General features: G+C 50.7%; 203 protein-coding genes and 1 tRNA gene (1 of these 204 only partly in view). 108 read left to right on the forward strand and 96 right to left on the reverse strand.

From position 1 onward, the window contains the following. A protein-coding gene (locus tag GU926_RS06865; protein ID WP_160690303.1) for a nitronate monooxygenase family protein crosses the window boundary here: on the forward strand, nucleotides 1–306 show its 3' end. The gene continues 1,509 nt to the left of window position 1, outside the view; the window shows 306 of its 1,815 coding nt (coding positions 1,510–1,815); its start codon lies off the left edge, out of view; it ends in the stop codon at nucleotides 304–306. Further along, nucleotides 306–755 carry a 6-pyruvoyl trahydropterin synthase family protein gene (locus tag GU926_RS06870; RefSeq protein ID WP_160690305.1) on the forward strand — a complete coding sequence of 150 codons (450 nt, stop codon included), beginning with the start codon at nucleotides 306–308 and terminating at the stop codon, nucleotides 753–755. Before GU926_RS06865 ends, GU926_RS06870 begins: the two co-directional genes overlap by 1 nt. Nucleotides 756–939: 184 nt before the next feature. On the opposite strand, the gene GU926_RS06875 is transcribed toward GU926_RS06870, so the two are convergent. After that, complete coding sequence (locus tag GU926_RS06875) at nucleotides 940–2,082, reverse strand: sensor histidine kinase (RefSeq protein ID WP_160690307.1); 1,143 nt, start codon at nucleotides 2,080–2,082, stop codon at nucleotides 940–942. A gap of 850 nt (nucleotides 2,083–2,932) precedes the next feature. On the opposite strand from GU926_RS06875, the gene GU926_RS06880 reads away from it, so the two are divergent. The 3 genes from GU926_RS06880 (at nucleotide 2,933) to GU926_RS06890 (ending at nucleotide 6,043) form a co-directional block, all read left to right on the forward strand. Then, nucleotides 2,933–3,265 (forward strand): hypothetical protein, encoded by a 333-nt coding sequence (locus GU926_RS06880; RefSeq protein WP_160690309.1) that lies wholly within the window; start codon nucleotides 2,933–2,935, stop codon nucleotides 3,263–3,265. Between the two features lie 180 nt (nucleotides 3,266–3,445). Further along, on the forward strand, nucleotides 3,446–5,653 hold the full coding sequence (locus GU926_RS06885) for a PAS domain-containing sensor histidine kinase (RefSeq protein ID WP_160690311.1): 2,208 nt from the start codon (nucleotides 3,446–3,448) through the stop codon (nucleotides 5,651–5,653). A gap of 6 nt (nucleotides 5,654–5,659) precedes the next feature. Further along, complete coding sequence (locus GU926_RS06890) at nucleotides 5,660–6,043, forward strand: response regulator (protein WP_160690313.1); 384 nt, start codon at nucleotides 5,660–5,662, stop codon at nucleotides 6,041–6,043. 181 nt (nucleotides 6,044–6,224) lie between these two features. On the opposite strand, the gene GU926_RS06895 is transcribed toward GU926_RS06890, so the two are convergent. From GU926_RS06895 to mltG, 6 genes are all read right to left on the reverse strand, one after another. After that, nucleotides 6,225–6,309: transfer RNA gene (locus GU926_RS06895), tRNA-Ser, on the reverse strand. Between the two features lie 80 nt (nucleotides 6,310–6,389). Further along, on the reverse strand, nucleotides 6,390–8,213 hold the full coding sequence (locus tag GU926_RS06900; RefSeq protein WP_160690315.1) for a DUF4153 domain-containing protein: 1,824 nt from the start codon (nucleotides 8,211–8,213) through the stop codon (nucleotides 6,390–6,392). A 57-nt stretch (nucleotides 8,214–8,270) separates the two neighbouring features. Continuing rightward, nucleotides 8,271–9,200 carry a YihY/virulence factor BrkB family protein gene (locus GU926_RS06905; RefSeq protein WP_160690317.1) on the reverse strand — a complete coding sequence of 310 codons (930 nt, stop codon included), beginning with the start codon at nucleotides 9,198–9,200 and terminating at the stop codon, nucleotides 8,271–8,273. Between the two features lie 2 nt (nucleotides 9,201–9,202). Beyond that, on the reverse strand, nucleotides 9,203–9,610 hold the full coding sequence (locus GU926_RS06910; RefSeq protein ID WP_160690319.1) for an acyl-CoA thioesterase: 408 nt from the start codon (nucleotides 9,608–9,610) through the stop codon (nucleotides 9,203–9,205). A gap of 118 nt (nucleotides 9,611–9,728) precedes the next feature. Beyond that, nucleotides 9,729–10,376: a DUF6624 domain-containing protein gene (locus tag GU926_RS06915; RefSeq protein ID WP_160690321.1), complete on the reverse strand. Its 648-nt coding sequence runs from the start codon at nucleotides 10,374–10,376 to the stop codon at nucleotides 9,729–9,731. 75 nt (nucleotides 10,377–10,451) lie between these two features. Continuing rightward, complete coding sequence (gene mltG, locus GU926_RS06920; RefSeq protein ID WP_160690323.1) at nucleotides 10,452–11,540, reverse strand: endolytic transglycosylase MltG; 1,089 nt, start codon at nucleotides 11,538–11,540, stop codon at nucleotides 10,452–10,454. Nucleotides 11,541–11,810: 270 nt separating this feature from the next. Between mltG and GU926_RS06925 the strand changes: the two genes are divergently transcribed. Further along, nucleotides 11,811–12,440 carry an L-threonylcarbamoyladenylate synthase gene (locus tag GU926_RS06925; protein ID WP_160690325.1) on the forward strand — a complete coding sequence of 210 codons (630 nt, stop codon included), beginning with the start codon at nucleotides 11,811–11,813 and terminating at the stop codon, nucleotides 12,438–12,440. Nucleotides 12,441–12,558: 118 nt separating this feature from the next. Here the strand turns inward: GU926_RS06925 and GU926_RS06930 are convergent, their stop codons facing one another. From GU926_RS06930 to GU926_RS06940, 3 genes are all read right to left on the reverse strand, one after another. Further along, nucleotides 12,559–12,963, reverse strand: a complete 405-nt coding sequence (locus GU926_RS06930) for a response regulator (RefSeq protein ID WP_160690327.1) — start codon at nucleotides 12,961–12,963, stop codon at nucleotides 12,559–12,561. 140 nt (nucleotides 12,964–13,103) lie between these two features. Further along, entirely contained in the window at nucleotides 13,104–13,973 is an 870-nt protein-coding gene (locus GU926_RS06935) for a lysophospholipid acyltransferase family protein (protein WP_160690329.1), read from the reverse strand. A gap of 303 nt (nucleotides 13,974–14,276) precedes the next feature. Continuing rightward, on the reverse strand, nucleotides 14,277–15,287 hold the full coding sequence (locus GU926_RS06940) for an LLM class flavin-dependent oxidoreductase (RefSeq protein WP_160690331.1): 1,011 nt from the start codon (nucleotides 15,285–15,287) through the stop codon (nucleotides 14,277–14,279). A gap of 739 nt (nucleotides 15,288–16,026) precedes the next feature. Between GU926_RS06940 and GU926_RS06945 the strand changes: the two genes are divergently transcribed. The 6 genes from GU926_RS06945 (at nucleotide 16,027) to GU926_RS06970 (ending at nucleotide 24,554) form a co-directional block, all read left to right on the forward strand. Next, nucleotides 16,027–16,632, forward strand: a complete 606-nt coding sequence (locus tag GU926_RS06945; RefSeq protein WP_160690333.1) for a WbqC family protein — start codon at nucleotides 16,027–16,029, stop codon at nucleotides 16,630–16,632. Nucleotides 16,633–16,739: 107 nt separating this feature from the next. Next, the gene (locus GU926_RS06950) at nucleotides 16,740–19,346 is read left to right on the forward strand and encodes an ATP-dependent Clp protease ATP-binding subunit (protein WP_160690335.1); all 2,607 of its coding nucleotides are present in this window, start codon (nucleotides 16,740–16,742) and stop codon (nucleotides 19,344–19,346) included. A gap of 676 nt (nucleotides 19,347–20,022) precedes the next feature. Next, complete coding sequence (locus GU926_RS06955) at nucleotides 20,023–21,585, forward strand: acyl-CoA carboxylase subunit beta (RefSeq protein WP_160690337.1); 1,563 nt, start codon at nucleotides 20,023–20,025, stop codon at nucleotides 21,583–21,585. Nucleotides 21,586–21,662: 77 nt separating this feature from the next. After that, entirely contained in the window at nucleotides 21,663–22,733 is a 1,071-nt protein-coding gene (locus GU926_RS06960; RefSeq protein WP_160690339.1) for a M42 family metallopeptidase, read from the forward strand. Between the two features lie 133 nt (nucleotides 22,734–22,866). Next, the gene (locus GU926_RS06965; RefSeq protein ID WP_160690341.1) at nucleotides 22,867–23,433 is read left to right on the forward strand and encodes a GNAT family N-acetyltransferase; all 567 of its coding nucleotides are present in this window, start codon (nucleotides 22,867–22,869) and stop codon (nucleotides 23,431–23,433) included. A 350-nt stretch (nucleotides 23,434–23,783) separates the two neighbouring features. Then, on the forward strand, nucleotides 23,784–24,554 hold the full coding sequence (locus tag GU926_RS06970; RefSeq protein WP_160690343.1) for an ABC transporter substrate-binding protein: 771 nt from the start codon (nucleotides 23,784–23,786) through the stop codon (nucleotides 24,552–24,554). Between the two features lie 82 nt (nucleotides 24,555–24,636). On the opposite strand, the gene GU926_RS06975 is transcribed toward GU926_RS06970, so the two are convergent. The 4 genes from GU926_RS06975 to GU926_RS06990 form a co-directional block, all read right to left on the reverse strand. Further along, a complete protein-coding gene (locus GU926_RS06975; RefSeq protein ID WP_160690345.1) occupies nucleotides 24,637–25,179 on the reverse strand; it encodes a DUF4142 domain-containing protein in 543 nt (180 codons plus the stop codon). A 551-nt stretch (nucleotides 25,180–25,730) separates the two neighbouring features. After that, nucleotides 25,731–26,972 carry a 3-phosphoshikimate 1-carboxyvinyltransferase gene (locus GU926_RS06980; RefSeq protein WP_160690347.1) on the reverse strand — a complete coding sequence of 414 codons (1,242 nt, stop codon included), beginning with the start codon at nucleotides 26,970–26,972 and terminating at the stop codon, nucleotides 25,731–25,733. Then, nucleotides 26,969–28,009 (reverse strand): 3-dehydroquinate synthase, encoded by a 1,041-nt coding sequence (gene aroB / locus GU926_RS06985; RefSeq protein ID WP_160690349.1) that lies wholly within the window; start codon nucleotides 28,007–28,009, stop codon nucleotides 26,969–26,971. The genes GU926_RS06980 and aroB overlap by 4 nt, the downstream gene beginning before the upstream one ends. Before the next feature lie 67 nt (nucleotides 28,010–28,076). Next, nucleotides 28,077–29,162 carry a bifunctional 3-deoxy-7-phosphoheptulonate synthase/chorismate mutase type II gene (locus tag GU926_RS06990; protein ID WP_160690351.1) on the reverse strand — a complete coding sequence of 362 codons (1,086 nt, stop codon included), beginning with the start codon at nucleotides 29,160–29,162 and terminating at the stop codon, nucleotides 28,077–28,079. Between the two features lie 107 nt (nucleotides 29,163–29,269). Between GU926_RS06990 and GU926_RS06995 the strand changes: the two genes are divergently transcribed. After that, a complete protein-coding gene (locus GU926_RS06995) occupies nucleotides 29,270–30,454 on the forward strand; it encodes a proline dehydrogenase family protein (RefSeq protein WP_160690353.1) in 1,185 nt (394 codons plus the stop codon). A 157-nt stretch (nucleotides 30,455–30,611) separates the two neighbouring features. Here the strand turns inward: GU926_RS06995 and GU926_RS07000 are convergent, their stop codons facing one another. Further along, nucleotides 30,612–30,839, reverse strand: a complete 228-nt coding sequence (locus GU926_RS07000; protein ID WP_160690355.1) for a hypothetical protein — start codon at nucleotides 30,837–30,839, stop codon at nucleotides 30,612–30,614. Nucleotides 30,840–30,981: 142 nt separating this feature from the next. Between GU926_RS07000 and GU926_RS07005 the strand changes: the two genes are divergently transcribed. The 3 genes from GU926_RS07005 (at nucleotide 30,982) to GU926_RS07015 (ending at nucleotide 33,498) form a co-directional block, all read left to right on the forward strand. Continuing rightward, complete coding sequence (locus GU926_RS07005; protein WP_160690357.1) at nucleotides 30,982–31,560, forward strand: RNA polymerase sigma factor; 579 nt, start codon at nucleotides 30,982–30,984, stop codon at nucleotides 31,558–31,560. A gap of 49 nt (nucleotides 31,561–31,609) precedes the next feature. Further along, complete coding sequence (locus GU926_RS07010) at nucleotides 31,610–32,731, forward strand: S1 family peptidase (protein ID WP_160690359.1); 1,122 nt, start codon at nucleotides 31,610–31,612, stop codon at nucleotides 32,729–32,731. A 224-nt stretch (nucleotides 32,732–32,955) separates the two neighbouring features. After that, entirely contained in the window at nucleotides 32,956–33,498 is a 543-nt protein-coding gene (locus GU926_RS07015; RefSeq protein WP_160690361.1) for a hypothetical protein, read from the forward strand. 85 nt (nucleotides 33,499–33,583) lie between these two features. Here GU926_RS07015 and GU926_RS07020 read toward each other — a convergent pair whose 3' ends face one another. Then, nucleotides 33,584–34,417 carry an energy transducer TonB gene (locus GU926_RS07020; RefSeq protein ID WP_160690363.1) on the reverse strand — a complete coding sequence of 278 codons (834 nt, stop codon included), beginning with the start codon at nucleotides 34,415–34,417 and terminating at the stop codon, nucleotides 33,584–33,586. Between the two features lie 323 nt (nucleotides 34,418–34,740). Between GU926_RS07020 and GU926_RS07025 the strand changes: the two genes are divergently transcribed. After that, entirely contained in the window at nucleotides 34,741–36,849 is a 2,109-nt protein-coding gene (locus tag GU926_RS07025; RefSeq protein WP_160690365.1) for a carboxy terminal-processing peptidase, read from the forward strand. Between the two features lie 96 nt (nucleotides 36,850–36,945). Here GU926_RS07025 and GU926_RS07030 read toward each other — a convergent pair whose 3' ends face one another. From GU926_RS07030 to GU926_RS07045, 4 genes are all read right to left on the reverse strand, one after another. Then, a complete protein-coding gene (locus GU926_RS07030; protein WP_160690367.1) occupies nucleotides 36,946–38,109 on the reverse strand; it encodes a trans-sulfuration enzyme family protein in 1,164 nt (387 codons plus the stop codon). A gap of 112 nt (nucleotides 38,110–38,221) precedes the next feature. Beyond that, nucleotides 38,222–39,139 carry a PorP/SprF family type IX secretion system membrane protein gene (locus GU926_RS07035; protein ID WP_160690369.1) on the reverse strand — a complete coding sequence of 306 codons (918 nt, stop codon included), beginning with the start codon at nucleotides 39,137–39,139 and terminating at the stop codon, nucleotides 38,222–38,224. A gap of 118 nt (nucleotides 39,140–39,257) precedes the next feature. After that, nucleotides 39,258–40,964 carry a gamma-glutamyltransferase gene (gene ggt / locus GU926_RS07040; protein ID WP_394350777.1) on the reverse strand — a complete coding sequence of 569 codons (1,707 nt, stop codon included), beginning with the start codon at nucleotides 40,962–40,964 and terminating at the stop codon, nucleotides 39,258–39,260. Nucleotides 40,965–41,114: 150 nt separating this feature from the next. Beyond that, nucleotides 41,115–44,507: an Ig-like domain-containing protein gene (locus GU926_RS07045; protein WP_160690371.1), complete on the reverse strand. Its 3,393-nt coding sequence runs from the start codon at nucleotides 44,505–44,507 to the stop codon at nucleotides 41,115–41,117. A gap of 359 nt (nucleotides 44,508–44,866) precedes the next feature. Here GU926_RS07045 and GU926_RS07050 point away from each other — a divergent pair, with 359 nt between their 5' ends. Beyond that, the gene (locus GU926_RS07050; protein ID WP_160690373.1) at nucleotides 44,867–45,901 is read left to right on the forward strand and encodes a hypothetical protein; all 1,035 of its coding nucleotides are present in this window, start codon (nucleotides 44,867–44,869) and stop codon (nucleotides 45,899–45,901) included. Between the two features lie 104 nt (nucleotides 45,902–46,005). Here the strand turns inward: GU926_RS07050 and GU926_RS07055 are convergent, their stop codons facing one another. Next, complete coding sequence (locus GU926_RS07055; protein WP_160690375.1) at nucleotides 46,006–46,473, reverse strand: hypothetical protein; 468 nt, start codon at nucleotides 46,471–46,473, stop codon at nucleotides 46,006–46,008. Between the two features lie 885 nt (nucleotides 46,474–47,358). On the opposite strand from GU926_RS07055, the gene lysS reads away from it, so the two are divergent. After that, entirely contained in the window at nucleotides 47,359–48,882 is a 1,524-nt protein-coding gene (gene lysS, locus GU926_RS07060; protein ID WP_160690377.1) for a lysine--tRNA ligase, read from the forward strand. A gap of 408 nt (nucleotides 48,883–49,290) precedes the next feature. Here the strand turns inward: lysS and GU926_RS07065 are convergent, their stop codons facing one another. Together GU926_RS07065 and GU926_RS07070 are read right to left on the reverse strand one after the other, a co-directional pair. Beyond that, a complete protein-coding gene (locus GU926_RS07065; protein WP_160690379.1) occupies nucleotides 49,291–49,698 on the reverse strand; it encodes a YtxH domain-containing protein in 408 nt (135 codons plus the stop codon). A 117-nt stretch (nucleotides 49,699–49,815) separates the two neighbouring features. Then, nucleotides 49,816–50,091 carry a YtxH domain-containing protein gene (locus tag GU926_RS07070; RefSeq protein WP_160690381.1) on the reverse strand — a complete coding sequence of 92 codons (276 nt, stop codon included), beginning with the start codon at nucleotides 50,089–50,091 and terminating at the stop codon, nucleotides 49,816–49,818. Between the two features lie 255 nt (nucleotides 50,092–50,346). Between GU926_RS07070 and GU926_RS07075 the strand changes: the two genes are divergently transcribed. Further along, a complete protein-coding gene (locus tag GU926_RS07075; protein WP_160690383.1) occupies nucleotides 50,347–50,592 on the forward strand; it encodes a Kazal-type serine protease inhibitor domain-containing protein in 246 nt (81 codons plus the stop codon). Nucleotides 50,593–50,598: 6 nt separating this feature from the next. Further along, entirely contained in the window at nucleotides 50,599–50,970 is a 372-nt protein-coding gene (locus GU926_RS07080; RefSeq protein ID WP_160690385.1) for a cupin domain-containing protein, read from the forward strand. Between the two features lie 149 nt (nucleotides 50,971–51,119). Here GU926_RS07080 and GU926_RS07085 read toward each other — a convergent pair whose 3' ends face one another. The 9 genes from GU926_RS07085 to GU926_RS07120 form a co-directional block, all read right to left on the reverse strand. Then, complete coding sequence (locus GU926_RS07085) at nucleotides 51,120–51,947, reverse strand: enoyl-ACP reductase FabI (protein WP_160690400.1); 828 nt, start codon at nucleotides 51,945–51,947, stop codon at nucleotides 51,120–51,122. A gap of 114 nt (nucleotides 51,948–52,061) precedes the next feature. Further along, on the reverse strand, nucleotides 52,062–53,726 hold the full coding sequence (gene recN, locus GU926_RS07090; protein WP_160690402.1) for a DNA repair protein RecN: 1,665 nt from the start codon (nucleotides 53,724–53,726) through the stop codon (nucleotides 52,062–52,064). 99 nt (nucleotides 53,727–53,825) lie between these two features. Next, nucleotides 53,826–54,053 carry a hypothetical protein gene (locus GU926_RS07095; protein WP_160690404.1) on the reverse strand — a complete coding sequence of 76 codons (228 nt, stop codon included), beginning with the start codon at nucleotides 54,051–54,053 and terminating at the stop codon, nucleotides 53,826–53,828. A gap of 44 nt (nucleotides 54,054–54,097) precedes the next feature. Further along, nucleotides 54,098–55,006, reverse strand: coding sequence for a type IX secretion system protein PorD (porD, locus tag GU926_RS07100; protein ID WP_160690406.1), 909 nt, complete (start codon nucleotides 55,004–55,006; stop codon nucleotides 54,098–54,100). Then, nucleotides 54,997–55,656: a bifunctional phosphopantothenoylcysteine decarboxylase/phosphopantothenate--cysteine ligase CoaBC gene (gene coaBC, locus GU926_RS18645; protein ID WP_317165643.1), complete on the reverse strand. Its 660-nt coding sequence runs from the start codon at nucleotides 55,654–55,656 to the stop codon at nucleotides 54,997–54,999. The genes porD and coaBC overlap by 10 nt, the downstream gene beginning before the upstream one ends. Next, nucleotides 55,643–56,203 carry a flavoprotein gene (locus tag GU926_RS18650; protein WP_198001469.1) on the reverse strand — a complete coding sequence of 187 codons (561 nt, stop codon included), beginning with the start codon at nucleotides 56,201–56,203 and terminating at the stop codon, nucleotides 55,643–55,645. Before GU926_RS18650 ends, coaBC begins: the two co-directional genes overlap by 14 nt. Before the next feature lie 13 nt (nucleotides 56,204–56,216). Beyond that, nucleotides 56,217–56,546: a DNA-directed RNA polymerase subunit omega gene (locus GU926_RS07110; RefSeq protein ID WP_160690408.1), complete on the reverse strand. Its 330-nt coding sequence runs from the start codon at nucleotides 56,544–56,546 to the stop codon at nucleotides 56,217–56,219. A gap of 27 nt (nucleotides 56,547–56,573) precedes the next feature. After that, nucleotides 56,574–57,434, reverse strand: coding sequence for an outer membrane protein assembly factor BamD (locus tag GU926_RS07115; protein WP_160690410.1), 861 nt, complete (start codon nucleotides 57,432–57,434; stop codon nucleotides 56,574–56,576). A 73-nt stretch (nucleotides 57,435–57,507) separates the two neighbouring features. Next, nucleotides 57,508–59,109 carry an OstA-like protein gene (locus tag GU926_RS07120; RefSeq protein ID WP_160690413.1) on the reverse strand — a complete coding sequence of 534 codons (1,602 nt, stop codon included), beginning with the start codon at nucleotides 59,107–59,109 and terminating at the stop codon, nucleotides 57,508–57,510. Between the two features lie 174 nt (nucleotides 59,110–59,283). On the opposite strand from GU926_RS07120, the gene tilS reads away from it, so the two are divergent. The 5 genes from tilS (at nucleotide 59,284) to GU926_RS07145 (ending at nucleotide 64,306) form a co-directional block, all read left to right on the forward strand. Beyond that, nucleotides 59,284–60,615, forward strand: a complete 1,332-nt coding sequence (gene tilS / locus GU926_RS07125) for a tRNA lysidine(34) synthetase TilS (protein ID WP_160690415.1) — start codon at nucleotides 59,284–59,286, stop codon at nucleotides 60,613–60,615. 24 nt (nucleotides 60,616–60,639) lie between these two features. Next, a complete protein-coding gene (locus tag GU926_RS07130; RefSeq protein WP_160690417.1) occupies nucleotides 60,640–61,293 on the forward strand; it encodes a DUF4279 domain-containing protein in 654 nt (217 codons plus the stop codon). Nucleotides 61,294–61,604: 311 nt separating this feature from the next. Beyond that, on the forward strand, nucleotides 61,605–62,543 hold the full coding sequence (mdh, locus tag GU926_RS07135) for a malate dehydrogenase (RefSeq protein WP_160690419.1): 939 nt from the start codon (nucleotides 61,605–61,607) through the stop codon (nucleotides 62,541–62,543). Between the two features lie 322 nt (nucleotides 62,544–62,865). Continuing rightward, nucleotides 62,866–63,336 (forward strand): NfeD family protein, encoded by a 471-nt coding sequence (locus GU926_RS07140; protein WP_160690421.1) that lies wholly within the window; start codon nucleotides 62,866–62,868, stop codon nucleotides 63,334–63,336. Nucleotides 63,337–63,400: 64 nt separating this feature from the next. Continuing rightward, entirely contained in the window at nucleotides 63,401–64,306 is a 906-nt protein-coding gene (locus tag GU926_RS07145; protein WP_160690423.1) for an SPFH domain-containing protein, read from the forward strand. 492 nt (nucleotides 64,307–64,798) lie between these two features. Here GU926_RS07145 and GU926_RS07150 read toward each other — a convergent pair whose 3' ends face one another. Genes GU926_RS07150 through mutL form a run of 3 tightly spaced genes read right to left on the reverse strand, consistent with a single transcriptional unit; the run spans nucleotide 64,799 to nucleotide 68,376 of the window. Further along, nucleotides 64,799–65,725, reverse strand: a complete 927-nt coding sequence (locus tag GU926_RS07150) for a rhomboid family intramembrane serine protease (RefSeq protein ID WP_160690425.1) — start codon at nucleotides 65,723–65,725, stop codon at nucleotides 64,799–64,801. A gap of 3 nt (nucleotides 65,726–65,728) precedes the next feature. Further along, nucleotides 65,729–66,511 carry a rhomboid family intramembrane serine protease gene (locus tag GU926_RS07155; protein WP_160690427.1) on the reverse strand — a complete coding sequence of 261 codons (783 nt, stop codon included), beginning with the start codon at nucleotides 66,509–66,511 and terminating at the stop codon, nucleotides 65,729–65,731. 23 nt (nucleotides 66,512–66,534) lie between these two features. Beyond that, complete coding sequence (gene mutL, locus GU926_RS07160; RefSeq protein ID WP_160690429.1) at nucleotides 66,535–68,376, reverse strand: DNA mismatch repair endonuclease MutL; 1,842 nt, start codon at nucleotides 68,374–68,376, stop codon at nucleotides 66,535–66,537. Nucleotides 68,377–68,755: 379 nt separating this feature from the next. Between mutL and GU926_RS07165 the strand changes: the two genes are divergently transcribed. The 13 genes from GU926_RS07165 (at nucleotide 68,756) to GU926_RS07225 (ending at nucleotide 84,789) form a co-directional block, all read left to right on the forward strand. Further along, on the forward strand, nucleotides 68,756–71,707 hold the full coding sequence (locus tag GU926_RS07165; RefSeq protein WP_232058459.1) for a glycoside hydrolase family 3 N-terminal domain-containing protein: 2,952 nt from the start codon (nucleotides 68,756–68,758) through the stop codon (nucleotides 71,705–71,707). Between the two features lie 553 nt (nucleotides 71,708–72,260). Continuing rightward, nucleotides 72,261–73,400 carry an N-acetyl-alpha-D-glucosaminyl L-malate synthase BshA gene (gene bshA, locus GU926_RS07170; protein WP_160690431.1) on the forward strand — a complete coding sequence of 380 codons (1,140 nt, stop codon included), beginning with the start codon at nucleotides 72,261–72,263 and terminating at the stop codon, nucleotides 73,398–73,400. Between the two features lie 101 nt (nucleotides 73,401–73,501). After that, the gene (locus tag GU926_RS07175) at nucleotides 73,502–73,882 is read left to right on the forward strand and encodes a hypothetical protein (protein WP_160690433.1); all 381 of its coding nucleotides are present in this window, start codon (nucleotides 73,502–73,504) and stop codon (nucleotides 73,880–73,882) included. A 130-nt stretch (nucleotides 73,883–74,012) separates the two neighbouring features. After that, nucleotides 74,013–74,582: an NUDIX domain-containing protein gene (locus GU926_RS07180; RefSeq protein ID WP_160690435.1), complete on the forward strand. Its 570-nt coding sequence runs from the start codon at nucleotides 74,013–74,015 to the stop codon at nucleotides 74,580–74,582. A 192-nt stretch (nucleotides 74,583–74,774) separates the two neighbouring features. Then, nucleotides 74,775–75,509, forward strand: coding sequence for a lysophospholipid acyltransferase family protein (locus tag GU926_RS07185; RefSeq protein WP_232058460.1), 735 nt, complete (start codon nucleotides 74,775–74,777; stop codon nucleotides 75,507–75,509). Next, nucleotides 75,457–75,744: an Asp-tRNA(Asn)/Glu-tRNA(Gln) amidotransferase subunit GatC gene (gene gatC, locus GU926_RS07190; protein ID WP_066505141.1), complete on the forward strand. Its 288-nt coding sequence runs from the start codon at nucleotides 75,457–75,459 to the stop codon at nucleotides 75,742–75,744. Before GU926_RS07185 ends, gatC begins: the two co-directional genes overlap by 53 nt. 5 nt (nucleotides 75,745–75,749) lie before the next feature. Beyond that, the gene (locus GU926_RS07195) at nucleotides 75,750–78,785 is read left to right on the forward strand and encodes a hypothetical protein (RefSeq protein WP_160690437.1); all 3,036 of its coding nucleotides are present in this window, start codon (nucleotides 75,750–75,752) and stop codon (nucleotides 78,783–78,785) included. Nucleotides 78,786–78,798: 13 nt separating this feature from the next. After that, the gene (locus GU926_RS07200) at nucleotides 78,799–79,533 is read left to right on the forward strand and encodes an ABC transporter ATP-binding protein (protein ID WP_160690439.1); all 735 of its coding nucleotides are present in this window, start codon (nucleotides 78,799–78,801) and stop codon (nucleotides 79,531–79,533) included. Nucleotides 79,534–79,536: 3 nt separating this feature from the next. Beyond that, nucleotides 79,537–80,088: a cob(I)yrinic acid a,c-diamide adenosyltransferase gene (locus GU926_RS07205; protein WP_160690441.1), complete on the forward strand. Its 552-nt coding sequence runs from the start codon at nucleotides 79,537–79,539 to the stop codon at nucleotides 80,086–80,088. 55 nt (nucleotides 80,089–80,143) lie between these two features. Then, nucleotides 80,144–81,214 (forward strand): branched-chain amino acid aminotransferase, encoded by a 1,071-nt coding sequence (locus GU926_RS07210; RefSeq protein WP_160690443.1) that lies wholly within the window; start codon nucleotides 80,144–80,146, stop codon nucleotides 81,212–81,214. A gap of 197 nt (nucleotides 81,215–81,411) precedes the next feature. Next, nucleotides 81,412–82,182, forward strand: a complete 771-nt coding sequence (locus GU926_RS07215) for a hypothetical protein (protein ID WP_160690445.1) — start codon at nucleotides 81,412–81,414, stop codon at nucleotides 82,180–82,182. A 100-nt stretch (nucleotides 82,183–82,282) separates the two neighbouring features. After that, a protein-coding gene (gene prfB / locus GU926_RS07220) for a peptide chain release factor 2 (RefSeq protein WP_160690447.1) occupies nucleotides 82,283–83,360 on the forward strand; the annotation gives its coding sequence in 2 pieces (ribosomal slippage) (nucleotides 82,283–82,333 and nucleotides 82,335–83,360; 1,077 coding nt in all). A gap of 346 nt (nucleotides 83,361–83,706) precedes the next feature. Further along, nucleotides 83,707–84,789 (forward strand): hypothetical protein, encoded by a 1,083-nt coding sequence (locus tag GU926_RS07225; RefSeq protein WP_160690450.1) that lies wholly within the window; start codon nucleotides 83,707–83,709, stop codon nucleotides 84,787–84,789. A gap of 90 nt (nucleotides 84,790–84,879) precedes the next feature. Here GU926_RS07225 and GU926_RS07230 read toward each other — a convergent pair whose 3' ends face one another. From GU926_RS07230 to lon, 5 genes are all read right to left on the reverse strand, one after another. After that, nucleotides 84,880–85,608 carry an SDR family NAD(P)-dependent oxidoreductase gene (locus tag GU926_RS07230; protein WP_160690452.1) on the reverse strand — a complete coding sequence of 243 codons (729 nt, stop codon included), beginning with the start codon at nucleotides 85,606–85,608 and terminating at the stop codon, nucleotides 84,880–84,882. A 490-nt stretch (nucleotides 85,609–86,098) separates the two neighbouring features. Then, the gene (gene hslU, locus GU926_RS07235; protein ID WP_160690454.1) at nucleotides 86,099–87,496 is read right to left on the reverse strand and encodes an ATP-dependent protease ATPase subunit HslU; all 1,398 of its coding nucleotides are present in this window, start codon (nucleotides 87,494–87,496) and stop codon (nucleotides 86,099–86,101) included. A gap of 231 nt (nucleotides 87,497–87,727) precedes the next feature. Further along, nucleotides 87,728–88,270, reverse strand: a complete 543-nt coding sequence (locus GU926_RS07240) for a hypothetical protein (protein ID WP_160690456.1) — start codon at nucleotides 88,268–88,270, stop codon at nucleotides 87,728–87,730. Nucleotides 88,271–88,310: 40 nt separating this feature from the next. After that, on the reverse strand, nucleotides 88,311–89,360 hold the full coding sequence (gene porQ, locus GU926_RS07245) for a type IX secretion system protein PorQ (protein WP_160690458.1): 1,050 nt from the start codon (nucleotides 89,358–89,360) through the stop codon (nucleotides 88,311–88,313). A 172-nt stretch (nucleotides 89,361–89,532) separates the two neighbouring features. Then, nucleotides 89,533–92,031 (reverse strand): endopeptidase La, encoded by a 2,499-nt coding sequence (gene lon / locus GU926_RS07250; RefSeq protein WP_160690460.1) that lies wholly within the window; start codon nucleotides 92,029–92,031, stop codon nucleotides 89,533–89,535. A gap of 194 nt (nucleotides 92,032–92,225) precedes the next feature. On the opposite strand from lon, the gene GU926_RS07255 reads away from it, so the two are divergent. After that, the gene (locus GU926_RS07255; RefSeq protein ID WP_160690462.1) at nucleotides 92,226–94,235 is read left to right on the forward strand and encodes an OmpA family protein; all 2,010 of its coding nucleotides are present in this window, start codon (nucleotides 92,226–92,228) and stop codon (nucleotides 94,233–94,235) included. A gap of 193 nt (nucleotides 94,236–94,428) precedes the next feature. Further along, nucleotides 94,429–94,857 (forward strand): hypothetical protein, encoded by a 429-nt coding sequence (locus GU926_RS07260; protein WP_160690464.1) that lies wholly within the window; start codon nucleotides 94,429–94,431, stop codon nucleotides 94,855–94,857. Between the two features lie 87 nt (nucleotides 94,858–94,944). On the opposite strand, the gene GU926_RS07265 is transcribed toward GU926_RS07260, so the two are convergent. The 6 genes from GU926_RS07265 to GU926_RS07290 form a co-directional block, all read right to left on the reverse strand. Next, a complete protein-coding gene (locus GU926_RS07265; RefSeq protein WP_198001470.1) occupies nucleotides 94,945–95,757 on the reverse strand; it encodes a hypothetical protein in 813 nt (270 codons plus the stop codon). Nucleotides 95,758–95,919: 162 nt separating this feature from the next. Continuing rightward, a complete protein-coding gene (locus GU926_RS07270) occupies nucleotides 95,920–96,423 on the reverse strand; it encodes a DUF6702 family protein (RefSeq protein WP_160690466.1) in 504 nt (167 codons plus the stop codon). A gap of 116 nt (nucleotides 96,424–96,539) precedes the next feature. Next, the gene (gene rseP, locus GU926_RS07275) at nucleotides 96,540–97,853 is read right to left on the reverse strand and encodes an RIP metalloprotease RseP (RefSeq protein ID WP_160690468.1); all 1,314 of its coding nucleotides are present in this window, start codon (nucleotides 97,851–97,853) and stop codon (nucleotides 96,540–96,542) included. A 93-nt stretch (nucleotides 97,854–97,946) separates the two neighbouring features. Beyond that, on the reverse strand, nucleotides 97,947–99,101 hold the full coding sequence (locus tag GU926_RS07280; RefSeq protein ID WP_160690470.1) for a 1-deoxy-D-xylulose-5-phosphate reductoisomerase: 1,155 nt from the start codon (nucleotides 99,099–99,101) through the stop codon (nucleotides 97,947–97,949). Nucleotides 99,102–99,216: 115 nt separating this feature from the next. After that, nucleotides 99,217–99,804 (reverse strand): hypothetical protein, encoded by a 588-nt coding sequence (locus GU926_RS07285; RefSeq protein ID WP_160690472.1) that lies wholly within the window; start codon nucleotides 99,802–99,804, stop codon nucleotides 99,217–99,219. A 103-nt stretch (nucleotides 99,805–99,907) separates the two neighbouring features. Beyond that, nucleotides 99,908–101,401 (reverse strand): GH3 auxin-responsive promoter family protein, encoded by a 1,494-nt coding sequence (locus GU926_RS07290; RefSeq protein WP_160690474.1) that lies wholly within the window; start codon nucleotides 101,399–101,401, stop codon nucleotides 99,908–99,910. A 315-nt stretch (nucleotides 101,402–101,716) separates the two neighbouring features. Between GU926_RS07290 and GU926_RS07295 the strand changes: the two genes are divergently transcribed. Both GU926_RS07295 and GU926_RS07300 read left to right on the forward strand, forming a co-directional pair. Further along, entirely contained in the window at nucleotides 101,717–102,154 is a 438-nt protein-coding gene (locus tag GU926_RS07295; protein ID WP_160690476.1) for an OsmC family protein, read from the forward strand. Nucleotides 102,155–102,221: 67 nt separating this feature from the next. Next, nucleotides 102,222–102,716 (forward strand): hypothetical protein, encoded by a 495-nt coding sequence (locus tag GU926_RS07300; RefSeq protein ID WP_160690478.1) that lies wholly within the window; start codon nucleotides 102,222–102,224, stop codon nucleotides 102,714–102,716. A 459-nt stretch (nucleotides 102,717–103,175) separates the two neighbouring features. Here GU926_RS07300 and GU926_RS07305 read toward each other — a convergent pair whose 3' ends face one another. From GU926_RS07305 to GU926_RS07325, 5 genes are all read right to left on the reverse strand, one after another. After that, nucleotides 103,176–103,814 (reverse strand): peroxiredoxin, encoded by a 639-nt coding sequence (locus GU926_RS07305; RefSeq protein ID WP_160690480.1) that lies wholly within the window; start codon nucleotides 103,812–103,814, stop codon nucleotides 103,176–103,178. A gap of 146 nt (nucleotides 103,815–103,960) precedes the next feature. Next, nucleotides 103,961–104,398: an RrF2 family transcriptional regulator gene (locus GU926_RS07310; RefSeq protein WP_066505203.1), complete on the reverse strand. Its 438-nt coding sequence runs from the start codon at nucleotides 104,396–104,398 to the stop codon at nucleotides 103,961–103,963. A gap of 15 nt (nucleotides 104,399–104,413) precedes the next feature. Next, nucleotides 104,414–105,838 (reverse strand): chromosomal replication initiator protein DnaA, encoded by a 1,425-nt coding sequence (gene dnaA / locus GU926_RS07315; protein ID WP_160690482.1) that lies wholly within the window; start codon nucleotides 105,836–105,838, stop codon nucleotides 104,414–104,416. A gap of 96 nt (nucleotides 105,839–105,934) precedes the next feature. Beyond that, entirely contained in the window at nucleotides 105,935–106,870 is a 936-nt protein-coding gene (locus GU926_RS07320) for a bifunctional metallophosphatase/5'-nucleotidase (protein ID WP_160690484.1), read from the reverse strand. 89 nt (nucleotides 106,871–106,959) lie between these two features. Further along, nucleotides 106,960–107,730, reverse strand: a complete 771-nt coding sequence (locus GU926_RS07325) for a 5'-nucleotidase C-terminal domain-containing protein (protein WP_160690486.1) — start codon at nucleotides 107,728–107,730, stop codon at nucleotides 106,960–106,962. A 1,136-nt stretch (nucleotides 107,731–108,866) separates the two neighbouring features. Between GU926_RS07325 and ctlX the strand changes: the two genes are divergently transcribed. Both ctlX and GU926_RS07335 read left to right on the forward strand, forming a co-directional pair. Further along, the gene (gene ctlX / locus GU926_RS07330; RefSeq protein WP_198001471.1) at nucleotides 108,867–109,811 is read left to right on the forward strand and encodes a citrulline utilization hydrolase CtlX; all 945 of its coding nucleotides are present in this window, start codon (nucleotides 108,867–108,869) and stop codon (nucleotides 109,809–109,811) included. 593 nt (nucleotides 109,812–110,404) lie between these two features. Further along, nucleotides 110,405–110,794 carry a YkvA family protein gene (locus GU926_RS07335; protein WP_160690488.1) on the forward strand — a complete coding sequence of 130 codons (390 nt, stop codon included), beginning with the start codon at nucleotides 110,405–110,407 and terminating at the stop codon, nucleotides 110,792–110,794. Here the strand turns inward: GU926_RS07335 and GU926_RS07340 are convergent. After that, nucleotides 110,791–111,540, reverse strand: coding sequence for a DUF72 domain-containing protein (locus GU926_RS07340; RefSeq protein ID WP_160690490.1), 750 nt, complete (start codon nucleotides 111,538–111,540; stop codon nucleotides 110,791–110,793). The genes GU926_RS07335 and GU926_RS07340 overlap by 4 nt on opposite strands. A gap of 152 nt (nucleotides 111,541–111,692) precedes the next feature. Here GU926_RS07340 and GU926_RS07345 point away from each other — a divergent pair, with 152 nt between their 5' ends. The 4 genes from GU926_RS07345 to GU926_RS07360 all read left to right on the forward strand — a co-directional run bounded on the left by GU926_RS07345 (nucleotide 111,693) and on the right by GU926_RS07360 (nucleotide 117,091). Then, nucleotides 111,693–113,528: a methylmalonyl-CoA mutase family protein gene (locus GU926_RS07345; RefSeq protein WP_232058462.1), complete on the forward strand. Its 1,836-nt coding sequence runs from the start codon at nucleotides 111,693–111,695 to the stop codon at nucleotides 113,526–113,528. A 158-nt stretch (nucleotides 113,529–113,686) separates the two neighbouring features. Further along, on the forward strand, nucleotides 113,687–114,097 hold the full coding sequence (locus tag GU926_RS07350) for a YybH family protein (RefSeq protein ID WP_160690492.1): 411 nt from the start codon (nucleotides 113,687–113,689) through the stop codon (nucleotides 114,095–114,097). Between the two features lie 76 nt (nucleotides 114,098–114,173). Then, entirely contained in the window at nucleotides 114,174–116,306 is a 2,133-nt protein-coding gene (gene scpA / locus GU926_RS07355; protein WP_160690494.1) for a methylmalonyl-CoA mutase, read from the forward strand. A 233-nt stretch (nucleotides 116,307–116,539) separates the two neighbouring features. Next, nucleotides 116,540–117,091 carry an REP-associated tyrosine transposase gene (locus tag GU926_RS07360; RefSeq protein ID WP_160690496.1) on the forward strand — a complete coding sequence of 184 codons (552 nt, stop codon included), beginning with the start codon at nucleotides 116,540–116,542 and terminating at the stop codon, nucleotides 117,089–117,091. A 584-nt stretch (nucleotides 117,092–117,675) separates the two neighbouring features. On the opposite strand, the gene GU926_RS07365 is transcribed toward GU926_RS07360, so the two are convergent. Next, nucleotides 117,676–118,098 (reverse strand): STAS/SEC14 domain-containing protein, encoded by a 423-nt coding sequence (locus GU926_RS07365; RefSeq protein ID WP_160690498.1) that lies wholly within the window; start codon nucleotides 118,096–118,098, stop codon nucleotides 117,676–117,678. 328 nt (nucleotides 118,099–118,426) lie between these two features. On the opposite strand from GU926_RS07365, the gene GU926_RS07370 reads away from it, so the two are divergent. The 4 genes from GU926_RS07370 to GU926_RS07385 all read left to right on the forward strand — a co-directional run bounded on the left by GU926_RS07370 (nucleotide 118,427) and on the right by GU926_RS07385 (nucleotide 125,081). Beyond that, complete coding sequence (locus GU926_RS07370; protein ID WP_160690500.1) at nucleotides 118,427–119,590, forward strand: YncE family protein; 1,164 nt, start codon at nucleotides 118,427–118,429, stop codon at nucleotides 119,588–119,590. Nucleotides 119,591–119,681: 91 nt separating this feature from the next. Next, complete coding sequence (locus tag GU926_RS07375; protein WP_262886160.1) at nucleotides 119,682–120,092, forward strand: DUF1801 domain-containing protein; 411 nt, start codon at nucleotides 119,682–119,684, stop codon at nucleotides 120,090–120,092. A gap of 95 nt (nucleotides 120,093–120,187) precedes the next feature. Next, complete coding sequence (meaB, locus tag GU926_RS07380; RefSeq protein ID WP_160690504.1) at nucleotides 120,188–121,171, forward strand: methylmalonyl Co-A mutase-associated GTPase MeaB; 984 nt, start codon at nucleotides 120,188–120,190, stop codon at nucleotides 121,169–121,171. Between the two features lie 133 nt (nucleotides 121,172–121,304). After that, nucleotides 121,305–125,081 carry a transglutaminase domain-containing protein gene (locus tag GU926_RS07385; protein WP_160690506.1) on the forward strand — a complete coding sequence of 1,259 codons (3,777 nt, stop codon included), beginning with the start codon at nucleotides 121,305–121,307 and terminating at the stop codon, nucleotides 125,079–125,081. Nucleotides 125,082–125,445: 364 nt separating this feature from the next. Here the strand turns inward: GU926_RS07385 and xerD are convergent, their stop codons facing one another. Continuing rightward, nucleotides 125,446–126,345: a site-specific tyrosine recombinase XerD gene (gene xerD / locus GU926_RS07390; protein WP_160690508.1), complete on the reverse strand. Its 900-nt coding sequence runs from the start codon at nucleotides 126,343–126,345 to the stop codon at nucleotides 125,446–125,448. A 472-nt stretch (nucleotides 126,346–126,817) separates the two neighbouring features. Here xerD and GU926_RS07395 point away from each other — a divergent pair, with 472 nt between their 5' ends. The 8 genes from GU926_RS07395 (at nucleotide 126,818) to GU926_RS07430 (ending at nucleotide 134,644) form a co-directional block, all read left to right on the forward strand. Further along, on the forward strand, nucleotides 126,818–127,276 hold the full coding sequence (locus GU926_RS07395) for a type II 3-dehydroquinate dehydratase (protein ID WP_160690510.1): 459 nt from the start codon (nucleotides 126,818–126,820) through the stop codon (nucleotides 127,274–127,276). Between the two features lie 156 nt (nucleotides 127,277–127,432). Next, entirely contained in the window at nucleotides 127,433–128,497 is a 1,065-nt protein-coding gene (locus tag GU926_RS07400; RefSeq protein WP_160690512.1) for an aminotransferase class V-fold PLP-dependent enzyme, read from the forward strand. Between the two features lie 2 nt (nucleotides 128,498–128,499). Further along, a complete protein-coding gene (locus tag GU926_RS07405; RefSeq protein WP_160690514.1) occupies nucleotides 128,500–128,979 on the forward strand; it encodes a hypothetical protein in 480 nt (159 codons plus the stop codon). Between the two features lie 90 nt (nucleotides 128,980–129,069). Continuing rightward, on the forward strand, nucleotides 129,070–129,642 hold the full coding sequence (locus tag GU926_RS07410) for a MarC family protein (RefSeq protein WP_160690516.1): 573 nt from the start codon (nucleotides 129,070–129,072) through the stop codon (nucleotides 129,640–129,642). Between the two features lie 80 nt (nucleotides 129,643–129,722). After that, nucleotides 129,723–130,547, forward strand: coding sequence for a carboxypeptidase-like regulatory domain-containing protein (locus GU926_RS07415; protein ID WP_160690518.1), 825 nt, complete (start codon nucleotides 129,723–129,725; stop codon nucleotides 130,545–130,547). Nucleotides 130,548–130,749: 202 nt separating this feature from the next. After that, the gene (gene rnhA, locus GU926_RS07420; protein WP_160690520.1) at nucleotides 130,750–131,211 is read left to right on the forward strand and encodes a ribonuclease HI; all 462 of its coding nucleotides are present in this window, start codon (nucleotides 130,750–130,752) and stop codon (nucleotides 131,209–131,211) included. 206 nt (nucleotides 131,212–131,417) lie between these two features. Next, nucleotides 131,418–132,134 carry a tRNA1(Val) (adenine(37)-N6)-methyltransferase gene (locus tag GU926_RS07425; protein WP_160690522.1) on the forward strand — a complete coding sequence of 239 codons (717 nt, stop codon included), beginning with the start codon at nucleotides 131,418–131,420 and terminating at the stop codon, nucleotides 132,132–132,134. Nucleotides 132,135–132,334: 200 nt separating this feature from the next. Continuing rightward, nucleotides 132,335–134,644 carry a family 10 glycosylhydrolase gene (locus GU926_RS07430; protein ID WP_160690524.1) on the forward strand — a complete coding sequence of 770 codons (2,310 nt, stop codon included), beginning with the start codon at nucleotides 132,335–132,337 and terminating at the stop codon, nucleotides 134,642–134,644. 73 nt (nucleotides 134,645–134,717) lie between these two features. On the opposite strand, the gene GU926_RS07435 is transcribed toward GU926_RS07430, so the two are convergent. Continuing rightward, complete coding sequence (locus tag GU926_RS07435) at nucleotides 134,718–136,853, reverse strand: glycoside hydrolase family 97 protein (protein WP_160690526.1); 2,136 nt, start codon at nucleotides 136,851–136,853, stop codon at nucleotides 134,718–134,720. A gap of 140 nt (nucleotides 136,854–136,993) precedes the next feature. Beyond that, nucleotides 136,994–138,337: a saccharopine dehydrogenase family protein gene (locus GU926_RS07440; RefSeq protein WP_160690528.1), complete on the reverse strand. Its 1,344-nt coding sequence runs from the start codon at nucleotides 138,335–138,337 to the stop codon at nucleotides 136,994–136,996. Between the two features lie 122 nt (nucleotides 138,338–138,459). Between GU926_RS07440 and cdd the strand changes: the two genes are divergently transcribed. From cdd to GU926_RS07455, 3 genes are read left to right on the forward strand one after another with little or no spacing between them, the layout of a single operon-like run. Then, the gene (cdd, locus tag GU926_RS07445) at nucleotides 138,460–138,945 is read left to right on the forward strand and encodes a cytidine deaminase (RefSeq protein WP_160690530.1); all 486 of its coding nucleotides are present in this window, start codon (nucleotides 138,460–138,462) and stop codon (nucleotides 138,943–138,945) included. A gap of 3 nt (nucleotides 138,946–138,948) precedes the next feature. Continuing rightward, entirely contained in the window at nucleotides 138,949–139,602 is a 654-nt protein-coding gene (locus GU926_RS07450) for an alpha/beta hydrolase (protein ID WP_160690532.1), read from the forward strand. Nucleotides 139,603–139,623: 21 nt separating this feature from the next. Beyond that, nucleotides 139,624–140,121 carry a DUF695 domain-containing protein gene (locus GU926_RS07455; protein ID WP_160690534.1) on the forward strand — a complete coding sequence of 166 codons (498 nt, stop codon included), beginning with the start codon at nucleotides 139,624–139,626 and terminating at the stop codon, nucleotides 140,119–140,121. Nucleotides 140,122–140,178: 57 nt separating this feature from the next. Here the strand turns inward: GU926_RS07455 and GU926_RS07460 are convergent, their stop codons facing one another. The 5 genes from GU926_RS07460 to GU926_RS07480 all read right to left on the reverse strand — a co-directional run bounded on the left by GU926_RS07460 (nucleotide 140,179) and on the right by GU926_RS07480 (nucleotide 145,062). After that, nucleotides 140,179–140,571 carry a VOC family protein gene (locus tag GU926_RS07460; protein WP_160690536.1) on the reverse strand — a complete coding sequence of 131 codons (393 nt, stop codon included), beginning with the start codon at nucleotides 140,569–140,571 and terminating at the stop codon, nucleotides 140,179–140,181. Nucleotides 140,572–140,737: 166 nt separating this feature from the next. After that, complete coding sequence (locus GU926_RS07465; protein WP_160690538.1) at nucleotides 140,738–141,496, reverse strand: SDR family NAD(P)-dependent oxidoreductase; 759 nt, start codon at nucleotides 141,494–141,496, stop codon at nucleotides 140,738–140,740. A 10-nt stretch (nucleotides 141,497–141,506) separates the two neighbouring features. Beyond that, nucleotides 141,507–142,280: a type IX secretion/gliding motility protein PorT/SprT gene (porT, locus tag GU926_RS07470; RefSeq protein ID WP_160690540.1), complete on the reverse strand. Its 774-nt coding sequence runs from the start codon at nucleotides 142,278–142,280 to the stop codon at nucleotides 141,507–141,509. Further along, nucleotides 142,229–142,951 (reverse strand): bifunctional demethylmenaquinone methyltransferase/2-methoxy-6-polyprenyl-1,4-benzoquinol methylase UbiE, encoded by a 723-nt coding sequence (ubiE, locus tag GU926_RS07475; RefSeq protein ID WP_160690542.1) that lies wholly within the window; start codon nucleotides 142,949–142,951, stop codon nucleotides 142,229–142,231. Before ubiE ends, porT begins: the two co-directional genes overlap by 52 nt. 164 nt (nucleotides 142,952–143,115) lie before the next feature. Beyond that, nucleotides 143,116–145,062 (reverse strand): OmpA family protein, encoded by a 1,947-nt coding sequence (locus GU926_RS07480; protein ID WP_232058464.1) that lies wholly within the window; start codon nucleotides 145,060–145,062, stop codon nucleotides 143,116–143,118. Between the two features lie 360 nt (nucleotides 145,063–145,422). Between GU926_RS07480 and yihA the strand changes: the two genes are divergently transcribed. The 3 genes from yihA to GU926_RS07495 are packed head-to-tail and all read left to right on the forward strand — an operon-like array spanning nucleotide 145,423 to nucleotide 146,975. Next, complete coding sequence (gene yihA / locus GU926_RS07485) at nucleotides 145,423–146,040, forward strand: ribosome biogenesis GTP-binding protein YihA/YsxC (protein WP_160690545.1); 618 nt, start codon at nucleotides 145,423–145,425, stop codon at nucleotides 146,038–146,040. 21 nt (nucleotides 146,041–146,061) lie between these two features. Beyond that, the gene (locus tag GU926_RS07490; protein ID WP_160690547.1) at nucleotides 146,062–146,445 is read left to right on the forward strand and encodes an energy transducer TonB; all 384 of its coding nucleotides are present in this window, start codon (nucleotides 146,062–146,064) and stop codon (nucleotides 146,443–146,445) included. A gap of 26 nt (nucleotides 146,446–146,471) precedes the next feature. Further along, a complete protein-coding gene (locus GU926_RS07495; protein ID WP_160690549.1) occupies nucleotides 146,472–146,975 on the forward strand; it encodes a DUF5606 family protein in 504 nt (167 codons plus the stop codon). A 99-nt stretch (nucleotides 146,976–147,074) separates the two neighbouring features. On the opposite strand, the gene fbp is transcribed toward GU926_RS07495, so the two are convergent. Next, complete coding sequence (gene fbp, locus GU926_RS07500) at nucleotides 147,075–148,121, reverse strand: class 1 fructose-bisphosphatase (RefSeq protein WP_160690551.1); 1,047 nt, start codon at nucleotides 148,119–148,121, stop codon at nucleotides 147,075–147,077. 100 nt (nucleotides 148,122–148,221) lie between these two features. Here fbp and GU926_RS07505 point away from each other — a divergent pair, with 100 nt between their 5' ends. The 6 genes from GU926_RS07505 (at nucleotide 148,222) to GU926_RS07530 (ending at nucleotide 154,647) form a co-directional block, all read left to right on the forward strand. After that, on the forward strand, nucleotides 148,222–149,499 hold the full coding sequence (locus GU926_RS07505) for an aspartate kinase (protein ID WP_160690553.1): 1,278 nt from the start codon (nucleotides 148,222–148,224) through the stop codon (nucleotides 149,497–149,499). A 64-nt stretch (nucleotides 149,500–149,563) separates the two neighbouring features. Then, on the forward strand, nucleotides 149,564–150,337 hold the full coding sequence (locus GU926_RS07510; protein ID WP_160690555.1) for an enoyl-CoA hydratase-related protein: 774 nt from the start codon (nucleotides 149,564–149,566) through the stop codon (nucleotides 150,335–150,337). A 531-nt stretch (nucleotides 150,338–150,868) separates the two neighbouring features. After that, complete coding sequence (locus GU926_RS07515) at nucleotides 150,869–151,495, forward strand: peroxiredoxin (RefSeq protein WP_160690557.1); 627 nt, start codon at nucleotides 150,869–150,871, stop codon at nucleotides 151,493–151,495. A gap of 237 nt (nucleotides 151,496–151,732) precedes the next feature. Then, nucleotides 151,733–152,989, forward strand: coding sequence for a 3-deoxy-D-manno-octulosonic acid transferase (locus tag GU926_RS07520; RefSeq protein ID WP_160690559.1), 1,257 nt, complete (start codon nucleotides 151,733–151,735; stop codon nucleotides 152,987–152,989). Further along, on the forward strand, nucleotides 152,986–153,909 hold the full coding sequence (gene rsgA / locus GU926_RS07525) for a ribosome small subunit-dependent GTPase A (RefSeq protein WP_160690561.1): 924 nt from the start codon (nucleotides 152,986–152,988) through the stop codon (nucleotides 153,907–153,909). Before GU926_RS07520 ends, rsgA begins: the two co-directional genes overlap by 4 nt. 279 nt (nucleotides 153,910–154,188) lie before the next feature. Continuing rightward, nucleotides 154,189–154,647, forward strand: a complete 459-nt coding sequence (locus GU926_RS07530; RefSeq protein WP_160690563.1) for a peptidylprolyl isomerase — start codon at nucleotides 154,189–154,191, stop codon at nucleotides 154,645–154,647. 325 nt (nucleotides 154,648–154,972) lie between these two features. Here GU926_RS07530 and GU926_RS07535 read toward each other — a convergent pair whose 3' ends face one another. From GU926_RS07535 to GU926_RS07545, 3 genes are all read right to left on the reverse strand, one after another. Continuing rightward, nucleotides 154,973–155,950, reverse strand: coding sequence for a GNAT family N-acetyltransferase (locus GU926_RS07535; protein WP_160690565.1), 978 nt, complete (start codon nucleotides 155,948–155,950; stop codon nucleotides 154,973–154,975). A gap of 84 nt (nucleotides 155,951–156,034) precedes the next feature. Continuing rightward, on the reverse strand, nucleotides 156,035–156,769 hold the full coding sequence (locus GU926_RS07540) for a ZIP family transporter (RefSeq protein WP_160690567.1): 735 nt from the start codon (nucleotides 156,767–156,769) through the stop codon (nucleotides 156,035–156,037). 152 nt (nucleotides 156,770–156,921) lie between these two features. Further along, a complete protein-coding gene (locus GU926_RS07545; protein ID WP_160690569.1) occupies nucleotides 156,922–158,463 on the reverse strand; it encodes a sigma 54-interacting transcriptional regulator in 1,542 nt (513 codons plus the stop codon). A 100-nt stretch (nucleotides 158,464–158,563) separates the two neighbouring features. On the opposite strand from GU926_RS07545, the gene GU926_RS07550 reads away from it, so the two are divergent. Then, nucleotides 158,564–158,761, forward strand: a complete 198-nt coding sequence (locus GU926_RS07550) for a hypothetical protein (RefSeq protein ID WP_160690571.1) — start codon at nucleotides 158,564–158,566, stop codon at nucleotides 158,759–158,761. A 243-nt stretch (nucleotides 158,762–159,004) separates the two neighbouring features. Here GU926_RS07550 and GU926_RS07555 read toward each other — a convergent pair whose 3' ends face one another. Next, nucleotides 159,005–160,105 carry a vWA domain-containing protein gene (locus GU926_RS07555; RefSeq protein WP_160690573.1) on the reverse strand — a complete coding sequence of 367 codons (1,101 nt, stop codon included), beginning with the start codon at nucleotides 160,103–160,105 and terminating at the stop codon, nucleotides 159,005–159,007. A 279-nt stretch (nucleotides 160,106–160,384) separates the two neighbouring features. On the opposite strand from GU926_RS07555, the gene GU926_RS07560 reads away from it, so the two are divergent. Further along, complete coding sequence (locus GU926_RS07560; RefSeq protein WP_160690575.1) at nucleotides 160,385–160,690, forward strand: DUF427 domain-containing protein; 306 nt, start codon at nucleotides 160,385–160,387, stop codon at nucleotides 160,688–160,690. Nucleotides 160,691–160,856: 166 nt separating this feature from the next. Here GU926_RS07560 and GU926_RS07565 read toward each other — a convergent pair whose 3' ends face one another. Further along, nucleotides 160,857–161,840, reverse strand: a complete 984-nt coding sequence (locus tag GU926_RS07565) for an acyl-ACP desaturase (protein WP_198001472.1) — start codon at nucleotides 161,838–161,840, stop codon at nucleotides 160,857–160,859. Nucleotides 161,841–162,045: 205 nt separating this feature from the next. Between GU926_RS07565 and GU926_RS07570 the strand changes: the two genes are divergently transcribed. Both GU926_RS07570 and GU926_RS07575 read left to right on the forward strand, forming a co-directional pair. Beyond that, a complete protein-coding gene (locus tag GU926_RS07570) occupies nucleotides 162,046–162,813 on the forward strand; it encodes a class I SAM-dependent methyltransferase (protein WP_160690577.1) in 768 nt (255 codons plus the stop codon). Next, nucleotides 162,800–164,275, forward strand: coding sequence for a N,N-dimethylformamidase beta subunit family domain-containing protein (locus GU926_RS07575; RefSeq protein ID WP_160690579.1), 1,476 nt, complete (start codon nucleotides 162,800–162,802; stop codon nucleotides 164,273–164,275). The genes GU926_RS07570 and GU926_RS07575 overlap by 14 nt, the downstream gene beginning before the upstream one ends. Here GU926_RS07575 and GU926_RS07580 read toward each other — a convergent pair. The 4 genes from GU926_RS07580 to GU926_RS07595 all read right to left on the reverse strand — a co-directional run bounded on the left by GU926_RS07580 (nucleotide 164,190) and on the right by GU926_RS07595 (nucleotide 168,106). Beyond that, entirely contained in the window at nucleotides 164,190–165,158 is a 969-nt protein-coding gene (locus GU926_RS07580) for a glycosyltransferase family 2 protein (RefSeq protein WP_160690581.1), read from the reverse strand. The genes GU926_RS07575 and GU926_RS07580 overlap by 86 nt on opposite strands. Further along, entirely contained in the window at nucleotides 165,155–166,441 is a 1,287-nt protein-coding gene (locus GU926_RS07585; protein WP_160690583.1) for an MATE family efflux transporter, read from the reverse strand. Before GU926_RS07585 ends, GU926_RS07580 begins: the two co-directional genes overlap by 4 nt. A 109-nt stretch (nucleotides 166,442–166,550) precedes the next feature. Continuing rightward, nucleotides 166,551–167,654: a DegT/DnrJ/EryC1/StrS family aminotransferase gene (locus GU926_RS07590; protein WP_160690585.1), complete on the reverse strand. Its 1,104-nt coding sequence runs from the start codon at nucleotides 167,652–167,654 to the stop codon at nucleotides 166,551–166,553. A 35-nt stretch (nucleotides 167,655–167,689) separates the two neighbouring features. Further along, nucleotides 167,690–168,106, reverse strand: a complete 417-nt coding sequence (locus GU926_RS07595) for a sugar 3,4-ketoisomerase (protein ID WP_160690587.1) — start codon at nucleotides 168,104–168,106, stop codon at nucleotides 167,690–167,692. Between the two features lie 256 nt (nucleotides 168,107–168,362). Between GU926_RS07595 and GU926_RS07600 the strand changes: the two genes are divergently transcribed. The 5 genes from GU926_RS07600 to corA all read left to right on the forward strand — a co-directional run bounded on the left by GU926_RS07600 (nucleotide 168,363) and on the right by corA (nucleotide 172,603). After that, complete coding sequence (locus GU926_RS07600; protein ID WP_160690588.1) at nucleotides 168,363–169,154, forward strand: phosphatase PAP2 family protein; 792 nt, start codon at nucleotides 168,363–168,365, stop codon at nucleotides 169,152–169,154. Further along, nucleotides 169,151–170,221 (forward strand): MJ1255/VC2487 family glycosyltransferase, encoded by a 1,071-nt coding sequence (locus GU926_RS07605; protein ID WP_160690589.1) that lies wholly within the window; start codon nucleotides 169,151–169,153, stop codon nucleotides 170,219–170,221. Before GU926_RS07600 ends, GU926_RS07605 begins: the two co-directional genes overlap by 4 nt. 83 nt (nucleotides 170,222–170,304) lie before the next feature. Beyond that, a complete protein-coding gene (locus tag GU926_RS07610) occupies nucleotides 170,305–170,901 on the forward strand; it encodes an IMPACT family protein (protein ID WP_160690590.1) in 597 nt (198 codons plus the stop codon). Nucleotides 170,902–170,921: 20 nt separating this feature from the next. Then, nucleotides 170,922–171,383 (forward strand): hypothetical protein, encoded by a 462-nt coding sequence (locus GU926_RS07615; RefSeq protein WP_160690591.1) that lies wholly within the window; start codon nucleotides 170,922–170,924, stop codon nucleotides 171,381–171,383. Between the two features lie 104 nt (nucleotides 171,384–171,487). Beyond that, nucleotides 171,488–172,603: a magnesium/cobalt transporter CorA gene (gene corA / locus GU926_RS07620; protein ID WP_160690592.1), complete on the forward strand. Its 1,116-nt coding sequence runs from the start codon at nucleotides 171,488–171,490 to the stop codon at nucleotides 172,601–172,603. A gap of 175 nt (nucleotides 172,604–172,778) precedes the next feature. On the opposite strand, the gene GU926_RS07625 is transcribed toward corA, so the two are convergent. From GU926_RS07625 to GU926_RS07655, 7 genes are all read right to left on the reverse strand, one after another. Continuing rightward, complete coding sequence (locus tag GU926_RS07625) at nucleotides 172,779–174,209, reverse strand: TolC family protein (protein ID WP_160690593.1); 1,431 nt, start codon at nucleotides 174,207–174,209, stop codon at nucleotides 172,779–172,781. Beyond that, complete coding sequence (locus tag GU926_RS07630) at nucleotides 174,206–175,576, reverse strand: HlyD family secretion protein (protein ID WP_160690594.1); 1,371 nt, start codon at nucleotides 175,574–175,576, stop codon at nucleotides 174,206–174,208. Before GU926_RS07630 ends, GU926_RS07625 begins: the two co-directional genes overlap by 4 nt. After that, complete coding sequence (locus tag GU926_RS07635; protein ID WP_160690595.1) at nucleotides 175,576–177,300, reverse strand: peptidase domain-containing ABC transporter; 1,725 nt, start codon at nucleotides 177,298–177,300, stop codon at nucleotides 175,576–175,578. Before GU926_RS07635 ends, GU926_RS07630 begins: the two co-directional genes overlap by 1 nt. A gap of 4 nt (nucleotides 177,301–177,304) precedes the next feature. Further along, complete coding sequence (locus tag GU926_RS07640) at nucleotides 177,305–178,240, reverse strand: TetR/AcrR family transcriptional regulator (protein WP_232058465.1); 936 nt, start codon at nucleotides 178,238–178,240, stop codon at nucleotides 177,305–177,307. 26 nt (nucleotides 178,241–178,266) lie between these two features. Then, nucleotides 178,267–178,857, reverse strand: a complete 591-nt coding sequence (locus GU926_RS07645; protein WP_160690596.1) for a YceI family protein — start codon at nucleotides 178,855–178,857, stop codon at nucleotides 178,267–178,269. 248 nt (nucleotides 178,858–179,105) lie between these two features. Continuing rightward, a complete protein-coding gene (locus GU926_RS07650; RefSeq protein ID WP_160690597.1) occupies nucleotides 179,106–181,811 on the reverse strand; it encodes a hypothetical protein in 2,706 nt (901 codons plus the stop codon). Nucleotides 181,812–181,863: 52 nt separating this feature from the next. Further along, on the reverse strand, nucleotides 181,864–182,073 hold the full coding sequence (locus GU926_RS07655) for a hypothetical protein (protein WP_160690598.1): 210 nt from the start codon (nucleotides 182,071–182,073) through the stop codon (nucleotides 181,864–181,866). A gap of 57 nt (nucleotides 182,074–182,130) precedes the next feature. Here GU926_RS07655 and dtd point away from each other — a divergent pair, with 57 nt between their 5' ends. Together dtd and GU926_RS07665 are read left to right on the forward strand one after the other, a co-directional pair. Beyond that, nucleotides 182,131–182,583 (forward strand): D-aminoacyl-tRNA deacylase, encoded by a 453-nt coding sequence (gene dtd / locus GU926_RS07660; protein ID WP_160690599.1) that lies wholly within the window; start codon nucleotides 182,131–182,133, stop codon nucleotides 182,581–182,583. Between the two features lie 170 nt (nucleotides 182,584–182,753). After that, nucleotides 182,754–183,083, forward strand: a complete 330-nt coding sequence (locus tag GU926_RS07665) for a nucleotide pyrophosphohydrolase (RefSeq protein WP_160690600.1) — start codon at nucleotides 182,754–182,756, stop codon at nucleotides 183,081–183,083. 179 nt (nucleotides 183,084–183,262) lie between these two features. Here the strand turns inward: GU926_RS07665 and GU926_RS07670 are convergent, their stop codons facing one another. From GU926_RS07670 to gcvT, 3 genes are all read right to left on the reverse strand, one after another. Then, nucleotides 183,263–183,682 carry a hypothetical protein gene (locus GU926_RS07670; RefSeq protein WP_160690601.1) on the reverse strand — a complete coding sequence of 140 codons (420 nt, stop codon included), beginning with the start codon at nucleotides 183,680–183,682 and terminating at the stop codon, nucleotides 183,263–183,265. Nucleotides 183,683–183,692: 10 nt separating this feature from the next. Then, a complete protein-coding gene (locus tag GU926_RS07675) occupies nucleotides 183,693–184,400 on the reverse strand; it encodes a 2-phosphosulfolactate phosphatase (RefSeq protein ID WP_160690602.1) in 708 nt (235 codons plus the stop codon). Nucleotides 184,401–184,565: 165 nt separating this feature from the next. Continuing rightward, a complete protein-coding gene (gene gcvT / locus GU926_RS07680; protein WP_160690603.1) occupies nucleotides 184,566–185,660 on the reverse strand; it encodes a glycine cleavage system aminomethyltransferase GcvT in 1,095 nt (364 codons plus the stop codon). Between the two features lie 555 nt (nucleotides 185,661–186,215). On the opposite strand from gcvT, the gene GU926_RS07685 reads away from it, so the two are divergent. Continuing rightward, a complete protein-coding gene (locus GU926_RS07685; RefSeq protein ID WP_160690604.1) occupies nucleotides 186,216–187,712 on the forward strand; it encodes a sensor histidine kinase in 1,497 nt (498 codons plus the stop codon). A 38-nt stretch (nucleotides 187,713–187,750) separates the two neighbouring features. Beyond that, on the forward strand, nucleotides 187,751–188,194 hold the full coding sequence (locus GU926_RS07690) for a response regulator (protein WP_160690605.1): 444 nt from the start codon (nucleotides 187,751–187,753) through the stop codon (nucleotides 188,192–188,194). Nucleotides 188,195–188,290: 96 nt separating this feature from the next. Here GU926_RS07690 and GU926_RS07695 read toward each other — a convergent pair whose 3' ends face one another. Continuing rightward, complete coding sequence (locus GU926_RS07695) at nucleotides 188,291–188,890, reverse strand: ribonuclease HII (protein WP_160690607.1); 600 nt, start codon at nucleotides 188,888–188,890, stop codon at nucleotides 188,291–188,293. Nucleotides 188,891–189,909: 1,019 nt separating this feature from the next. On the opposite strand from GU926_RS07695, the gene acs reads away from it, so the two are divergent. Both acs and GU926_RS07705 read left to right on the forward strand, forming a co-directional pair. Further along, on the forward strand, nucleotides 189,910–191,808 hold the full coding sequence (acs, locus tag GU926_RS07700) for an acetate--CoA ligase (protein ID WP_160690609.1): 1,899 nt from the start codon (nucleotides 189,910–189,912) through the stop codon (nucleotides 191,806–191,808). A gap of 101 nt (nucleotides 191,809–191,909) precedes the next feature. Next, on the forward strand, nucleotides 191,910–192,176 hold the full coding sequence (locus tag GU926_RS07705) for a GNAT family N-acetyltransferase (protein WP_160690611.1): 267 nt from the start codon (nucleotides 191,910–191,912) through the stop codon (nucleotides 192,174–192,176). 191 nt (nucleotides 192,177–192,367) lie between these two features. Here the strand turns inward: GU926_RS07705 and GU926_RS07710 are convergent, their stop codons facing one another. After that, on the reverse strand, nucleotides 192,368–192,658 hold the full coding sequence (locus GU926_RS07710; protein ID WP_160690613.1) for a LysM peptidoglycan-binding domain-containing protein: 291 nt from the start codon (nucleotides 192,656–192,658) through the stop codon (nucleotides 192,368–192,370). Between the two features lie 200 nt (nucleotides 192,659–192,858). Between GU926_RS07710 and GU926_RS07715 the strand changes: the two genes are divergently transcribed. From GU926_RS07715 to GU926_RS07730, 4 genes are all read left to right on the forward strand, one after another. Beyond that, nucleotides 192,859–193,284, forward strand: coding sequence for a lipocalin-like domain-containing protein (locus GU926_RS07715; protein WP_160690615.1), 426 nt, complete (start codon nucleotides 192,859–192,861; stop codon nucleotides 193,282–193,284). A 278-nt stretch (nucleotides 193,285–193,562) separates the two neighbouring features. Next, a complete protein-coding gene (locus tag GU926_RS07720) occupies nucleotides 193,563–194,345 on the forward strand; it encodes a class I SAM-dependent methyltransferase (RefSeq protein WP_160690617.1) in 783 nt (260 codons plus the stop codon). A gap of 9 nt (nucleotides 194,346–194,354) precedes the next feature. Further along, nucleotides 194,355–195,239 (forward strand): UbiA family prenyltransferase, encoded by an 885-nt coding sequence (locus GU926_RS07725; protein ID WP_160690619.1) that lies wholly within the window; start codon nucleotides 194,355–194,357, stop codon nucleotides 195,237–195,239. A 58-nt stretch (nucleotides 195,240–195,297) separates the two neighbouring features. After that, entirely contained in the window at nucleotides 195,298–195,894 is a 597-nt protein-coding gene (locus GU926_RS07730) for a hypothetical protein (protein WP_160690621.1), read from the forward strand. A 42-nt stretch (nucleotides 195,895–195,936) separates the two neighbouring features. Here the strand turns inward: GU926_RS07730 and GU926_RS07735 are convergent, their stop codons facing one another. The 5 genes from GU926_RS07735 to rho form a co-directional block, all read right to left on the reverse strand. Continuing rightward, nucleotides 195,937–196,530 (reverse strand): CPBP family intramembrane glutamic endopeptidase, encoded by a 594-nt coding sequence (locus GU926_RS07735; protein ID WP_198001473.1) that lies wholly within the window; start codon nucleotides 196,528–196,530, stop codon nucleotides 195,937–195,939. Nucleotides 196,531–196,749: 219 nt separating this feature from the next. Continuing rightward, entirely contained in the window at nucleotides 196,750–197,586 is an 837-nt protein-coding gene (locus GU926_RS07740; RefSeq protein ID WP_160690625.1) for a TolB-like translocation protein, read from the reverse strand. Nucleotides 197,587–197,720: 134 nt separating this feature from the next. Continuing rightward, nucleotides 197,721–198,374 (reverse strand): ATP-binding cassette domain-containing protein, encoded by a 654-nt coding sequence (locus tag GU926_RS07745; RefSeq protein WP_160690627.1) that lies wholly within the window; start codon nucleotides 198,372–198,374, stop codon nucleotides 197,721–197,723. A 397-nt stretch (nucleotides 198,375–198,771) separates the two neighbouring features. Beyond that, complete coding sequence (locus GU926_RS07750; RefSeq protein ID WP_160690629.1) at nucleotides 198,772–199,194, reverse strand: hypothetical protein; 423 nt, start codon at nucleotides 199,192–199,194, stop codon at nucleotides 198,772–198,774. A gap of 303 nt (nucleotides 199,195–199,497) precedes the next feature. Continuing rightward, nucleotides 199,498–201,360, reverse strand: coding sequence for a transcription termination factor Rho (rho, locus tag GU926_RS07755; RefSeq protein ID WP_160690631.1), 1,863 nt, complete (start codon nucleotides 201,358–201,360; stop codon nucleotides 199,498–199,500). Nucleotides 201,361–201,637: 277 nt separating this feature from the next. Between rho and serS the strand changes: the two genes are divergently transcribed. Further along, entirely contained in the window at nucleotides 201,638–202,915 is a 1,278-nt protein-coding gene (serS, locus tag GU926_RS07760; protein ID WP_160690633.1) for a serine--tRNA ligase, read from the forward strand. 752 nt (nucleotides 202,916–203,667) lie between these two features. Here serS and GU926_RS07765 read toward each other — a convergent pair. After that, the gene (locus tag GU926_RS07765; RefSeq protein ID WP_160690635.1) at nucleotides 203,668–204,693 is read right to left on the reverse strand and encodes a glycosyltransferase family 9 protein; all 1,026 of its coding nucleotides are present in this window, start codon (nucleotides 204,691–204,693) and stop codon (nucleotides 203,668–203,670) included. A 592-nt stretch (nucleotides 204,694–205,285) separates the two neighbouring features. On the opposite strand from GU926_RS07765, the gene GU926_RS07770 reads away from it, so the two are divergent. Next, complete coding sequence (locus tag GU926_RS07770; RefSeq protein WP_160690637.1) at nucleotides 205,286–205,645, forward strand: energy transducer TonB; 360 nt, start codon at nucleotides 205,286–205,288, stop codon at nucleotides 205,643–205,645. 1,011 nt (nucleotides 205,646–206,656) lie between these two features. Here the strand turns inward: GU926_RS07770 and GU926_RS07775 are convergent. Then, nucleotides 206,657–208,366, reverse strand: a complete 1,710-nt coding sequence (locus tag GU926_RS07775) for a helix-hairpin-helix domain-containing protein (RefSeq protein ID WP_160690639.1) — start codon at nucleotides 208,364–208,366, stop codon at nucleotides 206,657–206,659. A 438-nt stretch (nucleotides 208,367–208,804) separates the two neighbouring features. Here GU926_RS07775 and GU926_RS07780 point away from each other — a divergent pair, with 438 nt between their 5' ends. The 7 genes from GU926_RS07780 to GU926_RS07810 all read left to right on the forward strand — a co-directional run bounded on the left by GU926_RS07780 (nucleotide 208,805) and on the right by GU926_RS07810 (nucleotide 215,138). Next, a complete protein-coding gene (locus GU926_RS07780) occupies nucleotides 208,805–209,203 on the forward strand; it encodes a hypothetical protein (RefSeq protein WP_232058466.1) in 399 nt (132 codons plus the stop codon). 56 nt (nucleotides 209,204–209,259) lie between these two features. Further along, on the forward strand, nucleotides 209,260–209,664 hold the full coding sequence (locus GU926_RS07785) for an EVE domain-containing protein (protein WP_160690641.1): 405 nt from the start codon (nucleotides 209,260–209,262) through the stop codon (nucleotides 209,662–209,664). A 73-nt stretch (nucleotides 209,665–209,737) separates the two neighbouring features. Continuing rightward, nucleotides 209,738–211,279 (forward strand): hypothetical protein, encoded by a 1,542-nt coding sequence (locus tag GU926_RS07790; protein WP_160690643.1) that lies wholly within the window; start codon nucleotides 209,738–209,740, stop codon nucleotides 211,277–211,279. Nucleotides 211,280–211,440: 161 nt separating this feature from the next. Beyond that, the gene (locus GU926_RS07795) at nucleotides 211,441–212,937 is read left to right on the forward strand and encodes a hypothetical protein (RefSeq protein WP_160690644.1); all 1,497 of its coding nucleotides are present in this window, start codon (nucleotides 211,441–211,443) and stop codon (nucleotides 212,935–212,937) included. Between the two features lie 124 nt (nucleotides 212,938–213,061). Continuing rightward, complete coding sequence (gene pyrR, locus GU926_RS07800) at nucleotides 213,062–213,631, forward strand: bifunctional pyr operon transcriptional regulator/uracil phosphoribosyltransferase PyrR (RefSeq protein ID WP_160690646.1); 570 nt, start codon at nucleotides 213,062–213,064, stop codon at nucleotides 213,629–213,631. Further along, entirely contained in the window at nucleotides 213,618–214,541 is a 924-nt protein-coding gene (locus tag GU926_RS07805) for an aspartate carbamoyltransferase catalytic subunit (RefSeq protein ID WP_160690648.1), read from the forward strand. Before pyrR ends, GU926_RS07805 begins: the two co-directional genes overlap by 14 nt. Nucleotides 214,542–214,724: 183 nt before the next feature. Continuing rightward, a complete protein-coding gene (locus tag GU926_RS07810; RefSeq protein ID WP_160690650.1) occupies nucleotides 214,725–215,138 on the forward strand; it encodes an STAS/SEC14 domain-containing protein in 414 nt (137 codons plus the stop codon). A 104-nt stretch (nucleotides 215,139–215,242) separates the two neighbouring features. On the opposite strand, the gene GU926_RS07815 is transcribed toward GU926_RS07810, so the two are convergent. Then, on the reverse strand, nucleotides 215,243–216,781 hold the full coding sequence (locus tag GU926_RS07815) for a TolC family protein (protein WP_160690652.1): 1,539 nt from the start codon (nucleotides 216,779–216,781) through the stop codon (nucleotides 215,243–215,245). A 116-nt stretch (nucleotides 216,782–216,897) separates the two neighbouring features. Continuing rightward, complete coding sequence (locus tag GU926_RS07820; protein WP_160690654.1) at nucleotides 216,898–218,187, reverse strand: aminopeptidase P N-terminal domain-containing protein; 1,290 nt, start codon at nucleotides 218,185–218,187, stop codon at nucleotides 216,898–216,900. A 267-nt stretch (nucleotides 218,188–218,454) separates the two neighbouring features. Between GU926_RS07820 and GU926_RS07825 the strand changes: the two genes are divergently transcribed. Continuing rightward, the gene (locus tag GU926_RS07825; RefSeq protein WP_160690656.1) at nucleotides 218,455–219,906 is read left to right on the forward strand and encodes a S8 family serine peptidase; all 1,452 of its coding nucleotides are present in this window, start codon (nucleotides 218,455–218,457) and stop codon (nucleotides 219,904–219,906) included. 148 nt (nucleotides 219,907–220,054) lie between these two features. Beyond that, on the forward strand, nucleotides 220,055–221,182 hold the full coding sequence (locus tag GU926_RS07830) for a glycosyltransferase family 4 protein (protein ID WP_160690658.1): 1,128 nt from the start codon (nucleotides 220,055–220,057) through the stop codon (nucleotides 221,180–221,182). A gap of 52 nt (nucleotides 221,183–221,234) precedes the next feature. On the opposite strand, the gene GU926_RS07835 is transcribed toward GU926_RS07830, so the two are convergent. From GU926_RS07835 to GU926_RS07850, 4 genes are all read right to left on the reverse strand, one after another. Beyond that, nucleotides 221,235–221,711 carry a DUF6438 domain-containing protein gene (locus GU926_RS07835; RefSeq protein WP_160690660.1) on the reverse strand — a complete coding sequence of 159 codons (477 nt, stop codon included), beginning with the start codon at nucleotides 221,709–221,711 and terminating at the stop codon, nucleotides 221,235–221,237. A gap of 59 nt (nucleotides 221,712–221,770) precedes the next feature. Beyond that, nucleotides 221,771–222,229, reverse strand: a complete 459-nt coding sequence (locus tag GU926_RS07840) for a GNAT family N-acetyltransferase (RefSeq protein WP_160690662.1) — start codon at nucleotides 222,227–222,229, stop codon at nucleotides 221,771–221,773. An 81-nt stretch (nucleotides 222,230–222,310) separates the two neighbouring features. Continuing rightward, the gene (locus GU926_RS07845; RefSeq protein WP_160690664.1) at nucleotides 222,311–222,589 is read right to left on the reverse strand and encodes a hypothetical protein; all 279 of its coding nucleotides are present in this window, start codon (nucleotides 222,587–222,589) and stop codon (nucleotides 222,311–222,313) included. A 516-nt stretch (nucleotides 222,590–223,105) separates the two neighbouring features. After that, entirely contained in the window at nucleotides 223,106–224,347 is a 1,242-nt protein-coding gene (locus tag GU926_RS07850) for a DUF2254 domain-containing protein (RefSeq protein ID WP_160690666.1), read from the reverse strand. A gap of 257 nt (nucleotides 224,348–224,604) precedes the next feature. Between GU926_RS07850 and GU926_RS07855 the strand changes: the two genes are divergently transcribed. The 5 genes from GU926_RS07855 to GU926_RS07875 all read left to right on the forward strand — a co-directional run bounded on the left by GU926_RS07855 (nucleotide 224,605) and on the right by GU926_RS07875 (nucleotide 230,463). Continuing rightward, entirely contained in the window at nucleotides 224,605–225,846 is a 1,242-nt protein-coding gene (locus GU926_RS07855) for a M16 family metallopeptidase (protein ID WP_232058467.1), read from the forward strand. A 320-nt stretch (nucleotides 225,847–226,166) separates the two neighbouring features. Continuing rightward, on the forward strand, nucleotides 226,167–226,541 hold the full coding sequence (locus tag GU926_RS07860; RefSeq protein WP_160690670.1) for a hypothetical protein: 375 nt from the start codon (nucleotides 226,167–226,169) through the stop codon (nucleotides 226,539–226,541). 92 nt (nucleotides 226,542–226,633) lie between these two features. Next, on the forward strand, nucleotides 226,634–227,122 hold the full coding sequence (locus GU926_RS07865; RefSeq protein ID WP_160690672.1) for a hypothetical protein: 489 nt from the start codon (nucleotides 226,634–226,636) through the stop codon (nucleotides 227,120–227,122). A 223-nt stretch (nucleotides 227,123–227,345) separates the two neighbouring features. Beyond that, on the forward strand, nucleotides 227,346–227,990 hold the full coding sequence (locus GU926_RS07870) for an O-methyltransferase (protein ID WP_160690674.1): 645 nt from the start codon (nucleotides 227,346–227,348) through the stop codon (nucleotides 227,988–227,990). Nucleotides 227,991–228,186: 196 nt separating this feature from the next. Continuing rightward, the gene (locus GU926_RS07875) at nucleotides 228,187–230,463 is read left to right on the forward strand and encodes a LysM peptidoglycan-binding domain-containing protein (RefSeq protein ID WP_160690676.1); all 2,277 of its coding nucleotides are present in this window, start codon (nucleotides 228,187–228,189) and stop codon (nucleotides 230,461–230,463) included. Nucleotides 230,464–230,686 lie beyond the last annotated feature (223 nt).

Below are 230,686 nucleotides of genomic sequence, written 5' to 3' on the forward strand. Positions count from 1 at the left end.
ATCTATGGCCGGTTCAACGCTCTTAACCAGACCTACCGGCCGCATATGTTCATCAATGAGCTAAAGCTGTACATAGACTACTGGACGAATAAAAAGGCCGAACAGCTGGAAACCCTCACCGACAAGCAGGAAAAATACCTCCAGACCTTCTGGCAGAACCTGCGCCAGGGCATACAATACTACAAGGAGCAGCTGCCCACCCTTTTCAGCAAAGATGAACTGGAGCGCCGCGTGCTCATGCTGGAAGAACTACTGCAAGCCGAAGACCAATTGCTGGATGCCGCCCTGGTACGCGTTCGCTCATAATGGACAAGATACGACTCACCCGCCGCTTCACGTTTGAAGCCGCGCACGCCCTGGCCCATTATGACGGTGCCTGTCGGCACGTTCACGGCCATTCTTATAAGCTGGAGGTGACCGTGCTGGGCCAGCCGTTGCAGGAAGAGCAGCATCCCAAAAACGGCATGGTCCTGGACTTCGGGGATTTGAAGAAACTGGTGACGACGCACGTACTGGAGAAGTTTGACCATGCCCTGGTTTTGCTCCAGGACAGCGCCCCTGCCCTGATTGAGGTACTCCAGCACCAGGGGCATAAACTCCTGCTTACTCCCTGGCAACCCACTTGTGAGCACATGTTGCTGTATATAAAGGAACAGCTGTTGCCGCATCTGCCCCAAAACGTTTCCTTGCACAGCCTAAAACTCTGGGAAACAGAAAACGCCTATGGTGAATGGCACGCCGCTGACAATCTCTAAGGCAGCTCATAAAATAAATCCCGTCCGTTTTTGGGTTGTTTTCCAGAAAACAGGCCAAAAACGGACGGGATTTATCTTGAACTGATGAAATAGAAAATTGCGCTTGAATTAGGCCTGCACTGGCTGAGAGGATTTTAAACGAAAAGGTAAAGTCAAATTCATTCAAACAATCGCTCAGGTTTGCTTAGTCTAAATGCAGCGTGAAGGTTGTGCCCACATTCAATGCACTGTCTATTTCAATGTGGCCCCCCAAAGATTCTACGTGAGTTTTCACGAGGAAGAGACCAATGCCCCGCCCTTCAATATTTCTATGGAAGCGTTTGTACAGCGTAAAGACGTCATCCCTCACCTTGTTTAAGTCCATGCCAGAGCCGTTGTCCGCGAATTGGATGATGGTACCGCCCGAGGCAGCGGCCTCGCAGAAAATGGAGACTTCCAGCGGCCTTTCCTTTGACCGGTACTTGATAGCATTGGACAGCAGGTTGTAGACAATGCTGTAGAGATACGCCTTCTTGGCAGCCAAAGTATAATTTTGGGGAATCTGCACCTGCACCGTACCGCCGCAATTCTGCAAAGACTCTTGCAAGCTGGAGATGACCTGCTGGCATACGTCTGCTAAGCGCACAGGCTCCTTTTCTACCGTGTCCTGGTTGTCTTTGATGGAGAGAATCAGGTTGATGTCTTTGATGATGGTGTCCAGTTGAAACACAGAAGACTTTACCTGGCTTACCAAAGGATCAAAACCAGCATCTTCTTTCTTCAGGCGGCTCAAAAGGTTGGAAAGGCCCAGCGCATTGGCCACCGGCCCCCGTAGGTTATGGGACACGATGTAGGTGAACTGCTGCAGGTCGCGGGTTTGGCGGTAGAGGTCTTCGGTGAGTTTTACCAGGTCCAGTTCCTCTTTTTTCTTGGAAGTGATGTCTTTGGCAGATAGGGCATACTGTTCTACCGGGCCGTTTGCGTTGGGAACGGGCACTATCTCCAGCGCCCACCAGTGGTTGCCTAGCACTTGCACCTCTTCTGAGACCGGCTTGCCCGCCTCTAATTGCTGCTGCAGTTTTTCCAGTTCAGCAGAGGCAGCCCCTAGTTCCTGCCAAAGGGCAGCCAACGGTTGACCGGGCACGGCAGTGTCTGCCATCTGCCGGAAGGCCTCATTGGCCCACTGCACCTGAAACTGCCCGTCCAATAACAGAAAGCCTTGCGCCAAGTGGGCCAAGACGATGGCTTCAGGGGATTCAGATTTCTTATAAGACTCAAGGTCTGCCCCTCCTTCTTCTTCAGGAAGTAAAGGCAAGCCAGAGGGTATGGGGGATGGTTTAATAATCATGTGTACGAGTGTATCCTATATGCCCATTAAAGGCAAGCAGTTTGCCTACTCCCTATACAGCCGCTTCGTTTCTGGCTCTTTAGCAAGTCAAGATAAGGTCTACCAAAAGGAGGCAGCGCCAACACCATCACTTTGAAAAAAATGCCACTATTACCGTAATTGCTGCAGACAAAGCAGCCATTACCAGCTAAAATCTTCCTGGGCTCAACGGCATACGCTTGGCTAATTACCTAAATAAAACTTTTACAACAAACCTTCTTTCGCTTTTCATACTTAATTACAAGTTTTATAAAACAAAATACACCTCAAAACACCTATCACCCTATAATTTTGGATTGCAATACAAATCATTCAGTTTATATACTTGCATTTTAACCACATCCACTTATCACCGCCTTTACTATGTCATGAAAGCTAGGCACCCAGCCTTTTACCACCTTCCATACTGGTTGCATCCAATTTTAATAATCCATACTGCGCTAATGTAAACTACAGAAGCAAAACTAACCAGAGACCATCTTCTCGTTTTTGGCCTATTTTCAGCAAAACATGCTAAAAACGCACGTACCAGTTATAACTGATACTATTGATTGAAAGGCAGAATGCAACACATGAAAGAAATCAATTTTAAAGCCCCTATTAGACAAATTACCGCATTCACTCTATGAATTTGCCTATTAATTGCACTTAGTGGTTTTTGTATTTGACACTTCAAACAATTACCAATTAGGGCAATGCATTATGAACTAATCTAGCTAGCTTTACATTTCACTACATTAACTATTACCTATATCGGATTCCATACTTTTACTTTTATCTCTCATTAGTATCCAATTTTTAATACCAGAGAATGCTTCTGACGCTAGGACAGAAGAAAATCCCCGTGAAAGAAGAATCTATACTTGAAGCTTTATACCAGCTGTTTTCTGAATGCAGAGAGGCTTATGATGCGCACCATTACCCTGTAAGTGACATAGAGCTGTACGTGGAGGAGGCGGTGAAACTTTTGGAAAACTGGCTCTTGCTCAAACCGCAGGATGCCAAGCTTACCCGGCGTACCTGGGCCCTCCTAAAACTGGCTCAGCAACAAGGCAAAGCCCTTCCTCAGGAAGAAGCAAAGGAACATTTGGCAAGGGAGGCCAGTGTTTCGCTGGAGCTTTTCCTGCAGTTAAAGAGCGGGTAATTCCAGCATTTGCCTGGAAACCTGCCCGCCAGAAGGACTACCTGTTTGACAGAACATCATTATGAAACTTGAATTACCCTATAGCAATTAAGCGGCTAATTTTTACCTTGTATGGCACTACTTACTTGCTTTACCCATATCAAACATTTTATACTACTTTTTTCATAACCAAGTACCTACATGCAGCACCCCCCTTCAAGTAGTCAATTGGCCCAACTTAGCAAACTTACCAGAGACCTCTTCTGCAGCATTGACCAGGACGGACAAATTATTTTTGTCAACGAGGCCTGCTTTCCTATGCTTGGTTACAAGCAAGCAGAGATGCTGGGAAAAACCTATTGCTCCTTTCTGGCGCCTCAACAGGCAGCAGATACCATAGAAATTGTGCAAGGCCTTCTGTCAGGCAAAGACATGGCTTCTTCGTCCAGCCCTTTCTTAAAAAATCATTTACTCCATCAATCAGGGAGGCCGGTTCCAGTAGAATGGACCTTGGTTTGGTCAGCCCAGGATAGCGCCTTGTACTGCGTAGGACGTGACATTTCCCTGCAGCAGGAAGTCAAAGAGCAGTTACGCCGGCAGAACCAGATGCATCAGGTTCTGGCCCAGCAAGGCGCAGACCTATTGGCCCTGCTAGACCAGAATGCTATTTTCACGTACAGCGGTGGCTCCACAGACAAAATACTGGGCTATGCGCCAGAAGACCTAGTAGGCAAAAGTGTGTTTGACATTCTGCACCACCAGGACGTGCCCATAGCCCAAGAAGCCCTGCAGCAGTTAAGCCAAAACAAGCAAGTTCATATTTCTGACATAAGGATTAAAACCAGCACCGGGGAGTACAAATGGCTGGAAGCCACTGCTACCAACTACCTGGATCACCCGTATCTGAATAGCCTGGTGCTCACCTCCCGTGACGTGACGGAGCGTGTCATGAGCAAGCAGCGGCTTCAGGAAAGAGAGCAGCATTTCAGGTCATTGTTTGACAACAGCCCAGATATGATTGTCTTTGAAAGCAAGGATGGGAAGATTCTGGACGCCAATCCCGCTTTTCTGCAATATTTTAACCTTACCAAGGAAGAAATCCTGCATTGTACGTTCTCCCAGTTTTTACCTGTAGAGGCAGCTGCGCAATGCCAGGGCTTTCTACAGCAAGCCGCAGGTGGTCAGAACGTATCCTTTACCTTAGAGGCAGACATTCCACCGTTTGGCTTGAAAGTGTTTGAAGTATCCAAGCTTCCGGTAGTGCAGCCAACGGGTATTACCGGGGTATACTCTGTTTTGAAAGACGTCACAGATAGGGATTTGGCCCGTCAAGAGCTGGAGAAACTTTCATTGGTGGCTAGCAAAACCACCAATGGCGTGGTCATCATGAATGCTGAGGGATTAACAGAGTGGGTGAATGGCGGCTTCACCTACCTCACCGGGTACACGGCAGAAGACATCCTTGGTCAGCGGCCGGGCAACCTGTTGCTTGGCAAGGACACAGATGCCGTTACGGTTTTCCATATGAGGGAGAAAATGACGCAGCCGGTGCCGTTCTCCGTGGAAATCCTCAACTACAAGAAGACTGGTGAATCTATTTGGTTCAACATTGATTTCACGCCCGTCCTCAATGACAAAGGCGAGATCATCAAGCACATTGCCATCCAAACGGATATCACCTACCGGAAGGAAGTAGAGAAGGAACAGATGCTGCTCACGCGTGAGTTGTATGAACAGAACCGCGATCTGCAGCAGTTCACCTACATTGTGTCACACAACCTGCGGGCGCCGGTGGCCAATGCGCTGGGGCTGGCGGCGCTGCTGCTCAATCTGGAGAAAGACACAGCCATCTTCAATGAATCCCTGGCCAAGCTCAAAACCAGCGTGATTCAGATAGACAGCGTGTTAAAAGACCTCAACCTGATTCTTTCCATTCGGGACCACAAAAACACCAGCGAGCAGCAGAAGGTGAACCTGGCCCGGCAATGCCAGCAGATGGCAACGGCCTTACGGGAACCGCTAGAATCCAGCCAGGCCACCTTGATTACTCAGGTGCCAGAAGACCTGTGCGTAAATGGCAATGAGGCTTACCTGTTCAGCATTTTCTACAACCTGCTGTCCAATGCTATCAAGTACCGATCGCCAGACCGGGCCCTGCAGATTGAGGTGAAGGCAGAACAGAAGGAAGGTGGTCAGACTACGGTCTCTTTTACAGACAACGGGCTGGGTTTTGACGTGAAAAGAGTGGAGCCGCATCTCTTCAAGCTGTACAAGCGTTTCCATAAAAACGCAGAAGGCAAAGGCATTGGCCTCTTTCTTGTGAAAACTCACGTAGAATCCATGGGCGGCCAGATAGAAGTCTTTAGCGAAGTGAACAAAGGCACCACCTTTCTTATTCACCTTAAATAGCCTGATATGAAATTTTGCATCATAGATGATGATCCTATCAGTATTTTCCTGACACAGCATTTGATTGCGGCCAAAGGCGTCACAGACACAGAAACGTTCCAGTTTGCCGAAGAAGCCGTCCACTCCCTCCTACACCGCCCGGTGGCCCAAGCCCCGGACATCATACTGCTGGACCTGAACATGCCCGTCATGAATGGCTGGGAAGTGATGGACGCCCTGGCCCCGCTGGTGGAGGAATACGACCACCATTGCCGGATTTACATTCTCACTTCCTCATTGGACCTCTCTGACTCTACCCGGGCAGAGCGCCACCCGCTGGTGAGCGGTTTTCTACACAAGCCCATTACCGAAGATGACATTGAAGTGCTGCTGGCAGAGAAAGTAGAGTAAAGCTTTGCTTCTTTACTAGGTACCATTGTCCAATGATGAAGGCAGTCGTTCTTTCTGGGGAGGATTCGTGAACGCCTGCGCGCCGTCTTTAAAATAACAATGGACGTTCTCATTGGGGACGGCACCTACCTGACTGGTGTAAAACAAGAAAGCCCCGTTGTTTCCAACGAGGCTTTTGTTGCAGAGAGAGAGGGATTCGAACCCCCGGACCCGCAAAGGTCAACGGTTTTCAAGACCGCCGCATTCGACCACTCTGCCATCTCTCTAAATGTGATACAAAAGTAAGCCTTGCACCGGTATGAGTCAAGAGCTAGACAAAAAAAATCTCACTTTTTTACGTACCACCTCACTTTTTAAGCCGCAACAAGAGTCTGCCCTGCAGATTGCTCAAGTAAAACTTGCCCTTCTTTTTCTCGGCCTGGAGGCTGGTAATTTGCAGCGCCCAGGCCACCCGCTCTCCTTCCTCCCTGAAGAACAACTCGTTAGCCGGCAATTGCCTGGGCGCACCATATTGTTTGGCTTGTCCTTTGTGCACCTGCACTAGGCTGTCCAATGAAAAACGCGCGGTCTCCTGCCTAAACATAAACTGCACTTCATTGGCCTTCTCGGTCACCACCATCTTGAGAACTTCCTGCCCAATTTTAAATTCTTCCTCCCGTTGGTCTCTTATGAAGGAGTAATCGTCTAAGCTGACCAGGTAGTCATAGCCTTGAATGAGCTGCACTTCTGCTTTGTTGGCATTGAGAGAGAAATAATTGGCATCCATCGCCTCGGTGCCCTGGGGCATACGCGTGTATTCCAGTCCCATGAGGGCCAGCACATCAGTGGTGAACGGTGCGCGTAATCCATATTGGGGCCTGTCTTCAAACAAGGAGTCCAAGGGGGCGCCAAACCAGGACCGCACAGAGGCGTATTGGTGCATCTCGCCTAGGTATTCTACAATGGAGGTGATCTCAGCGGCCGCTGAATCTGGAACGGGGGTCTTCACTTTCTGTACCTGGCCGTTTACCAGCAATTGGTGGCGGGTCATGATCGTTTCCAACCGGCTGGTCTGGCTGCGCTGCGAGACGGAGAACGCGCCCCAGGGCCCAAAAGCGGCTAGAAAGGCAATGGCACCCAAAGTCATGGGAATGAACTTGATGTTTTTCTGCCGGCTCCACAAAAAGTACACGGCCACCGCCAACAACCAAAGCGCCAGTGCCAGCACAATGTACCTTTTCTCCGTGATGCCATAGTCGCGCACGCGGCGCCAGATAGCCAGCAGCAGGAGAATCAGAAGCGGAAACAGGGCCCGGTAAAACCATTTGGCGAAGGTCCTGATCCAGCGGTTGCCTTCTGTCTCCCGCACGGGATGAATCAACAGCAAGGAGAAAATGCCTGCCGTAGAGAAGCCCAGCACCAGGTAGCTCACCCAGCCGCGCGGCCATTCCCACTGCACCAGAATTTTGCCCATGTACGCGTACAAAATCACCAGGTATAGGGTCACCAACGGCAGGAGCACAAACTGCGTGAACAGCTTTAAGCCTTTGGGGTAATCAGTGACGCGCTCCAGGTCATTGGGGTTGGGCACGCCAGCCAAGAAGAACCAGGTATTGAAAACGCCCACCATGAAGATCCACAGCCTAGAATATACCTTAGAGCTGATTTCTATGTCAAACAGTTGGTCAAAGGCCAGAATAGCCAGCACCAGCCCTAAATACAGCACGGCAGAATAGAGCGCCGCCGTGAGCAGCCGCAGGAAAAGGCTTTTGTTGAACTGCCAGAAACCGTTTTCTATGCCTCGGTTCAGGAAGGCGGCAAAGGAAGCCGCCAGGTGCAGGGCAATCATCAGGAGCATGTACCGCATGACCTCTTTAAAGGCAGGCTCCGGCGGCAGAAACAGATAATACCCCGTTAACAGCGCAACTCCCAGCGCCATGAGCAACCAGCGCAGCCTGGGGTGGTTGCCCTTTCTTTCTGAGTACAACTCCAGCACGAAGAACAGTATCAACCCCAGCGCCGAGACGATGGCCAGCTTAGGCAGAATGCTCTCCTGCCGGCTATTCCGTTCTATGATGAGCCAAACCACGGTGGTGCCCGTAAGGGCAGACAACAGCGTGAACGGAAAGCGCAGGAAGGTCTGGTACGCGGCTAAGGCAATTTCTTTGAGGGGCAAACGGGGCAGGGCCATGCAGGGAAAATCTGTTTTTGCCCTGATTTCAGGAAAATAGCCCAAAAACGCAAATCCCTAGCGTTTCTCTTTCTCCAGCCGCTTGGTAATGGTGTCAATGCTGATGTTCACCTCAAAGCCCAGAATGAGGATCATGCAGACAAAGTCCAGCCAGATCATCAGACCAATGAGGGCGCCAATGGAGCCGTAGAACTTGTTGTAGGTATCAAACTTACTGATGTAGAGCGAGAACAGCATGGACACCAGAAAGATGAGCAACGTGGCCACCACAGAACCCGCGCTCACAAACGGCCACTTGTCATGAATGGCCGGCACGTAGTAATAAATCATGGACGTGGCCAGGAAGAACAGCAGAATCACGGCCACGTATTTGAGCACCACAATCAAGGTATAGGTAAAAGACTCTGTGACGATCTCATAGAACACCAGAATGTCCAGAATGTACGTCCCGAAGAAGATGGCACTGATACTGATGAGCAAGATCACCGCCAGGGCCACAGTCAACAAAGTGGCAATCACGCGCTTGCGCAGATAGGTCCTGCGTCTAAAGGTCTTGTATTTCTTATCAAAGGCGTCCATGAGGCTCATGATGCCGTTGGTGGACAAGACCAGCGCAAACAGAAAACCGAAGGAAAGCAAGCCCCCGCGCGGCGTGTTCACAATGTCTTCAATGGTCTCGGCGGCAGCCAGGTAAATCTCCTGGGGCATCACGTCGCCTAAAAACTGCAGAATGTCCTGGTCCAGGTGCCCTACCGGAATGTAGGGAATGAGCGTAAACAAAAAGATGATGGTAGGAAAGATGGCCAGCGTAAAGTTGAACGCCATATATGATGCCCGCTTGGTGAGAGAGTCCAGCTTGAGCTCGTCTATCATCACCTTGATGACATGGTAGACGCTTACCCTGCCCTCCATAAAGCGCAGTTGCTTTAAGAAGACGATGAACCTGCGGTAAGGTCTGGATCTGAGAACGGTCTGGGACAGGTTCATGCTTAAAAATGTCCGTCCAGTTTCGCGTGAATCCCCTCTGGGATGGCCGTGGGCCTGCCGGTTTTCATGTCCACGAACACCATGGTGGTCTCCCCTATGTTCAGGAGCTCCTGCGCCTCATTGTAGACCTCGTACTCAAACTTGATGCGCGTGCCCTTGGGCTTTTCCTTGACCAGCAGTTTGATGGTGAGCATGTCATCATAGCGTGCCGGACGTATGTACTTGCAACGCATCTCCAGCACGGGCATCATCACGCCGTCGGCCTCCATCTCTTTGTAATGGATGCCCAGCCGCCGGAACGTCTCGGTGCGGGCTACTTCATAATACGCGCCGTAGTTGCCATAGTAGACGTAGCCCATCTGGTCGGTCTCGGCGTAGCGCACCCTTATCTGTACCTCTGATTCAAACACGTTCCTGTCTTCTTAAGCGGTGAGTTACTGTCCGTTTTTAGCATGTTTTGGGTAAAACTGCCCAAAAACGGGGTTGGTGATTACAAGTATACTAGAAAGAATGGAAATGCGATATTGTTTACTGGAACCTATGCGGGTTGGCGGGCAATTCTTCCTTTGGGTTATAGGCGGCCTTCAAGAGGCGGGCATATTCTTCTACCGTCTCTGAGAACCCGATGGTTTTGCGCCGCTCGTTCACTTTCTCTGGGTTTTCAATGGGCCAGATGGCCATAGTCCCGTCTTTAGTGACCATTGTGTTGGCCTGGGTGCCGTAGATTTGTTTTTTGCCCTGGAACATGAGCAACCGGTCTTCCATCATGGCAGCCAAGGTCTTGCTGGCCTCGCCTTCTTGCGCCAGTTTCTTCATCTGCGGAAGGTAGGTTTCAATCACCTTCAGGGGCGAATGCTGGATGACGAAGAAAATGCCTTCGGCGGCCTTCTGCCCTACCTTGCTCTGCGGCAGCCAACCGTACTGCTTTAAGATGGTGAGCACTTTGGCCTGGTTCACAGAATCTACTTTTTGCATTTTCTGAAAGAACGCATTTCTATCCTCTTCCTTCACCTCAGAAAATCCCTCACGCACGGCCTGGTCAGAATCTAGTATCTGCTCCAACTCCACCCGCAACACCTCATACGGAATCTGTTTTTCTGACTTGGTCTGGGCACACCCGGCGCTCACTAGCAACACGCCTACACAAAACAAAAACGCACGGTAAAGATGCTGCATGCAAATGGGTTTGAAGGAAACAAAAAATCCGTTTTGGGCTGTTTTCCAGAAAACAGCCCAAAAACGGGAAATACCTTATTTCATGATGTTGCGCTGGGTAAGGGCGGCCTGGTAGCGACGGGCGTTGCGCAAGTGCTCTTCCATGGTGGTGGCAAAAGCGTGGTAGCCAGAGAAATCCTCCTTCGCGCAGAAGTACAGATACTCTGTTTCTTCTGGGTTTAGAACGGCCTCTAAAGAAGAGATGGCCGGTAGGTTGATGGGGCCCGGCGGCAGGCCTTTGTACATGTACGTGTTGTACGGCGAGTCTTTTTTCAAATGCACGTTCAAGACGCGGCGTATGCTAAAATCGCCGTTGGCGTACACCACCGTTGGGTCTGCCTGCAAGGCTATGCCACGCTCCAGACGGTTCAAATACACACCGGCAATCTTAGGGCGCTCATCTGCGTGAATGCTTTGCTCGGCCTGCACGATGGAGGCTAGAATAGAGACTTCGGTTTTAGAAAGGCCTACGTCCTTGGCTTTGGCCTCACGCTCCTTGGTCCAGAAGTTGTCATACTCCTTTTTCATGCGTTCCATCATCTGCTCTGCCGGCGTGGTCCAGTACATCTCATAGGTGTTGGGGATGAACATGGTGAGGATGGTGGTAGTGTCAAAACCCAGCTTCTTGGTAAACGACGGGCTGTTGAGCAATGAGTCAATCTCAGCGGGCGTGGCGTTGATGAAGCCGCTCAGCTTCTGGGCCAGGTCTTTCTTGAGGCGCACGTTGGTGTACGTCAGTTTAACGGGATCCTGGTTGCCAGACCGAAGCTTGACAATCAGATCATAGTTAGTCAAACCGTCTTTCAGCTCATACCGGCCGGGCTTCACCAGTTCTGGGTAGTCCATCAGTTTGGCCATGAACCGCAAAGACAGCTTGTCTACAATCACTTTCTTGGAGTCAATGGAATCCATGACCTGCTCATAGGTAGCCCCTTTGGGAATGAGCACATACACGGGCTCTCCCTTGTTCTCTACGTTGGGCGTGTACACAATCTGGTACGCGTAGTAGGAGAAGCACACAAACAGGAACATGAGAAGCACCAGCGCATATGTCCAATTGCTGGTTTTCTTGGGCGTACGGGACCTTCTTGGTCCGGGCGTAGCGGGCGTATTTAATTCTGACATAGACTGCAAAGGTACAAATTTAATGAGTGATTGAGTGATTGAGTGATTGGGAGAATGGGGAGTCACCAAGCGGAAGCTAACCAAGCTAGTCCGCTTTTAAGCTGTTTTCTGGAAACTAGGGTAAAAACGCAACATCACGTTTAGGCGTATGTTCAATCTAATTTGATTCTGCAATGGAGCAAACCAACTTAAACCGAATAGCTTTGTGAAAGGCAGAGGTTGCCACAAACCCATTCACTCAATCACTCATTCACTCAATCACTCATTAAAATGGCACAGGCTACCTTCCTGAAGATTCACCCAGACAACCCGCAACCCAAAGCCCTGGCCCAGGTAGTGGAGGTTTTGAAAAAAGGCGGATTGGTGATTTACCCCACAGACACTATTTACGGCCTGGGCTGCGACCTGCACAACGTGCGCGCCGTGGAACGTCTCTGCCAGCTTAGGGGCTTGAACCCGGCCAAGGCGCAGCTTTCCTTTGTCTGCAATGACCTGACCAACATCTCTGAATACGCCAAAATCTCCACCCAGACCTATAAGGTGATGAAAAAGGCGTTGCCCGGTCCTTTCACCTTTGTGTTGGAAGCCAGCAGCAAAGTGCCCAAGATTGGCGGCGTGAAACGCAAGACCGTGGGCATACGCGTGCCAGACAATAACATCTGCCTGACCCTGGTCACCGAACTGGGCAACCCCATTGTGAGCACCTCCATTCATGACGAGGACGAAGTAGTGGAATACACCACCGACCCAGAACTGATCTATGAAAAATACCGCAATTTGGTAGACCTGGTCATTGACGGCGGCTACGGCAACAACATACCTTCTACCGTGATCAACTGCGAGAATGATGAGTTTGAAGTCCTTCGCGAGGGGGCCGGAGACATTGAGGACTTTTTATAGTCTGGACTACCAATAGTCTAGTCCTGAGTCTTTTTTAACGGGAAGGCCCGCAGGTCAAACCTGCGGGCCTTCCCGTTTTTGGCTTGTTTTCTGGGAAACAAGCCAAAAACGGATTGAATTATTGGGGGACTGTTGTCAGGAATTCGGTTAGGTCTTCTATTCTGAAGGGTTTGGTGAAGTAGCCGTCGGCGTTGAGTTGGAACGCTTTCTCTACGTCATCTTTTTTCCTGGAAGAGGAGAGCATCACCACCCATGGTCTCTTTTTGAGGTGAAGCAGGTCTAGCTGCCGTAAGAACTCAAACCCGCCCATCACCGGCATGCTAATGTCAACCAATAATACAGAGGGGAGCAAGGGGTGGTAGTCTGGGGCGCCAAAATGGCTCTGAATAAAAGTAAGCGCCTGCTTTCCGTTACGGGCGGTGCAGAGGTTTTCAGCTAAGCTGCTGTTCTTTAAGACGCGGTGAGCGAGGAAGGTGGCCGTGGGGTCGTCCTCGATGAGCATGATCAAATCTAACTTTTTCATTATTACTGCTACGGTAGGGAAGGCAGGAATCAAGCCGACTGATTTGGTCAGCTTCTTCTTACCTCTTCTTAACGGAGCGTTAACGTATGAAATGGGAAAACATCCATCCGTTTCAAAAAAAGATCCAGATTTTTTCTGTTTCAGGACTCAGGGCTATGAGCCTGCTCCGCAGGCTTCTTATGTTTCCAGCGTTTGTGGGACCAGAGGTAGTCAGATGGGTTGGCTTCAATCCATTGTTCCAGCTGGCGGGCGAAGGTGTGGGTGACGGGGTGCTGCTTGCTTTCTATTTTTTCCTGCAGGGGCGGGAAAAGCTCTATAAACTCAATTTCAAAGTAGCCTCTGCGCTGGTGTTTCATGCCCACAAAAAACACCGGATACCCAAACGATTCGCGCAGCTTGTCTCCGCTTACATAAAAAGCGGTGTCTTGGTGCAGGAACGTGGTCCAGTACTGGATATGGCCGTACGGCGGTACCTGGTCGGCTAGCATGGTGAACAGCCTGGGCTGGTTTTTATGCCGAATCATGTGCCGGAGCGTGTCCTTCATGGGAATCAATTGGATGCCGAAGCGGCTGCGCAGAAACACCATGAACGCCTCAAAGAAAGAACTGCTCAGAGGCTTGTACACCCCGTCAATGGGAAAGTCAAACCGCAGATTCCCCGCCGCCGACATGATCTCCCAGTTGGCCAGGTGCGCGCCCATGGCAATAATCTGGTGGCCTTGCTGTAGATAGGCCTCGGCCTTTTCATTTCCTTTGAAGGTAACGCGCTTCTGTAGTTCCGCAGGTGAGATAGATACCATTTTAAGGGTCTCCACAATTACATCGCAGAGGTTCTGGTAGAACTGCTTTTCAATCTGCCGGTGCTCCTGCTGCGTTCTGGCGGGGAACGACCGCTCAATGTTCTGTCGCACCACTTTCTTCCGGTAGCCAATCAGCTTGTACAACACGCCATACAAGAACGTAGAAAAGCCATACAGCACCCAGAATGGAAGCAGGGAGATGCCCTTCAAAAGCCACCAGAGCGGCAGTTGACTGGGCTTGAGTTTAGGCCGGGTGCGAGTGAGAGCGGGTAAGGTTTTGATAAGATTCCGGAAAAAGAGGCCAAAAACGCACGGGCGCCCTGGCATTCAGACAATAATTATCTTCGAAAGTAAGGATTACGCGCCTCAACCCCAAACAGATCCGCCGTTAAGTGAAGTGACAAACCTGCCTTTGTAGCGGAAGCCAAGCCGTTGAACGCCCGCCAAAACCACAAAAACCAGAAGGCCGCCTGCTTTTAGAGCGGCGGCCTTCTGGTGCGTTTGAAATCAAACTTATACTTTCTTAAACATCCCAGACAGGATTTCATACGAGCGCAGCCTGTCTTTGGGCTCATAGATATTGGAGGCCACCATGATTTCGTCTACCTGAGTTTCATCTAAGAAGGTCTGCAATTCACTTTCTACAGTGGCCGGACTGCCTACAAAAGAATAGCGCAGCATTTGTTGCACGGCGTAGCGTTCAGAGGCATCCCACAATCCGTCCATGCTCTTGACGGGTGGCAGCATGCGTTTGCCAGTGCCGCGCACTACGTTCAGGAAGGATTGGTACAGTGTAGTGGACTGAAACAAGGCTTCTTCATCGGTGTCTGCCGCAATCACGTTCACGCAGGCAATGGCGTACGGCTCTTTCAATTTGCCGATAGGCTGGAAGCTTTCACGGTACATGTGCAGGGCAGCCTTTAAATGCGAAGGCGCAAAATGGCTGGCAAACGCATACGGCATTCCCAGAATGCCGGCCAGCTGCGCACCAAACGTACTAGAACCCAGAATGTATATGGGCACGTGGGTACCCTCGCCGGGGACGGCGCGCACCTTGGCATTGGGGTCCACATCCCCCAGATAATCACGCAGTTCCACCACGTTGTTCGGAAATTCATCTACGGTGCCCCGCAAAACCCGGCGCAGAGCCATGGACGTGCCTTGGTCGGTACCGGGCGCTCGGCCCAAGCCTAAGTCAATTCTGCCAGGATACAGACTTTCCAGCGTCCCGAACTGCTCTGCCACCACCAAGGGCGCGTGATTAGGCAACATGACCCCACCGGAGCCTACGCGTATTTTGGAGGTAGCGCCGGCCACATGGCCAATCAAAACCGCAGTGGCTGAACTAGCGATGCCCACAAAATTATGGTGCTCAGCCATCCAGTAGCGTTGGTAGCCCCATTTCTCTACATGCTGCGCCAGTTCTATGGTGTTTTTAAACGAGTCTGTGGGAGTTTGGCCTTCGCGCACGGGCACCAAATCCAGGACAGAAACCGGTATATCACTTAATTTTTTATTCGCCATAACATCTATTCTTTCTGGTCACTCCTCTTTGTACGAGTGATAAGTTATAAGGCAAAAGTACGGGGCTTTAGTTCTGAGAAAGCTAATATTGGCCGTTACTAAAAGGATACCACGTTAAGAGTCCTGAGTCGCGAGTTTTGAATTTTGAGTCTGGGAATAGGTTGATTGTTGGTTTCCCAGCAATTATTAACACCCCTCTTCGCTCCCCTCAAGGGGAGAATCTGCGTTTAGTAGAGGCTCCAGCTAGTGGCACCCAATCCAGTCTTTCCGGCGAGTCGCCTAAGCAGGTTGCCGGCTCAAAGAAGGACACCGGACGCGACGGAGAGATGGCTTAGCAACTCGCTAGGAAGGTGCTACGCAGAAGAGGCAAGCTGGTACAGCGCGAGGCGGGAAGACGGGGCCCCGCGGCCGTGAGCGCTTAGCGGTTAAGATGAAACAACCCAGCATAAGGGCACCGGAGCAAGCGGCATTGTTCAGGAACAGCCAACGGAAGCGCACGGCAGAAAGGTAGTCCGGGACGTTGGAGAAAACACCAATAACGGCTACGAAAAGGGCAAAAGGCAACCGGAGCAAGCGGCATTGCTTAAGAACAGCCAACGACAATACAAAACGTGAAATAGAGAAAAATCTGCTTTTTGCCTATTTCCTATAAAACAGACAAAAAACGGTTTCCTGCCCTAAGCAAACCAATACTTTCAATTATTTTCTTTACTTGCAGGCATTCCATTTCGCGTACCGCATGCCCTTACTGACAGAACTACACTACCACCCCAGCATCGCCTGGTTCCAGAAAGCCGTCCTGGCAGAAGAGATTCTGCTGGAGAGCCAGGAGCATTACCAAAAGCAGAGTTACCGCAACCGGTGCCACATCCTCACGGCCCAGGGCGTGCTGGGCTTGACGGTGCCGGTCAAAAACGGAAACAAGAAAATAAAGATCACAGAACTGGAGATAGAGTATGAGCAGCGCTGGGTAGACGTGCACTGGCGTACCATCAAGAGTGCGTACGGCAACGCGCCCTTTTTTGAGTTTTACGGGGACTATATTCAGGCGGTATATGAGAGGAAACCAACATATCTGTTTCAGCTCAATCTGGAGCTAATGAAGCTCTACTTCAAGTTCCTGAAACTGAAAACACCTATCAGACTCACAGAAACATATGAGGTAGACTACCCTGCGCCGGTGCTGGACCTGCGCAATGTCCTCCACCCCAAGCGGGAGCCTGACAATTTGGACATAAAGGAGTATGCGCAGGTATTTGGCAAACAATTTGCACCTAATCTGAGTATACTGGACTTGTTGTTCAACCTTGGGCCAGAGGCATCTCTTTACTTGCAGAACAGTTAGTTTTCTGTGAACATTTGCCCTCCGCTACTTGTTAAAACTCTAGCGTGGTCATTGCCACCAACAAGTGCAGTTAACGCACTACAACAATTTACTAGACAAGAACTTACATGGAAGCCAAATTCTCTAATAGAGTGAAAGAGGTGATCTCTCTCAGTCGCGAGGAAGCAATCCGCTTAGGCCATGACTACATTGGCACAGAGCATTTGCTTCTGGGTATGATCCGCGAAGGAGAAGGCACCGCCATTGCTTTGCTTAAAAAACTAGGGGTACCCATGGAGGAGCTCAAATATTCATTGGAGCAGGCCACCAAAAACACCGCTAGTCCTAACACGAACATTACTGGAAGTATTCCGCTCACAAAGCAGACAGAAAAGGTTCTTAAGATCACTTACCTGGAGGCCAAAATCTTCAAGTCAGACATCATTGGAACTGAGCATTTGCTCTTGTCTATTTTGCGGGATGAGGATAATATCTCATCACAAACTCTAGCCAAATTCAACGTGAACTATGAAGCCATCCGGGATTCGTTAGACTATCATGCTAACAACCCACTCGCATCCTCAGATACAGACGACAACGACGACAACGATAAACTCTTTGGGTCTTCCTCTTCTAAAGGAGCCAGCAGTGCGGGCAAGAAAGCCGGCGCAGAGAAGTCTAGAACGCCGGTTCTAGACAACTTTGGCCGTGACTTGACCAAGCTAGCCGAAGAAGACAAGTTGGACCCGATTGTGGGCCGCGAAAAAGAGATTGAGCGTGTAGCCCAGGTCTTGAGCCGTCGTAAGAAAAACAACCCAATCTTGATTGGTGAGCCAGGTGTTGGTAAAACAGCGATTGCTGAAGGCCTTGCCCTGCGCATCATCCAGAAGAAGGTTTCTCGCGTTCTGTTCGGCAAACGCGTGGTAACCTTAGACCTTGCCTCTTTGGTGGCAGGTACTAAATACCGCGGTCAGTTTGAGGAACGCATGAAAGCCGTGATGAACGAGCTGGAAAAATCTCCTGACGTGATTCTGTTCATTGATGAGTTGCACACCATTGTGGGTGCCGGCGGAGCTTCTGGCTCTCTGGATGCCTCCAACATGTTCAAACCAGCCTTGGCGCGCGGTGAGATTCAATGTATTGGTGCCACTACTTTAGATGAGTACCGTCAATACATTGAGAAAGATGGTGCGTTGGCCCGTAGATTCCAAGTGGTGATGGTAGACCCTACCACCCCAGAGGAGACGATTGAGATCCTGCACAACATCAAAGATAAGTACCAGAACCACCACCACGTCAACTACACAGACAAAGCCATTGAGGCTTGCGTGAAGTTAAGTGATCGCTACATGTCTGACCGTTTCTTGCCAGACAAGGCCATTGACATTCTGGATGAGGCTGGTGCGCGCGTGCACATCAACAACATCATCGTCCCAGAGGATATTCTTAAACTTGAAGAGTCTATTGAGAACATCAAGGAAGAGAAAAACCGCGTGGTGAAAAGCCAGAAGTATGAAGAGGCCGCTCAACTGCGCGACAAAGAGAAAAAACTGCTTGACCAGCTAGAAACGGCCAAGAAGAACTGGGAAGAGGAAACCAAGAAGAAGCGTTACACCGTGAAAGAGGAAAACGTGGCCGAGGTAATCGCCATGATGACCGGTATCCCTGTGAAGCGTATCGCCCAGAAAGAAAGCTTGAAACTGCTCAACATGGGCGAAGAGCTGAGCGGCAAGGTGATTGGCCAGGACAAAGCGATTAAGCAGTTGGTGAAAGCCATCCAGCGGACGCGCGTTGGTCTGAAAGATCCTAAAAAGCCAATCGGTTCGTTTGTCTTCTTAGGTCCTACCGGGGTTGGTAAAACAGAGCTGGCCAAAGTGTTGGCTACCTACCTGTTTGACAAAGAAGATTCTCTGGTGCGTATTGACATGAGTGAGTACATGGAGAAATTCAGTGTATCTCGCTTGGTAGGAGCGCCTCCAGGCTATGTGGGGTATGAAGAAGGTGGTCAGCTGACAGAGAAAATCCGTCGCAAGCCATACTCAGTTGTCCTATTGGATGAGATTGAGAAAGCGCACCCAGACGTGTACAACCTGTTATTGCAAGTATTGGATGACGGTGTCTTGACAGATGGTCTGGGTCGCAAGGTTGACTTTAGAAACACCATCATTATCATGACGTCTAACATTGGCGCGCGTGATTTGCAGGACTTCGGGGCTGGGGTTGGTTTTGCCACCAAAACCCGTCAGGACAACGTGGATGAAATCATGAAAGGCACTATTGCCAGTGCTTTGAAGAAAACGTTCTCGCCTGAGTTCCTGAATCGTTTGGATGACGTGATTGTGTTCAACTCGCTGGCCAAAGAAGATATCCATAAAATCATTGATATCTCGCTTGCCAAGCTGTTGGGCCGTGTGAAAACGTTGGGCTATACCATTGAGATCACTGACAAAGCCAAAGATTTTGTGGCTGAAAAAGGGTATGATTCTAAATATGGTGCCCGCCCGTTGAACCGTGCCATCACCAAGTACATGGAAGATCCAATTGCAGAAGAGATTCTAAAAGCGGAACTAGCCCAAGGCGACGTGATTCTCATTGACTATAAGGAAGGCGAAGAGGAGCTTACCTTCAGCAACCGCAAAGGCGAGAAATCTGACAACATTCCAGATACCTCTGATGAGATTTCAGAAACTCCTTCAGAAGAGACAACGCCCACAGATGAGAAGTCCAAAGACTAATCATTTATAACCTTACATAAAGGCTGACAGACAAACTGTCAGCCTTTTTTGTTTTTAGGCAATTTTCTAGAAAACAGGCCAAAAACGGTAATACCAAAAACTCAAATAACTTCATAGTATTCTCAGCCCCTTAGAATGTCTGTGCCAATGGCCTGTGCCAAACGCAGATTCTCCCCTTGAGGATTACCCAAACGAGTGTTTGAGACAGCGAGCGGAGCTTTGTAGAGGGGTGTTCACATGTACAGGTGATGAACTTAGCAGAAGAGGCAATGCGTGGGAGACAAGGCGGTACCGTTGTCTCTACAGAAATACGCAGTCGTCCCGCCCTTTCCCTCGGTCTGTCCCCTGACAGACCGACACGTATCCCCCTCTATTTGTTGTCCTGTCAGGGAACAGGCCAAGGAATAGAACCAGATAGAAAATCTCTCCCCGTTGGGGAGGGTTAGGGCTCCCTCAGGGAGAAGGGAGAAGGGACTTGGCTATTCCGTTTTTGGCCTGTTTTCCAGAAAAGAGGCCAAAAACGAGTTGCTGTCAGCGGCTGGAACTGATTTTTTTGCACACTACTCCCCTATTGCCTAGGAATCTAGCTAGTACCAGAAGAAAAGCAGGGTGAAAATTTCGCGGTGGCTTATACTTTCCTAAATTTGATTTCTTGTATCAACATCAAACTGCTTCAATGTCAGACCAGACTACATCAAAAGGTAAATTTGAGATTTTAGACCGCAAAAACGCAGAGGCCCTTTTAGGCGGAGGCCAGGCCCGCATTGATGCTCAACATAAAAAAGGCAAACTCACTGCCCGTGAACGCATAGACTTACTCCTGGACGAAGGCTCTTTTGAAGAGATTGGCAAGTTTGTCATGCACCGCTCTAAAGACTTCGGGCTAGACAAAGAATACTACCTGGGTGACGGCGTGGTGACCGGCTACGGTACTGTGAACGGACGTCTGGTGTATGTGTTCTCTCAAGACTTCACCGTATTTGGAGGTTCACTTTCTGAAACCCATGCCGAAAAGATTGTCAAGATTATGGACCTGGCCATGAAAAACGGCGCGCCCGTGATTGGTCTCAATGACTCTGGCGGAGCCCGTATTCAGGAAGGCGTGGTTTCTTTGGGCGGCTACGCCGATATCTTCTACAAAAACACTTTAGCTTCTGGCGTGGTACCTCAATTATCTGGTATCATGGGACCATGCGCCGGCGGTGCGGTTTATTCTCCGGCCATCACTGATTTTATCTTGATGGTAGAAGACACGTCGTATATGTTTGTGACCGGCCCTAACGTGGTAAAAACGGTGACGCATGAGACGGTGACTTCTGAGGAATTAGGCGGTGCCAGCACGCACAGCACCAAAAGCGGCGTGACGCATTTCTCCTGCGCCAATGAGGTGGTTTGCATCCAGAACATCAAACAGCTGTTAAGCTACATGCCACAGAACTGCGAGGAGCTTCCTCCTGCTTTGCCCTATGAAGCCAAGACAGATGAAACCCGCGACATCCTCAATACCATCGTCCCAGAAAACCCCAACCAACCGTATGACATGCGCGAGGTGATTGAGGGTATCATTGACGCTGGCTCGTTCCTGGAAGTACACAAGAACTTCGGGGAGAACATAGTCGTTGGGTTTGCAAGATTGGCGGGCCGTAGCATTGGGATTGTAGGCAACCAACCGGCTGTTTTGGCAGGCGTTTTGGACATCAATGCTTCTACCAAGGCGGCTCGTTTCGTGCGTTTCTGCGACTCGTTCAATATTCCTTTGCTGGTCTTGGAAGATGTACCAGGCTTCTTGCCGGGCACCGACCAAGAGTGGAGAGGCATCATTACCAACGGCGCTAAGTTATTGTACGCCTTCTGTGAAGCCACTGTGCCACGCGTGACTGTGATTACCCGTAAAGCTTACGGCGGAGCATATGACGTAATGAACTCAAAGCACATTGGCGCTGACTTGAACTACGCTTGGCCAACCGCTGAGATTGCCGTAATGGGCGCTAAAGGTGCCGCGGAAATTATCTTCAAAAGAGAGATTGCCGCCGCAGAAGATCCAGAAGCCAAGCTAGCCGAGAAAGTAGCCGAGTACCAGTCTAAGTTTGCCACGCCATACAGAGCCGCGCACCGCGGGTTTGTGGATGAAGTAATCTACCCATCTGAGACCAGAGCCAAACTCATTAAGGCCTTTAAGATGCTGGAAAACAAAGTGGATCAGTTGCCTAAGAAAAAACACGGCAACATTCCTTTATAAAAAGCATATACCAATAGGGCTGAGCGCAGGAAACTGCCCTCGGCCCTTTCCCTTTATACTAGATTGTAACCTAGACCATGAGACAAGAATCATTTGATTTTCTAAACACCTACCTGAACAACGCGGCCCCTACCGGCTTTGAAGCTCCCGGCCAGAAGTTGTGGTTAGACTATATCAAACCATACATAGACGAATATTTTGTAGACACCTACGGCACAGTGGTGGGCGTTATCAACCCAGAGGCCAAATACAAAGTGGTCATTGAGGCCCACGCCGATGAAATCTCCTGGTTTGTGAACTACATTACCGCCGAAGGTTACATCTACGTGCGCCGCAACGGCGGGTCAGACGCGGTGATTGCGCCTTCTAAACGCGTAAACATCCATACTAAAAACGGCCCTGTAAAAGCGGTGTTTGGCTACCCCGCCATTCACGTGCGCAAGCCAGAGCAGGACAAAGCTCCCACCGTAGAAACTATTTTTCTAGACTGCGGTGCTACCAACAAGCAAGAAGTAGAAGAGCTGGGCATTCATGTGGGTTGTGTCATCACCTTTGACGATGAACTGTGGGTGATGAACGACAAATACTACGTAGGCCGTGCCCTCGACAACCGCATTGGTGGTTTCATGATTGCTGAAGTAGCCCGCCTGCTAAAGGAAAACAAAAAGAAACTACCGTTTGGTTTGTACATCGTAAATGCGGTGCAGGAAGAGATTGGCCTGCGCGGCGCCGAAATGATTGCCCACCGCATCAAGCCAGACCTAGCCATCATCACCGACGTGACCCATGACACGCAGTCTCAAGGCTATGAGAAAAAAGCCCACGGCGATTTGCATTGCGGTAAAGGCCCTGTCTTGACGTATGGCCCGGCGGTGCAGAACAACGTGCTCAACATGCTGATTGAGGTAGCTGAGAAAAACGAGATTCCGTTCCAGCGCGCCGCTGCCACCCGCGCCACCGGCACTGACACTGATGCCTTTGCTTATTCTTCTGAAGGCGTGGCTTCAGCCTTAATCTCCTTGCCGCTTAAGTATATGCACACCACCGTAGAGACCGTGCACAAAGACGACGTGGACAACATCATCAAACTGTATTATGAGTTCTTGCTTCAGCTAGAGGCAGACCATGACTTCCGATACCTGAAATAAGTGTTTTTGGCCTCTTTTCCAGAAAATAACCCAAAAACGACGACTATCTTAGACCTGTGGAGCGCATCTCTTCACAGGTCTTTGTATGTAAAAGCCCTATTCCTTCTTACTTTCGTTGCCTTAACCCTTTCCCATGCAATTACAAACGCCCCGGCTTTTACTAAGAGAATTCAAGGAAGATGACTGGCATTTCACTAACCTGTATGAGGCCAGCCAGGAGGTGATGCGCTACCAGACCCGTGACGTGCGCGATGCTCAGGAAAGCCAGCAGCATGTGTTGCAATGCATGCAGGAGTCACAGGAAGACCCGCGCACCATTTATGACCTGGCCATTGTCATCAAACAAACCGACATGCTCATTGGGCGCGTAGGCATGAAGGTCGACTATGACGCCGAGGATGCGGCACTGTGGTACTTGCTCAACCACAAGTATTGGAACAAGGGCTACGTGACGGAGGCGGCGCAGGCCATGATGAACTTCGGGTTTACAGAACTGCACCTGCACCGCATCTGGGCCGACTGCGACCCGCGCAACACCGGATCTTACCGCGTCATGGAAAAACTGGGAATGCGCAAAGAAGCCCACTTCATAGAAAACATCTTCATCAAAGGCGAGTGGTGCGATTCTTTTGTCTATGCCCTCCTACACAGAGAATGGCAACTGGCCAACGCCTCATTGGCAGATAGAGATTTTGAGTAGAATCCGTTTTTGGCCTGTTTCCTAGGAAATAACCCAAAAACGCCTTTTTCTTGCAAGGTAGAGCACGGTGATACAAATGGGAGCCATGACGCAAGCGTCCGCATGTGTCCGTATGGATTTTTAATCAACAATGCGCTTGGAACCGTTTTTTGCCAGTTTCCTAGGAAAGTGGCCAAAAATGAAATGCATGTTTAGCCACTGAAGGTCTAGTTGGCCCACAAGGTCCTTTCAGGATGACAAATTAATGAGTGGTTGAATGATTGAGAGACTGAATGAGAGGTTGAAAAGCACTTACTGTCAATAGAGTTTAATTCTTAATTCTTAATTAAAAAAGGGTGTTTACAGATCAGATGGGGCGTCTGGTAGAGGTGCCAGCATATCCGCAGCGAATTGTTTCTTTGGTGCCTTCGCAGACGGAGCTATTGTTTGAGTTAGGCTTAGGTGACCGGGTGGTGGGCGTGACCAAGTTTTGCATTCACCCGAAGGAACTGGTGAAAGGCAAAATCAAAATTGGCGGGACTAAGAATTTCAAGCTGGACGTGATTGACCAACTCCAACCAGATTTAATCATCGGGAACAAGGAAGAAAATTACCAGGAGGGCATAGAGGCGCTGCAGCAAAAATACCCCGTCTGGATGAGCGATATTTACACGCTGGAAGATGCCTTGGACATGATGGACCAGATTGGGAAGATAACGCAAACAGAAGGAAAAGTGCAGGTACTTATCTCCTCCATCAAAACACAATTTGAGGCATTACAACCTATTCAACCGCCAGTCACAGCGACTTACTTTATCTGGAAGAACCCGTACATGGCCGTGGGCGGACACAACTTCATTGATGACGTGCTCACCCGCTGCGGCTTCGTGAACGCCTTGCACCACCTGCCCCGCTACCCAGAAGTGACGCCAGAGAACCTGGCCGCACTTAACCCGCAGGTGATTCTGCTTTCCTCAGAGCCGTTTCCGTTTCAAGAAAAGCACGTGCAAGAATTCCAGGACATCTGCCCCAGCGCAAAAGTGTTGATTGTGGACGGTGAAATGTTCAGTTGGTACGGGAGCAGGTTGCAGCAAGCGGTCCCCTACTTGCAGAAGGTATTGCAAGCTGTGCGCGCCCTGTAGACTTGAGCCACAGCCACCCAAGGAAATAAAAAAAGCCCTTCCGCCAAAGTGGCAGAAGGGCTTTTCAATGTATAGGCTAAGCTTATTTAGGAGTGGCCATAGCCATTTTCAAATCCTGGGCTTCTTGTAAGTGCTCTTTTAAAACTGGTAACACCTGATCAATGAATGATTGGATCTCAGCATCTTTCAGTTCCTTGTCGGCTTCTTCATACAGGGCTACTGCTTCTTTCTGAGCGGCAATCTGTACGTCAATGAACTCCTTGTCAAATTCAACGGAGTCTTTCTTCTCCAGGTTGGCTACCAAAGTCTTCTTTTCTTCGGGCAGCGTCTGTTTCACTTCTACGTATTTTCTCTTAGCCAAATCCTCTAACACCGGGCTGGTTTTGGCGTGTACGTTGGAAATGGTCATCCCGTAATCCCCTACGGCTTCGGCTTTACTTTTGTCTGTGGCCAAGATACCGGTCACAATCCCGAAATTATCTGTCTCTACCGCTTTCTGCAGGAATTGAGCAACTTTCTTATTGTCCTCTTTCTGCGCAGCTGTTTGTTCTTGGGCACATGATACTAACGAAACACTTCCAAATAAGAAGGCTGCATTCAGCATCCATACATTATATTTTTTCATAGCTTTCATATTCAGGTTAGTTTTGTTGCTTATACGGTCAACATCATCCTATGTTAGAAAAGTTCATTTACTAAGCGCGAAATATTGCCATATTTCAACTATCATATAATTTAAATTAAATTTGAACTAATCTATATAGTTCCCAACACATCCTATTTTCTTTACATTTTCAACTCATTTACAGCCACTTATAAGCCCACCTGCCTCTACGCCCTATAAAGCCTTCGTTTTATACTTAGTGTAGTGATGTCTAGGATAAAATAATCAGTAAATGGAAATGAATGAGCGAGAGGAAAACCTATATAAAGAGCTTATAGAATGTAGAAAAAAGGCTCAATAATTTTCACAAAGGAAAGCCAGAAGGAAGAATTTGAACTGTTGAAATGAGCCCACGAAAAACCAGCCAGATGGCAGCAATATAATGTCCATAAAAACAGAGAAGCAGCGTTGCCGCTGCTTCTCTGTTCAATACTCGGGTAAATCACTGGATACCCTACCACCTGAAGAAAATATCTCCGAGGCGGGTGGCTTTCAACCCGTAAATGGAAAGCTTAAGAGATAGGCTCAATTTCAAATCCTACTGCTGCAAGTGCCTCCCAGAACCGCGGGTAGGACTTCTTCACGACGGACGGTTCTTCTATTTCTATCTGCTGGCGCAGGGCAAGCGGCGCAAAGGCCATGGCCATGCGGTGATCTTCATAGGTATGGATGCTTGGGTCGTTTTTAGCCTCTTTTCCAGAAAACACCGTAAAAACGCCCTCTTCAGTTTCTTGCAAAGTGGCTCCAACATTGGGAAGTTCCTGCTGTAAGGCTAATACGCGGTCGGTTTCTTTTATTCTAAGGCTTTCCAGTCCGGTCATCTCCACTTCTACCTGCAACCCGGCAGCCAGGGCGGCCACTGTCTGGGCCAGGTCTGGACAGGCCGAAAAATCAATTCGTTCTAAGGGTTCCTGGAGTTCTTGCTTGGTGAGCCGTACGCCCTCTGCCACAAACTGCGTGTGCACGCCAAAAGGCGCCATCAAACGGGGCAGCACGCTATCGCCTTGCAGGGAATCTGCACGCAAGGCGGGCAACAGGAGGTCTGCCTCTTTTGCCAAAGCCACCGCGCTGTACCAGTAACTGGCCGCCGACCAATCTGACTCTACCGTGTACACTTTGGGTTCATACTGATGCGCGGGAACGGTAATGGTATTGCCTTCAAAGCTTGCCTGCACGCCAAAATGCGCCATCTGCGCCAGCGTCATCCTGATGTAAGGCTCTGACCCAATCTTACCCTCCAAAGTCAATTTCAAGCCTACAGGCAACAAAGGCGCTATCATGAGCAACGCCGAAATGTACTGGCTGCTGATGTCAGCTCGAACGGTTAGTTGATTGGAACCCGCGTATTCAAACCCTTTTATTTGCAATGGTGGAAATCCCTCCTGCCCCAGATACTCAATCTGCGCACCTAATTTTCTTAAGGCGTCCACCAACACGCCAATGGGCCGCTGGCACATGCGGGCAGTGCCGGTGAGTGTCACCTTCTGGTTCTTGATGGCATAATACGCGGTGAGAAAACGCATGACGGTACCGGCATCTTCGGCGCTCACCTCAGCCCCGGCGGGGGTAGAAAGCAGGCGGTTCAGCAACTGGGTGTCATTGGCGTCTGACAGGTTATGGATGGGAAACTCCTGGCCAGACAGCGCCCTAAGGATGAGGGCACGGTTGGCTTCGCTTTTAGAGGCCGGCAGGGACACGGTGCCGGTCAATACCTGAGTGGCATGAGACACGCGTACGGAAGAAGTAGTAATCATAAAAGTTGATAGTAGCGCAAGGCGCTTTGCACCTCTTGCAGGGTAATGGGTTGGTCATACACGGCCATTCCTATCCTCTCTAATAAGGTACAGTTGATGGTAGCGCCGCTGTTCTTTTTGTCATGCAGGCATAGCTGACTGATAGCCGCCAGACCACTTTCCTGCAGGGGTACTTTTTCATAAATGGAATGGAGGAACGTTTCTATCTGGTCCAGCTCTTCGGGGGATAAAAGGCCTTTCTGCACAGACAGCCACGCCTCGCAGAGCATGCCCACCGCAATGGCCTCGCCGTGCAACAGCATCTGACCCGGCTTTTCCAGAAAATAGCTTTCCACGGCATGCCCAATGGTGTGCCCGAAGTTGAGGACCTTGCGCAGGTCATTCTCCAGGGGGTCTGCCGTTACAATTCTGGACTTTATCTTGATGGAATGCTCAATCAGGGGAGTCCAGTCTTCGGTGAACAGGCCAATGTAGCGCTGGGCTTTGAACATTTCTGCGTCTGCAATGAGCCAGTGCTTGATGATTTCGGCGTAGCCTGACTTAATCTGACGAAGGTCCAGGGTATGAAGGAAGTCTGGGTTCACCAGCACTGCCACCGGTTCTCTGAACACGCCCAGATGGTTTTTGAAGCCCATGAAATCAATGCCCGTCTTGCCGCCCACGCTGGCGTCTACCTGGGCCAGCAAGGTGGTGGGCACGTTCACAAACCGTATGCCGCGCTTGTACAAACTGGCGCAGAAACCGCCCAGATCTGTCAGGACGCCGCCACCCAGATTCACCACTAGGGACCAGCGGTCCAGGTGCAGGTTGGTGAGCTCCCGCCAGACGTGTTCACAGGTAGCCAAGGTTTTGTTTTCTTCGCCGCTGGGAATCTGCACCACGTGGTGGCTCTCTGGCAAATGGGACTTCAATAAGGGATAACAATGGACAAATGTGTTCTCATCTACCAACACCACCACCGTCTTATAGGCTTTGTTGGCCAGTAAGGACTGCGCCTGGGTCAGGGCATCTTTCCCTATGAATATTTCTTCTGTCACGGTAAATACGGTTAGGTCGTTTTTGGCCTGTTTTCCAGAAATCTGGCCAAAAACGACACTCTCTAACTTATGCGTCTTTCTTCACTACTTCGGTTTGAATTCTGATGGACTCCACGTGAATGAGCTGGTAGAGTTCCTGAATGAATTCTGGGGTGAGGTTCATCTGGGCGGCCCATTGCGGGCGCGTCTGGAAGATCTCGTTCCATCGTTCCAGCTGTAGCACAGCCACGTTGTTTTCCTTTTTGTCTTTGCCTATCTCTTCCACCACGCGCATGCGTCGGGCCAGGGCCTCTATGATCTCACGGTCAGCGCGGTCAATTTTCTTACGCAATTCTTCTGCCCGGCTCACAAAGGCTTGGTCTGGCATGCTGCGCACCTGCAGCTTGGTCAATATCTCACCTAACACCGCTGGTGTGATCTGCTGGTCTGCGTCTGAGAGCGCCGCCTTGGGGTTGGGGTGCGTCTCTATCATGACACCGTCAAAGTCCAGATCCAGCGCTTTCTGTGACAGCGGATAAATCAGTTCGGGCTTGCCCCCTATGTGGCTGGGGTCTACAATAATGGGTAGATTGGGGTACTGCGCCTTTAACTGCACCGGCAGCTGCCACAATGGAAGGTTGCGGTACTGGCTGGGCTCATAACTAGAGAAGCCCCGGTGAATGGCGGCCACGTCTGTTAGGCCCACGGCCCACAGGCGTTCTATGGCGCCGGCCCATAAGGCCAGGTCTGGGTTCACGGGGTTCTTGACCATGATTGGCACATTAGTGCCGCGTAAAACCTCGGCTAATTCTTGTACCGCAAACGGGTTCACGCTGGTGCGCGCGCCAATCCAGAGTACGTCTATGTGGTGCTTGAGCGCGAATTCTATGTGCTGGGGCTTGGCTACCTCTGTGGCTACGGGCAGGCCAAACTCATGCCTAACCTCCTGCAGCCAGGCCATTCCCTCCAGGCCCACGCCTTCAAAGGTGCCGGGCTTGGAGCGGGGTTTCCAGACGCCCGCCCTGAATATGTCTACCTGTAATTCCTTTAGTTGGCGGGCGGTGTCCAGCACCTGCTCGCGGCTCTCAGCACTGCAAGGCCCGGCAATGGCCAGCGGTTTGCGGCGCAGTTTGCCCAACTGGTGGAAATAATTGTCTTGCTTTCTACTCTCCATGTCTGCCAATCGTTCATCTGGGGTACGTCTGTCTATTTACGTAAAACATTCCTGCCCAGAGAGCGGTTTTTGGTTATCTTTGCAGGGTCTAAATTAGCACTTATTAAATGAATCCTGACCCTAAAGTTTCATTTGACAATACGGCCATCGCCTTCGCGGACCAATCTGACGCCCAGCTTTACAAGACCTACCTCTTGTTTGCGGCCATGAACAACAACCTATTGGTAAAAACAGGCGGTACCCTCATGCGCAAGGCCCTGGAATGGAAGCTGCCCGTGAAAACCCTGGTCAAGAAAACCATCTTTGAACAGTTCTGCGGCGGTGAAACCATTGAAGAATGCACACCCACCATTGAGCGCCTGGGCAGGTCTCACATCGGCACCATTCTGGACTATTCTGTGGAGGGCGAAGGCTCTGAGCAAAGCTTTGACCACACCGCGCAGGAAATCATTGCCACCATTGAGCGGGCACACAACTCTACCCACATTCCTTTCTCGGTTTTCAAGGTGACGGGCGTGGCAGACAGTGCGCTTTTGACCAAGGTGCAGGACAAGCAGGCGCTTACTGCCCAGGAGCAAACCGCCTATGACAAGGCCAGGGCCCGCGTACAAGCCATCTGCCAGCGGGCATTTGACCGCGGCGTGCGCATTTTCATTGACGCAGAGGAAAGCTGGTTCCAGGAGACCATTGACCAACTCACCTATGAGATGATGGCCCTCTACAACAAGGAGCGCGCCATTGTCTACAACACTTACCAACTCTACCGCCATGACCGCCTGGATGCCATCAAGCGGGATTATGAGAATGCCTTGCGTAACGGTTATTACCTGGGTGGCAAGTTGGTGCGCGGCGCCTACATGGAGAAAGAAGCCAGAACTGCTCAGCAAAAAGGCTACGCCAACCCCATCAACCCCAGCAAGCAGGCCACGGATGATTTGTACAACGCCGCTTTAACTTTCTGCGTGGAGCACGCTGACCGTATTGCCATCTGCGCCGGTACCCACAATGAAGACAGCTGCTACGTGCTTATGGACTTGATGGCCCAGCACGGCATTGAACCCAAAGACGAGCGTTTCTTCTTTGCGCAGCTCCTGGGCATGAGCGACAACCTGTCCTACAACCTGGCGCACGCCGGCTACAACGTGGCCAAGTACGTGCCGTACGGTCCGGTAGAAGCCGTCATGCCCTACCTCTTGCGCCGCGCAGATGAGAACACTGCCATTGCCGGTCAAAGCAGCCGCGAGTTCAACCTGATTAGTAAGGAAAGAGCCCGCCGCAAGCAGCGGAGTTAAATACAGCAACGCCTCGTTTTTGGCCAGTTTTCTGGAAAACAGCCCAAAAACGAGGCGTTCTTTTGCCCAAACATTTTGACACAGGCACAAAAAAAAACGTCTCCCATGCCAGGCACAGGAGACGTTTTTTAACTGCGTACCAGAGGCACGCGGTTAATTACTGAGCAGTAGTACCAGTAGTAGTGGTAGTAGCAGTAGTGTCAGTAGTAGTTGTAGTTACTGTAGTGTCAGCAGTAGCGTCAGTTGCAGCAGCATCAGTTGCAGTTGCATCAGTAGCTTCAGTTGTAGTCTCAGTAGTGGTTTCAGTAGTTTCAGCAGTTTTAGTTTCGCAAGAAGCGAATACGAACATACCAGCAACTAGAGCAAGAGAAAATACCTTTTTCATTTTAATGTGTTTTAAGGGTTTTAGCTTTAATTTTCACCCTTCATACCACTACCCCCCGGGAGGTAACCCACCGTTTGAGAAAATTTTTTATTTTTTTTCTGATGGGTTACTAATTCCCTGAACCTGTATTAATTGACATAGCATGAGTAGCAAGGCGCTAGTGGCCGATGCCGACATTATAGAAGGAATCAGGAGAGAAGACGAATCGGCTCTTTCACAACTGTACAAGATGCACTTCCCCATGGTGCTGCATTTTGTATACAACAACAACGGTTCTGAAGATGACGCCAAGGATATTTACCAGGAAGCCGTCATTGTCTTCTATGAGAAAATCAAAAGCGGCCAACTGGAACTTAACTGCCAGATTAAGACGTACTTGTATTCCATATGCAGGCGTTTATGGTTGAAGCGTCTCTCCAGAAGCAGCAGGTTTAGCAATGGTCTTATTGAAGACACAGAGGCGGAACTGGCCCAGGTAGACGAAGACGCCGGCCAGGCAGAAGAGAACGAACTCAAGTTTGCCGCCATGGCCACCGCTCTGGAGCAACTGGGAGAACCTTGCAAAACGCTGCTGGAAGATTTTTACATACAGGGCATGGGCATGCCGGAGATCACGGAGAAGTTTGGGTACACCAACGCAGACTCTGCCAAGAACCAGAAATACAAATGCCTCATGCGCCTGAAGAAACTCTTCTTCACAGATTACCAGATGCCTATGTGACCTCTGGCCAAGATCAGACAACAGGCACCCGCACTAAGGGTGAAGCAATATGAGTGAACGCGATTTATACGAATTGATTGAACGGTACCACCAACACCAAGTCACCTCTGCCGAGCGGGCCCAGTTGGAGGAACGCATTGCCTCTGATCCGGCCTTCGCGAAGCGGGTGCAGGATTTTAAACTATTGACGGCCTCGTTGCAGTCACATGGCAAGCAGCGGGTGCTGCGCCAGCGCTTAAACGGGCTGCACCAGGAGTGGAAGGCAGAAAATCCTGGCCAAACCAAGCCAGCGGCTGCCACTACGGCCCCTGTTCGCAAAACCCCAGCCATCCGTCTTTTCTTAAAACAATATTCGGCCACCATGATGGTGGCGGCCACGGTGGCCATCGTCACGGTATTTAGTAGCCTGATGGGCATGGAGCTGTGGCGCTCTGCCAACCAACAGCAAACCGCGCGCTACGTAGAGTTACGCCGTGAGGTAGACGCTCTTAAACGCAAGCAGAACGCCTTGTTGCAGGATGCCACCACCACGCCAAGAGCCTCTGTCAACCCGGGCCAGTTCACTGGTTCAGGTTTCGCCTTGACGGCAGACGGGTATTTTGTCACCAGCTACCATGTCATAGAAGGCGCAGACTCGCTCATGATTGAAAACAAAGCCGGCGACCGTTATAAAGTAGCAGAAGTGTATTCAGACCAGGTGCGCGACCTGGCCCTGTTGCAGGTTACAGACACGGCATTCCATGGCTTCGGGAAGTTGCCTTATTCGTTTAAGTCTAAAGAAAGCGACTTAGGCGAGCGCGTGTTTACCTTAGGTTATCCAAGAGAAGACCTGGTGTTTGGGGACGGTACGCTTAGCTCTAAATCTGGCGTATACGGTGATACTTCTTCTTATCAGATTTCCATTCCTTTAAACCCTGGCAACAGCGGCGGCCCATTGTTGGATGACAAAGGAAACATGATTGGCGTGATTTCTGGCAAAATGCTGGGCGTAGACGGGGCGGCCTTCGCCGTGAAGTCTGCCTACTTGTTAACCTTGCTGGACCAGTTGCCGGCCAGCAGATTGCCACAGCCCGTGAACCTGCCTAAGACCAATAGCCTTTCCGGCACCTCCAGACCTCAGCAGTTGAAAAAATTGCAGGACTTTGTGTACATGGTCAAAGTTTACAATTAAACCCTTTGTTCTATCCGTTTTTCGGGAGTTTTCCCGGAAACTCTGTTAAAACGCCTGCGGCCCTCCCGCAGGCGTTTTTTCATTTTAGCCAGAATTGTTGCTCCCCGTTAGTGTAACTTATACTGATAGCCTGCGTTTATCAACTCACTAGAAACAATTGGCCGGTCAACGGCCGGCTAATTTTAATTACCATGTTACACTTACTAAATATAAAACAACGAGCTATGGAAAATCACACTGGAAACACCAGCAGCAACCGTATGATGACGGGTATGTTCAGAGACAGAGAGAGTGCAGAGCGTGCGTACAATGCCTTACACAGCCGCGGTTACTCTAAAGACGATGTAAACGTAATTATGAGCGATGACGCCCGCAAGCGTCACTTCTCAGATAGCCATAACAATGACACAGACCTAGGCGACAAAGCGCTTGAAGGCGCTGGCGCTGGTTCTGCCATTGGTGGTACTTTAGGAGCCATTGTGGGCGCTATTGCCGCCATTGGTACTTCTGTAGCCCTGCCAGGTTTAGGTCTGGTAATTGCTGGTCCGTTGGCCGCTGGTTTAGCGGGTGCTGGTGCCGGTGGGTTGACAGGTGGTTTGCTGGGAGCCTTAGTGGGTTCTGGTATTCCTGAAGACCGCGCCAAAGTATATGAGTCTGGCGTAAAAGAAGGCAACATTGTGATGGGGGTAACTCCACGCTCTGCCGAAGACGCTGACTACTTTGAGAACGAGTGGCGCACCAACCGTGGTGAGCACATCTACAGATAGTAGACGTCCTCCCTTCTATTAAAAAGAAATCCCCGGCACCTCTTTTGGTGCCGGGGATTTCTTTTTAAAGATGATTTACTAAGTCCTATTGGACTTCAAGCCTAATGGGCATGGTAAACCGCACCGGCACGGCGTTCCCGTTTTGGTAGCCAGGTTTCCAGCGAGGCATTTTCTTCACCACTCGCATCACTTCTTCCTCAGTGCCGTAGCCAAGGCCTTTGAGGATGGCAAGATCGGTGATGTCGCCGGTAGGGCTTACCACAAAGCTAATCACCACAGTGCCTTCTATGCCACTTCTTTGGGCAGCTGGTGGGTAACGCAGGTTTTTACTCACAAACTTCATTAGGGCCGGCATGCCGCCTTCAAACTCAGGCATTTTCTCTACAGACAGAAAGATTTCTGGCTTCTCTGCGGCAGGGACGTCTGGTGTGGTTCCCAATCCTCCTTCTACCCCACCTTCCACGGGCAGTTCATTTGCAACAGCCTCCCCGTTTCCTTCACTGGTGGCCAGGGAAGCAGTGGCCTGTTTCAAATCTTCCTGGGTAGGAATGTCTTCCTGGGATTGATTGGTTTGTTCCACTACTTTATAGGTGGTGTGTTGGACAGTGGGCCCGGCGGGCGGCGGCGGCGCTACGGCTGGCTCTTGGGGCAACTTCAGCTCAGCAAGCTTTACATCTGTGATTTTTATTGTCCCTAGGTTTGGTTTTACAATAGGAATAGGCAATTCTGCTTTGCCGGTTACTTTACTCACCAAGGCCGGAAAGGTGAATAGAAACACAAACAAGCCAACGGCATAAAAACTGGCCAGGGTTAAATGCTTGGGATACATTTTGCGCAGCGCGTACGCACCATAGGCTTTGTTTCTTCCTTCAAAGACCATGTCGTTTAAGGTTTCTGGGGTGTTGTGGTTGGTTTCCATGGCAGTTTGTGTGTTTGGTATATCCCTTAGATGCAGCAAACCCTATATTTCCATACGCGGCTGTAATAAATTTTCCAAAGAACCTACTTATCAGACAAAGGGTCAGGGATTTGACGAGCGTGGCAGATTTTAGAACAATCTTGAGCGAACCGTTGTTAAAATAGAGAAACCGGCAAAAGCGTTGAACCAGGCGGCCCTGAGGGTGGGCAAATAAGCCCTTACGCACACACCTTTTCCTGGTGAGTATCCGTTAAAGAGAAATATGGCCGCCCCTAGAAACAGGCACTACTTTTGCATATATTTACTGACTTTATCACTGTAATATGCTTTCATTGAAAACAAAACTGGTTGCTTACGGTACCGCTGCCTCAGTGGTATTCGGGATTGCCTCCTATAAACTTCTGGAGAAGGAAGGCCCTACCGCCAGTCAGAAGAACGAGGTGCTGGCCAAGGTACTGATGCAGGGGCTTTCTTCTGCCCACTACTCGCCGGAGCGCCTGGACGACGACCTTTCCAAAAAAGCCTTCGCGCTCTACCTGGAGCGACTGGACTATAATAAAAAGTTCTTGCTTAAATCTGACGTGGACCAACTGGCCAAGTACCAGACCCAGCTGGATGATGAGATCAAGAACGGCTCCTTCAAATTCTTTGACCTTTCCATGGCACTCCTGAACAAGCGCCTGAAAGAAGCCGAGGGCTATTATAAAGAGATCTTGGACAAGCCCTTTGACTTTACCAAGGACGAGTCTATTGAAGTGAAGCCAGACAAGATCAAGTTTGCCACCTCACAGGCGGCTCTCAAGGAAGAATGGCGCAAGTACCTCAAGTACCAGGCCCTCATTAGAGTAGCCGATGCCATAGACAGCCAGCAGAAGGCAGACACGGTAGGAAACCAGGAAGCGAAGAAAACTCCGGCCGAGATGGAAGCCGAAGCCCGCAAGAAGATCAAGGAAAGCTATGATGACCTCTTCAAGCGCATGAGCCAGCTGGAGAACGAAGACTGGCGTTCTACTTACTTCAATGCGTTCGCCAACGTTTTTGACCCACACACAGAATACTTCGCTCCTAAGGAGAAAGAAGACTTTGACATTGAGTTTTCTGGCACCCTGGAAGGCATTGGCGCCGTGTTAACCGAAAAAGACGGCTACATACGCGTCTCTGAAATAACTCCTGGCAGCCCGTCTTACATGCAAGGTGAGCTGAAAGCCGGTGACATGATTTTGAAGGTAGCCCAAGGCAGCAAAGAGCCAGTAGACGTGCAGGGCATGCGCCTGGACAAAGCCGTGACCTTGATACGGGGTAAGAAAGGCACTGAGGTGCGGCTTACCGTTAAAAAAGTAGACGGCACCTTGAAAAACATTTCTATCATTAGAGACGTGGTGGTGCGCGAAGAAGGCTTTGCCAAGTCATTGCTCATCAACGGCCCTAAGCCCATCGGGTATATTCAACTGCCTGCCTTCTACGCTGACTTTAACGGCACAGGTGGCCGCAACAGCGGTGACGACGTAGCCACAGAGATTGAGAAACTGAAGGAAGAAAACGCCCAGGGAATCATTCTTGATTTGCGCAACAACGGCGGTGGTTCACTGCAAGACGTAGTAGACATGGTAGGCTTGTTCATCAAGTCGGGGCCGGTGGTGCAGGTGAAATCTGCCACGGGAGCGCCCGCCGTACTGGAAGACCGTGACCCGCAGCTTCAGTTCACCGGACCTCTGGTGGTATTGGTAAATGAGAACAGTGCCTCTGCCTCTGAGATCATGGCTGCGGCCATTCAGGATTACAAGCGCGGAGTGATTGTGGGGAGTTCTACCTATGGCAAAGGAACCGTTCAGCAGTTCTTCAACCTGGACCAGGTGCTACCTGCCACTTTTAACGCCGTAAAACCGTTGGGCCACGTGAAACTCACTACCCAGAAATATTACCGGGTTAGCGGAGGCACCACCCAAATGCGCGGGGTCACGCCAGACATCATCTTACCAGATACCTACACGTACTTGAAATACGGTGAGAAAGAGCAAGAGCACGCGTTGCCGTTTGATGAGATTCCGGCAGCCAAATTCTCTGCCTGGCAGAGTCCTTCCCTGCCCATGGACAAGCTGAAAAACGCGTCCAAGGCCAGAGTTTCCAACAGTGCCACGTTCTCTTTGATCAATCAAAGCGCCCTGCGCCTGAAAGAAAGATCTGAGTCTACCCTGCGTTCGCTTAAATTGACCACCTACATGGCAGAAGAAAAGAAAAACCAGGCCGAGGCCAAGAAACTGGAAGAAGCCCGCAAGAGCATTCCTCAGCTGGACGTAGCCACCTTGAAAGCCGATGTGAAGAAACTGGCCGCTGACACTTCTGCCTCTGCCCGTTTCAGTGCGTTCACGCGCAACGCCAAGAAAGACCTGTACATTCAGGAAGCAGTAGCCATCTTAAAAGATGAGTTATAAGCAGTAGAACCTGAGTCAGCCTCTCACCAAAACGCCACCTCTGCCAGACAGAGGTGGCGTTTTTTGCTTATTTCCGGCAAAACAAGCTAAAAACGGCTAGGCTTTCATTTTGTCAAACGCCTGCGCCAGGTCCTTGATCAGGTAGTCTGCCTCTTCCAGACCAATGTAGAACCTGATGAGGTTGTGCGGCAGGTTAGACCGATAATTGCCTTCTCTATAAGAGGCCACCGTAGGATAAATAAGGGATTCATGCCCACCCCAGGACGCCGCCATCAAAAAGTGCTGCAAGCTGTCACAGAAGCGTTCAATCTCCGGCACATCCTCTGAGGTTAGTTGAATGGTGAACTGCCCGGTATTGTTGCGCATTTGTTTTTTAGCCAGTTCATACTGCGGATGGCTGGGCAGGAACGGCCAGTAGATTTTGGCAACCTCGGGGCGCTGCTCCAGAAAGGCTATCACCTGCCGCGTGGTTTGGGCAATGCGCTCCATGCGCACCGGTAAGGTTCTGAGGCCCCTAATCAGCAACCAGGCATCATGTGGCGAAAGTACAGCACCCAAGGTCATGTATTCGCGCTCAAAGATGTGGTTGATTTTCTCACTAGACCCGCAGATGACACCGCCCATGGTATCACTGTGACCGCTTATGTATTTGGTAGCCGCATGTACTACCAGGTCCACGCCCAAGGTAGCCGGGTTCTGGTAAAGCGGACTAGAGAAGCTATTGTCAATGATGGTACAAATGTTCTTTTCTTTGGCAATGGCGGTGATGGCGGCTATGTCCTGTAGCTCAAAAGTGAAGGAATTGGGACTCTCCAGGTAGTACAGAACGGTGTTCTCTTTGGTGGCTAGCCGGTAATTCTCCGCCACCGTTCCATCTATCATAGTCACCTCCACCCCAAACCGAGGCAGAAACTTATTCATGAGTGCATTGGCCCAGGTGTATGGCTTGTTCACGCACACGATATGGTCACCGGCCTTCACTTGGGACAGCACGGCGGCAGACACCGCTGCAATGCCGCTGCCAAGCGCAATGGCGTGCTCCGTGCCCTCCAGGGCGGCCATCTTCTTTTCCAGAATGTCTACGGTGGGGTTGTTGCCTCTGGAGTAAAAGTCTACCTCTGCTTCATGCTGCAAGGCATACCTGAAATCTTCTACCGTGGGGCAGGCAAAATTACTGGACTGAATGATGGGAGGTGCCACCGCGTTAAAGTACGCCGCGCGGTCTTCGCCCAGCTCATTCAATATATAAGAGAGGTCCATGGCCAAAGAATTTGGTTCTGCTCTTTTTACTCAAGCGCCTCCTGTAAGGTTCATAAAACACAAAAGGCCTGCCGAATAGGCAAGCCTTTTGTGTTTACTCAAAGAGGTATGACTAGAATTTCATTCTCAGGCTGGCTTCTACCTGCGGGTCTGGCTCATAGCCGTTTTTCTCCTGGGTCAGGTCATAGGAAGTTAACAGGGAGAACCGGTCTGCTAGTTTTACCCCTGCATTCAAGCTCCAGGGCGCCTGCTCAAATTCATATCTGCTTCCGTTGCGGTAGGTGGCGCCTACAGAAATCATCTTCACGTTGGCCAGTACATTGTATTGCTGGGCCAGCTTTCCGCCGTTCAAGGGCTTGTCCAGAAAAAGCGAGGGAGTGATGTTTACGTCCTGGGTTAAGGTGAATTTATAACCCGCCGTCAGGTACAGTTCGCGTTCATCATGCACCTCAGAGGCACCGGTCAGGTTGAAGGTGGGTTCCAGCAGATTGGCAAAGGTGGCCCCGGCGAAGAAATCCTGCACGTTCAGCCAAAGGCCCATGTTTACGTCTGGCCTTAAGTCATTGTCATGGCCCACCATGGGTTTAACGGCGTAGATTCTGGAGAATTCAGCCAAGTCTACATTCAGGTACTTGCCAGACAGCTCTGCGCCAATGCCCAGTCCGCTCTCTGGTCCTAGTTTAAATCGTTTGGTATAGCTTAATCCCAATTTGCCCAGCCAGTAGGGACCAAACTGATCATACAAGGCTACCACGCCTACTCCGTTGCGGGTGGTGTCTCCTACGGCACCATGATAATAGGCCAAAACAGACAAGGGTGCCGTGGACGATTCGCCGCCCAGGGAGTTCAGGTGCGTGGTGATGCCCACTTCTTTTTTGCCCTCAGCCCCCGCGAAGGCAGGGTTCAGGAAAAAATAGTTTTGATGGTACAACCTGGGAATGAAGCTCTGGTGTCTTTGCGAGGAACTTTGCCCGTAAGCGGCTCCGGTCAATAGCAATAGGGAGAAGGCCAGTAATTGTTTCAGTTTCATGGATAGGGGAAGAGAGTTACGTTCTTAAAATTTGATATAAGATTAATTTACCCTCCAACCATATTAAAAGTTTTAAAGTTCAGACATGCTTCCTATTGCGTGAGTGCCGCTTTAACTATCAATATCCCAAGGCGGTGTCATCTCCCCTGGGGTCGGCGCCTCCTTGCAGTTTACCGTTGGGCAGACGCAGAATGGCTTCCACAGCGCCATATGCTCCTCTTTCCTGTAGTTGGTGCCCACGAGCTTTCAGGTTTTCTCTGACCTCTTGTGACAATGCCTTTGGCTCATGCTCAATTTTATCAGGGAGCCATTGATGGTGGAACCTGGGCGCGGCTACCGCTTCCTGCATGCTCATGCCGTGTTCTATTACATTGAGTACCGCCTGAAAAACCGAAGTGATGATGGTGGAACCGCCGGGCGTGCCCACTACCATGAACAACTGGCCGTTCTTCTCCAGAATGGTGGGCGTCATGGAGCTGAGCATGCGCTTGCCAGGTGCAATGGCGTTGGCCTCGCCGCCCACTAAGCCAAACATGTTGGGCACACCGGGCTTGGCACTGAAATCATCCATCTCATTGTTGAGCAAGAAGCCCGCGCCCTGCACTACTACTTTGGAACCGTAATTGCCGTTGAGCGTGGTAGTCACCGAAGCCGCGTTGCCCCACTGGTCTACAATAGAATAGTGCGTGGTCTGGTCGCTCTCCTTTGCCGGGGCACCTGCTTGAATCTGCGCCGAGGGGGTGGCTCTCTCTAAGGAAAAGGAAGCCATGCGCTGTCGCAGATAATCCTTATCCAGGAGACCTTTTACCGGCACTTTGTAGAAATCTGGATCACCCAAGTGGGTGGCGCGGTCTGCGTACACCCGGCGCTCTGCCTCAGCCATTACGTGCACCGTATTAGGTGCCTGCCAGCCCCACCCATTCAAATCATAAGGTTCTACCAGTTGCAGCAGCTGTACCAAGGCAATACCTCCGCTGGACGGGGGTGGCATGGAGAGAATGGTGTAGTCTTTGTACTTACCTTTTACCGGCGTGCGCCAGACAGAATGGTAGTCTTGCAAGTCTTGCTTAGAGATAAGCCCCTTCCCTTTTTGCATTTCCTGCACAATGAGCTCAGCCGTTTCGCCTTCGTAAAACCCGGCGCGCCCTCTGTCTCTGATGCGGGTTAGCGTACTGGCCAATTCTTTCAACGGCAGGGTGTCTCCTTTCTGCCATACGGTACTTTTTATCAGATGCGGCCGATAGTGATTGGATTTCTCCAGCAAAGACTTCGCGGAATTGAGGCCGTCGGCTTCCCGCTGTGACAATACCACGCCGCGGGTGGCCAGGTCAATGGCGGGTTGCACCACTTCGGCCCAGGATAGCTTGCCCAGTTTCTGATGCAGCGTAACCATGCCGTCTACCGTGCCCGGAACGCCCACAGCCAAGTGCCCCAACGTGCTGAGGTCTGATTGCATGTTGCCGGCGGCATCTAAGTACATGTCTCGTGAGGCGGCTTTGGGCGCTTTTTCCCTGTAGTCGAGAGCGCCTGCTTCGCCGTCGCTTTTGCGGTAAACCAGAAATCCGCCGCCGCCAATATTACCAGCCCTAGGGTAGGCCACGGCCAGCGCGAACTCCGTGGCGACGGCCGCGTCATAAGCGTTTCCGCCTTTCTGCAGAATGGACAAGCCTATTTTGGAGGCTTCGGGGTGGGCGCTTACCACCATTCCCCGGCTGGCTATAACTCCTGTAGAAGTCTGCGTACCTGTTTCCTGTTCTGCAGATCTACATCCCGTCCAGAGGCAAGTAGTGAACAAAAGAACAAATGCGGTTGTATATTTTTTCATAGATCCGTTTTTAGGCTATTTCCTTGAAAACAGGCTAAAAACGCCTGCTCCTTTGCTCTACACTTGAGGTACGTAAATAACAGAATATACCTGCATAAAAAAAGCCTGCCAGAAAGGTCTGGCAGGCTTTTGCTTTACTGTGTGTAAGAATTAGTTCTTGATCACGCGGGCCTGATACGTCTCAGAACCAGCTTGGATCTTGATCAGGTACAGACCGGCGGCAGATTTTTGCAACACGCGGCTCAACTCCTGGTTCAAGGCCTGCTCAGTGCCTGCCGTCTGCAATAATACCTCCCCGCGGGTGGTGTACAGAGTCAGGTTAACTTTAGACTGCTTGCTTACTTTAGCTGGCAACTGCAACGTGATCTTACCTACCGTTGGGTTAGGATAGACGCCAAACGTACCAGCAATGGCATCTCTGATACCCAGGGCACCGCTCAAAGCGAAACGGGCAGTAACCGGAAGGTGGTCAGAAGTTGTGGTGAGGTATCCAGAGATATAGTTTCTAGGATCTTCAATCACGATGGAGCTCTCAATGTATTCGTCTACCAACTCGTTAGAGATTACAATATGGTCTAAGAAGTTACCTCCAGAGACCGTTGGGTGAGAAGTGGCTCCTGCCTGGCTCAACTCATAGGTAAGAGTCTTGTAGTTGGCTACGTCGGTCACAATCGGGTTGAAGGTGCTTACGTAGTTGGCGCCTCTGGTTGACTTGGAAACGTCATCGTTGAAGTCACCTAGCAAAATCAGGTTCACGTTGCCGTAGTGGGCTTTCAAGGAATCTGACAATACCTGTACGTCTTTCAGTCTGTCTGTGTAGTCCCCAGACTCAGAACCTGCCTTAGTATGGACGTTCACAACGTATACGCGCTGGGTTTTACCATCTACGGTTACGTTGAAGATGCCCATGTACGGCAGACGACCCGAAGACCAGAAACCAGCGTCAATGCCTGTGTTGGTGGCACCGTCTACTGTTCTCTTGTACAGGTCTTCAAACATTACTCTAAAGCCAACTGGCGTCACAGTGGCGGTGTTGTACACAAAACCTACTTTCTGGGCCGGGAATGGCGTGGTGTTGTTGGATTGTCTTACAGAGAAGGAATACGCAGGAGAAATTCTCTTGGCATAGCCTGGCATGGCGGCCACTACTTTGTCCAACTCTGGCTCATCTACTACTTCCTGTACCGCAAAAATATCTGACTTAATAGTCTGCATTACTTTGGTAGCGTTCTCTACCTGTAAAGCGTCATTGGTTGGGCCGTACTCAAAGTTTGTGTCGCTCTTCATGTCTGTTGCGAAGAACTCCATGTTGAAGGTGGTCACCTCAAAAGTCTCAGACTTAAAGTAAGAACTACCTTCTACCATGATGGTTTTCACATCTAAGCCAGTGCCTGTGATGGCAATTGCGCCTTTCTGCAATACAACTTTGGTGGTGGGTGCATACACTATTGAGATTATCTGACCAGCGGCAGCGGCGGTTTCAGTAACTACTACGCTTTGCTCATACGTAGAACCAGAAGCTTTCACTTTGAAGCCAGCAGGAGCAGTCACGGTCACGTTTCCAGAACCAGCTGCTTTTAAGGTGAAGGTCTGTGGATCTGACATGGCACCTGGAGCAACCTCACCAAAGGACAGAAGCGAAGTAGGGATTTGGTAGAAAGAAGCTTTGTCTTCTACTTTAAAGTTGTCTACCGTCCATCTAGACGCAGCTTCAGCGGTAGAGGTGTACACAAACGCAACATATACGTTGGCATTCTTAGGCAGTTCAATTCCTTCGGCCACGGTCCAAACGCTGCTGTTAGAGGCCGGGAATACGTTAGGGATCTCGGTCCAGGTGGCGGCAGTTGGGTTGCCAGTGCCTGTATAATCCGTAGAGTACATCAGTTTCAGCTGGTTGCCGGCAAAGGCAGAGATAGAGGCAAACTGCAGCACTGGGTAGTTGGTGAAGCTGGCCAAGTCCATGGACGGCGAAATCAACCAGTCTTCGTTTACATTGTTACCGTTGGAATAACCGTTGATTTGAGCGGCTTTGTCCGGGGTTTCGTTGGTGCAACCAGACAAACAAGTCTGACCGAAGTTAGTGCTGGCCCAAACCTGAGCACCGCTAACGCTAAACTGGCTCCAGCCGCTGTTGGTCAGGAACGCAGCATCATTGAAGTTCTGTACATATGGATTAAAAGCCGAACCAGTCAAGGCTACGGTTACTTCCTGGCCACCGGTTGTATTGTGAGTGATGGACCCAGTGGCGGCACCAGCAGCAGAAGGTGCAAAACGCACATATACTTTTTCACCGGCCGTAATCTCTGCCTGGGTGAAGGTTAACGCGGTAGTGCCAAAGTTTCCTAGTTCAGCCGCCGCTCTCTTGGCAATCTGGAAAGGACCTGTTACGGCCACGGTCACATCACCTGTCAAGTTAGATGCAGAGAACTCATACGACTGCACGGCAGAAGTCTTGCCCTGAGACGTAGTGCCAAACGTAAGGCTAGAAACAGCCGTGGTAATCACCGGCGAAGCAGTAGAAGCCGTAGTGAAATTCCAGGTGGTGTTGTCTGTGATACCGGCAAATGCATTGCCTGCTATATCAGTAACAGCGTTGGCCGCAACCTGAATGGCGTAGTTCTTACCTGGCTGCAAAGCGGTAGCGCTGGTCAAGGTTACCGTAGAACCTTCTACGGCTGCCGTCAACGCTGAATTAGTGTTGTCTGAAAGATTGTACAAGGTAAAGGCACCCGCACCCAGTTTCACCGCTTCATTAAAAGTAATGGTCAAGTTGGTGGTGGTAGCAATTCCTGTAGCGTTGTCTGCCGGCATAAACGGCGTAGCGCCTAAAGAAGGGGCGGTTACGTCTGTGGCACCAGCTATAAAACTTACAGAAAAGTCATCAATGGCGTAGATACCATCATTTCCACCATCATTTGTATCTTTCCATCTTAGGTAAATAATCGCATCTGGAGCTAAAGTCTCTGTGATGGTTCCTGTAATGGCCGTTCTGTTAGCAGCCAAATTACCATTCACCGCGGCATTATCAACAGCGTCCGTTAGCTTTTCAACTAAATTAAGGCTTGCTAAAGTTTTCCAGATCCCGGTGGACAAGCTTGTTGCGTCCAGGCTGTATTCAAAAATTACCTCCTCATTTACAGTTGCAAGAGAGCCTGTTTTCCATTGCTCCATCATAGCCTCAATGGTAAGCCCAGATTTAGTGGCACCCGAAGTATTTTTAAAAGCAATTCCAAAAGCTGGCACAGTGGAACCAGAAGCTAGAACGCCTAAGGCTCTGTCTGCGGCACTAGCAGCCCCAACACTATAGATTGCCCCTGAATTACCACTGCCATCATTCACTACTGGAGAAAGCGATTGGTTGATAGTTCCAGAACCAGCAAGACGTAATGCCTCCCACCCCGCAGGAAGCGTAGTACCCATTCCTTCAAAGTTCTGGGTATAGCTCGCAGAAGATAAGTTTACTTGCGCCTGTGCATCATTACCGCTCCCGAGCCAAAGGCCAGCCACTAGAAGCAGACTAAGTTTGTGTAAAGGTTTCACCATAGAAATTAAGTTTTGAAAAGGAGTTTAGTTAGTAGGAAGTAAGGCCCTCAATCGCCTTATATACAGCAGAATGAGGATTTGCTCATGTTAAACAAAAGTAGCCATTTGGATTGGACTGCATGTTATGATTGAGTTATTTTTTTCTTCTGTACCAAGGGCTCATCAATTCCTTTCTTCTCCTTCCATTTCTCGCCACCAAACGCAAAAAATGGACCTCCTACCTAAGACGCTTTCATGCATATTCTACCGCCTGAAATAAATTCTAAATTATTTTGTAAAACATTGTAATTCAACAACTTAAACACGCCACATAAGCTACTTAAATGCAACTCACGCAAGGTGTTTTTTGTTGATAAAACATGAAGAAGGTAGTAGACGAGAACGTGATTCCGCTCTTCCAGGAAGAGCAAAAGCAAGACGAGGGAGCCTGGCGGAAATCCATTCCGGCGCAGGTCTTTCTCAACTATTTTTTTGCCATTAATTACCATATCCACCATAGTTCAGAAGAGGCAGGCGTCAAGCACCTGGCGTTTTTCAGGGCCCATACCGCAGACTTGACAGAAACCGACCAGCAGGCGCTTACCAAGATTCTGCACAACTGCTGGAGCACGGAGTATGCCTTGCGCGCCACCGCCGAATTAGGCGATGAGACCTATTTGCGCAATGCCCTGCACTGGACGTTTCCGCAGGCGTATTATTCTGTCTTTGCCGGGCTGCAGGCGTTTCTGTACACGCTGGGTGTTAAGACCAACCATGACGCGGTTTTGAGAAGGGAAGCAGGCCGGCTGGTGGTGAAGAATGCCTATCCCAGGGCTGTCGGGTTTTATGCCGCGGGGGCGTACAATGACTTTAGCGTGCATAGGCTTCCGCTGGCGGGCTATAAACCAGGTCTGCAGATTGCGGGCAAGGAGATTGAGGCCCAGGCCCAGATTGGTCAGTTCCTGCGCACTACGCGCAAGTTGGTGGCCACGGGCATCCGGTCGCAGATTCAAGGCAATCCTGCTACGGCCATTAGAAGTGCCAAGACCGGCTTGGTCTTAGACAAGTGGAGTGCCCAACACTGGCAGCAGATTACCTGGCGCATGGGCTACACCACGTTGTTTGATTTGTTGAGCCGCCTGCGCATTTCTTCCAGCCAGAAGGAGATTGATCGCTTTGTGGAAGCCGCCATTGACTTTAAGCTCTTCCATGAGTCTCTGCTGTCTATTGTGAGCTACCTCAACGGCGTACATGAAAGCTACGTGGCCAAGGCATTGGGTTTGGAGGCGTACCAGAAACTGGTGGCTGATCTGCCGGAGCATTTGCGCAACAGCTTTGTAGAAAACCGGTTCAAAACGCAAGTACAACCGCTGTTTACAGAAGATACGTCTACCCCTATGGCGGTTGCGGCGTAAGCTTCTTTCTTTTAAAGGTTGAGATAATATTCTGTTCATATGCCGTTTTTGGGCTGTTTTCTAGAAAACAGCCCAAAAACGGCATATGTCTTTTACTAGCGTCTTTACTGAGAAGCTAGGCTGCCTATTTGTATCTGACTGGCGCCAGCTTCCTCCAGGGCTTTGATCATGCAGTCTTTTATTTGGCTCAAGCGTTCTTCATGGCCTTCAAACAGGGTGAGCACTTCTTGAGACACCGAGTTGGGATCTGCCTCTCGCTGCATGTTTCCTGCCTGCTCAATGGTGAAGCACATGGCCTTGATTTTTTCGCCCTTCATTTTCACCTGGTCGGTCTTGAACTTGATTAGGTCCTGAAGCAGGTAATCTTTCACAAATGCCTGTTCCTCCATGTCGGTGTCTGCCAGTCTAAGCACTTCTTTGTAACTCCGCTCGTGCAGAAATTCCTGAAGCGTGGGCTGTAGGGCTGCGCGTACTTCGGGGTCGCTTATCTGGTGCGCATAGATTAAAATATTGAAAAGCCACCGTAGGGTGCCGTCGTTTTCCTCAAAGATCAAGGTCAGTTCGCATTTCATAGGTTGGGTAGGAATGTGTACAGGCTATAACGTGATTTGGCTTTGAAGGATTGGTTTATGCTGGAAAGTAAGGGTTTCGTTTCAAGGTTCATGGTTGTTATTGGTGTTCTCTTTTCTATAGCCAGGATATTACTTCCGTGACTTGCAGTTACACCTTAGTGCACTTCCGTTGGCTATTCCCTTGGTAATGCCTTCTGATGTGGTGCGAATGACCAACCTTGTTTCATCTTCTCTGGTAAGCGGTCACGGCCGCGGGGCCCCGTCCTTTCCCTTCGCGCTGCTGTTGTTTGTGGGACTTTGTCCCTGCCGCCGCTGGCCGCGGCGCACAAACACCAGAGGCGCTCAGGACCAGGACTGGCTTGGGTTCCAGTCCTGCTTTCGTTGGATGGTTGGTTGGCTTGTTGCTGGTAATTGCGGTTCCTGTCGATGCAGAGTCATGCGTGCTGCGCACGGTTACCTTATCTGTTATCTTTTGCTTGGATTGATTGGTCCAGCATCCGATGATTTGATACAGGGCTAGATATTACTCCGCATGCCTTAATTAATTGCAGATCCCCCTTGAGGGGGGCGAAGGGGGGTGTTTACGTCTGTAGACGATAAGGATCCCTCCTGATTTGAGTGGGTCTGGGGGTTGGAAAATAATGCGTTCTAGAGCTAATCAAGGTCTGATCCTATCTCACCAGCCGAATCCATCCCTTCGACTTGAACTCTCGTTTTTGACCAATTTTCTGGAAAACAGGCCAAAAACGAGCATGCCTTTAGGATGCCATGCTACAGATTGTCTTCTCCTAGCTGGGGTATTTCTGATGGGATTCTGCCCGGGTCTGCAAATAATTTCCGAAATTCGCGGGTTGAATTATAGAATCCACTGAATTAGACGTTTCCATGCAATTAAGCGAACAGGAACTACGCCGGCGCCATGAGCGCGAAGAGCTCCAGAAGATGGGCATAAACCCCTACCCTTCCGAACTTTTTGAAGTAAATGCCACGGCCAAGGATATAAAAGAGAAGTACAATCCAGAAGAAAACAACTTCCAGGAAGTAACGCTGGCCGGTCGCCTCATGAGCCGCCGCGTGATGGGCAAGGCGTCTTTCGCCGAACTCATGGACAGCTCGGGCCGCATCCAGATCTATGTATCCAGAGATGACATCGCGCCCGGCGAGAACAAGGACCTGTACAACACGGTGTTCAAGAAGATGCTGGACATTGGCGACTTCATTGGCATCAAAGGCTATGTATTCAAGACCCAAGTTGGTGAAACGTCTGTGCACGTAACTGAACTGACTTTACTTGCCAAGTCCTTGAAACCACTTCCTATTGTGAAGCGTGAGGTAGACGAAAACGGCGTAGAGCATGTATACGATGCCTTCTCTGATCCAGAATTACGCTACCGTCAGCGCTACGTGGACTTGGTAGTAAACCCGCACGTGAAAGAGGCCTTCATCAAGCGCACCAAGCTGGTGAACACCATGCGCGAGTATTTGAACGAGCGTGGGTATCTGGAAGTGGAAACCCCTATCCTGCAGCCTTTGTACGGTGGTGCCGCGGCCCGTCCGTTCAAGACGCACCACAACACCTTGGACATGACCTTGTATCTGCGTATTGCCAATGAGCTGTACCTGAAGCGTCTGATTGTGGGTGGCTTTGACGGCGTGTATGAGTTCTCTAAGGACTTCAGAAACGAAGGCATGTCCCGTTTCCATAATCCCGAGTTCACGCAGGTGGAGTTGTACGTAGCCTACAAAGACTACTACTGGATGATGGACCTGGTAGAAGAGATGGTAGAGAAAGTAGCCTTGGCGCTGCACGGCACCACTGAGGTGCAGGTAGGTGAGAACATCATCAACTTCGCGCGTCCTTGGAAACGCTTCACCATGTTTGAAGCCATTGAGCACTTCACCAAGATTGACATTTCTGAAATGGATGAGCCGCAATTACGTGAGACTGCAGCCAGCCTAGGCATCAAACTAGACCCGAACATCGGGAAAGGAAAGATCATTGACGAGATCTTCGGGGAGAAATGTGAGGCGCAGCTGATTCAGCCAACCTTCATCACCGACTACCCTGTAGAGATGAGCCCATTGGCCAAGAAGCACCGCAGCAAAGAAGGTTTGGTAGAACGTTTTGAAGCCATTTGCAACGGCAAAGAAATCTGCAACGCCTTCTCTGAGCTCAACGACCCGATTGACCAGCGCGCCCGCTTTGAGGAGCAGCTGGAACTAGGCAAGCGTGGTGACACAGAGGCCATGGTCTTGGACGAAGACTTCTTGCGTGCCCTGGAGTACGGCATGCCGCCAACCGCCGGTTTGGGTATTGGCATTGACCGCCTGAGCATGATCATGACCAACTCGCATTCTATCCAGGACGTGTTGTTCTTCCCGCAAATGAAGCCAGAGAACAATTCTTAATGTGCTAATTTTTTAATGTGCTGATGTGCTAATGTTTATCAGTTTATATAAAACAGAAAGGCCGCTCTTCAACAAGAGCGGCCTTTCTGTTTTTGGCGTATTTCTCAGGAAACAGCCCAAAAACGGAAAGTCTATAAAAGCGAAAAGCCTTCCCCGTTTGGGAAGGCTTTTCATATTGGTTAAATATCGTAAGGTTACTTTTGGATGTGACTTTCGTCTTGTTCCCTAAGCGCTTCTTGTATCCCTTAAAAACAATTCCTAAATCGGACTCTACTTCTAAGTTTCAACAAAAAGTGACTTGCTCAGTTCTACTTCATCGCTTTCACTTTATCTATTTAACCAATCATATCTACCTTCTTTAACGGCCTTAGCACCCCTTAGGTTACAGAACCGCCAAAGAATTTGAGATTAGGAAGCGGTATTGGCTCCTCCACCGGTGGTTTTGGCTCCTTTAGAAGGGGCTTTGGCACCAGAAGGGGTAGCTTCGCCGGCTGCCTCAATGTTGCCGCCGGTTGGGTTGTTGGCCAAATGCGACGTAGCATTGGTGTTGGAACCAGTGTTGGTCACGTCTGCATCGCCAGAGCCGCCTTTCACTTTGTTCAACAAAGAACCAGCGCCAGCGCTCATAGACTGCAGTTGTTCCATACCCGCCTGTAGCTTAGACTCCAGGTCTTTGCCCAACTTAGAGGCTGATTTTTTCAGGTTACCGCGAGTGGCTTCACCTGTTTCAGGGGCCATTAAGATACCAGCAATGACACCGGCACTAGCGCCTGCCAACATAGCCAGAAGGATTTTTCCGTTATTGTCTTTTTTCATGGTTTTACGTTTAAGTACTTGTTATTCTGATAAAAGGCCCTGCCCTTAGACACTGCCTTTCAGACTTAACGGGAATACGCGCTTTTGGTTATATAGGCTATTCCCATTGTTTGTGGCTTAGGCTTGGTCAGAGGTTCTTCCGGTGTTGGCGTCTGCTCCCACAGACATGGCATTGTCTTGGTTGGCGTTGTTAAGCATGCTGGCCAGGCCAGAGAATTTCTCCATGTACACGGCTACCTGGCCATTGAAGCTTTCCGCCACCTGACCGGCCATTTTCATGAGTCCGTCTCTTGAGTCTTTACCAGTGCCTGGTGCCATTAACAAACCGGCTACTACGCCAGCCGCTGCCCCTGCCGCAGCGGCAATTAAAATTTTTGTGCTATCGTTTTTCATAATCGTATGGAAAGAAGTATTGTGACATGTATTTTTCAGCCGAGGCTTCTTTACGCCAAAACGCTGAAGTGGTTTGCAATCATATGGAAAGTCGTAAATATATTACAACTTATATATTTAGTTTTTTACGTATTTATACGAGAACAGGTTAGCGTTTTTGGTCTGTTTTCTGAAAATTAGCCCAAAAACGGTTATCTAGCCGTAACAAGTACGCATGCCTATTAAAGGCGTGCACCACCACCAACTCCTTACCCTATGAAAAAGAGCATTTTGAATCTACTCCCAATGGCGGCAATCTTCATTGCGGCAGGCTGCCAGCAGACGCCAGACAGCACCTGCATTGACCCCGCCAAAATAAGAACAGACATGGCCTGTACCATGCAGTATGACCCTGTGTGCGGCTGCGACGGCAAAACCTACGGAAACGCCTGCACCGCTACTAACGCCGGCGTTACCTCATTTACCAAAGGCGAATGTGCCACCAAGGAAAACGCCCAATAAGCGATTATGGAAAACAAGAAATACGTATTACAGACCGCCCCTTTCAGAGTACCCACCACAGACGGCAAACTGATTGAAGAGCATTTTGGATTGGCCAGCACCCAGACCAGCGCCTTTAGCGTGGCCCACATGATAGCCCCACCTCACTGGAGCGAACCACACCAAACCCCGGCCTTTGACGAAGTCACCATTGTCCTGAGGGGCAAAAAACAGATTGAGATAGACGGCGAGGTGATAGAACTCAGCGCTGGCCAAACGCTGCTTATCAAAGCCGGTGCCCGCATCCGCTACGCCAATCCATATGACCAGGAATGCGAATACTGGTCTGTCTGCGTTCCCGCGTTTAACATGGACACCGTGCATCGGGAGGAAGAATAGATTTGGTGATGCTTTTTGGCTTGTTTTCCAGAAAATAGCCAAAAAACAGAAAGGCCGCTCTATCAAGGGCGGCCTTTCTGTTTTTATCATGAACAGGAGGAAAAGATATTTTCACATCACTCTCCCTCCACATTTTCAAATCTAAAAAACTAGTTCTTAGGAGCGTTGGCTTCCAGTACTTCTACTACGTCTTCAGAGATGCCCATGCTGGAGAAACCACCGTCGTGCATGAGGTTTTGCATGGTTACTTGTCTGGTGAAGTCAGAGAACAGAGTCACGCAGTAATTGGCGCAGTCCTCGGCAGAGGCGTTGCCCAGCGGCGACATCTTGTCTGCGTAGTCAAAGAAAGCGTCAAACCCGCCAACGCCGGTACCAGCCGTGGTTTTGGTAGGCGATTGCGAGATGGTGTTCACGCGCACTTTTTTGAGCTTACCAAAGCGGTGGCCGTAGCTGCGGGCAATAGACTCCAGCATGGCTTTGGCTTGGGCCATGTCTGTGTAGTCTGGGAATACGCGCTGGGCAGCAATGTAGCTCAGAGCCAAAATAGAACCGTACTCGTTCATGGCGTCCAATTTCTCGGCTACGTGCATCACCTTATGGAAAGACAAGGCAGACACGTCAATGCTCTTCATGAACCAGTCATAGTTAAGGTCGCCGTAAGGCTTGTTCTTTCTGATGTTGGGGCTCATGCCAATGGAGTGCAGCACAAAGTCAATCTTGCCACCCAAAATCTCCTGCGCCTGCGTGAACAGGTTGGTCAAATCTTCTACTGAGGTAGCGTCTGCCGGTACAATCTGAGAACCAGTGGCCTCGGCTAGTTTATTGATCTCACCCATGCGCATGGCCAGCGGCGCGTTGGATAAAACAAACGTTGCCCCTTCTGCATGCGCCACTTGGGCCACTTTCCAAGCGATTGATTTCTCATCCAGCGCCCCGAAAATGATTCCGCGCTTTCCTTTCAGTAAGTTGTATGCCATACTTGTAATTTTTTCTTTGTGGTTGGGTCCTTTTGAAAGACCGTGGCAAATATGAAAAAAAAACCGGCAGGTTCCGCACCGGTTCCCTTTTTTCTGGCTTATCTGCGGCTAAGATTAACTAGTGGCGCTGATGGCCAACAGTTCTTTTGCACTTTGGAAAGCATTTTCTGACGGATTGGCCCCCGAAATCATCTGGGCAATCTCCTTCACGCGCTCCTCGTGGCTCAACTGCCTGATGCGGCTGATGGTACGGTCGGCGCGGTCTTCTTTGTAGACAAAGTAATGCGTGTCTCCCTGCGCGGCCATCTGTGGCAAGTGCGAGATACAGATCAACTGGTGCTTATGCGACATCTGCTGCATCATGCGTCCCACTTTCACAGCAATCTCCCCAGAGATACCCGTGTCAATCTCATCAAAGATAATGGTAGGCAAGGCGGTTTTATCAGCCAGCAGGTACTTCACGCAGAGCATTAGGCGAGAGAACTCACCCCCAGAGGCGGCTTTGCTCAAGGTTTGCGGGGCGGCGCCTTTGTTCGCGCTGAACAAGATATTCACTACGTCAATCCCGGTCGGGCTTGGCGCCGAAGTCTTATGCTCCACTACTACCCTAGCATTCGGCATGCCTAGTTCAAACAACAGCGTGTGCAGTTCGTTCTGGAAAGTTTCAAACACGCTGGTTCTGCTTTGTGATAAGGCTTGGGCGCGCGCTTCTACTTCGGCTAAGGCTTCTTCTAAAGCTTTTCTGGTTTTGGAGATGGCGGCATCCAGGTTATGGACGCTTCCTACTTTGGTTTCCAGCTCAGCCTGAATGGCCAGGAGTTCTTCAATGGTTTTGACCTGGTGCTTACGCTGCAGGGTGTAAATTAAATCCAGACGCTCCTGCAATTGCTCGGCGCGCTGTGGATCTGCCTCGGTTTTGCGCTCGGCATCCTCTAACTCCCCAGAGATATCTACCAATTCAATCAAGCAACTGTCCAAACGCTCTTTCAAGGTCTGGAAGTTTTCGCCGTACTCGGTTACTTGCCCTAACAGATGGCTGGCATCTTTTAAGGCAATAGAGGCGTTGAATTCAGACTCAGAGAGGTATTGCAGGGCCTGGGTCAGCTTGAGTTTAATCTCCTCGGCATGCTCCAGTTGCTTGAGTTCTACCTCATGGCTTTCCTGCTCATCGGCTACCAGGTTCGCTTCTGCCAGTTCATTGAGCAGGTAGGTGTTGTAGTCCAGTTCTTTCTCTGACTGCGCCAGTTGGGCTTCCAGGTCTTTGAACTCGCGCTCTAGTTTGCGGTAGTTTCTATAGGCAGAACCATACTCCAGACGCAGGTCTTCGTTCTGGGCGTACAAGTCCAGGATGTTCAACTGGTAGGCTGGATCTCCTAGCAGGAGCGTGTCATGCTGGGAATGGATATCCATGAGTTGCTCCCCAATCTTACGAATGGTTTCCAGAGTCACGGGCGTGTCATTCACAAACGCGCGGGACTTGCCAGACGGGCTAATCTCACGGCGCAGGATGCTTACCGGTTCAAAATCCAGGTCTTCTTCTTCAAAAAACGGTTCCAGCTTGTATTCAGAGATGTTGAAGGAGCCTTCAATCACACACTTTTCATCCTGGTTGAACAGCAGCTTGGAGTCTGCCCTATTTCCCAGCAACAAGCCAATGGCTCCTAACATGATGGATTTACCGGCCCCGGTCTCCCCTGTGATGATGTTTAGCAGCGGCGAGGGTTGCAGTTCCAGCTTTTCAATAAGGGCGTAATTCTTTATCTTAAGATCTACCAGCATAAGGAAGATGTACCGTGGTCAAGAGTAAATGATGAATGGAGTTGTGCGCTTTCCAGACTGCTAATTTAGCTAGCATTTTGCTAAACTAAAAGGGAATTTCTAGTAATCAGACGCTAGGTCCAGCACTATTTCCTCTACGTCTAACAAAGGCAAAGGGTGAACGTGTCGGCGCCCATCTTTCACAAAAAGCACCCCGTCCTGCACAGCCTGCAAAGTGCCTGTTACCATGTATCCCTGCCGGTGCACCAGTTGAATGGTATGCCCCAGGAGCTGATGTACTTCTTGTTCAATCTGAGGTTGGAAGAACCTGCGCTGCCGTTTGCCCATGTCCGTTTTTGGGGTGTTTTCTCAAAAATAGCCCAAAAACGGAATTATCGCTTCAACAGCCCTTCATATTTAGGCCGATTGGTGGGGTCAATCTGGGTGAGCAGCTCGTAGGCCTGCTGTTTTTGGGCTGGCGTGGCTGTATTGAAGGCATTTGCCATTTCCGTGGATTTTGCCTCAAAGAATGACCGGATGGCTGCCGCCCCGGGCCGTAACTGCACCACGCGCTGAATGCCCCGCAAGGCTTCCAGAATGTTTTGTCTGGCTTTCTCCGGATCCTGGGCCATCAAGTCCAGGCCCTGACGGTGGTAAATGTATAAGGCAGACCGGAAGGGTTCAAACTGCGGGTCCTGCAAATTGTTCAGGAGCCAATACCGGTTGCGGGTGTCATCTGATGAACTCCAGCCGCCCACGCCTGCCCCCGCCGAGTTGACCTGGTTCAGGATGCTGTTGGCCTCTGTCAAAGCGCCGGCCCCGCCCAAACGCCCAAACGTGTCATTGTCCATCCCTATGATGGTGTAGGCATAAAAGGACAGCAACGCCGTTAAAGGAGAGGTATAAGTATTGGGGGAATATTGCAGGGGTTGGGCCTGGTTGTATTCAAAGATGAACTTGGTGTCTACAAAGGAGAGTACGGTGGTTTCATAGCCGGTGCCGTAGGTGGGCCTGCTGGAGATAATCTGGGCATTGGCTTCAAACGCCCCAATACGCGGCATGGCGCGCAGGGTAATGAACAGCTTGCAACGTATGCGCTCCTCATTCTGGTAGGTGTCATTGGTCCAGCGGGTATTATTCATGACCTCAGAAATGGCATTCTGCATTTCCTGGAACACCTGCCGGTCGGTGGCTTGTATCTGGTCACTGTTCACCACCACCTCGCATCGCAGTTCCTGCGCCCTACCAGCTAAGGGGAACAACAGACAAAGAACTCCTATCCAAAATGTAGTTATACGCATGCCATTTCCGCTTTTATTGATGCAATGATGTCTTGGGCTACCTGCTCCTTGCTTTTAAGCTCATAGGTTTCTACGGCCTCTGGCTTGACAATGGTGATCTTGTTGGTGTCATGCTTAAAGCCGGCGCCCGGGTCGTTCAAGGAATTGAGTACCACCATGTTCAGGTTCTTCTTAAGCAGCTTGGCACGGGCGTTCTCCATCTCGTTGTTGGTTTCTAAGGCAAAACCCACGGTGAACTGGTCCGGGCGTTTCTGCTTGCCCAGGGTAGCCGCTATATCAACGTTCTTTACCAGCTCAATGGTAAACGTATCCTCATTTTTTTTGATTTTGGTACCCGCCACTTCCTTAGGACGATAATCTGCCACCGCCGCCGAGAACACCCAGATATCTGTCTCCTGCGCGTGCTGCTGGCAGGCTGCAAACATCTGGTCTGCAGTCATGACGTTGGTTACCTGTACTAAAGGATGGTTTAACGTCAAAGAAGTAGGGCCGGAAATCAACTGCACTTCGGCACCTTCCTCGGCAAAGCATTGGGCCAGGGCAAATCCCATCTTACCCGTAGAATGGTTGCCAATGAAGCGCACCGGGTCAATGGGCTCATACGTAGGACCCGCGGTAATCATTACTTTCTTGCCGCTAAACAAATGCACGAGGCGTAAAGTGTTGGGTTAAAACATCCAGGATTTCTTCTGGCTCAGCCAATCTCCCCTGCCCTACCAAACCGCTGGCCAACTCGCCGTAGCCAGCCTCAATTAGGTGGTTGCCGTAAGAGCGTAACAGCCTGAAGTTCTCCTGCGTGGCCGGATGCTGGTACATGTCCAGGTCCATGGCCGGGGCCACAAACACCGGGCAGCGTGCAGACAGGTAGGTGGCTGTTAACAGGTTGTCACACAGTCCTCTTGCAAACTTGGACACTGAGTTGGCACTGGCGGGCGCCACCACAAAGGCATCGGCCCAGAGGCCCAGTTCCACGTGGTTGTGCCACAGCCCAGAATTGTCTGCCCGAACAAACTCAGACAGCACTGGTCGTTTAGAGAGCGTGGCTAGCGTGACAGGGGTTATAAAAGCAGAAGCAGAAGTAGTCAGGATGACCTGTACTTCTGCTTCTGCTTTTACAAGAAGGCGTATAAGGGAAGCCGCTTTGTATGCCGCTATGCTCCCGCATACTCCCAGTAGAATTTTCTTATGCCGAAGCATCTAGAGCCGCCTCTTAAAGCGCTGAAGACGTTTCTGCCTCCTCCTCCGCTACGCGGAAGTATACTTTGCCTTCAATGAATTCTTCAATGGCCATGTTGGTTGGCTTAGGCATGCGCTCGTAGTACTTGGAGATCTCAATCTGCTCACGGTTCTCAAACACCTCTTCCAGGTTGTCTACAGTAGTGGCAAACTCGGCTAATTTAGAGTTCAACTCCTCTTTTACCTTTACCGCAATCTGGTTGGCGCGCTTAGAGATGATAGAGATAGACTGATACACGTTGCCGGTTTCATTGGCCAGATCAGAAATATTACGCGTTACAATGGATGCTGGAACTTGTGCCATATATCTAAAAATATAAGTGGTTACTGATTATTGATTTGAGGTGGTAGCCGCGGCGGTGGCAGCTTCTGCGGCATTGAGTCTTTCCAACTCTTTGCGCGCATCGTCATAAAATCCTTCTGCCGTACGTAAAAACTTACTGTTAGGGTAAGTGTCTACAAAGTTTTGATAGAACGCCACTACCTCCTGGTAACGTTCCTTTTGTTTGCTTTCAATGCTTTCTTTGGCGTAGCTGTGCTGCGCATCTATTCTTAGGGCGGCGGCCTCCTCACTGTACTTAGAAGAAGGATAGTCTCTTCTGAAGTTAGCCAACGCAATCACCGCTGCCTTATAATACTCTGGGTTGTACTTGGTGAGTTTGTAATACAGCTTGGCATTGTCATAGGCTTTCAACTCAACCTTGGTAGACAAGTCTGCATACAGCTTGTTGGCCTCTTCTTTGAACTGGCTGTTGGGGTAGCGGCGCAAAAAGTCCTGAATGGCCACCAAGGCCTTGCTCGTATTGGACTGGTCCAGGTCTTCGTTAGGCGACTCATTGGCCAGAGAACGCACGTTCATGAACGCCGCCTCTTCTACATACTGGCTTCTGGGAAAAGTATTGGAGAACTGAATGAAATGGAAAGAGCTCTCCAGGTACAGGTGCTGGTAGTATTTGGTGTAGGCAAACAGAAAGTTGGCTTTCTCATACTCGCTGCGGCCTTTTAAAAGCGGCAGCAACTCACCCAGCAGGACGCCCGCCTTCTCATATTCACCCTCTTCATAATATTTGAGAGCGCCCGCGTAACGCTTGTCCACGTCATCGCTCTTCAACAATTTCTGAAAATTACTACAAGAGCTCAACAGCACCGCTGCCAGCAAAATGGTCAAAAAAGGGAAAAGGCGTTTGGTCATAAGCGCGCAAAAATAACTAAAATCTTTTATATCTAATAGAACGTCTTTCCGGGGGCTTTCAGTATTTGGGCAATTAGCCTATTATGCGGCCGGCTGGTGCCTTTTTCTTTTTGGGCGCCGGGGCCTTCTTTTTAGGTTTGGCAACCGGTCTTGGCTTGGCCGGTGCGCGTTTGGCCAGTACCTTGGCCCGGGTTGGCTTTTCTTTCTCCAGCCAGACAAAACCCGTCAGGCGCTTGTCAGGCTCCGCTAATTCATGCGGCGGAATGAGCTTGGCCTCTGGGTCTGTGATGAAGGTGATGGATTCCACCTGTCCATTCTGGAAGAGCAGGCGCATGTCACTGCACACGGCCCGGTTCATGCCCATCATCAAGGTATCTCCCTGCAAGGCAAAGTAAATACTTTCGCCGTTGCCGTTCACGTCAATGCGGCGCAGCTTGCCGTCCAGAAAGTGACCCAGCATCTTACGCCCTTTCACTTGATTGAAATTGTCCAGCGTGTCTTGTGAGATGGCAAACGCATTCCCGAAGAGCCTCATCTGGTGCAGCGTATTATTGGCCAGCTGCAATTCTACGCTGTCTGCCGTCAACTGACTCTTGTTCGCCCAAATCTTAGGATTCCGGCTCATGTAAATGGTAGAATCGTTGAGGTTGTAGGTGAGAGAATCACACAGGCCCTGCAAGTCTGATTTATAGATGCGCACGCCATAGTAGGCGTACAGAATGCCTTTCTTGGTCTTGTCCGTCACGCTCTCCACAGAGTACAGCGTGTCCGCAGACAGGTACATGGTGTCCTGCTTCATGATGTTGCGCATCACGGGACTGCCGTACACCTTTGATTTACCTTGGGCCCGCCAGTATTTGGCCACTTCGCCGGTAATGACGGTATTGTTCTTGAACGAGGTCATGGACACTTTCTGGGTGGCCGTGAAGTACTCGCGCTGTTTGTCGTAAGTCAATATTTCGCCTTTGATTAGATACTCAGGCGTCTTGATGCTGGCCCCACCCCTAAAGTTTGACTCCCGGGTCACAGTATTATAGGTACCGCGGGTGGCGTACAAAGTCCCGTCCGGAGATTTGACCGTGGTTGGCCCGAAGAACTCCACAATCTTAGACATGGTGTTGTAGCTCATGGTATCACTCTGCACCTCAGAGCCCTTGGTCACCAATACAATGTTGCGTTTAAAAGAAAGCGTCTTAGATTCGGTTTGGTAAGCACCAATGGCACTTTTGATGGTGTAATCTGCCCCTACAATGTTGCCGGTCTCTGTATAATAAGCACGCTTGGCGTCCAGGTTATAGTCCAGCGATGGCGTGGTGAGGGTCATTTCCTGGTCCTGTAAGACCACGCCGCCGCGCATGTTGGCAATACGCTTGGTACCGTCATAGCTGGCGGTGGCGCTGGTAGCCGTCATGTTCTCCTGCACAATGCGCACGTTGCTGAACACCTCCAGGCGGTTGGCGTCGTCCTCGTACTGGTAAGCAGAGTCAGCGGTGAGGGTGGTAGTGCCCTGTTTCATGATGACGTTGCCCAGCAGGCGGCGCACGTCCTGCCCGTTATACTTGCCCTTCTGGAGCGTATTAGCCGACACTTGCACGGGCTGTCCGCCCTGCGCGAAGGCACCCACCACAGTTATCAGGGAAATTAGCGAAGCAAAAACTACCTTTGTGAACGTCATCAATGAATTCTAATTCAAGCAAAATTACTAAGAACGGGCGTATAAATCGTTTTTGTGATAGAAAAAGGTACAGAACCCTTACCAGCTTAGCTTTTTGAAAGCTTAAACCGGAGAATCTCGCCTGCTTCTACCACTTTTTACGCGCTAGCCCTCACCACCTATTCTCTATTACGAATGCTTCCAAAAGTTATACAATACATCCAGGACCACCAGCTGGCCACCGAAGACACCAAGATACTAGTAGCTGTAAGTGGCGGGCTGGACTCTGTGGTGCTGGCAGATTTACTGCACCGCGCCAAATACAAAATCGCTATTCTGCACTGCAACTTCGGGCTACGGGGTGAGGAGTCTGACGCCGATGAGCTCTTTGTGCGCAAACTGGCCAAATCCTATGAGGCGCCTTTCTACAGTGAGCAGTTCCAGACCGAGGCCTTCGCCGAACAGGAAGGCATTTCCATCCAGATGGCCGCCCGCACCCTGCGCTACACCTGGTTTGAGCAGATGCGCCAACAACTGGGCTATGACGTCATCGCCACCGCCCATCATCAGTCAGATGCCTTGGAGACTGTGTTGATGAACCTAGTGCGCGGTACTGGCTTAGCCGGCTTGCACGGCATCCTGCCTAAAAACGGCCACATCATCCGGCCCTTACTAGGTTTCCCCAAAGATGATTTGTACGACTGGCTGGTGGCCAAGCGCCTGGCTTGGCGCGAAGACTCCAGCAATGAAAGCCTCAAATACTCCCGCAACCTGCTGCGCCATGAGGTGATTCCGGTGCTCAAGCAACTGAATCCCAACCTAGACGAGACTTTTACACAAACCCTAGAACGCCTGCAAGGCGCCGAGAAAGTGTTTTTGGCCTCTTTTCTGGAAATCAAGCAAAAAACGCAACGAGAGGAGAACGGCGCCACCTACCTGCGTATTGCCCCCTTTCAGGAAAGCCCCGCCCCGGCTGTGCTCCTGCATGAATTCCTGAAGCCCTTCCACTTCTCTTATGCCCAGACGCAGGAGATTGTCACTACCTTTGACGCGCAGGCTGGCAAGACCTTCACTTCACCCTCGCACACACTGGTAAAAGACCGCGAGGACCTGGTCATCACCGCCAAAAACCTGTCTAGTTACGGAAGCATCACCATCCCGGAGGAGACCACTAAAATCAGCTTCGGGCCGTACACCGCCCATTTCACCCGCAAGCCTAAACCCGAGGATTACCGCATCCCCAAAGGCAAAGACCACACGGCCCTGGACGCGTCCTTGGTCAAATTCCCACTTAAACTGCGCGTCTGGAAACAAGGCGACTGGTTTATCCCGCTGGGCATGAACGGCAAGAAGAAAGTAAGCGACCTGCTCATTGACAAGAAAGTACCCGCCAACCTGAAGCAAGACGTGTGGGTGCTGGTCTCAGATGCCTCGCTCACTTGGGTCATCGGTCAACAGTTGGATAATCGCTTTAAGGTCACCGCAGATACAGAAGAGGTGCTTGAGGTTAAGATTACCCGGAGTTGATTGTGAGTCACAATAAAAAGAGGAATGTCTGAAGAGGAAATTATCCTTCTAATTACGCGAGAACTCCAGAACCCAACATTGGGTGTGACTGAGTCTTATTTAGAAGCACATCAACCCGCCATTAGTGATGGTAAGATTAAAATAGACAGGATAGACACAGAAGGTACGCCCAACTCGGCTATTGTGTATGTCCCAGTTGATGGCGAATATTTTCATTTAGCTGTTTATGTAGATTTAGAGGAAAAATGTGTGACCGGCGTAGGAACGGAATCATTTAACCGTCTCTGTTTTAGGGCAACCTCAGAACAATACACCTTAGAGGAATTAAAAGGCTTCACAACGTTGCAGGCTACTCAAGGCTGGAGGAAAGGCGACTTAAGAAAGGGAACAAATGTGCCCTATAACTTCAGTTCTATTGAGTTCATGCCAAACCCAGAGCCGGACGAATTTGAAGATAAGCTCAGAAAGCTTCTTGACTTTTTAGAGCAGGACAAAGAAGGTGTCCGTCACCTCGTTGAAAAAGCCAATGGCTGGTTAGTAGCTTCAATGGATTTTCACAACGGGAATGGCATGCTAGGCGGTATGCGCATTGATAACACCAGCATTAAGAGAATGGAAAAGTTAAATCTCTCTATAGAATTTGACTTGTATGCTAGTGGAAATGCCTTTCAGGAATAAATTATCATTTTCTGCCTATTTCCCGAACCATTGAAAAGCGGATTTGTAATCCGCCTGCGGGTGCCTTGCTCAAGTAGCCGTAGCACGGGGATTACAAATCCCCATTTCGGTACTTTCGGATTACAAATCCGAAAAAGCGTAAATCAGTTCTAGCAAAGGAGCCTTTTCCGCCTATTTCCCAGAAAACAGCCCAAAAACGATAACCAGCAATTAGCAATCAACAATTAACAACCAATTCCTTTTCTACCTAACGGACATTTGTCTAATTTTACCCACATCATAGTATAACCGTCTAACCAAACATAAATAGAATGAAAGTAACCGTTGTTGGAGCTGGTAACGTGGGCGCTACGTGCGCAGACGTATTGGCTTACCGCGAAATCGCCAATGAAGTAGTGTTAGTGGATATCAAAGAAGGTTTTGCCGAAGGCAAGGCGCTGGATATCTGGCAGAAGTCCCCTATCAACCTGTATGACACCCGCACCGTGGGCGTTACCAATGATTATAGCCGCACAGCTAATTCAGACGTGGTGGTGATTACTTCTGGTTTGCCACGCAAGCCCGGCATGACCCGTGACGACTTGATTAGCACCAACGCGGGCATTGTACGTTCTGTCACCGAAAACATCATCAAGCACTCGCCAGAGGCTATCATCATTGTGGTTTCTAACCCACTGGACGTGATGACCTACGCGGCGCACTTGACTTCTAAATTACCTCGCACCAAAGTGATGGGTATGGCCGGCATCTTGGATACCGCTCGTTACCGCGCTTTCTTAGCCGAAGAACTGAACGTGTCTCCAAAAGACATCCAAGCAGTATTGATGGGTGGCCACGGCGACACCATGGTTCCACTTCCAAGATACACTACTGTTGGTGGTATTCCGGTAACTGAACTGATTGACCCAGCTAAATTAGACGCCATTGTTGACCGCACCAAGAACGGTGGCGGCGAGTTGGTGAAACTAATGGGTACTTCTGCCTGGTATGCGCCAGGTTCAGCGGCTGCCCAGATGGTAGAAGCCATTGTACGTGACCAAAAGCGTGTATTCCCGGTTTGTATTAAACTGGAAGGCGAATACGGCATCACGGGCACGTATTTAGGTGTACCAGTTATCCTTGGTAAAAACGGCGTTGAGAAGGTAATTGAACTTCAGTTGAACGAAGAAGAGATGGCCTTGTTGAAAGCCTCTGAGAAAGCCGTTCGTGAAGTAATGGACGTTCTGGACAACATGCCAGCCAACGCCTAAGCATCTGCTACTTTTATAATATTGAAAAGCCCGGCCCGCAAAGCCGGGCTTTTTTATTTGGGTCGTTTTTGGCCTCTTTTCCAGAAAAGAGGCCAAAAACGGTCACGTAGAGGAGAATCGCATTTACCCGAACCGGTTATCTCCCTAGTAGGCCTGCCCTTAAATAAATTCCCTTACCGCCACATTCATTTCGGTTACCCAAGCGTCGGTTCAGGCATTGGCCGTGTGGCTTCCGCTCCTACGTTGTCAATACGTGCAACCCTACCATCCTCTTTGAAAAGCACCTACCTTTTTGTATATTACTGACATAAACTTGAAGACAATGGATATTTCTCTTTGGTGGTTGTGGTTTGTGGCCGGCGTTCTGCTCATAGTAGGTGAAATGTTCACGGTCAGCTTTTACCTGCTTTGGCTGGGAATTGCGGCCATGGTGGCAGCCGTGCTGGCGTATTTCTTTCCCGAAGAATATTGGCTGCCTCCGTTGGCGGCCAGTATCACAGGCGTCCTTCTGATAGTCTTCACCAAGCCGCTTACCGCCAGGGCGCGCCAAGCCAAAGGCTACCATGATCCGGCTTTTTCCATGGCCAACCGCCAGGGCGAAGTAGTGGAACCTGTCACGCCCACGCGGCTGGGCATTGTGAAAGTGGGCAATGAGATGTGGTCTGCCAGCGCACAGGAAACGCTGCAACCCGGGCAGCTGGTGATAGTCATCAGCCAGAGCAGCACGGTCTTGCAGGTACAGCCGCTGGTAGAAAATACCCAAGACCGCCCTCAGCAGGAATCTGTCTGGTAGGATGGCGGCCTTGCGCCTTGCCCTTCACGTTCATTTGCACCTTTACTAGATACCTTTTAGAACTATGACCACATCTCTTATCATTCTGGCCGCCGTCATCATCTTAATGGCCATGTCCATCAGAATCATCCAGCAGCAGCGCGTGGCGGTGGTGGAGCGGCTGGGTAAGTTTCAGCGCATAATGCACCCAGGCTTGAACCTGTTCATCCCTATTGTGGACCGCGTGCGGGTGTACCATGACCTGCGCATACAACAAACCAACGTACCCCCTCAAAGCGTGATTACCCGTGACAACGTGCAGGTGCTCATTGACACCATCGTGTTTTACCAGGTGGTAGGCCCAGAGCAGGCCACGTACGGTATTTTTGACTACGTACTGGGCGTGCGCAACATCACCACCGCCACCATGCGCCAGATCATTGGCAACCTGGAGCTCGATGAAACCCTTTCTGGCCGCGAGCGAATCTCCTCTGAAATTAGAACAGCCCTGGACGAGGCCACCGAGAAATGGGGTGTTCGCATTGAGCGCGTGGAGGTGATTGACATCAAGCCGCCGCTGGACATTCAGGAAGCCATGGACAAGCAGATGAAAGCCGAGCGGAACCGCCGCGCCATCATCCTGGAAGCCGAGGCCGCTAAACAAGACATGATTCTTCGGGCAGAGGGAGATAAAACGAGTAAAGTGCTTCGGGCGGAAGGAGACCGGGCTTCTGTAGAACTACAAGCCTTGGGGGAGGCCCGCGCCATTGCAGACGTGGCCGAAGCGGAGAAGAGACGCATTCAGCTCTTGATTGAAGGCGGCCTGAACGACCAGGTCCTCACCTACAAATCCTTCGAGGCGCTGGAAAAGATAGCCATGGGTCCCGCCAACAAAATCTTCATCCCTACCACGGCCGTTGAATCTCTTGGCAGCATAGGCGCCATTGGCGAAATGCTGAAAGCAACCTCTGGCAACTCCAACAAAGCATAATCCGTTTTTGGGCTGTTTACTGGAAAACAGCCCAAAAACGGATTATATTCAAAAGGGCATTAGGTGGATTTCGCCTAATGCCCTTTTAATTGATTCATACTATCGAGGTAGATCTTTCAGTCTTAATTTTCCAACCCAATCCGTTCCTCTACTTTTTATCATCATGATAGGATCTTGTGAGCCAACTATAAAGACAGATGCTCTGAGAAGGCTTACATTTACCAAATTCTACAAAGAAGAGACAATAAGGAAACGTTTCATTGAATTGGTCCACTTAGCTTGCCCGCAAGATCCTTTCAGGATGACAAAAGGTGAGTAGTACTTGTAATGAAGTAAAATCAACTTTATAGAACAATAATTTCGTTTTTGGCCTATTTTCTGGAAAACAGGCCAAAAACGAAGTGTTTATAAATGAAGAAGCCCCGCAGATGATAATCAGCGGGGCTTCTGTTTGTAGTGACCTCGAATAACGAGCAACCAGTAACGAATTTCTTACTTCTGGCTGGCCCTAAAAAGTTTCTGCTTTTCTTCCTTGGTCAGGCTCTCATAGCCTGAGTTGGAGATCTTGTCCAGAATAAGGTCAATCTCGTCATCGCTGGGAGTTAGGTTATTGGAAACCGCGCCAAAAGTAGAGGCTGTGCTGGTAGAAGAATAAGAAGCAAACGGCCGGTTGGGATTCTTGTAGGCTACTTTTAGAGGGCTTCGGCGCTGGAAAAGTCTCCTGAAAAAATCTAGCACTGCTTGTACCGGTCTGCCCAGGTCTGTGCCCCGCTGTAGTTGCTTGATGTACAGAAAGCCCAGCAGAGCGCCGCCCAAGTGGGCAATGTTGCCGCCCGCGTTTCCGCCGGTGGCCCCAGAGATGGAAAGCAACACCATGACGGCGGCAATATACTTAATGCGTATGGGCCCGAACAGCAGCAGATTGAACGTGTAGTTGGGCAAGAGCGTGGCGGCCCCTACCATAATGGCAATGACGCTGCCAGAGGCGCCCATCATAAAAGAATTATCGGCCCGTACCTGCAGGTAAGGAATGGTATTGTAGGTGAGCAGATAAAACAGGCCGCCTACCAATCCACCCAGCACATAGAGGTTCACCAGACGCTTGTCGCCCAGGTATTCCCGCACCAGCATGCCAAACCAGTACAGGTTGAGCATGTTAAAGATGATATGCAGAAACTGCTCATGGGTGAAGAAATACGTCACCAGCGTCCAAGGCCTAAACACAAAGATGTCCAGATTGGAAGAGACGCTGAGAAAAGTCATCAGGTAGTTGTACAGCCCCCCAGACCCGCTCATGGTCATGATCATGCGCAGGATCACCAGCACGGCAAACACCACCACGTTGATGGCAATGAGCTGGTGCAGCGCATTGTTCCCCCTACTGAACGAGGAACGGATATCGTCAAAAATACTGGTCATAGTTTAATAGAAGTCGGTACGGTTGCGCTGCCAGAGCTTGAGCATAATAAACGCGAAGAGCATTCCGCCCAGGTGTGCAAAGTGTGCTACGTTGTCGCCGGGCGCACGTTGCACACCAGCGTATAACTCATAGGCCCCATACAGGAATACGAAATATTTTGCCTTGATGGGGACCGGAAAAAACAAGAGCATGAGCTCTGTGTTGGGAAACAGCATACCAAAGGCCATCAAGATCCCAAACACCGCCCCAGAAGCGCCCAGCATTGGGCCATTCAACATGCGTTCAAACTGTAACTGCACCGTTTCTTTTGCATCTGCGATAATGGCCGCATTGTCTGGGTTGTTTTTCAGCTGCAAGACATAATTGACGTCATAGGTATTCCCCAAAAGGTTGTCTAAAATCTTGCGCAAATCCACCGGGTCTGGGTTCTGCATAAAGGCCACCACCATTTCCTGTATCTGGCCAATCTCTACATAGCGCACCACAGAGTAAAGCAAGCTGGCACCAATACCGGTCACCAGATAGAAAATGGTAAAACGCTTGCCGCCCCAGTAGTGCTCCAACATGGGCCCGAAGAAGAACAAACTCAACATGTTACTGAACAAGTGCATGAAACTGCCGTGCAGAAACATGTGCGTCAGGATCTGGTGCGCCTGAAAAAATTCTGAGCGAATGTCATGCAGCGCAAAGTTCTGAAACACATAGGCTTCAGCGGCTCTGCTCCCAAAGAAGATAAGCACATTCAAGATGAGCAGATTACGCACCACCGGAGTGATAGGAGGCATATAACTAGGTTTTAGGTCAACACTTATTTAAGGAACAGGTCTTGCAGATGCTCCATTTGTAGGATCACCAGCGTCTTCTGGCCACTGGGAGTGTAGTTGGGCACCTGGCAGGCAAACAACTGGTCCACCAAGGCATTCATTTCCTGGTCAGACAGGCGGCCGGTGAGGCGGGAGGACACGCGTTTGGCCATGGCCCGCGCCAGGTTCTCCTGCCGGTCTACCTTTAACGAGGAAAGGTTGTTCTTATATTGTTCCAACAGGCCTTCAATCAGCTCCCGCTCGTCACGCAAGGGCACCTCGGCGGGGATTCCGTTCACTACAATGGTATTCTGCCCAAACTCACTAAAGACAAAGCCCAGCGCACTGAACTCCTCTGCCAACTCCATGATCAATGAGAAATCTGCCGGCGACAGGTGCACCGTCTGCGGGAACAGCAACTGCTGCGAAGCCCCGCTCCGCTTGCCCAGCGCCTGGTTGTACTTCTCAAATAGAATGCGCTCCTGCGCCGCCTGTTGGTCTACCATGAGCAAGCCAGACTTCACCTGCACCATCAAATACTTCTGATGCAGCTGCAAAGTTTTAGAGCCGCCCGTCACGCTCACGGCCACCGCTGTAGATTCCTCTTCTGTAAACAGCCGGTTCTCTTGTTGGTTTTCGGTTCTTGGGATTTCCCTGAGTGCGGCTGGCCTGAAAAAACTCTCGTCCCTTTCTCCCAGCGTAGCTTTGCTAGCATAGGTAGTAGGCCTGGGCGCTGGCGCCGAAGAAGCACTGGGTGCTTTGGCCGGTGAGGTGTCAAAATCCATGGAAGCCGGAAACTTCATGGGCTGCAGGGGAATGTAGTTCACATCAGCTCCAAAATCCAGTGACGGCGCGATGTTGTGCAGTCCCAGGCTTTGTTTGACGGCGGCGCGCACAATGGCATAGACTGTTTTCTCATCCTCAAACTTGATTTCAGTTTTGGTGGGATGCACGTTGATGTCTATCGTTTCTGGCGCTATTTCCAGAAATAAGACGTAAAACGGAAAGCTGTCTTTGGGCAACAAGCCTTCAAAAGCCGTCAAAACCGCGTGGTTCAGGTACTGGCTTTTGATGTAGCGGTTATTCACAAAGAAGAACTGCTCGCCGCGGCTTTTCTTGGCATACTCGGGCTTGCCAATGTAGCCGCGCACGGTCAAAAACGGCGTAGTCTCCTCACAAGAGGCCATCTGCTCTTTGTACTCCCGTCCAAAAATGCTCACAATGCGCTGGCTCAGTTTGCCGGCGGGTAGGTTCATCACCTCTACCTCGTTCTGATACAGCGCGAAGGCAATCTCGGGGTTGGCCAGGGCCACGCGTTGGAATTCGTCCAGGATGTGGCGCATCTCCACCGGGTTGCTCTTCAGGAAGTTGCGGCGGGCGGGTACGTTGAAGAACAGGTTCTTCACACTGATGATGGTGCCCTCAGGCATGGCCACGGGTTCCTGTTTAATGACCTCGTTAGCCTCCACAGAAAGACAAGTGCCCAGCTCGGTGCCGCGGGCGCGGGTCTTCATCTCTACCTGGGCCACGGCGGCAATGGACGCCATGGCCTCTCCCCTAAAGCCCATCGTCCTTATTCTGAACAAGTCCTCAGTGGTCTTGATCTTGGAGGTGGCGTGGCGCTCAAAGCACATGCGGGCATCGGTCTCGGTCATACCCAGTCCGTCGTCCACTACTTGTATCAACTGTTTGCCTGCGTCCTTGATGATCAACTGCACAGAAGTAGCCTGCGCGTCTACGCTATTCTCCAACAACTCCTTCACCACCGAGGCCGGCCGTTGCACCACCTCACCGGCGGCAATCTGGTTGGCTAAATGCTCGGGTAATAAACGAATGATATCTGCCATACAAAATCCCTGCGTAGTTATATTGACTCGCCTAAACGTGCCGTAATGAGCACTTTAGCCAAGCATTTTTAAAGATAATGCCGCGCCAAAGCGATTTTTTGAGTAATATTACAAGCTCAACACCCGCGATACCGGCCCCGTGCCTTTTTACTCGCTTCGCTCTTCTGCATGTAACGTGCGTGTGGCTCTGGCAGCCTCCCGTTATCCTGGCAAGAAGGGCGTTGTCATTAGAAGGGCGGCCCAACAAAAGCGTTTTTGGCCTGTTTTCTGGAAAACAGCCTAAAAACCCTTCATGTTAGGTACGGTGCGCTGGCTTTTTTTCCTCTGCGAAATTAGGCCTATGTTGGAGTTAATCAAAGTTTAAATTACGCGTTGTGAAATGCTAAAAAGATATAGCCTTGCGCTACTGGCGGTGATGATGTGCGCCTGGTGGGCTTTGTCTGGTTTTGGACCGGCAGGCCGTGGCAGCATCACACAGCAGGAGCAGCGCTGGGTAGACAGTGTGTACCAGTCCCTTACCCCTCAGCAGAAGCTGGGGCAGTTGTTCATGGTGGCCGCCTATTCCAACAGCGGCCAGTACCACGTGCGTGAAATTGAACAATTGGTGAGCCAATATGGGATTGGCGGCGTCATGTTCATGCAGGGAGGACCGGTGCGCCAGGCCAAACTCACCAACCGCTACCAATCTTTAGCCAAAGTACCGTTGCTGGTGGCCATGGACGCCGAATGGGGCCTGGACATGCGCCTGGACAGTAGTATGCATTTTGCGCGACAGATGACGCTGGGCGCCTTACCAGATGACCGCTACGTGTACATGATGGGCCGCGAGATTGCCCTCAAGCTCAAGCGCCTGGGCATCCATGTCAACTTTTCCCCGGTCATTGACGTCAACAGCAACCCTAAGAATCCCGTGATTGGCAACCGTTCCTTCGGCGAAAGCAAGGAGCAGGTAACCCAGCGCGGCATTGCCTACATCAAAGGTCTGCAGGATCATGGCATCATTGCGGTGGCCAAACACTTTCCCGGCCACGGAGACACAGACGCCGACTCGCACTTCTCTTTACCCGTCCTTACCCATGACATGGCCCGACTCACCGAAGTGGAGCTCTACCCGTTTAAACGTTCTTTTGACGCGGGCGTGATGGGCGTAATGGTGGCGCATTTATACATTCCCAAGCTGGATTCCATTGCCAACCGAGCCGCTACGCTGTCGCCGTATCTGGTGCGTGACCTGCTAAAAGGCAAGATGCAGTATGACGGTCTGGTGTTTACAGACGCATTGAACATGAAAGGCGTGACCCGCTACCATAAGCCCGGCGAGGTAGATGCGCTGGCATTCATGGCGGGCAATGACGTGTTGTTGTTCTCTGAGGATGTGCCCAAAGCCATTTCCGTGATTCAGCAGGCCGTCACCGATGGCCAAATCACCGAGCAAGAAATAGAAGTGCGGGTGCGCAAGATACTGCATGCCAAATATTGGGCCGGCCTGAACCAGTACAAACCCATTGAGCTGGAGAACCTTTCCAAAGATTTGCACGGCCCTAGCAGCCTGGTACTGCAGCAGCAGCTCTATGAACAGGCGGTGACGGTGGTAGCCAACAAAGACAACCTTCTGCCCTTCAAGGTACTGGACACCATTCAGTTTGCGTCTGTGTCTATTGGCGAAGGGTACAACAACCAGTTCACGCGCACGCTGGAGAAGTATTCACCGTTCAAGAAATTCTCCATCAGCAGCCGGTTTGCGCCAGACAGCGTGTACAAGGCCGTACAGAAGAACCTGGACAGTGCAGACGTGGTCATTGTTACGCTGCATGACCTCACCAACGTTCCCAACCGCAACTACGGGCTGGGCACCAATGCACTCAATTTTGTAAAGGCCCTGCAGCGCGATTCTACCAAGAAAGTAATAGTGGTGGTGATGGGCAACGCCTACAGCCTCAAGAGTTTTGAGGATAGCGACTGGCTGGTATGCGGCTATGAAGACAATGCAGTGGTGCAGCGAGTAGTGCCCCAGATTTTGTTTGGCGCCCTTCCCGCCGAGGGAAGACTCCCGGTCACCGCCTCGCCTAAACTAAAAGCTGGCACCGGTGTCTCCACGCCTGCCCTCAGCCGGCTCAAATATTCCTTGCCAGAAAGCGTGGGCATGAGTTCCACCGTACTTAAACAGATTGACAACATTGCCCTGGAAGCCATTGCCTACGCCGCCACGCCAGGCTGCCAGGTATTGGTGGTGAAAGACGGCACAGTGGTGTTTGACAAGGCCTACGGTCATTACACATATGATAGGGCCCAGCCGGTAACCGAAAAAACCATTTATGACCTGGCCTCCATCACCAAGGTAGCCGCTACGTTGCAGGCGGTGATGTTCCTGAAAGACCAGGGCCAGCTCAAGCTGGATGATAAACTGGTCACCTACCTACCAGAACTCAAAGGCTCCAACAAGGCCAACCTTACCATAAGGAACGTGCTGTTGCACCAATCTGGGCTGCAGGCCTATATTCCTTTCTGGAAGAAGACCTTGCTAAAGGGGCTGCCCAATCCCATCTATTATGATTCTGTCCAATCAGAAGCGTACCCCAATGCCGTGGCCAATGGTTTGTTTGCCAGCAGAAGGCTGGAAGACTCGGTTTGGACCTGGATTGTGAAGTCTGAGTTGACGGGTTTAAGAACGGGTAACGGCGCCTATGAATACCGTTATTCAGACTTGGGGCTGCATTTAATGAAGCGAGTGGCCGAGCGCCTGCTCAACCAAACCATGCCCGACTTTCTGGAGCAGAACTTTTATGCCCCGCTGGGCGCGCGCAGCCTTACCTTTAACCCGCTGCAGAAATTCCTGAAAGAGCAGATTGCCCCTACCGCTCAGGACAGCACCTTCAGGAAAACGGTGCTGCAGGGCACGGTGCATGATGACGGCGCGGCTATTCTAGGCGGCGTGGCGGGCCATGCCGGCTTGTTCTCCAACGCCAATGACCTGGCCATTCTCTTGCAGATGGATTTGCAGAACGGTAACTACGGCGGGCATCAATACTTCAAGACGCCGGTGGTAACGGAGTTTGCCCAGGAAGGCAGCAGCAACAGCCGCCGCGGCCTGGGTTGGGACAAAACCGATCCAGACGGCAACGGCCCAACGTCAGACTTGTCACCTACCACCACCTTTGGCCACACCGGTTTTACGGGTACCGGCGCCTGGATAGACCCAGAGAACAACATCATCTATATTTTCCTCTCCAACCGCATTCACCCAGACGCAGAGAACACCAAGCTCCTCAAATACAACATCCGGACGCGTATTCATGACGTGGTGTACCAATCGTTAGAACCGAAACCATAACCAACTGCTACTGAACTGGATAAGTCAAATTACTGAGAAGCTTTCCTGAAGTCTGGAGAGAAATTTTTTATCAAAAAGGGAGAACCTGAGCAGGCTCTCCCTTTTTGATTCGGCTCAAACCTAGAAAATGAATAAGATGTGGCTTACATCCAAAGTAATAGGGAATCTCCCTTGATGCCGGTCAAGATGTAACAATAGCCTTCTATTTCTGTTTGTCTAGAGCAAAGCATAGGGATGCAGGCAAAGGCTCAAGATTCAGAGAATGAAAAGGACGTGAACATCAGCGCTCTTCTTCTGGCCCCTTTCACTGAGGAAACCAGCAGATTTTAGCAATTACATAGCAGCATACCCCCACATTCCCTTACTTTTGCTTCAAAGGTGACGCTCGGCTGGTCTCTCTGGCCTGCACCCCGTATACTGGCGGTAGTACCTTATTTTTGAAATAGTTTGACATGACGTGTTTTGACTGTTCGTTGACTGGTGGCCTTGGTCCAAAAGACCACCATGACAGCACACAAATCAGCACTTTCATGCAGCCATATAGCAGCAACAGATGAAGATAGGAATAGTGTGCTACCCTACGTTTGGCGGTAGCGGCGTAGTGGCCACCGAACTTGGGAAAGCCCTGGCCCAAAAAGGCCACAAGATACATTTCATCACCTACAGCCAGCCTGCGCGGTTAGAGTTCTTCAATGAGAACCTGTTCTACCACGAGGTCAACATTCCTGCGTACCCGCTGTTCCAGTATCCGCCGTATGAACTGGCCCTGGCCAGCAAGATGGTGGACATTGTGCAGTATGAGAAGCTGGATGTGCTGCACGTGCATTATGCCATTCCGCATGCCTCGGCGGCGTACATGGCCAAACAAATCCTGCTCACCAAAGGCATTCAGATTCCGGTCATCACTACGCTCCACGGCACAGACATTACGCTGGTGGGCAAAGACGCTTCCTATGAACCGGTGGTCACGTTCAGCATTAACCAGTCAGACGCAGTCACCTCGGTTTCTGAAGACCTCAAGACCGAGACGTACAAGCACTTCCCCATCACCAAGGACATCAAGGTGATTCCCAACTTTGTGAACATTGAGCGGTTCCAGAAGCAGCGCAAAGATCATTTCAAGGCAGCCATTGCCCCCTTCGGCGAGAAGCTATTGGTGCACACCTCCAACTTCAGGGGTGTGAAACGGATAGGCGACATCATCAAAATTTTTTCTAAGGTGCGCGAAGTCATCCCCAGCAAGCTTTTGTTGGTGGGAGACGGTCCAGAGCGGCCCAAGATGGAAAACCTGTGCCGTAAACTGGGCATCTGCCAGGACGTGCGTTTTCTGGGCAAACTAGAAGCCGTAGAAGAATTACTGTCGGTGGCCGATGTCTTCTTGATGCCCTCAGAGAAAGAGAGCTTCGGGCTGGCGGCTTTGGAGGCCATGGCCTGTGAAGTTCCTGTCATCTCTTCCAACGCCGGCGGCCTGCCTGAGCTCAACATTCATGGCGTGACTGGTTTCGTGAGTAAGGTGGGCGATGTGAAGGACATGGTCAAGAACACTCTGTTCCTGCTTCAGGACGACCAACTACCCACCTTCAAAGCCAACGCCCTGGCCAGGGCCAAGGAGTTTGAGATTGGCAAGATTGTCCCCATGTATGAAGACGTCTACCAACAAGCCATCGCAGACGTTCTAGGCAAAAAGGTTTAATACACTGTTTTTAGGCTGTTTTCCAGAAAATAAGCCAAAAACGAGATTCCTATTGGCTGGGACAGAGTAAACTTCCCGTTGAACACTTTGGTTTGCAAGACATGGAAAACTTTAAAATAGGGCAATACTTACTCCTGATCGTGGTCATACAGGCCCTGACCACGCTGGGCTTTGGGTTCATTCAGGAAGGCGGGGACTGGGAGGTCGTTCCTATGTACCCAGTGGTGTACCTGCTGCCTGCCGTCTTCATCAATTACCTGTATGGCTTGCTGCTGCAGATTTTCAGCCCTAAGCTGCCCGCCAACGGCTTCTGGATTCTGTGGTTCATCCTAGGCACCGGGTTTCTGCTGGTGAATGAGCTGTTCATTCAGGGAGCCACGGTCATGGTGCATTTCATTGTTCTGGCCGCTGCTTTTTTGAACCTCGTCTACTTCTACAAAGACCTGGGCAGAAAGAAACCTACCTACCAAAATCCATCCTAGCCCTTCGTTTTTGGCTTCTTTTCCAGAAAACAGCCCAAAAACGACAATGGAGCCATCTCCACATTTTCAAATCATCAAATTGAGAAAATAGCACATCGGCACATTAACTCATTAGCACTTTAAATATCCCGTGAAACCATCGCATTCTACAGAGAACCCCTGGACCACCCTTCAGACCGAACCAAAATACAGCAACCCCTGGATTAGCGTGCGCGAAGACCAGGTCATCAATCCTGCCGGTGGAAAAGGCATTTACGGCGTGGTTTCCATGAAAAACAAGGCCATTGGCATCATCCCGATAGACGCGGAAGGCAATACGTGGCTGGTGGGCCAGTACCGCTATCCTTTGAACGAATACTCCTGGGAGATTCCCATGGGCGGCGGACCGGTGGAACTGGATGTGCTGGAGTCTGCGCAACGCGAGTTGAAGGAAGAAACGGGCTTCACGGCTGCCCGCTGGACCAAGATTGCGCGCGTGCACACGTCTAACTCGGTCACAGATGAAGAAGGCTTCATTTTTTTAGCCGAAGACCTGACTGCCGGCGAGACTGAGTTTGAGGAAACCGAGGACATTAAAATATGGAAGATTCCTTTGGCTGAGGCGGTGGAAATGGCCATGCGCGACGAGATCACAGACTGTATTTCGGTGGCGGGACTGCTGAAGGCCGAGCGCTTTCTGGCCGCCCGAAAGAACAAATAATTTCCTGGAGGTAGCACTAAATGCACAGGCAGGCTGTTCCGTTTTTGCCCTGTTTTCCTGAAAACACTCTAAAAACGGCAAAGGCAGACGGTGTGCGTGGTACTATTTTAAATTATTTGTAATTTTGAAGAGATGAACTGGCTAAAGAAAACCGGAAAGAGAGCGTATTCTGTGTGGTGTACCACATGGTTCGTGCTGCCATTTATCACCTCCTATCCCCTGTTCAGGCTTTTCGTCTCCAAACCTAAATGGTACCGCCACGGCCACATGCTCAACCGCATTTGGTCTAAAGTGCAGTTGCGCATGTACCTGATGCCCGTGAAAGTACGCGGCCGTGAGTTCTTGGACCCCAACCAGAAATACGTTTTCGCGCCCAATCACAGTTCGTTCATAGATATTCCCATGGTGTTGGCGGCCATTCCCGGCTTCCTTAATTTTGTGGGCAAGAAGTCGCTCACCAAAGTGCCGTTGTGGGGCCTGATCTATGACCGTCTGTACATTTCTGTGGACCGTAAAAGCGCCGTCAGCAGTGCCAAAGCCTATATCTCCAGCAAGAAAAGTCTGGAAGAAGGACGCAGCGTGGTGATTTTCCCGGAGGGGACCATTTCTGAGGAAGCTGGCAAGGAACTGCTGCCTTTCAAGGACGGTCCGTTTAAACTAGCCATTGAGAAGCAGGTGCCGCTGGTACCCATCTCCATGCCGTACAACCATCTCTTTCTGCCAGACGTGAAAGGGAAACTGGTGATCAGATACCATCGTCTGGAGATGACCATTCACAGACCCATACCTACTGAAGGCCTCACGTTGCAAGATGTTGAGTTTTTGAAACAGCAGACCTTTTCCATTATTCAAGAAGAATTACACGCCAAGAACCATGAGCACCAATATAGAAACACTCCGTCAGTTAGCGCACTTAGCCCGGCTTGAGTTTGATGAGACCAAAGAGCAGGAAATGCTCAAAGGCTTAAATGAGATCCTGGACTGGGTGGACCAACTGCGCCAGCTGGACACGGCCAACGTAGAACCGCTGGTGCACATGTCTGAAGAAGTGAACGTGCTGCGCGAAGACGTAGCCCAGAACACCGTGAGCCATGAAGACGCCCTGCGTCTGGCCCCGCGCAAAGACTCAGATTATTTCAGGGTTCCTAAAGTGATGGAATAGGCTTGATGGCTTTCGTTGCTTTCTGGAAAAACATAGAGAAGGGCCCGCGTGCCCTTTATCTTTTACTATTGGTTGCCGTTCTGGCCGCCGTGGGTTTGGGCTTCTACGGATTTTACAAAGGCGACCAGCTGGTGTTTCCGTTGGAGAGACAGGCCGAGCTGTATCCCGCCGAGGCCCATTTGGATGCTTCCTCTCCCCTGCTCACGCTTATCAGGATTGAGGCCAACGCCTATCTGGTCTCTGAACGCTACACCGTGGGTGCCATGCAATTACCCGTCTGGGCCGTTTGGGCGGTATTGGCCGGTATGGGCGCGGCGCTCACTTTCTTCTGGAGCATTATCAGTTCTTTAAAGCGCATGCCGTTTTACGTGGCCATTGGCCTGGGCATGCTGTGGCTGGCTACCTTCAACCTGGATCTGCTGGGCATTTTTTCTGAGACCGGCCGTACCCTTCTTCTCATTGTGCTGGGGGTGTTGGGTGGAGTGAGCTATCTGTTTCATTCTTTCCTGCCGCAGGTAAGTTTCATCAAACGGTTCTTGGTCTTCGCCCTGCTGGTGATTGGCCTAGGACTGGCTATTTTTTATGCGTCTCCATTTCCGGCAGAACAGACGGCCATGCACCTGGTCAATTACAGTACCATGGGCAGTATGGTGGCCTCAGCCCTGTTCTTGTTATTGGTGGCGTATGAGAATTTGCATGGATTGCTTTGGTTCAATACGCAGGCCCAGCAGCCGCAGCGCCGTTTTGGTTTGCCGCAGTTTGTGCTCATCAGTGTGCTGTATCTGGGCAACCTGTTGTTGCTTTACCTAAAACAGAACAACGTCCTGGACCTGGACATTTTCCTGCTGCACCCCTTCCTGATTTTGCTTTGCTCTGCGCTGGTGGGTTTCTGGGGCTTGCGTCAACGGCAGCTGCATTACTCCCGCTTCCTGCGTTTTGAGACAGAAGCGGCGCCCATTTACTTGGTGCTGGCTTTACTTACCGCTCTCAACCTGGCCTACGCCTTGTTATTAGCCAATGACGCCTTCCTGAAATCTTACGCCAACCTGATCGTTCTCACCCACCTGGCATACGGAGTACCTTTCCTGATTTACGTGCTGGTGAACTTCGCGCCTTTGATTAAGCAAAAGCTGCGCGTGTATAAAGTAGTGTATGAACCCCGGCGTCTGCAATATTACACGGTGTATTTGATGGGATCAGTGATTCTGGTGATCCTCATCATGCAGTCCTACTATGCGGTGCAGCACCAGGCCATGGCCGGCTATTATACTTACTTAGGAGATTTATACCGCCAGACCGAAGCCAAGCCCTTATTGGCAGAACAGTATTACGCAGAAGGCGCAGACCGAAGCAGAACCAGCCAGCGCGCCCGGCTTTCGCTTCTGGACATGTACCACCAGGGCGGCATGCGCACCCTGGAACTGAGAATGCTGGAAAACTTATTGCAACAGAATCCGGCCCCGGCCCATTACCTGCGGTACGCCAACTTACTCACAGACCAGGCAGACTTGTTTGCGCACCTGCAGTTGCTCCGCGACGGCGTGAAAGCATTTCCGGAGAACGGGCCGCTGTTGAATAACCTGGCCTTGTTGTATGGCACTACCACCTTCCAGGATTCGGCGGCGCTTTACCTGGATGAAGCCCTTTCCCATGCGGTGGATCCAGAGGTAGTGCAGGCCAACCAACTGGCTTTCCTGCTTCGGCATGGCTATGAGGCGCAGGCCAAAGAGTTTGCCAACAAGTATGAGGGAACCTATAGCCCGCTATTGACCAACAAACTAGCCATTGCCTATCTCCTGAAACAGAGTACCCCCAGTGAGTTGCCTGGCGTTTTGAAGGATAGTGTTTTGACGCCACAGTCGTTTGCTGGCTTTTACCTGCGGCATTTGGTGCCCACAGTCAAAGCAGACACAGCCGCCGTTACCACCATTGATCATCTGCTATCACAGGAGGCCAATCAGCCTTACGCAGATGATTTGATCTTGCTCAAAGGGTTGCTGCAACAGCGCCAAGGCTTGGCGCGTGAGGCCAAGGCCACTTTAACCCGGTTGGCCACCTCCAGCGAGGCCGGAGCCGGATATTACAAAGACATTCTGGGACAATGGATGTTGCAGGCCCAATTATACCCCCTAGCATTGCAGTACTTTCAGGAGGCTGGCCAGGCCCGCTATAAGGATGCGCAGTTGCACGGGGCCATCGCGGCCGCGTTAAACCAGGACTTTGGGCTGGCCGCTCAGATTGCCTTGCAGCCGGCCAGTGCGTTTCCAGACCAGGGCCAGCAACAGGCGGCCACGGCCATTGTCATTGCTTCCCAGCTCACGGCAGAACAAGCCACCTCGGCGCCAGATTCGCTTAAAGTGCGGTTCCTGCAATTGCAGGCTTCCCAATTACCCGTGGCAGAAGTGGAGAGGGTGGCTCAGCAGATTACCACGCCTGCTTTGGCACCGGTGGCGGCGCTTCCGTTGGTAGCCAGGTACGTGCAGGAAGGTAACCTGCTGGAGGCGCAGCGGCAGTTGAACACGCACTTCCCTAAGAATTTCCCCAACAACCTGCTCAAATCTCAGGCGCATGTGCTGCAAGGGCATATCTGGCAAAAGGCGGGGCAGTGGAAGGAACTGGAACAGACCTTGCCCAAGCTGTATTTTGCGCAGCAGCACCTGGGGACTAAACTTTATTTACAGGCGCAGGTTGCTCAGCGTAATAAACAGAGTAAACAAGCGACTAATCTCTATAACCAGCTTTCAGAAAAGGCCCCGGGGCATGAGCAAGGCCAATTGGCCGCGGCTTCTTTCTTTAGTGCCCAGAAGCAGGGATTACGCGCGTATGACATTTTACTAGAGGCGGTTAACTACAACCCATTGTCGGTTACCCTCAGGAAAGCCTATATCAAAGAGGCACTCCAACAGGGTTTGAAAGACTATGCCTTGCAGGGGTTGGAAGGGTTACAACCTTTGGTTAGTCCTACGGAATACCTTACCTTTAAAAGAGAAATAGACGCCCACCTGCAGGCCAGTGATTCACTGAACCAGAGTTGGCAGTAAGGACACACAGCCTATGAGCACCATCATTCAAACCAATGAGATTTCGCGCATGTACCAGATGGGCACCGAGACCATCCATGCCCTCAGGTCTATTTCCATTGAGATTCAGAAAGGCGAATACGTGGCGTTCATGGGACCGTCTGGTTCTGGAAAGTCCACGCTCATGAACATCATTGGCTGCCTGGACACGCCCACCAGCGGCACCTATATTCTGAACGGCAAGGATGTGAGCAACATGGTAGACAATGAGCTGGCCACGGTGCGTAACCGGGAGATTGGCTTCGTGTTCCAAACGTTCAACCTGTTGCCCCGGTCTTCATCTCTTGAGAATGTGGCCTTGCCTTTGATTTATGCCGGCTACAGCAAATCTGACCGCGAAGAAAAAGCCATGGAAGCCCTGAGAAGCGTAGGTCTGGACACCCGGGCCAAGCACAAGCCCAATGAACTGTCGGGTGGGCAGCGCCAACGTGTGGCCATTGCCCGCGCCTTGGTGAATGACCCCAGCATTATCCTGGCAGATGAGCCAACTGGTAACCTGGACTCCAAGACCTCTTATGAGATCATGGAGCTGTTTGAGAACCTTTACGCCAAGGGCAACACCATCATCATGGTAACCCACGAAGACGACATAGCCCATTACGCGCACCGCATAGTGCGCCTGCGCGATGGCCTGATTGAGTCTGACGTAATTAATGACAACGTGACGATCCCTCATTTACAGGCCGCCGCGCACAACGCATCTATCTAGTTAATGAAAATTTACACCAAGACCGGCGACAAAGGCGAAACCTCTTTGATTGGCGGCACCCGCGTTAAAAAATCACACGTCCGCATTGAGGCCTACGGCACTGTAGACGAGCTCAACTCCTTTATTGGCGTAGTGCGTGACCAGGAAGTAAACCTAAAGCGCCAGGCCCTTTTCTCTGAAATACAGGACCGCCTGTTCACAATAGGTTCTACTTTGGCTACAGATCCAGAAAAAGACACCAAAATCCAGACCCCAGACCTGCACGAAGAAGACATTAAGCTGTTAGAGAAAGAGATGGACGCTTTGGACCAGAACCTGCCGCCTTTGCGTAACTTCATCCTGCCGGGCGGCCACGTGGCTGTATCATTTTGTCATGTGGCGCGTACAGTGTGCAGACGGGCAGAACGTCTTTCCATTGCCTTGCAAGAAGACTCTCCCGTAGATGATCTTATCATCAAGTACCTGAACAGACTTTCTGACTTCCTTTTTGTTCTAAGCCGCGCCATGAGCCAAGAGCTGGGCGCACAAGAAATAACCTGGAAGCCTCGTATCTGAGGCTTTTTTTATTGGAGCATTACCTAAAAACCGTACATACTCACCTATTGTTTTTATGCAATCAGACATCATGACTATTCATACCCAAGTAACCACCGCCAGCCGGTTGGCAGACCTGGACATGGAGAACATCCAGTTCGGGAAAATCTTTGCAGACCACATGGTTTCCATTGACTATGCAAACGGCGAGTGGCAGACACCCCAGATCTTACCGTATGGCCCTATTGAACTAAGCCCGGCCACGGCAGCATTGCATTATGGCCAAGCTTTGTTTGAAGGCATGAAAGCCTATAAAACCGTAGACGGCCAGGTTGTGTTGTTCCGGCCGCAAGCCAACTGGGCCCGCATGAACGAGTCTGCCAAGCGTCTGTGCATGCCAGAGATCCCGGAGGAGTTGTTCATGGAAAGCCTCAAGCAACTCATTGCCCTGGATGCAAACTGGGTACCTGGCAAAGTGGGTAACTCACTGTACATAAGACCCTTCATGTTTGCCAGTGATGCCTTGGTGGGTGTACGCCCGTCAGAGACGTATAAGTTCATGATTTTCTGCAGCCCTGCCAGCCAGTATTACGCTGAGCCGGTGCGCGTGAAGATTGAAGAAAAATACACCCGCTCTGTAGAAGGCGGCGCCGGTTACGCCAAAGCAGCCGGTAACTACGGTGCCTCTCTATACCCAACCAAGTTGGCGCAGGAGAAAGGCTTCCATCAAGTGATCTGGACAGACGGCAAAGAGCACAACTTCATTGAAGAATCTGGTACCATGAACGTGATGTTTGTGATTGACGGCAAATTAATCACGCCTGCTTTGAGCTCCTCTATCCTGGCTGGTATCACCCGCGACAGCGTGTTGCAACTGGCCCGCGACTGGGGAATGCCGGTGGAAGAGCGCCGCATCTCTGTACAGGAGATTGTAGACGCTCACGCCGCTGGTACCCTGGAAGACGCCTTTGGCACCGGCACGGCCGCTACCATTGCGCCCATCAAGTCCATCATGTACAAAGAACATGAGATGGAATTGCCGGCCGTGGCCAACCGTACTTTCTCTAACAAAGTAGCCGCAGAACTAGACAAAATCAGACACGGCCAGGCAGAAGACGTGCACGGCTGGATGGTTCCGGTTCAGTAGAGCTACGGTCAGACACAAGCTATAAGACGCAAGACACAAGGCCTTCTCAGGTAATCACATCTGAGAATCTTGTATCTTGCGTCTTTCCTATGTGAGAAGATTGTGAAATGAAGAATGCCGTTTTTAGCCTGTTTTACAGAAAATAAGCCAAAAACGACGGTTGAATCCAAACCAGAATCATTTTCTGACATTCATTTATGCGCAGACTTGCCTTAGCTTTTCTCTTTCTTGTCGCTCTTACAACGGCCTCCTTCCAGGCTGCTCAAGATCCAGGTGCCATAGATTTTTATCCAAAAGTCCAGGCTTTTGATTTAAGCTCTGTTTTGGCCGCAGACAGCATTTCTATTGAAGATGAGCAGAGAAAGATTGAAAAGCAGGAGCCTTTTGGTTTTATTGGCGACGACTATCAAAGGTTCTTCATTCATTTTACGTCTGTTATAAAAAATCCAGACAATGCATATCAATACCTGGTCTATGGAAAATCAAGGGTTAAAGATACCGTTTGCGATTTTCAAGGAACCATCACGGTCAAAAGTGCCAGGCTCCTAAAGGAAAGTGACCACCCAACATTCAAGCAAGGCATGGTTGTAGGCGAATACAAGTTCTATGAAAATGGAAGGCTTCCCGCCACAGGCTTTCTACAAGGAAAAGTTACTACAGATTTTTACCTGGACGAGAAACAGAAAATCCATTACGACGACTTAATGTTCTCAGCGGACGGCTTCAAGAATAATCAGTTCCAAGGAACCTGGACGAGTTATAAAACAGGAATTACCAAGAAATGTAACTGGGGAGATTATAGAATCCCATCCAGCGGAGATTTAGACATTGGGGCCGGTGAATTCAGTGTAAATGGGAAATACATAAAAAACGGCTGGCAAAACTACATGAAGGCCTTTATTGGAAACCCTGATTTACCTGAAACCAAAAAGGCAAAAGCGACGGAAGAGGCGAAATGGTGGAAATAGAAAGTATACACTAAATTCTCATTTTCACATCGTCACATTTCCAAATCTTCACATCAGAAAATAGCACATCAGCACATTAAAGTTTTAGCACATTAGCAGCATGACCCAAGAGCAGATAAAAGAGTTAAAAGGCCGCGTAGAGGCTTTGAGGAGGTATCTTTGACTACGATGCCAAGAAAGAACAAGTACTAGCCATTGAAGAGAAATCTACGGCACCCGACTTCTGGGATGACCCCAAGAAAGCCGAGGTAGTCTTGAAGGAAGCCAAAGGACTGAAAACCTGGACCGATGACTTTGAGAAGACCAACAAGGCAGTGGAAGACGTAGAAGTGCTCTTCGATTTCTATAAAGAAGGCGACGTGTCTGAAGAAGACATTGCCGCTGAATATAAGTCTGCCCAGGATGTAGTAGAAGCCTTGGAGTTCAAGCGGATGCTGAGCAACGAGGAAGACCAACTGGGCGCCGTGCTGGAGGTAAACTCGGGCGCGGGTGGCACGGAGAGCCAGGACTGGGCCGAAATGCTGTACCGCATGTACCTCATGTGGGGCGAACGCAAAGGCTACACCGTCAAACAAATTGACTTCCAACCTGGCGAGGGCGCGGGTATCAAATCTGCCACGCTGCAGTTTGACGGAGACTTTGCGTATGGCTACTTGAAAGCCGAGATTGGCGTGCACCGCTTGGTGCGTATCTCGCCGTTTGACTCGGGTGGACGTAGGCATACCTCTTTTGCCTCGGTGTTTGCCTACCCGGTAGTGGATGACACCATTGAGATTACCGTGAACCCCGGTGACATTGAATGGGACACCTACCGCGCGGGCGGTGCTGGTGGCCAGAACGTGAACAAGGTAGAAACCGCGGTGCGCCTTAAGCACAAGCCAACTGGCATTACCATTGCCGTGCAGATTGAGCGCTCGCAGCTCATGAACAAGGAGCACGCCATCAGAATGCTGAAGTCTCAGTTGTACCAGATTGAGATTAACAAGCGCAACGAGGAGCGGGACAAGGTAGAAAGCACCAAGAAGCGCATTGATTTCGGGTCGCAGATCAGGAACTACGTATTGCACCCGTACAAGCTCATCAAAGACATACGCACCGGCGTAGAACGCACCGATGTGCAGAACGTGCTGGACGGTGACCTGGATGATTACATCAAAGCCTTCCTGATGCAAAACTAAGCGTCCAAGCCCAGAATGATGCATCAAAAGCGCCTTCTACTGTTGAGTAGAAGGCACTTTCGTTTTTAGGCTAATTTCTGCAAAACAGGCCAAAAACGGCAGCAGGAAAGGCTTGATGAGTTGAACCGAGGTCCCTAGCCAAGTGTTCTTCTCATACGCCGCGCTTCACGCAGAAGCCTTTCCCGGCAAAACACTTGGCTTGTCTATCATAGCGGGCTTTCCATCTTTTATGAACCACTTTTATTACAGAACCTCTCCCCCAGTTCGCAGGCAATTGCGGCCCTTCAGGAAACCTTTTTTCTGGAAGCTGCTGTTGGCCGCCTTCCTTCTGTTAAACATTATTTTATTGATAGCCGCCGGAAAACCCAGTTCGGCTACCATTGCTCCTATTCAATTACGCGCCGAGAAACTGCCCTTCATCCCGAACGAGTTTCACATAGCCGAAGTGGTGGATGAAAGAGTTTCCCAAAAAACCATTGGCACGCTGGTGCCGCCGTTTACAACTCCTGCCTTGCCTCCGGCGGCTCAGACCGTAGACTTTCAGGGAGGTGCCGTGCTGGCCATTACAACCTACCTTCAACAAAGCTTGGCGCAGAATGCCAGCCTGCGGCCCATTACGCTCAAGATCAAAGAATACCAGGTCACAGAAACACCCGGCGACAAAGGAAAGGTAAACGGGCAAGTGGCCATCTCTGTGGCATTTGAATTACGGCGCGAAGGCAAGCAGATTCACCTGTTGGATTACAAAAGTGGCGCCCGGTACATCCGCTCCAGCCATCAGTTGACGGTAGTAGAGTCCACGCTCAGAAAACTGTTGAACGGTTCTCTGGAATACCTGCATCTCTGGATGGAACGCGAAGCCGCCGGCAACGAGAAACTGGCCAAAGGTCTACAGGTACACATCACAGACCACCTGGAGAATACCGAGCCAGACACGCTGTTCTATGACCCCAACCAGCCGTTGAACTTCAGTGACTTTAAGGGCCGAAGACCACCCAACAACTTCGCGGCCTCCATCTTTCCGGGTTTGTCATATGAAAGCACGGCCACCATGGACAAAGGCATCATCCATATCAAGATTCACGTAAAAGTATACGCCCTGCGCGAACTCACCCAAATACAAGATAATGCCCGAGACGCCCGTACCCTCAACCATGAGCAACGGCATTTTGACATCGTGAAAGTAGCCGCCGAACGCTTTAAGCAACGCATTCAGCCCCAGAAGCTTACTATAGAAGACTATGACTCCATGATTCAATACGAGTACCTGAAGGCGCTCTGGGAAATTGGCGATGAGCAGAAAAAGTACGACGCAGACACCAGCCACGGCATTTCCTCTGCAGGGCAGGCAAAGTGGAACGCCTACCTGGACGAGGAATTGAAAAAACTGGGTGTCTACCCTTCTTCCGGCCTGACGTCTTCTAATTAGCATAAGCAGTAAAAACGGTGGCCCATGCTTTTTGTAAAGCATGGGCCACCGTTTTTGGCATCTTTTCCAGAAAACAGGCTAAAAACGACTTTAAAAATCGCGCACAGAACAAACAACGCCATTGGCCAGGCTAGGCTTTTCCATCAACTGAATAACCTGCTGCGCGGCTTCTTCTGGTGAGGCCAGCGCTTTGTTCTGGTGCATGTCTTTAAAATTCTGCACACTGCTGAACTGCGCCACGTCTGAACTTCTGATCTGCTCCTGCATATCTGTGTCAATCACCCCCGGCGACAGCGAGAACACCTTCACGCCCGTCTGCATCAAGTCCTGTTCTACCTGTGCTGTCTGGGACAACATATCCAGCGCGGCTTTTGAGGCACAGTAAGCCGCCCAACCGTCTATAGGCCGTTGCCCTGCCCCCGAACTTATGTTCACAATCATCTTCTCACAGTCCTGCCGGTGTTGGTAGACTTGCAGGAACATGTTCATGAGCATGGCCGGCACCACCACGTTCACGTCAAAGACAAACTCAAAGTGCTCGTTCTGGCTCTGCCCCACGTAGCCAATATCGCCTACCACGCCGGCGTTGTTCACCAACACTATTTTCTGGGCATCGGGCAGAGGCTCAAATATCTTGTGCAGGTTGTGCTCCACGCCGGCCATGTCAGAAAAATCAAGCGGCTGGTGGCGGTAGTTCTTATGCGTAATGGAGCAGTTTCTGGACACGCCAATGACTCTGTTCTGGTCATCTTTCAATAAGGCTTCGGCAATAGCTTTGCCCAACCCGCGGCTGGCACCCGTGATGATATAGTAGTTCATGATTTCTAATTAGAAATTAAAAATTAGAGATTAGAAATGGATATTCTAGTTTCCTCCTTGGCTTTGCATACGCAGAAGAGCGGGTAAAAAGTTGGGAGGCTTGATTGATCATGGGAGTGTTTGGAAGACCCAGGAGTGCCTTAACGAAAGTAAAAGGCCTCACGGGTTTTGAAAACCTGTGAGGCCTAAGGCAAACCGTTTTTGGCCTTTTTTCTGGAAAAGAAGCCAAAAACGCCATACACTCTCCCGCAAGCTTGTAGCTTGTGGGTAAGATGAGGCAAGTTTACAAACTTGCGTGCCTCACCATGCAAGTCGTGCAAGTTGGAAACTTGCTCTATGATTGGCTCCAAGTTATAAACTTGAAGCAGGGCGTTTAATCACCGCCTGTCTAGCTGGCCCACAAGATCCCCCAAGTCAAGCCTGGGATGTCCCACTTTCAAGATGACAAAGAGGGAGGAACGGTCAAATCGGATTAATTCTTAATTCTTAATTATAAAATATACTGGCTAAGGTCTCTGTTTTTGACCATGTCACGCAAGCGCTCTTCTACCATTTCTGGGGTGACCATGAGTTTGGCGTTGGTAGGAATGGTGTCTGGCACGTCATACAGAATGTCATTGAGCAGGCGGCTCATGACGGTGTGCAGACGGCGGGCGCCAATGTTCTCCACTTCGGCGTTTACCTCAAACGCGATTTCTGCAATCTTCTGCAGGGCTTCATCTGAAAAAGACAGCTCTACTTCTTCTGCTCTCAGCAGTTCTACATACTGCTTGGTGAGCGCATTCTTCGGGTACTTGAGAATCTGGTAGAAATCGTCTTTGCTCAGGCTCTGTAGTTCTACTCTAATCGGGAAACGTCCCTGCAACTCTGGAATCAAATCTGAGGGCTTGGCCACGTGGAAAGCTCCGGCGGCAATGAACAGGATATGATCGGTTTTGATGACGCCGTATTTGGTGTTGACGGTGCTTCCTTCCACAATAGGCAAAAGGTCCCGCTGAACGCCTTCGCGGCTCACGTCTGGGCCGCTGCCGCCTTTGCCGCTGGCGCTGGCTACTTTGTCAATCTCGTCAATGAAGATGACGCCGGCGTTCTCGGCTTTGGCAATGGCCTCTTCCTTCACCTCGTCCATGTCAATGAGCTTGGACGCTTCTTCTTCTAGCAGAATTTTGCGGGCCTCAGAGATGGTCACTTTGCGCTTCTTGGTCTTTTTGGGCATCATGTTGCCAATCATCTCCTGGATGCCGGCCATCTGCATTTCGTCCATGCCCGGTCCCATCACACCCACCCCCGAAGAAGCGCTTTGCGACACCTTGATTTCAATCTTACGGTCTTCCAGTTCGCCGTTTCTTATTTTCTCCCGGAAGCGCTCACGCGTACGCTCGTTGAGTTCATAATCGCTATTGGGCTCCTCTGAACCAATAGAGCTGTCAAACCCCATTTCACGATTTCCTGGCTGGTTGATAGGCGGAATGAGGGCGTCCAGGATGATGTCTTCCACCATTTGGGCAGCCTGCGCTTTTACGTCTTCCTTTTTGCGGGTCTTGACCATGTTCACGGCCTGTTCCACTAAGTCACGCACCATGCTTTCCACGTCGCGGCCTACATAGCCTACCTCGGTGAACTTAGAAGCTTCTACTTTGGTGAAGGGCGCGTCTGCAATGCTGGCCAAACGGCGGGCAATCTCGGTCTTCCCCACGCCGGTGGCGCCAATCATCAAGATGTTGTTGGGCACAATCTCCTTCTGCATCTCAGGATCGGCGTGCATGCGGCGCCAGCGGTTACGTAAGGCAATGGCCACGTTGCGCTTGGCGTCATGCTGGCCAATGATGTATTTATCCAGTTCGGCTACAATTTGAGCGGGGGTCAAGTACTTGGTTGGATCTAACATAGGTTAATTTTGAATGAGAGAATGAATGAATGAGAGAATGCAAAAGTCTCATGCATTCTTCTTCAAGTTTATACTCTATGCCCGAAGGCTATTTTTATTTCGGTTCTAATTCGTTTTTGGCCTATTTTCTAGAAAACAGGCCAAAAACAGCATGAAATTAACTAATGGTTTCTGCTACACTTCAGCACGAATTCTATCCTTACCATATTTCATATTAAAATGAATACGCTCTTACATCCATTCTAACCTTCTTTCCATTGGTGCAAGATGTTCCATGATTGATTGGTTATCTCTTATGAAAAGTGTTAAATCTGCGATTGTTTCAGAGACACCCACTAAAAATTGTTGTCCATCTTCCTGAGTAAACAAAAATGCTGAATCGTATTTTACAGTTATCAGCTCTTTTCCTTCACTGTTCCACTCATCTACATCTTTATCTTCAAAGAGTTGTATTCTACTAATCGCACTTGATGGAGTGATATTTATTGAGCAGGAAGCGAGTAAATATCCTTCTTCGCTTATTTTTATTTCTTTTGGGGTTTTAGATTGACTTACCTCCAATTGATAGTATTCATAATCATCAAAATCTATCCAAGAGGTCTCAAAGTTGAGAAACCCCTTTTTTGAGGATAATGAGAATGAGGATGATTCAAATAGATTGAGGTTTACATTTACTTGCAACCCATTGCTGTAAATCATAAACACATGTTCACCAATTAACTGTTGAACTAGTTCGATGCTTTGATTAGACAGGTAATTCTCTATTATTCTCATATCTTATAATATACCCAACAATTAGATAGTTGGCACATTATCAAAGCTCCGGCGCTTTACTCAAAAAGCTGTTCAGGTCGGTGGTGAGCGTGAGGTAATGACCGGCGCCGGCCACGTGAAACTTGGCGTAGCTGTAGTCAAACCGGAAGGCTTTGATACGGATAGAACTCCCGAAGGAGAAACCCGCCATACCGCCCGCGTTTTCCTGAACCAGTTCCTGGTGCCGCAAATGGTTGTACCCCGCCCGCAATTGAAAGTTTTGACTCAAGAGAAATTCACCACCTACCACAAAGTGCCGGGCCAGCTGGTCCCCGAAGCTTTTTTCTTCCTTCACCTCCTCGTTGTTCTCATTGATGGTGCCTTTTTGGTTGGGGTCTAGATAGACAATATCCCATCTATGCAACTGATGTCCCGTCACCGACAATCTGAACGGCGCGTGCTCTGGTTTGTAGCTCACGCCCAGTTGTATATCCAAAGGCAGAGGCTCGCGGTCACTGCCGTCATAGGGTTTGAGCATAAGGCCCAAGTTTTTGATGGCCACACCTACAATCAGTTCTTTTTCTGGATGCTTGAACGAACCGCCCAAGTCTAAAGCTGTTGCGAAGGCCTGGTTTCCGGCAATGTTAGAAACCGCCCCTTTTAAGGTACCGCCCACCGTTATATGTTCAATGGTAGACGCATGCGAAAGCGTGACCACGTAATCCCGCACGTTAAAGCTTCCTTCCTCCAGACCGGCGGCATCGCGTTGGGTGAAATCCCCATAGTCCAGATACTGTACACCCACGGCGTTTCTGCCGTATTTGGGGTGGTCAAAGGTGTACTGGACGTTGTTTTGGCTGATGTCTGAGAGGTAGTTGAGGTGTGTGAAAGACAAATGCCGATTGGTCTTGCCTTGCATCAGCGCCGGGTTTTCCGTGACGGCATTCACCTCTTCCAGCCCGGACGAAATATTGATGCCACCCAAGGCCGCCACCCGTGCGTGGGTAGGGACTTGCAGAAACGAAAAAGCAGAACGCCCTCCTATCTGGGCATAGGTACACTGTAGCACAGCAACCCATAGAAGCCCCAGAAGGAAAAGGCGTTTTTGCATTGTTTTCGTGAAAATAGGCTAAAATCAGCTTTTCTAATGTAGATCCCTCGCTCGCCTCCGGAGAGTGTGAGAAACATGCGGTGTCTCGCCGTTTATTAGATTAACTTCATACACTCATAACGGCCAGAGGCCTAAGTAGCTCTCACTCGCCGGTGGCGAGGGAGAGCTACTTTTAGTTGTCAGCGCGGGCCGGAACTGGTTCTTCAGTGACCTTTAATTCTAACGGTTTAGCAACTTTCTCTGGCAACAGCGCGAACTCCAGCACATCGTCCACGCGGTCTACGTAATGGATGTTGAGCCCGGCAATGTAGTGAGCGGCAATCTCATTCACCTCTTTGCGGTTCTTGTTGCACAGAATCACGTCTTTTACTCCCGCACGTTTGGCCGCCAGAATCTTTTCTTTGATACCACCCACTGGCAATACCTTTCCGCGTAGTGTAATCTCACCGGTCATGGCCAGATGCGAGCGCACTTTGCGTTGCGTAAACACAGAGGCAATGGACGTGAAGATGGCAATACCGGCACTTGGCCCGTCCTTCGGCACGGCCCCTTCCGGGAAGTGGATGTGCAAGTCATACTGGTCAAACAGGCGGTAGTCAATGTCCAGCTCCTGGGCACGGGCGCGCAGGTAAGAAACGGCCGTCATGGCAGATTCCTTCATCACATCGCCTAGCTGTCCAGACAAGGTCAGCTTCCCTTTGCCGCGGCTCAATAGTGACTCAATGAACAGAATGTCGCCACCCACGCTGGTCCAGGCCAAGCCCGTCACAACGCCTGCGGTTTCATTGTCCTGGTACAGTTCTTTGTCGAAGATTTCTGGGCCTAGTATGCGCACTATGTCTTTGGCTTCCAGCTTGGCCGGCCACTCCTCTTCCATGGCTTTGGATTTGGCAATGTTTCGGACAACAGCCCCCAGTTTACGTTCCAGATTCCTTACACCAGATTCACGGGTATAGTCTTCTATTACCTTCTGGATGGCTCCGGTGGAGAAAGCCACGTCTTTGGCTTGTAGGCCGTGGTCTTCTTTGAGCTTTGACAGCAAGTGGCGCTTGGCAATTTCAACCTTCTCTTCAATGGTATAGCCGGTCACCTCAATAATCTCCATGCGGTCACGCAGGGCTGGGTGAATGGTATCCAATGAGTTAGCCGTAGCAATGAACAAGACTTTAGAAAGGTCATACTCCACTTCCAGGTAATTGTCCACGAAGGTATGGTTCTGCTCTGGGTCCAACACCTCCAGCAAGGCAGAAGACGGGTCGCCTCTGAAGTCAGAATTAATCTTATCCACCTCGTCCAGAATCATGACCGGGTTAGAAGACTCAACTTTCTTAATCTGACTGATGATACGGCCCGGCATAGCGCCCACGTAGGTTTTGCGGTGCCCGCGAATCTCGGCTTCGTCGCGAACGCCGCCTAAGGCAATGCGCACGTATTTACGGCCCAAAGCTTTGGCTACAGAGCGTCCCAACGAAGTTTTCCCCACGCCCGGAGGTCCGTACAAGCAAAGGATAGGCGCCTTCATATCGTTCTTCAGCTTCAAGACGGCCAAATACTCCAAGATGCGCTCTTTCACTTTCTCCAAGCCGTAATGGTCAGCGTCCAGAATTTTCTTGGTGCGCTTCAGGTTGAAGTTATCCTTGGTGTTTTCGTTCCAAGGCAGGTCCAGCAAGAACTCGCAGTAGTTCAAGGAGATAGGATACTCAGCGGCCTGCGGGTTCAGGCGGCCTAGTTTGTCTATCTCTTTGTTGAAGTGCTTGGCCACGGTTTCGGGCCATTTCTTTTTGGCGGCACGCAGACGCATCTTCTCCACTTCCTGCTCGGGGCCGTCCATGCCCAGCTCGTCCTGCAAGACTTTGATTTGCTGACGCAGGAAATAGTCGCGCTGTTGCTCATCAATGTCCAGGTGCACCTTGCTGTGGATTTCCTGCTTAATTTCCAGCATCTGGATTTCACGCATCATCAACTGCAACAAGGTAGTGCCGCGCTCTACGCCGTCGTTAATCTCTAACAACTTCTGCTTCTGGGCTACCTCCACGTTGATGTTAGAGGACAGGAAATGCGTCAAGAAGCTTGGGCTGTCAATGTTGTCCAGAGCCACCTGGGCTTCCTGCGGAATTTCAGGGTTGAGCTTCAGAATCTTGGCGGCCGCCTCTTGCAGGGAGCGTACCAGGGCCTTCACTTCTTTGCTGGTTTTGTTGGGGAACACCTCTGGGCAATAGGACACTTTGGCCGTCAAAAACGGGTCTTCTTGCGTGACTTCTTCTACGGTAAAGCGGCTCTGCCCCTGAATGATGATGGTGGTGTTCCCGTCTGGCAGGACCAGCATTTTCAGGATTTTGGCCATGGTGCCCACGGTGTACAAATCTTCGCCGCCCGGCTCTTCAGCAGACATGTTCTTCTGGGCCACTACGCCCACAATCTTATCGCCGCGATAGGCTTTGCGCACCAGTTTCACAGACTTCTTTCTGGTCACGGTGATGGGTAGAACCACGCCCGGAAAAAGCACGGTGTTGCGAACCGGCAAAAGCGGCAGGGTATCTGGTTTATTCTTCTCAGAACCTTCTCCGTCTTCCAGATCAGTGGTGATAATGGAGATGATGTCTCCATTGCCATCGTCTGCCAAGTCGGCAAGCATGAGTTGGTGTAACAGCGTATCTTGGGTATTATTCATAAAAGCGACCTCATTGAATGCCATAATGACAGCATTCTGTGCGTAAACTGCACGGTTTTGGATGAAGATAGATATATGTCAAGTCCTATGCCAATGTAGGCCGTAAAACTTCTATATTTCCTGAGAGAACCCGGCAGAAAAACTTACATTTGATATGTAATTAAGAATAGTATTCCCCCGGCAGCTATTTTACTATGCCACTACTTCGACTCCTTTGCCTTTCCTTGCTGTTTGCAGCCTACAGTTTTGCCGCTGTGGGCCAGACGAAATCGCCCTTGCGTATTCGGCAGAAAGCTGTTTCTGATTCTCTTAGGGACCGTACCCCAGAGGCCGAGCTGGTCTTAGAATTCCCGAACCTCAACAAGGTGGCCTTCTACCAAAACTCCTCTAAGCTCAACGCCATTCTAAAGCTGGAGAAAAAACAGAACTGGGCCAAAGTCCTACCATTGCTGGAGGACTACGTGGGCAACTTCGGGATTGACAACTTCTACCGTGACACCAAACTGCTTTGGCGCCTGGGCCAGCTGTATGAGAAACTGGGCCAGCGCGAAAAAGCCATCGCCTATTACCGTCTGGTCCTTAAACACCACCGCACGGACATTAAGCGCGTGCAATTGTACTATGACTCTCTGGAGCAGAAAAAGCAGGATTTGTACGTACCGCTTAAGCAGTATTATGAGATTGTAGAGTACCGCAAAAGTGTGGCCACCTACAAGCCCCCGCGCGGCGTGTACACTAATATGGGCGATGCCATCAACTCCAAGGCAGAAGACTACGGCCCTGCCGTGCACGCGGATAGTTCTTTGTTTATTTACACCTCGCGCCGCAAGGCCACCAAATCCACCGGCACCGACGAGGACCTGTATTTCTCTAAAAACGAGAACGGCTACTGGCATGAGGGGCAGTCCTTTGGCAAGCCCATCAACAGCATTTACAACGAAGGTTCTGCCTGCCTCAGCCGCGATGGCAAGACGCTGTACTTTGCCCGCTGCGAAAGCCCTGATGGTTACGGCAACTGTGACTTGTATTCTGCCAATAAACTTACCGACGGCTCCTGGGGGCAAATTAAGAACCTGGGGACTAGCGTGAACAGCAAGGCTTGGGATTCGCAGCCCACGCTTTCACCGCAGGAAGACACGCTCTACTTTGCCTCAGATAGACTGGGTGGCTTTGGTTTGTCAGATATTTATTACACGGTGAAACAGAAGAACGGCGATTGGTCCAATGCCAAGAACCTGGGACCGGTGGTGAACACCCGCGAGAGTGAGGTGAGTCCGTATTTCCATCCCTTGTACCAGGTGCTGTACTTCAGCTCACGGGGGCAGTTGCTCAACTTCGGGGATTTTGACATCTACAAGACTTACCGCGTGAACGGCCACTGGCAGGAGCCGCGCAACGTGGGTCCGCTGGTGAACGGCAAGGGAAGCGAGTACTACTTCACCATTGACGCTGAATCCAAAAACCTATATTACGCCCGCTCAGAGGAGACCAATCTCAAGAACCTGGACCTTTTCTCCTTCCCGCTGCCCATGGAGGCGCACCCGCTGGCCGTAACCAAACTCTCCGGCGTCCTCACAGACTCCATTACCAACAAACCGCTCAACGGCATCATTTCCATCATTGACATGGACAATGGCGTGGAAGTGGCCTCCAAATACCTGCGCGACGACGGTTCTTTTGACTTTGACCTCATTGACAACAGCCGCTACATGATGCTCATCCAGAGCCCCGATTTCTTCTCCATTGAAAAAGAGGTGGACCTGAAAAGCGACACCGTCATGAAAATCATGACCACGCTCATTGACTACAGCATTCCGCTTATTTTCAAGAACCTGGAGTTTGACGAAGGCAAAGCCGACATCAAAAAAGACATGGAATCCAGCCTGGACCGCATTGTGCTGTTCATGGTGGATCATCCAGACATTAACCTGAGCATAGAAGGCCACACCGATGCTTCCGGAGACCCAGACGCCAACCTGGAACTCTCTAACTGGCGCGCCATCTCCATCAAGAAGTACATAGTGGACAAAGGCAAGCTGGATGAAAACCGAATCCACGCCGTGGGCAAAGGAAGCTCTGAACCCATTAAAGAAGAGTTTACCCTAGAAGACCGCGCCGTGAACCGACGAGTGGAGTTCAAGCTCATTAAACCGGGTTCAGGGACTTCTGAGGGAAAGAATGACGGCGGAGGCGGTTGGGAATAACCAAGCCATCTCTTGCCACAAATCTTCCGTTTTTGGCCTGTTTTCTAGGAATTAGCCCAAAAACGGAAGGTTTGTGGCAAGAGGAGTAAAACAAAAGAACATGGAAAGGCTTTTACACGCAAAGCACTGGCAAATCTTTCTTATTACCATTTTCGCTCAACTTATAGGGAATGTCACACTGGAGCAATACCCCATGGTAGACCTGCTCCTCTCGTTATCAGGAGTTCTGCTTTATTTCTCCTACCCAATGGTCATCGGGTACCTGTTACAGGGGTTCTTATCTCCTAAAGTCCAATTAAGGTCCACCTACTTTCTTGTAAACTGCTTTGTTTGGTTTGGGGTCTATGTAATAACCATGGTTCTTTCTGAAGGGAAGAGCGTCCATTATAGTGGTCTGAAAGCGTTGCCTGGCTTTTACGTCTTCTTTGCCTTTCTCTACTCCACAAACATTTTTCCAGCCAAAACCATCAAGTCCATAGAGCTTTCAAAAGAAGCCAGGTTTGGAGACTACTTCTTCTATTCTTTTCTAATCCTCTTTCTGCCCTTCGGAATTTGGATTCTACAACCTAGAATCAACAGAATAGCGGCTGGGCAATTGACTGAGCCTGCATCTTTCAACTAATCTTTCTATAAATACAAACCTCCCGTTTTTGGCTTGTTTTACAGAAAACAGGCCAAAAACGGGAGTTTGTGTTTACGCTACTTCTGTCTAGTTCTTCTTCGGCAAACCAGGAATCTGAATAGCCGGCGTACGGTCTTCTGGCCTAGGAGCGTCTTTTCTAAGCTTTTTGCCGCCCACGTTCACAATTAAGCCAATGCTCATCACAGAGTTGCCGGCGGTCATAAAATCACGGTTTTTGAGGCCGAAGTTACTGCCGCTGGTATACTGCAATTGGATGTTGGGCGTCAGGTGCAAACGGGTATAGAAGACAGGCTCAAAGAAGATGTTGTCCTCGGTGGGCTGCTTCACATCGTTCCGGAAGAACTCAGACATGCTCACCCGACTAATGCGCAAAGCGGTTCCGTAATTCAAGGTATGCTCGTTGCCAAAAAGCGTCAACACGCGCTTCTTTCTGGAAGAGTAATTGACCTGCAAAAACATCTTATTGAACTTAACCTCCTGCCGGTCATAGGTCATCATACCTTCGGGGGTGGACTCTTTGTAGGTACGGTCGCTGCTGCCGCGGCCCAGGCCGGCGTAGACTTCCAGAATGCGGTTTTGGTTGGGGCCAAACGTAGTGAAGTAGCCGCCGCCCGCCTCCAGCAGGTTATGCCGAAAGTCTTTTTTGCGGGAATCATTGTTCATCATGGCTCCGCTTACCAACACACCCACATGGTCTGTAACCGCATAGGCTGAGTTGAAACTGGCATTGCCTTTTAAAGTAATGTGAGCGCTGGTACTCAATTCGCCTCGTGAAGTGAGCATGGGGGTGTTGGGCACGTTCGGCATGTACACGCTGGAACAGCCGGTGGCGGCAGTGCCCATAAGAAGGACAATAATGCGGAGTAAGCTTTTTCTCATAAACTGCTAAATTCTATCCCTGTTTCTATTTCACGTGTAGTGTTGAGATGCCTGAAAGCCTCCACTTTATCAGGCATGCTTGGATTCTAATTTTCTAAAAGAACTGGCTCCTTCCCCTAGGAGTTTACCCATCTGCCCTAGTCAAGAGAAGAGGAAGTCAACCTACAAGGAAACCTCATGCTGGGTGTCTCCAACGCGGCTAAGCACCGACTTCTTCCTGGCGCCCACCTGCAGGTTGAGGATGTTGGTCTGGTCATCAAAGAGCTCCATCAAAAGATCATTCTGTACAAACAGGTTTTGCCCTGGTGCCTTGCCGGCGGGTATCTCAATGTAGAGCCAGATGGCGTCTGCCTCTTCCTGGGCGCCTACAAACTTCTGAGTTGGCCGTGCGCCTTTTCCGGCAGAAATGGTAAAATGCGCTTGCAGGTACTCGGCAATGAGTTTGTTCACGCGCTCAGACTTGTCCAACCGGATGCTGGTCTTGTGGCGCTTGCTGAGGGCGTCTTCCAGGTCATCGGCGAAGAGCCTGATGGACAACTCATAGCTCTGCGTCTTGGGGTTGTAGCGCGCATCTGTGATGCTGGTATGGAAGTCATGCGCCCACGCTTGCACTGGCAACAGAAAACCGACCAGTAATGCAAAATATAAAGCCTTTCTAATATTCATGTTCTCTTTTAAACAGGAAGAGACGCAAGTTTATTGCGTCTCTTCTGGCTCAACAAATTAGGTACACTCCAAAAAAGAAGTCTTCCCTCTTGTGTCTTTTGATTTGAATCTAAATGCTATTTGAACAGCAACTTAAAGAAGTCATTGAAAATGGCGAAGGCCATCAAACCCAGCAGCAACACCATGCCCACCTTCTGCGCGTTCTCCAGGAACTTGTCTGACGGCTTACGGCCCGAGATGATCTCATACGTCAGGAACATCACGTGACCGCCGTCCAGCGCCGGAATGGGCAAGAAGTTCATAAACGCCAGCACCATGGACAACATGGCCGTGATGGTCCAGAAGTTGATCCAGGAGAAGGTACCGCCAAAAATCTGGGCAATGCCAATTGGGCCGCTCAAGGCTTTGGAGGCAGAAACCTCGGCTCTGAAGATCTTCCCGAAGCCTTTGATGTTGGTTATGATCACCGAGAAGGCTTTCTCAGCTCCCAGCGGAATGGACTCCAGGAACCCGTAGTGGTGGGTAGCACGGGGCAATAGCAGTTCTGGGAAGAAACCAAGGGTGCCGTCTTCGTACACGGTTGGGTTCAAAGTCATAGGCTTGCCGGCTCTCTCAATCTGCAAAGGAACCGTCTTGGCCTTGTAGTGACTCAAGGCCGCCTGAAACTCATGGAAAAACTGGATAGGCTGGTTGCCAATCTTCACAATCTTGTCACCGGCCTTCAACCCGGCTTTGTCTGCGGCACTGCCAGATTTCACGCTGCCAATCACAAACGGCTCCCGCGGCAAGATAAAGCCAATCTTGTCGTTGTCGGCGAGTTTGTCCATCAAATCTGCCGGCACGGGAACGGTCATGCGCTGGCCGTCACGCTCTACGGTGTAAGAACCGTTTCTATCCAAGAGCACCTCTGGGCTGTACACATCCTGGAACTCCACCAAAGGTTTTCCGTTGATGCCCACCACTTTGTCACCGTCCTTGAGGCCAATCTGTTGACCAATCTCATTGGTGACAATGCCGTATTTCACGTCTTCGGCCAGCAGGTAACGATCCCCGTAGTACCAGGTGAGGCCCGCGTAAATGACAATACCGGTGATTACGTTGAAGATGATACCACCCATCATGACAATCAGTCGCTGCCAGGCCGGCTTGGCTCTGAACTCCCAAGGCTGAGGCTCGGCATTGAGCATGGCCGTGTCCAGAGACTCATCCACCATGCCGGAGATTTTCACGAAGCCGCCCAGCGGAATCATGCCAATCATATACTCGGTCTCACCCACTTGCTTGCTTACTAATTTAGGCGGGAACCCGATGGCGTATTTCTCCACGCGCATGCCAAACCACTTGGCGGTGAGCATGTGACCCAGTTCATGTATTCCTACTAAGATGGTCAGCCCCAGAATTAACTGGCCGGCCATTACTAAAGCATCCATTTGTTATGGTTATAAGGTTTTACGGCCCACAAGCGTAGTCTCTGGGCCGCGGTATTTGTCTCTTCTATTTTGTCTGCGCGAAAAGGGCACCGGCTAGGCGTGTACTCTTTCCTGCGCTAAACGACGGGCTTCCTGGTCTGTCTGGATGTAATCCTCCAAAGAAGGACTGGCAATATACGCAACTTTGGCGAGACAGTCAGAAATGAGGTCAGACATCTCTAGAAAGCCTATCTCCTCGCGCAAAAATGCGGCTACGGCCACCTCATTGGCAGCATTGAGCACGCACGGCGCGTTGCCACCCTTCTCCATGGCCGCAAACGCCAAGCCCAGGTTTTGGAAGGTCTCCAAATCCGGTTTCTCAAAGGTGAGTTGCGGATAATCCATGAAGTTGAACCGTGGGTAATTGGATTTCAAGCGGTTAGGGTAGCCCAGCGCGTATTGAATGGGCAGTTTCATGTCGGGCAAGCCCATCTGTGCCTTTAAAGAGCCGTCCTCAAACTGAACGAGCGAGTGCACAATAGATTGCGGATGCACGATGACTTCTATCTGATTATTCTGCAAGCCAAACAGCCACTTCGCCTCAATCACCTCTAAACCCTTATTCATAAGCGAGGCCGAATCAATGGTAATCTTGGCGCCCATCTCCCAGTTAGGGTGCTTCAAGGCCTGTGCTCTGGTCACAGTTTCTAAGAACGTGCGGTCCTTTCCCCTGAACGGGCCACCCGAGGCAGTGAGGATGATTTTCTCAATGGGGTTATGGAATTCGCCAGTGAGGCACTGAAAGATGGCGCTATGCTCAGAATCAACGGGATAGATGTTCACCGCTTTCTCCTTGGCCAGATCCGTAATCAACTGCCCCGCCACCACCAGCGTCTCTTTGTTGGCCAGCGCAATGGTCTTGCCCGCCTCAATGGCTTTGATGGTAGGCAACAGCCCCGCATAGCCCACCATGGCCGTCAAGACAATGTCCACGGTGTCCATCTGCACCACAGAACTCACCGAATTCAAACCAGCGTACACCTTAATTGGGTGCGAAGCCAAGGCGTCCCGCACTTTTTCGTACAAGTCTTCCTGCGTGATGACCACCGCGTTGGGCTGTACCGCAATGGCTTGAGTGATGAGCAGGTCTGCGTTGGAGTGGGCGGTGAGCACCTCCACCTCAAACGCCTCTGCCTGCGCTTGAATCACTTCCAGGGCCTGGGTGCCTATGGAGCCGGTTGAGCCAAGAATGGCTACTCGTTTCTTCATGTAAAAAAGTAAAAGCCGTTTTTGGGCTGCTTTTGCGAAATTAGGCTAAAAACGCAAGTTACCTATTATCTATTTATCACTTTAAACCCGAGCAGACTGCTTTTTTGCAGTTATCCTAGCAACCGCACTCACCCACAAAAGGCACGCTTTGGGAAGCCCCAGTCTTTAGATCCTTAACCATCAAAGTACCTTTCTTGGAGGCCACCTCGTCGCCGGTTTGTTGGCTATCCTGAATAGTCACGGTCACTTCATAATGGCCTTTTGAGTCTTTGTAAGGCGAATTCAAGGTGGATGGGTTTCCTTTTGCTGCACCTACCAAGGAGATTCTGGAACCATTGATGGATACCAAAGCCTTTTGCTGGTAGTCATTGAAGTAGATGAATTTCTCTTGTTTCAATTCCTCCTGATTTCTGGCGAAGTAGCAGGCACAGCCTCTAAAATCGTCCAGGTACCCATTGATAACATCCACTTCCACGGAAGGTTTTTGGGGCTCCAGGCTGGTGATGACTTTCTCCTGTTCTGGTTCTTGTGGCCTGTTACTAGTACCAGCCTTTTCACGCACGGGCTCAAAAATTGAATCGATCGGCATTTCCTGGTCAGCCTGGTTGGTGGTAGCAATAGCTTCCTGACCCGATCTATCCTCATGGCAACCTACCAACACAGTAACGCAAAGGCCTAAAACAAGGGATTGAAGGTATCGCATAATCGTTTATAAATTGGTCTTAGACCGCATACGGGCGTTTTTACGAAAAGCTTCTTTTCCTAGCTTAGCTCCCATCACTTTTTTGGATAGGTACCATACTGCATTACAAATTGGCCAGCAACCCATCTGCCAGCGTCCGGTCGTTGCTCAGGCGCGGCACCTTGTTCTGGCCGCCCAGCTTGCCTTGCTGTTTCATGTACTCCTGAAATGCGTTGGGGGCCAAGGCTGTCACCTTCAAAGTGCTGAGAATATTACCGGCAATGAGGTCATCGTAATACGCATTACGCTTGCGCAGATGCACGTCTAACGCCTTGGCAAACTGCTCTGGCTCCTGCGGAGCTTGCGCGAAGGCAATCAGCCACTCATGATACGATGCCCCGGCATCTGGACTCACGTACGGAGCGACGGTAAACTCGGTGACGGCCACCTCCGGAAACTCTTTCATGGCATCCTGTAAGGCACCTTCCACCTCTTCGGCAATGACGTGCTCGCCAAACGCTGAGATGAAATGTTTTAAACGGCCACTGACTACCAATTTATGTGGAAACAGGGACGTGAACTTAACCGTGTCGCCAATGGAGTAGCCCCAAAGACCGGCGTTGCTGTTGATGATGAGTGCGTAGTTGACATCGGTCTTCACTTCGGCCACGGTCAGGCGCGTGGGATTTGGGTTATGGAATTCCTCCACGGGCACAAACTCGAAGAAAATGCCACTGTCAGCCATCAAAAGCAAACCCGGGTCTTCCTGCAGGTTCTGGTAGGCGAAGAAGCCCTCAGAAGCTGGAAACGTCTCTATAGAATCTACCTTGCGGCCGATGCTCTCATACAGCTTGGCACGATACGGCGCGAAGTTCACGCCGCCGTACACAAACAGGTTAAAGTCTGGAAACACGTCCTTTATCTGCTTGCCCGTGCGCGCCATGATCTTATCAAAGTACATCTGCACCCACGGCGGAATACCCGAGATGAGCGTCATGCGCTGGTCTATGGTTTCATTGATGATGGCGTCCAGCTTGGTTTCCCAGTCGTCTATGCAATTTGTTTTATAGCTAGGCAACTGGTCGCGGCGCAGGTAGCCCGGCACGTGGTGGTTGATAATGCCCGATAACCTGCCGGTATTAATGCCGCTCACTTTCTCCAGCTCGGGACTGCCGCTCAAGAAAATCAATTTGCCATCCAGAAACTGCGACCGGCCCGTCTCATGAATGTAGCTGAGCAAGGCGCTTTTGCCGCCGCTCACGTGATTGGGCATGGAATCTTGGGTGATTGGAATGTACTTGGTGCCCGAGGTAGTGCCAGAGGTTTTGGCAAAGTACAGCGGCTGGCCCGGCCAAAGCACGTTCTTCTCCCCTTCCTTGACGCGGTCAAAGTAGGGTTTGAGCGCTTCATAATCGCCCACGGGCACGGCCTGCGCAAACTCCTGGTGGTTCTGTATGTCTTTGAAATGATGGTCTTTTCCGAAGGCAGTGTTCGCGCCTTTCTGCAAAAGATTCTGTAGGATTTTCTGCTGAGCTTCTGCCGGATTCTGCATCCAGGATTGTTGACGGCTGTGGGCCAGAGCCGCCAGTGGTTTACTCAAGAAAGCCTTTACGCCCATAGGTAGGTGGTTGGTAAGTTGGTAAAGATAAGAATCTAGGGCTTGTATCCAGAAAAGAGATGCCCACTAATTTACATCGCCATGGCTAAAATTGCTCCTGCCGGGTTCTTTTTAATGCACCTTCCGCTTTTTGCCAGTTTCCTAGAAAAGAAGCCAAAAACGGCATCAATACTCTATTTCTTCCTTCGCCAGAAATGCCCTTTTCTTTTAACCAGATGCCTTTGCTCTGGCTTGCCTAGTTTTTTTAAAACAGGAAAACTTCTAACTTAAACAGCGCAAACAAGTACACATCAACACATTTAACCATCTACAACTATGGCAAACAATACTGGAAAAGCCGTCTGGAACGGCGGCCTGAAAGAAGGCAAGGGAACAGTCTCTACGCAAAGCGGTGCTTTGGATGCGCGCTATTCCTTCGGGTCTAGGTTTGAGGACGACGTGACGGGCACCAACCCAGAAGAACTGATTGGTGCCGCGCATGCAGGCTGTTATTCAATGTTCTTGTCTGCCCTGTTAGAAGGTGCTGGCAAAACTGCCACTTCTGTGACCACTGAGGCCAAAGTCACACTGGGCAAAGACGACACCGGTCCGTTCATCAGTAAGATTGCATTGACGTGTGAGGCAGAAGTGCCGGGCTTGACCAATGAAGAATTGCAGGAGTTTGCCCAAAAAGCCAAAGACGGCTGCCCTATCTCCAGAGCCTTGGGCGCTGTCAAGGAAATAACCCTTCAGGCGAGCTTGAAAAACGCGTAGAAGACTTCAGAAGTCCCATTCAAGGTAGTATAGAAAAATTAGTATCTTTGCTCAATAGACGTTTTGCATGAGATCATTGGCTAGAGTAGGGTTGCGCCCGTCGCGCGATCATAAGATTTCCTTCGGGGTACAGTTATCATTGGTACTGCTGTGGATTGTGTACAGTTTGTTTCTGCTCTTCACAGAACCGGAGAACGGCACCAATGACCGCCACTTCATCCATTACATTTTCCTGGCGCTGGCGGCCGGCTACCTGATTTTCATTCTGGCGCAGAATACGTCCCTGTTTGGCTCTCAGTCGTATCTGGAGATTACGCCGGCCTACGTGGTGGAGAAACGCGGTCACTTCAAGAAAAAGGTAGCTATTCACCTGCAAGACGTCACCGGCATCACGTTCAACAACACCACGGCCCGTTTTGACATGCGCGACAATACCCGCTGCCAACTGGACCTAAAACTGGTGCGTAGCCGCAAAAGCCTGAAACTGGTGAAGGAGAAAATCAAAGAAGTAGCCGATAAGCACGCGATTCCGGTCACTGATAATTCTAACAATAGACGATAACATCAACCGTTCTCGGGCTATTTTCCCGGAAACAGCGTAAAAACAGAATCGGCCACTCTACCCAGGGTGGCCGATTCTGTTTTTAAGGGAATTTGCGTTTTTGGCCTGATTTCAGGAAATCAGGCTAAAAACGGATAATTAGAGTGGGAAATGATTATGGCGCAAGCGTCCGCTTGTGTCCGCACGCCTGCCAAATCATCGATGCGTGCGAGACAAGGCAATGTCATCGGTTCTATAATCAACAACGCATTCCGTCCCCCTTCGGAGGCCCGGGAGGACGACTCTAAAAGATAAGCGGCAAATGCGCACTGGTTTCGCGGTGCCCGCTAGGGTAGTCTGGAGACTACCCTCCATCCTCAGTCACGAGTCAGGAGACTCGCGCCAGATAAAGCCCCTCTCCACGGGGAAGGGGTTGGGGCCATTTTTAGGTTGTTTTCTGGAAATCAGGCCAAAAACGGCTTAGTTTAAATTAGGCTGAGGCGTCATGCGCAGGTACGGCTTGAGCACGGTGTGGCCTTTCGGGAATTTCTCCTCTACCTGCTCCTGCGGCACCGATGGCAGAATCACGCAGTCCTGGCCGTTTTCCCAGTTGGCTGGCGTGGCCACGCTGTGGTTGGCAGTCAGTTGCAGGGAGTCTATTACCCTGATTATCTCGGCGAAGTTTCTTCCTGTAGACGCCGGATAGGTCAAGGTCAGTTTAATCTTCTTGTCTGGCCCAATCACGAACACAGAGCGCACAGTGGCGGTATCGCTGGCGTTGGGGTGAATCATGTCATACAAATCGGCTACCTTCTTCTCTGGGTCGGCAATGATAGGGAAGTTGACGTTGGTGTTCTGCGTCTCATTGATGTCCTGAATCCAGCCGTGGTGCGAGTCTACGGGGTCTACGCTGATGGCGGCTACCTTCACGTTGCGCTGGTCAAATTGGTCTTTGATGCGGGCTACGGCACCCAGTTCTGTGGTACAAACCGGCGTGTAATCTCTTGGGTGCGAAAACAAAACGGCCCAACCGTCGCCAATCCATTCATGGAAAGAAAGCGGGCCTAATGAGGTGTCTGCGGTGAAATCTGGGGCGATGTCGCCTAAACGTAATGCCATGTGGTTGTGGGTTAAGGATGAAAAATATTAACACTTTACTAGCCTTCCCTCCCAACTACACAACCAAACTCTTCTTCAGGGGAAATCATTAACATCTAATCCCTATAGATGTAGTAGACAAATAGAATAAATAAAAAGGAGAAGTCCTAGGCCTCAGCCTCTACTAAGGTTCTTACCTTGGTTAAATCTGTGAGAAAGGTGGTGTCCAGAATAGCGCAAGTAGCGTCTCTTACCTGTTTCATGAGGATTCTAATCTCACAGGTGGTCTCGTCCACGCACTCTTCGCACTTGCGGTAATAGAGATGGCTCACGCAATGCACCGGCGCCAAAGGGCCGTCAATCATGCGGATGACGTTGCCGACTGAGATTTGGGAAGGGTCTTTGACCAAGGTGTAGCCGCCGTTCTTGCCGCGCGTGCTCTGCACCACCTGCTGTACTTTCAGATCCACCAGAATGGCTTCTAAGAATTTACGGGGAATGCGCTCGCCTTCGGCAATCTCAGAGATGAGCACCAATGGTTTTTCTGAGTTCTTGGCAAGGTAGAGTAGCGCCTTGAGGGCGTACTTGGCTTTCTTGGAAATCATACCAGATAGGGAAGCTTAGCCGGCTTTGACCTTGAATTTCTTCTGCAACTCTTGGATAGAAGCTTTGAATTTCTTGTCGGTGTCAATGAGGTCAGACACGGTCTGCACCGAGTGAATCACGGTAGAGTGGTCACGTCCGCCAAAATGATAGCCAATAGACTTAAGCGAGTGGCTGGTGTATTCTTTGGCGAAGTACATGGCTACCTGACGGGCCGTTACAATCTCTTTCTTGCGTGTTTTGGCTTTCAGAGACTCCAGGGTTACGTCAAAGTACTCGGCCACCGTCTTCTGGATGAAGTCCAGGTTCACCTCGGTCTCCACATCTTCAATGATGTGCTTGAGTGCGGCTTTGGCCAGTTCCAGGTCAATTTCCTTGCGGTTCAAAGACGACTGGGCAATTAAAGAAATGAGCACACCTTCCAGTTCACGCACGTTGGTATCTACGCTGTAGGCCAGGTACTCAATCACATTGTCTGGAATATGAATACCGTCTGACTGCATCTTTTTGTAGATGATGGCCATGCGGGTCTCAAAGTCCGGGCTCTGCAAATCTGCCGTCAAACCCCACTTGAAACGGGACAACAGACGCTCCTCCAAGCCTTTCAGGTCACGCGGTGGACAGTCTGAGGTCATCACAATCTGCTTGCCAGACTGGTGCAGGTGGTTGAAGATATGGAAGAACATTTCCTGCGTCTTTTCTTTCCCGCTCAGAAACTGCACATCGTCAATAATGAGAATATCTACCAACAGATAGAAGTTGGCGAAGTCTTGTACGCTGTTGGTCTTTAAGGATTCAATGAACTGGTTCACGAACTTCTCTGAAGACACGTACAACACAAACTTGTCTGGGTTGTTGCTCTTGATGTGGTTACCAATGGCCTGCACCAAATGCGTCTTGCCCAGTCCCACGCCACCATACACCATCAATGGGTTGAAGGACGTTGTACCCGGCTTGTTGGCCACAGCATAGCCCGCAGAACGCGCTAAGCGGTTGCAGTCACCCTCAATGTAATTGTCAAAGGTATAGCTCTGGTTGAGTTGCGAGTTGAAGAAGTGCCGGTCAATGGCTTTGCTCTCAAACGGGTTCTTTAAGAAAGAACGCTCTGGACTGTATGAATTCACTACCGCAGAAGGCACCTTCTTGGTAGGGATGTTCACCGTTTGTGGTTTGCTGTGGTCGTTGCCCTGGTCTACAATGATAGAGTACTCCAAGCGGCCCTCAGAACCCAACTCCTGAAACACCACTTTCTTAAGAAGGCCCACATAGTGCTCCTCCAGCCACTCATAGAAGAATTGGCTAGGGACTTGAATAGTCAATACGTTACCGGTCAAAGACAAAGGCACAATCGGCTCGAACCACGTTTTGTAGCTCTGCTCTCCTATGCTGTCCTTGATAACCTGTAAACAGTTATGCCAGACGGTTGTACAGTCTTTTACCATTAACATCGCTTCTTCCAATCCCGCGTTTATTTGAGTGATGATTTTTTCAGAGGGCTACAAAAATGAAAAAAAACTCTTGAACAAAAAACTTGAACCTTACGAAATATTGACACTATGATTCAAGGGCAGAACCGAGGCCGTAGACCCTGTTTTTACTTTCTTCTTTCTGTCAAAGGTGAAGTCTATGCGCCCCAGGTTGATACCCGACCAGCCTACTTGGTTCACTAAAGTGGTATGCCTATCTGAATGTACCACTTTTTCTGGTTCATCCAAGAACGTATGCGTGTGCCCGCCAATAATCAAGTCAATGCCACTCACCTGCTTAGCCAGTTTGAGGTCGTCAATTTTAGCGCTCTCATATTTAAAGCCCAGGTGGCTCAGGCAAATTATCAAGTCCACCTTCTCCTGCTCACGCAAGGTTTTGACCATGCTCTGGGCCGTAGCCACTGGGTCTAAGTATTTGGTACCGCCAAAGTTTTTGTCTGCTACCAATCCGGCCAGTTCAATGCCCAAGCCGAAGACACCTACGCGTACGCCTTCTTTAACAAAGACCTTATAAGGCTTGAAGTCACTCTTCAAAGGGGTGTCAGTGAAGTCATAGTTGGCGGTCAGGAACGGAAAACCGGCGTGAGGCAATTGCTTTTGCAATCCTTCCAGCCCATTGTCAAAGTCGTGGTTGCCCAGGGTTGCCGCATCATACCCCATCTGGGTCATCAACTTGAACTCCAGCTCGCCCCCGAAGAAGTTGAAATACGGAGTTCCCTGCCAGATGTCACCGGCGTCCAACAATAGCACGTTGGGTTCCTGCTGTCTAATCTGCTTGACCAAAGTAGCTCTGCGCGCCATGCCGCCCATGCCTCCGTTCTTGCGTCCGTCATTCGGGAACGGGTCAATGCGCGAGTGCATGTCATTGGTGTGCAGAATAGTCAACTTGATAGGCGAAGCCGCTGCATTGGCTAGGCTCGGCAGACCCAACACCGCCAAACCCGCGGTACCTACCACGGTGCTCTTTATAAATTCACGACGTTTCATGTTTTCAAATTTGGAGATTTGAAGATGTGGAAATTTGGAGATGGATATGATTCAATTTTCAAATCTTCTCATCTTCAAATTTTCAAATCTTAATTAATCACTTTCACTCTTCCGTCCTTGGCGCCGGTTACGGGCTTGCCTTGGGCAGTGAGCTGTTTTACTTCCTGCATGATGGCATCACGGGCCAGCAGGCTGGCTTTTTCAGATTGGAGCGCGTCTTTCAAGAAGCCCATGTTGTCGCCGCCGTTGGCCAGGTAGTCAGAGATGGCCAGCGTATAGGTTTTATCAGGGTCAAAGGGCTTGCCGCCAATCATGATGTTCAAGGGCTTGCCATTCTGTACCGTAAATGTGGCGTTAGACACTGACAAGATTTTGCGGGCCGCGGCAAAGTCAAACATCTCCTGCACGGTTTTGCCAGACAGGGTCAGGACCATCATCTCGTTTTCAAAGGGCATCAACTCAAAGATGTCGCCCACGGTCACGGGGCCCTGGTCAATGGGGTTGCGCAGGGCTCCGCTGGTGATGGCGCCCATGTCAATGGGTTTGCCATAGGCGACCATGGTCTGGGTGCGTGTCAAATCGGCTACAAAATTACCCAACGTAGATTCAAGGCCGTCCTTCTCCAAAGCCTTGGGGGCCTGCCCAATCACTTCGTTCATGGTCTTATCCACGCGCTCGCGGTACGGGGCAATGGTGGTCTCTGCCTTGGGATCTGTTGCCACCTGGGTATTCACCGGAATGTCTGTGTTTTGCCCAAGCTGGGCCGAGGGGCTTAAAGGCTTCTGACAGCCTGTAAAGGCCAGCGAAAGGCCTAGGGCCAACGCCCCCCATGTATGTGGTATCCGTTTAATTGAAAGCATGCGGTTGAGGTTTTACCAAAGATACGGCCCTTGCCGCTATAAACCCAAAGAACTCTCCCGCTCCCGCCTAAAGTAGGTCCTGAGCACTTGCACCCATTTTATAAAGTCACTGGATAATTTTTATAGGTAAGTCATTGACAATTAAGATGTTTTTACGTACACTTGTCTAACCCTTTCTGGTTATTGGAGAACTAATTCACTGCCCATCTAACCACATGCTACGTTTACTTTTAATGCTGTTCCGTCAGGTAAGACGATGGGCGCCCGGCTTGTTCCGGAGCATAGCAAGCGTGTGCACTTACCGTCCGGTGTTGGGCCAATGGCGAGCCCGGGCTAAAAAAGTTTTGCGTTTTGTGCTTCGTTCTATAAGCGCATCCAAACACCTGCCTTTCTCCTTATGGCAAAGACAGGAATGCAGATTTTTGAAGCACGCAAAGCGCTCAGTATCACAGGCGGTGCACCTTTCGCTTTACCTGTTGCACCACCGCATTCTCACCTAGCATTCTCCCCCGTCCTACCGCTTACTTCCTCTCTCCGTTCTATCCAGCCGCAACCATTTGGGCAATGGATGGTTATCTGACAGCGTTCTCATTTTATCAAAAGCCATTTAATTTCCTCCACATTCTACCTATCATGAGCACTTCTTACTTACAGTACAGCAAGTTGATTCTATTAAAAGTTAGTTTTGATGTCACCCTTTTTGAAAAAGAACTCCGAAAGTGCCTTCGTCAGTTGATGACCCACGAGATCCGGGAACTCAGACACTGGTGCCGGGCCACCTTCCCCAAAAACTTCCGCCGTATCATGTCCCGTTGTTTCAGGTACTTCAACTGGAAGAAGAAATCAATGAACAGTGACTAATGGATAATGACCAGGGACCAGTGATTAATGATTGATCACCAATGGTTAGGGCTTCACTGGTTTATAAATCATTTACCCCAATAACAAACTCCGTTTTTGGCCTAGTTTCTAGAAAACAGGCCAAAAACGGAGTTTGCCTTTTTAGACTTTTCTATTCACGCTACTTCTTTTTCTGCCTTCTGCTTTACAAATTAGCCCATTTCCATATTTTCCATTAGTCATTATTCATTAATCACTATTAAGTATCTTGCACCTTCCGCAAACGGACTTTACCCATGGAAAACAAGCTCCCTTTACATACAGATTATCCTTTGGCCAACCAGGTTATGTTGGTGAGACCCGCTGGCTTCGGCTATAACCCAGAGACGGCTGCTACCAACGCGTTTCAGCAGGAATTAGGCGAGAACACGCCCGAGCAAGTACAGCAGAAGGCCCTGGATGAGTTTAACCAGTTTCTGCTCAACCTGTGGGCCAACCGCATTGATGCCATAGTGCTGGAAGACACGCCTGAGCCTCGCACCCCCGACGCTATTTTTCCTAACAACTGGATTTCCTTTCATGAAGGCGGCAAAGTGGTCTTGTACCCCATGATGGCCACCGCCCGAAGACAGGAACGTCATCCAGATATTCTGAAGCAGTTGCAGGAAGAGCACAACCTGCCCTTCACCGAAGTGATTGATCTTACCTATTTTGAGGAGCAAGGCAAGTTTCTGGAAGGCACCGGCAGTTTGGTCCTGGACCGGAAAAACAAGATTGCCTTTGCCTGTATTTCTGAGCGCACCCACCCCGAGGTGGTGGAAGCCTTCTGCGAAAAGCTAGGCTACCGCGCCATTCTGTTCCATGCCACCGACGAGCAGGGACTGCCCATTTACCACACCAACGTCATCATGAGCATAGGCGCAGACTTCGCGCTGATTTGCCTGGAGTCCATCCAAAGCGAAGAAGAGCAGGGCGAAATTCTGGAAGCATTGGTAGACGCCGGCAAAGACATCATTGACCTGAGTTTAAAGCAAATCAGGAAGATGGCTGGCAACATGCTCCAGGTCCGTAACCGCGTGGGCGAGCCGGTTTTGGTCATGTCTGAAAAAGCCTACAAAGCCCTTCGCAAAGACCAGTTTGAAGAACTCAAAAAACTCACCAAGATGATGCGCTCAGACCTTCGCACCATTGAAGCCCACGGCGGCGGAAGCGCCCGTTGCATGCTGGCGGAGATTTTTTAATTGTTAATTGCTGATTGTCGATTGTTCAACATAAAAGATGCCGTAGGGGCAATCCCTTGTGGTTGCCCTAATACGTTTGCCATCGCCAAAGGGCAACCACAAGGGATTGCCCTACTTTATGATCCCGTTTTTGGGCTGTTTTCATGAAAACAGCCCAAAAACGGGTTTCTTAATATTGATAATTAAAACTCCACTTTCAGCAAGCAGAGACTAAATATTAATCACAAATTATTAAGAATACTAAATACAAGAGATAGCAAAGTCCTCATGCAAATAATAACCACTAAGGAGAAAAATGCGGCACTAGCGCTTCTTACACTATCTATCCTACCTCAGTTGTTTTTATTTTTTCAAGTTCTTTCCGGGCAATTCGCCTTCAGTATTATACCAGGCTGGCACACCCCAATTTTTCCGCCATTCTTTATTTTTTACTTATCAGCACCTACAATAGCGCTCGGCATTATTGCCACTTATATCTTATTTAAGCTTCTTTATTTAGGTATCAGGATTTCATTAAAAAAATAGATAGCTGCCATAGCTTACCCAATCGTATTCATCCTTAGAAAGTAAAAAAGTTCTTATTACGCACTTCCATGTGGCAGAAACTGAAACAATGGGCGAAGCAACTCAAAGCAGACATTCAGGCGCTAGCTTTAGCGGTGCAGGATGCGCGGGTGCCGTGGTATGCTAAGGTGATGGCCGGTATTACGGTGGCCTACGCCCTCAGCCCCATTGACCTCATCCCCGACTTCATTCCCATCTTAGGCTATCTGGACGACTTGCTCCTTCTGCCCATTGGCATCTGGCTGAGCATCAAGCTCATTCCGCCGGCGCTGTTCCAAGAGTTTCAGGAGCAGGTGGCCTTGACCGGAAAACAGAAATTACCTCAAAGTAAAACCGCCGCTGTCTTGATTATTCTTCTTTGGTTAGTAGTTCTTTGGTGGGCCGGTGGATTAGCGTGGCACTGGTACCAAAACCGTTAGAGGTTGAGAATGGCCTGCTTTAATCTGTCTGCGTCTGCGGTGGCGTTGCCGCCAATGGTGTTGTTGAAAAAAGCCCAGACCGTTTTTCCGTCCATCAGCCAATCCTGCGCCATATAGGCAAACCGCTCCATCTCCTCGGCTGGGTAGGCGCCGCGGTACAGTTGCTCATGGCCGTGCAGGCGCATGTAAACCGTATTGGTAGTTGAGGTGGCCAGGGCTGGCCAGCGTTTTCCAGCACTAATCACTACCAATGAAACCTCAAATTCCTCCAACAGTTCCAGTACTTCCTCGGTATGCCAGGACGCGTGCCGAACCTCCAAGGCAAACACCGTGTTTGGGTACAGCTCCCGTAGGAGGGTGAAAAAGTGTTTGGCAATGAGTTCGTTGTAATGGAAGCTTCCGGGTAGTTGCACCAGCACGGGCCCCAGGCGGTCGCCCATCACCAGAAAGCGGTCCATCCATTTGCGAAGCGGCTCTTCCACGTTTTGTAGGCGGTTTTCATGGGTGATGGAGCGGTGCAGCTTGGGCGCAAACTTGAAATGCGCGGGCGTAGTGTCCAGCCATTTTTGGATGGTCTTCTCCATGGTGAAATGGTAGAAACTGCTGTTCACCTCGGTGCAGTTAAAGTGCTCGGCGTAAAACGGAAGCATGTCCGCAGATTTCAAATCCTCTGGGTAAAAGATGCCGCGCCAGGCGTAGCTCCAGCCCGAGGTGCCTATGTAGAGTTGGTTCGGTTCAAGGTCCATGCCCCATACAGACGCAGAAACTATTATAGAGTTCTTGCGTTTTTGGCCTATTTCTCAGAAAACAGGCTAAAACCGAATAGCGGATTTCAGGCTGAAGCCGTAGAAGTATATGGGCAAAAAACTATCTTTACCCCATAATACAGCATCTCTTTATGATGAATACCTCCGCTTCTGATTCCCTTTTCCCCGAGTTCACCGGCCCTTCGCCCGCGCAGTGGGAAGAAAAAATCAGCAAAGACTTAAAAGGCATTGACCCTCAAGAACTGCATTGGCAGAGCTATGAAGGCATTGACGTGGCGCCTTTCTATACCAAAGAAAACCTGCCGCAAGGACTCCAATACCAAACCCAGCCCGGCGAATTCCCTTTTTTGCGCTCCCCTAAAACGGGCACCAACACATGGTTGAACCTACAGGCCATCCGGGTGACCGGCAAAGGCCATGACGCCGTGGACAAAGCCGCCGATGCCCTCACCCGCGGCGCCGATGGCATCCATTTCATCATTGAGAATGGGATTGACTTTGACGTGGACTACCTGATGCGGCACATTGCGCTGGCAGAGGTGCCCGTATCCTATACCGTCTCTACAGAAGCCGCTAACTTCCTGCACCATCTGGTGACGGGGCTGTACCGCAAAGGCCTTTCCTTGAACCAACTGACTGGCTTTTTAAAGTGCGCGCCTATCCTTTCTTCGGAGAGCTACAAGGCGCTGGACATGGAGCACGTGAAACACCTGCTGGAGCAAACCCTGGATGCGCCTAACTTCTACGCCCTTACCATCAACGGTTCGCATTTCAGTAACAAAGGCGCCACGCTGGTGCAGGAGATTGCCATTTCTCTGGCCATTGCGGTGTGCTACACCAACGGCCTGACGAATGAGATTCTGCCGGTAGAGCGCTTGTTCAGAGACATGCAGTTTCATTTGTCTGTGGGCACCAATTACTTTTTTGAGATTGCCAAGTTTAGAGCCGTTAGGTTGCTTTGGTCTAAAGTGGTAGAAGCCTACAAAGCTCCGCTAGAGTCGGCGGCGCATCTGCGCATCCATGCCTCCACCTCGCGCTGGCACCAAGCCACGCTGGACCCGCACACCAACCTGTTGCGCCATACCACTGAGCTGATGAGCGCCATCATGGGCGGCGTTGATTCTGTAGAAGTGGAGCCGTTCGACAGCACCTATAAAGAACCGAATGCCTTTAGTGAGCGCATTGCCCGCAATATTTCCATTATCTTAAAGGAAGAGGCGTACCTGCACCAGGCAATTGACCCGGCCGCTGGTTCCTATTATATAGAGTACCTCACCCAAGAGATTGCCGAAAAAGCCTGGGCGCTGTTCCAGGAAATTGAGGGCTTGGGCGGTTTCATGGCGGCCTCCAACTCGGGCTTCATCCAGGATTTAATTAAAGACGCCAGCAACGAGAAGTTCAAGAACATTGCCAGCGGCAAAGAGGTTATTCTGGGCACCAACAAATATCCCAATACCAACGAAAAGCACGACTACAACCCCGAGGCGTTAATGCAAAGCCGGGACTTCGACAATACCCGCGCCGCTTACCCATATGAGGTCATGCGCCTGGCCACCGAAATGCACCTGCGTAAGAAACAGCGCCGTCCATTGGCAGTGGTGGTACACATGGGCACCGCCATTCAAGAGCACATTCATGCCTCCTTCGCGCGCGAGTTCTTCACCTGCTCTGGCTTTACCACGCAGGTAGTGAAGGCAGATACGGTTCAAGAGGCCTTAACTTCTGTCAAATCCTTGGACGCGCAGGTGATTGTGATGGCCACGCCAGAAAAGGCTTTCTCAGACTTCGCAGATGAGTTTGCCCGCGGCATGCGTGCCCAGCACAAACAAGGCCCAGCCTTGATTCTGGCAGATGATCCCATGCACCTGAAAGATGAACTGCGCGCCAACGGTTTTGACGAATTCCTCTTCCAAGGCTGTGACACCAAAGAAATCATCACCCGCATTCAGGAACGCCTAGGCGCGTAAACAGAGTCGCGAGTTTTGAGTCTTGAGTCGCGAGCCATGGATTTTTAAACTTCGTTTTTGGCCTGTTTTCCAAGAATCAGGCTAAAAACGAAGTTACCACCAACAGTATTTTGAAACGATTACTTCTTCTATTTACTATTCTGCTTACGCACCTAACTATGGCTGACTCTTTGGAAAACGAGCTAACTTCTATCACCGCTGAAAGCCCCCTAGAAGGTGCCAGAAAAGGCTTGGACGGACAAGTGAACGCTTGGAACGCAGGCAATTTGGAAGAGGCGATGGGTTTCTACTGGAATTCACCGGAAATGCTCTGGATTAGTAAAAATGGCGTAGAAAAAGGCTGGCAACCGGTACTGGAAATGTTTGAACAGGACTTCAAAGACCGAAGCACCATGGGTACTTATTCCTATGAGCCGTTGCACTTAGAAGCCTTGGGGAAAGAAGCCGCTTTGTATGTAATTAAGTGGAAGATTGAGCTGAACGGCAAACGACTGATGGGCGGCATTTCGTCCCAAGTCTGGCAGAAGCTGAACGGCAAATGGGTGATTACCTCTGAGCATGCCAGCTAATCTCTCCGATTGAGCATATTATAAAAGAATTTACTCAAGTCGTGCCTAGCGCTACTTGATTTAAGATACCAACCACATGAAACCAGATTTCACCAAGATACCATTTACGTTTTCGGGCAGTTCTGACCAAAACAAGCCAAAAACGGAAGCCAAGACCTGGAAGACCGCCGAGCGATTGCCTTTGCAGAACTTCTACACCAAGGAAGACACGCAGGCTTTTGAGCACCTGGACTTTGCCGCCGGTCTGCCGCCGTACCTGCGCGGGCCTTACAGCACCATGTACGTCAAAAACCCCTGGACCATCAGGCAGTACGCGGGCTTCAGTACCGCCGAGGAATCCAACGCCTTCTACCGCCGTAACCTGGCCGCTGGGCAGAAAGGTTTATCGGTGGCGTTTGACTTAGCTACTCACCGCGGCTATGACTCAGACCATCCGCGTGTGGTAGGTGATGTGGGCAAGGCGGGTGTGGCCATTGACTCTATTCTGGATATGAAGATTCTGTTCGACCAGATTCCGTTGGACCAGATGAGCGTGTCCATGACCATGAACGGGGCCGTGTTGCCTATTCTGGCGTTCTACATTGTAGCCGCCGAGGAACAGGGCGTGAAGCCAGAGCAGTTGAGCGGCACCATCCAGAATGACATCCTGAAGGAGTTCATGGTGCGCAACACCTACATCTATCCGCCGGAGCCCAGCATGAAGATCATCGCGGATATCTTCGCGTACACTTCTCAGCACATGCCCAAGTTCAATTCCATCTCCATCTCGGGCTACCACATGCAGGAAGCTGGGGCTACGGCAGATTTAGAGCTGGCTTACACCCTGGCGGATGGTTTGGAATACGTGCGTACCGGCTTGGCGGCGGGCATGGATATTGACACTTTCGCGCCGCGTCTGTCGTTTTTCTGGGCCATTGGCATGAACCATTTCATGGAGATTGCTAAGATGCGCGCCGCGCGTATGCTGTGGGCTAAACTCATCAAGCAGTTCAACCCGAAAAGCGACAAATCCCTGGCCTTGCGCACGCACTGCCAAACCTCTGGCTGGAGCCTCACTGAGCAAGACCCGTTCAACAACGTAGCCCGCACAACGGTAGAAGCCTTAGCCGCCGCGCTGGGTGGAACCCAGAGTTTGCACACCAATGCTTTAGATGAAGCCATTGCCTTGCCCACTGATTTTTCGGCGCGCATTGCCCGCAACACCCAGATATACCTGCAACAGGAAACGCACATCACCAAGACCGTGGACCCGTGGGGAGGTTCCTATTACGTAGAGGCCCTCACCCACCAACTCGCGCACCGCGCCTGGGACTTGATTCAGGAAGTGGAGCGTCTAGGTGGTATGGCCAAAGCCATTGAAACCGGTTTGCCTAAAATGCGCATTGAAGAAGCCGCCGCTAGAAAGCAGGCGCGCATTGACGCTGGCAAAGACGTCATTGTGGGCGTAAACAAATTCCGTCCTGAATCTGAGGAGAAGCTAGAGATTCTGGAAATTGACAACACCGCCGTGCGCGAAGCTCAGTTGGCACGTTTAGCCAACCTGCGTGACAACCGGGATGATGCCGCCGTTTTCGCCGCGATGGACGCCTTGACCAACGCCGCCGAAACCGGGGAAGGCAACCTGCTGGAACTAGCCGTGCAGGCCGCCCGCGTGCGTTGCAGTCTAGGTGAGATTTCTTATGCCTTAGAAAAAGTATACGGCCGTCACAAGGCCACCATCAGAGCAATATCAGGCGTGTATAGTTCAGAGATTTCAGACGATGAGCACTTCGGCAAGGCCCAAGCCCTAGCCGATAAATTTGCCGCCCAGGAAGGCCGCAGACCAAGAATCATGGTAGCCAAGATGGGACAGGACGGCCATGACCGCGGCTCCAAAGTAATTGCCACCTCCTTCGCCGACTTGGGCTTTGACGTGGACTTGGGACCGCTGTTCCAGACCCCAGAGGAAGTTGCCCTGCAAGCAGCCGAAAACGACGTGCACGTAGTGGGCGTGAGCAGTCTGGCCGCCGGTCATAAAACCTTGATTCCTTCCTTGATTGCGGAATTGAAAAAACTGGGCCGTGAGGATATTATGGTGATTGCCGGAGGTGTGATTCCAGCGCAAGATTACCAATTCCTATTTGAGGCGGGCGTGTCTGGCGTCTTCGGACCGGGCACTGTGATTAGCGTGGCCGCGCAGGAGATTCTGGAGAAGTTATTAAAAGCATAAAGAGTAGCCTCAGGCGCGAGTCTTCAGACTCGTGACTTGGGATGGTTGGAGTCTTCAGACTCCAGTTAATAATACCTGATTGTTTCAGTGAGTCTGGAGACTCACTTCATCCTTGGTCACGAGTCTGAAGACTCGCGCCAGAAGTTAGCAAACCTCCGTTTTTGGCTTGTTTTCTAGAAAACAAGCCAAAAACGGAGGTTTGCTTTTTTTAAGTACTTGCGTATACCCATGCCATGAGCACCAAGTACAAAACTTCTAATCCAGAGGGGATATACTTTCTAAGCATGGCTACCGTGGAATGGGTAGACGTCTTTACCAGGCGGGAGTATTGTCAGATAGTCCTTGATAGCCTCAAGTTTTGTATAGAGCAGAAAGGTCTTGTGCTGCACGCTTGGGTCATCATGCCTAATCACCTACATCTGATTGCCTCAGCGGCCGAAGGAAAGCTTCTGTCACATATTCTCAGAGACTTCAAGAAATTTACGGCCATTAAGCTTCTTACCGCTATCCAAGAAAACCCGCAAGAAAGTAGGAAAAATTGGTTGCAATGGATTTTTGAAAGCAATGGGAAGCGCAATCCAAACAACGACCATCAGCAGTTTTGGCAACAGAACAGCCATCCCATAGAATTAGATTCTAATTTCCTGATGGAGCAGAAGTTGGAGTATCTGCATCATAATCCTGTAAAAGCTGGATTTGTAGAGGAACCTACGCATTGGCGGTATAGTAGTGCAGGTGATTACGAAGGCGGTAAAGGGTTGCTGCCTTTAGTTCTGATTGGCTAATTGAAGGTTGTAAGATGATTAAAAGTAATTATGTGGAGTCTGGAAACTACAACCATTCCCTATCACTATTCTCCCGAAATCCTTCAGGCTAAATTACGACTCGCACCAAATTCTAATCCCCGTTTTTGGCCTGTTTTCCAGAAAACAGGCCAAAAATGGACTTTTTCTTTTTCTACTTAACCTAAATAAGCTGTTACCTAAAAAGGCAAGATTTCCCAATAGGTTAGCATGCTTCCTCCTAAAATTCCCTGTTTACGGCTTAGAAACAAGTAATTATCCAGATTATACAAGTTACGGATTAGGTTTTTCCTTCCTGTGGGCGGTAAAAGGGAAAGGGCATCTTTGTAAGACCACTCCCCTACTGCCCTTTATGAAGAAGTTATTGATATGTGTCTTGACTAGCCTGCTCATCTTGAGCTGTGCCACGCACCTCGCCGAAAGCAGGCAGCGTCCCGATCAAAATACCTCGTCCCAGAAGCTTAGTTTACAAAAGCAACCGCCCGCCACGCCGGGGTATTCCGCCTACATTCTTCCAACCAGATAGAAAGCTGGCCACCAGTACCTAAGTAGTGGCACAAAGTCTTTTATGATTGTTCGTATTCCAGTTGGTGGGACTTAAGCCAGGCGGTGGCCTCTTCTATGTCGCCAAAAATCTGCATCGCAAATCCGTCTGCGGTTTGTTTCATTTCCTCGCTGGACAGTTTGGCCAGGGAATCTGCGTCTACCACATGAGCGAAGTACCGAAGGCCGGCGGCAATGGCTCTGGGCGTCCAGTCGGTGGCAATCCATTCCACGGCGTGGTTCCAGGGGCCAATGATCTGACGGTTGTCGTTGAGCAGGAAGGAGCAGTTATGTTGCTGGAGGATTTCGGCGCAGGCGTTGGCCCCCGCCACAATACTTTCATAGGACTGGTAGCCTATCCAGTTGTTATAGACCCAGTTGGCTTTCTCATCATATTCAACAGTGAGAAAAACCCGTCCTAAGGCATTTGTGAGTTCTTTCTTCATGAGGGAAGCGTATTATGTTACAAAAGGCATTTCATCTTAGTCTTTCGTCCAACAGCTTTTACCCATTTTAGAAACTACCCGGCGCCAGAGCGCTTACATGAGCAGCTAAGATACTGAAAGGTAGGGCTTTTCTGGCGAGGATTCTAATCTAATCTTCCTATTGTCTAATTTACAGTAGTTATTCCGGCTCACTCAGGTTCTGAATTGGTCAGTTTAAATTCTGGCAAGCATGTACCAAGGGCGCATTTCAGCGTTAAGAAGAGAAGAGGCCCATCCATTTTGGCCTAATCTTTGAATTCTGGAGGATAGACTTTTTGTTCTGTGTAAGATGAAGACTTTAAAGACGTATTTCCTGCTTGGCACCTTCTGCCTTTTGTCTGGGGTGACCTGGGCGCAGAAGGAGGCAACTTTCTGGTACTTCGGTAGAAATGCCGCGCTCTCATTTGCAGATGGTACGCCCAAAGCCGTGAAACCAGGAAACCTCTTCAGTGAGGAAGGCAGCGCTACGGCCTCAGACGCCCGCGGCAACCTCTTGTTTTACAGCAACGGCATGCGCGTCTGGAACCGCAACGGCGAGTTGATGGCCAACGGCGATGAGCTCAAAGGCCACGAGTCTTCTACCCAGGCTGCCCTCATCCTGCCCAAACCGGGTTCCTCTTCTACCTACTACCTCTTCACCACAGACTTTCAGGGCATGAGCAACGGCTTGCAATACCATTTGGTAGACATGAGCAAGAACGGCGGCCTGGGCGAAGTCATCACCAAGAACAACCTCATTTTTGCCCCTGTGGCCGAGAAACTGACCGCCGTGCGCCATGAAAACGGCCGCGACTACTGGATCATCACGCACCGTTGGAACAGCAGTGCCTTCTACGCTTACCTGCTCACCGCCAACGGCCTCACCTTCACGCCGGTAGAAAGCCGTTTGGGCAGTATGTCTGCCGGCGATGACGGTGCCGCCATTGGCTACCTGAAAGCCTCGCCGGCGGGTGATAAACTGGCCATGGCCACCTGGGCCACCGTGAACAAGCTGGAACTCTTTGATTTTGACCGGGCCACCGGCGTAGTGTCCAACGCCTTAGACTTAGGCCGTTTTGACGAAGCCTACGGCGTAGAGTTCTCCTCTGACGGCTCTAAACTGTACGGCGCTAAAAACGGATTGTCAGGGGGCGAGGCGCGCATCTTCCAGTTTAACCTGGAGGCCGGAAACGCCGAAGCCATCAAGCTGTCTGGCCAGCAAGTCGCCAAAAGCATGAGCCGCAAAATTGGCGCCCTGCAACTGGGCCCAGATGGACGCATCTACGTGGCGCGCAGCGGAAACAACTGGCTGGGCGTTATCCAGGAACCTAACAAACTAGGCAAGGACTGCAACTACAAAGACGCCGGCGTGAGCCTGGGCAACCAAAAAAGCGAGTTGGGCCTTCCTAACTTCCCGGGTTTCTATTTTCAAAACATCTTACCTACCACCGGCCAGGTAGTCCAGAAACAATAGCTTGATTGTTGATTGTCAATTGCTAATTGTTGGTTCACATAAAGTAGAAACAACTATCAGCAATCAACAATTATTTAGGTACTTTTCATGCATGGAATCTCTGGTGTTTTCTCCGCAGGTTACGGCCTATGTACAGCAACAGGAAAGTGAATTGCAGCCTTTGCTACAACGCATGAGGCAATTTGTTCTGCAGGCGGCCCCGCAGGTAGAAGAACGTTTCATTTACAAGTGCCCTTTCTATTATTACCTGGGCCAAATGTGCTACATGAGTACCACCAAAACCGGGTCCGTTTACCTGGGTTTTGTGAAGGGATTGCATCTCAGCAATGACCAAGGTCTCTTCGCGGAGGCAGATACCAAGCAAATCAGGAAGGTGTTTTTCCGTCCAGGTCTGCCCTTCCCCGAGGCCGCTTTGCGGGAATTACTGCAGGAAGCCATTCTGTACAACGAGTTGAAACCTTCGCAACAAATCCAATGCAAACGCCGGGCGCTGACTCAGTAGGTTTCAAATCACGCCCGAGGCTTAGAAAGTAGTAAGGCCATTTTGCGGCTTCTTCGTACTTTTAGCGTAGTTTCCAGAAAATAGCCTAAAAACGAGTGCCCAAAAGATTTACCCCAGAAGAGTACGCCCAGGGCGTGTTGGCCGGTAACCGCGTGTTGCTGAGCAGAGCCATTACGCTGGTAGAAAGCACCCTGCCCTCAGACCAAACTTTGGCCCATGAAGTGATGGAACTGGTATTGCCGCATGCGGGAAAATCTGTCAGGGTGGGTATTACGGGCGTGCCAGGCGTGGGCAAGAGTACGTTTATTGAAGCCTTCGGGAATTACTTATTAGAACAGCACGGCAAGAAACTGGCGGTGCTGGCCATTGATCCCACCAGCCAGCGCACCGGCGGAAGCATCCTGGGAGACAAAACCCGCATGGAGACTTTGGCTGCTAATCCTTCTGCGTACATCAGGCCTTCACCGGCTGGCAAAACTTTAGGCGGCGTTGCCCGCAGCACCCGCGAGAGCATTTTGCTTTGTGAGGCCGCCGGTTATGATGTCATCTTCGTAGAGACCGTGGGCGTGGGCCAGTCTGAAACGGCCGTGCATGAGATGGTAGACTTCTTCCTGCTCTTAATGCTAGCCGGCGCAGGCGATGAACTGCAGGGCATTAAGAAAGGCATCATGGAAATGGCCGATGCCGTGGCCATCACCAAGGCAGATGGCGCCAACCTGCACCCCGCTACCAGCGCGCAGGCAGAATACCAGGGCGCTTTGCACCTCTTCCCGTTGGGCGCTTCTAAATGGAGCCCGCGCGTGACGGTCTGCTCTGCGTATGACAAAACCGGATTAGCCCCGCTCTGGGAAACCGTCATGGATTATGTGACGCTCACCCAAGAAAACGGCTCCTTCGCGCAGAGAAGAAAAGACCAAAACCTGCACTGGCTCAAGCACAGCATCCGGCAGAGTCTGGAGGAGCGTTTTTATCAGCATCCCTTCGTGCAAGAGCAATGGGAACAGATGGCCCAGCAGGTGGTGCAAGGTCAAAAGTCTCCGTTTGCTGCGGCGGAAGAATTGTTGCAAGGCACCAAATAGGCAAGCGGTAGTTTTTGGCCTCTTTTTCAGAAAAGAGCCTAAAAACGCAATTTCTCAAGAAAATTTTCTTTGGCTTTTTGCTAACCTTCCGGAATCTGCGGTTATTAATGGAAATATTCCATAACCCTTTATTATGCAATCGCATTCTTCCCTTCTTCGCCGGTGGACCGCCGTGTTTCTGCTGTTGGTCTATCTGCTTCCGGCCTTGCCTGCCCTGGCGGCTCCGGCTGCCTCTCCCTTAGCGGAGGCTTGGCTTAAGTTCCATGAAAACAAGCGTACCGAGGCCCGGGAGCTTTTCAAAAAAGCCACCCAGGACAGCGCTACCAAAGCAGAAGCCCATCTGGGCCTGTCGTTGCTGGCCTCTCTTGATAAAACCTCTCCCGAGGCCTTTGACGAATTCCAGCAGTTCTTCAAGGCTTCCAGCAATCCTTATCCATATGTGTATGCGCTGTGGTCTTCGCCTTCCATCATAGATGAGACGGGCAAGAAAAGTGTAGCGCAGGTGGCTTTCCTGAAGCAGCTCATCACGGACGCTAAGGCAGACGGCACCATTAAAGCCCTGGCTTACGGCGCCCTGGGCGACCACTACATGAGCAGCAACCAGATGAGCACCGCCCAGCAGATGTTCGCGCAGATTGGCGCATTGGACAAGTGGCAGGTAGTAGGCGAGTTTGAGAACATGTCCAGCAGTGGCTTTAGCAAGGACTTCGGGCCATTGCAGAACGCCCAGCCGGCGGCCACGTTCATCAACAAGCACGGCGCTCCGGTATCTTGGTTTGTGCTGCCTGCCACCCGCAACAACAAATGGGTAGACTTTACCTATCACTTCTACGCCAGTGATGCCACCGTTTTTGCGCAGACCTTTGTCAACAGCCCCAAAGAACAGACGGCTCAATTGCGTCTGGGGGTTTCTGGCTCCATCAAGGCCTGGGTGAATGACCGTCTGGTGTTTGCCGATGACATGGAACGCAACAATGACCTGGACACCTACATTACGCCTGTCACCTTGAAACAAGGCTTCAACCGCGTCCTGGTTCAGGTGGGTGAAAGCTACGCCGGTCGTTCCAACTTCCTGGCGCGCCTTACAGATGACAAGGGCCAGCCGTTGGCAAATGTAACCACTACGGCCGCCACGCAGGCGTACACCAAAGATGCCGGCACTATGCCCGCGGCCCTGCCTCTGCCCTATGAAGAATTCTTCCAAGCGCAGATCAAACAAGATCCTAAGCAAGTGTTGCCGTACCTGCTGCTGGGCCAGACCTACCTGCGCAATGACAAAACCGCCGAGGCCCGCCGCGTCTACCGCCAAGTGCAGAAAATGGTACCGGCCAACACCTACCTTACCATGCGCCAGATAGAAGCCTACCAGCGCGAAGAAAACCGCACCTCTCTGGCCACCGCCCTGGAATGGCTCAAAGAGCATGACCCAGAATTGCCTTTCTCCCTGGATCTGCTCTATGAAGAAGAGATAGAAAAAGAGAACTACACGCAAGCCCTGGCCCTGGTAGACCAAATGGAACGCCAGCAGGGACAGACAGAGACCACCTTGTCTAAACGCATTCAGGTGCTGTCTAAAAAGCAGGAGTACAATGACGTGATCAAACTAGCCGAGCAGGGGTACCAGAAGTATCCGCAGAACGGTAATTTCATTGAGCTCAAGTACACCATTGAGAAGAACGTGAACAAGAGCCAGGCCAACGCCGCCAACGTGCTCAAGAAGTTCCTGAAAGACAACCGCAACCTGGCCGCCTCTCAGAAACTGGCTTCGCTTTACTTTGACAAAGGCTCTATTGCAGACGGTATCAAGCTGTACCAGCAGTATATTCAGGAAGAGCCTATTTCTGTGGGTGTGCAGCATACCTTGGGTAACATCTACTCGCAGGCCCAGAACTACAAAATGGCCGAGGATTCTTACCGCAAGACCCTGGCCATTGCCCCGTACATTGGTACCTACTGGGCAGACCTGGCCAAGACCCTGAAAGCCCAGGAGAAGAAAGCCGAAGCCATGCAGGCCTTCCAGAAGGCGGTGCAGCTGGACCCTACGGATTATGAAAGCTTGAGAGACCTGCGCCAACTGGAGAATAAAAAGGAAATCTTCAGCTACTTCCCGCAGAATGACGTGTACGCCTTGATCAAGAAAGCCCCTAACGCCGCGGCCTTCCCAGAAGACAACAGCTTGATTTTGCTGGACGATGTGCAGAAAGTGGTTTACAAAGGCGGCGCCTCTGAAGAGAAGCGCACCATGGTGGTGAAAGTCTTCAACCAGCAGGGCGTGGAGCACTGGAAAGAATACGGCGTGTCCTACCACAACATGCAGCGCTTTGTAGTGGAGAAGGCCGAGGTAGTGAAGCAGAACGGCAGCAAAGTACCCGCTGAGAGCAACGACGACCAACTGGTGTTCACCAACTTGGAGCCCGGCGATGCCATTCACATCAGCTACAAACTAGAGAACCACCTGAAAGGCAAACTGGCCCCGCACTTCTGGGACCGTCAGTTCTTCAGCCATTTCTTGCCGTACCAAACCACGCGGTACAGCCTGTTGGTAGACCCAGAGCTCAAGTTCCAGCACAAGATGACGCAATCTCCCCTGGAGCCCAAGGTACAGTCCGCTGACGAGTTCAAGCTGTACGTTTGGGAGCAGAAAGACCACCCCGGCCTGAAGAGCGAAGACAAAATGCCGGTCTTGGCAGACGTAGGACAAACCTTGTACCTGTCTTCTTTCCCAGACTGGAAATTCATCTCTAACTGGTACGCAGACCTGGCCTCGTCCAAGGCCCGCCCAGATTTTGAGGTGAAAGAAGCCGTAGAAGAACTGTTTGCCGGTAAAAAGAACCTCACGCCTATCCAGAAGGCCAAGGCCATCTATGAGTACATCACCACCAACATCACCTACAGCTCCATCTCCTTCAGACAAAGCGGTTTGATTCCGCAGAAGCCTGCAGATGTGTTGAACACCAAGATTGGCGATTGCAAGGACGTGTCTACCCTGTTTGTGGCCATGTGCCGCGAGGCCGGCGTGCCCGCCCAGTTGGTACTGGTGAACACCCGTGACAACGGTTTGTATGACCTCACTTTGCCGTCCATTGACTTTAACCACTGCATTGCCAAGGTGACCTTGCCCGGCAAAGAGACCTACGTGGAGTTGACGTCTAACTTCCTGCCGTTTGGCACATTCCACCAGAGCATGCTCAAGTCGGGCATCTTGGAGATTGACGATGAGAAAACGCCTGTTACCCGCACGCTTACGCAGTTAAACCCGGGCAACCGTCCGTTGAACATCATTGACCGCAAGGCTACCGTGAAACTGGTAGGCAACAACATGACCGTAGACGAAAGCTATTACAGAACCGGGGCTCTGGCCGCCGATGCCAAGCAACGCTACCGTGATGCCAGCCAGAAAGAGCGCGAAAAGATGATTCATGAGGCCTACGGCTCCGTGCTGACCGGCTTTAAGCTGACCAACCTATCCTTCACCGGACTGGAAGGCACGCAGGACACCGTGAAAAGCAAAATAGCCTATCAGTCTACAGACCAGGTGACGCAGGTGGGTGGCTTGTCTTTGTTCTCATTGCCGTGGTTCAACAAGGCGTCTGCCCAGGACTTCACGTTCAATGACACCCGCACCGCGCCGGTAGACTTGTCTCAGTCTCTGTACGCAGACCATGACCGGGCCACCATCACCATGACCCTGCCAGACAAGAAAGTGTTAGCTGAACTGCCCCAGCCCGTAAAGCTGAGCTGTCCGGTGGCCGAGTATTCATTGACCTTCAAGAAGGTGAACAACCAATTGGTATTCACCAGAGAGTTACGCTTCACGAAGGACATTATTGAGCCTCAGCAGATGGCTGCCTTCCAGGAGTTTTACAAGAAAGTGATTGCCGCAGACGCTAAACAACTAGCCCTCAAGTAAGCGCTTTCCTCAACTAACGGAACGCCCCGCAGAACTCTCTGCGGGGCGTTCCGTTTTTAGCCTGTTTTACCGAAAACAGGCTAAAAACGGCAACCAAGACCTAATTTCTTTTCTTCCCAGAAACAACGGCATCACCTTTAAGACACACGTAGAAAAGCTCCAGACCTGGTGGATGAAGAAGCACATTAACTATACAATTCACCATCTACCTAAAAACGGAAGGCCCGCTGATGTATGTCAGCGGGCCTTCCGTTTTTAGGCTATTTCCCAGAAAAGAAGCTAAAAACGATAAATGCTGATTGTTGAAGGGCTTTAATATCAACTAACAATTAGCAATCAACAACTAGCAATTAACAATCAGCAACTAACTCCTAGGATGGAACTCGTGGATGACCTGCTTGAGGTAGTCACGGTCCAGGTGGGTGTAAATCTCAGTGGTGGTGATGGACTCATGGCCCAGCATTTCCTGCACGGCCCGTAAATCGGCGCCGCCTTCAATGAGGTGCGTGGCAAAGGAGTGCCGGAACGTGTGCGGACTAATGCTTTTCTGCATGCCCACCTTGGCGCTCAGGTCTTTGATGATGTTGAACACCATGACGCGGGTGAGGCTGGAGCCCCGGCGGTTCAGGAAGATGAAGTCCTCCTGCCCTTTTTTGATGGTCTGGTGCCGGCGCACGCCGTCCAGATACAAGCGTATGTATTTGAGGGCATCGCGGCCAATAGGCACCAGGCGCTCTTTGCTGCCTTTACCCGTCACGCGCACAAAACCCAGGTCTTCATAGAGATTGCTCAGCTTGAGCTCAATCAACTCAGAAACACGCAGGCCAGAGCTGTAGAGCGTCTCTAGCATGGCTTTGTTGCGGGTGCCTTCTGGGGTGCTCACATCTACGGCCTCAAAGAGCATGACAATCTCATCATAGCTGAGGGTGTCTGGTAGTTTGCGCTGCAGTTTGGGGGCCTCAATGGTTTCCATGGGGTCTGCGTGCAGCAGGTCTTCCATGATGAGAAACTTGAAGAATGCCCGTATGCCGGAAAGCGTGCGGGCCTGCGAGTGCGAGGTCATGCCCAGCTCGTTGATCCATTCCAGGAATCCGTGCAAATGGATGGGCTGCACCTCCAGCGGGCCTACTTTTTGCTGCGTGAGTTCAAAATACTGATACAGCTTTTTGACGTCGCGCAGGTATGCCTCCACAGAATTGCCCGAAAGCGATTTCTCTAACTGGAGGTATGCTTGAAACTGTTTTAAACCTGTTGACCAATTCATGGGGGATAGAATGGAATGTAAAGCGGGCTATCACCCTCCTCTGGTTTGCTGTACCAAGGTAGGCGGCGCTTTTCTTTGGAATGAAACGCCAGCAAACCAAGTCTATTGCCAAAATTAAAGCCGTTCCCGGACTTTCTCCTAATGGCGCAGCAGTTTTTTCTTCCTTTTGACTCGCGTTGGAGTTTCGTTGGGCCAGCACAGGAAGCGGGCGTTTTACTACCCAATAGGCGGCGGTTGCCCTTCTTCCCTCACCTATAAGACACGCACTAGGCCCGTTACCCCTACGCCAACATATAAAAAAGATATGTTTTCTTTCTCATTGGCTTCTGATGTGGACATTTTCACGTCAGGGAAATGGAAATCACGTATGAATGTTGGCTTTGGCTTCTGAGAAAAGCGGGTGTTTGGGTACCAGAAAGATTCTGTACCTTACTTACCTTTGCATGTTGCTACTACCATTGACGCCCTACCTATGAAGATATTGATATTAAATGGCCCCAACCTCAACCTGCTGGGCAAGCGTGAGAAAAGCATTTACGGCTCCCGTTCCTTTGAAGACTATTTTGAAAAAGACCTGTTGCCGGCCTTCCCAGACTTGGAGCTGGAGTACTTTCAGTCTAATGTGGAGGGGATACTCATAGACAAATTACAGGAGGTAGGCTATCATTACCAGGGCATCGTCTTTAATGCGGGCGCTTATACGCACACGTCGCTGGCTTTAATGGACACCATTGCCGCCATTGAGACGCCCGTGGTGGAGGTGCACATCTCCAATGTGTATGCGAGAGAGGCCGCCCGCCACGTCACCTACATTGGCGGAAGAGCCGTGGGCAGCATCAGTGGGTTTGGTCTTGAAAGTTATCGGCTTGCCTTACAATACTTTGAACGTCTGAAGCCCTCTAAAGTGGGATTTAATTACAAGAAGGCGTAACCGAAGCGCGTTTTTACCGTGTAGGAGATTTCGGCGAAATTCGTTTTTGGCCTCTTTTCTAAGAAACAGGCTAAAAACGGAGGGCCCTTGTGAACGAGCCCCGGGCTCCCCTACTGCGCTACAACTCAAACACCCAACCCTTCAATCATCTCCCTCATGCTCAATTTTTATCCTGGGCCTTCTAAAGTTTATCCGCAGGTGCGGGACTATCTCACCATGGCCTATGATGAGGGCATTCTCAGCATTCCGCACCGCAGCGAGCGTTTTGTGCTCATGATGCGCGACCTGGTGGGTCTGCTCAGGAAGAAGCTCAACATTCCCCAGGACTATTACCTGTTCTTCACCTCCTCGGCCACGGAGTGCTGGGAAATCATTTCGCAGAGCCTCACGCCCACCAAAAGCCTGCATTTGTACAACGGCGCGTTTGGAGAGAAGTGGTACCAGTACGCCAAGCGGCTTCGGCCCGACTGCTACGGCCAGGCGTTTGACGTGAACGAATTGCTGGACGTACCCAACATTCCGGTGGAGGATGACACGGATCTAATCTGCGTCACCCAGACTGAAACCTCCAACGGCACGCAGGTGAGCATGGAGACGCTCTTGAAACTACAGAACCAGTTCAAAGACCCTTTGCTGGCCGTGGATGCCACCTCCAGTATGGCGGGTCTGAACTTGAAGTTTATACGCGCGGATATCTGGTTTGCCTCTGTGCAGAAGTGTTTTGGGTTGCCCGCGGGCTTGAGCGTGTTGGTCTGCTCACCAAGAACCTTGCAACGTGCCAAGGCCCTCAATGACCGCAGGCACTACAACAGCCTGGTGTTTTTGTACGAGAAGATGCTCAACTACCAGACTGGCCATACCCCCAATGTGCTGGACTTGTATCTCATGCGCCAGACGCTGGAGCAACTGCCCCTCATCAAGCAGGTAGACCAGCACCTGGTTAAACGCGCGCATGACCTGTACGCCTTTTTTGAAGAAATGCCCGGCGATGTGCGCCTGCTGGTAGAAAACCCCGAGGTCCGTTCCCAAACCGTTCTCACCTTATCTGCCCCTGACAAGAAAGTGCAGGAACTCAAACGCGTGGCCCAAACGCATGGCATCACGCTAGGCAACGGCTACGGAACCTGGGCCAAGAACACCTTCAGAATCGCCAACTTTCCGGCTATTGAAGACAGCGAGTATGACACCTTGAAAGACTTCTTCGGAAAGCTTTATATTTAGAAGTGAGAGACCATATTAAAACCAAGCCTGACCTAGGTGTACCTCTATTGATTATCTGCGTAGGATTTCTATTTCTAGCAGTTATTATTCTACCCTCTAAGTTTGAGTTAACCAACGCAGGCTACATAATCTGTGGTTTTATCTCATTTTTCATCTTTTCAGGCCTCTGGAAGATTGGGCACTTTGAACTGAAGGACCACTTGTTGACCAAATACCAACTTTTAGGGCTGGTGAAGCGGACAGTAGATTTAAAGTATCTGGTAAAGTATCGAACAAAAACCTATAACCTTACCAGAGTGCAAAGTATAACAAGTTTGATTCCGTCCAAGTCTGATAAATATCGCAACCCTCGTGAGGCTACTTTGCATTTCACCAACTCAAGTAAAATGGTACTGGATGAAGAACTCATTCCAACTAAGGACTTTGACTTACTTCTAGAAAAAATCAGTCTGTTCTCAACAGAAAGCACTCTGCTGGCATAATTACAAATTGGATTTTTCTCTACAACTCCCGCTTTCTGTGAAAATCACTAGCTTTGCGCTTTGTTTTTTGCTCCTGAAATCTACCAGCCTATGATCAGCTTCAGCTTTAAAGAGATTGTTTCTGTTAGCCTCATTCTGTTTGCCATCATAGATATTCTGGGCTCTATTCCCATCATCATTCAGTTGCGTCAGCGCGAAGGCGTGATTCAGTCTGAGAAGGCGACGCTGGTGGCAGGCGTGCTCATGATTGTGTTCCTGTTTGTGGGCGATGGTATTTTAAAACTCTTCGGGATTGACTTTGCCTCGTTTGCCATTGCCGGGGCCATCATCATCTTCTTGATGGGTATGGAAATGGTATTGGGCATACACCTGTTTCACTCCAACCCCGAGGTAAAAACCGGTTCCATCGTGCCCCTGGCCTTTCCGCTAATTGTGGGGGCCGGAACCATGACCACCTTGCTTTCTTTGCGTTCTGCCTATGCGCTGCCCAATGTGCTGGTGGGCATTCTATTGAACCTCATCTTTGTCTATCTGGTACTCAAGAGTTCTAACTGGCTGGAGCGCAAGCTGGGCCAGAACGGCACCGAGGTGCTGCGCAAGGTTTTTGGCGTCATTCTGCTGGCCATTGCCATCAAGCTCTTCAAGACCAACGTCACGTTCTAAGCCCAGAATATTTTTTTTCATATATAGACCAGGCAACCTGCCTAAGGCGTTCTGCATCTAACCTGCAAGAACCCTACTATATGAAAAATATTCTTCTCGTTTGCGTGCTTCTCATCTCTACCCTGGCACAGGCGCAGCAATTCCAGGGCAAGATCCTGGACCCGCTCAACGCCCCGCTAGAATATGTCAACATTGGCGTTATTGGCAGGGATGTGGGCACGGTTTCCTCGGCGAAAGGCACGTTTACCTTGGCCTTGCATGATTCCCTCAACGCAGAAACGATTCTTTTCTCCGCCATCGGGTATAAACCGGTTCAATGGAAGGTGAGCGAGTTCAAGCAGAAATTTGCCGGTCAGATGGCGTCTATTCACTTGCAGGAAGACGTGGTGGCCTTGAACGAGGTGGTGGTACGGCCCAGGAAATACAAGACCAAAGTAGTGGGCAACACCACAGACTCCAAAGCCATGATGGCCGGTTTCAAGATCAACGGCCTGGGCAGCGAGGTGGGTTCTGTGCTCAAAATCAACAAGCCCTCCTTTGTAGAAAAAATCACGGTAAACGTTGCCCGCAACCAGTATGACACGCTTTTCCTGCGCATCAACTTTTACAAGATGGGCAAGAACGGTCCCGAAGAAAACCTGTTAAGAGAGCCTATCTTCATCAATCTGGCCAAGCAAGACGTAGGCAATTCCCTTTCCGTGGACCTATCCAAGCACAACATCTACCTGGACTCTGACTCGTTTTTAGCCCTGGAGTTGGTCAAGGATCTGGGCGATGGCGGCCTATGGTTCAGCGCCGGTCTTTTCAACAAGGACTCCTACTTCAGAAAAGCGAGCCAAGGCAACTGGGAGAGCATTCCCGTGGTGGGCCTTGGTTTCAATGCCACTATTAGTCAAGAAAGATAGAGCCATCACTTCTTACTTAACCCCAAGCCAGTTTTTGGTCAGTTTTTTTGAGAAACAAGCCAAAAACGGACTTCTTCATTGAATGGCTTCTTTTATCCCCACGTTTGGCAATCCAACTACCTACCTTGAAAATAATCTTGTGGCGGGTTAGGACGGCTGGCGTGGCAAGTGGTAATTTTGCGGTCCACTAACCTTTCATGCTTTGATTGAGATTTTTACCGATGGCGCCTCCCGAGGCAATCCGGGTCCGGGTGGCTACGGCGTGATTCTGCGCTACGGCCCGCATGTGAAGGAACTAAGCGAAGGCTTTAGAAAGACCACCAACAACCGCATGGAGCTGCTGGCCGTGATTGTGGCCCTGGAGTCCATCACCAAACCGGGCATTCCCGTCACCGTCTACTCAGACTCAAAATACGTGATTGATGCCGTGGAAAAGCGCTGGGTGTTTGGCTGGGAGAAGAAAGGCTTCACCGGCAAGGCCAACCCAGACCTTTGGCAGCGCTTCCTGAAGATTTACCGAAAGCACCAGGTGCGCTTCGTGTGGGTACGCGGCCACAACGGCCACCCCGAAAACGAACGCTGCGATGAACTAGCCGTCGCCGCTGCCCTGCAACCCCACCTCCCCCCAGACAAAGGTTTCGAAGCCAATCCTACCAAAGGTTGATTTGGAGATGTGAAGATTTGAAAATGTGGAGATTTGGAGATGGGATAAATTTCTAAAAAGTTGAATTCCTAAATTTTATAATCAATTCTCTACTAGCAACTTAATAATGCTGTTTTGGGCTTAGTTTCTGAAAAATAGGCCAAAAACGAATAACAATTTTTCAATCTGCACATCTCCACATTTTCAAATCTGCACATCTAATAAAAGTGGCCAACGATTATTTCCAGTTCAAGCAGTTCTTGATCAAGCAGGACCAATGTGCCATGAAAGTGTGCACGGATTCTTGCGTGCTGGGAGCATCGGTGGAGGTGGACGGGGCTACCCGTGTTCTGGACATTGGGGCGGGCACCGGCCTGTTGAGCCTGATGGTGGCACAGCGCACTTCTGAAGAAACGCAGATAGAGGCTGTGGAGATTGACGCGGCAGCGGCGCAGCAGGCCAAAACCAATATTTCGGCCAGTCCTTGGGCCAATCGCATTCAGTTGCACGCGCAGAGTTTGCAGGAGTTTGCACAGACCCAGCCCGAGCCGTTTGACGTGATCATCAGCAATCCGCCGTTTTTTCAAGCCTCTCTTAAGTCTGCAGACAGTGCCAAAAACGTGGCCAAGCACACAGAAACGCTTTCTTTTAATGAGCTTCTGCAATTTGCCCACCAATATTTAACCCCCTCCGGAAGACTGCACATTCTGTTGCCACCCCATGAGGCCAAAGTGCTGGAAAGAGAAGCACACCGGCTGGGTTTTCACACCTACCACATCCTCTGGTTAGAAGCCACGCCTGGCGGAAAACTTTTGCGGGCCATTCATTCCTATGCTAAGACGCCCGCGGCGCTCAGCCAAACCCGCCTGGCCGTTCGGGAGAAAGACAACGCCTACACGGCAGAATTTCAGGCGCTGCTCAGGCCCTTCTACCTTATTTTTTAATTAATGCCGTTTTTGGGCTCTTTTCCAGAAAACAGCCCAAAAACGAGTCTTTGTAAGAGAAGTAGGCTTTCCCAGGCCCTTCGGTTTTATGCGTCCCCACTAAATATAGCCTTCTTGCAATGCTTTGGTTTAGAGCGATTTTCTGAAAGGCTTTGGCAAATTCTGCTTAATTTTGAAAGATGATTAACCCTCTCTCAGGGATGAAACGATTCTGCTTAAGCTTCCTCTTTCTTACCATAACCCTTGCCGCCTCCTTCGCCGGAAAACCCGGAAACACGCCCAAGCGCGAGTTCAGAGGCGTCTGGATTACCACCTATGCCAACATTGACTGGCCCAAGCGCAACCAGACGCCGGCTCAGCAGCAAAGCGCCCTGCTCACCATCCTGGACACCCACAAAGCCACCGGCATCAATGCTGTTTTCCTGCAGGTAAGAAGCCAGTGCGATGCCCTCTATGAAAGCCGTCTGGAGCCCTGGACCGCCGATTTGACCGGTATTCAAGGCAAAGCGCCGGCCCCGGCCTGGGACCCGCTGGCCTTCGCCATTGAAGAGTCTCATAAAAGAGGCATGGAATTTCACGCCTGGATCAATCCGTACCGGGCGGTGGGACACGTCATGAACCTGTCCAGCTTCTCGCCCAACCACGTGGCCAGGCAGCATCCGGAATGGCTCATGGCCGCGGGCAACCTGCGCACGCTCAACCCCGGCCTGCGCGACGTGCGCAACTACATCCAGACGGTCATCCAGGACATTGTGCAGCGCTATGACGTGGACGGCATTCACTTTGACGATTATTTCTACCCCAGCGGAAGTTTTAATGATGATGCCGCCTACGCCGCAGACCCGCGCGGTTTCCAGAACCGGGCAGACTGGCGCCGTGACAACGTGAACCTGCTCATTAAACAGACAGACGCCACCATCAAGCACGTGAAGCCCTGGGTCAAGTTCGGGATTTCACCGTCTGGCATTTACCGCAACAGCCTCAACCCTGCCATTGGGACGCCCACCGCGGGTCTGGAGCATTACAATGAACTGTATGCAGATACCAAAAAGTGGCTGCAAGAAGGCTGGATAGACTATCTGGCGCCGCAGGTGTACTGGTACATGGGGCAGGCACGCGCCAATTACAGCCAGATTGTGCCCTGGTGGAACAACAATAACTATGGCCGGCACATGTACATTGGTTTGGGCAGTTACAAGATCAATGACCCTGCATCTGGCATCAACTGGGCTAATCCGTCGCAGATTCCTAACCAGATACGCTTTAACCGCCAGCCGGGCCACCCTAACATCCATGGCCAGATCATGTACAACACCGGCAGCATGAGCGCCAACCAAAAACACGGTTTCCGGGATTCTTTGCGGGAGAACTTCTACCAGAAGCCGGCTTTGCTGCCCACCATGCCCTGGCGGGATAATACGCCGCCGGCCTCTCCTAAGAGCCTCACCGCCAGCATGGCCGCGGCAGACTCTGTCCTTCTCTCCTGGAAGGCGCCCTCCAACGGCAAGACTGAATTTGATAAAGTGCGCCAATATGCCATCTACCGTTCTTCTAAGCCTCAGGTAGACTGGCAGACGGCAGACAACCTGGTGGCCATTACTGAGTCGCCCACGTTCACAGACAAGGTACCTGACACCCGCAAACCCTACTACTACCTGGTTACCGCCTTGGATCGTTATCATAATGAAAGCGTACCCTCCAACATTACCAGCTTCTCTGTTCTGCCGGCCATTGCCCAGGTGCAAAAGACAGAAAAGGCAGCCCCAAAGAAAGACGCGCAGGAGCAGGAAAAACCGTTGTTAACCCTGGAAACCGGCGCCCCAGAGGTGGCATCTCCTATTGAAGAAACTGTGGTTGAGAAGGTGGCACCTATCATTAGCTACCGCAACGTTTCCCGCACGCTACAAAACGGATCTGTCACAATCACCCCCACTGACGTCAACGACGGTACGCAAGACAATGACACGCCCCCCGAGGACATACGGCTGTCTCTTTCCCAAACCGATTTCACCTCGGCACATCTGGGCAAAAACAACGTCACCCTCACGGCCATTGACAAGTACGGCAATACCTCCACGGCCACCGTGGTAGTGACCATTGAATTGGTGAGCGCCGCCACTATTCCGTTTAAGTTAGAGCTGGAGAACTCCCTTAAGACTGCGCCCATCGCTCCCAAGCCCATCCCCAGGGAAGCCGCCCGGCATTTGACCGCGATTCCGGTAGATGTAACCACCCCAGATGGAAAGAAGATGAACTTTCAGGTGCTGCCCTTCCCTAACTCCAGCCAGATGATGGTGCAGTTTTCATTGGAGAAATCAGACAAGAAGACCTACCTGGAAGTCTATGACTCCAACGGGGTGAAACTGGTTTCTCTCTTCTCTGGCAAGGCCAAAGCCGACGAGCTCAACAAGTACCAAGTGAACCTAGAACCCTGGACCGGCACCCTCTTCTACGTAAGGCTCACCACCTCCAAAAAAGTCTACACCTACAGATTGGTGCGGGCTGAGTAGCATTCCCTGAAAAAAAGAGAAGGCCTCCTGCAGAACAGGAGGCCTTCTTCTTTTAACTGGTATGAGGTGGAGATTACAATTTCTTTAAGCCTTTCAAGTCAGAAGCCTTGCCTTCTTTCACACTCACGGCAATACCACCGCCAGAGGCCAGTCCTTGTTTTAAGATGCTCTTGGAGTTCACCTTCACTTTGCGCACGGTGTAGCTCTGCGGCTTCTTGTCATAGGTGGCATCTGGGCCATCGGCGTAAATGGTGGCTACGTAGTCTTTTCCTTTAGGTAAGAAGCTAAAGGAGATGGTAGCCGTGCGCTTGTTCTCATCAGTGATGCCGCCCACGTACCACTCGTTTTTGCCTTTGGCTTTACGAGCGGTGGTGATGTAGTCGCCGGGCTCAGCCTCCAGCACATAGGTATCATCCCAGTCCAGGGCCACATCCTTGATGAACTGAAACGCGTCTGGGAACTTCAGGTAGTTTTCTGGCAGGTCTGCCGCCATTTGCAGCGGGCTGTACATGGTCACGTAATAAGCCAGTTGCTTCACTAAGGTGGTGTTTACGCGGTTGCCGTGCCCGGTGCCATAGGTCGCCAGGTCTGTTTGGAAGATGCCGGGGGTAAAGTCCATGGGGCCGCCCATCAAGCGGGTGAAGGGCAGAATGGTGGTATGTTCTGGGGCCAGGCCGCCCATGGCCTCAAACTCGGTGCCGCGGGCAGATTCCTGGGCAATCCAGTTAGGGAAGGTACGGTTCAAGCCGGTTGGGCGCACGGCCTCGTGGCTGTTGACCATGATCTTGGACTCGGCGGCGGTTTTGGCTACGTGCAGGTAGTGGTTGACCATCCATTGGCCGTCATGGTGTTCGCCTCTTGGAATGATAGGACCCACATAGCCCGTCTTCACCGCATTGTAGCCATTGTCTACCATGAACTGGAAGGCTTTGTCCAGGCGGCGCTCATAGTTGGTGGCCGAAGATGACGTTTCATGGTGCATCATCAGGCGTACGCCTTTAGACGCGGCGTAGGCCTGCAACTCTTTCACATGAAAGTCTGGGTAAGGCGTCACGAAGTCAAACACTTCTTCCTTCCAGTTGCCAAACCAGTCTTCCCAGCCAATGTTCCAGCCTTCTACCAGCACGGCGTCAAAGCCGTGCTCAGCCGCGAAGTCAATATGGCGTTTCACGTTCTCTGTATTGGCACCGTGTCTGCCGTTGGGCGTGTACTTGCTGAAGTCATCGGTGAGTTTGGTATTGGTCTCGGTGCTGTAGGCCCAGGTGCTTTTGCCGGCAATGAAGTATTCCCACCATACGCCAATGTACTTGACAGGCTTAATCCAGGACACGTCCTGGTATTGGGTGGGCTCGTTCAGGTTCAGGATCAGTTTGGAGGTTAAGATGTTGGCCGCCTTGTCACTCACTACAATGGTTCTCCACGGCGAAGTAGACTCCGTTTGAATATAGCCTTTGTTGCCCACCGCGTCTGGCGTCAAGTGCACGCTCATCTTCAGGTTCTTCGCGTCCACGTTCAGGTGCATGGCCGGGTAGTTGATCAAGGCCGCCTCATGAATGTTGATGTACAACCCGTCTGCAGACTTCATCATAGACGGTGTCTGCACAGATGGATTAGGAATTGGCGTCTGCGCTGAGATACGGATGGTGGCCTTTTGCTGAAGGCTGGGTATCTCAGAGACTTTGGACGTGGTGTACGTGTACTCGTTGGTGTCATAGTCCCCGGGCATCCAGAAGATCTTATGGTCACCGGCCAGGGCAAACTCCGTGCGTTCTTCTTTGATGATGAAGTAGTTCAACTCCTTCTGCTTCGGGAATTCATACCGAAAGCCCAAGCCGTCATTGAACACTCTGAAACGCAACCGGATAAACCGCTCCTTCTGCCCTTTCTGGGTAAGGGTCACCAGCAGTTCATTGTAGTTGTTCCGGATGGTTTTCTGCTCGCCCAAAACAGGCTCCCAGGTTTCATTCACGGTTTTTTGCTCGGTTTTGGTCACGGTAAAGCCGTCCAGCAAAGACGGATTGTTGACCAGCTCCATGCCCAGGCGGCTGGATTTGATGACCGGTTTGTTCTTGTAACTCAGCTGGTAGTACGGCACGCCGTTCTGGAGTTCAAAGGAAAAACTCAGGTTCTTGTCGGGGGAGGTGAGGGTTTGCGCCGTGGCCGCCATACTTAGGCACAGCAGGCAAATTGACAGGAAAATCTTCTGCATAAATAGAGACGTTTAGTAACCAAAAATGCCTTGAAAAAGGCTTCTCATAGAATTTCTTCTTAAAGATGGCACCTTTCAGGCTATCTAGGAAATCGATTTCCTAAATTAGGCTATTTTCTGGAAAACAGGGCAAAAACGCCTTACGCTCCCAAGGTTTCTACCCGCTCTTGAAACTGAACGCCAAAGGCTTGCAGCTCTTGCAGCACCGGCGCGTAGACCTCCGCCTGCAGCGGTACCACCACTCCTGTTTGTTTTAATTGCCCCTGCAGCAACAGTTTGGTGGCAATGCCCACGGGCAGGCCCACGGTTTTAGCCATGGCGGTGTGCACCTCGTCATCGCCTAACACCACCAGGGAAGAAGTGAGCTTGTGGCGCTGCCCATCTAATTCATATTCAAATAGATGGAGCATCACAATCATGTCTTTGTCGCCGGGGCTCAGTTGCCATTTCTGGGTGAGCAGTTTCTCCAGCGCCTGGGCGGGCGTGGCAGTGATCATGGCAATGGGCTCTTCCTCCAGCAGGCCGGCCCACTCTATCAGGTCCAATTCTGGGGCAGTTGACGGAATACCCGTGTAGGCGGCGATTCTTTCCCTGAGTGATAGGTTCTCCTGGCTCGCCGGTAAAAAGCTTTCTACTAGTTGGCGGTAGGTCATCTCCTGCGGATTGTCCAGGAAATAGGTATCATCTGGCAGGCCCAGTTGCACTAGCACGTGCCAGGCCTGGCAGTAGCCGGGTCTACGCAAGGTACCCCGCAGCATGGTGGGGATTTCCTGCAGGCCGTACGGTTCACGGTAGCTCAGAGAGTCTCTGTTGGCGTAGCCGTCAAACAGGCCGTACCCGTCCACGGCAAAGGTCTGGGTGCGGTGAAACAGTTGTGGGTACGGAATGTATTTGTAGCTGCCGTCCTCAATGTATTTGGCGGTGCTCTGCCCCGCTAAAATCACGTTGCGCGGGTTCCAGGTGAATTTATAATGCCAAGGGTTGGTGTCAGATGCTGGGGCCATCAGTCCGCCGGTAAAAGACCTGAACGACGTGATGGTAGCGCCCTGCGCCTGCAAGTGGTGAATGATTTGCATGGCAGACATGTGGTCAATGCCCGGGTCTAGGCCGCATTCCATCAAAAACGTGAGGCCTTTCTCCTGTGCCTGCGTGTGTAGTTGCTTAATATCTTCTGGCACGTAGGATGCCGTAACCAGGTGCTTCTCCTGCTCCAGACACGTATGGGCCACCAAAGGATGGAAAAGCGCCGGAAGCATGGAAATGACTACATCTGCCTTGCCTACCTCCTCTTCGCGCTGCGCGGCGTCATGCACGTCAAAGGCAAAGGCCCTCACCAGCGGATTTTCTAAAAGGGAGGCCGATAAATGGTCTACGCGCACATCGCCTATGGCTAGTTGCCACTTTTCCTGAGGGGCGTTGATGACCAGGTATTCAATAAGCACTGATGCCGATCTTCCGGCACCCAACAGCAGAATGTTTTTCATAGCAGGCTAGAATAGAAGGCTCAAAATGGGCATTTTCTGCGGGACAGGCAACCTCTGCTTGGTTTTTCGGGCTAACTTATTAACTTTGACTCCCGTACGTGCTCGTGCGGAAACCGCACCTTATGATCGAACAAGTACAACTTAACATTACCTATGACGTGGTGTCTTCTGAAGAAGGCCTCACCGCTCAAGAGAGACAAGTGCTCCAATTGGCCCAGAAAGCCACCTACAAAGCCTACGCCCCCTACTCCAATTTTATGGTGGGCGCCGCACTCCTACTATCAGACGGGAGTACGCACCAAGGCACCAATCAGGAAAACGCCGCCTATCCTTCTGGCCTTTGCGCAGAACGCACCTTATTGTTTGGCGTGGGCTCCAACTTCCCAGACCAGCAGATTGAGATTCTGGCCGTGACGGCCCGCCGTCGGCATGAGTCGCATTACCTGTCTGCCTGTCCTTGCGGGGCCTGCCGCCAGGTCATGGCCGAGTACCAGAACCGCCAGGGCAAGCCTTTCACGCTGCTCATGCAGAGCGAAGACGGGAAAGTGGTCAGGTTCTCCACCGCGCTGGATTTGTTGCCGTTTTCCTTCTCCAAAGAAAGTCTCTAGCCTTTGGCCGCGCAGCACCGCACTCTTACCGTTCCGCGCACCGCCCACTTACACCAGTTAGGCACGCTGTCAGAAACTACCCGGCAGGTATGGGTGGTCTGTCACGGCTATGGGCAACTGGCCAAGTACTTCATCCGGCATTTTCAAGGGCTGGAAGATGAGCAGACGGTAATTCTGGCGCCAGAAGGCTTGTCCAAGTTTTACCTGGAAGGCTTTTCGGGCCGCGTGGGCGCCACCTGGATGACCAAAGAAGAACGCCTGCTGGAGATTGAGGACTACGTGCAGTACCTGAATTTAGTCTGGCAACTAGTTTCAACTGAGGCACCCCATGCCCAACTCACATTGCTGGGCTTCTCGCAGGGCGCAGCCACCGTCTGCCGCTGGCTGGCGGCCTCGCCCGTGGCTTGCGCACAACTCATCATCTGGGCTGGGGCTTTCCCCGAGGACATAGACTACAGCGGCCTCACGGCCAAGCTTGCCACTTCTCCCGTATATTTGGTGCACGGTTTACAAGACAGCCTCATTACGGAAGAGCGCCTGCAGGCCCAGTTGGCCATGTTGAACGCACAGCACATTCATCCGGTGCTGGTGCCCTTTACTGGCAAGCATGAATTGAACAAAGAGGTCTTGGCGCAATTGAAAGCCGGTCTTCTCTAAAAAGAACACATCAGAAACCCCATGGCGCAGGCATTTACCCCCGCATACTTGAAAGCGTTGATCACGGAAGAGGACGTCTGGTCCATCGCCGAAGGAGAGAACAATGGCACCCCTTTCTCCGTGAGGTTCAGGCCTCATTTGCAACCTTTCCTTGAAACCGGCCGCTACGCCAAACGGCTCATCATCCTCTGGAATTATACTTCTGAGGACGAATACCTATTCCCTACTCCGGAGGACATGGATGTGATGGCAGACGTGGAGGAAACGCTGGTAGACCATTTGGAAGCAGATGCCCAAAGCGTGTTGACCTTCGTCTTCACCGGCCAGGAAAGAAGAGAATGGCACTGGTATACGTCAGACATGGCCTCGGCTCAGGAACGATTGAATGAAGCCTTGTCTCATTTTGACCGGCTACCAATTGAACTCACCGCCGAGGATGACGCTGACTGGGCAGAATACCTTTCCATTTTAGAGAATATGGAAGAGGCGGAAGAAGAAGACTCAGAAGAAGATTTGTAGAAAGGGATCATGTCGTTTTTGGCTTGATTTCCAGAAAATAAGCCAAAAACGACATGATTATTCTCCCCAAATGCCGGGCATGATGATTTCCAGCAGGTGATGGTCGGGGTCCCGGAAGTAGCAGGACTTGCGGCCCTGGGGCCAGAGTTCTTCATGTTCAATTGAGATGTTGGCCTGCAGGAGCATTTCCTTCCAAGCCTCATATTCTTCTGGTTGGCATTCAAAGGCCAGGTGCACGTGGCCAGAGCCGGAGTGGGGCGGCAGCCCGTGGTTGTTCTGGCTCTTCTCTGGGTCAAAGCACAGCAGCACAGAGGTTCCCACCCTGAAGAACACGTAGCAGTCCTGCAACTGCCCAATCACCGGCAGCCGAAGCACCTCGGCGTAAAAATGGGTAGTACGTTTCAAATCCTGCACATACAGGCAGGTTTCTTTTATCTGGGTGAACTCCATAGAAAAGGCTTTCCTATTTGAACGAAAGCGCAATTCTAAAGGATGCTTCGTTTTTGACCTATTTCCTTGAAAATGAGCCAAAAACGACAACACCTCCTAAGAAAGCCTTAGAAGGTGTTGTTTCAAACTCAGAGTCTTGAATCTTATATCTTGTATCTGTTACAATCTACAACTGCTTGTGCATGACCGTGGCAGAGGCCTGGGCGGCGGGCAGGATCAGGACTTCGGCTATGTTCACGCGGGCCGGCCGGGTAAGCATGAAGTGAATGAGATCAGCTATGTCCTCGGCCTGCAGGGCTTCATACCCTTTGTAGACGGTGGCGGCGCGCTCCTTGTCTCCTTTAAATCTTACCTCAGAGAACTCAGTCTCTACCGCGCCCGGATTTACTTCAGACACTTTCACACCTTCCTGCACCAGGTCAATGCGCATGGCTTTGGAAAGGGCGTCTACGGCAAACTTGCTGGCGCAGTACACGTTGCCGTTGGCGTAGGCCTCTTTGCCCGCAATGGAGCCAATGTTGATGATATGGCCACTTTTGCGCGCCACCATGCCCGGCAGCACCGCCTTGATCACATACAACAGGCCCTTCACGTTAATGTCCAGCATGGCGTCCCAGTCGTCTACATCACCAGACTGAATGGGCGCTAACCCGTGGGCATTGCCGGCGTTGTTGATTAAGACGTCAATGGTAGACCACTCAGCTGGCAAACCGGCAATGGCTTCTTGCACGGCGGCTTTGTCGCGTACGTCAAAGGCCAGGGTTTTCACGGTGCCTTGGCCAAACTGCTCTACCAGTTCCTGCAGGCGGTCTGTACGGCGGCCGGTAGCAATGATCCTGAAGCCCTGCTGGGCTAGCGTGAATGCGGTGGCTCTGCCAATGCCAGAGCTGGCCCCGGTGATGAGGGCTGTTTTCTTCTGTGACATGTAAGAAAGGTTACTCAAAGTTGAGGTACAAGGTGATGGTGTTGCTGCTCATGCGCTGGATGCTGTTGTTGAAGTTATTGTCAACGGGCTTGTGCAGGTCTGTGATGCCTCTGGAGAAGCGCAGCTCCGGGGCAAACTTAAAGAATGGGTAGAACATGTCCAGCCCCACGCCAAAGTCCACGCTGAAGTCTGAGGTGCCCACCTGTAGAATCTGGTTGTCCTTCTTCTGGCCGCCCACCACAATGGAGGGTTTTACGCCGGCAATGAAGTACATCTGGGTGTTCTTGCGGCGCAGAGACTCATACTTGATCAGCACTGGAAACTCGCCAGTGAAGGTATTGACCTCTTGCAAGACCGTTCCGTCTTCTGCCGTTTGCGCATTTTCTGGTGTTGGCACGTCCCCCTTGTAGGCCACAGATCTACTGTAATACCCCACGCCCGGCTGCAACCTGACCACAAAGTCTGGAGACAGGCGGTAGGCCCCTATGAAGTTCACGTTGAAACCAATGCCCATCTTGGCGTTCATGGCAATGTCATCGCTCTGGTCTGCCGTCTTCAGGCGCTCCACATAGCTGTTGGAGTGCTCCAATTGGTACCAGGACGTGTTCATGCCCAAGGAAAATCCCCACCTAAAAATCTTGCTTTCATAGCCCTGCAGGTTTTCGCCTTTGATGGTGCGTTGCGCCAGCGCCGGTTGTAGGCTGAAGGCCAGTACCACGCCCAGTGCCAGGGTTATTTTACGCCGGTGTAAATGGAGCTTATGCCAAAAGTAAGTGAATGCCATTTTGTTTCTTTAAAACCAACTCTTTGGAAGATAGCCAGGAAATCATTGCCGTCCGGGAACGCCTGCACAGACTCGGGCAGGTAGGTGTAGGCGGCATTGTCTTTAGAAATCAGTTTGCCAAAAAGGGGAAGAATATTCTTAAAATAAAAATTATAGCCCTGCTTCATGGGGAAGGTCTGGGGCTTGGAGAACTCCAGTATCACGGCCATGCCGCCCGGCTTCAGGACCCGGTACATCTCAGAAAGGCCTTTCTCCAGGTTCTCAAAGTTGCGCACCCCAAAGGCCACCGTGATGGCGTCAAAGTGATTGTCTGGGAACTGGATATTTTCTGAGTCTCCTACGTGCAGTTGAATCAAATGGCTGAGCCCGCGCTTCTGAATTTTTTCGCGGCCCACGGCCAGCATGCCCTCAGAGATGTCAATGCCCGTGATCTGCTGCGGTTTTAGGCGCACTGCCTCCAGAGCGAAGTCGCCGGTGCCGGTGGCAATGTCCAGAATGTGCTTGGGCTGGGCTTTTTCCAGCAGGCTTACGGCTTTCTTGCGCCATAGAATGTCTATGCCCGCGCTCAGGAAGTGGTTAAGGAAATCATACCGCTTGGCTATGCTGTTGAACATGTTGGCCACCTGGGTCTTCTTCCCCTCGTTTTGATCTTTATACGGTACTACTGACATTGACTTCTCATCATGTTATGGAGGGCAAAGCTACTATGCTTTAACTAGAATTCCTGTAATATGTTGTACGGCCCATGCCACAATAAAAAACGCCGCCCCGGCCATTGCTGGTCTGAGGCGGCGTTTTTAGGCTGGTTTCTGGAAATTAGGCCAAAAATGGAAGCTTATTGCTTAGGAGCATCACCTTTAATGATGGTGAACTCTGTGCGGCGGTTCAACTGCATGTTCTCTGCAGAGTTGTTAGGCGCAATTGGTCTGCGCTCACCGTAGCTTCTGGAGATCAGGCGGTTGGCCGGCACTCCCTGCTGAATCAGGTATTCATACGCGGCGTTGGCTCTGTTCTCACCCAGCAGCATGTTGTAAGAGTCTGGCATTCTGGAGTCTGTGTGGCCGTCTACAGAGATTCTCAAATCTGGGTTGGCTTTCATGATTCTCACAATGTTGTCCAGCTCTCTGATAGACTCAGGCCGCAGGTCATACTTGTCTGTGTCAAAGTAGATTTTCTTGAAAGCATAAGAAGACACGTCAATGCTGGAGCCTCCAACAAAGTCAATGTAGAAGTCTTTTTCCACCACGGTGGTATCACTCAAAGAAAGAGGCACTTCAAACTGCTCCGTGGCTAGGGTGGCACCGTCCTTAGAAAGTGTTATGGTGTACGGGCGCAAAGACAGCACGGTCACCTGGTAGTTACCTGAGTCTGGCTTGGTCACGTCTCGGTACTCCAAAGGCGCACCGGCGGCGGTTTTACCCGTGAACACCAACTCTACGCCGGGTATGATGGAAGAGTCACGCAAGCTATACACATGGCCACGCACAATGGCGTTTTTGATGTAGTTGATGGTGTAGATGTCTTTTTCACCGTAACCGCCCATGCGGTAAGAAGAAAGGTAGGCCAGACTTCCGTCACCGCTCAGGCGGTAATACGTGTCATCATCTGGGGTGTTGATAGGGTACCCTACGTTCACCGGACGGCTCCAGCGGCGGGCCACGGTGTCATACTTGATGGTGAAGATGTCATACCCGCCCATGGTGGTGTGGCCACGTGAGCTGAAGTACATGGTAAGGCCGTCTGGCGTGAAATAAGGGCTGTCCTCATCAAAACCAGTGTTCACCCCGTTCCCGAAGTTCTTAGGCTCTCCCCACTCGCCGTTCTTGTCGCGCTTGGCGTAGTAGATGTCCAGGTCACCGTTCTCAGAGAAGCGGTTGGTAGAGAAGTAAATGGTCTGGCCGTCTGCCGTCACATAAGCATCACTTTCAAAATCTCTGGAGTTGATGTTACGGTTTAGTTTGGCAGGCTTGCCCCAGTCTCCGCCTTCGCGGCTAGACACAAAAATGTCACCGTTCTCATCCTGGCGGTATAACAACAACTTAGAGTCGTTGTCAATCAACTGGATAGAAGCATCATGGCCGGTACCGTTTAACACGCCGCTCAAAGAACGGGGCGTCTCCCAGGTGTCTGGTCCAAGGCGGCGGGTTTCAAAGATGTCTTCAAAGTATTCTCCGTCATCTGCCTCTTTGCCGCCGGTGGTGTTCTGGCCGCGCGAGGTAAACAGCAGGTAGTTGTTGTCTTTAGAGATCACGGGGCTGTGTTCAGAGAAAGGAGTGTTCACCGTAGGGCCCAGGTTCTTCACAAACACGTCTCTAGGGCTGGCTACTTCTTTCTTGGCGTTACGCGCGTGCTGCACCAACAGGGTGGCTTGTTCCTTGCCTTCAATATCACGCTTGCCCAAGGTCTTCTGGTACTCCTGCGCGTGCTGGATGGCCTTGTCAAACTCATAGTTCACCAGGTCCACGCGGCCCAACCAGTACAGTACGTCATCTTCCACCCTAGGCTTTAGAGAATAGGCCTTATAGATGTACTCACTGGCTTTCTCTTTGTCAAAGGCAATTAAGCTGATACCCGCCCGGTACAAGGCTTTGGCATTGTCAGGCTCACGTTCCAATGCGCGCTCATAAAATGGAAGCGCCGCCCGGAAATTGGTCTGCTCGAATAATTTGTCTCCGCTTCTAATCAATTGCCGCGTACTCTGCGCCATGGCAGAAGTAGCCATGAAAAGCAGCGCAAGGGCAAAAAGAGAAGATCTGAACAACCGCTTGTCTAAGTGATCCATAGGTAAAGGTTTAGGTATTGCTGGATGATAAGAAGTAAGCCTAACACCTTGCAGGTTAGAGAGTGAGGGGGCCACTGCCGTAGCCGGGTGCGTGCAGTGCTTACTTACTTGAAAGGACAATGATATTAAAAATTATAGATATTTTATACGTAAATCAATGCAGAACCTGTTTCATTCAGAAACATCTATATATAAAAAATATTTTTACCGCACTAATCCGACCTTCGATACTCCAAAAACAGCCTTAGGGTTACCTTTTTGCGCTTATTACTTATCCACAGCTAAAACAGGCGGCGTTATTGCCTTGCCACATAATTTGGTAACTTTGTGGTTGCCGTAAAAAGTTTTGAGGGAGAACGTATGAAAATCAAAGAAGCCAAGTTTATCTGTAGCAACACCCGCGCCGACCTCTGCCCCACCACTCCTTTGCCGGAGTATGCGTTCATTGGCCGCTCCAACGTGGGCAAGTCTTCTTTGATCAACATGCTCACCAATTACTCCAAACTGGCCAAGACCTCTTCTTTCCCCGGCAAGACCCAGCTGATCAACCACTTTCTAATTAATGACGAGTGGTACCTGGTAGACTTACCGGGCTACGGCTGGGCTAAGGTGAGCAAAGACTCCCGCGAGGCCTGGCGCAAAATGATCAATTACTACCTCAAGAGCCGGCCCAACCTGGCCTGCGTGTTTGTGCTCATAGACTCGCGCCTGCCGGCCCAGAAAGTAGATTTAGATTTTATAGAGTTGCTGGGAACCATGGAGGTGCCTTTTGTGCTTATCTTCACAAAAACAGACAAGCAGTCCGCGCCCAAGACAGATGCCAACATTGCCGCATTCATGCAGGTTTTGAAGGAGACCTGGGAAGAACTGCCCCCGTTCATGAAAAGCTCTTCTGAGTCTAAGGAAGGCCGCGAGGAGATTCTTACCTTCATTGAACAAACCAATGACCTGTACCACAACCAAGAAAACGCTTACTAGTACCTTAAACGCTTAGAGAAAATGAAAGCAAAACACACCATTCTGGCCGCTTTTCTGGCCTTGTTTACGGCCGGCGCCTTCGCCACCACCACTGAGGCCCCAAAGGCAGCCGTTCAGACCACCAAGTTTCCGGTAGCCGCGCATTATGAAGGCGGCCAGGACTCACTGGTAGCCCATATCAAACGCAGCATCCAATACCCTGCCGCCGCCAAGCGCAACAGAGTAATGGGCCAGTGCATTGTGAGCTTCCTGCTAAATGAAGACGGCTCTACCAGCAACTTCAAGATCTTGAAGGAAGTGGGCAGCGGTACCGGTGCCGAGGCCATGCGCGTGGTGCAGAACCTTAAATTCAAAGCCCCGGGCTACAGCCAGACCTACAGCCTGCCGGTGAACTTTAAACTTTAATTTAACCCTAACCAACCTTTTTCTCTATGCCATTTGACCTGAGAGAGATTGCCTCCATTGCCGGCATGCCCGGTTTATACCGTATTATAGCCCCTACCCGTAGCGGCATTATTGTAGAAAGCCTGGCAGAGAAACCAGCGCGCAGCGTGGCCCAGGCCCGTAATCGCGTTTCTATTCTGCATGAGATCTCCATGTACACCAATGACGAGGAAAGCACCGTGCCGTTAGAGGAAATCTTTGACCGCGTGCGCACCCAGTACGGAGACACCCTGCCGGTGACTAGCAAGTCTAGCAACCAGGAGCTGGCCAAGTTCATGGAGTCTGTCCTTCCTGACTATGACCAGGACCGCGTGTATGCCTCAGACATGAAAAAGCTGGTGCAGTGGTATACCTTGGTTAGCCAGTTTGTGACGTATAAAGAAACCGCTGCTACTGAAGAGGCCGCCGTAGAGGCTCCAGCCGCCCAAGAAGAAGCCGAGGCTCCTGCCAAAGAAGCACCAAAGAAAACCAAGGCAGCCGCTAAGAAATAAGCGCGCTCTCCTTTAAAACAGAAAGGCCCCCGTCCATGGACGGGGGCCTTTCTGTTTTTGGCCAGTTTTCCAGAAAACAGGCCAAAAACAGAGGTTAGATTAGTTAGCAGAGGCTTCGGTCATGGAAGACGAGAGCGCGGCAGAAGATCCTTGAGACAACAGCCGTTCTACTTCTTCCACCATCTCGGTGGAGCCAATGTAGAGCGGGCAACGCTGGTGCAGGTCTGTGGGGTAAAGTTCCAGGATGCGCTCAGAACCATTAGACGCCTTTCCGCCGGCCTGTTCTACTATAAACGCCAAGGCGTTGGCCTCATATAAAAGACGAAGTTTGCCGTTGGGCGCCTTGGTGGTGCTTGGGTACATGTAGATACCGCCCTTCAGCATGTTTCTATGGAAGTCTGCCACCAGTGAGCCAATATAGCGCGCCGAGTAATTACGGTCACGGCACAGCTCCACGTACTGCTTAATGGCCGGCTGGAACAGGTTATAGCTTCCCTCATTGATGGAGTAAGTGGTACCCGTGGTTGGGATAGTGATGTTGGGGTGCGATAAAAAGAATTCGCCCAGGGAGGTTTCATAGGTGAAGCCGTTCACGCCATTGCCAGTGGTGTACACCAGCATGGTGCTGGACCCGTAGATGATGTAGCCGGCGGCCACCTGCTGCACGCCGCGCTGCAGGCAGTCTTCCATGGTGCCTTCGCAACCAGAGTCAGAAAGGCGGCGGTAGACAGAGAAGATGGTGCCAATAGACACGTTCACGTCAATGTTAGAAGAACCGTCCAGCGGGTCAATGGCCACTATGTACTTGCCCTTGGTATTGCCGGTCTGGATCACTTCCTCGTCTTCCTCAGAGATGATGGCGCAGACCTCGCCGCCGTTGCGCAGTGCGCGTATGAACCGGATGTTGGCCACCACGTCCAGCTTCTGCTGATCCTCGCCCTGCACATTTTGTTTGCCGTACGCACCGCCAATATCTGTTAAACCTGCATGATTAATGGCGCGGTTTACGATCTTTGCCGCCAAGGCAATGTCACGCAACAACTGGGAAAGCTCCCCGGTGGCAAAAGGAAAGTCTTCTTGCTTGCGCATGATGAACCGGTCAAGCGTGGTACCTACCGGTAGGGCCAGATTCTCTTTAATAGTCATAAGAAAGCGGTGTAAGAACGAATTAGATTACGAAAATACTACTAAATCTGTTAGAGAGGGCAATGTTTTTATAAATTCGGCAATTTTAGCAAGTCTATAAATGAAAGTTTTCAAATTTGGAGGAGCTTCCGTCAAGGATGCCGCTGCGGTCAGGAACATCTTCAGAATCCTGTCTCAGCTGCCGGAAAGCGAGGAGTTGGTGGTAGTGGTTTCTGCCATGGGCAAGACCACCAATGCGCTGGAGGACGTCTATCAGAAAGCGCACCAGGGACAGGATTTTGTGCCCGCGCTGGAGGCTTGCCGCCAGTACCATCAGGCCATTGTGCAGGAATTGTTCCCAGACCCGGGGTGCCCCGTGTACGCAGATGTGGCCGCACAGTTTCAGGAACTGGCACAAACCCTCAAAACTCTGCAGCCTGACCACTGGGACCAGCAGTATGACCAGGTCATTAGCCGCGGTGAATTGCTCTCCAGCCTCATTCTACACCATTTTCTGCAAACGCAGGGTATTTCTAACTTTTGGCTGGACTGCCGCACCTGCCTGCGCACCGACGCTACCTGGCGTGAAGGCCGCGTGGACTGGGACTACACAGAACAGCAAGTACAAACCGTCCTTCGTCCCGTCTTAAAACAGCAGCTGGTGGTGACGCAGGGGTTTATTGGCGGCACCCAAGACGGCCAGACCACCACGCTAGGCCGCGAGGGCTCTGACTACAGCGCCGCCATCTTCGCCTTCTGCCTGAACGCGGCCTCGCTCACCATCTGGAAAGACGTGCCCGGCCTGCTCAACGCAGATCCCAAGCTGTTCAAAGACGTGACCCGGTACGAAGAGGTGGCCTATCAGGAAGCAATTGAAATGGCATATTACGGAGCCTCGGTCATTCACCCCAAGACGGTGCAACCCCTGGCCAGCAAATGCATTCCGCTGTATGTGAAATCGTTTCTGCACCCAGAACAGCCCGGCACCGTCATTCATGACTGTCAGCACGATAAAATTGCCCCATCCTTTATCTTAAAGCAGAACCAGTGTTTGTTGTCGTTCAAGGCCAAGGACCTGGGCTTCATCTCTGAGGAGCACTTGAGCGCCATCTTCCAGGCGGTACACGCCGTGCGGCTTAAGATTAACATGATGCAGAACTCGGCGCTGTCTTTCTCAGTGTGCTGTGACTATGACGAGGCCCGCGTGCAACAACTCAAGGAAAGCATAGGGGACCAGTTCATCATCAAGTACAACCAGCCGTTGCACCTGTTCACCATCCAGAACTATGACAAGGCCAGCATTCTGCGCTTGGTCAACGGCCGCGAGATCCTTATGGAACAGCGTACGCGCCATACGTTCCAGTTTGTGGCCAGGCCCACTGAGACCATTGAGCACTAAGCATTTTCCGTTTTTTGCCTATTTTCACCGAAACAACCCAAAAACGACCCCTGAATAAATAGCTATGGAATTCATAAAAGTAACCGAACAGGCACGCCCCCAAGTGGCCCTCATTCAACTGAACCGCCCCAAAGAACTAAACGCGCTTAACCTGCAACTGATGGGGGAGCTGCGCGATGCCCTCAAAGAACTGGACGACAATGAGAACGTACGCGCCATCGTGCTCACCGGCAACGACCGTGCTTTTGCTGCTGGCGCCGATATTAAGCAGATGGCCGGCAAGACCGCCATTGACATGCTCAACATTGACCAGTTTTCTACCTGGGACCAAATCAAGAAAACCAAGAAGCCCATCATTGCGGCGGTGAGCGGTTTTGCCCTGGGCGGTGGTTGTGAATTGGCCATGACTTGTGATATGATCATTGCCTCAGAAACCGCCCAGTTTGGTCAGCCAGAGATTAAGATTGGCGTGATGCCCGGCGCTGGCGGCACGCAACGCCTCACTCGCGCCTTGGGCAAAGCCAAAGCCATGGAAATGGTCTTGACCGGTAAGTTCATATCTGCTCAGGAAGCCGAAAAGCACGGCCTCATCAACCGAGTAACGCCCGTGGAATTGTACCTGGAGGAAGCCTTCAAACTAGCCACTGAGATTGCGCAACTGTCGCCGGTGGCGGTGAAGCTGGCCAAGGAGTCTGTGAACCGCTCCTATGAAACCCACCTGGACGAAGGCCTGCATTTTGAGCGCAAGAACTTCTACCTCACCTTCGCCTCTGAAGACCAAACCGAGGGCATGAACGCTTTTGTAGAGAAGCGCAAGCCTACGTTTACGGGTAGGTAGTTTTTTGAAGCAAGACACAAGACATTCTATCAAGTAAGTCATTTCCGTTTTTGGGCTGTTTTCTGGAAAACAGCCCAAAAACGGAAATTTTGCTTTTGTGACATTTTACATTCTTCATCCTACTCTAAGCATGATGAGTTAAGCACTCATTCGTTCTAAAAAGACAGTTCTGTTTCTGCTGATTTCTGAGAAATGGAGAAGTTGCCAATTTGTTTCTCATAAAAATTGTTTTGCGAGGTGATGATAGAACATCTATAGATTCTATCAGGCATAGACAGAATCTATAACAGCAGGAACATGGAAAGCTTTAATAATACTGCTCTTCTGTTTTCGCCCTGATTTACAGGAAACTGACTAAAAACGAAGGAGAATAAAATCATCACCAGCCTTTTTTGGTTACCTCTAGGCCACCACGCTCTCTGGCGGGCTTGGTTGTAGGGTAATCTTTTGGGTTGTACCTTTGCAGCCGCAAACGGGAAGCAGATTTACAGCGTTCCGGCAACTTTTAATTTACATTTTAACAATAGCATCATGGCAGTATTAGTAGGTAAGAAAGCTCCTGCATTTAAGGCAACCGCCGTAGTGGACGGTGAGTTTGTAGAAGATTTTTCTTTGGAGCAGTACATCGGGAAGAAGCACGTTATTTTCTTCTTCTATCCATTGGACTTCACGTTCGTGTGCCCAACAGAAATCATCGCGTTCCAGGACCGTATGGCAGACTTTGAGCGTAAGAACGTAGCCGTAGTAGGTTGCTCTATTGACTCTCACTTCTCACACTGGGCTTGGTTGAACACCCCACGCGACAAAGGTGGTATTGAAGGCGTTGCCTACCCATTGGTAGCCGACACTACCAAAACCATCGCGACGAATTATGACGTGCTGGCCGGTCACTATGACTACAACGATGAAGGCGAAATGACCTTTGTAGGTGAGCCAGTAGCGTACCGTGGTTTGTTCCTGATTGACAAAGAAGGCGTGGTGCGTCACCAAGTAGTGAATGACATGCCACTAGGTCGTAGCATTGACGAGGCGCTAAGAATGATTGACGCCCTTCAGTACTTTGAGGTAAAAGGTGAAGTGTGCCCTGCCAACTGGGAAGAAGGCAAAGAAGCCATGGAAGCCACCCGTGAAGGTGTTTCTAACTACCTGGCCAAGTAATTCTTACCAGAACGTTTCTTAACCGGAAGCCTCTACCCGTTGGTAGGGGCTTCTTTGTTTCAGGGCGGTGGGTAACCTAGTAAGAAAGAAAACAGGCAACGTCTAAAACCCGTTATACAGACTGGTACCAATGGAGGCAGCAGGCTATTTAAAAATACCCTTACCTTTGCCTACATTGAGGAAGTCGCTAGCCAGTGGCATTCCCTAGTACAACCACAAACCGCACACGCAGAAGGTATGTCATTAATTTTATACAATGCGGGCATCATGGCTTATGGAGTGGGCGCCAGACTGGCAGCTCCTTTCCATAAAAAGGCCGCGCTTTGGGTAAAAGGCCAGGACAACCTGCTGGACCGTATTGGTGCGGCCATGAAGGGCAACAAGAAGCGGGTGGCCTGGTTCCACTGCGCCAGCCTGGGCGAGTTTGAGCAAGGCCGGCCCTTGATAGAAGCCTTCAAGGAGAAGTACCCCAAATACAAGATAGTGCTCACGTTCTTTTCTCCGTCTGGGTATGAGGTCAGGAAGAACTACGCCGGCGCCGATTTCGTCTTTTACCTGCCACTGGACACCGCCGACAACGCTAAAAAGTTTGTGGCCCGGGTGCGGCCCAAGGTGGCTTTCTTCATCAAATACGAATTCTGGCACCACTATACCAAGGAACTGAAGAAGCGGCACATTCCTTTTTTCTCGGTGTCTACCATCTTCAGGCCCAACCAGATTTACTTCAGGAGCGGCGGCAGTTTCTATTGTAGAATCTTAAAGCGGTTCTCCTACTTCTTCACGCAAAACCAAGAGTCTGCCGAGTTGCTGGCCGGCATAGACATCAACAAGGTGACCCTGGCCGGTGATACCAGAATGGACCGCGTGTTGCAAACCGCAGCCAACGCCGCGCCCATTCCGTTGGTAGATGCTTTTACCCTAGACCGCCCGGTGATGGTGGTGGGCAGCAGCTGGCCCGAAGACATGAAGATCTTGCTGCCTTTCATACAGAAACATCTGGATCAGGTGAAATTCATCATAGCGCCGCACGAAATCAAAGACAAGGAGCTACAGGAACTGGAGCAACAACTGGCCGGCAAAGCCATTCGGTTTTCCCAGGCCTCATCAGAGAAAGTAGGTTCGTTTGAGGTGCTGCTGATTGACAACATTGGCATGCTGAGCGCGCTGTACCAGTACGCAGATTACGCCTATGTGGGCGGGGCCTTCGGGAAGGGATTGCACAACACGCTGGAACCAGCCGTGTTTGGCCCACCCTTGTTCTTCGGGCCCAAGTACCAGAAGTTTCAGGAGGCGCTGGACCTGGTAGAGATTGGCGCCGCGTTCCCCGTGAAATCTACGCAGGAACTGGAGGCCACCTTCAACACCTTGTTCAACAAGCCCAAGCAGCGCGCCAAAATAAAAGAAAACGTCACCCATTACATACACAAACAGGCAGGGGCCACCGGTCGTATCTTAGAAGCGCTGGAAACCTGGGTCCCCACTCCTACTACATGATTGGCACCGTTATAAAATCAACCGGCTCTTGGTACTTGGTTCGCAACCACCAAAACGGGCAGTTATACCGCTGCCGGTTGCGCGGCAAGTTCAAAAACAAAGGCCTTAAGGTCAGCAATCCTATTGCCGTAGGCGATGAAGTAACCCTGGAGCTGGAAGGCAACGAAGGCCACGCAGTCATTACAGACATTGCCACGCGCCGCAACTACATCATCAGGAGGTCTACCCACAAGGCACACCATGCCCACATTGTAGCCTCCAATTTGGACCAGGCGTTCCTGGTGGTGACGCTGGCCTCGCCGCGCACCTCCTTCGGGTTCATAGACCGCTTTCTGGTCACCGCAGAGGCCTACCAGATTCCCACCACGCTGCTGTTTAACAAGAGTGATTTGTATGACCAAGAGGCGCAGGCGTATCTAAAACAGGTCATGGACTTGTACGGACAGATTGGCTACCCCGGCATCAGTTGCTCGGCGCATACCGGCGAGGGCATTGACGAAATAAAAGGACTGCTCAAAGACAAAACCACCCTGCTATCGGGGCACTCGGGCGTGGGCAAAAGTACGCTCATCAACATCCTGGTTCCGGATCTGGCCCTGAAGACCTCAGAAATCTCAGCATTCTCAGACAAAGGCGTGCACACCACCACCTTCGCCGAGATGTTTGAAGTAGAACCCGGCACCTATTTGATTGATACGCCCGGCATCAAGGAATTGGGCGTAGTGGAGATGAAGCGCGAGGAGATTGGCCACTACTTCCCCGAAATGCGCACCCGCCTGAACCAGTGCAAGTATAACAACTGCCTGCACCTCAACGAACCCGGCTGCGCCATCCAGGCCGCCGTCAAAGCCGGCAAAATCGCCCTGCCCCGCTATGAAAGCTATCTAAGTCTGCTGCAGGACGAGGACAGTCACCGGTAAATGAGCCGCGAGTTCTAAGTCTTGAGTCGCAAGTCTTCCTCACAATTATCATCCTGAAAGGACCTTGTGGGCGAACTAGGTAAGCAGTGGATAGAGGAAGAACTCGTTTTTGGCCACTTTTCCAGAAAACAAGCCAAAAACGGAAGCACTGCCAGTAAATCAGGCCTAAGCCAAAGATTGCAAAATTGCGTACCTTTGTATTGAAATTTGGTGCGCTATTGAAGGCACGCTCTTTCCAATAGCACATCAGCATATTTACTAATTAGCACATTATACAACATGAAAACTGCAGAAATCCATACCGCCAAAGGTGTCATGAAAGTAGAATTCTACGAGCAGGATGCCCCTAAAACCGTTGAAAACTTCACCAAACTGGCCAAAGAAGGCTTCTATGATGGTTTGGCGTTTCACCGCGTACTGCCTGACTTCGTGATTCAGGGCGGCTGCCCTAACTCCCGCGACGGCGCGAAAGGCATGGCCGGCACCGGCGGACCAGGTTACAAAATTGATTGCGAATTGACGGGTGGCAACCAGTACCATGACCGTGGCGTGTTGTCAATGGCCCACGCAGGGCGTAACACCGGCGGTTCCCAATTCTTTATCTGCCACAGCCGCAACAACACCGCTCACCTAGACAGAAACCACACTTGTTTCGGGAAAGTGGTAGAAGGCCTGGACGTGATTGATGAAATCAAAGCCGGTGACAAAATTGAGAAGATTGTAGTGACAGAAGCATAAGCTTTTTTAGATGCTAGTAGCTAGATTTTAGACGCTAGACTTCTTGTACATTCAAATAGCCGAGGGACGTTCGTTTCTCGGCTATTTTTTTGAAATCAGGCCAAAAACGGTATAATGTGCTAATGGTTGAATGTGCTGATGTGCTAATTTCTGCTACTATCACGCAAACGTCGGCTTTTGCTATGACTCCTACGCCTCTCACCCTCGGCCTGTCCCCTGACAGGCCGGCGCCTCAGCCCTAAAAACATGCAATGGTTGTCCTGTCTGGGGACAGGCCGAGGAGATGGTATATATAAAGCCTGAAGAGTTGGCGGTCAGGAGAAGCTTAATTCTTAATTAAAGAAAAGGCTTTGGCTCTAAGCTTTTGCAGCCATTGAAGGGGAGCGGGCAGGTTGTTGGCGCTCACAGAAAGAAAGTAGGTGGGTGTAGACCCAAAACTGCTGTAGAAGTCTGAGATGGGGCCTACTTCTGGGGCTTCAAAGTCATAGACCAGGTCTTGACCGGCATAGGCGTGCAGGATGTGGTCTACCAGAAAGGAAATGGCGTTGGTTTTCTTGCCTTCAGAGGTAGAGGAGTTAAAGATGTAGATGAGCTTCTGGTTGTAGTGAAAGAGCATGATCATGGCCACCACTTCTTGCCGTGCATTCACCGCCTCGTGCATGGTCACCAAGCCTCGCGTAGACGCTTCTGCGTACAGTTGCCGAAGCATTTTGTACTCATACTCCTCGCCAATGACCCCGTAAATCTTGTGGGCAATGTGCTCGGCAAAAATCTGAATGATCAGGTCTATGTTAACGGAAGGACGCACGATCAGCCCGGCGCGCTTGGCCTGATTGATGCGCCAGCGGCGGTCTTTCCGGTAGCCTGCCACAATGGCCGGATACCCTTTCTGGAGAGGCAGGTGATAGGTAGAGAAATGGGCCGTTTTAAACGAAGCCAAGCCAGTTTCCAGTAGTTGCGTGTTGCCAGTATTAAACTCGTAGCTGGAAATGACGGTGAACTGTTTCTGCAGAATCTGCCCCACCTGCTGCCATTCTTCCGGGGTGAGCGGTTCTCTGTGAAACACGCCCAGCTGCTGCGCAAAAATAGGTTGCCGTACCACCTTAAACCCGAACTTCTGGAACACCGGAATCGGCAGTATGGCCACGTATTGCCCAGCTTCTTCTTTAACGATGGCGTGCCAGCCGGGGGCTACAGTGTCCAGGTACCAGGTAAAACCATAGATGATGGCGTTGGAAGAGGCCTCCAGGCATTGATCCCACGCGGCAAAGTCAATCTCATGGTGTTGGAGGTAGCGGAGCATGTAAAAGGTGCGTACGAACGTTCTGCGTCTTTGGTAATGCAGGACCAAGGCTCAAATTAGCAATTAGTTTTTGAGCCATTGCTATTACAGCAGCAACAAGAGCAGAGAATACGCGGCGGCTCCCACCAGAAAGGCAGAGAAAAAGCTTTTCCGCTCTTCGGGGAGCTCCTCTTTTAACACGTTCAGGATGACGCCGCCAGCCAGGAACGCCAGCAGAAGCGCCGTGGCCGCCTCAGAGACGGCTAAGGCCAGGCCAACCATCCAACCCACCGCCAAGGACAACACCAGGCACCAGCGCCCCACGTGGCGGTACCTTTCCTTATAGTGCTCCTTCAGCCCGAAGTCATTGACCACAAAATGCAGCGCCATGGCCACAAAATACAGCAGCACTTCTTGCCAGTCCTGGCGTTCCCGCTGGTGCAGCAGGTAGCCAATCAAGGCGTTATAGACGGCAAACGAGAGAATATGGATCCAAAAGACGGCCGGCGGCGGCGTGTCTGCACCGCCTTTTCCTGCTGCTCTGGACGTGATGGCCATACGTTCCAATCCGTAAAAAATCACCAGCCCCAACAGCGCCATCAGGTACATATGGTGTTTCAGGAAAGACAGGCCCTGCTGGCGCGCCACTTCCTGCACATGTTCCTGGCCTTCCTGCAGTTCTGGGAAAAGGTGCAGAAACACATACGCCACCGACACGCCACCCGCCCCCGACAGCCAGATACTACGCGGCACCCCTTCCAGAAACTTGAGCTTCCCGGCAAACAGATGGACAATCATGAGACCTACCAACGGCAGCAGCGTGATGAAGAAACCAGGCATGGGCAAGAGAGACAACAGGTTTGGTTCTTTTTACTCCCGTGCAGGCCTGAAAGTTTATCTGGTCCCCATTACCCCATAAATGCCAGAGGCCCGGGCAGCATTTACGCTCCGGGCCTCTGAACTCGTTTTTGGGCTATTTTCTGGAAAACAGACTAAAAACGGTCCTCGTCTTCATCGTCCTCATCTTCTTCACCCAGGCTAAAGCCGCCGCCAGAGAACATGCTGCTCAAAAGGTCTTTGAACTGCAAGCCAGCGGTGAGGCGGTTCCGGGAAATGAGGCTGTATTCGGCTAAGCCATGTAGACAGAACTCCATCCAGAAAAGATGCTCGGCCTCATTCTTGGGCGTGGGCTGAAACTTGTTCACCACCTCAGAAAGGCCCGGCACCTGGTTGAGCTCATGCTTGTATTCGGCGTCTGAGGCATCATTCAGAATGTCCAGGGTATGACCGTCAGAGAACCACTCCGTTACCTTTTTGTACGGGTCTTTTTCCTTCTGTTTCTTGAACTTGTCTGGGTCTGGGAAATAGTGCACAAACTGCGTCCTGATGGCTTTGCCCATCAATCTATAAGCCACGCCGCCGGCTCCCTCCTGCTCGCCTTCGTACACCAGTTCCACCTTGCCGGTCACGCTAGGTACGGCCGCCAGAAAATCAGTGACGCGCACATGCGTCTGTGATTCGCCGTTGATCAATACCCGGCGCTCGGCGGCGCTAATCACGCTTTCATAGGCAGAGATGGTCAAACGCGCTGATACTCCAGATTTGGCATCTACATATTCACTTTCACGGGCCTCAAAGGCAATCTGCTCCACCAGGTCATGAATGAGCTCATGACCTAGCACGCGGTCTTTCTGGGCATCTGTGATGCGGGCCTCCTGCTTAGTAATGCGCTTGCCCACTTCCAGGCTCTTAGGGTAATGGGTGATGATTTGGGAATCAATACGGTCTTTGAGCGGGGTCACAATAGAACCGCGGTTGGTATAATCCTCTGGGTTGGCCGTGAACACAAACTGAATGTCTAGGGGCAGCCTGATCTTGAAACCGCGTATCTGAATATCTCCTTCCTGCAGAATATTGAACAAAGACACCTGAATACGGGCCTGCAAATCTGGGAGCTCATTGATGACAAAAATGCCGCGGTGGGCTCTTGGTATCAACCCGAAGTGAATCACGCGCTCATCTGAGTACGGCAACTTGAGCGTGGCCGCTTTGATAGGGTCTGCATCGCCAATCAAGTCAGCCACGGATACGTCTGGCGTGGCCAGTTTCTCAGTGTAGCGCTCGGCGCGGGGTAGCCAGCCAATGGGCGTCTCATCGCCGTGGTGGGCAATCTGGTCCAGGGCGTAGCGGGAAAGCGGTTGCAGAGGGTCATCATTAAGCTCTGAGCCGGCCACCACGGGCACGTACTCGTCCAGCAGGTCTACCATGAGGCGAGCGATGCGCGTCTTGGCCTGACCGCGCAATCCCAGCAGGTTGATGTGATGACGGCTTAGGATGGCGCGCTGTAAGTCTGGAATAACGGTTTCTTCATAACCGTAGATGCCTGGAAACACTTCTTCACCAGAGCTTAGCTTCTGGATGAGGTTGGCCCTGAGTTCTTCTTTGACGCTGCGCGGCTCATAGCCAGCGGCTTTCAGTTGTCCCAGGGTCTTTATTTTTAAAAGCTGGGCCGATGGTATATTGGTATAAAGCATCTTTTTATTGCTGGTTCTTAATGAATTGTTGATTGCGGGTGGTTGATTGTTCTTTCTGGACTTACGTAAAAATAGGAAAGGCTACTAGCCTGGATCTTCTATGAAAAAAACGTCTGTGCCTACCTGGTTAACCGTCATTGCGCTTGTCTTGTTTGTAAGCGGGTTGCTTTTGCGTGTTTTCCATTGGGCCAGCCTCACCGTGGTGTTCACCCTCATTGGCCTTGGTCTGGTGCTACGGGTCATTGCCCGTGTCCTCCACTATCAAAACGACCGCTCAGATTCCCAGGACCAGGACTAACCGTTTTTAGGGTGTTTTCTGGGAAATAGGCGAAAAACGATTTGCTATTGGTAGGCACATCGGCTTTTGTAAACACCCCTCTACAGAGCTACGCTCAAGGGGAGAGTCTGCGCTTAGCCCAAGTCCTTTTCGTGTATGACAGAATGCGTGATATCATTTTCACATTTACACACTCCCAATTGCACATCTCCAAATTTTCAAATCAAAAGAAATAGCACATCAGCACATTACCTAATTAGCACATTAGACCCGTTTCTTGCGATTGCGGCCGTAGTCTCTAAACACCAGGTCTCCTAGGCCTTGCAGACTGCTGTAGTAGGCCTGGCCATTGTTGACTTGGGTAAATTCTTCTACAAACTGTTGCAGGTAGGGGTCTGAGGCAATCATGAACGTAGTAATGGGAATGTTGAGTCTTCGGCACTGTGCGGCCAGATTGAGCGTTTTGTTCACCACTTTTCTATCCAACCCGAAACTGTTTTTATAGTACTTCAGACCTTCTTTGAGGCAGGTGGGCTTTCCGTCTGTAATCATGAAGATTTGCTTGTTGCTGGTTTTTCTGCGGCGTAGTAAGTCCATGGCTAGTTCAAGGCCGGCCACCGTGTTGGTATGGTACGGGCCCACCATCAGGTATGGCAGGTCTTTGACGGTTATCTGCCAGGCGTCATTCCCAAACACGATGATGTCTAGGTTGTCTTTGGGGTATTTGAGTTTGACCAGCTCGGCCAGGGCCATGGCTACCTTCTTGGCGGGCGTGATGCGGTCTTCGCCGTACAGTATCATGCTGTGCGAAATATCAATCATGAGCACGGTGCTGGTCTGGGTCTTGTGCTCTCGCTCGGTTACCTCCAGGTCGTTTTCTGTCAGGAAGAAGTCATCTGAGAGACCGTGGTGAATCTGGGCGTTCCTAATGGACTCGGTGAGTTCAATCTGCTCTGGCGCATCTCCGAAACGGAATTCGCGGCGGTCTGCGTTGGGCTCATCGCCTATGCCCGACTTGGGCGTGGTGTGGCTGCCGCGGCCGCCTTTCTTCAGCTTCCCGAAGATTTCCTCCAGCGCGCTCTTTCTAATCTTCTGCTCGCCTTTGGCCTGTAGTTGGAACTGACCGTCCGGGCCTTTATCATCTATGTAGCCCTGTTTCTTGAGGTCTTCAAAGAAATCACCCATGCCATAGGAATCGTCGGTGAGGCGGTACTTCTGGTCTAGCTGGTTGAGCCAGGACATGGCCTCCGCCACATCACCGGCGGTGAGGGTGATAATCTGCAAGAAAATGTTGAGCAGTCCCTCAAAGCCTTTCTGGGTAGGTTCTTCGGGCACGAAATTGGTAAATCTATATCCGGCTGACATGGTAAAAGACATAAGAGGTAAGACACAAGATACAAGACGCAGGCAAGAACAGTTTCTTCTAGCTGGTATCCTTTTCTACACTACCCGCTTGAAAAGCCAGCTACCATTGTTCATCAAAAACCAAGAAAAATCTTGTGTCTTCTGTCTTACGTCTTGTGTCTATTATAAACAACGTGTAAACGGCAATGTTCTCTATACGCACAACCTTCTTTTATTAAAAGAGTAAATAACAAAAGAGAATACAATACATTTATTTAAAAAGTGATATTAATACCGAGTATGCGTGCCATTTGGAAAAACACTATTATTGCAGAGAGTGAGCAGACCGTGGAGATAGAAGGCAATCATTATTTTCCGCCCAGTTCCTTGAAATGGGAATTTCTACAGCCTAGCACCCGCCAGTCCTTTTGCCCCTGGAAAGGAGAAGCTTCTTACTTTTCTGTGAAAGTAGGACTATTTGAAAACAAAGACGCCGCCTGGACTTACTCCAATACCCTAGAGCAAGCCAAACCCATTGAAGGGTACATGGCCTTCTGGAAAGGAGTGCAAGTTGTCCATAGCCACCCGTCTCCCGTACATGAATAATGGTGAAGTTGGTAAAAGAAACGCCCCGCTGCAAAGTGGGGCGTTTTTGTGTGTAGAATTTAAATAGATTTCTGTGACTGCAACGCTTAAAATCAAAAACGCCCCGCTTTCCAGCGGGGCGTTTTTAGGTTATTTTCTGGAAAAGAGGCCAAAAACGGCTCTTCGCTTATACTTCAATCCACTTGAATTTGTACTGTAATTCTGGAACGCGTAAACGCTCAGCCACGCGACGGAGGCGGTTAGGCAGTTGCATGATGTAGTCACGGGCGCGTTCGCCGTTTTCATTGAGGCCCGTGATGGTGGAGATTTTCCACTCCCGTATCAAGGTCTCCATGATTTCTACATAGTCGGTAGACGTGTATACACCAATGCGCTGGGCTGCGTCTGTAAAGTGCCCGAAGGTCTGGCCTTGGTCAATGCCCAGTTCGCGCAGGTAATGAGCCGGCATTACAATCTTTTTGCGCATCATGTCTTCAAAGGCGATCATCATTTCAGACGGGTCTACTTCAAAGATTTTTTTCACAAAGGTTTTGTAGGCCAGGGCGTGGCGTCCTTCATCTGCGGCAATAAAGTTACAGATACGGGACAAGGTGGTTTCGCCTACTTTCTTGGCCAGGGCACCTACTCTACGGTGAGACACGTTGGTAGCCGTCTCCTGGAAAGAGGTGTACACAAAGCTGCGGTACGGGTCATTGTCAGTCTTAATGTCCATGCCGTCAGCAATGAGGTACTGCGTAGAAGCCTCCATCTGGCGCATGTCAATGCGGCCGGTCAGGTAGAGGTAGCGGTTGAGCAAATCGCCGTGGCGGTTCTCCTCAGAGGTCCAGCCTCGGTTCCACTTCATCCAGGCGCTGTGCTCGTCATTGTTGATGTCATGAATGCTCATGATCCAGCTTTCATAGGTAGGCAGGGCCTCCTCAGTGATGGTGTCCCCAATAAGTACCGCCAGCAAATCATAAGAAAGTTCTTTGGCCCGCTCTTGCAGGTCTTTTATCTCAGAGAAGAAATTGTCGAAACGGGCGTCAGGCAAAAAATCTGCCGGTTGCCAGCTGTCTTCCACTGATTTGAGGAACTCCGGAAGCTTCTGTTCCAGAAAATTCTCCAGGTATTTCATCACCTCAGAACGGGTGGCCGTGAGCGTTGAGATCATACGTGTATCTATATGGAATGTCAAATATACTAGTTTTCAGGCATTCCACCCGACTCTTGGCCTAATAAAGAAAGAGTTACCGCAAGGAGAAGGGAGGAACTGTTACCTACGTAAAGCGACCGGTAAAGGTGTCAGTATTAATAACGCCGCACATGCGGATAAAATACGTTGGGCTGTGTATCTTTGATTGGTACACTCTCAAACCATGTTTTTGCTCAAAGCTCTTCTGCCCGTTCAAACCCGTTTACGCCTGCGCAGTTACTCCTGGTGGGCCAGGGGTTGGTTTTACCGAGGCAAGGAAGTGTATTGCCCCCTGTGCCAGGGATCTTTTCAGAAGTTTCTGGCTTTCGGGGTAGAAAAAAGGCCTCACGCGCTCTGTCCCAAATGCCATACCCTGGAGCGGCACCGCCTGCTGTGGCTGTACCTGCAGGAGCAAGTGCAGATTGAGCACCAGCCCCTAGCGGTCTTGCACATGGCACCAGAACCCGTGTTGCAGGAGAAACTCAAACGACTGCCCAACCTCCAGTACCGAAGCGCAGACCTTACCTCGCCGCTGGCTATGGACCAGGTAGACATTCAGGCTTTGCCCTACCCAGACGCCTCTTTTGATTTGATTCTCTGCTCGCATGTGTTGGCGCACGTACCCGATGAAACAAAGGCGTTGCAGGAGCTCCGGAGAGTACTTACCCCCCAGGGCAAACTCTTGCTCCAGGCAAGAATCTTCACAGACCTGCCACTCACCCTGGAAGAAGCCCAAGCCACCACCCCCCAGCAACGCCTGCAAGCCCACGGCCAAGCAGACCGCTTCAGAAAGTACGGGCTGGATTTTGCGCACCGAGTTTCTGCCCAGGGATTTTCCGTGGAGTCTGTAGAATACGCCAAGACCAGAACGCCGCAGGAGCAGCGGCACCTGGGCCTGGCCCAGCAGGAAATCATATTTGTGGCCACCCCTTCTCCTCATGGCGCTCCTTAACCATTTTCTGAAGGCGTTCCCGGCGTTGTTACCTTGGGTGCTCAAGGCAGCGGGACCGTTACGGCATGCCTGGTGGCGTTGGCGATTAACGCCGCCTACGGCTCCAGACCCAGTGACTCCAGACATGGTGCCGCAATCGTTACAGGGTTACACAGACCAACTTTTTTACCTGCCCGGCCAGATGGTGCAATTCCATTTGCGGGCCCTGCAACCAGGCAACCAACTCCTGCTACAGCATAGAACCTCCGCCCACTCCTGGCACTTGATAGCTGAGCATTCCTTTGATAAGATTCAACAGTCAGATACCTTAGACGAAGCTCAACAAGGCTGCCATTGGACTGTGGGGTGGTCGTTTGAGTTACCCGTTACTTTGCCCCAGGGTTATTACCGGGCGCTTCTGCTGAATGCAGAACTTGATTTATCTTCTGAGATTCATTTTCTGGTAGGCACAGCCGCGCCCTCGGGCAAAGTAGCGGTATTGGCGCCAGTCACCACCTGGCAGGCGTACAATGCCTACGGCGGCCAGTCTTTGTACCGAAACGCCTTTGCCCCAGAGCAGGTGACCTTGGTTTCTACGCTTCGGCCCAACACTGCACTCACCTACGCCAGAACCAACAGCCATCAGCATGACCTGCGCATTGAGACCAACATTTACCATTGGTTTGACGAGCGCTACCGGGCAGACCTCCTTCCTGATTATTGGCTGGAGGCGCATCCTGAGCAGTTGGCTTCGTACCAAGTGTTGGTGTTGGCTTATCACGCCGAGTACTTCTCAGAAGCCATGTACCAAACGCTCCAGAAACTAGTCTGGCAACAAGGCAAGTCCCTGCTCTCTTTAGGCGGCAACCAGGTCTACTGGCAAGTGCGCTGGTACCAAAACTTCACGCAGTTGGAATGCCCGAAAAACGGCACTTTTTTCCAAAACAGCCCAAAACGTGGCGGCCTCTGGCGGCATTCTTCCCTCCCAGAAAGTCAGTTGCTAGGCGCCCAGTTCACCGAAGCCGGCATGGGCACTTACGCTCCCTACCAGGTATTGGCACCAGACCATTGGTTGTTTGAGAATTGCCAGGTACAAGCAGGCCAATTTTTCGGAGAGAAGGGTCTGGACGGCCTCCCCCTCAGCGGCGATGAAACGGACACAAGCACCTGGAGCAGCCCACAAAATACCATCGTGTTGGCAAGAGGTGTGAACAAGGCGCAGGCCTCCCAGGAAACTGACATTTACGAGGCTGCAGACAAGAATTGGAATGGCGCTGGCGGGGGAGAAATCACCTTCACTCCGTTCTCAGAGCAGCACGCCGTCTTGGCTACAGGCTCCATCCAAAGCGGCGCGGGACTGGGCATAGATAAAGTATTTACCCAGATTATTGAGAATTTTATGCAGCGGTACCTTCATAGCGCCACTGGTAATACCAGCGCCGCAAAAACTGCAAGGGCACCCGTTTCTGGGTTAACCAAGTGAGCAACCGGTAAGGCCCGGAAGTGCCACCCTCTTCTTCCAGCACATTTAAAAGCACCATTGCTTCTGGGTAGTTTCCGGTAAAGTAGGCATGGCGTGCTTCGTACTTGATTCTGTTGACCAGCGCTTGTCTCTCTGCAGGAGTTTGTATTAACAGCCTGGCTTTCTGAATGATTTGGATGGTAGATTGTAGTTGTCGGTCTCCAACGGTATACACTTGCCTGGACAAAGAAGCGGCGTGCATTCTTCGCTGGCAGAGCACCTGGTCCAGAAAGTGATAGCGCCAGTGGCGGGCAGACCGGACCCAGAAATCAAAGTCTTCATAGGCTAAGGAAGAATCATATCCGCCAAGTTCTTCCAGCACCGCCCGTCGCACCATCATGGTAGGCGGGCAGATGAAGTAGCGGCCTAGCACATCAGCAAAGACATCTCCCTGGGCTGGAAAAGGCTTCAACTGGCCATTGGCAGAACGCTGGTAGAATTTTCCTAAGGAATTGGATTGCTCGTCTATCAGTTCTGCATCGGTATAGATGACTCCCACCTGGCTGGGCAACGACTGGAATGCCGCCACCTGTTTGGCCACGCGCTCTGGGTGCAACACATCATCCGTGGCGAAATCAATGATGAACTCTCCCTTGCTGATTGCAAACGCCTCATTAAAAGACCGACAATTGCCTTGGTTTTGGGTATGCTGTATAAACTGGATGTGTGGATAGCGGGCTACGTATTCTTCAATGATGGCTACACTGTCATCTTGGCTGAGGTCATCTACTATTATGACTTCAATTTGCGGGTAGGTTTGGGCCAGAACAGAATCCAGGGCCTGCCGAAGGAAGCGGGCGTGGTTGTAGCACAAACAGATGATGGAAACCAGCGGAAGGGTCATTTCTTCTCAGCAAAAAAGTAGGACCGGAAAAGCCACACGTGGAACAACAGAAAAATACCCCAGTCCAGGGCATACGCCCACAACAAACCCTGCAACCCATACAACGGCAATAACCACAGCACCAACAGAAAATAAATAGCCGGCGACACCAGGTGAATCCCCACGTACAACCGCACCTGGGCGCGTACCGTGATGACGTAAGACAGCACCCAGGCCGTCATCTTCAGGAAGTCTCCCAGCAGTTGGTACGTAAACAACGACTGGGCTGGCAGGAACTCGTCATTGAAAAACAGCAGCAACAGGTACTGCCGCAACACATACACCAAACCTAGCCCTACGGCAATAAGCGGAAGGAGCGTAAAAAAAATGGTTCGCACGTATTTCCTGAGTTCTCCTGCCTCTTGGTGGAGCAGGGCGGCAATACGCGGATAATACACCATGCCCAGCACCGATGTATACACCAGCGTGTAGGAATCTGAGACCTTGACCACGGCCTGCCACATTCCCGTCTCATGAAGTGAAAAATGCCGGATGGCCAGCTCCCGCACCAGGAATTCAGCGAGCTTACCCCCCACCAGCATGGCCACCGCCATGATGACGAACTTCCCCAGATCTGGCAAGGTGCCTTTAGTGAACTGGCTGCGCCAGGCTGGAACTAGCTTTTTACCAAAGCACACGAAGGTAGCAACCACCCCGGTCACCGCCTGCGCACCCAAAAACAACAGCAACACCAGCGGAAGGCTCATGTTGCCCACCGTCGCCCAGGTAATGGCCATGGTAAGAAGGCTGGCCAGCAAACCCAACCCTACATAGGCCTTCAGGGCCTGCCTTGCCAGCAGCAGAGACATACAGAACAGGTGCACCAGCACCAGCAGAAAAAGCCCTACCCCTGCCACCCAGTACCAAGAATGCAACGCCAGAAACTCCTGCATGCCAAAGCGCTCAAAAAAGAACGAAGGGAACAGCAAAAGCCCGCCCAGAACCGCAAAAAACGAGAAAAAGTTGAGCCCCAAACCGGCCCAGAAGTAGGACTGGTATTCGCTTTCCGGCGGCTGCCCCTTGGCTAAATAGCGAATGAGGCCCACATTCACGCCGCTGTTGGGCAAGGTGGTGAGAATGGCAATGAGGCTCTGGAAATGAGCCAGCAGCGTAATGCCGCTGGGACCATAGGCCAAGGCAAACAGCTTGTTCACCACCAGAGAAGCCAGTGCCCGAACCACGGTAAACATACCAGACCAGAGAGAACCTCCCAGAAATTGATGGATGTGCCGCTTTTGAGCCATGCTGCAAACTACAAAGATTGGCGCAGGATTCCTGTTTTTGGCCTCTTTTCGGGAAAACAGGCCAAAAACGAGGTTGCCCTAAATCGAGTACAGAGATGAATTAGCGCTGTTAAGAGAAGAACTTTTTAATGGCTATAATCACGGCTGCTTGCTCTTGAGAGGTCATGCCCGGGAAAAGCGGCAGACTCACACTGGTCAAGGCCAGCTCTTCCGTCAAGGGCAAATCGCCTTTGGCGAGGCCCAGGTGCGCGTAAGAAGCTTGCAAGTGCGCTGGCACCGGGTAATGGATCAAAGTGGTAATTCCTTGGGTTTGCAAGTACTGTTGCAGCTGGTCTCTACGCGCGGTTCTCACCACAAACAGATGGTACACGTGGCCGCAGCCCGCCTGAGTTTCGGGCAGAATCAAATCACCTACCTCTTGTAACTCTTGCAGATAGATGCCCGCCAGCAGCTGCCGCTCTGCGTTGAGCGCCTGCAAGTGCTGCAGTTTAACGGAGAGCACCGCCGCCTGCAGAGAGTCCAGCCGAGAGTTCACGCCCACTACCTCATACAAGTACCGCTCTGACTGACCGTAGTTTCTGTATTGCCGCAGGAAAGCCGCCACTTCGGGATTGTTTGTGGTCACAGCCCCGCCGTCTCCTAGGGCTCCCAGATTCTTGGTTGGGTAAAAGCTGAAGGCGTTGGCCTGCCCAAACGTGCCTACTTTCTGGCCGCCTACCTCGGCTCCGTGGGCCTGGGCGCAGTCTTCTACCACCAGCAAACCATGCTCCTGCGCAAACTGCATCAGGGTGGGCATGTCGCAGGTCTGGCCGTACAGGTGCACGGGCAAGATGGCTTTCACGTTTGGCGTAAGGGCTTCTTGCAGACCTGTAAGGGATAGGTTGTAGGTACTGGCATCTGGCTCAACCAGGACGGGTTTGGCACCCACCTGCTGCACCGCGTTGATGGTGGCAATGTAAGTGTTGCCCGGCAGAAGCACTTCGTCCCCGGGGCCAATGCCCAGGGCCTTCAAAGAAAGTACCAGCGCGTCATAGCCGTTGCCTACGCCTACCGCCTGCGGCACCTGTACATAAGCGGCAAAGGCTTCCTCAAAGGCTTCAACCGCCGGCCCCAGCACGAAGCGTTTTTCGGCCAGCTCCGCCATCACTTTTCCCTGGATGGCGGCTTCTATTCCCACCGGGAAGTCTCTCAACTCAAAAAAAGGTACGGGCATGGCTGGACGCAGAGATAGGGTGAAGGGATTTGTGACTAGGCGTTTGAATGGGCTTGGATGATCTTTTGGAACTCGGCATACTCGCGCATATAATCAGCCTCCTCATAGACCGTTGAGGCCAGGCAGCAGAGAATAGCGTCTGGCGTTGGGAATACCTTGATCCAGCAATACGGCGGAATGTACAACCCCACGGTGGGCGAGTCCAGCAGAAAGGAATCTTTGCCCTGGGCGGTTTCGGTTTCAATGCGGACTGCGCCTTTCAGAACTGCCATGAGTTCCTGGGTGGTATGGTGCGCATGGCCGCCGCGCTCAGAATCAGGCGTGGTGTGCATAACCCAGAAAGCCCGCTTGGCAGTAAAAGGCAGCCCTTCTGCGTTCTGGGTAGAAATAAGAATGCCTTCCACGTCATTGATCTGCTGAAACGAAAGTAAGTGCGGCGCCGGGTACTTCATGTGCCCAAGTTACGCAATGCGCCGCAATTGGTGACAACCCTTAGTTTCCTGCGCGTGTCTTGGTAGATTTTCATAATGCGTTTAGGTGCTCCGCTTGCCGTTGTGAGCAGGTGCTTAGACTTGGATTCCGTTTTTAGACAGTTTTCCAGAAAAGAGCCCAAAAACGGGGGTGCCTTTACAGATGCTACTTTCCTGAAACTTTGTATTTTTGAGAAAGCCCGGCACTAACCGCAGATTTCGTCCCCTTAGCCTTCAAATGAAAAATCATTTCCGTCAGCATAAATCCTCCCTCCTGTTATCTGGGGGCATGTGGCTTTTACTGGTGCTGGTCTTGTGTACTTTTCCGGTGGCGTTCAGTGGTTATCTGGCCTCAGACCTAGACACCAATTTCTGGTACTGGCTCTCAGAATCGGGGGGAGTGTTTGGGACTACGGCGCTGGCTGTGCTGCTCTGTGGTTTAGCGGCCGCGCAACAAAAGGGCCTCAGGAGGAAGTTTGCTTCGTTTTCAGTGGCTTTTGGGTTTCTGCTGGTCACGCTGGGCGGCATTGCGGCGGTGAATGAGTATTACATCAAGCCGCTCACGCAGATTCCAAGGCCCAGCCACTTGTTTCTGTTACAACCCACCCACCAGATAGAGAAGTTCTACCTGCAAGACGTACCTGCAAGGCAAGCATTTTTGCAACGATTCATACAAGAGAATCCTACCCTGTCAGCTGATGTTTCACCGTTGGTGCTGGCCCACTGGGTGCAGGAATGCGGGTATTCGTTTCCGTCTGGCCATTCATTGAACGTCTTTTTACTGGGCACCATGCTGGCGCTGTTCCTGGGCTGGCAGCTGCCCCGAAAAAAGCAGTTGTGGCTGTTGGTCCCGCTGGGCTGGGCCCTGTTGGTGTGCTTGTCCAGGGTGGCGCTGGGCGTTCATTCTGAATGGGACGTGGCCCTGGGTTCTGCCGTTGGGTTTACCGTGGCGTATCTGCTTTCTGTTTCTGGTATATTGCACCGCGTCTTCAAGGCAGCCGCCTCTACGCACTCAGACAACTCATTATGAAAATTTTATACGGAGTGCCCGGCGAGGGCATGGGCCACGCCACGCGCAGCAAGGTCATCATCACCCATTTACTGGCTCAGGGCCATGATGTGCAGGCGGTTTCCAGCGCCCGGGCGCACCAGTTTCTGAACAAGGCGTTTCCTGGGCGGGTGCAGGAGATTAAGGGCTTTCACATTGCCTACCGTGAGGCCGCCGTCTCTAAACTGAACACCGCCCTGCTTACATTGTCCACCGCACCCGAAAGTCTCAAAATGAATTTCAACCGCTACCGGGGCCTTATGGAGAGCTTCCAGCCCGAGGTGGTGATTTCAGACTTTGAGTCGTTTACGTTTCTGTTTGCCAAGCACCACCGCCTGCCCATCATCAGTATTGACAACATGCAGGTAATGAACCGGTGCCAGCTGGCCATTCCCATTCCCAAAGAGGAGCGCGGCAGCTACCAGGTGGCCAAAAACATTGTAAAGGCCAAAGTGCCCCGCGCCGCGCATTATCTGGTTTCTTCTTTTTTTGAGGCGCCCGTCCATAAAGAGAACACCACCGTGGTGCCGCCCATCATTAGAGAAGAGATTCTCAAAGCCAAGCCTAGCCAGGGAAGCCACGTGCTGGTGTACCAGTCCAGTGCCAACCAGAAGAACTTATTGGAGGCCCTGCAGCAGCTACCTCAGGAGACGTTTTATGTGTACGGCTTCAACAAAGAGGAACAGCACGGCAACGTCCAGCTCAAGGCCTTCAGCGAAGATGGTTTCATCCAGGATTTGGCTTCTGCCAAGGCCGTGGTGGCCAACGGCGGTTTCTCGCTTCTCAGTGAGGCAGTGTATTTGCAGAAGCCCATCTGCTCAGTGCCCATTCCCAAGCAGTTTGAGCAGTATTTGAATGCTGCGTATGTGCAGCAGCTGGGTTACGGCCGGTACTTCCCAGCCTTCACGGCAGACGGGTTAAAGGCCTTTTTGTACGATGTTCCTTTGTTCCAGGAGCAGCTGCGCAAATACCAGCAAGACGGCAATACGCTTCTGTTCCAGGCACTAGACCAACAACTTGCCCAGGTCACTTCGTCCGCTTTGGCGTAACGTCGTTTTTGGGCTGTTTTCTGGAAAATAGCCCAAAAACGACTGCGGCCTGCGTTTCTATTTTCCTGTGTACCTTTGCCTGCATGGAGGACAAGTACCGCACCATAGCCCAACCAACCCAAGGCCTGTACAAAGAGAAAGGCAGCAAGTTCATTGCCCGGGCGTACGCCGTCTATTCTGAAGAAGAAGTAAAGGAGGTGTTGCAGGCGCTTCGGGAAGAATACTTTGATGCCCGCCACCACTGCTACGCCTACCTTCTGGGCGCCGACCGGTCCACCTACCGCGCCAACGACGACGGGGAACCCAACCACTCGGCCGGCGATCCCATTCTGGGCCAGATCAAATCGGCGGGACTGAGCAACGTGCTGGTCGTGGTGATTCGGTATTTCGGGGGAACGAAGCTGGGCGTGAGCGGCCTCATCCATGCCTACAAAACCGCCACCGCAGAAGCCTTGGCCGCTGCCGAGGTCATAGAACGCCATGAAACGGCCCTTCTCACCATTCAGTTTGGCTACGAGCAGATGAACGAAGTCATGAAGCTGGTCAAAGACCAGGACCTGCCCGTGCGCCAGCAAGACTTCCACCTGGACTGCCGCCTCACCCTGGAAGCCAGAAAAGGCTTACTCCCTCAACTTCAAGAGCAATTCTCTAAATTGGGCGAGGTAATGATTAATGACTAATGATTAGTGACCAATGAATAATGAAAACTAAAGCTGACATAACTATCCCTTGTGTCATCATAGGATATAGCTGTGTGTTTACTCTCCCACTGATAATAAAATCACCTTTACATTTTACAGAGTTTGGTTGGCTTTGGATTGGTTTCTGGTCGTTAGTTGCCTTATTCGGGATTTGGAAGATTGAGTATTATGAAATTACGGACAGCATCCTTACCAGGCGAAACTTCTTAGGAGCCTTCAGCACCAAGCGAGACCTGAAAAATTTGATTAAATACTCTAAGAAAAACCTGGATACTGATTTTCCGACTAATCCTTTCAACATCGTTAAGCCCTTCACAAATAAGACTAAATATTTAAAGTTTCAGGAGATAAAACTAGAGTTCAAAAATCAATCAGTATTGAAAATAGATGAAAGAACTGTAGATAGCGTAGATTATCCAATTCTATTTAAGCAGCTGAAGAAGTTTAAAACTAATTGCTAATGATGTGCCAACAATGTGAAAGGCCAGCGTTCTTGCAAACTGTTTACACGCTATTACTCCCAATTCATTAATCACTAGTCATTACTCGTTATCCATTATAAAAAATGACACCTCCGCAGAACAGACAGCCCGGTATTAGCATCTTGGAAAGGAAAGTTGGTCAGAAGCCTGGCTCTCTCATCATATCAGAGAAGGCTTTGCCGCCTAGGTTGTTTTTGGTTTCGTTTGATGAGGAATACTACCAGGAGCAGGAATTTGAGCGGTACGAGGATATGTTCCAGGCGTTTATTGCCAAGCCCCTCGCCCGCCACTGGATAGACGTGCGCGGCTACCGCAACCTGGAGATGCTGGAAAAGTTCATGGTAGATTTTCAGATTCATCCGTTGCAGATGGAAGACGTTTTGAATGATTACCAACGCCCCAAGATAGAGGAAGACCAACAGCGGCTGTTCATCATTTCGCGCATGCTCATGTTCACCCCAGAGCATGAGGTAGACGATGACCAGCTTTCCCTGTTCACGGGCGCCAATTACGTGCTTACTTTTCAAAGCGATTACGAAGACTGCCTGAACCCCTTGCGCGAGCGCATTAGAGTAGGCAAGGGCAGCATTCGGAAGAAAGCGCCGCTGTACATGGCTTACGCCATCATGGATGTGGTTCTGGACCATTACTTCCCGGCCATGGCGCAGCTAGGCGAATACGCCGAGGAACTGGAGGACTGCTTGTTTGAGAACCCCAGCAAAGAACTGCTCAGCAAGATTCTGGACCTAAAGCGCGAAGTGGTGAAAATACGCCGCATCATCTGGCCGGAGCGCGACAAAATCAATGAGATTCTGCGCATGGATGAGACCCTGTTGCCGCATGACCTCAGAATCTACTTTAAAGACATCTATGACCACGCCGTCCAGCTCATTGACCTGGTAGACAACTACCGCGAAACCACCACCAGCCTCACAGATTTGTACCTCTCCAACGTGAGCAACCGCATGAACGAGGTCATGAAAGTATTGACCATCATCTCCACCATCTTCATTCCCCTGAGCTTTATTGTGGGCTTGTACGGCATGAACTTCTCCCGGCAACAGCCAGACGGCGACATAAACCCCCTCAACATGCCCGAGCTGTACCAGCCGTACGGGTACGTGACGCTGCTGGGCTTCATGGGCCTGGTGGTCATTGGCATGGTGTACTACTTCTACCGCAAAGGCTGGCTGAGCTAAATAAAAAAGTCGTTTTTAGGCTGTTTTACCAAAAATAGCCTAAAAACGACTTTCAGGAAAATTAAGCTGCGAAGGATTACTTCTGGGCTACCCAAGCAAATTGGCCCGATATGTAAAAATCCATAAACGCCTTGCACCAATAACCCTTGCTAGGTGTCTAGACCGCTCTAAATTACTAGCGAAAAGCCTCCATGCTGCCCACCGACCATTGCAGGTAATATTTGGCCTTGCCATATTTGGCTCTGAGCTCATAGAGTTTCATCTGGTGGCTCAAGAGATTCATCTCCCGGGTATTGATTAGAAACAAAGAGCTTTCACCATCATTGAAGCGCTGTTGCTCCCCTTGTTGCAACAGGCGGCTGTTGGCCACAATCTGCTCTTGCAGCTGAATCTGTTCTTCCAGCATCTGCCGTTCATTGTACGCGGCCTGTACCATGTTTAGACGCTCCCGGGTGCTCTGCTCCAACTCAAGCTGCACCGCGTTGAGCTTGAGTTTGGTCAGCTGCAGCTTGCCCCGCTCTTCCCGCAAGAAAAGCGGTACGCTAAAACTGGCTCCCAGCTTGTAGTTGTTTGTAAGGTACCTCTCTTCCAGCCACTGGTTACTGCCGGTACCATTGGTCCTTAAGACATTGTACTCCAGGTTGACCTTGGGCAATAACTTGTTTTGCGTGAAACGGCGGTCTATCTCCAGCTGTCTTAATTTTATCTGCAGTTTGGTCAGGTCTGGGTGCCGCTCTTGGGTCAAAGACCGCAAAGCGGCCAAATCTTCCGAAGCCATAGGTTCTGGGTCTGTACCTAGCAGTGATGGCCTTACTTGGTTGGGCAACTCCAGAGGAGAGTTGTTTTCTCCCCATAGAAAGTTAGAGACCAGTAGGGCTGCGTTCTGGCTCTCTAGTAGAGCCTGGCGCAAAAGCGCGCTTCGGTTCTGGACTTCAATCTGTGCTTCTACAGAGTCTATGGCTGCCAAGTCTCCCTGGCTTATTCGTTCTTTCACCGCCTGCAGTCGCACATTGGCTAATTGCTGTCCCTGTTCCAGCAACTGCCACCTATGGTAAGCATAGGCCCATTCCCAGTACGCTTTGGAAGCCTCTAGCAGCAGTTTGTTTATGTTTTTCACCTTGTCTGCCTCTGCTAGCTCTAAGCCTTGTTTGGCCTGTTGCAAAGTGGCCCTTCGTTCATCTATCAACAATCCCTGCCCCAGAGGCACAGAGATGCCCACATATTGTAGACCATCAGAAGGCGTGATGTTTTCATTGTTTACATTGGTGCCCCGGTTGCGCTCATAGCCTGCTTTAAGTTCTCCAATCCAAACGGGCACTTTCAACGCATTGTCCCATAAGGTGTAGTAGGTTTTACCACCCAACTCTTTCTGGTAGAACTTGGAAGCTACCACAGGGTCAAAGGCGCCTCTGGCCATGCGCAACTCCTGCCTGGCCTGCTCAGAGAGTTGGGCGGCCTGCTTGACTATCGGGTGATGCACCGCCATTTGAACCATTAAATCCTGAATGGTAAAAACAGAGATGGTGTCTTGCGCCCGGCTCTTATTACTCACCAGCAGCAAGGCACCGGCCAGGATTATGCAAAAAATGATGCCATACCTTTTCATTTCACTTCCTTGTCTGATGCCTTCCCTGTTCCTTCTTGCTGCTGCCCCCCTGGCTGACCTACATAATCTGGCGGAAAGGCATTTAACTGGCGCCATAGTTCATACCAGATAGACACATCCTGCAGCATTACCCAGCCATAGGCACCTGAGCCCACGCGCACTGGTTCTGGCCAAGGGCTCTCATCTGGGTCTGGCACCACCAGAATGCGGTATTTGCCTTGGCTGTCAATGTTGTCTATGACGGCTACGCGGCCCCCGAAGGTGCCAAACCCCATATTGGGCCAGCCAGAGAATACCAAAGCCGGCCATCCTTCAAATTGCAAACGCACAGGACGTCCCATTGCCAGCAAAGGCACATCCATGGGATTGACGTACAACTGCACGGCCAATTCTGGATTGGCCGGCATGATGCTGCAGACGGGTTCACCTTCTTTCAAGGTTTCGCCTAAACCAGACTTCAAAGCTCTTACCACGTACCCGTCCTGCGGGGCGGTTATCTGGTAGAAAGAACTCCTGATCTGGGTATTAGCGTACTCGTTTTTAATTTTGGAGATTTCGCCACGGCTGTCATTTACATAGGCCAGGGTGGCATTGAGGTCAGACTGAGCCTTGGAAATCTTGTCCTGATACTCAGACTCCAAAGAAGAGAGCTCCAGGCGGGCGTTCTGCTTTTCGTTTCTGCTGATGGTAACCTTGTTCTGCACGCTTTGCAGCTTGGCTCGCACTTCCTGAAACTTAAGTTTGCGGCTTTCCAATTCAGTCAATGATTTGAGCCCTTGCTGGTAGAGTTTTTCCTGACGGGCGTACTGGGCCTGGGCCACATCATACTCGGCGCGCAGGGCTACCAAATCTGCGCTGTCACTCTGCACTTTCAAGCCCGCCTGCGTTATTTTGTTGCGGGCTTTCTGCAAACTAAACTGCAGGCCTTCTTGCAGCGCCGCTATTTGCTTGTTCAACGCATCTGCTTTGGCCTGGGTGGCGGCCAGACTGCCTTCCTTGGCCTGTACCTGCTCTTCAAGGCGGTCTAGCAACTGGGGGTCAAAGTATTTCTCCTTCACCTCAGAGAGAACTACCAGCGTGTCACCTTTCTTTACTTTCTGCCCCTCCTGCACCTGCCACTTTTCAATGCGGCCGGCAATGGTGCTGTGCACGGTTTGGGGCCTGTCTTGCGCTTGCAGCGTAGTCACTGATCCGGTGGAACGTATGTTCTGGGTCCAGGGCAGCCACAAGGTTATGAACAGCAGCGTAAAAATACCCACGGTCCAGTAGGCCAATACTTTTGACAGCCTGGGTTTGCTTACCAGCTGGAAGGAATGGAATTGTTCCCACTCTTCGTACACGGGATGCTGTTTTGTCTGTTTAGCCATTACACAACTTGGTTAAATCCTTTGGCAACCGCTTCCTGGCCGGTCACTACCTGCGTCACCTTTCCTTTTTGAACCAATGCCACTCTAGTACATAGGCGCATGACCTCTTCATCATTAGTGATGACCACCACTGTCCAGGGCATTTCTGGGCTAAAGAGCTTGTGCGCGATTCGGGCCCGCAGCGGCTTGTTCACAAGGGGTAGAAAGTTATCTAACAACAAGAGCTTGGGTCTCCTGGCAATGCTGCGCGCCAGCGCCAACCGTTGCGACACTCCACTGGGAATTCCCGGAGAGTTACTACGAATCATGGTGTACAGGCCGTCTGGTTTGCTTTGCACGTAGTCAGACAGTTCAACCGTTTGCAAGGCCCATAACACGTCTTCCAGGGTTACATTGGGTTGGCCTAGCGTGATGTTCTCCAGAATAGACCCCTCAAACAAAAGCGCTGGAAGCAAAAAGAACCCAATCTGCTCATGCAAGGCCTCTGGCTGGTAATCCTTTAAAGACAGTTCATTATACGCTACCATACCCGCATAGTCAGAATGGATGCCCGCCAGAATTTGCAGCAAGGTAGACCGGCCGGCTTCTTCTGCCCCAGTCAAACAAAGCTTTTCGCCGGAGGCCACTGCCAGGTCTATGCCCTGCAGGGCAGGCGTTTGGGCGTTGGCATACCTGAACTCCAGGTTTTTAACTTCTACTGAAACCCCTTGGTAGGTAGATGGCATCTGGCGGGCAAGGCCATTGCTTTCTTCCATGGGCAGGTCTGTTACGGCGCCTAGTTTCTCTAAACTGGTCAAGACATCATACACCACGTCCAACTTCACCAGCAGCTTCTCTACTGCGGTAATAATGAGAATGATGATGATTTCTGAAGCAACAAACTGGCCTAGGTTGATCTCTTGGTTCAACAACAACCAACTGCCCATCAACAGTAAACTGGCGGTGATGACGGTTTTAAATCCAATGAAGCCCACATACTGGGCAATGAGCACCTTAAAGTGTGCGCCTCTGGCCTTTAGGTAGCCGCTGGTTAAATAGTCTGTCTTCTCAAGGGACAGCTTCTCCTGGGAGGCTGACTTGAAAATGGGAAGGCTTTGGGCCAGCTCTTCTAACCAATGCACCAATCTATACTTGTACTTTGACTCTTCCAAGCTGGTGCGCATGCCTTTGGGACTAGTGAATTTGATGATTAAGACCAGCATCACTACCAGCACCAAACCAAAGAAAATGAAGTACGGATGGTAAAACGAAAGAAGAATCACCCCGAACAGGATTTGGATGGCGGCCGCCGAAAAGTCTGTCAGCATTTTGGCCAGCCCCTTCTGTAAGGAAACCACATCAAAAAAGCGGTTCATCAGTTCAGGCAGGTTGTGCTTAGCCATCTGACTACTCTTTAACTTTGTTAGGTGCGTAGTGAACTGGAACGCCTTAGTGGCAAAGATGCGCTGCTGAATGTGCTCTACCAGGTAGAGCTGCATGACCTGCAAGCCCCCTACCACCAAAACCCCTATAATGATTAAGATGATGAGAATGGTAACAGAGGTAACCATCTGCCCGCTAGAGACAAACCCAATCAAGCTCTGGATGCCCAAAGGCAGAGACAGACTGACCAGGCCAGAGAAGATGGCATATAGGTAAATGTAGCCAATGACCTTTCGCTCTGTAGAGAGCAGGTCTACAAAGCGTTTGAACGGGGTGATCGTGCTGTTGTGCTGAACCGCCATGTTATCAAGATTTTACCACCAAAGGAACCGGTGCGGAGTCTATTGCAGAAAAAGCCAGGTGCCGTAAAAAATAGACCAGGCTTTTTTCCTCCTCCTTCTGCAGCCTCACTTCTGTGAGCGAAGGCAGATGCTGGGCAAAGAATATGTGTTTGCGGGTGGCTTCAAAGAGGGTACTGATCAATGCATGCGAGAAAGGATATGCTGGATTGATTTCCAGCACCACTTGGGCCATCTTGTGGCAGATGGCCTTGTAGTCCTGGAATAAGCCATCTTTGTTGTCAGAATCAACTTCTTTGGTCAAATAGGCTTTAGAAGCCTCTAGAATCACAACCCTGGATAAGGCGGTTACATCTAACGGAGGAGCCAATGCGTCCGGTGATTGCCCTTCAGCAAGAATCTCAATAAAAATCTCTAGTCGCTTTCTGGCGCTGGTAACGTTGTGGGTATGATAGTTCAACTTATAGTCCAGCCAATTCCAGTACCAAGACACCAGATACAGCAAGAGCTTATGCTTGTTTTCAAAATAACGATAAACGGAGGCTTCTGTTGAAGAAAGGCTTTGCGCAAGTTTTTTAAAGGTGAAATGCTCAAAGCCCAGCGCATCTATCAGCTTAATGCTCTCCCGTACCAAGCCTCTCCCCAATTCTGTTAGCTGCGGGTCTCTGATAAAAAGCTTGTCATTTAAGGTGACGTTAATAGTGGTACTCACGGTGTATCTGTTTAACGGGAAGGTGAAATAATTGAACATCTCACCTTTGATAGTATTACTATCATGCAAACAACAACCACTACCAATAATTGTTATGGATGAGTTATGTTTTTTTCTCCCAAAAGACAGACCATCCTCAACTTGACAGGGGCCTTCTGCTTTGAGTGAGACAAACGCTTGAGGCGAAGCACAAAAAAAGGCCGGATGGCGAGAGCGTTCTGCTCTCACCATCCGGCCTTTTCAATAAAAAGGAAGGATTACTTCTGGGCTACCAGGTTCACGTTCAAGGTGAACTCGTTGTCAATGGCTTTGTCGCCTAGGTTGTCAAAGAAGCTACCAGAACCATACTTGATGTCATAAGCTGTTCTGTCCACTTTGATGGCTGCTTTGGCTTTGATTTGGTTGCCGGCGTGCGTGATGGTGGCAGGGAACGAGATGGGTTTCTTAATGCCTTTGATGGTAAGGTCACCGTTGATTACGTATTGGCCGTTTTTACCGCCGGTTACCTTTGTGATGGCCAAGGTAGAAGTTGGGTATTTTTCAGTAGAGAAGAAATCATCGCTTCTCAAGTGGCCTACCAACTGCTGGTTGTATTTGGCGTCTGTGATGTCTGTGTTGGAGATAGAGGTCATGTCCATGGTGAACGTACCGCCCGTGATGGCTTTACCGTTGCTTACCAGTTTACCTTGAGAGATTTTGATGGCGCCTGAGTGCTCACCCGTTACCTTCTTCCCTACCCAAGTTACGTTAGACTGTCCGTTTACTACTTTGTAGTCAATGCCTTTGCCGGCAAACGAGAATGTTACAAAAGCCACTAAGGCTACTAATAAGGTGCTATTCAATTTCATGGTTATGGTGTTTTTTGTTTCGATGTTACAAATGTATAAACAAATGATGTATATACATATGTTCCATTGAAAAATATTTTTTAATCCTTTGCCAAGCCGGGCCTGGACAGGTAGAAAAAGGCATTTCTCCCGTTTTTGGGCTGTTTTCTGGAAATAAGCCCAAAAACGAAGGATGGGTTACCCTAAAGAAAAATATAAAGGATGAATGGCAGAAGGTGTCTGGCCACCTGTTTCAAGGATAGTTTAGGCTAGTCTCTGCCCTGCACAATAACCTTTTGGACGGTATTCCTAAAAGGCGCAAAGACCGTGTACTGGTTCTGCACTTCATTGTACCGCACCGTCACGGGCGCGCTGGCATTGATAGGTTCCTGGCCCAGAGGCTGGGCCTGCACGTCATATAGGTAAGCTTTGCGCGGCCCGGTCTCCGTGATCACGTACAGCTTGCGGTCTCCCCCGAAATGAAAATACTGAATCTCTTTTCTGGACGAGGTCACAAAGCGGCGATCCAGGAGCAGTTTCAATTCCTGACTGTACAGCGCCACCCGGCCCGGGTCTACCCTGGCAATGATAAAGGACTTGCCGCCTACCTCCGGCACCAGTTCAAAGGTGCTGTTTCTGTTGGTGCGCAGCAACTGCTGCCGGTCCGTCACCTCCCCCGTCAAGTCAAAGGTCACCACTTGGCCGTCTTGCGTAACGGTGGTGAAAGATGACCTCCTGAACGAGATGCCTGGTTTGGCATACACGCCAGAGCGCAGGTTCTTTTCTAAATTAAGCGGGAAGCCCGGATAGGTTTCGCCCTGCGGCGTGAAGGCGTACACAAACCCGTTTTCCAGAATGACCAGAATCACGTCCCGGCCGTTGACTCTGTGGTGCTGCGGCGGCGCGGCCAACCTGCCATCCAACCGCATGGGGCTCCAGCCGCTCTGCAGGTTGCCCTGCATGTCTACCATGAAAATATTGCCCAGGTGGTCGTCGGCGGCCAGCAGGTAGTTGTTGTTCTTGCTGTAGTCAAAGACCGTGAGGTGCCGCAGCCTGAGCGTGTCCCCCAGATTGAACGGGAAACTGTTCACGTCTTTACCGTTCTTGTCTATGCAGTAAATGCGGTTGGGTGTGGCGAAGAGGTATTTCAAGCGTTTGTCTTCGCCAAAGGCCAGTTGCTGCACCTGCCCCACCACCGGGCCGTCCAAGGAGTCTGCCCAGTTCTTCTTGCCGCTCTGGGCGCTCAGGCCCTGGAGCACAAAAGCCGAGTCCTGCACCACCACCTCGTCTGACTGGTCTACCGGATATTGCGTCAGGAAGGCCATCGTAAGCACCTGGCTCCTGAGGTTGAAGACGTCCTCCTGCCGGAAGCCCTCGCTGGCCAGCACCGCCTTCACCGATGACTCCTCCTGGTGCCGCATGAGCAGGCTGGTGTAGTACTGCTGTTCTCGGGCGCTGAACTGAAAGCTAAAGTGGTTAAATTTCTTGATGATGGAGCTGTGGCGTACCAGAGCCGTCTGCTTCTCTGGGTTCATGCCGCGCAGCAGCAGGTTCCAGGCGTTGGCGGTGTTGATGAACAGCCCCACGTTGTCTTCTTGCTGCATCTGTTCCAGCATGGGCGCCAGGGCCTCAGACTTGCTCCAGACCTTGCCGGCCTCTACCTCCTTTAACAAGGTGCGCATGGTCTGCACATCGTCTGTAAACAAGATATAGTCCTGCAAGGTGGTGTAATAGACCTGCTCAAACCCCCTGAACAACTCCCCGAACAACTGTTCTGGCAGTTCACGCGTGGTCAGAAGCCTAATCATGTTCTTGCCGTGACGCTCTTCGGTACCGTTGGTGCGGCCCGGCTGCAAGCGGTTCAACAGCGCTGATGTGTACGCGGGATTGCTGGCCTGGGCAAACAGGACTTTCTCCGTAGCGATCTTGGTGTTGTAAGACTCCAGGTAGCACAGCCCCAGCTCACCGGCGAAGGAGTTGGCCAGCGTGTCTGCGAAGGAAGGCCCGCCTTTGCCGGGAGTGCCGCGCAGGGTTCCCATCTTGTCCAGCCCCATGTGCAGGACCACCGCCGCGCTGTTGGGCAGAAAGTCCTTCATTTTAAAGGTTTTGGGCTTGTGCCCTTTGAGGCGGCTGTAGAGAGAACCGTCAATGGTTTCTGGCAGTGAGAAGCCGTTCATGAACAGGCGGTTGTTGTCTAGCTTGAGCTCCAACAGGCTGCTTCGGCAGAGGCTGGAAATGAGGTTCACGTCGCCCTGCAGGTCTTTGCGCAAGAAAACGCCCAGCATGTCTGGCACGTGCTGGTAGTTGATGAACACGTTGGCGTACACGTCTGGCTGGCTCAGGTAATTGGTGTTCTTGTAATCCTTGGCCGGCGACTCCAGCTTGCCTCTGTTGATCTTTCGGATGATTTCCTCAATCAAAACCGGACTGGGGCTGATGATGAGGTTATTGTGGTAAGAGAAATAAGAAAGTCCTTCTTTGTTGCGTTGGTGAATGATGTCTGTGATCTGGAAGCCCTGGTACTCGCGCAGCTCCTGGCGGTACTCTTTGTTGCGGGCCAGGTTCTCCACCAGGGTGCGTATGTAGCGGTGCTCCACCACGGTGTTCACGGGCACGTAGTAGATGAAGTCAAACTCCTCACGGCCCAGCACGTGCATAGACACCAGTACGTTCTTCTTGGTAAGGAAGCCTTTGAGTTTCTCACGCCCCGCCGCCATGGTGTCTAGCAAGACCAGCTGGTCCTCTAGCCTGAGCACGTACGGCATTCTGGAGACGGTAGCCCAAAGGTCTGTCTGCTGCAGGTGCTCAACAAACCGGGGAGCGTTGTTGGTCTCCACCACGAAGACGGCGTCATCGGGTACAACCGTCCAGAGATCCACTTTCTCGCGGGCCTCCTGCCATTTGGTAAATCCGTAAAACCCCAGCGCAACCAGCACCAACAAGCCACACAGCCAGTAAATCGTCTTTTTCGGCATCCGTACAGAGTTCAGAACCACAAAAATAACGGAAAAAGCTCCGCTTCAGCGTTTAGGCCCCGGCAATTTGCAGGATGTGGGTTTCTGGCGCTTCGGGTGCGGTTTTCTTTTTAACTTGCCGTTGGTCCATGTGCAAAAGGAGAAGGTGCTGATGTGCTTTTTCTTGATTTGAAATTTTGGAGATGTGAAAATGAGGAGGTAATAGATAATTTTCTGTTTTTGGCCTGTTTTCTGGAAAATACGCCAAAAACAGATCTTGCAAGAAGTACCTACTTTTACTCCATTCTTTCTTATTGGCTTTTATAGAAAAACAGATAGTATGCGCGTAGTGATACAACGAGTGAGCCAGGCATCAGTGGTGATAGACGGCCAAGTAAACGGACAGATTGAACAAGGCCTGTTGGTACTGGCCGGATTCACGCCCACAGACACTCAGGAAGATTTACAGTGGACGGCCAAGAAGATTGCCCAGCTGCGCATCTTCTCAGATGACCAGGACAAGATGAACCTGAGCGTGCAGGACGTAAACGGCGGCATTCTGCTCATCAGTCAGTTTACGCTCTATGCCAACACCAAGAAGGGCAACCGTCCTTCTTACATTGACGCCGCCCCGCCCGCCGTGGCCATTCCTTTGTATGAGCAGTTCCACCAAATACTAGAGACAGAACTAGGCAAACCCGTTCCTACAGGAATTTTTGGGGCAGATATGAAAGTGAGCCTGCTCAATGATGGGCCCGTCACCATCACCATTGATTCTCAGAATAGGGTTTAATTGTTGGTTGTCGATTGATGATTGTTGATAGGCATGTTCTCGTTTTTAGGCTGTTTCTTAGGAAACAGCCTAAAAACAAAGTCTGCTTACCTCCACCCATTTCTTCATCGCCAAATTTTCAAATTAATCATTAGCACATCAGCACATTACTTTATTAGCACATTACAACCATGACCTTAGACGAAGCACAACAGACCGTAGACACCTGGATCAAGGACGTGGGCGTGCGGTATTTCTCTGAACTGACCAACCTGGCCATCCTCACTGAAGAAGTAGGCGAAGTTGCCCGCATCATAGCCCGCCGCTACGGTGACCAGAGCTTTAAGAAAAGTGACGAGGACGTGAACCTGGGGGAAGAGCTGGCAGATGTGCTGTTCGTGCTCATTGCGCTGGCCAACCAAACCGGCGTGAACCTCACCGAAGAGTTTGAAAAAGGCCTAGCCAAACGCACCAAACGAGACAAAGACCGTCACCAGAATAACCCAAAATTGAAAGACTAAGCCAAATCGTTTTTAGCCTGTTTTCTTAGAAATGGCCCAAAAACGGAAGAGGCAGTTACCCAACAGTAACTGCCTCTTCCGTTTTTAAATAATGATACTCAACTTATTCAGCTTAATGCAATACTCCCGCACTTACTATCTTGCTTTGGTTGAATTAGTATTTCCAATATAAGGGGAAACTATCTTTTTCCTTCTTTGTATCGGAAACCCAATTTGTAAGCAGTCTTAGCTGTATTTAATACTTTATAAGAAAGTCTGTAGTAAATAACTTCTGTACATAAGACATCTTCTTTTAACCCATACAGCAAAATCAAAGAATCTTTGCGGTAAGCTAGGTCTCCGAACATACTCGCACAACCATCCCATGGAAAATCTACTGTTATGTACAGAGTGTCACCATTCTGCTTTTCAATTATTTCTTTTTTAAACTTCCTTCTTCCAGATGTATAATCCTCAAACTCTTTTTCAGTTAAATCTCTAAAATGCTCTTGGTCAAAATAAATCAGATTTTTATGATGTTCTACCTTAGACTTACAAGAAGGAAATATTGCAGAAAGCAGAATCATTAAAAACAGCCAAGATTCTTTCTTCACTATCATCCTCTAACGACTACTGGGCAACTACTAGAAACTCGCCTTCCAGCACCGGCACAACGTTGTACACATCATGCTGTAGGCAGAACTCAATATCTGGCAGAATGTGTAGACGCTCTAAGCGTTGCACGTGGCTTGACTTGGACAGGTAACCCATTAAATCTCCCTTGGCTACTTGGTACATGGAATGAGCGGCCAGCGTAGCATCGTGGTTCAAAGAGAAGTCGCCTTCCAGGCGTTCGGCTAAGGCTCCAGCGAACAAGGTATCTTCTAGATTAAACAAGCCTTTCCAGCCGGCGCACACCACAACCACGTCTTTATTGGCTTTACGCAGGTAATCAGCGACGGCACCCAGATTAAGGAAGGCGCCCACCAGCACGGCGTCTGCGGTGCGGGAGCGGTTGATGGCTTGGGTGCCGTTGGTGGTGGTGATAGCCAGGAAGCGTCCTTTCACGCTGTCTTCGCGGTAATGGAACGGCGAGTTTCCCAAGTCAAACCCTTCGGCCTTGACGCCGTCCCGCTCTGCCGCCACCAGGTAATTTTTCTCTTTGTAGGCCAGGCATTCGTGCAATTCACTTACCGGGGCAATGTGCGTGACGCCATGCGCCAAGGCAGTGACCATGCTAGAAGTAGCGCGCAACACATCAACGGCCACGGCAATCTTTCCTTTTAAATCATACAGGGGCAACAGCTCGGGGCTGAAGCAAACGTCTATAGAAGGCATTTTTTTTGAGTCTTGAGTCGCGAGTTATGAGTCTCGAGTCATGTTAAAAAAGTTTGGCGTTTTTGGCCTGATTTCTAGAAATCAGGCCAAAAACGCCAATTAGATTTTCTGTGTCTTGAATCACCAAAACATCCTGACTCAGGACTCTGGACTCAAGACTCAGAACTATACGGTTGGTTTGTAGAACGGCAGTTTCACTACTTGGGCTTTCAACTGCTTGTTGCGGACTTTGATGAAGATGTCTGTGCCCGGGGCAGTGAACTCGGTCTGCAGGTAGCCCAAGCCCACGCCTTTGCCCAAAGACGGCGACATGGTGCCAGAGGTTACTTCGCCAATGGTAGCGCCTTCTGCGTTTACAATCTCATAATGGCTGCGCGGAATGCCCTGCTCCATCATCTCAAAGCCAATCAGTTTGCGGCTCACGCCTTGCTCCTTCTGGGCTTTCAGGTTGTCTGCGTTGGTGAAGTCCTTGCTGAACTTGGTGATCCAGCCCAGACCGGCTTCTAGTGGCGAGGTTGAGTCTGTGATGTCATTGCCGTACAGGCAGAAACCCATTTCCAGACGCAAGGTATCACGGGCACCCAAACCAATCGGCTTGATACCATACGGCTCGCCGGCCTGCATGATTTTCTCAAACACTTCTTTGGCGTTCTCATTGGGCACGTAGATTTCAAATCCGCCAGAGCCGGTGTAACCCGTAGCTGAAATGATCACGTTGGGTACGCCCGCAAAGGTGCCTTTGTCAAAAGTATAATACACCATGTTGGGCAGGTCTACCGGCGTGAGAGACTGTAGCGCCTCGGCGGTTTTAGGACCTTGCACGGCAAACAGGGACATCGCATCAGAGATGTTCTCCAGCTTCACGTTACCGGTGTTGAATTGATTGATCCAGTTCCAGTCTTTTTCAATGTTAGAGGCGTTTACCACCAGCATGTATTCTTCCTCAGCAAGGCAGTACACCAACAGGTCATCCACAATACCGCCATCTTGGTTAGGGAAGCAGGAGTACTGGATTTTGCCCGGCGTGAGCTTAGAGGCGTCATTGGTGGTGACGCGCTGAATCAGATCCAGGGCACCAGGGCCGGTCACCATGAACTCGCCCATGTGCGACACGTCAAAAATACCCACCGCCTTGCGCACGGTGTGGTGTTCTTCCAGGTCTGAAGAGTAGCGAACCGGCATGTTGTACCCGGCAAAAGGGACCATCTTGGCGCCTAGGGCCTCATGCACATTGTTTAGGGCAACTTTCTTTAATTCCATATATGTCTCAGTTAGAAGGAATAACTTTACTAATAGGGCAAAAGTACAGATTTGGGGCGGGTTAAAAAATCAACCTTCCGCAAGTTTTCTCTTAGTTGGCAACCAGACCGCCCCGCCTATTTTCCACCATTGAGCGCCCATTTTGTTCCATGATAGCTCGTCGGCCCGCCGAGATTCTTCTTTTATTCTCCTTAAATAGGCTTGCAAAAGTTGATTCTATTTTGAGTACAGCAATCTTCGCATAAGGTCCAAAACCCAAGTTGAAAAAAGGGCGTACTGCCCTTGGCTAGCAGTTGCCCTCAAGTGACAACGTTGAGCCAAGAATCTTTTTGAACGAGGTGGCCAAAGTCAATCTTCTTAGCATAACCACCTGTCTGCCATTTACATACAAAATACCTTACGCCTATTTACAACTTGCTCCCTTAACTGCTTTTCTCCCGAGGCAGGTTAATAAATTTTTCTATTTTTGCACAGATGCCTCTGGAACGCAGAGGAATTTCTGTTTCTGTTTTGGACTCCCGGCGGTGGTTTAAGCGCCATCTATAAACGCAACACATGAAATTATCTACCAAGCTCTTCGCTGGTTTTGTTCTTATCTCGTTTTTGTTCACAGCCGTGGGGGTGGTCAATTACCGCCTCTCAGAAGACGTGATTGAAAACTCCAAGTTCGTCTCAGAGTCGCAGAACATCATCCGTAACTCGTCTTCCCTGCAGCGGAACATCATTGACATGGAGACGGGTATGCGCGGGTTCCTGCTCACGGGCAATGAAGAATTCCTGCAACCCTATCACACGGCAGACCGCCTCATGCCGGCCCTCTTCACCGACCTCAAGAAACTGGTAGACGACTCGCCGGAGCAGCTCAAGAAGGTGCAGGAGATTGAGGAGCTCCAGATTAAATGGGAAAATGACTTCGCTGAAATGCTCATTGCCGAAAAGCGCAAGGAGAACGAGTCTGGAGTGAGCATTAGGGGCATTAGAAACCTGGACCATGGCTACCTGGTGATCAATGAGGAGGGCAAGCGCCTCACCGACCAAATGCGGATTTACTTTAGGGCGTTCAACAGCATTGAGTACCAGGTGCGCGAGGTACGCCGCGACCGCCTAGACCAGAGTATCAATGAGACGCGCCGGGTGTCTACGGCCCTCACCATCATTTCTGTGATGCTCGGCCTTACCTGGGCCTATTACATTACCCGCCTCATCTCGCGCCGCATCATGAAGATGGTGAACCTGGCAGACCGCATTGCCAAGGGAGAATACAAGACCGCCATTCAGGATGACGCCCATGATGAGCTTACGCTTCTCTCAGACTCCCTCAACCGCATGGCCAGCACCATTGACAAGACCTTTACCGAGCTGGACAGCAAGAACAAGGAGCTGGACCAGTTTGCCTACGTGGTTTCCCATGACCTGAAAGCCCCGCTGCGCGGCATTGAGAACGCCTCTAAGTGGGTGGAGGAAGACATGGGCAAAGAGTTGCCCCATCACATACAAGAGTACCTGCTCATGATGCGCGCCCGCGTGCACCGCATGGAAAACCTTATCAACGGCATTTTGGCCCTGGCCCGCGTGGGCAGAGCCAAACTGCAGGAAGAGACGGTGAACGTGCAGCACTTGCTTTTTGACGTGATAGACATGCTCAACCCGCCCGCCGGCTTCCAGATCAACCTGCCAGACAAGCTCCCCGTGCTGCGCGCCGCCAAAGTAGAGCTGCAGCAGGTGTTCAGCAATTTGATTGGCAACGCCATCAAGTACCACCACCAGGACCAAGGCCAGGTAACCATTACCCACCAGGAGTACCCAGACTACCATGAGTTTTCTGTGGCAGATGACGGCCCGGGCATTGAACCTGAGTACCATGAGAGAATTTTTGTCTTATTTCAAACATTACAGGAGCGTGATGCCGTAGAAAGCACGGGCGTGGGACTGTCTATCGTGAAGAAGATCATAGAGCGGCAGGGCGGCAAGATTGCCGTCGCCTCTACCCCGGGCAACGGATCTGTGTTTACCTTTACCTGGCCCAAGGCCCGGGCCACCGAGATGGCCTAATTCAAGTTGAAACCATTCAAGTACCTTAATTATAGATTATGAGTGAGACGCAAGCCAGTATTTTGTTAGTAGAGGATGATTACCTTGATGCGATGAGCGTGGAGCGGGAGCTTCGTAAAATCAAGGTGATGGTGCCTTTACACAAAGCCAAAAACGGACGCGAGGCCCTGGCCATGCTCCGCGGCGAACCAGGCACTCCCAAATTAAATCCCCTGCCAACGGTTGTCCTTTTAGATATAAACATGCCCCGCATGAACGGCATAGAGTTTTTGCAGGAGATTCGCAGAGACCCGGCCTTCACCAACCTGAACGTGTTCATCATGACCACTTCCAACGAAGACTCTGACCGCCACGCGGCCCAGGACCTGCGCGTGAGTGGCTACATTGTAAAGCCCCTGTCGTTTGACTCTTTTGGCGAAGGCGGTTCTGGCATTGACTCTTTCAGCCTGTTCCTGGACCTTCTTAAAATGAAACCCCAGTAGGCACAGGTCTTCTGCTTTATAAAAAAATGCGTTTTTGGGCTATTTACTGTGAAATAGCCCAAAAACGCATTTTTACTTTTAGCCAGGTTCTTACAATCAGGAAAGCTCCAGGGCTTCTTCAGCGAGGAGCTTGAACGTAAGCCGATGATGGGCCGTGGTGCCGTATTGCGCTATGGCCGCACGGTGCGCCTTGGTGGGATAGCCCGCATTCTGCTGCCAGCCATAGAACGGATGAGCGGAGCCCAATTTCCGCATGATCTCATCTCTGTGCGTCTTGGCCAGAATAGACGCCGCGGCAATGCTAAAATACCGCCCGTCTCCCTTGATCATGCAGGCGTGCGGCACTTCCTTGTACCCCTTAAACCTATTCCCGTCTACTAGTAAATACTCTGGCACTACCGGCAGTTGGTCCACGGCGCGGTGCATGGCAGCAAAAGAAGCGTTTAAGATGTTGATCTGGTCAATCTCCTGCGGAGAGACTTCGGCCACGGCCCAGTGAAGGGCCTCCCGGCACACTTCTTCGCGCAGCAACTCCCGCTGCTTGGCAGACAATTGCTTGGAGTCTGTGAGCAGGGCATGATGATAGTCTAAGGGCAAAATGACGGCCGCCGCTACCACCGGCCCGGCCAGACAACCTCTCCCCGCCTCGTCTAAGCCCGCTTCCAGTAATTTCCCGCTATGGTTGGCAATGAGCATGTATTTCTTTGTGATATGTGTCTGTGAAGGAAACAGCGCGTAGGCTTAAATAATTCTGGACAAAGATACGGAATTTGAGTGCTGCGTTCAGCGGCTAGAATCTGGCGTCTGGAAATTCGTTTTTGGGCTGTTTTCCCGGAAATAGGCCGAAACCGGTCCTTGGCGCAGACGCTCGCAGGTCCTGCCGGACGCTACGAGGTCTCTTGAGCAGCTGCTGTTCTAACTTGCAGACCACTTCGCCATCCCGGGCCTTCAAAGGGGACGCAATGCGTGAAGAAAATGTGCGTACTGGGCTGAACCTGTCCATCCACGCCTTGCCCTCTTCTTTTGGGATTACCTGCTGATGTAAACACCCCACTTCGCCCCCCCTCAAGGGGGAATCCGCACTTGGCGAAGGATGATGCACCGGTTCTCCACCGGAAGAGGTTTGAGGCTGATGCCTCAGGGCAGTCTCAGACTGCCCGCCACGGTGGGTCCAAGTCATAAACTTGAACCAGACGCGGGAAAGCAGATAAAAAAGCCGTGCCTTGGCACGCGTGACTCTGCATCGACAGCCATGGCCATTGCCTGAAACCAGCTAACCAAGCATCAAACCGCAGCAGGAAGGAACCCAAACCAGTCCTGGTCCTGAGCGCCTCTGGTGTTTGTGCGCCGCGGCCAGCGGCGGCAGGGACAAAGTCCCACAAACAACAGCAGCGCGAAGGGCCCGGACGGGGCCCCGCGGCCGTGAGCGCTTACCGGAGCCAATGAAACAAGGCAGGTAGTGCGCACCGGAACAAGCGGCCAATACGAAGGAATCGCCAACGGAAGTTCCCCAAACTGCACTAAAACCTCAAAACAGTCAGAAAGAATAGAGCCTGCTTAAGATCAGGAACGGCATATAACAGTAAAATCAGTTTTTTGGGTATTTCCCAGAAAACACACAAAAAACGCCCCCATCCTTCATTCTATCCTTCTTATCCTTGGTCCTTTCCTGAGAAAATCTAACTTTAAGCACCCAACCACCACCTGACAAACACATGGACTACCGCATTAGATCACTGGAAGAATACCAGACCGCCTACCAGAAAAGCGTGGAACAGCCAGAAGAATTCTGGGCCGGCATAGCCGAAAACTTCACCTGGCGCCAGAAATGGGACAAGGTATTGAACTGGAATTTTGAGGAACCGCGCGTGGAATGGTTTGTGAACGGCAAGCTCAACATCACCGAGAACTGCCTGGACCGCCACCTGGAGAAGCGCGGCAACAAGCTGGCCCTCATCTGGGAACCCAACGATCCCAAGGAGCGCTTCATTAGATACACCTACCGCGAGCTGCACGAAAAGGTCTGCCAGATGGCCAACATCTTAAAGAGCAACGGCGTGCAGAAAGGCGACCGCGTCTGTATTTACATGCCCATGATTCCCGAGCTGGCGTTTTCTGTGCTGGCCTGTGCAAGAATCGGTGCGGTGCACTCGGTGATTTTTGCCGGTTTCTCGCATACGGCCATGGCCGATAGAATCAACGACGCCCAAGCCAAAGTAGTCTTAACCTCAGACGGTTTGAACCGCGGGCCCAAGCAGATACCTGTCAAGCGGGTAGTGGACGAAGCCCTGGAAACCTGTCCCAGCGTAGAGAAAGTGATAGTGGTAGACCGCGTGGGCTGGGCGGTGAACATGGTAGAAGGCCGCGACGTCTGGTACCATGAGGAACTGGAGCAGGTAGACAAGCACTGCCCCGCTGAGGAAATGGACGCTGAGGATTTGCTGTTCATTCTGTACACCTCGGGCTCTACCGGAAAACCCAAAGGCGTGGTGCACACCTGCGGCGGCTACATGGTCTACACAGATTATACCTTTAGAAACGTCTTCCAGTACGAGGAGAGTGATATTTACTGGTGCACGGCAGACGTGGGTTGGATAACCGGTCACTCCTATCTGTTGTACGGGCCGCTTTTGTCTGGGGCAACTACGCTCATGTTTGAAGGCGTGCCCACGTTCCCAGACCCAGGCCGTTTCTGGCAGGTAATTGACAAGTTTGGCGTGAACATTTTCTACACTGCTCCTACCGCCATCCGGTCTCTCATGGCCTCTGGTTTGGATCACGTCTTGTCGTATAGTCTGGACTCCTTAAAGGTGCTGGGCTCTGTGGGTGAACCTATCAACGAGGAGGCCTGGCATTGGTATCATATTCACGTGGGCAAAGAGCGCTGCCCGGTGGTAGACACGTGGTGGCAGACAGAGACGGGCGGCATCATGCTCAGTTCCTTGGCCAACATCACGCCTACCAAGCCCAGCCATGCCGGTTTCGCGTTGCCTGGCGTGCAGCCCATCTTGATTGACCAGGAAGGCAAAGAAATCACAGAAAATGAGCAGGAAGGCTACTTGTGCATGAAGTTTCCGTGGCCGGGCATGATACGCACCACCTACGGCGACCATGAACGCTGCCGCCAAAGCTACTTCAGCACCTATCCCAATCTCTACTTCACAGGTGACGGCGCCAAGCGCGACAAGAACGGACTCTGGCGCATCATTGGCCGCGTAGATGACGTGATCAACGTGTCGGGGCACCGCTTTGGCACCGCCGAGATTGAGAACGCCATCAACCAGAACAAGCATATTGTGGAGAGCGCCGTGGTGGGCTATCCGCATGACGTGAAAGGCCAGGGCATTTACGCGTTTGTAGTCTGCGGCGAGGAAGCCCCCACCAACCAGGAGAACCTCCGTGCCGAAGTCATTGAAACCGTGGTAGACCAGATAGGCAAGATTGCCAAACCAGACAAGATTCAGATAGTGAGCGGCCTGCCCAAGACCCGGTCGGGCAAGATCATGCGCCGCATCTTGCGCAAAGTGGCCGAAGGAGACACCTCTAACCTGGGTGACACCAGCACGCTGTTGGATCCACCCATTGTTGACGAAATTGTAAAAGGGGCCTTGTAGGCCCTTTTTCTTGTAAGCTAGTTTATCCCGCACCCAAGGCTAACCTTTTGCCGGCAATGTGGTACAACTTAGTCGCATTGATATACCTTACTCACACAACCATGACCTTAGACATAAAACACGACAAAGAAAACCAGCAGTTCACGGCTTTTCTGGAAGACCAGGAGATTGGAGAACTGGCCTATGCCCTGCCAGAAGATGGCGTCATGGATTTTCAGCATACGTTCATTGAACAGGAATACCGTGGCAAAGGCCTAGCCGACCAACTCATACAACACGGCCTGGACCATGCCAAGAACAACGGCTTCAAAATTGTGGCCACCTGCACGGCCGTCGCCAAGTACCTGGAAAGACACCAACAGGCGTAGCCTTTTCCGTTGGCAAACGAGCTTCTTCACTTCACGGCCAACTAACCTGCCCCGCTTCTCGTTTTTGGCCTGTTTTTCAGAAAACAGCCTAAAAACGAGAAGCGGGGCAGGTTTTTTATAGGGCATAAAAAAAGAGCCTCGGTGTATTACCGAAACTCTTTTCTAACAAACCAACAAAGAAGGTCTTCTGCTTATCCTCTAGGAATGACCAGCTTCTGCCCCGGGTGGATTAGGTTCGGGTCTTTGATCTGGTCTGTGTTGGCCTGATGGATTTTGTGCCACTGCTGGGCATCGCCGTACACGTGCTTGGCAATTTTTGAAAGGGAGTCGCCGCTCTGTACGGTATAGTATTCTTGGGCGCCTTGTGCAGGCTGTGCCGGTTGCGCCGCTACGTTGGGGTTATTCTTGAAAAAATCATTATTGGCGGCAGGCTTGGCAGCCGGCTTTTCTTCGCCTTTCTTTAAAAAATCAAACAGTCCCATAGTTGTATCTCTAGTTTAGTTGGCATGGCCTCAGGACGGTCTTTTAGCGAGCACCCTGGCCTATACCATTTTACTTACGAATCCGCTTGTCCTTTGTTAATCTTATTTAGCTGAACTGTGAGGTAAATACCACGTAAGAAGTACGAGTTTGCCATTTCAGCAAGCCATGACCTGAATAAAAAAACCAGAACCTAACAACTATGAAAAAGACAATTGCAACCCACCTTCAACCTTTGTTCACCTTGGTGTTCGTTCTCACGCTGAGCGCCTTCACGTTTAGCTGCAGCGGCAACAAAGAAAGCGGCGGCGACTCCAGCATGATTGCCGGCACCACCAGCAAAATCTGGAAAGCCGACAAGGAAACCAATGCCGCCGGCGACAAGGACAAGTTGACTTCTGCAGAGAAAGAAGAGCAGATTCAGTTCTTCGCCAACGGAAACTTCACCCAGACATCTAGCAGCCAGTCGGCCAACGGTACCTGGACCTATGACGCCAGCACCAAGACCTTGAGCCTTACCTACGCCAACAACAACGTAAGCGAGAACTTCAAGGTAAACGAACTCACCAAAAACGACCTGAAACTACAAGCCCCAGACGGTTCTACCCTGGAACTAGAGGCTGAATAGTTTAAAATCACCTTAAGAAAAGCCCGCTCTGTTTGTGTACAAGGCGGGCTTTTTTAATGAGTGAATGAGTGATTGAATGAATGAGAGAATGTGGTTTAATGTGCTGATGTGTTTTTCGATTTGAAGATGTTGTTTGGTCATCTGTTTTTGGGTTATTTTCTGGAAAACAGGCTAAAAACGCCATCTTTCTCTCCGTGCGCTTACATCTGATTAGATTAATTTACATTTTCACATCTGCACATTTCCAAATCTTCAAATCTCCACATCACTCATTGAACATGAACAAACGTTGGCATCTGTTTGAGTTGGAAGACCAGAACTGGTTTCCGCATGTGGTGCGGCAAGGGATGATGGATGTGCTGCGGTTTTTGATTACAGTACTTGGCATGTATAAACCCATTGTACCGCTGTTGCGGCAGGGGTTACAGCAAACGGGCCAGCGGCAGATCATTGACTTGTGCGCGGGGGCGGGTGGCGGCATTTTGCAGGTGTGGCAGGAGCTGGAAAAGCAAAGCGGGCAGCCGGTGCAGGTTACGGTCACTGACAAATTCCCGAACGTAGCGGCCTATTCTTACCTGCAGGCGCAATCCAATGGGGCCATTGACTATGCAGAACAGTCTGTGGATGCGACGGCGGTTCCGGCAGAATTAAAGGGCTTCCGGACGGTTTTCTCGGCGTTTCATCATTTCAAGCCAGCCATGGCGCAGGCCATCTTGCAAGACGCCGTGCGGCAAAACCAAGGCATTGGGGTGTTTGAGGGCGCCAGCAAGAAGTGGCATGAACTGCTGCTGGTGTGGCTGGTTTTCCCCTGGGTGATTTTGTTGATTACGCCGTTCATCAGGCCGTTTACCTGGAGCAGGTTGTTCTTCACGTATGTGTTGCCCTTGATTCCTTTGGGCGTGGTCTGGGACGGTACAGTGTCTATTTTAAGGATGTACACGCCAGAGCACCTGCAGGCCATGGTCCAGAAGCTAAATGCGCCTCATTATACTTGGCAGATAGGACGGGCCAAGCACTGGAGCGGCACGGGCGTGTTGTATTTAATAGGTTATCCTTTGTAAACTGCGGCCATGAACCCTTCCCTGTCCAGCGCCTGGCGCTTGTTGCGCATTCCGTTCTCCTTGTTTTTGATGCCTATCTTCTGGTTCGCGGTAAGTGCCACGCCGCAAGTCTCTTTCTGGCGGGCGGCGGGGGTGTTCTTTATTTTGCACGCCCTGGTCTACCCGGCCAGCAACGGCTACAACTCTTACTATGACCGGGACGAGGGCAGCATTGGCGGCCTCAAAAATCCGCCCAAGGTCACCGAGGCTTTGTACTGGCTGGTTCTGGCGTTTGATGTGCTGGCGGTAGGTTTGTCTTTGCTCCTTTCCTGGCAATTCGCCGTTCTGGTGTTGGGGTATCTGCTGGTCTCCAAGGCGTACAGTTATGAGGGAATTCGGTTGAAAAAATATCCTTTCCTGAGCACGCTGGTGGTGGTGGTGTTTCAGGGGGCGTTTACGTTTCTGATGGTGCAAGTGGGCAGTGGTGTGCCTTTAGAAGAGATTCAATCTTACTCCAATCTGCTGCTGGCCTTGGTAAGCTCCCTGTTTTTGTGTGGCTCTTACCCCCTCACACAAGTGTACCAGCACCAGGAAGACGCCCGGCGCGGCGACAAAACCCTGAGTCTTCTCTTAGGCCTGCAGGGCACTTTTCTGTTTGCCGGACTAAGCCTGCTCCTGGCCGCAACTGCACTGTTCTTTACTTACTTTTTAAGAAATGAGAATACGCACAGCCTGCTTTTTCTGGTGGGTACGTTTCCGGTGGTGTTGGTTTTTAGCCGATGGGTGCTGCGTGTAAGAAAAGACCCAGACGCAGCCGATTTTGAGAATACCATGCACATGAACAAAGTCTCCAGCCTGAGCATGAGCTGTACGTTTGCGCTAATTCTGGCCTGGCAGGTGTGGCATCTTTCGTGATAAGGTGAACGGCCCCGTGCCAACTGCGTACAAGCTTCTTTACCCTGTTTACACCCACATGCGCACCCTCCCTTTTATTTGCCTATTGTCTTTACTGATAGCCTGTGAGCAAGCACCAAAAGACACCACCAACAGCACTAAGCCTTCTGAGGTTTCTGAGACACCAAAGGGCGGCAAAAAAGGCAAAGCCCCGGTTTTGAAAATAGTCCAGCGTACGCACGCCTTTTCTTCTAATACTCAGCCAGATTACTTCAGGCTTGTGCTCACCGGTGACTCTGTGACTAACGGCCACGTGACGTTTACCATCACCTCAGCAGATGGGAAGAAGTTGTTTGAAGAGAAGTTTGCTGCCGCAGAGTTAGAAGCATCCATGGTGTATGAAATGAAAACGCCCACCGCCCCTACAAGAGACCGCCAAGCTTACATTCTGCGCCGAATGGATGAATTTGTGCAGGAAAGTGATTTTGTAAAGCCCGCCATTCCAGCTTCTACTCCTGCAGACACGGCCTTTGTCTCCCTGGCAACCTTTCAAACTATTCAGGCCAATCCTTCAGCCATCGGGTTTAAGTATTTGCTGGGCAAGGAAGACGGCCGCCTGCTGGTATATGATCCCAACCAGAAAAAGGTGGTGCGTTACGGAAGTTTTGGCGGTTGAAATACCTAGCAGTAGCGGTGCAATGAGTTGATGGTTTATCTTTTACAATTGGTAGAAGATAAAGTATATCATAGACACGTTAAAACCAGCATGACTGGCAATTGCACCTAGTAAAGAACCCGTCATTTTCTTACACTGGATAAAGACTAAACTTGTCATGAACATCCCTACTACCCATAGAAGGGAGGGCACCAGCAGAAACTGCCAACGGCCAAAGAGGTAGACAAAGCCAAAATGGGCCAAGTGGGTCAAGGCAAAAGAAAGGCTGTCTATGAGGGTGGCTTTGTTTTCTCCCAGACTGGCTCTCAAACTGGCATGCACAATTCCTCTGAAAAACAACTCCTCCCCGATAGGGCTAAAACACATCCCCGTCACAGCAAAAATCACGAAGTAGATAAGCCTGTCCTGGGCTGTTAAGTCTGCGCTTATATGATAGGACTTGCCAATGTATACATACCAGTTACTCATTGAGTTAGTGTATAACAGATACCCTACTGCAAAAAGAAGCGTGCTGATGGCAATACCCAACAGAAAGGAGTACAGAATCCATGCTTTGCTTTTAGGTTTCTTAATCCCAATCTCTCGTCGTCCTTCTTTGGACAGGAAGATGAACGGGATAAGAGCAGAAACAGTCATTATAATACCTATGCTACTGTAATCACCGGTTTCGTTTGCCTGTAACACCATCCAAAACCTGGGCACACAGACAGCTAACAGCAAAATCAAGCCAAATACCCAATTGAATTGCAGTACTCTATTCCAGGTAAATCTAAGTTCAGTAGTGACCATGTAGTGCAAAGATTTCAGACAATGTTACGTGCGTGGAGCTTGCCGACTTTTAAGTAGCTATGCTCTTTATGAATTTATTGGTCTTGCAGTTTTTTTTAATTCAGATTCAATATTCACCCAGTTGACTTTCCATTTCTGGTTGGTAGTATTTCCCGAAGCATAAAAAAGAAGAGCATTATCAGGTGTTACATAAGGATTGCCTTGCCCGTACTGGTTGATTCTATCGTTTAATCTTTTAGTGTTTATCCAATTACCCTTTCCATCATTATAACTTATCATTAAGTCAAGCTGGTGGCCAATGGTGGCAAATATCAGATAATCTTCTTTGGGAGAAACAAATGGGGTACATTTCCCCATTTGTTTCTTTAACCAAATATTGGTTTTCTCTGCATTTAGGAACCTCTCATTCACCTGCGTTGAATGATAAATATCCATGTTGCTATAATCTAATTCACTGACGTGACAGTAGAGCGTTCCTGAACTAGCGATGGTTGGATGAGAAACTAACTTATGCCTCAGGTTAGGAATGTCAACAAAGGAAGGTTCACTCCAAACACCATCCACTTTGTCAGATCTCCAGATATGCCACGTTTCTGAAACGCCAAGGATATTTACTGGCCGGGTGGAGCTAAAATAAATGGAGTTTCCATCCGGAGAAAAGCTCATGCCATGCTCATTGTATTCACTGTTGAAGAAAGCTCTTTGAGGCTCAGCCAGTTGTCCGTCACCTATTTTTGTTACGTAAACATCAAATTGAGTGAAATCTTTATCAGAGACAGCATAAAAGTATTCTTCCAAATCGGGACTGAATATACCTCTATGGATTAGCTTATTTTCAGGGATAAGGTTTTCCCAAAACTCAATAGGAGTATCACCGGGTAGTTCGCGTGGTAAAGTATTCAATTTAGTATCCTTACTTTTAGTAATAGCAACTCAAAAAAATAATCTCCCACAATTATAATTAGAACGGTCTTATTCACTCAATGAATTACTGAGAATGGACTTGCCTAAATGCTTTAGATAAAGTTTAGCAGTTGTTATATTCTAGCATATCCAAGTGCTTCTAATTCTTCGATGCTTTTCACCGGACGAATCCTACCATCGGCAAGTAAATGCATATCATCACTTATGTCTAAGATGTGCCTGAACATGTGGTCGGTGACCAATAACCCCTTGTTACTTTTCTCTTTCAGTAAAAACTCCTTTACTTTCTCAATTTGAATGGGATTCAAATGCGTGAAGGGTTCATCTAGCATGGCGAACTGTGACTTTGATTTCACAATGGCATAAATTTCCACCAGCCTGCGGGCGCCGCCCGAAAGACTCTTCATTGAGGAGTTGCGTCTGCCGGCAAACTCAGGAAACCAATTCTCGAACGTTGCATAATCCAGACAAAAATCACTGAATACCCGTTTCAGCGTAAGCCATGCAGGTATGAAATTGAACTGTGGAAGGTAAAGCAATAAATCAGGCCGCTTGAAGGCTGCTGACTGGAACTTCCCGTCAAACCGGACTGATTGACTACACTCCAAGCTGCCATAAATCACCTTCATAAGACATGATTTCCCCTGTCCGTTCCTACCCAGAAGGCCTGTTATCCTGCCTGTCTCACAACTTAAGTAGATATCCGTGAGAATCCTTCGGCCACCCAACTCTAACTGGATACTGTCTGCCTCAAGTCTGTGAATCATTGGTTTAGTAGAGCAGGTAGTTCAGGAACAGGAAAATAAAAAAGTTAAAAGTGAGGGTTGAGGCCCAGAGCTTCACCTTGGATATGCCTAAGTTATAATAATAAAAATACTCATGCTTTTTGTAGCTGTTCACAGCAAGGAACATCAAGCTAAGGGTCGCTACCTTGAACCAGAATATAATGGGGAATATTCGCAATCCCGACTCAACGTTAAGGCTTAAGCAAGTCAAGGTTATTACCATAGAGGGTATGGCAAAGGCTGTATAGAAAGTCCATATTATACATATAGATTTAAAATTCATTTTTCCAATTTATGCTAACGGTCTCGTGTAAACAGCGTGCGAGGCCGTCGGCCGTGGCATGGTGTTTACACAATGTTGTGCGTTCGTATTTTTTTTTTAAGATTCCCAATTGAATTCTGAATCTATTCTAGGGTTCCAATTTTTAAGTCCTTGTCCTAATCTGTTTAAAGAAGATGGTAAAGTCCTTATGGAAAATTCACTCTTTTCAAGATATGGTTCATCGCGGTGGTTGTCTATAATTACCCTTAATGCTGATTTTCCATCGGGTTCGTAGCAGTAAACTTTTAGATTTAAAAAGAAGGCCCATTCGATGTCATCTTCACCAACTTGAAATGTTATTGGGTCTGTAATTTTTCGTGGAAAGTCGGATAATTTTTCTCCAAATCCTTGAAAGGTGTCGATAGAGTCGTAAAAGTCGAGCTCTGTTCTTATTTGTCCATTAGAAATCGTGATTTCATAATGAATAAACCCATCTCCGTCGTCAAGAGCCAATACCTTCAATTTGATTGCTGAACCCATTTTATATTTTAATATGACGCACAACGTCTGGATAAACGCCACTATGGCGTTTATTTCAAATACATTTCATTCCAGAGTGGCGTTTATCCGCCGTATACGGCGGATAAACGCCACTCAACTACCCAATATACTCTAAAAACTCATTCACTAATTCAACCAATATCCGTTTTTAACCTATTCCCAGAAAACAGCCTAAAAACGAAAACCACTTAAACCAGGAAGGCCTTGCAGATTTCTCTGCAAGGCCTTCCTGGTTTTGCAAAACATCTTGTGTCTTGCGTCTTATGTCTTACTTCTAAAAAACTAGCTATTCATAGAGATCAAGAACTCGTCGTTGTCCTTGGTGCCTTTCATGCGGTCTTTCAAGAACTCCATGGCTTCTACAGAGTTCATGTCAGACATGAACTTGCGCAGAATCCAAACACGGCTTAGCTCGTCGCGGTCCATCAACAAGTCCTCGCGGCGGGTACCGGACGCAGGAACGTCAATGGCAGGGTACACACGCTTGTTGGCTAGTTTTCTGTCTAACTGGAGTTCCATGTTACCGGTACCTTTGAATTCTTCAAAGATTACCTCGTCCATTTTAGAACCAGTCTCAATCAAGGCAGTAGCGATGATGGTCAATGAACCACCGTTCTCCACGTTACGGGCCGCCCCGAAGAAGCGCTTAGGCTTGTGCAGCGCGTTGGCATCCACCCCACCAGAAAGAATCTTTCCTGAAGAAGGTACCACGGTGTTATAAGCACGGGCCAGACGCGTGATGGAATCCAAAAGAATTACCACGTCATGACCGCACTCTACCATGCGCTTGGCTTTGTCTAGCACAATGCTGGAGATTTTCACGTGACGATCGGCCTGCTCGTCAAAGGTAGAGGCAATCACCTCGGCTTTTACGCTACGGGCCATGTCGGTTACCTCTTCCGGGCGCTCGTCAATCAAAAGAATCATCAGGTAAACTTCTGGATGGTTCTCGGTGATGGCGTTGGCAATCTCTTTTAGCAAGACGGTTTTACCGGTCTTCGGCTGGGCTACAATCAGACCACGCTGTCCTTTACCAATGGGCGCGAACAGATCCATGATGCGGGTAGAGTATTGACTGGACTTGGTCGTCAGTTTTAAGCGCTCCTCTGGGAACAAAGGCGTCAAGTGCTGGAACGGAATGCGGTCTCTGATTTCCTCGGTGGTACGGCCGTTCACAGAATCCACTTTCAAGAGAGCGAAGTACTTCTCCCCTTCTTTGGGCGCGCGCACGGTACCTTTCACGGTGTCACCGGTCTTTAAACCAAACAATTTGATTTGTGACGGAGACACATAAATATCATCTGGGCTGGCCAGGTAATGGTAATGGGCTGAACGCAGGAAACCATAGCCGTCTTGCATCAACTCCAAAACGCCCTCATTAGCAATAACGCCGTCAAACTCTCTAAAGTTAGGCTGGTTGTTCTGCTGTTGGTTGCGGTTGTTGTTTTGCTGGTTGTCGCGACGGTTGGTCTGCTGGTTATCGCGGTTCTGGTTATTGTTGTTCTCGCGGGGCTCGCGGTCACGGTTGTTGTTGTTTTCTCTTGGCTCGCGGTTGCCGTTGTCACGGGGCTGCTGCGCTTCTCTGGGCTCCCGAGGCTCGCGTTGCTCTCTTGGCTCACGCTGTTCTCTGGGAGCGCGGGGCTGTTGGCCTTCGCGGGGCTCACGGGCCTGGAACTCGCGCGGCTGCTGCATGCGGTTTTCACGGGGCTCGCGGGTTTCGGTGCGGGGAGCCTCGGTGTCAGAAGCAGGCTCAGGACGAGCTTCTCTCAGCGCACGAGCCTCATCTGTTCTGGGAGTGCGCTCACGCGGGGCACGCGCTTCTCTGGGCGCACGCTCGGTTCTGGCCGGTCGGTCGGCCACCTGAGCCGGACGGTCCTCGGCGGCTACCAGGGCCGCTGGCGCTTCAGCCACGGCTTCTACCAGTTCTTCTTCCTGCTGTACGGCTACGCCTTCTGCCTCTGCGGGTTGAGCGGCAGCTTTGTATTTCTTGGGGAGTTTTTCAATAGGAGTGACAGCCTGCTGGTCCAGAATCTTGTAGACCAATTCTTGCTTGCTGAGCTTCTTGAAGTTGGTAACGCCGAGGTTTTCGGCAATTTCTTTGAGTTCTGAAAGAAGGCTTTCTTTCAACTCTTCAATGTTGTACATAAATAGGTAATTAGCTATTCGATTTTAAAAGACATAGCGGTTGCGAGCGCAACGGTCCGGCGAAAAATCAGGAAAATTATGGTAGTGAATTGGGTAATGAAGAACCAGGATGGCGGTCTCACTGAAAATGTACTGCAATGTTAGGCAGCCTCGTTCTAAATTACAAGCAATACGAGCGTTTTTATATATTATGTTACGTTAATTATGATAAAAAAGTGGCGCTTGCCGTAGCCTATTCAAAATATTCTATTTTTGTAAGCAGATAAACCGCCTTACCATGTTACAAATACCCGTTTTACGCGAGAACACCGCCCACGTCCTTGCCGGTCTGGAGAAGAGAAACTTTAAGAACGCCGCCCAAGAAATACAGTCTATCCTAGACGTAGACCAGAAGCGCCGCACGTTGCAGACAGAACGAGACGAGCTCTTGTCCCGCGCCAACTCTCTGGCCAAGGAGATTGGCGGCCTCATGAAAAACGGACAAAAAGACCAAGCCGAACAACTCAAAGCCGAGACTGCCGACCTGAAGCTGAAAACCAAAGCCCTGGACGAAGAAGTACAGCAACTGGAGAACGACCTACAGCAGGCCCTCTACAAAATCCCGAACGTGCCGCATGAAAGCGTGCCCGCCGGAAAGTCTTCTGAAGACAATGAAGTGGTTCTAGAACATGGCGCTATCCCTAACCTGCCAGAGAATGCTCAGCCACACTGGGAACTAATCAAGCAGTATGACATCATTGACTTTGACCTGGGCAACAAAATCACCGGCGCTGGTTTTCCCGTGTACAAAGGCCAGGGCGCCCGTCTGCAGCGCGCCTTGATTAACTTCTTCTTAGACGAAGCCATCAAAGCCGGCTATGATGAGGTACAACCACCTATCCTGGTAAATGAAGCCTCTGGCATTGCCACCGGCCAGCTCCCCGACAAAGAAGGCCAGATGTACCATGACAAAGCCGACAACCTGTATTTAATTCCTACGGCCGAGGTTCCTATCACCAACCTTTACCGTGACGAGATCATTGCCGAAGGGAAACTGCCTATCAAAAACGTGGGCTACACGCCCTGCTTTAGAAGAGAGGCTGGTTCCTGGGGCGCCGATGTGCGCGGCCTGAACCGTTTGCATCAGTTTGACAAAGTAGAGATTGTACAGATACAAGCCCCAGAAAAGTCATATGAAGCCCTGGAGGAAATGAGCCAGCACATACAAGGCTTGTTGCAGAAACTAGAGCTACCGTATCGCGTGCTACGTCTTTGTGGTGGCGACATGGGCTTCACCTCTGCCCTCACCTATGATATGGAAGTCTACTCTGCCGCGCAAGGCCGCTGGTTAGAAGTAAGTTCTTGCTCTAACTTTGAGACCTACCAGGCCAACCGCTTAAAACTGCGCCAACGCACCGAAGGCGGCAAACCGCAGTTGTTACATACCTTAAACGGAAGCGCCCTGGCCCTACCCCGTATTGTGGCCGCCCTGCTAGAGAACAACCAAACGCCAGAAGGCATCAAATTACCGAAGGTCTTGCATTCCTATCTGGGCTTCGAGATGATTACCAAGTAGCTTTTTCGTTATTGGTTATTCGAGTAGACATAGTAAAAGAGGCAGTTGCGGCAACGTGACTGCCTCTTTCTTTTCGGAGCAGGATTTACAGGATTCTAAATTATTGCCAGGATTAGACAAGTCTATACCTCACCGTAGAGACCAGACACCGCCTTGTCTCCTGCCCGCAGGGCGATGCAGGCATTGCAACTTCTCTACTGGCAATTCGCCAGCCCTTGACCTCGTGAAAAGAGACTGGTCAATTTAAGTCTCTTTGCCCGAGGGAGAAAGCAATGAAATATCCATTGGCAGAGGCTTAAGCTTACGATGGAACAGATAGCTTCTCACGGTGCACATTAATGAGCCCCCGCCCTGTCTGAGCGGTCAGCGAGTTCGGGGACTCTTGATTCTTTTGGTTACTTTTCTCATCAAGGAGAAAAGTAACAAACGTGAGTGGACAGTAAGAAAGAGTGAAGTTTGGCAAGAAGGAATTGGGCAGTAGAGGCAGGAATTATGCCCAACTGATGCAAACACCCCTCTACGCTCCCCTCAAGGGGAGAATCCTCTTCTAGCGATTGTTGTTGGTGATAACACCAACAACGGCGACGGTTATAATCTGTAGATGTAAACACCCCTCTACTGAGCTACACTCGGTACCTCAAACTCGCGTTCGGGCAATCCTTACGGGGAGAATCTGCGCATACCCAAGGAAATGGTGTTAGTAAGCAGATAAGCGTTTTCCGCGTAATTCCCAGAAAACAGCCCAAAAACGGCTAAGCTTGAGGACCGGCCTCTGCCACCGGCAAGGTAAAGTTAAAGGAGATTTCCCGCATACATCTAAAATGGCGCTGCGGACATTTAGCATAGCCAATCTTGGAGCAGGGCCGGCAGTACAGGTTCTTCACCTCCAGCACCTCAAAATCCTGGGTATAGGGATACATGCCAAACTCCGGCACGGTGTTGCCCCAGATGCTGTAAATCTTCTTCTGGAAGGCGGCGGCAATGTGCATCAAACCAGTGTCATGGCTGAAAACGGCCGTGGCCTGACGTACCAAAGAAGCAGACCCATTGAGGTTGAATTTCCCGCAGGCGTCAAAGATGACGGTGTTGTAGGCCGGATCAGCCTCCCGCTTGCCCTTGTAGGGCTCCGTCTGAAAGTACATGTCTATCATGTGCCCCACGGCCATGTCCTCTTTGCCACCCAAAATCACGACAGGGCCATTGATTTTCTCACAAAGTTCAATGAGCCGGTCTACCGGCAGGCGTTTGGTGTAATGCTGGGCGCCAATGGCCAGGGCGAAGTAACCGTTTTGGTGCGTGACAGGAAGCGCGGCAAGATCTACCGCGTCTTTCTCCGGAATGAAGTAGTCCAGTCCCTGCCCGTCGTTCTGCACGCCCAAGGGCGCGGCCGTGGCCAGGTAGCGGTCCACAATGTGGGTCTTAGGCAGGCGATTGACCTTGAACTTGACCAACAGCCACTTCTCATAATTGAGCTTATTGAAGCTTCGGGCAGGTCTGCCCAGGCGGGCTTTCAAGATACGGGTGCGCAGGTTGTGGTGCAGGTCCAGCACCAGGTCATACTTCTCCTTTTTGAGTTGGGCCAACAAGTCCTTCAGAGAATGCTCCAGGCAGAACACCTTATCTACATAAGGATTACTGGCTACAATGTTTCTGAAGGCGGCCTTGGTACAGAAATGCACCTCTGCGCCGGGCACCTGCTGTTTCACACACCTGATGACGGGAGTGGTGAGCACAATGTCCCCAATGGAGGAGAACCGGATGATGAGGATTTTTTTCACGCTGAACCGTTTTACCTGGCGCAAAGGTACGCTTCTTGCCTCTGAACCTAAAACAGTTACCCTAAAGAGTTTGAGTGCCTCGTTTTTGACCTGTTTTCTGGAAAAAGGGCCAAAAACGGCCTGGAGGGAGTAGCATTAAATTCCGAAACTTTTTTACACTAGACATAGTATTCTATATAAAATATTTTCTATATTGCATCCATCTCTCCAATGCGGCAAAGCGAGGAGAAGGCAAAGCACTCAGATTAAAGTAGTTAGGTTTTCAGCCTCTTTCCCTTGGCTTTCTTATAGCAGGGGATGTAAATAGAGAAGAATAAACTTACTCCTCTTTCAAGCTGAGTGTGCGTGAGACGGGAATGAAAATGCCGATACGGGGAGAGGTTAAAAAAAATAGCAATAAAGATAGCGCAAAGCATATACTATTCAAGATTTGTCTATCTTTGCGGCTCCAAAACTCGGGTGATCATCTATAAATTCCCTATTTCATTAAAGAAACATGAGCTTTTCTACTTCTATTTTCAAGCGCCTTGTCCTCACAGTTGCGATCATTGGTTGTGCTTTTGCGGCGCAGGCAGGAAAAAAAGCAACCGTAATGGTATCAGACTCCGCTATGGTGTATGATAAAGTGGAGCAAATGCCGGTGTTCCCAGAAGGTGACAAAGGATTGGCTAAATTCTTGAAAGCCAACTACCAGGCACCAGAAGGATTTGCAGCCAGAGGAAGCGGAGGTACTATCATTGTTCAGTTCGTATTAAACGAGCAAGGTAAGATTCGTACCAAGGACATCAAGATCATCAAGGCTTTGGGTTACGGTTCTGAGGAGCCTTTGGTGCAAGCTCTTAACAGCCTGCCCGCCTACACGCCTGCCCTAATCAACAACCGCGCAGTTCCATACAGAATCACCTATACCATTGCCATTGACTCTTCCGGAAGAATTTCTTCTGTGAACTAATCAACCAAGTTTTTAAAAAGGTCTACTGCTCCAGCAGAGCCTTCGCCATACAAAGAGAACGCCAGATGGATATACCGTCTTGCGTTCTCTTTTTTTATGCCTGGCTGGCACTTATCAAATGGATTTAGAAGGCAGGATGAAGCTTACCAAAATTGAAAGCAAGAGCATGCCACGTACTGGGAAAGTGTAACCACCAGGCTTTTCTCTTCCAATAGATAAACCTAGTATAACTTGCGTAAGCCAGCTCACAGAGAGTTTTCTATTTCAATAGCTAGCAACTGCAATACACAAAAGCTTCACAGAACAAGGGTGTTGCGTCTTGGGCAGAATAGCAGGGAAAACTGCTTAAAGCAGGTATAGAAATTGGTTTAGCTATAGGCTATCAAACCTAAGGCGGTCAAGCGTAAGGGCAGAAAAAAGAAGGCCAACCAATAATAGTAGGATGAACAACCAACCAAGTATTGCTTGTTTTTTAGATTCCTAGAAATGAATGTTGTGTCTTCTTCCTCCTTTTAAATAAATGAGATAGAACAACAGGAAAATAGCGCCGCTCATCCCTAGGAGCACAAGGAGATCGAACTCACCTAGCTCTATTATCTTAGTCCCAACAAATAATTCAACCAAAAAGGTTAAGCTGAAAATAGTGGAAAGCGAAAGCAGCGTAAGGGCATAAAGAGGATAAAAATTGGGGATAGACTGGTCACTATAAAAGCGGTAGAACTTGAAGAATATATAATCAAATAGCTTCATGCTTGTAATGTTTCATAGTCTTGGACTAAATAAATCAAAAGCCTTTGCTTATAGTTGACAAAGAGAAAGATGGCTTAAGATTGTATCACAAATCTGTTTGCAGGTATTACCAGTGCTTCAATTTGGCTGGAAAGGATGGAAAATCTTCAAATTCACCCGGAAACAGGTCTTTTACCAGAGTCTCATAGCGTATTGGCCCCACATTATCAAAGAAGGAAAGATGCTTATGCGCTGTTACAATCTTCCTCCTACTTCACCATTTTAAATCCCCTTCGCCTTTTTGCGGTCTGCAAAATACGCGGCTACTTCCTCCCTGCTTTTGGCATTGAAGGTCATCTCTGGAGTTAAGCCGCCTTTGCGGCCTACCAGTACGCCGTAGCGCATGTCTTCATAGCCGCGCATGCTGTGGGCGTCTGGGTTTACGCTGAGCAGGACGTTCTGGCTAAGGGCGTATTCTACCCAGCGCCAGTCAATATCCAGGCGGCGGGGATTGGCGTTTATCTCAATGATGACGCCGTGGGCAGCGCAGGCATCAATCACGGCTTTGTGGTCAATGGGATAGCCTTCGCGGCGCAGGAGCAACCGGCCTGTGGGGTGGCCCAGCATGGTGGTGTACGGGTTTTGGATGGCCGTGAGCAGACGGTCGGTGGCTTTGACTACGTCCATTTTAAGATTGCTGTGAATGGAGGCCACAATGAAGTCAAAGCTGGCCAGCACGTCGGGTTCATAGTCCAGCGAGCCATCGGCTAGAATATCAGACTCAATGCCTTTGAAAATCCTGAACGGGCCCAGCTCCTGGTTTAGGCGGTCAATCTCCTTCTGCTGCGCCTGCACCCTGAACTCCTGCAGACCGTTGGCATAAAACGCCGATTTGGAATGGTCACACATGCCCAGGTACTCATAGCCCAGCTGCTTGCAGTGCACGGCCATCTGCTCTAAGGTATGGGCGCCGTCTGAGTAGGTGCTGTGGTTGTGCAGAATGCCTTTCAGGTCACGGTCTTGCAAGAGCGTGGGCAGTTTATTTTCCTGGGCCAGTTCCAGCACGCGAAGGCTTTCACGCAACTCGGGGGTTACGTAGGCCAGGTGCAGGCGCTGGAAGATTTCCTCCTCAGAAGCGGCAGGCTCGCCGTAGGCTTCACTCATGAGCGTATCTCCGGCGGGGTTGACCGGGTGGGTGAGCCACGCGGCATTGGTAGAATATAAAAGTACTTGGTTAGCAAAGCGCTTTTCAGGCACCAGTCGTATTTCCAGCTTCAGGCCAGATTCCTCTAACTGCCCTCGCCAGACAAACGGCCCCGAGATAGCCTCTACCGGCGTGACACCTGGTAATTCATTTAAGAAGGCTGGCCAGGTGCTGTCATTTTCTAAACTGAGGAGGTAGTGGAGCGTGTCTATGGTCTCCAGGTGGCGGCGCATGTCGCCTACCAGCTCGGCGGCAACCGTTTCTGGCCTGTTTTTCAGGAATTGGAGCAAATCCAGCGCCAGTGGCTCGGCCTCGGCCCAGAGCAGTTTGCCTTTGCTGGCGTCTGAGTATTGCAGTGCTTGCAAGATGGTTTCCTGCGTCTTCGCCCCGAAGCCCTTTAACTTAGACAACTCGTTCTTCTCACAGGCCTCGCGCAGGGCATCAGAGGTTTCCACGCCCAGATCTTTCCAGATGGTGCGTATTTTCTTCGGCCCGATGCCCTTGATGTTGAGCATCTTGACCACCCCCTCGGGCGTGGTTTCCAGCAGCCGGTTCAGGTCTGCGTGACTGCCCGTCTGGATGGCCTCCATGATCTTGGCGGCCATGCCCTTGCCAATGCCGTCCAGCTTTTCCAGCTGCGCCTGGCTCATCTGGTGAATAGGAGACTCCAGCCGTTCCAGCACCTGAATGGCGTTGGTGTAAGATCGTATCTTGAACGGGTTCTCATCATGCAGCTCCATCAAGGAAGCCGTGAGGCGGAAAAGGCGAATGAGGTCTTTGTTCTCCACAGGGTTTTGGGTTGGTAAGGGATGCGGTAAAGTTACCTTTTATTCGGTATTGGTGATTCGTTGTTCATTATTCGTTTTTGGGTTGCTTTCTGGAAAATAGGCAAAAAACCAGAAAAGTCACTAGCCGGAGATTGGCATACAACAAGGTCAGAGATGAGTTTTGAGTCGCGAGCTCCGAGCTTGAATGCCAAGTCTGGGAATGCGTTTTTTGGCCATTTTCTGGGAAACACGCCAAAAACGATGGGTGGCACAAGCGTTGGAAGGATCTTTCAGGGGCTACCAGGTCTTTTGAGTTGCAATCAACGTTGGTCCACTTCTAAAGTACCAGGTGTCCTTGTTGCCCTCTGATCCTTGTTCATGGCTTGCTCATCATTATTCATTAATTCCTATCTTGTGCCTATTATTGAAGAAGCGGTTTGCGCGCAACCTATCTCCCCTATGAAAAACCTTTCTTTGCTTTGTCTGTTAGCGGTACTGGTAATGGCGGCCAAGTGCGGCACAAGCGTCCAGCTGCCCAAAGAAGTGTACGGCAAAACCTGGCTGTATTCATATGAGGAAGACTCGGCCGATGTGCGCACCTATCGTCCCAACACGTATGATTTCCCGGCGTCCAGGGGGCGCACAGGTTTCCTGGTCAAGGAAGACGGCACGTTCATGAACTATGCCATTGCGCCCACAGACGGTTTAGAAGAACAGCCTGGCAAATGGACGGCCCAAGGCAAGAACATCATTCTGGTGGAACTGGAGGGATCTAACCGGCCGCCGCAGACCTTGGAGATAGTTTCGGCCACGCCAACTGTAATCAAGATCAAACGAAAATCCGCTGAAGAGCAATAATTCACCTTCCCTTTTACCTTTTCTGGCGTCTGTTCAGGCGCTTGTTGTATCCTTTTATGAAATACTGGTTAGTAAAGTCTGAACCTGAGAAATACGCCTGGTCAGACCTGGAACGCGACGGTCAAACCACCTGGGACGGCGTGCGTAATTTTCAGGCGCGCAACAACTTACGGCAGATGCAAGTAGGAGACTTAGTAATGTATTACCACAGCGTCTCTGAGAAGTCTATAGTGGGCGTGGCCAAGGTGGCCAAAGAAGCCTACCAAGACCCTACCACCCCAGAAGCGCAGTGGGTGGCCGTGACCCTTGCCCCCGAAAAGGCCCTGGCCAAACGTGTTACCCTGGAGCAGATTAAAAAGGACGAGCGCCTGCATAACATTGGCTTGCTGCGCCAGTCAAGGCTTTCTGTCATGCCTTTGAGTCCCGAAGAATTTGACATGCTCCTGGCCTTGGGAAATTAACTTCCGGGCCAGTGGCCTGCTTCATGCTTTTTTCAAGTGTTTTTTGTAAATTAAACAGAAAAACGGCACGCCTATGTCTTTGCCTACCTTCCTGAAGCAGTTAGCTTGTCTTGTAGTGATTGGGTTGGGCGCAGACATAGGTGCCTGGGCGCAGCAGAAACCCAAAGACCCAGAAAAACCCAAGGCCCCGGAACAAACCCTTCGGGCCGAGTTTGAAAGCGATTCTTTTGAGGAGGAACACATTGTCCACCCCCTCCCCGACAGCACCATTCTGGTAGTGACCCTGGACAAGCATTCCTGGTTTTCTAAGAGTCATATCAAGTTCACGCGTTTCAGCAAGACCCTCACGCCGCTTTGGACCAAGGAAGAAGAGTACCAGGACGGAACCGATTTCCATAAAATCACCTCAGACGGCACCAACACGTTTCTGCTCTTCACCACCCGTGAGCGCAAGAAGCTGTTGCTCTACCAACTCAACAATACCACGGGTGCCATTACCAACACCACCCACGTATTGCCCACTGCGTTCATCTATGTAAATGAGATAGCGGCCAGCCAGGGCAAGGTGTTTTTGAGTGCCGTGGAGAACTACAACATCAACATTCTGCTCATTGACCCGGCGGTAGAAGAATGTCGCCTGCTGCCCGCCGTGTTTGGGCAGGAAGATGACTTAGGCGAGTTCAGGGTGGACACGCTTACCCACGCCGCAGAGTTTCTGGTCTCTGAAACCAACAACTACCGCTCCCGGGTGCAGGTGAAGCGCATGAATCCCAAAGGCGAGGTCTTGGGCACTTACTTTCTGCCGCCGCGCATAGACTTCAGCACAGACACCAACATCCAGGACGGCCGCCTCGCCCCCGGCGACACCCTCTCCAAACTGGTGCTGGGCACCTTCGGGTACCGTGAGACCACCTTTGCCCGCGGCGTGTACAGCAGTGATCTGGCCGGCAACCTCAAGTTCTATGACTTCAGCAAGTTTGACCGCTTCTTTGACCACCTTTCCCTGCGCCAACAGCGCCGCATGAAGGCCAAGTTTGCGCGCCGCGAAAAGCAGGGCAAGCCCTTGGTGCTACGCTACCGGCTTCTGTTACACCCAGTACTGCCCCATCCGCAGGGCTACGCGCTAGTGGGTGAGGTCTATTACCCGCAGTACCGCCAGAACTCTTATTACAATAACTTTGACCCGCGCTACAACACCAGTAACACCTATCCACGCCGCAACTATGACGGCTTTAGGTTCACGCACGCCATTGTCTGCGTCTTTGACAAGCAGGGCAACTTACTCTGGGACAACAACTACAAACTAGAAGGCAAAACCTACGCAGACTTGGCCCCTACCGTAGAAGCCGGCGTGGCCCCAGACGGGCAGGTGGCCCTGCTCTACCCAGACGAAGACGAGCTCAAGTTCAAGCGCCTGGTGCAAGGCGTATCCATGACCAATAACGAAGAGTTTGAGGTGCGCATACAAGAGACAGATGAGAAGCGCCTGGACAGCAACTCAGAAGGTGTGGTGCATTGGTACGGGGGCAATTTTATAGCGTTCGGGTTTCAGCGCATACGGCCCAAGGAAGGAAAAGCCCGCACCGTCTTCTATTTGCAGAACCTGGCCTTTTAAGTATATTACTTATTCTAAATTCCATCATTAGCCTTCTTTACACTGTTTACCTATAAGCTGTTGCCCCAGGCAACAGGTCATTTTATACTATATTTTACTTTATATCCCGTTCACCCTTTATGCCCACAGGCTTTTTACCTTCCCTCAGAAGTCTACTCTTCTTGCTGTGTTGTATAGTCATTACTTTCTCTACCCTAGCCAATGGGCCGGAGAAGGGTAAAAGACTTTCTGCCAGGCAGTCGTTTAGAATAGAACTACCCAGAAATTCATTTGACTACCGCCATGCGGTGCTTCCTTTGCAAGACAGTGCCTTCTTGCTGATTACCAGTAAGCGGGATGTGGCCATTGGCAAAAATGAAATCCTCTTCACCAAGTACAACCATCAGCTTACGTCTGTCTGGGAAACCAAGGCGCCTCAGCCCAACGGCACCAGGCTGTTGTTCAAAGCCGAAGAAAAAGACAGAGCTTATTTGCTTTACAGCACCTCTAACTCAGACACCAAGCTTTACCTATACAAAATTGACACTCAGACTGGAAGCTTCCTCTTAACCGAGCATTTTCTGCACTCACCGTATGTTAGCGTAAGAGACATGCAGGTGCTAGATGGACAGGTCTTTTTAAGCGCCTTGGACGAGGGAGATTTATCCATATTGCTCCTAAACCCAAAGGAGCCCGAGGTAAAGATTCTACCAGCCGTGGTGGGAAAGGCTAAAAACCTAGGCGAATTTAGAGTAGACACGCTCAACAAAAGCTTAGAACTGTCTGTAACAGAAACTCAAGGCATTACTACCAGATTGCAGACCAGGTTCATTTCTACTAAAGGCGAAATTGCAGGCGGCTACTATATCAACCCGAAAGGAATGCCCATACCAGGGCAGGTACTTCGGCCCGCCAGAATCTCCCCCGGGCTTGCTTCCCAAAAATTGTTCTTGGGTGTGTATGGCCACAAGACAGATGAATTTGTGCAAGGCTTGTATAGCATCAACCTGCAAGGCGTGATGAGGTACTTTGACTTGGGTAAGCTGAGTCACTTCTATGAATACCGGTCCTCCCCGGCGGCGGCGTTGCGCATGAAAGCCAGAGCCCTCAAGCAAGAAGCAAAAGGCAATGCTCCCATTAAACAATACCGTATGCTTCTGCACGCCGTGCAACCTCACCCACAAGGGTATGCACTCATAGGCGAGCTGTATGAACCTTCTGTGAAGGTAGATTCGCATACAGAAGCCAGCGGATTTTTACTTCAAGGAACTACTACCACCAGAAAGACCACCATTACCTTTCAGCACCAACATGCCTTTGTCTGCGTCTTTGATTTTGAGGGTAATCTGCTTTGGGATAACTCTTTCAAACTCTATGACTACAAAAGACTCTCCATGGGCCCCGGAGTAAGCACCGTCATCACCCCAGAAGGCCACATGATCATGGCCTACCTTAGAAAAGGAGAGATTTTCTACAAACACCTGCAACCCAATAGCACTACCATAGAAAGCGTACCGGTACAGCTGCCAGCCGCTACAGACAAACGGGTGACAAGCTCACAGGAAGACTTGCAACACTGGTACGGCAACAAGTTTCTGGCCTACGGCTTTCAGAGAATCAGATCTGAGAAGGACGGAGGACGCACGGTCTTCTACCTACAACAGGTGACCTTTGAGTAAGCGCAACCTCTACCCTTGCCTGCAGGAGCAACCAGATATAAAGCCAACATTTTCCTGACAGAAATACTTGCATAAGATAGGTGCTACCTACGGGAAGTGTTTATCTTTGCCCAAAACCCGGACTATGCACAAACGTCTCATTGTTCCGCACGCTCTGTTTCAGATCATGATCCGGCGCCTGGCGCACCAACTGATCGAGACGCACCGTGATTTCTCCAACTCCGTGATTCTGGGCCTGCAGCCCCGCGGCATCTTTGTGGCAGACCGCCTGCAAGCCACCCTTCAGGAAATTCTGGGCGTGACGGTGCAAACCGGCTACCTGGACATCACCTTCCACCGCGACGACTTCAGACGCCGCTCCACCCCGCTCGCCCCCAACGCCACCAAGGTAGAATTCTCCCTGGAAGGCAGACGCGTGATTCTGGTGGATGACGTGCTCTACACGGGCCGCTCGGTACGCGCTGCGCTGGATGCCATGATATCCTATGGAAGACCCGCCCAGGTAGAATTATTGGTGTTGATAGACCGCCAATACACCAGAGACCTGCCGGTAGAAGCCACGTACGTGGGCCAGAAGGTCAATTCCCTGCACTCGCAGCGCGTGGAAGTGGCCTGGCAGGGAACAGACTCAGAACAGGATGCCATCTGGCTTCTTACCAAAACCCCAGACCAAGAACCTCATGCAACAGCTTAGCGTCCGGCACCTGTTGGGCATCAAAGACATCACTGAGCAGGATATCCAGCTCATCTTTGAAACCGCAGACCAGTTCAAGGAAGTCTTAAATAGGCCCATCAAGAAAGTACCCTCGCTGCGCGATGTGACCATTGCCAACGTTTTCTTTGAGAACTCCACCCGCACCCGGCTTTCGTTTGAGCTGGCAGAAAAGCGCCTCTCGGCAGACGTGATCAATTTTGCGGCCTCTAGCAGTTCTGTCAAGAAAGGCGAAACCCTGCTAGACACCGTCAACAACATTCTGGCCATGAAGGTAGACATGATTGTGATGCGCCACAGCAGCCCCGGTGCCCCACATTTCTTGTCCCGCAAGATCAACGCCAACATAGTCAACGCCGGCGACGGCACCCATGAGCACCCCACCCAGGCCTTGCTGGACGCTTTTTCCATCAGGGAGAAACTGGGCCAGGTGACCGGCAAAAAAGTAGCCATCATTGGGGACATCATGCATTCGCGCGTGGCGCTGTCCAACATCTTTGCTTTGCAGAAACTAGGTGCCGAGGTAGCCGTCTGCGGGCCTCCCACCCTCTTGCCCAAGCACATTGGCGAATTGGGCGTAAAGATCTTCTGGAACGTGAAGGAAGCCCTGCAATGGTGTGACGTGGCCAACGTACTACGCATTCAATTGGAGCGCCAGACCGGCAAGCTGTTCCCGTCTCTGCGCGAATACGCCATGTATTTTGGCATTAACCGGCGCATGCTGGACGAGCTCAACAAAGAGATTGTCTTGATGCACCCGGGGCCCATCAACCGCGGCGTGGAACTTACCTCAGACGCGGCAGACTCTCCGCACTCCATCATCCTGGACCAGGTGGAAAACGGTGTAGCCATTAGAATGGCGGTGCTGTACCTACTGGCCAGCCGCGGATAACTTACTCATTTATACAAATGCCGTTTTTGGCCTGTTTCCCGCAAAACAGGCCAAAAACGGCATTTCTTTTCCGGTAGATTTTACTGCCTAAATATTTGGGAATACCGGAACCAACACCCCTGCCAGAAACGTCTGCTTGAAAACAATCGCTGTCTGGACCCAGACAAGGAAAAACGTTTCTGTATGATTCAAGAACTGGTCAACCCATTCGGGAAGGTGTACCTTACTATAAAAAAGGATGCTGAAAATAAGCTGATCTACGTGAATTGGGTGGGTTACCTGACGGAGGAAAACGTGAAAACGGGCGCTTTGGCCTATACCAAAACTCTGGCGGAGGCGGGCTTCCATTGCGTCTTGAATGACACTCGCTCCATTGTAGGCTCCTGGAACCATTCCATGGACTGGGTGGTCAAGGAGTGGGCTCCGTCTGCCGCCAAGGCCGGCCTGAAAAGAATTGCCATGCTATCCAGCCCCCAAAGCTTCGGGGAGACTTCAGCAGATACCTTCATCAAAGAACAAATGGCGTTTGAGGCTAAATGCTTTGATGATATGGAGGCCGCCAAGCGCTGGCTGCAGGAACAATACACCACCAACTAAGCTATCCTTCACCACTAAAAACGCTGAAGCCCCGTCAGATCTCTCTGGTCGGGGCTTCAGCGTTTTTGGGCTATTTTCTGGAAAACAGGCCAAAAACGGGGGTATTATCCGGTATAAGGAAGTGGCAAGGTGAGCGGCTCGTTCATCTCAAAGTCATAGAGGGTCTGCAGCCTGAGGTTGTAGTAAGCGTTCCAGAAATTGCGCAGGGAGCCCACGTAGCCGCGCCGCGCCGAGTCCCGCTCTGAGGTGGCCTGGTTCAGTTCCAGCAGTCCTATCTTCTCATTCAGGTAGCGTTCTTTGGCTCCCTGGAAACGGCGTTCTGCCAGCTCATTTGCCCGGTGCGCCACCTTCATTTGATCGCGCAGCATCTTAAACCGTTTAATCTGCAGGTACACGTCCTGGTCAAAGTTCACTTTCTGCTGCTCAAGGTTGGCCTTTACCAGCTTCTGGTTGGCGCGCGCGGTACCCAGCTTGGACTTGGTTCTGCCCCAGTCCATGATGGGCACGCTAAAGCCAATGCGCACGCGCTGCTGCTCAGAAGGATCACGGTAGGCTTCCAAGACTTCTTTGGATTGCTGGGTGAGGCCGTACTGCAAGAACAAGTTGGCGTTCACACCGGCCTCTCCTTCGGCGCGGGCGCGGTTGCGGGCGGCCTCTAATTCTTCGCGTTGCAAGGAAATCATGCGGGCGCGGTTCTGGTGGGCCTGCGTGAGGGCAAACTCCTCGTCTACCTCAAACTGCGGAATCACATCTGGAGTGGTGAGCCGAATGGGGCTGTCATCAGTTAGGCCCAGAAACACCTTCAGCCTTAGTCCGCTGATCTCCATGTCCAGTTTGGCCTGTTCCAGGCTTTGCTGCGAGGTCAAGAGGCTCAGCTCCAGCTGCATCAGTTCATTCTCGCCAATGCGGTTCTCCTGGAAACGCACCTGCGCCAGCTTAAACAGCGTGTCATTGTTGGCTACGTTCTTTTGGGCAATGTCAAAGCTGAGTTGGTTTTGCAGCAGGGAGAAATACAAGTCTGTGGCCCTCACAGAGATGTCTTCCATGTCCTCCCAGAAGTCGCGCTTGGCCTCCTCAAACCTCAAAGGCTCAATCTTACGATCCCACTTGAGGCCGTTGTAAGAGAAAAGCGGCTGACTGAACGTGATGTTGGCGGGGTTGGACGCGTACGACTTTCCACCTTCTGCCGCCATAAAGTCATCAATGCGCTGCAGATAGGAATTGACAGAAATGACGCCGCCCGTGAAACCAATGTTCTGGCTCAGGGCCAGCTGCGCCGAGGACGTGGAAATATCCCGTTGCCTGAACTGCAGACTGCCGTCTGGCTGCAAAACCGGGTCAATGCTTTTGGTATAGTCTGGCAGCGTGGCGTGCAACATGAGCTGCGGCAGGTAGTTGCTCTTGAACGTCTGGAACTGCCAGGTGCGGTTTTCTAGGGTGGTGAGCGCCTGCTGGTAACTGGGCGACTGCTCTTTGGCCATGCGCACCACGTCGGTGAGGCTGTACCGCTTCGTGTTGGGGTCTTCCTCTTCCTGGGGCAAGGTTTTCTTGTTCTTCTGGGCACTCGCCCCCGAAGCCCACAACAGCAGGGTGATGGTACAAAGCCAGGGAATAACGCTTCCGCTGATCGCTACTTTTTTCACAATTGGGTACTGGTAATCTGGTAAGCTATTCGTTTAAAACTCTGATAAGCAAGGACATCTGTTTTTGAGCTGTTTTACTGGAAACAGCCCAAAAACGGAAGAATCAACCTTGCTTGTTAGGACTTCATCTCCCGCTCAATGTCTTCTAGTTCCAGCGGGATGTTGGCCATCAAGTCTTCTGGTCCGCCGGCGGTAATCAAGAAATCGTTCTCCAGGCGTATGCCCAGGCCTTCTTCTCTAATGTAAATGCCTGGCTCGCAGGTAAAGACCATGCCCGCCTCAAACGGACGGTATTTGTCGCCTACGTCATGCACGTCTAAGCCCAAAAAGTGCGAGGTGCCGTGCGGGAAGTATTTCTTGTAGAGCGGCGCGTCTGGGTTCTGGTTGTGCACATCATTCTCGTTGAGCAGGTCCAGCTTGATGAGTTCGTTCTCCATCACCTTGCCCACAAATTTATGATACTGGTCTAGCGTGTTGCCCGGTACCAACATCTGCTTAGCGGTATTCATGACGTGCAAGACGGCATTATAGACATTGGCCTGGCGCTTGGTAAACGTGCCATTCACGGGGATGGAGCGGGTCAAATCTGCGGCGTAATTCGCATACTCCGCCCCGAAGTCCATCAACAGCACATCGCCGTCTTTGCACTCTCTAAAATTGTCTACGTAGTGCAGAATGCAGGCATTGGCCCCCGAGGCGATGATAGAGCCATAGGCTGGTCCGCGGGAACGGTTGCGCAGGAACTCATGGGCAATTTCGGCTTCAATCTCATACTCCATCACGCCGGGCTTCACAAACTTAAGCAAGCGCCGGAAGGCCTTCTCGGTGATGTTGCAGGCCATGCGCATCATCTCAATCTCACGGGGTTGTTTGATGGAGCGCAGGTAATGCAGGTGCGGCGTGCTGCGGCAGTAGTTGTGTAGCGGGAAACGCTCTTTTATCTTTTTGATGAAGCGGGCATCACGGGTTTCTACCTCAATGACGGCGCGCAGGTGTTCGTTGGAGTTCAGGTAGACGTTTTCGGCGTAGGCCATCAGGGAGTTGAGGATGGAGTCAAACTCATGCGTCCAGTAGATGGTTTCAATGCCGGAGACTTCGCGGGCCTGCTCTTTGGTGAGCTTATAGCCTTCCCAGGTCAGGATGTGGTCATTGGTTTCTCTGATGAAAAGAATCTCTTGCAGGCGCGGCTCGCGGGCGTCTGGGAACAGGATGACCACGCTTTCTTCCTGGTCAATGCCAGAGAGCCACAGCAGGTCATTGTTCTGCCTAAAGGGCATGGTGCCGTCTGCGTTGGTGGGCATGACGTCATTGGAATGGAAAACCGCCAGGGACTGGGGCTTCATGTACTCGGTAAACTTTTTACGGTTGTGAATGAAGAGGTCTTTCCCGAGGGCTTCGTATTTCATGGCGTTTGTCTGGTTGGGTTTGGCATCCTGACGACCGAATCTGTTTTTAGGCTCTTTTCTAGAAAACAACGTAAAAACGGCCCGGCCTTACAGGCTTAAATGTAGGATTTTAAACGGTAATTTGCAGGCTTACGGGCCTGTATAAATATAGTAACGGTGGGCAATTGCATTAAAGTATTTTTTTTATGGCTCTTTGCCATTTGCAGCCTGCTCTCCTTGAACGCGGTGGGCCAAAACCGGTATTGGGTAGTCTTCCAGGACAAGCCGATGACAGACCAGAGCGCCGCAACCTGGATAAGTGCCGCCGCCCAACAACAGCGCCAGCAGCAAGGCCTGCCTGCCCGCCAGTTGTCTGACGCCCCCGTACATCAAGCATATTTAGACAGCCTCCGGAGGTCTGGCGCCCAAATTACCGCTGTCTCTAAATGGCTGAACGCGGCCGCCGTTGAGGCCACCTCTTGCCAGGCAGAACTGCTCCGCCAGAAATGCTTTGTGCAACAGGTCACTCCTATTACCGGTTACTTTCAGGCTGCTTCTAGGTCAAAGAAGAAAGACGAAGTTTTGCCAGTGCTGGACCAAATCAATGCCCAAAAATTTAGAGAGAAGGGCCTCACTGGCAAAGGCGTGAAAGTGGGCGTGATAGACGTGGGTTTTTACGAAGCGCCCCAACAAGCCAGCCTGAAGAGACTGTTCAACCAAGACCATGTGCGCGGCTACCGCGATTTTGTAAACCCCGCCGCCGGCAAGCCTTACACCTACAAAGAATCCTTTCTGGACAACCACGGCACCCAGGTGCTGGAATGCCTGGCCGGCTATAATCCAAAACACAACCTGCAAGTGGGCCTGGCCACCGAGGCCGACTATTACCTGGCCCGCACCGACCACGGCAGCCGCGAAAACCGCATGGAGGAAGAGCATTTTGTGCGCGCCCTAGAATGGCTGGACAGCCTGGGCGTGCGCCTGGTGAATTCGTCTTTGGGCTACGGCACCGGCTTTGACAAGGCAGAAGAGAATTACAAGCCCGAGCAGATGGACGGCAGCAGTTTCATTGCCCGCGCCGCGCAGATGGCCGTGCAAGAGAAAGGCATGTGTCTGGTGATTTCGGCGGGCAACGACGGTAGCAAGAAGAACTGGCAGTTCTTGAACACCCCGGCAGATGCGGCAGGGGTCTTGACCGTGGGCGCGACGGATTACAGCTCCTGGATCAAACAAGGCTATAGCGGCATCGGGCCGGGTTTTCTGCCCTTTGTGAAACCAGACCTGGCCTGCTTCTCAGCCTTCGGGACGTCTTTTACTGCGCCTGTGGTCACGGGTTTGGCGGCTTGTCTTTTGCAGGTGAACCCCCATCTGTCTGCCCAACAGCTCACTCAAATCTTAAAACGAAGCGGGCATCTTTATCCCCACGGCAACAACTACATTGGATACGGCGTGCCCAACGCTGAAAAAGCCCTGCAATTAGCCAGAGACTCTACGATAGTTTTTCCAGCTCCTACCATTATGAAAGCCTCTGGCAACCAGTTCTCCTTTAAGCGGCCTAAAGATTGGAAGGTGGTTGGCCAAGGCGGCATTGTACTGTTTAGAAAGAAATCTGCCACGCAGGTCATCACCCAGCAACGATTGTCTGTCCGCACCACTATACTGCTACTCAAACGCATGACTGGTGAGACGCATACCACCATTCAGTTTGGGGAGAATGTGTTGGAAGTGGTGTGGGAATAAAAATATCCGTTTTTGGCGTGTTTTCTGGAAAACAGGCCAAAAACGGATATGGGCTTGTTTCTACTAAGTATATCACATCAATTGCAATCTTCTATTTGCCCTAAGAAAATTGCTATGCGTTAAGTTTTTCCTCAATTTTGCAGGTAGCATGAAGATAGGATTTGACGCCAAGCGTGCCTTTACCAATACCTCGGGTTTGGGCAATTACAGCCGGTTTGTAGTTTCTGGCATGATGGCCTTCTACCCGAAGGATGAGTATGCCTTGTTCACGCCCAAGCAGAAGGACCTGTTCAAGGGCTTCTTCCCGAAGGTGGCTAAAACCCAGATCATCCAACCCGACGGCCTTGGGAAACGCGTCTCTTCTTTGTGGCGGACCTTCGGGTTGCGGTCGGCGCTGGTCAAGCACGGCGTGCAGGTGTACCACGGGCTCAGCAATGAACTGCCTTACGGTCTGGACACCAACCACACCAAACTGGTGGTCACCATCCATGACTTGATTTTCCTGCGATTCCCGGAGCTGTACCCCACCGTTGACCGCTACATTTACAAGAAGAAGTTCAAGGCGGCCTGTGACGCGGCGCACCAGATAGTGGCCATTAGTGTGCAGACGGCCCAGGACCTGCAGGAATTCTTCGGGGTGCCGCAGGAGAAGATACAGGTCATCTACCAGGACTGCGACCCCGTTTTTCACCTGATTTCTGGAAAAGAGGCCAAAAACGCCGTCCAGCAGAAATACCAACTGCCTAGTCAGTTTATTCTGTGCGTGGGTACTTTGGAGCGCCGTAAAAACCAGTTGCACCTGCTTAAGGCCTGGCACGCCGCCGGCGCCCAGATTCCGTTGGCGTTTATTGGCCGCAAGACGGAGTATTACCAGGAGATGGAGGCGTTCATCAGCAAACACAAACTGCAGGATAAGGTGCTGTTTTTGCCCTACATTCCGTTCCAGGAACTGCCCATCATTTACCAACTGGCCACGCTGTTTGTATATCCTTCTGTGTTTGAGGGCTTCGGGATTCCTATTGTGGAAGCCTTGAACAGCGGCGTACCTGTGATTACCTCTACCGGCTCCTGTTTTTCAGAAGCAGGTGGTGCCTCTTCTAAGTATGTGTCCCCTACAGATGTAGAAGCACTTTCACAGGCTATTCAAGAGGTGTTGGGCAATACAGACCTACAGAAAGAAATGGTGCAGCACGGCTTGGAGCATGCGCAGACGTTCAGGCCTGAGGTGACCATTCCGCAACTGCACGGCGTGTATGAGCAGGTGCTTGGTTGTTAATTGCTGATTATTGATTACTGTTTTACAAGGAAAAGTTATTCAATACTTGTCCTTAGTACTTTGGCCATGGCTCAGTGGTATCAATTAATTTACTTTCTTTCCAATCCTGCGATTTCCTTAAAATAAATATAAAATCGTACACCTCTTGTAATTCATCGGGACCACTTGGCCCATAGTCGATTATTGCCTTTACCTGACCATCCTTTAGTTTAACATTTAAATGATACGTTGGGTGGTCTGTGGACTCTATCTCATATTCATTATTTAAAGAAAGGATATCAGCCTTATTTACAAGAATAAACAAACTGTCCAATTGAGGTTTTTTTACTACCGTCTCATACTGTCCTTTTACATCATTATACAGTATGGCATTATAGGTTGCGGTTCCATCCCTTTTGATGTCCATTGTAAAAACAGGGCATGACCCGAAACAAATACTTGCCCCAAACTTAATCTGCTCCGGTTCTACAGAAGATTTACAACCAGAAAGCGGGAGGAACAGCAGTAAGAAGCAGAAAGTGTTTTTCATAGTATAATAAAGACGCTTAAATCCTTCATTTTCCATAACCTGTTCGTCAATTAGCCAAGCTACTTCTTCAACCCCATATGCAATAAAGGAAACGGCTTGCCCATGCCATCTAGTTCTGAGCGACTTTCAACTACAAACCCGTTGTGCAGGTAAAAGCCCACGGCTTTGTCGTTTTGCTCGTTCACGTCTACTTCGGTGGCGTTCAATTCTGAAATGGCGTAGCGGAGCAGTTGTTTGCCAATGCCTTTTCCCCTGGCATCTGGGTGCAGAAACAACATTTCTACCTTCCCGTCGGCTATACCCACGAAGCCTAAGATTTTGCTATTCTCCCGCACACAGCGTACTTCCAACTGCGCTAGAAACTCGTTTAGGATAAGCGGCTTGAAGAACTGGATGTCCTTTTCTTCCAGAAAATGATGGGTGGCGCGCACAGAGGCTTCCCAGACGGCAGTAAGTTCTTGATAGTCAGAAGGTGAGATAGTGTCTATTGGGGGTACGTTGGGGTTCAGGAGATGCATGGGTCATTAACAGGTATTTTTCCTAATGTACATGTATCTGCCAAAACCACATATGAAGTTCTAATCAAAGCACCAGAGAAATCAGGCACTCAGCCAGGCCAGGGCGTCAGATTTAGAAGGGAAGAGCCGGGATTCTAAGGGGAGGCTGAAAGTGGTTTGCAAGTAGGCGAAGATCTGCAGGAGGTTGTTGTCCCAGTGGAAGTCGGGGGATTCAAGCAGGGCGATGCGTTTTAGGGCGGTATGCGGCGCTATCTTTATCCCAAAGTTCATGACCGATTCAGACACTGTTCCTCCTTTCGGCTGGCCAGAGTCCAAAATCACATCTTCTATGTTCTTCTCCCTGATGGTTATGAAAAGCAAGACAAAAGACCTGAAAAACTCAGGCGAATTAACGCTTTCTAAATTGGGCCAACTAGCAATAAGTCTATTCCCTTCTATCTCCATCAGCATGACACCCGCCAATGCTCCCATAGCTACCAACTGCCTAAAAGGCCATTTTATATTCAGTCACAAAATTAATGTATGTACCTAAGTACAGCAAAAATTTCTTTGGGCAGTCCATAAATTTAGCTGAGGCAGAGGTGAGACTTTTTCACCTAAACACCAAAAGATGTAACTAAAGCTAGACCTTTGACAAGATGATGTCTTTAAAAACGGGGGCTTGGAAATTTTCAACTTTTTAGATGACACTCAGGTTACCTTCGGTTTCCAGGAGTACAGCGCCCACTTCTTGCAAAGTGCCAATCCCTTGGCTGCGCAAAACTCGCCATAATCTAGGCCTTCGTGATTCTTTCTCTACGCATTGGCCCAGGCAACAGCTCTCCATGAGCCACCAACAAGAAAGGTTTCGCTTTTACCAAATCACTGATCCAGCCGCTACGCTTTCTCCTGCACCTTCTCCTCTACCCGGTTTAACAGAGAGAGAATACAAGCGTTGTTTTCATGGCCGGCGGTTTGGTCTTGCAGTTGCCGCAACAGCTTCTTCATTTCTAGTTGTAGAATCCGGTCGTTCTGGCCATAGTCCCAGATGGGGAGCAGGGTTTCTTCAAAAGTCTCTTCAAAGGTCTTCAGCCGCTGGAATATGCGAGCTTCGCTTTGGTCATCGGCTATGACGGATGCTGCCGGGTGGCTCGCTTTATAGGACAGCAGGTCTAGCAGCACCTGCAAGCTGAGCACCGCCGTGCCAGGATCGTTGACGCCGGGGCTCAAGGCTTTCAAGGCTACTTCTACCAGCTGCTTAAACCCATAGTACGCGTCTATCTGAATAGCCTCTCCTCTGTAAAAATCAACCAACAGCCTGAGATCCTTTTCCTGTTCTTCTGTGATGGGCTGGTGTGCGTGCACCTGCATAAAGGGCACGCCTGCCAACACATAGCTGGCCGCCGGAAAAAGGAAGGACACCTGCCACCCATGACGGGCGCACAAGTTTACCAACGCCTTCTGATTGAACCCTTGAAAATAGCCTGAGGCTTCTGCCTTTACGTCATGGACGGGCATGAGGGAGGGAACAGCTCGGGGGAATGCCTTTCCTGCTGCAGGCCGGTTTTCCTCTAACTTTTGCATAGTCTGCTTATGGATGCGGTCAATGATGACATCATACTTGACCGACTGCGTGATGTAATGCAGAAAATAGATAAACAGAAAGATGTCTGCCACCGTCAGGAAAATTAGCAGGTACACGCTCAGCGCCGGCACCAGCACGCCAGAGTCAATGTCCCGGATAGTGCTCAGCAAAAACAACGCGTAGACGATGGTACCAATGTAAAAGCCCAGCACCCACTGCTGAAACCGGTTGCCAATCATGCTGTCCAGCACGCGGTTGCTCATGTTGGAGGCCGCCTGGTTGAGCAGAATCATCACCATGGAGAAGCTGAACACCGTGAGCGACAGAATACCGGCCGCAATGGTGGCCGTAATGGTACGGGCGGTGCTAGCGTCCTTTAGGGTAAGAAAATCCCAGCGGCTTTTCAAAGATTTTCCGTACTCAGAGAAGTCAATGTTGAGCATGAGGTAAGAGATGAGCAAAAACGCCAACGCAATCACCGCCGGGTAAAAAGCTATGCTGGACACTAGCCGGGTGTAAAAGCGGCGGGCGTACGTGCGTAATCGTTCCTTCATAGGTCTTTATATACGGGTAAAGATGACTGGGTTCAAGAAAGGCAACTTGTCATTCCTCTCGTTTTTGGCCTGTTTCCCAGAAAACACGCCAAAAACGCCTGCTCTCAAACATTACTACACAGATATTGCTGTGCCATTTTCAAATTTCCAAATCTTCTCATTTTCACATCTTTCCTCCGTACCTTTGCAGGCTACTTGCCGAGGTTTAGAAACAAACCATTGGCAGGCAGGTTTATCCTTGATAAAACAGATTGACTTTGACCAAGCTACCTGATTACCATATTCATACCTTACCCAACGGCATACGCGTGTTGCACAAGCAGGTGCCGCATACCAAGATTGCCCACTGTGGCTTTATGATGGACATCGGTTCCCGTGACGAGCTGCCCCATGAACTGGGACTGGCGCATTTCTGGGAACACATGGCCTTTAAAGGCACCCAAAAACGGAAGTCGTTCCATATCCTTAACCGCCTGGAGAGCGTGGGCGGCGAACTGAACGCCTACACCACCAAAGAGAAGATCAGCTTCTACGCCTCGGTGCTGGAGAACCACTTTGAGAAGGCCTTTGAACTGCTCACAGACATCACGTTTAACTCTACTTTTCCGGGCAAGGAGATTGAGAAAGAGCGCGGCGTGATTCTGGAGGAGATGGCCATGTACCTGGACACCCCTGAAGACGCCATCATTGACGAGTTTGACTCTGTGGTATTCAAAGACCACTCGCTAGGCAACAATATTCTAGGCACAAGAGAAAGCGTGAGCGGTTTCCAGCGCGAAGACTTCCAGGCCTTCATCAAACGCAACCTGAGCACCGATAAACTGGTGTTCTGCTCGGTGAGTAACTGGCCGTTTGAGAAGGTCCTGAAACTGGCCAACAAATACTTAGGCGACATCCCTACCCAGACCAGAAACCGCGAGCGCACACCGTTTACCGGCTATCAGGCCCAGACGCTGGTTTCTGAAAAGCCTATCCAGCAGGCGCACTGCATCATCGGTTGTCCGGCTTACTCCTTACTGGACCCGCGCCGCCTGACCTTCTTCACGCTGGTGAACATTCTGGGCGGTCCCGGCATGAACTCCCGCCTGAACATGGGCGTGCGCGAAAAATACGGCCTGGTCTACTCCATTGACGCCAACTACTCTACCTACGTGGATACCGGCATGTTCGGGATATACTTCGGGACGGAGAAGAAACAGTTGAAGCGCACCGTTGGCTTAGTTTTGAAAGAGCTGAAACAGTTGCGTGAGAAACCCATGGGCTCTGTACAGTTGCATACGGCCAAGCAACAATTGATGGGACAGCTGGCCATGGCCGAGGAAAGCAACATGGGCCTCATGATGATGATGGGCAAGAGCATTCTGGACCTGGACACCATTGAGACCCTTAACGAAATCTTCGACCAAATCAAGAAGATTGAAGCCAAGGACCTGCTGGACATCGCCAATGACACGTTCCGGGAAGACAACCTGAGCTTCTTGCAATACATACCTAATTAATTAATAATTAGTAATTAAGAATTAATAGTAAGATCAAGTTATTCAGAATCGTTTTTGGTCTGTTTTCTAGGAAAGAGGCCAAAAACGGTATTCTACTATTTATAAGTCTAGCGAATACATAGTATCTTAAGAAGCAAAACATACGGTTTACATGCTAATACAGGAGGTAAAACGTAAGTTTAGACTGCGCACACAGTGTAGATAAGCGTATGTTTACGTTTATCCGGTAGTTGTAGCCAATTTGAAAAAAAAATCTGAATCCATTTAAAATTAGCACAAATATCAAACGCCTATCTTTACACGACTCTCATTTTGAAAATGTGGAGCGGAAAGGAAATGATATTGAATTAACGTTTGATTGGGCAAAATTGGAGAATTTCAATGAAGGTGGACTGATTTTAGGTAAAACTAAATTGACCATTAAAGGAATTTCAAAAGAAAAATTCAAAGTTTATTTTGACGGAGCAAAATGGAGACCGCTAACTGATCCGATTGATTTTGTGAATTCATGCCAAGAAGTAGCCAACACAGAAATTGATGAAGAATTAAAACAAATCCAATTGGACGGAATGTATGATACCGAGAAAGAAAATTACTGGATAGAATGGTCTTTTAATTATGAAAGCTGTGAACTTGAGTGGAATAGCCATGTGACTTTCACAGAATGGAAAGAAGGGAAATTGCCAAATGATTAAAATAAAAACTAGCTACAACAAAACCTAAACGTCAGCCTTCGGCCGACGGCCTCGTCCGTCGTTTAGCAGAGACGTTGTATGGCATATGAAATATGAATCTAAAATTACTTTTAGTTCTTCTTTTACTTCCACTGGTTGCGTTAGGACAGGCAACAGAAGAGCCAAGCATCAAACAGATATCAAAGAAGCTATCTGGAAAATGGATAGTAGAAGTTATTGAGCTTGATAGCTTAAAAATGACTCAACGCCCCTATGGCAGAAAAGTCTTAACCGATACATATATAGATGGTCAGTTAGTCAAAACAGAGTCTAAGGAAGGGTATCACATAATAGAAATGATATTTGATGAATATGGCGACGGAGAGCAGAAAGTAAATTTGAATTTTGTTCCAAACTCAAAAGTCTTGGAAATAATTGAAGACCAACCACACCTTCGATTAAAAATAAAAAATGGGAATCTGACTTTGTTAAAGACTTACCTAACCAAAAGTGAAGAAGAAGCCGTTTCAGAGTTAACGAAGACACGCTTAGTATTGCTAAGTAGCTCTGGAGTTAAAAAGACCTTAAAGAAAATAGAATAAATAGGCCATTCAACAAGGTATAAACGTCACCTCGGCCGACGGCCTCGCACGCTGTTTACACGAGACCGTTAGCCCTTCTATATTAAACAGGTTCATTACAAACAAGTAAATTTTTCAAACCCTTTTTTGGCCTATTTTCACCAAAACAAGCCAAAAACGAACTTCTCTAAATTCTACTTTTCGCCATTCTTAATTTGTAATTCTTAATTCGTAATTGACAAAAATGGATTTTTTGGACCCAGACTTGCAAGCCTACGCCGAGGCGCACACTTCGCCAGAATCTGACCTGTTGCGCAAGCTTAATCGCGAGACGCACTTGAACGTCATGAAACCGCGCATGCTATCGGGGCACTTGCAGGGACGGGTGCTGGCTATGATTTCACAGATGCTACGGCCACAACGAATTCTCGAGATTGGCACCTATACTGGCTACTCGGCGCTTTGCTTAGCCGAAGGTTTAGCAGAGGATGGCGTGTTACACACCATTGACGTGAATGATGAGCTGGAGGATATGGTGCGCAGTTACATCGCTCAGGCTGGCTTGGAAGAGAAGATTCAGATGCATATTGGGCAGGCGGCAGATGTGATTCCAAAGCTGAAAGAAACCTGGGATTTGGTCTTCATTGACGCTGATAAGAAAAGCAATGCGCTGTACTATGAAATGGTGTTGGACAAAGTAAGGCCGGGCGGTTTCATTCTGGCAGACAACGTGTTATGGAGCGGCAAGGTGGTAGAGAAGTTCAGGCCTAAGCTGGACAAGGACACCGAGATGGTCCTGGATTTCAATCAGTTGGTGTATCAAGACCCGCGCGTAGAGAACCTGCTCTTGCCCATTAGAGACGGCATTTTGGTAGCCCGCAAAAAGTAAATTTTCCTTTGTGGATAACTGGGTGGAAAAATTTTACCGCCCGGTTCTTTCCTTTCCCCTCTCAAAATCGCCTACTTTGTAGCAGGAGCCTGCCTTGCAAGTGTTTACTAAATAGCAATTTAGCTATATGTAATTCCAGTATCACAAGAGGCTCACCCACCAAGTGCGCAAGTACGATTTAACCCAGTTTATGAAGATGAGAAAACTATTCCCTCTCCTTCTGCTTTGCCTTTTCACGCTGGCGGCGCAAGCCCAAAACCCCATCGTCCCTTACACTATCCATTTCGCAGACATGCGCCTGACCATCAAGGAAGACGCGCGCGTGGAGATTCAGAAGATTGTGGACGGCTTGGTCAAACACCCGGGGTACTTCCAGAAGAAGGTAGAACTGGCTGACGCGTATTTCCCGCACATTGAGCAGGCCTTCAAACAAGAGAACCTGCCCCTTGATTTTAAATACCTGGCCCTGCAAGAGAGCGGCTTAGTGTCTGATGCCGTGTCCACGTCCAATGCCGTGGGTTTCTGGCAGTTCAAAGAAACTTCAGCTACAGAGCTAGGTGTGCGCGTGAACTCGCAAGTAGATGAGCGCAAGCACATCATTGAGTCCAGCCGAGGCGCCGCCAAATACCTGCACCGCAGTAACAACTACTACAAGAACTGGTTTAACACCCTCCTCTCCTACTACCAAGGCCTGACCGGCACCAAAGCCCTCACCAAAACCTCAGACATTGGGGTGAAGGAAATGGACGTGACTTCACAGACCAACCGCTATTTATTGACGTTTTTGGCGCATAAAGTGGCCTATGAGAACGCCATCGGCAGAAACCCGAAGCCAACCTTGGCGCTTCAGCCCATGAAGGTTTCCTCGGGCCAGAGCCTCACCGAGATTGCCATGGCCGCCCAGGTAGAAGCTGGTCAACTAGAGCAATACAACAAGTGGCTTCTGGCCTCTACCGTACCCGCTGACAAAGACTACTACGTGATGGTGCCCGTGTTCAATGGCTCAGCCACTACAGGCGTGCTGGCGCAGGACAACCAAAGAAGCGGACCATTGCAGAAGCTGAAGGATTTAACCGAGTCCATTACCGGCAGAGAAAGTAAGGAAGAACTGGAAGCCAAAGTAGCTGGGCGTCGCGCGCAGTTCACCCAAACCAACGGCCTCAAAGCCATCATCGCGCAGGTAGGTGACACCAAAGACGTGCTGGCCTTGCAAGCGCACATGCCAACCCGCCGCTTCTTGCGGTACAATGACATGCGCAGTTTTGACGAGATTGTGCCGGGCCGCACCTATTACCTGCAAGCCAAGCGCAGCAAGTCAGACACAGACTACCACGTGGCCCGCACCGGCGAAACCATGCATGATGTGTCCCAGAAATACGGCATGAAGCTCAGCAACCTGTTGCGCAAAAATCGCATGAAAAAGAACGAAGCCCTTTTGGTGGGCCGCGTGCTTTGGTTACAGCAGAATCGTCCAAGCAACATTCCAGTTGAAATCAGACATTTGAACGAAGACGTGGCGCCAACAGTGGTTTCCACAGCAACTCCTGCCCAAAAGCCTGCCACCACGGTTATACCAGCCAGGCCGCAGGAAGGTGCCATAACGGTAATGGTAGAAGATACCTTGGGCATGACGGCCGTAGTGAAGGGCGATGCTCCTGCACCCAAGCCAGCACCCGTAGACAGTGTAGTAGTCACCACCACGGTGACCACCAATGCCGTGTTGTACCCCACCAAACAAATGGGAGCAGACGCGAACAAACCAGAAAGACCAATAGAGGTAAAATCACCAGAGGTGAACGGCAGAGAAGTTTTGACGTCTGCTACTACCACCACTACTACATCTGCAGTTCCAGCTAAACCAACAGCACCGGTAAACAGCGCCTCTTTTCACGTGGTACAGAAAGGCGAGACGCTGTATTCCATCTCTAAGCTGTACAACGTGTCCATGGAGAACCTGCAGACTTGGAACCACCTGAACGGCGGGCCATTATCCGTGGGCAAGGAATTGTCGTTGAAAGGACCTATCTCTGCGGAGGCCGCTGCAAAATCCTCTCCCGTGATGACTGCCTCTGAAGCCAAAGCCGCCGCCCGTGAACACGTAGTAGTAGCCGGCGAAACCCTCTACTCCATCTCCCGCAAATACGGCATCACCATCCAGAACCTGTTAGAGTGGAACAACCTAACAGACAACAGCCCGGTGTCCATCGGGCAGAAGTTGGTGGTAATAGGTCCCTCAGAAGAAGTGACTGCGGTAGAAACCAAGCCAGCTGCAACAGTTGCTCCTCTTGTAGAACCGGTAAAAACTGCCAGTGGCACCATTACCCACAAAGTAGCCGCCGGCGAGTCCATGTACCAGATTTCGCGCAAGTACGGCGTAACCATCAAAGAAATCATGGAATGGAACAACAAAGCTGATTTTAACGTGAGCCTGGGTGAGAACCTGACTATTAAGCCGAAGGTAGCATCCAACTAAGCGTACTCTTTCACTTCAACGCATCGGCCAGACAACTAAAAATGTCTGGCCGATGCGTTTTTAGGCTATTTCCTATAAAACAGGCTAAAAACGCATTAGCGCAGCCGCTGCCTCCTCAAGGAGAAGGTTAGGATCAGGAATTGGTGATGAAGAGACGGCAAATAACTGGCGCGAGTCTCCAGACTCGTGACTAGGCATGCCGGGTAGTCTCCTGACTACCCTC

The sequence above is a fragment of the Nibribacter ruber genome (assembly GCF_009913235.1).
Lineage (GTDB): Bacteria > Bacteroidota > Bacteroidia > Cytophagales > Hymenobacteraceae > Nibribacter > Nibribacter ruber.

Coding starts and splice junctions, on each gene's coding strand:
- rho (WP_160690631.1), bottom strand. CDS start 201,360: ATGTACAACATTGAAGAGTTGAAAGAAAGCCTTCTTTCAGAACTCAAA.
- GU926_RS07200 (WP_160690439.1), top strand. CDS start 78,799: ATGAGCACCATCATTCAAACCAATGAGATTTCGCGCATGTACCAGATG.
- GU926_RS07300 (WP_160690478.1), top strand. CDS start 102,222: ATGAGATCATTGGCTAGAGTAGGGTTGCGCCCGTCGCGCGATCATAAG.
- mdh (WP_160690419.1), top strand. CDS start 61,605: ATGAAAGTAACCGTTGTTGGAGCTGGTAACGTGGGCGCTACGTGCGCA.
- GU926_RS07155 (WP_160690427.1), bottom strand. CDS start 66,511: ATGCCTCCTATCACTCCGGTGGTGCGTAATCTGCTCATCTTGAATGTG.
- GU926_RS07630 (WP_160690594.1), bottom strand. CDS start 175,576: ATGGCTAAACAGACAAAACAGCATCCCGTGTACGAAGAGTGGGAACAA.
- GU926_RS07055 (WP_160690375.1), bottom strand. CDS start 46,473: ATGAAATGCGAACTGACCTTGATCTTTGAGGAAAACGACGGCACCCTA.
- GU926_RS07035 (WP_160690369.1), bottom strand. CDS start 39,139: ATGAAACTGAAACAATTACTGGCCTTCTCCCTATTGCTATTGACCGGA.
- GU926_RS06965 (WP_160690341.1), top strand. CDS start 22,867: ATGCAATTACAAACGCCCCGGCTTTTACTAAGAGAATTCAAGGAAGAT.
- GU926_RS07435 (WP_160690526.1), bottom strand. CDS start 136,853: ATGCAGAAGATTTTCCTGTCAATTTGCCTGCTGTGCCTAAGTATGGCG.
- porT (WP_160690540.1), bottom strand. CDS start 142,280: ATGGCATTCACTTACTTTTGGCATAAGCTCCATTTACACCGGCGTAAA.
- GU926_RS07650 (WP_160690597.1), bottom strand. CDS start 181,811: ATGCCGAAAAAGACGATTTACTGGCTGTGTGGCTTGTTGGTGCTGGTT.
- GU926_RS07375 (WP_262886160.1), top strand. CDS start 119,682: ATGGAATCTCTGGTGTTTTCTCCGCAGGTTACGGCCTATGTACAGCAA.
- GU926_RS07345 (WP_232058462.1), top strand. CDS start 111,693: ATGATGAATACCTCCGCTTCTGATTCCCTTTTCCCCGAGTTCACCGGC.
- GU926_RS07735 (WP_198001473.1), bottom strand. CDS start 196,530: ATGACTGTTTCTGCTCTTATCCCGTTCATCTTCCTGTCCAAAGAAGGA.
- GU926_RS07310 (WP_066505203.1), bottom strand. CDS start 104,398: ATGATTTCCAAGAAAGCCAAGTACGCCCTCAAGGCGCTACTCTACCTT.
- mltG (WP_160690323.1), bottom strand. CDS start 11,540: ATGTCAGAATTAAATACGCCCGCTACGCCCGGACCAAGAAGGTCCCGT.
- GU926_RS07580 (WP_160690581.1), bottom strand. CDS start 165,158: ATGACCCTTCCGCTGGTTTCCATCATCTGTTTGTGCTACAACCACGCC.
- porQ (WP_160690458.1), bottom strand. CDS start 89,360: ATGCAAAAACGCCTTTTCCTTCTGGGGCTTCTATGGGTTGCTGTGCTA.
- GU926_RS07305 (WP_160690480.1), bottom strand. CDS start 103,814: ATGGCATTACGTTTAGGCGACATCGCCCCAGATTTCACCGCAGACACC.
- GU926_RS07495 (WP_160690549.1), top strand. CDS start 146,472: ATGCCATTTGACCTGAGAGAGATTGCCTCCATTGCCGGCATGCCCGGT.
- GU926_RS07585 (WP_160690583.1), bottom strand. CDS start 166,441: ATGGCTCAAAAGCGGCACATCCATCAATTTCTGGGAGGTTCTCTCTGG.
- GU926_RS07550 (WP_160690571.1), top strand. CDS start 158,564: ATGAAAAAAACGTCTGTGCCTACCTGGTTAACCGTCATTGCGCTTGTC.
- GU926_RS07790 (WP_160690643.1), top strand. CDS start 209,738: ATGTCTTTGCCTACCTTCCTGAAGCAGTTAGCTTGTCTTGTAGTGATT.
- ubiE (WP_160690542.1), bottom strand. CDS start 142,951: ATGTCAGTAGTACCGTATAAAGATCAAAACGAGGGGAAGAAGACCCAG.
- GU926_RS07590 (WP_160690585.1), bottom strand. CDS start 167,654: ATGCCCGTACCTTTTTTTGAGTTGAGAGACTTCCCGGTGGGAATAGAA.
- GU926_RS07410 (WP_160690516.1), top strand. CDS start 129,070: ATGATCAGCTTCAGCTTTAAAGAGATTGTTTCTGTTAGCCTCATTCTG.
- GU926_RS07835 (WP_160690660.1), bottom strand. CDS start 221,711: ATGAAAAACACTTTCTGCTTCTTACTGCTGTTCCTCCCGCTTTCTGGT.
- GU926_RS07050 (WP_160690373.1), top strand. CDS start 44,867: ATGAAGAAGGTAGTAGACGAGAACGTGATTCCGCTCTTCCAGGAAGAG.
- GU926_RS07395 (WP_160690510.1), top strand. CDS start 126,818: ATGAAGATATTGATATTAAATGGCCCCAACCTCAACCTGCTGGGCAAG.
- GU926_RS07665 (WP_160690600.1), top strand. CDS start 182,754: ATGACCTTAGACGAAGCACAACAGACCGTAGACACCTGGATCAAGGAC.
- scpA (WP_160690494.1), top strand. CDS start 114,174: ATGAAACCAGATTTCACCAAGATACCATTTACGTTTTCGGGCAGTTCT.
- GU926_RS07575 (WP_160690579.1), top strand. CDS start 162,800: ATGGCGCTCCTTAACCATTTTCTGAAGGCGTTCCCGGCGTTGTTACCT.
- GU926_RS07515 (WP_160690557.1), top strand. CDS start 150,869: ATGGCAGTATTAGTAGGTAAGAAAGCTCCTGCATTTAAGGCAACCGCC.
- GU926_RS07290 (WP_160690474.1), bottom strand. CDS start 101,401: ATGGGCGTAAAGGCTTTCTTGAGTAAACCACTGGCGGCTCTGGCCCAC.
- GU926_RS06940 (WP_160690331.1), bottom strand. CDS start 15,287: ATGGCGAATAAAAAATTAAGTGATATACCGGTTTCTGTCCTGGATTTG.
- GU926_RS07385 (WP_160690506.1), top strand. CDS start 121,305: ATGCAATCGCATTCTTCCCTTCTTCGCCGGTGGACCGCCGTGTTTCTG.
- acs (WP_160690609.1), top strand. CDS start 189,910: ATGGACTACCGCATTAGATCACTGGAAGAATACCAGACCGCCTACCAG.
- GU926_RS07645 (WP_160690596.1), bottom strand. CDS start 178,857: ATGAAATTGAATAGCACCTTATTAGTAGCCTTAGTGGCTTTTGTAACA.
- GU926_RS06870 (WP_160690305.1), top strand. CDS start 306: ATGGACAAGATACGACTCACCCGCCGCTTCACGTTTGAAGCCGCGCAC.
- lysS (WP_160690377.1), top strand. CDS start 47,359: ATGCAATTAAGCGAACAGGAACTACGCCGGCGCCATGAGCGCGAAGAG.
- GU926_RS06925 (WP_160690325.1), top strand. CDS start 11,811: ATGGCACAGGCTACCTTCCTGAAGATTCACCCAGACAACCCGCAACCC.
- GU926_RS07325 (WP_160690486.1), bottom strand. CDS start 107,730: ATGCTTTCAATTAAACGGATACCACATACATGGGGGGCGTTGGCCCTA.
- GU926_RS07565 (WP_198001472.1), bottom strand. CDS start 161,840: ATGATCTCAACGCTCACGGCCACCCGTTCTGAGGTGATGAAATACCTG.
- GU926_RS07770 (WP_160690637.1), top strand. CDS start 205,286: ATGGTATCAGACTCCGCTATGGTGTATGATAAAGTGGAGCAAATGCCG.
- dtd (WP_160690599.1), top strand. CDS start 182,131: ATGCGCGTAGTGATACAACGAGTGAGCCAGGCATCAGTGGTGATAGAC.
- GU926_RS07610 (WP_160690590.1), top strand. CDS start 170,305: ATGGAGGACAAGTACCGCACCATAGCCCAACCAACCCAAGGCCTGTAC.
- GU926_RS07075 (WP_160690383.1), top strand. CDS start 50,347: ATGAAAAAGAGCATTTTGAATCTACTCCCAATGGCGGCAATCTTCATT.
- GU926_RS07080 (WP_160690385.1), top strand. CDS start 50,599: ATGGAAAACAAGAAATACGTATTACAGACCGCCCCTTTCAGAGTACCC.
- GU926_RS07360 (WP_160690496.1), top strand. CDS start 116,540: ATGAGCACCAAGTACAAAACTTCTAATCCAGAGGGGATATACTTTCTA.
- serS (WP_160690633.1), top strand. CDS start 201,638: ATGTTACAAATACCCGTTTTACGCGAGAACACCGCCCACGTCCTTGCC.
- GU926_RS07505 (WP_160690553.1), top strand. CDS start 148,222: ATGAAAGTTTTCAAATTTGGAGGAGCTTCCGTCAAGGATGCCGCTGCG.
- GU926_RS07150 (WP_160690425.1), bottom strand. CDS start 65,725: ATGACCAGTATTTTTGACGATATCCGTTCCTCGTTCAGTAGGGGGAAC.
- GU926_RS06905 (WP_160690317.1), bottom strand. CDS start 9,200: ATGAACCTGTCCCAGACCGTTCTCAGATCCAGACCTTACCGCAGGTTC.
- GU926_RS06880 (WP_160690309.1), top strand. CDS start 2,933: ATGCTTCTGACGCTAGGACAGAAGAAAATCCCCGTGAAAGAAGAATCT.
- GU926_RS07600 (WP_160690588.1), top strand. CDS start 168,363: ATGAAAAATCATTTCCGTCAGCATAAATCCTCCCTCCTGTTATCTGGG.
- GU926_RS06960 (WP_160690339.1), top strand. CDS start 21,663: ATGAGACAAGAATCATTTGATTTTCTAAACACCTACCTGAACAACGCG.
- GU926_RS07850 (WP_160690666.1), bottom strand. CDS start 224,347: ATGAAGGAACGATTACGCACGTACGCCCGCCGCTTTTACACCCGGCTA.
- GU926_RS07195 (WP_160690437.1), top strand. CDS start 75,750: ATGGCTTTCGTTGCTTTCTGGAAAAACATAGAGAAGGGCCCGCGTGCC.
- GU926_RS07490 (WP_160690547.1), top strand. CDS start 146,062: ATGAAAGCAAAACACACCATTCTGGCCGCTTTTCTGGCCTTGTTTACG.
- GU926_RS07130 (WP_160690417.1), top strand. CDS start 60,640: ATGTCTGAAGAGGAAATTATCCTTCTAATTACGCGAGAACTCCAGAAC.
- GU926_RS06890 (WP_160690313.1), top strand. CDS start 5,660: ATGAAATTTTGCATCATAGATGATGATCCTATCAGTATTTTCCTGACA.
- GU926_RS07825 (WP_160690656.1), top strand. CDS start 218,455: ATGACAGACCAGAGCGCCGCAACCTGGATAAGTGCCGCCGCCCAACAA.
- GU926_RS07295 (WP_160690476.1), top strand. CDS start 101,717: ATGGCAAACAATACTGGAAAAGCCGTCTGGAACGGCGGCCTGAAAGAA.
- GU926_RS07745 (WP_160690627.1), bottom strand. CDS start 198,374: ATGATTCACAGACTTGAGGCAGACAGTATCCAGTTAGAGTTGGGTGGC.
- GU926_RS07840 (WP_160690662.1), bottom strand. CDS start 222,229: ATGCATCTCCTGAACCCCAACGTACCCCCAATAGACACTATCTCACCT.
- hslU (WP_160690454.1), bottom strand. CDS start 87,496: ATGTTAGATCCAACCAAGTACTTGACCCCCGCTCAAATTGTAGCCGAA.
- GU926_RS07415 (WP_160690518.1), top strand. CDS start 129,723: ATGAAAAATATTCTTCTCGTTTGCGTGCTTCTCATCTCTACCCTGGCA.
- GU926_RS07535 (WP_160690565.1), bottom strand. CDS start 155,950: ATGCTCCGCTACCTCCAACACCATGAGATTGACTTTGCCGCGTGGGAT.
- GU926_RS06915 (WP_160690321.1), bottom strand. CDS start 10,376: ATGCAGCATCTTTACCGTGCGTTTTTGTTTTGTGTAGGCGTGTTGCTA.
- GU926_RS07595 (WP_160690587.1), bottom strand. CDS start 168,106: ATGAAGTACCCGGCGCCGCACTTACTTTCGTTTCAGCAGATCAATGAC.
- GU926_RS07030 (WP_160690367.1), bottom strand. CDS start 38,109: ATGGACCTCTCTTATATATTGAATGAGCTGGGCGAAGACCGCGCGGCG.
- GU926_RS07240 (WP_160690456.1), bottom strand. CDS start 88,270: ATGAGAATAATAGAGAATTACCTGTCTAATCAAAGCATCGAACTAGTT.
- GU926_RS07830 (WP_160690658.1), top strand. CDS start 220,055: ATGAAGATAGGATTTGACGCCAAGCGTGCCTTTACCAATACCTCGGGT.
- yihA (WP_160690545.1), top strand. CDS start 145,423: ATGAAAATCAAAGAAGCCAAGTTTATCTGTAGCAACACCCGCGCCGAC.
- GU926_RS07615 (WP_160690591.1), top strand. CDS start 170,922: ATGAAAACTAAAGCTGACATAACTATCCCTTGTGTCATCATAGGATAT.
- GU926_RS07695 (WP_160690607.1), bottom strand. CDS start 188,890: ATGCTCATTGCCAACCATAGCGGGAAATTACTGGAAGCGGGCTTAGAC.
- GU926_RS07005 (WP_160690357.1), top strand. CDS start 30,982: ATGAGTAGCAAGGCGCTAGTGGCCGATGCCGACATTATAGAAGGAATC.
- GU926_RS07045 (WP_160690371.1), bottom strand. CDS start 44,507: ATGGTGAAACCTTTACACAAACTTAGTCTGCTTCTAGTGGCTGGCCTT.
- GU926_RS07725 (WP_160690619.1), top strand. CDS start 194,355: ATGAACCCTTCCCTGTCCAGCGCCTGGCGCTTGTTGCGCATTCCGTTC.
- GU926_RS07165 (WP_232058459.1), top strand. CDS start 68,756: ATGCTAAAAAGATATAGCCTTGCGCTACTGGCGGTGATGATGTGCGCC.
- GU926_RS07635 (WP_160690595.1), bottom strand. CDS start 177,300: ATGGCGGTTCAGCACAACAGCACGATCACCCCGTTCAAACGCTTTGTA.
- GU926_RS06930 (WP_160690327.1), bottom strand. CDS start 12,963: ATGAAAAAGTTAGATTTGATCATGCTCATCGAGGACGACCCCACGGCC.
- GU926_RS06980 (WP_160690347.1), bottom strand. CDS start 26,972: ATGATTACTACTTCTTCCGTACGCGTGTCTCATGCCACTCAGGTATTG.
- GU926_RS07205 (WP_160690441.1), top strand. CDS start 79,537: ATGAAAATTTACACCAAGACCGGCGACAAAGGCGAAACCTCTTTGATT.
- GU926_RS07555 (WP_160690573.1), bottom strand. CDS start 160,105: ATGTCAGCCGGATATAGATTTACCAATTTCGTGCCCGAAGAACCTACC.
- GU926_RS07640 (WP_232058465.1), bottom strand. CDS start 178,240: ATGGTGAGAGCAGAACGCTCTCGCCATCCGGCCTTTTTTTGTGCTTCG.
- GU926_RS07350 (WP_160690492.1), top strand. CDS start 113,687: ATGGCTGACTCTTTGGAAAACGAGCTAACTTCTATCACCGCTGAAAGC.
- GU926_RS06955 (WP_160690337.1), top strand. CDS start 20,023: ATGTCAGACCAGACTACATCAAAAGGTAAATTTGAGATTTTAGACCGC.
- GU926_RS07545 (WP_160690569.1), bottom strand. CDS start 158,463: ATGCTTTATACCAATATACCATCGGCCCAGCTTTTAAAAATAAAGACC.
- GU926_RS07510 (WP_160690555.1), top strand. CDS start 149,564: ATGGAATTCATAAAAGTAACCGAACAGGCACGCCCCCAAGTGGCCCTC.
- GU926_RS07730 (WP_160690621.1), top strand. CDS start 195,298: ATGCGCACCCTCCCTTTTATTTGCCTATTGTCTTTACTGATAGCCTGT.
- GU926_RS07120 (WP_160690413.1), bottom strand. CDS start 59,109: ATGACGTTCACAAAGGTAGTTTTTGCTTCGCTAATTTCCCTGATAACT.
- GU926_RS07750 (WP_160690629.1), bottom strand. CDS start 199,194: ATGGGTTCAGCAATCAAATTGAAGGTATTGGCTCTTGACGACGGAGAT.
- GU926_RS07025 (WP_160690365.1), top strand. CDS start 34,741: ATGCTTTCATTGAAAACAAAACTGGTTGCTTACGGTACCGCTGCCTCA.
- GU926_RS07020 (WP_160690363.1), bottom strand. CDS start 34,417: ATGGAAACCAACCACAACACCCCAGAAACCTTAAACGACATGGTCTTT.
- GU926_RS07690 (WP_160690605.1), top strand. CDS start 187,751: ATGAGTGAGACGCAAGCCAGTATTTTGTTAGTAGAGGATGATTACCTT.
- GU926_RS07400 (WP_160690512.1), top strand. CDS start 127,433: ATGCTCAATTTTTATCCTGGGCCTTCTAAAGTTTATCCGCAGGTGCGG.
- GU926_RS07705 (WP_160690611.1), top strand. CDS start 191,910: ATGACCTTAGACATAAAACACGACAAAGAAAACCAGCAGTTCACGGCT.
- GU926_RS07480 (WP_232058464.1), bottom strand. CDS start 145,062: ATGGATCACTTAGACAAGCGGTTGTTCAGATCTTCTCTTTTTGCCCTT.
- rseP (WP_160690468.1), bottom strand. CDS start 97,853: ATGGATGCTTTAGTAATGGCCGGCCAGTTAATTCTGGGGCTGACCATC.
- GU926_RS07820 (WP_160690654.1), bottom strand. CDS start 218,187: ATGAAATACGAAGCCCTCGGGAAAGACCTCTTCATTCACAACCGTAAA.
- GU926_RS07810 (WP_160690650.1), top strand. CDS start 214,725: ATGATTCAAGAACTGGTCAACCCATTCGGGAAGGTGTACCTTACTATA.
- GU926_RS07460 (WP_160690536.1), bottom strand. CDS start 140,571: ATGGAGTTCACCCAGATAAAAGAAACCTGCCTGTATGTGCAGGATTTG.
- GU926_RS07465 (WP_160690538.1), bottom strand. CDS start 141,496: ATGTCACAGAAGAAAACAGCCCTCATCACCGGGGCCAGCTCTGGCATT.
- GU926_RS07870 (WP_160690674.1), top strand. CDS start 227,346: ATGGATTTTTTGGACCCAGACTTGCAAGCCTACGCCGAGGCGCACACT.
- GU926_RS07110 (WP_160690408.1), bottom strand. CDS start 56,546: ATGGCACAAGTTCCAGCATCCATTGTAACGCGTAATATTTCTGATCTG.
- cdd (WP_160690530.1), top strand. CDS start 138,460: ATGATCGAACAAGTACAACTTAACATTACCTATGACGTGGTGTCTTCT.
- recN (WP_160690402.1), bottom strand. CDS start 53,726: ATGCTGGTAGATCTTAAGATAAAGAATTACGCCCTTATTGAAAAGCTG.
- GU926_RS07715 (WP_160690615.1), top strand. CDS start 192,859: ATGAAAAAGACAATTGCAACCCACCTTCAACCTTTGTTCACCTTGGTG.
- GU926_RS07320 (WP_160690484.1), bottom strand. CDS start 106,870: ATGAAACGTCGTGAATTTATAAAGAGCACCGTGGTAGGTACCGCGGGT.
- GU926_RS07280 (WP_160690470.1), bottom strand. CDS start 99,101: ATGAAGAAACGAGTAGCCATTCTTGGCTCAACCGGCTCCATAGGCACC.
- GU926_RS07530 (WP_160690563.1), top strand. CDS start 154,189: ATGAAAACTGCAGAAATCCATACCGCCAAAGGTGTCATGAAAGTAGAA.
- GU926_RS07140 (WP_160690421.1), top strand. CDS start 62,866: ATGGATATTTCTCTTTGGTGGTTGTGGTTTGTGGCCGGCGTTCTGCTC.
- GU926_RS06875 (WP_160690307.1), bottom strand. CDS start 2,082: ATGATTATTAAACCATCCCCCATACCCTCTGGCTTGCCTTTACTTCCT.
- ggt (WP_394350777.1), bottom strand. CDS start 40,964: ATGAAAAAATATACAACCGCATTTGTTCTTTTGTTCACTACTTGCCTC.
- GU926_RS07560 (WP_160690575.1), top strand. CDS start 160,385: ATGCGTGCCATTTGGAAAAACACTATTATTGCAGAGAGTGAGCAGACC.
- GU926_RS06970 (WP_160690343.1), top strand. CDS start 23,784: ATGGGGCGTCTGGTAGAGGTGCCAGCATATCCGCAGCGAATTGTTTCT.
- lon (WP_160690460.1), bottom strand. CDS start 92,031: ATGAATAATACCCAAGATACGCTGTTACACCAACTCATGCTTGCCGAC.
- corA (WP_160690592.1), top strand. CDS start 171,488: ATGACACCTCCGCAGAACAGACAGCCCGGTATTAGCATCTTGGAAAGG.
- GU926_RS07520 (WP_160690559.1), top strand. CDS start 151,733: ATGTCATTAATTTTATACAATGCGGGCATCATGGCTTATGGAGTGGGC.
- xerD (WP_160690508.1), bottom strand. CDS start 126,345: ATGAATTGGTCAACAGGTTTAAAACAGTTTCAAGCATACCTCCAGTTA.
- GU926_RS07065 (WP_160690379.1), bottom strand. CDS start 49,698: ATGAAAAAAGACAATAACGGAAAAATCCTTCTGGCTATGTTGGCAGGC.
- GU926_RS07285 (WP_160690472.1), bottom strand. CDS start 99,804: ATGCGATACCTTCAATCCCTTGTTTTAGGCCTTTGCGTTACTGTGTTG.
- GU926_RS06945 (WP_160690333.1), top strand. CDS start 16,027: ATGCCCTTACTGACAGAACTACACTACCACCCCAGCATCGCCTGGTTC.
- GU926_RS06885 (WP_160690311.1), top strand. CDS start 3,446: ATGCAGCACCCCCCTTCAAGTAGTCAATTGGCCCAACTTAGCAAACTT.
- GU926_RS07340 (WP_160690490.1), bottom strand. CDS start 111,540: ATGGACCTTGAACCGAACCAACTCTACATAGGCACCTCGGGCTGGAGC.
- GU926_RS07270 (WP_160690466.1), bottom strand. CDS start 96,423: ATGAATATTAGAAAGGCTTTATATTTTGCATTACTGGTCGGTTTTCTG.
- GU926_RS06975 (WP_160690345.1), bottom strand. CDS start 25,179: ATGAAAAAATATAATGTATGGATGCTGAATGCAGCCTTCTTATTTGGA.
- gcvT (WP_160690603.1), bottom strand. CDS start 185,660: ATGGAATTAAAGAAAGTTGCCCTAAACAATGTGCATGAGGCCCTAGGC.
- GU926_RS07805 (WP_160690648.1), top strand. CDS start 213,618: ATGCAACAGCTTAGCGTCCGGCACCTGTTGGGCATCAAAGACATCACT.
- ctlX (WP_198001471.1), top strand. CDS start 108,867: ATGGAAAACAAGCTCCCTTTACATACAGATTATCCTTTGGCCAACCAG.
- GU926_RS07540 (WP_160690567.1), bottom strand. CDS start 156,769: ATGCCTGGTTTCTTCATCACGCTGCTGCCGTTGGTAGGTCTCATGATT.
- GU926_RS07210 (WP_160690443.1), top strand. CDS start 80,144: ATGCAATCAGACATCATGACTATTCATACCCAAGTAACCACCGCCAGC.
- dnaA (WP_160690482.1), bottom strand. CDS start 105,838: ATGGTAAAAGACTGTACAACCGTCTGGCATAACTGTTTACAGGTTATC.
- GU926_RS06900 (WP_160690315.1), bottom strand. CDS start 8,213: ATGGCCCTGCCCCGTTTGCCCCTCAAAGAAATTGCCTTAGCCGCGTAC.
- GU926_RS07720 (WP_160690617.1), top strand. CDS start 193,563: ATGAACAAACGTTGGCATCTGTTTGAGTTGGAAGACCAGAACTGGTTT.
- GU926_RS18650 (WP_198001469.1), bottom strand. CDS start 56,203: ATGCTTCGGCATAAGAAAATTCTACTGGGAGTATGCGGGAGCATAGCG.
- porD (WP_160690406.1), bottom strand. CDS start 55,006: ATGCGTATAACTACATTTTGGATAGGAGTTCTTTGTCTGTTGTTCCCC.
- GU926_RS07145 (WP_160690423.1), top strand. CDS start 63,401: ATGACCACATCTCTTATCATTCTGGCCGCCGTCATCATCTTAATGGCC.
- GU926_RS07570 (WP_160690577.1), top strand. CDS start 162,046: ATGTTTTTGCTCAAAGCTCTTCTGCCCGTTCAAACCCGTTTACGCCTG.
- fbp (WP_160690551.1), bottom strand. CDS start 148,121: ATGACTATTAAAGAGAATCTGGCCCTACCGGTAGGTACCACGCTTGAC.
- GU926_RS07255 (WP_160690462.1), top strand. CDS start 92,226: ATGCCACTACTTCGACTCCTTTGCCTTTCCTTGCTGTTTGCAGCCTAC.
- GU926_RS07010 (WP_160690359.1), top strand. CDS start 31,610: ATGAGTGAACGCGATTTATACGAATTGATTGAACGGTACCACCAACAC.
- GU926_RS07675 (WP_160690602.1), bottom strand. CDS start 184,400: ATGCCTTCTATAGACGTTTGCTTCAGCCCCGAGCTGTTGCCCCTGTAT.
- GU926_RS07365 (WP_160690498.1), bottom strand. CDS start 118,098: ATGAAGAAAGAACTCACAAATGCCTTAGGACGGGTTTTTCTCACTGTT.
- GU926_RS07085 (WP_160690400.1), bottom strand. CDS start 51,947: ATGGCATACAACTTACTGAAAGGAAAGCGCGGAATCATTTTCGGGGCG.
- GU926_RS06950 (WP_160690335.1), top strand. CDS start 16,740: ATGGAAGCCAAATTCTCTAATAGAGTGAAAGAGGTGATCTCTCTCAGT.
- mutL (WP_160690429.1), bottom strand. CDS start 68,376: ATGGCAGATATCATTCGTTTATTACCCGAGCATTTAGCCAACCAGATT.
- GU926_RS07115 (WP_160690410.1), bottom strand. CDS start 57,434: ATGACCAAACGCCTTTTCCCTTTTTTGACCATTTTGCTGGCAGCGGTG.
- GU926_RS07780 (WP_232058466.1), top strand. CDS start 208,805: ATGAAAAACCTTTCTTTGCTTTGTCTGTTAGCGGTACTGGTAATGGCG.
- GU926_RS07875 (WP_160690676.1), top strand. CDS start 228,187: ATGAGAAAACTATTCCCTCTCCTTCTGCTTTGCCTTTTCACGCTGGCG.
- bshA (WP_160690431.1), top strand. CDS start 72,261: ATGAAGATAGGAATAGTGTGCTACCCTACGTTTGGCGGTAGCGGCGTA.
- GU926_RS07265 (WP_198001470.1), bottom strand. CDS start 95,757: ATGAGAAAAAGCTTACTCCGCATTATTGTCCTTCTTATGGGCACTGCC.
- GU926_RS07455 (WP_160690534.1), top strand. CDS start 139,624: ATGGCGCAGGCATTTACCCCCGCATACTTGAAAGCGTTGATCACGGAA.
- GU926_RS07440 (WP_160690528.1), bottom strand. CDS start 138,337: ATGAAAAACATTCTGCTGTTGGGTGCCGGAAGATCGGCATCAGTGCTT.
- GU926_RS07605 (WP_160690589.1), top strand. CDS start 169,151: ATGAAAATTTTATACGGAGTGCCCGGCGAGGGCATGGGCCACGCCACG.
- GU926_RS06990 (WP_160690351.1), bottom strand. CDS start 29,162: ATGGAGAGTAGAAAGCAAGACAATTATTTCCACCAGTTGGGCAAACTG.
- GU926_RS07335 (WP_160690488.1), top strand. CDS start 110,405: ATGTGGCAGAAACTGAAACAATGGGCGAAGCAACTCAAAGCAGACATT.
- GU926_RS07625 (WP_160690593.1), bottom strand. CDS start 174,209: ATGAAAAGGTATGGCATCATTTTTTGCATAATCCTGGCCGGTGCCTTG.
- GU926_RS07175 (WP_160690433.1), top strand. CDS start 73,502: ATGGAAAACTTTAAAATAGGGCAATACTTACTCCTGATCGTGGTCATA.
- GU926_RS07000 (WP_160690355.1), bottom strand. CDS start 30,839: ATGAAAAAGGTATTTTCTCTTGCTCTAGTTGCTGGTATGTTCGTATTC.
- GU926_RS07015 (WP_160690361.1), top strand. CDS start 32,956: ATGGAAAATCACACTGGAAACACCAGCAGCAACCGTATGATGACGGGT.
- tilS (WP_160690415.1), top strand. CDS start 59,284: ATGCTTCCAAAAGTTATACAATACATCCAGGACCACCAGCTGGCCACC.
- GU926_RS07370 (WP_160690500.1), top strand. CDS start 118,427: ATGAAGACTTTAAAGACGTATTTCCTGCTTGGCACCTTCTGCCTTTTG.
- GU926_RS07430 (WP_160690524.1), top strand. CDS start 132,335: ATGAAACGATTCTGCTTAAGCTTCCTCTTTCTTACCATAACCCTTGCC.
- GU926_RS07230 (WP_160690452.1), bottom strand. CDS start 85,608: ATGAACTACTATATCATCACGGGTGCCAGCCGCGGGTTGGGCAAAGCT.
- GU926_RS07710 (WP_160690613.1), bottom strand. CDS start 192,658: ATGGGACTGTTTGATTTTTTAAAGAAAGGCGAAGAAAAGCCGGCTGCC.
- GU926_RS07070 (WP_160690381.1), bottom strand. CDS start 50,091: ATGAAAAACGATAGCACAAAAATTTTAATTGCCGCTGCGGCAGGGGCA.
- GU926_RS07865 (WP_160690672.1), top strand. CDS start 226,634: ATGAATCTAAAATTACTTTTAGTTCTTCTTTTACTTCCACTGGTTGCG.
- GU926_RS07685 (WP_160690604.1), top strand. CDS start 186,216: ATGAAATTATCTACCAAGCTCTTCGCTGGTTTTGTTCTTATCTCGTTT.
- gatC (WP_066505141.1), top strand. CDS start 75,457: ATGAGCACCAATATAGAAACACTCCGTCAGTTAGCGCACTTAGCCCGG.
- GU926_RS07670 (WP_160690601.1), bottom strand. CDS start 183,682: ATGATAGTGAAGAAAGAATCTTGGCTGTTTTTAATGATTCTGCTTTCT.
- GU926_RS07785 (WP_160690641.1), top strand. CDS start 209,260: ATGAAATACTGGTTAGTAAAGTCTGAACCTGAGAAATACGCCTGGTCA.
- pyrR (WP_160690646.1), top strand. CDS start 213,062: ATGCACAAACGTCTCATTGTTCCGCACGCTCTGTTTCAGATCATGATC.
- GU926_RS07095 (WP_160690404.1), bottom strand. CDS start 54,053: ATGGGCAAACGGCAGCGCAGGTTCTTCCAACCTCAGATTGAACAAGAA.
- rsgA (WP_160690561.1), top strand. CDS start 152,986: ATGATTGGCACCGTTATAAAATCAACCGGCTCTTGGTACTTGGTTCGC.
- GU926_RS06995 (WP_160690353.1), top strand. CDS start 29,270: ATGAATCCTGACCCTAAAGTTTCATTTGACAATACGGCCATCGCCTTC.
- GU926_RS07215 (WP_160690445.1), top strand. CDS start 81,412: ATGCGCAGACTTGCCTTAGCTTTTCTCTTTCTTGTCGCTCTTACAACG.
- GU926_RS07260 (WP_160690464.1), top strand. CDS start 94,429: ATGGTAGACCTGCTCCTCTCGTTATCAGGAGTTCTGCTTTATTTCTCC.